The organism is Prevotella veroralis DSM 19559 = JCM 6290 (genome assembly GCF_000377625.1).
GTDB classification, from domain to species: Bacteria; Bacteroidota; Bacteroidia; order Bacteroidales; family Bacteroidaceae; genus Prevotella; species Prevotella veroralis.
The window spans coordinates 1-230,686 of record NZ_KB898327.1; the positions used below are offsets into that span (position 1 = coordinate 1).

Annotated in this window: 182 protein-coding genes, 1 tRNA gene, 2 pseudogenes and 1 riboswitch; of the genes and pseudogenes, 101 read left to right on the forward strand and 84 right to left on the reverse strand. The window is 42.0% G+C overall.

The genetic code is table 11. The features are described from left to right. From D464_RS0103690 to D464_RS0103720, 7 genes are all read left to right on the forward strand, one after another. On the forward strand, nt 1-261 hold a 261-nt coding region (locus tag D464_RS0103690), incomplete at its 5' end, for a transposase (RefSeq protein ID WP_018909992.1). 177 nt (nt 262-438) lie between these two features. Next, entirely contained in the window at nt 439-1,362 is a 924-nt protein-coding gene (locus D464_RS0103695; RefSeq protein ID WP_018910195.1) for a DUF4468 domain-containing protein, read from the forward strand. 56 nt (nt 1,363-1,418) lie between these two features. Beyond that, entirely contained in the window at nt 1,419-1,649 is a 231-nt protein-coding gene (locus tag D464_RS0103700) for a hypothetical protein (protein ID WP_004384480.1), read from the forward strand. Continuing rightward, the gene (locus D464_RS0103705) at nt 1,649-4,045 is read left to right on the forward strand and encodes a putative porin (protein WP_018910196.1); all 2,397 of its coding nucleotides are present in this window, start codon (nt 1,649-1,651) and stop codon (nt 4,043-4,045) included. Before D464_RS0103700 ends, D464_RS0103705 begins: the two co-directional genes overlap by 1 nt. A gap of 36 nt (nt 4,046-4,081) precedes the next feature. Next, nucleotides 4,082-5,023 carry a 1,4-dihydroxy-2-naphthoate octaprenyltransferase gene (gene menA, locus D464_RS0103710; RefSeq protein ID WP_018910197.1) on the forward strand — a complete coding sequence of 314 codons (942 nt, stop codon included), beginning with the start codon at nt 4,082-4,084 and terminating at the stop codon, nt 5,021-5,023. Between the two features lie 75 nt (nt 5,024-5,098). Further along, nucleotides 5,099-5,734, forward strand: coding sequence for an HD domain-containing protein (locus D464_RS0103715; RefSeq protein ID WP_018910198.1), 636 nt, complete (start codon nt 5,099-5,101; stop codon nt 5,732-5,734). 23 nt (nt 5,735-5,757) lie between these two features. After that, complete coding sequence (locus tag D464_RS0103720) at nt 5,758-6,225, forward strand: nucleoside deaminase (RefSeq protein WP_004384476.1); 468 nt, start codon at nt 5,758-5,760, stop codon at nt 6,223-6,225. A gap of 664 nt (nt 6,226-6,889) precedes the next feature. Here the strand turns inward: D464_RS0103720 and udk are convergent. The 3 genes from udk to D464_RS0103735 all read right to left on the reverse strand — a co-directional run bounded on the left by udk (nt 6,890) and on the right by D464_RS0103735 (nt 9,261). After that, nucleotides 6,890-7,516, reverse strand: coding sequence for a uridine kinase (gene udk / locus D464_RS0103725; RefSeq protein WP_018910199.1), 627 nt, complete (start codon nt 7,514-7,516; stop codon nt 6,890-6,892). Nucleotides 7,517-7,553: 37 nt separating this feature from the next. Next, nucleotides 7,554-8,141: a uracil-DNA glycosylase family protein gene (locus tag D464_RS0103730; protein WP_018910200.1), complete on the reverse strand. Its 588-nt coding sequence runs from the start codon at nt 8,139-8,141 to the stop codon at nt 7,554-7,556. A 76-nt stretch (nt 8,142-8,217) separates the two neighbouring features. Beyond that, on the reverse strand, nt 8,218-9,261 hold the full coding sequence (locus D464_RS0103735; RefSeq protein WP_018910201.1) for an endonuclease/exonuclease/phosphatase family protein: 1,044 nt from the start codon (nt 9,259-9,261) through the stop codon (nt 8,218-8,220). 210 nt (nt 9,262-9,471) lie between these two features. On the opposite strand from D464_RS0103735, the gene D464_RS0103740 reads away from it, so the two are divergent. The 17 genes from D464_RS0103740 to D464_RS0103825 all read left to right on the forward strand — a co-directional run bounded on the left by D464_RS0103740 (nt 9,472) and on the right by D464_RS0103825 (nt 36,077). After that, nucleotides 9,472-12,051 (forward strand): TonB-dependent receptor, encoded by a 2,580-nt coding sequence (locus D464_RS0103740; protein WP_018910202.1) that lies wholly within the window; start codon nt 9,472-9,474, stop codon nt 12,049-12,051. Between the two features lie 21 nt (nt 12,052-12,072). Next, nucleotides 12,073-13,311 carry a DUF5689 domain-containing protein gene (locus D464_RS0103745; RefSeq protein WP_018910203.1) on the forward strand — a complete coding sequence of 413 codons (1,239 nt, stop codon included), beginning with the start codon at nt 12,073-12,075 and terminating at the stop codon, nt 13,309-13,311. A gap of 24 nt (nt 13,312-13,335) precedes the next feature. After that, complete coding sequence (locus D464_RS0103750) at nt 13,336-14,304, forward strand: choice-of-anchor J domain-containing protein (RefSeq protein ID WP_018910204.1); 969 nt, start codon at nt 13,336-13,338, stop codon at nt 14,302-14,304. 132 nt (nt 14,305-14,436) lie between these two features. Continuing rightward, nucleotides 14,437-14,688 (forward strand): type B 50S ribosomal protein L31, encoded by a 252-nt coding sequence (locus D464_RS0103755; RefSeq protein ID WP_004384468.1) that lies wholly within the window; start codon nt 14,437-14,439, stop codon nt 14,686-14,688. A gap of 129 nt (nt 14,689-14,817) precedes the next feature. Beyond that, nucleotides 14,818-15,747: a DNA/RNA non-specific endonuclease gene (locus tag D464_RS0103760; RefSeq protein ID WP_018910205.1), complete on the forward strand. Its 930-nt coding sequence runs from the start codon at nt 14,818-14,820 to the stop codon at nt 15,745-15,747. Nucleotides 15,748-16,346: 599 nt separating this feature from the next. Further along, complete coding sequence (gene hflX / locus D464_RS0103770; protein WP_018910207.1) at nt 16,347-17,597, forward strand: GTPase HflX; 1,251 nt, start codon at nt 16,347-16,349, stop codon at nt 17,595-17,597. A gap of 70 nt (nt 17,598-17,667) precedes the next feature. Then, complete coding sequence (locus D464_RS0103775) at nt 17,668-19,521, forward strand: DUF4954 family protein (protein ID WP_018910208.1); 1,854 nt, start codon at nt 17,668-17,670, stop codon at nt 19,519-19,521. A 37-nt stretch (nt 19,522-19,558) separates the two neighbouring features. Next, the gene (locus D464_RS0103780) at nt 19,559-22,489 is read left to right on the forward strand and encodes a M16 family metallopeptidase (protein ID WP_024985935.1); all 2,931 of its coding nucleotides are present in this window, start codon (nt 19,559-19,561) and stop codon (nt 22,487-22,489) included. A 109-nt stretch (nt 22,490-22,598) separates the two neighbouring features. Further along, nucleotides 22,599-24,245 carry a fumarate hydratase gene (locus D464_RS0103785; RefSeq protein ID WP_018910210.1) on the forward strand — a complete coding sequence of 549 codons (1,647 nt, stop codon included), beginning with the start codon at nt 22,599-22,601 and terminating at the stop codon, nt 24,243-24,245. Between the two features lie 481 nt (nt 24,246-24,726). After that, nucleotides 24,727-24,915: a hypothetical protein gene (locus D464_RS0103790; RefSeq protein WP_024985934.1), complete on the forward strand. Its 189-nt coding sequence runs from the start codon at nt 24,727-24,729 to the stop codon at nt 24,913-24,915. A 39-nt stretch (nt 24,916-24,954) separates the two neighbouring features. After that, on the forward strand, nt 24,955-26,631 hold the full coding sequence (locus D464_RS12500; protein ID WP_154649580.1) for a hypothetical protein: 1,677 nt from the start codon (nt 24,955-24,957) through the stop codon (nt 26,629-26,631). A gap of 169 nt (nt 26,632-26,800) precedes the next feature. Next, nucleotides 26,801-27,265 (forward strand): HU family DNA-binding protein, encoded by a 465-nt coding sequence (locus D464_RS0103800; RefSeq protein ID WP_018910213.1) that lies wholly within the window; start codon nt 26,801-26,803, stop codon nt 27,263-27,265. A 421-nt stretch (nt 27,266-27,686) separates the two neighbouring features. Beyond that, nucleotides 27,687-30,821: a SusC/RagA family TonB-linked outer membrane protein gene (locus D464_RS0103805; protein WP_018910214.1), complete on the forward strand. Its 3,135-nt coding sequence runs from the start codon at nt 27,687-27,689 to the stop codon at nt 30,819-30,821. A gap of 12 nt (nt 30,822-30,833) precedes the next feature. Continuing rightward, a complete protein-coding gene (locus D464_RS0103810; RefSeq protein ID WP_018910215.1) occupies nt 30,834-32,429 on the forward strand; it encodes a RagB/SusD family nutrient uptake outer membrane protein in 1,596 nt (531 codons plus the stop codon). A gap of 20 nt (nt 32,430-32,449) precedes the next feature. After that, complete coding sequence (locus tag D464_RS0103815; RefSeq protein WP_018910216.1) at nt 32,450-33,553, forward strand: glycoside hydrolase family 18; 1,104 nt, start codon at nt 32,450-32,452, stop codon at nt 33,551-33,553. A gap of 20 nt (nt 33,554-33,573) precedes the next feature. Continuing rightward, nucleotides 33,574-34,698: a DUF1735 and LamG domain-containing protein gene (locus D464_RS0103820; protein WP_018910217.1), complete on the forward strand. Its 1,125-nt coding sequence runs from the start codon at nt 33,574-33,576 to the stop codon at nt 34,696-34,698. 23 nt (nt 34,699-34,721) lie between these two features. After that, nucleotides 34,722-36,077 carry a discoidin domain-containing protein gene (locus D464_RS0103825; RefSeq protein WP_018910218.1) on the forward strand — a complete coding sequence of 452 codons (1,356 nt, stop codon included), beginning with the start codon at nt 34,722-34,724 and terminating at the stop codon, nt 36,075-36,077. Between the two features lie 467 nt (nt 36,078-36,544). On the opposite strand, the gene D464_RS0103830 is transcribed toward D464_RS0103825, so the two are convergent. After that, a complete protein-coding gene (locus D464_RS0103830) occupies nt 36,545-38,089 on the reverse strand; it encodes an alpha-L-fucosidase (RefSeq protein WP_018910219.1) in 1,545 nt (514 codons plus the stop codon). A gap of 248 nt (nt 38,090-38,337) precedes the next feature. On the opposite strand from D464_RS0103830, the gene D464_RS0103835 reads away from it, so the two are divergent. The 5 genes from D464_RS0103835 to D464_RS0103855 all read left to right on the forward strand — a co-directional run bounded on the left by D464_RS0103835 (nt 38,338) and on the right by D464_RS0103855 (nt 47,153). Further along, a complete protein-coding gene (locus tag D464_RS0103835; protein WP_018910220.1) occupies nt 38,338-39,657 on the forward strand; it encodes an MFS transporter in 1,320 nt (439 codons plus the stop codon). 55 nt (nt 39,658-39,712) lie between these two features. After that, on the forward strand, nt 39,713-40,501 hold the full coding sequence (gene nagB / locus D464_RS0103840) for a glucosamine-6-phosphate deaminase (protein WP_004384445.1): 789 nt from the start codon (nt 39,713-39,715) through the stop codon (nt 40,499-40,501). Next, nucleotides 40,501-42,489, forward strand: coding sequence for a glucosamine-6-phosphate deaminase (locus D464_RS0103845; protein WP_018910221.1), 1,989 nt, complete (start codon nt 40,501-40,503; stop codon nt 42,487-42,489). Before nagB ends, D464_RS0103845 begins: the two co-directional genes overlap by 1 nt. A 182-nt stretch (nt 42,490-42,671) precedes the next feature. Further along, on the forward strand, nt 42,672-44,051 hold the full coding sequence (locus tag D464_RS0103850) for a sialidase family protein (RefSeq protein WP_024985901.1): 1,380 nt from the start codon (nt 42,672-42,674) through the stop codon (nt 44,049-44,051). Between the two features lie 42 nt (nt 44,052-44,093). Beyond that, nucleotides 44,094-47,153, forward strand: a complete 3,060-nt coding sequence (locus D464_RS0103855) for a glycoside hydrolase family 2 TIM barrel-domain containing protein (protein WP_018910223.1) — start codon at nt 44,094-44,096, stop codon at nt 47,151-47,153. Nucleotides 47,154-47,922: 769 nt separating this feature from the next. On the opposite strand, the gene D464_RS0103865 is transcribed toward D464_RS0103855, so the two are convergent. Then, nucleotides 47,923-48,813 (reverse strand): RluA family pseudouridine synthase, encoded by an 891-nt coding sequence (locus D464_RS0103865; RefSeq protein ID WP_018910225.1) that lies wholly within the window; start codon nt 48,811-48,813, stop codon nt 47,923-47,925. A gap of 209 nt (nt 48,814-49,022) precedes the next feature. On the opposite strand from D464_RS0103865, the gene D464_RS0103870 reads away from it, so the two are divergent. The 10 genes from D464_RS0103870 (at nt 49,023) to D464_RS0103920 (ending at nt 61,469) form a co-directional block, all read left to right on the forward strand. Further along, entirely contained in the window at nt 49,023-50,639 is a 1,617-nt protein-coding gene (locus D464_RS0103870) for an ABC-F family ATP-binding cassette domain-containing protein (RefSeq protein WP_018910226.1), read from the forward strand. A 58-nt stretch (nt 50,640-50,697) separates the two neighbouring features. After that, on the forward strand, nt 50,698-51,288 hold the full coding sequence (locus tag D464_RS0103875; RefSeq protein WP_018910227.1) for a nucleotide exchange factor GrpE: 591 nt from the start codon (nt 50,698-50,700) through the stop codon (nt 51,286-51,288). A 5-nt stretch (nt 51,289-51,293) separates the two neighbouring features. Then, a complete protein-coding gene (gene dnaJ, locus D464_RS0103880; protein WP_018910228.1) occupies nt 51,294-52,457 on the forward strand; it encodes a molecular chaperone DnaJ in 1,164 nt (387 codons plus the stop codon). A gap of 139 nt (nt 52,458-52,596) precedes the next feature. Beyond that, nucleotides 52,597-53,880, forward strand: coding sequence for a bifunctional folylpolyglutamate synthase/dihydrofolate synthase (locus tag D464_RS0103885; protein ID WP_018910229.1), 1,284 nt, complete (start codon nt 52,597-52,599; stop codon nt 53,878-53,880). Nucleotides 53,881-54,290: 410 nt separating this feature from the next. Further along, nucleotides 54,291-55,382 carry an aldose epimerase family protein gene (locus tag D464_RS0103895; protein ID WP_018910230.1) on the forward strand — a complete coding sequence of 364 codons (1,092 nt, stop codon included), beginning with the start codon at nt 54,291-54,293 and terminating at the stop codon, nt 55,380-55,382. A 41-nt stretch (nt 55,383-55,423) separates the two neighbouring features. Then, a complete protein-coding gene (locus D464_RS0103900; protein WP_018910231.1) occupies nt 55,424-56,707 on the forward strand; it encodes an MFS transporter in 1,284 nt (427 codons plus the stop codon). A gap of 107 nt (nt 56,708-56,814) precedes the next feature. Then, complete coding sequence (gene galK / locus D464_RS0103905) at nt 56,815-57,975, forward strand: galactokinase (RefSeq protein WP_018910232.1); 1,161 nt, start codon at nt 56,815-56,817, stop codon at nt 57,973-57,975. A 149-nt stretch (nt 57,976-58,124) separates the two neighbouring features. After that, entirely contained in the window at nt 58,125-58,802 is a 678-nt protein-coding gene (locus D464_RS0103910; RefSeq protein WP_018910233.1) for an NUDIX hydrolase, read from the forward strand. A 145-nt stretch (nt 58,803-58,947) separates the two neighbouring features. Then, nucleotides 58,948-60,966 carry a transketolase family protein gene (locus D464_RS0103915; RefSeq protein WP_018910234.1) on the forward strand — a complete coding sequence of 673 codons (2,019 nt, stop codon included), beginning with the start codon at nt 58,948-58,950 and terminating at the stop codon, nt 60,964-60,966. Nucleotides 60,967-61,022: 56 nt separating this feature from the next. Next, nucleotides 61,023-61,469, forward strand: coding sequence for an RpiB/LacA/LacB family sugar-phosphate isomerase (locus tag D464_RS0103920; protein ID WP_004384390.1), 447 nt, complete (start codon nt 61,023-61,025; stop codon nt 61,467-61,469). A 190-nt stretch (nt 61,470-61,659) separates the two neighbouring features. Here D464_RS0103920 and pyk read toward each other — a convergent pair whose 3' ends face one another. From pyk to dinB, 4 genes are all read right to left on the reverse strand, one after another. Further along, on the reverse strand, nt 61,660-63,126 hold the full coding sequence (pyk, locus tag D464_RS0103925; protein ID WP_018910235.1) for a pyruvate kinase: 1,467 nt from the start codon (nt 63,124-63,126) through the stop codon (nt 61,660-61,662). Nucleotides 63,127-63,143: 17 nt separating this feature from the next. Further along, on the reverse strand, nt 63,144-63,488 hold the full coding sequence (locus tag D464_RS0103930) for a large-conductance mechanosensitive channel (RefSeq protein WP_036925121.1): 345 nt from the start codon (nt 63,486-63,488) through the stop codon (nt 63,144-63,146). Nucleotides 63,489-63,514: 26 nt separating this feature from the next. Beyond that, nucleotides 63,515-64,252, reverse strand: a complete 738-nt coding sequence (locus tag D464_RS0103935) for an FmdB family zinc ribbon protein (protein ID WP_018910237.1) — start codon at nt 64,250-64,252, stop codon at nt 63,515-63,517. A gap of 492 nt (nt 64,253-64,744) precedes the next feature. Then, nucleotides 64,745-65,830 (reverse strand): DNA polymerase IV, encoded by a 1,086-nt coding sequence (gene dinB / locus D464_RS0103940; RefSeq protein ID WP_018910238.1) that lies wholly within the window; start codon nt 65,828-65,830, stop codon nt 64,745-64,747. Nucleotides 65,831-66,000: 170 nt separating this feature from the next. Between dinB and D464_RS0103945 the strand changes: the two genes are divergently transcribed. The 9 genes from D464_RS0103945 (at nt 66,001) to D464_RS0103985 (ending at nt 78,021) form a co-directional block, all read left to right on the forward strand. Beyond that, a complete protein-coding gene (locus D464_RS0103945) occupies nt 66,001-66,621 on the forward strand; it encodes a sugar transferase (RefSeq protein WP_018910239.1) in 621 nt (206 codons plus the stop codon). 8 nt (nt 66,622-66,629) lie between these two features. After that, nucleotides 66,630-69,251, forward strand: coding sequence for an SLBB domain-containing protein (locus tag D464_RS0103950; protein WP_018910240.1), 2,622 nt, complete (start codon nt 66,630-66,632; stop codon nt 69,249-69,251). Between the two features lie 62 nt (nt 69,252-69,313). Next, the gene (locus tag D464_RS0103955) at nt 69,314-70,357 is read left to right on the forward strand and encodes a chain-length determining protein (protein ID WP_024985899.1); all 1,044 of its coding nucleotides are present in this window, start codon (nt 69,314-69,316) and stop codon (nt 70,355-70,357) included. Beyond that, entirely contained in the window at nt 70,357-71,919 is a 1,563-nt protein-coding gene (locus D464_RS0103960) for a lipopolysaccharide biosynthesis protein (protein WP_018910242.1), read from the forward strand. Before D464_RS0103955 ends, D464_RS0103960 begins: the two co-directional genes overlap by 1 nt. Then, the gene (locus D464_RS0103965; protein ID WP_018910243.1) at nt 71,910-72,965 is read left to right on the forward strand and encodes an EpsG family protein; all 1,056 of its coding nucleotides are present in this window, start codon (nt 71,910-71,912) and stop codon (nt 72,963-72,965) included. Before D464_RS0103960 ends, D464_RS0103965 begins: the two co-directional genes overlap by 10 nt. Before the next feature lie 415 nt (nt 72,966-73,380). After that, the gene (locus D464_RS0103970) at nt 73,381-74,526 is read left to right on the forward strand and encodes a glycosyltransferase WbsX family protein (protein WP_018910244.1); all 1,146 of its coding nucleotides are present in this window, start codon (nt 73,381-73,383) and stop codon (nt 74,524-74,526) included. Between the two features lie 19 nt (nt 74,527-74,545). Beyond that, nucleotides 74,546-75,472, forward strand: coding sequence for a hypothetical protein (locus tag D464_RS0103975; protein WP_018910245.1), 927 nt, complete (start codon nt 74,546-74,548; stop codon nt 75,470-75,472). A gap of 23 nt (nt 75,473-75,495) precedes the next feature. Continuing rightward, nucleotides 75,496-76,197, forward strand: coding sequence for a LicD family protein (locus D464_RS0103980; protein ID WP_024985896.1), 702 nt, complete (start codon nt 75,496-75,498; stop codon nt 76,195-76,197). A 12-nt stretch (nt 76,198-76,209) separates the two neighbouring features. Continuing rightward, nucleotides 76,210-78,021, forward strand: coding sequence for an aminotransferase class I/II-fold pyridoxal phosphate-dependent enzyme (locus tag D464_RS0103985; protein ID WP_018910247.1), 1,812 nt, complete (start codon nt 76,210-76,212; stop codon nt 78,019-78,021). Nucleotides 78,022-78,663: 642 nt separating this feature from the next. On the opposite strand, the gene D464_RS0103995 is transcribed toward D464_RS0103985, so the two are convergent. Next, nucleotides 78,664-79,422 carry a glycosyltransferase family 2 protein gene (locus tag D464_RS0103995; protein ID WP_018910249.1) on the reverse strand — a complete coding sequence of 253 codons (759 nt, stop codon included), beginning with the start codon at nt 79,420-79,422 and terminating at the stop codon, nt 78,664-78,666. A 243-nt stretch (nt 79,423-79,665) separates the two neighbouring features. Here D464_RS0103995 and D464_RS0104000 point away from each other — a divergent pair, with 243 nt between their 5' ends. Then, nucleotides 79,666-80,775, forward strand: coding sequence for an MraY family glycosyltransferase (locus D464_RS0104000; protein WP_026284631.1), 1,110 nt, complete (start codon nt 79,666-79,668; stop codon nt 80,773-80,775). A 3-nt stretch (nt 80,776-80,778) separates the two neighbouring features. Here the strand turns inward: D464_RS0104000 and D464_RS0104005 are convergent, their stop codons facing one another. Then, nucleotides 80,779-81,228: a lipocalin-like domain-containing protein gene (locus D464_RS0104005; RefSeq protein WP_024985894.1), complete on the reverse strand. Its 450-nt coding sequence runs from the start codon at nt 81,226-81,228 to the stop codon at nt 80,779-80,781. A 38-nt stretch (nt 81,229-81,266) separates the two neighbouring features. Then, nucleotides 81,267-82,859: a capsule assembly Wzi family protein gene (locus D464_RS0104010; RefSeq protein ID WP_018910252.1), complete on the reverse strand. Its 1,593-nt coding sequence runs from the start codon at nt 82,857-82,859 to the stop codon at nt 81,267-81,269. Nucleotides 82,860-83,200: 341 nt separating this feature from the next. On the opposite strand from D464_RS0104010, the gene D464_RS0104015 reads away from it, so the two are divergent. Then, the gene (locus D464_RS0104015) at nt 83,201-84,112 is read left to right on the forward strand and encodes a hypothetical protein (protein WP_018910253.1); all 912 of its coding nucleotides are present in this window, start codon (nt 83,201-83,203) and stop codon (nt 84,110-84,112) included. Nucleotides 84,113-84,732: 620 nt separating this feature from the next. Here the strand turns inward: D464_RS0104015 and D464_RS0104020 are convergent. Continuing rightward, complete coding sequence (locus D464_RS0104020; protein WP_018910254.1) at nt 84,733-85,251, reverse strand: histidine phosphatase family protein; 519 nt, start codon at nt 85,249-85,251, stop codon at nt 84,733-84,735. An 83-nt stretch (nt 85,252-85,334) separates the two neighbouring features. Between D464_RS0104020 and D464_RS0104025 the strand changes: the two genes are divergently transcribed. Continuing rightward, on the forward strand, nt 85,335-86,000 hold the full coding sequence (locus D464_RS0104025; RefSeq protein ID WP_018910255.1) for a DUF308 domain-containing protein: 666 nt from the start codon (nt 85,335-85,337) through the stop codon (nt 85,998-86,000). A gap of 99 nt (nt 86,001-86,099) precedes the next feature. On the opposite strand, the gene D464_RS0104030 is transcribed toward D464_RS0104025, so the two are convergent. The 6 genes from D464_RS0104030 to D464_RS0104055 all read right to left on the reverse strand — a co-directional run bounded on the left by D464_RS0104030 (nt 86,100) and on the right by D464_RS0104055 (nt 96,314). Beyond that, on the reverse strand, nt 86,100-86,753 hold the full coding sequence (locus tag D464_RS0104030) for a carbohydrate-binding family 9-like protein (protein WP_018910256.1): 654 nt from the start codon (nt 86,751-86,753) through the stop codon (nt 86,100-86,102). After that, nucleotides 86,750-87,841 carry a phosphotransferase enzyme family protein gene (locus D464_RS0104035; protein ID WP_018910257.1) on the reverse strand — a complete coding sequence of 364 codons (1,092 nt, stop codon included), beginning with the start codon at nt 87,839-87,841 and terminating at the stop codon, nt 86,750-86,752. Before D464_RS0104035 ends, D464_RS0104030 begins: the two co-directional genes overlap by 4 nt. A 106-nt stretch (nt 87,842-87,947) precedes the next feature. Continuing rightward, nucleotides 87,948-90,098 (reverse strand): GH92 family glycosyl hydrolase, encoded by a 2,151-nt coding sequence (locus D464_RS0104040; protein ID WP_018910258.1) that lies wholly within the window; start codon nt 90,096-90,098, stop codon nt 87,948-87,950. A 677-nt stretch (nt 90,099-90,775) separates the two neighbouring features. Next, a complete protein-coding gene (locus tag D464_RS0104045; protein ID WP_018910259.1) occupies nt 90,776-92,872 on the reverse strand; it encodes a glycoside hydrolase family 20 protein in 2,097 nt (698 codons plus the stop codon). Between the two features lie 57 nt (nt 92,873-92,929). Next, a complete protein-coding gene (locus D464_RS0104050; RefSeq protein ID WP_026284632.1) occupies nt 92,930-95,188 on the reverse strand; it encodes a GH92 family glycosyl hydrolase in 2,259 nt (752 codons plus the stop codon). A 151-nt stretch (nt 95,189-95,339) separates the two neighbouring features. Further along, nucleotides 95,340-96,314 carry a glycoside hydrolase family 130 protein gene (locus D464_RS0104055; protein WP_018910261.1) on the reverse strand — a complete coding sequence of 325 codons (975 nt, stop codon included), beginning with the start codon at nt 96,312-96,314 and terminating at the stop codon, nt 95,340-95,342. Between the two features lie 608 nt (nt 96,315-96,922). Between D464_RS0104055 and D464_RS0104065 the strand changes: the two genes are divergently transcribed. From D464_RS0104065 to D464_RS0104080, 4 genes are all read left to right on the forward strand, one after another. After that, entirely contained in the window at nt 96,923-97,537 is a 615-nt protein-coding gene (locus D464_RS0104065; RefSeq protein ID WP_018910263.1) for an HU family DNA-binding protein, read from the forward strand. 82 nt (nt 97,538-97,619) lie between these two features. Then, nucleotides 97,620-97,718, forward strand: a riboswitch (TPP riboswitch). A gap of 23 nt (nt 97,719-97,741) precedes the next feature. Then, a complete protein-coding gene (locus D464_RS0104070; protein WP_018910264.1) occupies nt 97,742-100,126 on the forward strand; it encodes a TonB-dependent receptor in 2,385 nt (794 codons plus the stop codon). A 179-nt stretch (nt 100,127-100,305) separates the two neighbouring features. Next, entirely contained in the window at nt 100,306-100,917 is a 612-nt protein-coding gene (gene pnuC / locus D464_RS0104075; RefSeq protein WP_024985786.1) for a nicotinamide riboside transporter PnuC, read from the forward strand. A gap of 39 nt (nt 100,918-100,956) precedes the next feature. Next, nucleotides 100,957-101,745, forward strand: a complete 789-nt coding sequence (locus D464_RS0104080) for a thiamine diphosphokinase (RefSeq protein ID WP_018910266.1) — start codon at nt 100,957-100,959, stop codon at nt 101,743-101,745. 303 nt (nt 101,746-102,048) lie between these two features. Here D464_RS0104080 and dnaA read toward each other — a convergent pair whose 3' ends face one another. The 5 genes from dnaA to D464_RS0104105 form a co-directional block, all read right to left on the reverse strand. Then, entirely contained in the window at nt 102,049-103,455 is a 1,407-nt protein-coding gene (gene dnaA, locus D464_RS0104085; RefSeq protein WP_018910267.1) for a chromosomal replication initiator protein DnaA, read from the reverse strand. A 372-nt stretch (nt 103,456-103,827) separates the two neighbouring features. Further along, a complete protein-coding gene (locus tag D464_RS0104090) occupies nt 103,828-104,808 on the reverse strand; it encodes an MlaD family protein (RefSeq protein ID WP_018910269.1) in 981 nt (326 codons plus the stop codon). 9 nt (nt 104,809-104,817) lie between these two features. Continuing rightward, nucleotides 104,818-106,098: an N-acetylmuramoyl-L-alanine amidase family protein gene (locus tag D464_RS0104095; RefSeq protein ID WP_018910270.1), complete on the reverse strand. Its 1,281-nt coding sequence runs from the start codon at nt 106,096-106,098 to the stop codon at nt 104,818-104,820. 52 nt (nt 106,099-106,150) lie between these two features. Beyond that, entirely contained in the window at nt 106,151-106,534 is a 384-nt protein-coding gene (gene folB, locus D464_RS0104100) for a dihydroneopterin aldolase (RefSeq protein ID WP_018910271.1), read from the reverse strand. A 75-nt stretch (nt 106,535-106,609) separates the two neighbouring features. Continuing rightward, complete coding sequence (locus D464_RS0104105) at nt 106,610-109,210, reverse strand: adenosylcobalamin-dependent ribonucleoside-diphosphate reductase (protein ID WP_018910272.1); 2,601 nt, start codon at nt 109,208-109,210, stop codon at nt 106,610-106,612. A gap of 94 nt (nt 109,211-109,304) precedes the next feature. Between D464_RS0104105 and D464_RS0104110 the strand changes: the two genes are divergently transcribed. After that, a complete protein-coding gene (locus tag D464_RS0104110; protein WP_018910273.1) occupies nt 109,305-110,045 on the forward strand; it encodes a nitroreductase family protein in 741 nt (246 codons plus the stop codon). 107 nt (nt 110,046-110,152) lie between these two features. Here D464_RS0104110 and D464_RS0104115 read toward each other — a convergent pair whose 3' ends face one another. Together D464_RS0104115 and D464_RS0104120 are read right to left on the reverse strand one after the other, a co-directional pair. Continuing rightward, nucleotides 110,153-112,414 (reverse strand): hypothetical protein, encoded by a 2,262-nt coding sequence (locus tag D464_RS0104115; RefSeq protein WP_024985784.1) that lies wholly within the window; start codon nt 112,412-112,414, stop codon nt 110,153-110,155. A gap of 20 nt (nt 112,415-112,434) precedes the next feature. Further along, nucleotides 112,435-112,626 carry a hypothetical protein gene (locus tag D464_RS0104120; protein ID WP_238309075.1) on the reverse strand — a complete coding sequence of 64 codons (192 nt, stop codon included), beginning with the start codon at nt 112,624-112,626 and terminating at the stop codon, nt 112,435-112,437. Nucleotides 112,627-113,082: 456 nt separating this feature from the next. Here D464_RS0104120 and D464_RS0104125 point away from each other — a divergent pair, with 456 nt between their 5' ends. From D464_RS0104125 to rmuC, 4 genes are all read left to right on the forward strand, one after another. Further along, entirely contained in the window at nt 113,083-113,913 is an 831-nt protein-coding gene (locus D464_RS0104125) for a GSCFA domain-containing protein (RefSeq protein ID WP_024985783.1), read from the forward strand. A gap of 1 nt (nt 113,914) precedes the next feature. Next, nucleotides 113,915-114,334: a Fur family transcriptional regulator gene (locus D464_RS0104130; protein ID WP_018910277.1), complete on the forward strand. Its 420-nt coding sequence runs from the start codon at nt 113,915-113,917 to the stop codon at nt 114,332-114,334. 96 nt (nt 114,335-114,430) lie between these two features. Continuing rightward, complete coding sequence (locus D464_RS0104135) at nt 114,431-116,911, forward strand: bifunctional UDP-N-acetylmuramoyl-tripeptide:D-alanyl-D-alanine ligase/alanine racemase (protein ID WP_018910278.1); 2,481 nt, start codon at nt 114,431-114,433, stop codon at nt 116,909-116,911. 179 nt (nt 116,912-117,090) lie between these two features. After that, a complete protein-coding gene (gene rmuC, locus D464_RS0104140) occupies nt 117,091-118,488 on the forward strand; it encodes a DNA recombination protein RmuC (RefSeq protein WP_018910279.1) in 1,398 nt (465 codons plus the stop codon). A 96-nt stretch (nt 118,489-118,584) separates the two neighbouring features. Here the strand turns inward: rmuC and D464_RS0104145 are convergent, their stop codons facing one another. Continuing rightward, on the reverse strand, nt 118,585-118,953 hold the full coding sequence (locus D464_RS0104145; protein WP_018910280.1) for a winged helix-turn-helix transcriptional regulator: 369 nt from the start codon (nt 118,951-118,953) through the stop codon (nt 118,585-118,587). Between the two features lie 235 nt (nt 118,954-119,188). Between D464_RS0104145 and D464_RS0104150 the strand changes: the two genes are divergently transcribed. The 3 genes from D464_RS0104150 to ettA all read left to right on the forward strand — a co-directional run bounded on the left by D464_RS0104150 (nt 119,189) and on the right by ettA (nt 121,887). Beyond that, on the forward strand, nt 119,189-119,641 hold the full coding sequence (locus D464_RS0104150; protein ID WP_018910281.1) for a cupin domain-containing protein: 453 nt from the start codon (nt 119,189-119,191) through the stop codon (nt 119,639-119,641). Beyond that, nucleotides 119,635-119,925, forward strand: coding sequence for a winged helix-turn-helix transcriptional regulator (locus D464_RS0104155; RefSeq protein WP_018910282.1), 291 nt, complete (start codon nt 119,635-119,637; stop codon nt 119,923-119,925). Before D464_RS0104150 ends, D464_RS0104155 begins: the two co-directional genes overlap by 7 nt. 264 nt (nt 119,926-120,189) lie before the next feature. Then, nucleotides 120,190-121,887: an energy-dependent translational throttle protein EttA gene (gene ettA / locus D464_RS0104160; protein ID WP_004383854.1), complete on the forward strand. Its 1,698-nt coding sequence runs from the start codon at nt 120,190-120,192 to the stop codon at nt 121,885-121,887. Nucleotides 121,888-122,431: 544 nt separating this feature from the next. Here the strand turns inward: ettA and D464_RS0104165 are convergent. Beyond that, on the reverse strand, nt 122,432-124,939 hold the full coding sequence (locus D464_RS0104165) for a YfhO family protein (protein ID WP_018910283.1): 2,508 nt from the start codon (nt 124,937-124,939) through the stop codon (nt 122,432-122,434). A gap of 107 nt (nt 124,940-125,046) precedes the next feature. Between D464_RS0104165 and D464_RS0104170 the strand changes: the two genes are divergently transcribed. From D464_RS0104170 to D464_RS0104180, 3 genes are all read left to right on the forward strand, one after another. After that, complete coding sequence (locus D464_RS0104170) at nt 125,047-125,745, forward strand: 5'-methylthioadenosine/adenosylhomocysteine nucleosidase (protein WP_018910284.1); 699 nt, start codon at nt 125,047-125,049, stop codon at nt 125,743-125,745. Nucleotides 125,746-125,796: 51 nt separating this feature from the next. Further along, entirely contained in the window at nt 125,797-126,282 is a 486-nt protein-coding gene (locus D464_RS0104175; protein WP_018910285.1) for an S-ribosylhomocysteine lyase, read from the forward strand. Between the two features lie 120 nt (nt 126,283-126,402). Next, complete coding sequence (locus D464_RS0104180; protein WP_018910286.1) at nt 126,403-127,755, forward strand: MATE family efflux transporter; 1,353 nt, start codon at nt 126,403-126,405, stop codon at nt 127,753-127,755. Nucleotides 127,756-128,004: 249 nt separating this feature from the next. Here D464_RS0104180 and D464_RS0104185 read toward each other — a convergent pair whose 3' ends face one another. The 3 genes from D464_RS0104185 to typA form a co-directional block, all read right to left on the reverse strand. Further along, nucleotides 128,005-128,688: a porin family protein gene (locus tag D464_RS0104185; RefSeq protein WP_018910287.1), complete on the reverse strand. Its 684-nt coding sequence runs from the start codon at nt 128,686-128,688 to the stop codon at nt 128,005-128,007. Nucleotides 128,689-128,793: 105 nt separating this feature from the next. Beyond that, a complete protein-coding gene (locus D464_RS0104190) occupies nt 128,794-130,008 on the reverse strand; it encodes a DUF1810 family protein (protein WP_018910288.1) in 1,215 nt (404 codons plus the stop codon). A 346-nt stretch (nt 130,009-130,354) separates the two neighbouring features. Continuing rightward, nucleotides 130,355-132,157 carry a translational GTPase TypA gene (typA, locus tag D464_RS0104195; RefSeq protein WP_004383846.1) on the reverse strand — a complete coding sequence of 601 codons (1,803 nt, stop codon included), beginning with the start codon at nt 132,155-132,157 and terminating at the stop codon, nt 130,355-130,357. A gap of 203 nt (nt 132,158-132,360) precedes the next feature. On the opposite strand from typA, the gene rpsO reads away from it, so the two are divergent. Further along, entirely contained in the window at nt 132,361-132,636 is a 276-nt protein-coding gene (gene rpsO / locus D464_RS0104200) for a 30S ribosomal protein S15 (protein ID WP_004383844.1), read from the forward strand. A gap of 75 nt (nt 132,637-132,711) precedes the next feature. On the opposite strand, the gene D464_RS0104205 is transcribed toward rpsO, so the two are convergent. The 7 genes from D464_RS0104205 to D464_RS0104235 all read right to left on the reverse strand — a co-directional run bounded on the left by D464_RS0104205 (nt 132,712) and on the right by D464_RS0104235 (nt 139,621). Beyond that, a complete protein-coding gene (locus tag D464_RS0104205) occupies nt 132,712-135,147 on the reverse strand; it encodes a C10 family peptidase (protein WP_018910289.1) in 2,436 nt (811 codons plus the stop codon). A gap of 113 nt (nt 135,148-135,260) precedes the next feature. Continuing rightward, nucleotides 135,261-135,671, reverse strand: a complete 411-nt coding sequence (gene folK / locus D464_RS0104210) for a 2-amino-4-hydroxy-6-hydroxymethyldihydropteridine diphosphokinase (RefSeq protein WP_018910291.1) — start codon at nt 135,669-135,671, stop codon at nt 135,261-135,263. Between the two features lies 1 nt (nt 135,672). Further along, nucleotides 135,673-136,857, reverse strand: a complete 1,185-nt coding sequence (locus D464_RS0104215) for an S-adenosylmethionine:tRNA ribosyltransferase-isomerase (RefSeq protein ID WP_009434313.1) — start codon at nt 136,855-136,857, stop codon at nt 135,673-135,675. Nucleotides 136,858-136,877: 20 nt separating this feature from the next. Further along, nucleotides 136,878-137,576 carry a tRNA pseudouridine(55) synthase TruB gene (gene truB / locus D464_RS0104220; protein WP_018910292.1) on the reverse strand — a complete coding sequence of 233 codons (699 nt, stop codon included), beginning with the start codon at nt 137,574-137,576 and terminating at the stop codon, nt 136,878-136,880. Between the two features lie 26 nt (nt 137,577-137,602). Continuing rightward, on the reverse strand, nt 137,603-138,463 hold the full coding sequence (locus D464_RS0104225) for an undecaprenyl-diphosphate phosphatase (protein ID WP_009434307.1): 861 nt from the start codon (nt 138,461-138,463) through the stop codon (nt 137,603-137,605). After that, entirely contained in the window at nt 138,463-138,705 is a 243-nt protein-coding gene (locus D464_RS0104230) for a DUF3098 domain-containing protein (RefSeq protein WP_018910293.1), read from the reverse strand. Before D464_RS0104230 ends, D464_RS0104225 begins: the two co-directional genes overlap by 1 nt. A gap of 37 nt (nt 138,706-138,742) precedes the next feature. After that, nucleotides 138,743-139,621: a cell division protein FtsX gene (locus tag D464_RS0104235; protein ID WP_018910294.1), complete on the reverse strand. Its 879-nt coding sequence runs from the start codon at nt 139,619-139,621 to the stop codon at nt 138,743-138,745. A gap of 184 nt (nt 139,622-139,805) precedes the next feature. Between D464_RS0104235 and D464_RS0104240 the strand changes: the two genes are divergently transcribed. Then, a complete protein-coding gene (locus D464_RS0104240) occupies nt 139,806-140,588 on the forward strand; it encodes a radical SAM protein (protein ID WP_018910295.1) in 783 nt (260 codons plus the stop codon). A gap of 160 nt (nt 140,589-140,748) precedes the next feature. Here the strand turns inward: D464_RS0104240 and lpxA are convergent, their stop codons facing one another. The 5 genes from lpxA to D464_RS0104265 form a co-directional block, all read right to left on the reverse strand. After that, a complete protein-coding gene (gene lpxA, locus D464_RS0104245; RefSeq protein WP_018910296.1) occupies nt 140,749-141,531 on the reverse strand; it encodes an acyl-ACP--UDP-N-acetylglucosamine O-acyltransferase in 783 nt (260 codons plus the stop codon). 31 nt (nt 141,532-141,562) lie between these two features. After that, the gene (locus tag D464_RS0104250; RefSeq protein ID WP_018910297.1) at nt 141,563-142,942 is read right to left on the reverse strand and encodes an efflux transporter outer membrane subunit; all 1,380 of its coding nucleotides are present in this window, start codon (nt 142,940-142,942) and stop codon (nt 141,563-141,565) included. Between the two features lie 21 nt (nt 142,943-142,963). Then, complete coding sequence (locus D464_RS0104255; protein WP_018910298.1) at nt 142,964-146,227, reverse strand: efflux RND transporter permease subunit; 3,264 nt, start codon at nt 146,225-146,227, stop codon at nt 142,964-142,966. A 115-nt stretch (nt 146,228-146,342) separates the two neighbouring features. Continuing rightward, a complete protein-coding gene (locus tag D464_RS0104260; protein WP_018910299.1) occupies nt 146,343-147,674 on the reverse strand; it encodes an efflux RND transporter periplasmic adaptor subunit in 1,332 nt (443 codons plus the stop codon). A 280-nt stretch (nt 147,675-147,954) separates the two neighbouring features. After that, on the reverse strand, nt 147,955-149,379 hold the full coding sequence (locus D464_RS0104265) for a CCA tRNA nucleotidyltransferase (protein ID WP_018910300.1): 1,425 nt from the start codon (nt 149,377-149,379) through the stop codon (nt 147,955-147,957). 591 nt (nt 149,380-149,970) lie between these two features. Between D464_RS0104265 and D464_RS0104270 the strand changes: the two genes are divergently transcribed. From D464_RS0104270 to D464_RS0104310, 9 genes are all read left to right on the forward strand, one after another. After that, the gene (locus D464_RS0104270) at nt 149,971-150,519 is read left to right on the forward strand and encodes a DUF1599 domain-containing protein (RefSeq protein WP_004383827.1); all 549 of its coding nucleotides are present in this window, start codon (nt 149,971-149,973) and stop codon (nt 150,517-150,519) included. Continuing rightward, entirely contained in the window at nt 150,512-152,632 is a 2,121-nt protein-coding gene (locus D464_RS12510; protein ID WP_018910301.1) for a BT_3928 family protein, read from the forward strand. Before D464_RS0104270 ends, D464_RS12510 begins: the two co-directional genes overlap by 8 nt. Nucleotides 152,633-152,705: 73 nt before the next feature. Next, nucleotides 152,706-153,395 (forward strand): SPOR domain-containing protein, encoded by a 690-nt coding sequence (locus tag D464_RS0104280; protein WP_018910302.1) that lies wholly within the window; start codon nt 152,706-152,708, stop codon nt 153,393-153,395. A gap of 149 nt (nt 153,396-153,544) precedes the next feature. Further along, a complete protein-coding gene (gene folE / locus D464_RS0104285) occupies nt 153,545-154,138 on the forward strand; it encodes a GTP cyclohydrolase I FolE (RefSeq protein ID WP_018910303.1) in 594 nt (197 codons plus the stop codon). A gap of 30 nt (nt 154,139-154,168) precedes the next feature. After that, nucleotides 154,169-154,771, forward strand: coding sequence for a DUF4840 domain-containing protein (locus tag D464_RS0104290; protein ID WP_004383823.1), 603 nt, complete (start codon nt 154,169-154,171; stop codon nt 154,769-154,771). 32 nt (nt 154,772-154,803) lie between these two features. Continuing rightward, nucleotides 154,804-155,553, forward strand: a complete 750-nt coding sequence (locus D464_RS0104295; RefSeq protein WP_018910304.1) for an exodeoxyribonuclease III — start codon at nt 154,804-154,806, stop codon at nt 155,551-155,553. A gap of 10 nt (nt 155,554-155,563) precedes the next feature. After that, nucleotides 155,564-156,316, forward strand: a complete 753-nt coding sequence (locus D464_RS0104300; protein WP_018910305.1) for an SGNH/GDSL hydrolase family protein — start codon at nt 155,564-155,566, stop codon at nt 156,314-156,316. Between the two features lie 36 nt (nt 156,317-156,352). Beyond that, nucleotides 156,353-157,834 (forward strand): MBOAT family O-acyltransferase, encoded by a 1,482-nt coding sequence (locus tag D464_RS0104305; RefSeq protein WP_018910306.1) that lies wholly within the window; start codon nt 156,353-156,355, stop codon nt 157,832-157,834. 1 nt (nt 157,835) lies between these two features. Continuing rightward, complete coding sequence (locus D464_RS0104310; protein ID WP_018910307.1) at nt 157,836-158,306, forward strand: hypothetical protein; 471 nt, start codon at nt 157,836-157,838, stop codon at nt 158,304-158,306. 248 nt (nt 158,307-158,554) lie between these two features. On the opposite strand, the gene D464_RS0104315 is transcribed toward D464_RS0104310, so the two are convergent. The 5 genes from D464_RS0104315 to xpt all read right to left on the reverse strand — a co-directional run bounded on the left by D464_RS0104315 (nt 158,555) and on the right by xpt (nt 162,720). Next, entirely contained in the window at nt 158,555-159,064 is a 510-nt protein-coding gene (locus tag D464_RS0104315) for a toxin-antitoxin system YwqK family antitoxin (protein ID WP_018910308.1), read from the reverse strand. Between the two features lie 417 nt (nt 159,065-159,481). After that, nucleotides 159,482-160,045: a DUF4251 domain-containing protein gene (locus D464_RS0104320; RefSeq protein ID WP_018910309.1), complete on the reverse strand. Its 564-nt coding sequence runs from the start codon at nt 160,043-160,045 to the stop codon at nt 159,482-159,484. 42 nt (nt 160,046-160,087) lie between these two features. Continuing rightward, a complete protein-coding gene (locus tag D464_RS0104325; protein ID WP_018910310.1) occupies nt 160,088-160,546 on the reverse strand; it encodes a hypothetical protein in 459 nt (152 codons plus the stop codon). Between the two features lie 130 nt (nt 160,547-160,676). Beyond that, entirely contained in the window at nt 160,677-162,020 is a 1,344-nt protein-coding gene (locus D464_RS0104330; protein WP_018910311.1) for a nucleobase:cation symporter-2 family protein, read from the reverse strand. 127 nt (nt 162,021-162,147) lie between these two features. Then, nucleotides 162,148-162,720: a xanthine phosphoribosyltransferase gene (xpt, locus tag D464_RS0104335; protein WP_018910312.1), complete on the reverse strand. Its 573-nt coding sequence runs from the start codon at nt 162,718-162,720 to the stop codon at nt 162,148-162,150. A gap of 221 nt (nt 162,721-162,941) precedes the next feature. Here xpt and D464_RS0104340 point away from each other — a divergent pair, with 221 nt between their 5' ends. Next, nucleotides 162,942-165,014: a TonB-dependent receptor gene (locus D464_RS0104340; RefSeq protein ID WP_018910313.1), complete on the forward strand. Its 2,073-nt coding sequence runs from the start codon at nt 162,942-162,944 to the stop codon at nt 165,012-165,014. Between the two features lie 140 nt (nt 165,015-165,154). Here the strand turns inward: D464_RS0104340 and D464_RS0104345 are convergent, their stop codons facing one another. Further along, on the reverse strand, nt 165,155-167,383 hold the full coding sequence (locus tag D464_RS0104345) for a family 20 glycosylhydrolase (protein ID WP_018910314.1): 2,229 nt from the start codon (nt 167,381-167,383) through the stop codon (nt 165,155-165,157). A gap of 341 nt (nt 167,384-167,724) precedes the next feature. Next, nucleotides 167,725-167,799: transfer RNA gene (locus D464_RS0104350), tRNA-Pro, on the reverse strand. A gap of 124 nt (nt 167,800-167,923) precedes the next feature. On the opposite strand from D464_RS0104350, the gene D464_RS0104355 reads away from it, so the two are divergent. Genes D464_RS0104355 through tsaE form a run of 5 tightly spaced genes read left to right on the forward strand, consistent with a single transcriptional unit; the run spans nt 167,924 to nt 175,089 of the window. Continuing rightward, complete coding sequence (locus D464_RS0104355) at nt 167,924-169,177, forward strand: 3-phosphoshikimate 1-carboxyvinyltransferase (RefSeq protein ID WP_018910315.1); 1,254 nt, start codon at nt 167,924-167,926, stop codon at nt 169,175-169,177. A gap of 45 nt (nt 169,178-169,222) precedes the next feature. After that, complete coding sequence (locus tag D464_RS0104360; protein ID WP_004383806.1) at nt 169,223-169,621, forward strand: FeoB-associated Cys-rich membrane protein; 399 nt, start codon at nt 169,223-169,225, stop codon at nt 169,619-169,621. A gap of 52 nt (nt 169,622-169,673) precedes the next feature. After that, on the forward strand, nt 169,674-173,012 hold the full coding sequence (porW, locus tag D464_RS0104365; RefSeq protein WP_238309076.1) for a type IX secretion system periplasmic lipoprotein PorW/SprE: 3,339 nt from the start codon (nt 169,674-169,676) through the stop codon (nt 173,010-173,012). 18 nt (nt 173,013-173,030) lie between these two features. Then, a complete protein-coding gene (gene porX, locus D464_RS0104370) occupies nt 173,031-174,656 on the forward strand; it encodes a T9SS response regulator signal transducer PorX (protein ID WP_018910317.1) in 1,626 nt (541 codons plus the stop codon). 22 nt (nt 174,657-174,678) lie between these two features. Next, the gene (gene tsaE / locus D464_RS0104375; RefSeq protein ID WP_004383803.1) at nt 174,679-175,089 is read left to right on the forward strand and encodes a tRNA (adenosine(37)-N6)-threonylcarbamoyltransferase complex ATPase subunit type 1 TsaE; all 411 of its coding nucleotides are present in this window, start codon (nt 174,679-174,681) and stop codon (nt 175,087-175,089) included. 711 nt (nt 175,090-175,800) lie between these two features. Here the strand turns inward: tsaE and trxA are convergent. Continuing rightward, nucleotides 175,801-176,115, reverse strand: a complete 315-nt coding sequence (gene trxA, locus D464_RS0104380) for a thioredoxin (protein WP_004383800.1) — start codon at nt 176,113-176,115, stop codon at nt 175,801-175,803. A gap of 90 nt (nt 176,116-176,205) precedes the next feature. Further along, a complete protein-coding gene (gene dnaE, locus D464_RS0104385; RefSeq protein ID WP_018910318.1) occupies nt 176,206-179,925 on the reverse strand; it encodes a DNA polymerase III subunit alpha in 3,720 nt (1,239 codons plus the stop codon). Between the two features lie 131 nt (nt 179,926-180,056). Here dnaE and D464_RS0104390 point away from each other — a divergent pair, with 131 nt between their 5' ends. Genes D464_RS0104390 through D464_RS0104400 form a run of 3 tightly spaced genes read left to right on the forward strand, consistent with a single transcriptional unit; the run spans nt 180,057 to nt 181,751 of the window. Continuing rightward, nucleotides 180,057-180,758 (forward strand): phosphatidylserine decarboxylase family protein, encoded by a 702-nt coding sequence (locus tag D464_RS0104390; protein WP_018910319.1) that lies wholly within the window; start codon nt 180,057-180,059, stop codon nt 180,756-180,758. A gap of 10 nt (nt 180,759-180,768) precedes the next feature. Continuing rightward, on the forward strand, nt 180,769-181,470 hold the full coding sequence (locus D464_RS0104395; protein ID WP_018910320.1) for a CDP-alcohol phosphatidyltransferase family protein: 702 nt from the start codon (nt 180,769-180,771) through the stop codon (nt 181,468-181,470). A 17-nt stretch (nt 181,471-181,487) separates the two neighbouring features. Continuing rightward, entirely contained in the window at nt 181,488-181,751 is a 264-nt protein-coding gene (locus D464_RS0104400) for a hypothetical protein (protein WP_018910321.1), read from the forward strand. Nucleotides 181,752-182,008: 257 nt separating this feature from the next. Here D464_RS0104400 and D464_RS0104410 read toward each other — a convergent pair whose 3' ends face one another. From D464_RS0104410 to D464_RS0104425, 4 genes are all read right to left on the reverse strand, one after another. Further along, nucleotides 182,009-184,105, reverse strand: a complete 2,097-nt coding sequence (locus D464_RS0104410; protein ID WP_018910322.1) for a protein-disulfide reductase DsbD family protein — start codon at nt 184,103-184,105, stop codon at nt 182,009-182,011. A 190-nt stretch (nt 184,106-184,295) separates the two neighbouring features. Continuing rightward, the gene (pyrH, locus tag D464_RS0104415; protein ID WP_004383793.1) at nt 184,296-185,006 is read right to left on the reverse strand and encodes a UMP kinase; all 711 of its coding nucleotides are present in this window, start codon (nt 185,004-185,006) and stop codon (nt 184,296-184,298) included. A 12-nt stretch (nt 185,007-185,018) separates the two neighbouring features. Continuing rightward, nucleotides 185,019-185,810 carry a biotin--[acetyl-CoA-carboxylase] ligase gene (locus D464_RS0104420; RefSeq protein ID WP_018910323.1) on the reverse strand — a complete coding sequence of 264 codons (792 nt, stop codon included), beginning with the start codon at nt 185,808-185,810 and terminating at the stop codon, nt 185,019-185,021. A gap of 16 nt (nt 185,811-185,826) precedes the next feature. Further along, nucleotides 185,827-186,192: a YraN family protein gene (locus D464_RS0104425; RefSeq protein WP_018910324.1), complete on the reverse strand. Its 366-nt coding sequence runs from the start codon at nt 186,190-186,192 to the stop codon at nt 185,827-185,829. A gap of 82 nt (nt 186,193-186,274) precedes the next feature. Here D464_RS0104425 and D464_RS0104430 point away from each other — a divergent pair, with 82 nt between their 5' ends. The 4 genes from D464_RS0104430 (at nt 186,275) to D464_RS0104445 (ending at nt 188,168) form a co-directional block, all read left to right on the forward strand. Beyond that, nucleotides 186,275-186,727: a nucleoside deaminase gene (locus D464_RS0104430; RefSeq protein WP_018910325.1), complete on the forward strand. Its 453-nt coding sequence runs from the start codon at nt 186,275-186,277 to the stop codon at nt 186,725-186,727. A gap of 117 nt (nt 186,728-186,844) precedes the next feature. Then, nucleotides 186,845-187,294, forward strand: coding sequence for a hypothetical protein (locus tag D464_RS0104435; protein ID WP_004383789.1), 450 nt, complete (start codon nt 186,845-186,847; stop codon nt 187,292-187,294). A gap of 6 nt (nt 187,295-187,300) precedes the next feature. Further along, a complete protein-coding gene (locus D464_RS0104440; RefSeq protein WP_018910326.1) occupies nt 187,301-187,792 on the forward strand; it encodes an RNA polymerase sigma factor in 492 nt (163 codons plus the stop codon). Continuing rightward, on the forward strand, nt 187,779-188,168 hold the full coding sequence (locus tag D464_RS0104445; protein WP_018910327.1) for a hypothetical protein: 390 nt from the start codon (nt 187,779-187,781) through the stop codon (nt 188,166-188,168). Before D464_RS0104440 ends, D464_RS0104445 begins: the two co-directional genes overlap by 14 nt. A 303-nt stretch (nt 188,169-188,471) precedes the next feature. Here D464_RS0104445 and D464_RS0104450 read toward each other — a convergent pair whose 3' ends face one another. From D464_RS0104450 to rsmI, 4 genes are all read right to left on the reverse strand, one after another. Continuing rightward, nucleotides 188,472-188,678 (reverse strand): hypothetical protein, encoded by a 207-nt coding sequence (locus tag D464_RS0104450; RefSeq protein WP_018910328.1) that lies wholly within the window; start codon nt 188,676-188,678, stop codon nt 188,472-188,474. Then, nucleotides 188,675-192,109 carry a leucine-rich repeat domain-containing protein gene (locus D464_RS0104455; RefSeq protein ID WP_036908571.1) on the reverse strand — a complete coding sequence of 1,145 codons (3,435 nt, stop codon included), beginning with the start codon at nt 192,107-192,109 and terminating at the stop codon, nt 188,675-188,677. The genes D464_RS0104450 and D464_RS0104455 overlap by 4 nt, the downstream gene beginning before the upstream one ends. Before the next feature lie 793 nt (nt 192,110-192,902). After that, complete coding sequence (locus tag D464_RS0104460; RefSeq protein ID WP_018910331.1) at nt 192,903-193,817, reverse strand: Cbp1 family collagen-binding glycoprotein adhesin; 915 nt, start codon at nt 193,815-193,817, stop codon at nt 192,903-192,905. A 4-nt stretch (nt 193,818-193,821) separates the two neighbouring features. Continuing rightward, nucleotides 193,822-194,538 carry a 16S rRNA (cytidine(1402)-2'-O)-methyltransferase gene (rsmI, locus tag D464_RS0104465; RefSeq protein WP_024985780.1) on the reverse strand — a complete coding sequence of 239 codons (717 nt, stop codon included), beginning with the start codon at nt 194,536-194,538 and terminating at the stop codon, nt 193,822-193,824. A 132-nt stretch (nt 194,539-194,670) separates the two neighbouring features. On the opposite strand from rsmI, the gene D464_RS0104470 reads away from it, so the two are divergent. Both D464_RS0104470 and D464_RS0104475 read left to right on the forward strand, forming a co-directional pair. Beyond that, nucleotides 194,671-195,273 carry a thymidine kinase gene (locus tag D464_RS0104470; protein ID WP_004383784.1) on the forward strand — a complete coding sequence of 201 codons (603 nt, stop codon included), beginning with the start codon at nt 194,671-194,673 and terminating at the stop codon, nt 195,271-195,273. Nucleotides 195,274-195,275: 2 nt separating this feature from the next. Beyond that, nucleotides 195,276-196,400, forward strand: a complete 1,125-nt coding sequence (locus D464_RS0104475; protein WP_018910332.1) for an AI-2E family transporter — start codon at nt 195,276-195,278, stop codon at nt 196,398-196,400. 1,250 nt (nt 196,401-197,650) lie between these two features. On the opposite strand, the gene D464_RS0104480 is transcribed toward D464_RS0104475, so the two are convergent. From D464_RS0104480 to D464_RS0104490, 3 genes are all read right to left on the reverse strand, one after another. Beyond that, nucleotides 197,651-198,535, reverse strand: a complete 885-nt coding sequence (locus D464_RS0104480; protein WP_238309073.1) for a hypothetical protein — start codon at nt 198,533-198,535, stop codon at nt 197,651-197,653. Nucleotides 198,536-198,732: 197 nt separating this feature from the next. Next, nucleotides 198,733-199,695, reverse strand: a complete 963-nt coding sequence (locus D464_RS0104485; RefSeq protein ID WP_018910334.1) for a type I phosphomannose isomerase catalytic subunit — start codon at nt 199,693-199,695, stop codon at nt 198,733-198,735. 207 nt (nt 199,696-199,902) lie between these two features. Next, nucleotides 199,903-201,180: a glycoside hydrolase 5 family protein gene (locus tag D464_RS0104490; RefSeq protein ID WP_026284635.1), complete on the reverse strand. Its 1,278-nt coding sequence runs from the start codon at nt 201,178-201,180 to the stop codon at nt 199,903-199,905. 220 nt (nt 201,181-201,400) lie between these two features. On the opposite strand from D464_RS0104490, the pseudogene D464_RS13910 reads away from it, so the two are divergent. From D464_RS13910 to D464_RS14075, 5 genes and pseudogenes are all read left to right on the forward strand, one after another. Next, nucleotides 201,401-201,511: pseudogene (locus tag D464_RS13910) on the forward strand (methylenetetrahydrofolate reductase [NAD(P)H]); the annotation flags it as partial. A 70-nt stretch (nt 201,512-201,581) separates the two neighbouring features. Then, the gene (locus tag D464_RS0104500; RefSeq protein ID WP_026284636.1) at nt 201,582-202,721 is read left to right on the forward strand and encodes a DNA polymerase III subunit; all 1,140 of its coding nucleotides are present in this window, start codon (nt 201,582-201,584) and stop codon (nt 202,719-202,721) included. 80 nt (nt 202,722-202,801) lie between these two features. Further along, nucleotides 202,802-204,136: a PSP1 domain-containing protein gene (ricT, locus tag D464_RS0104505; RefSeq protein WP_018910338.1), complete on the forward strand. Its 1,335-nt coding sequence runs from the start codon at nt 202,802-202,804 to the stop codon at nt 204,134-204,136. Then, nucleotides 204,133-204,627, forward strand: coding sequence for a gliding motility lipoprotein GldH (locus D464_RS0104510; protein WP_018910339.1), 495 nt, complete (start codon nt 204,133-204,135; stop codon nt 204,625-204,627). Before ricT ends, D464_RS0104510 begins: the two co-directional genes overlap by 4 nt. 175 nt (nt 204,628-204,802) lie before the next feature. Next, complete coding sequence (locus tag D464_RS14075) at nt 204,803-204,925, forward strand: hypothetical protein (protein WP_018910340.1); 123 nt, start codon at nt 204,803-204,805, stop codon at nt 204,923-204,925. A 178-nt stretch (nt 204,926-205,103) separates the two neighbouring features. On the opposite strand, the gene rodA is transcribed toward D464_RS14075, so the two are convergent. From rodA to D464_RS0104550, 7 genes are all read right to left on the reverse strand, one after another. Continuing rightward, nucleotides 205,104-206,579 carry a rod shape-determining protein RodA gene (gene rodA, locus D464_RS0104520; protein WP_018910341.1) on the reverse strand — a complete coding sequence of 492 codons (1,476 nt, stop codon included), beginning with the start codon at nt 206,577-206,579 and terminating at the stop codon, nt 205,104-205,106. After that, entirely contained in the window at nt 206,569-208,866 is a 2,298-nt protein-coding gene (gene mrdA / locus D464_RS0104525; protein ID WP_018910342.1) for a penicillin-binding protein 2, read from the reverse strand. The genes rodA and mrdA overlap by 11 nt, the downstream gene beginning before the upstream one ends. A 4-nt stretch (nt 208,867-208,870) precedes the next feature. Then, a complete protein-coding gene (mreD, locus tag D464_RS0104530; protein ID WP_018910343.1) occupies nt 208,871-209,371 on the reverse strand; it encodes a rod shape-determining protein MreD in 501 nt (166 codons plus the stop codon). A gap of 95 nt (nt 209,372-209,466) precedes the next feature. Next, a complete protein-coding gene (gene mreC / locus D464_RS0104535) occupies nt 209,467-210,348 on the reverse strand; it encodes a rod shape-determining protein MreC (protein ID WP_004383763.1) in 882 nt (293 codons plus the stop codon). Nucleotides 210,349-210,359: 11 nt separating this feature from the next. Further along, nucleotides 210,360-211,382, reverse strand: coding sequence for a rod shape-determining protein (locus D464_RS0104540; RefSeq protein WP_004360435.1), 1,023 nt, complete (start codon nt 211,380-211,382; stop codon nt 210,360-210,362). 87 nt (nt 211,383-211,469) lie between these two features. Continuing rightward, nucleotides 211,470-212,066, reverse strand: a complete 597-nt coding sequence (locus D464_RS0104545; RefSeq protein WP_018910344.1) for a bifunctional phosphoribosylaminoimidazolecarboxamide formyltransferase/IMP cyclohydrolase PurH — start codon at nt 212,064-212,066, stop codon at nt 211,470-211,472. A gap of 141 nt (nt 212,067-212,207) precedes the next feature. Next, nucleotides 212,208-212,573, reverse strand: a complete 366-nt coding sequence (locus tag D464_RS0104550) for a hypothetical protein (protein WP_004383761.1) — start codon at nt 212,571-212,573, stop codon at nt 212,208-212,210. A gap of 121 nt (nt 212,574-212,694) precedes the next feature. Here D464_RS0104550 and mutY point away from each other — a divergent pair, with 121 nt between their 5' ends. Together mutY and D464_RS0104560 are read left to right on the forward strand one after the other, a co-directional pair. Continuing rightward, a complete protein-coding gene (gene mutY / locus D464_RS0104555; protein WP_018910346.1) occupies nt 212,695-213,711 on the forward strand; it encodes an A/G-specific adenine glycosylase in 1,017 nt (338 codons plus the stop codon). Nucleotides 213,712-214,449: 738 nt separating this feature from the next. Continuing rightward, complete coding sequence (locus D464_RS0104560) at nt 214,450-214,782, forward strand: helix-turn-helix domain-containing protein (protein ID WP_004383757.1); 333 nt, start codon at nt 214,450-214,452, stop codon at nt 214,780-214,782. Between the two features lie 14 nt (nt 214,783-214,796). On the opposite strand, the gene D464_RS0104565 is transcribed toward D464_RS0104560, so the two are convergent. The 10 genes from D464_RS0104565 to D464_RS0104610 form a co-directional block, all read right to left on the reverse strand. Further along, nucleotides 214,797-216,068: an MFS transporter gene (locus tag D464_RS0104565; protein ID WP_018910347.1), complete on the reverse strand. Its 1,272-nt coding sequence runs from the start codon at nt 216,066-216,068 to the stop codon at nt 214,797-214,799. Nucleotides 216,069-216,770: 702 nt separating this feature from the next. Continuing rightward, a complete protein-coding gene (locus D464_RS0104570) occupies nt 216,771-218,186 on the reverse strand; it encodes a tetratricopeptide repeat protein (RefSeq protein WP_018910348.1) in 1,416 nt (471 codons plus the stop codon). Between the two features lie 219 nt (nt 218,187-218,405). After that, a complete protein-coding gene (locus tag D464_RS0104575; protein WP_024985779.1) occupies nt 218,406-219,371 on the reverse strand; it encodes a PstS family phosphate ABC transporter substrate-binding protein in 966 nt (321 codons plus the stop codon). Nucleotides 219,372-219,383: 12 nt separating this feature from the next. Continuing rightward, complete coding sequence (locus D464_RS0104580; RefSeq protein ID WP_018910350.1) at nt 219,384-220,268, reverse strand: energy transducer TonB; 885 nt, start codon at nt 220,266-220,268, stop codon at nt 219,384-219,386. A 34-nt stretch (nt 220,269-220,302) separates the two neighbouring features. After that, nucleotides 220,303-220,992, reverse strand: coding sequence for an ExbD/TolR family protein (locus D464_RS0104585; protein WP_018910351.1), 690 nt, complete (start codon nt 220,990-220,992; stop codon nt 220,303-220,305). Nucleotides 220,993-221,006: 14 nt separating this feature from the next. Beyond that, on the reverse strand, nt 221,007-221,657 hold the full coding sequence (locus tag D464_RS0104590) for an ExbD/TolR family protein (RefSeq protein WP_004383749.1): 651 nt from the start codon (nt 221,655-221,657) through the stop codon (nt 221,007-221,009). Between the two features lie 30 nt (nt 221,658-221,687). After that, entirely contained in the window at nt 221,688-222,527 is an 840-nt protein-coding gene (locus tag D464_RS0104595; protein WP_004383748.1) for a MotA/TolQ/ExbB proton channel family protein, read from the reverse strand. Between the two features lie 222 nt (nt 222,528-222,749). Beyond that, nucleotides 222,750-223,943 (reverse strand): pyridoxal phosphate-dependent aminotransferase, encoded by a 1,194-nt coding sequence (locus D464_RS0104600; protein WP_018910352.1) that lies wholly within the window; start codon nt 223,941-223,943, stop codon nt 222,750-222,752. A 119-nt stretch (nt 223,944-224,062) separates the two neighbouring features. Further along, a complete protein-coding gene (locus D464_RS0104605; RefSeq protein WP_004383746.1) occupies nt 224,063-224,248 on the reverse strand; it encodes a hypothetical protein in 186 nt (61 codons plus the stop codon). Between the two features lie 11 nt (nt 224,249-224,259). Continuing rightward, nucleotides 224,260-225,489 (reverse strand): phosphoribosylaminoimidazolecarboxamide formyltransferase, encoded by a 1,230-nt coding sequence (locus tag D464_RS0104610; RefSeq protein ID WP_081618083.1) that lies wholly within the window; start codon nt 225,487-225,489, stop codon nt 224,260-224,262. 185 nt (nt 225,490-225,674) lie between these two features. On the opposite strand from D464_RS0104610, the gene D464_RS0104615 reads away from it, so the two are divergent. Continuing rightward, nucleotides 225,675-226,049, forward strand: a complete 375-nt coding sequence (locus D464_RS0104615) for a RidA family protein (protein ID WP_024985778.1) — start codon at nt 225,675-225,677, stop codon at nt 226,047-226,049. Nucleotides 226,050-226,448: 399 nt separating this feature from the next. Here D464_RS0104615 and D464_RS0104625 read toward each other — a convergent pair whose 3' ends face one another. After that, nucleotides 226,449-226,685, reverse strand: a complete 237-nt coding sequence (locus tag D464_RS0104625) for a DUF6722 family protein (RefSeq protein ID WP_322786079.1) — start codon at nt 226,683-226,685, stop codon at nt 226,449-226,451. A gap of 133 nt (nt 226,686-226,818) precedes the next feature. Here D464_RS0104625 and D464_RS0104630 point away from each other — a divergent pair, with 133 nt between their 5' ends. After that, a complete protein-coding gene (locus D464_RS0104630) occupies nt 226,819-227,103 on the forward strand; it encodes a hypothetical protein (protein WP_004383742.1) in 285 nt (94 codons plus the stop codon). Nucleotides 227,104-227,158: 55 nt separating this feature from the next. On the opposite strand, the gene rplS is transcribed toward D464_RS0104630, so the two are convergent. The 3 genes and pseudogenes from rplS to D464_RS0104645 all read right to left on the reverse strand — a co-directional run bounded on the left by rplS (nt 227,159) and on the right by D464_RS0104645 (nt 230,386). Then, entirely contained in the window at nt 227,159-227,527 is a 369-nt protein-coding gene (gene rplS, locus D464_RS0104635; RefSeq protein WP_004383741.1) for a 50S ribosomal protein L19, read from the reverse strand. Nucleotides 227,528-227,689: 162 nt separating this feature from the next. Then, nucleotides 227,690-227,824 (reverse strand): annotated as a pseudogene (locus D464_RS0104640) (acid phosphatase); the annotation flags it as partial. A 426-nt stretch (nt 227,825-228,250) separates the two neighbouring features. After that, entirely contained in the window at nt 228,251-230,386 is a 2,136-nt protein-coding gene (locus D464_RS0104645; RefSeq protein WP_018910357.1) for a TonB-dependent receptor, read from the reverse strand. Between the last annotated feature and the right edge of the window lie 300 nt (nt 230,387-230,686).

A 230,686-nucleotide genomic window follows, 5' to 3' on the forward strand; every position in this document is an offset into this window, starting at 1 on the left:
CTTATAACCAAATTGAAAAGTAACATGAAAGGATGTTTAATGAGTGTTTCAGACAGACTTTTACTCAGAAAAAGAGCCATTATAGAAACGGTGAATGATGAACTTAAGAACATTGCACAAGTAGAGCACTCCAGACATAGATGCTTTGACAATTTCATCGTCAACTTATTAGGAGCCATTGCCGCCTATTGTCTGTTTCCAAAGAAGCCTTGTATTAATAATGTACAAAGGACTATGGACACACAGCTTGCATTGTTCTGAATTCGTCGAACTCACGTTATGTTATATAGGAAAGGTAATTGTAATATCGGGAACTTACATGAAAGAAAGATTATAGCATGAGGAAAGAAAACGTTAAAAGTATTTATAAACATCCCTTATATAAGTATAATTCCTTATCTTTGCTTATCATTTTGACACTTGATAAAGTTTAGAAATATGAAGAAGACTCTAATATTCTTATTCATGTGCCTTCCTTTGATGGCTATGGCACAAACAACTCTTACGCCAGAGCAGCAATTGGAACAGGCACAACGCCAATTAGAAGAAGCGAAAGCAGCTTTAGAAAAGGCGAAACAAAATGCGGCTAAAGCAAAGTCTGAAGCAGCTGAGAAGGCAAAAAAAGACGCTGAAGCCATACAACGAAAGATTGCTGAGACAAAAGCAGAAACCGAACGAGTAGCACGTGAGGCTGCGAAGATAAGAGAAGAAGCGAATAAGGACAGTAATAAGAAAGAGGGCACAACCACTGATCCAACAACAAAGAAAGAGGATAATTCTAATGCTTGGGTTGTACCTACTACTCCTGATAAAGCAGCAGTAAAGGCAAATAATAAAGTCGCAGACAGTAAGAACACAAATGATATTTATCTTCAACCAGGCATTGTTCCTGAAGTAAATGGACAAGTTATATGGACAGAAGATGTTAATGTTCCTGGTGCAACAGCAACTGAATTATATGATAAGGCATACGCTTACCTAACCAAACTCACAGAAGGAAGCAACCAATTAGAAGGTAGTAAGGTAGCATTGGTGAATAAGAATGAGCACAGTATCATCGCCACAATACGAGAGAAACTCATCTTTTCTTCTACATTTCTATCCCTCGACTATACACAATGTAACTATGTGCTACAAACAACATGTAAGGATGGATTAGCGACATTGAGTATGAGTAGAATCACATATAGTTATGATGTTCAGGGAAATGTAACCAATTATACAGCGGAGAAGTGGATTACTGACCACTATTCAATGAATAAGAAACAGACGCGTCTCCTTCCTGTATCTGGTAAGTTCCGCAAAGCTACTATCAACCGTAAAGATGGTATTTTCCAAGGATTCCGTGAAGCCCTACAATAAAAGGCTAACAGCACGGCTATTCCTCTTTTAATTAATAACAAGCAAATAACCAACAAATGGAAATACAAAATAGTACAGCACGAAGACCCGACCATCGCTTACACAGACAAGAACCCAAAGACCGCTTCTTACCGATTCGCCAGAAACTAAACATTATCTTTATGCTTGGTGCAATCGTGGGTGTAGCAGTTTACTTTTTAAGCGAATCAACCACAACAGGTATTATCATTATCCTTGCTGCGATGGTCTTTAAGATTATCGAATGCATACTTCGTTTTATCCGTTAATGAGAAGATACATATTATTAATTGTTCTTTCCATTGCTTCAACAATCGTTGCAATGGCACAGAACAATGACTACCGCCCCATAGACGATGGCACATTTGCTGCAGATGGATACCGAAAAGACCGCAATTTGGGTCGTTCCGATTCTATCCAAAGCCAGCATAAGGAGATTCCACGTGGCATGAAGGTATGGACAATAGATGAACGTTTCGGTGATCGCAAACCTGCTATCCCTGATACCTTATCTTATATGTTCATGAACAGAGGACTAAGCACAGGACTTCGAGGCGAATACAATACACTAGGGAACCTCGGTTCTCCACGGCAAAACAGAATCTTTATTGATAGAAAACTGCCTTCGGAATTCTTCTTCGTAGATCCGTATGATATGTTCATCGTGCAACCAGGGGACTTTCAATTTACCTCTACCCTCTCCCCGATTACTATTCTATCCTATAATACCGCTGGTAATAGAACCAACGGAGAAGATCGTTTTAAGGCACTCTTTGCTGTTAATGCTGGCAAAGAATGGGGTTTCGGATTCAAGTTTGATTACATCTATGGTCGTGGATATTATAGCAATCAAAGTACTTCCCACTTCAATTATTCGATGTGGGGAAGCTATTTAGGCGAACGTTATCAAGCTCATCTACTCCTTTCTCTCAATCATCAGAAGGTAACTGAGAATGGTGGTATCACAAACGATGCCTATATCACTCATCCAGAGTCTTTCAATGATTCATACAATGAGGATGAAATCCCTACAGTCCTAAAACAAAACTGGAATAGAAATGATAACCAGCATATCTTCTTCAACCATCGCTATAGTCTGGGATTCTTCCGCAAGATACCAATGACTGAGGAAGAGATTAAGGCAAAGAAGTTTGCCCTCAAATCACAACAAGCTCAAGCAGAGGCAAAAGCGAAGGAAAAGGCGCGCCGAATAGCAAAAGCAAATGGTGATACCTTTGATGAGGAAGCATACGACAAGGAACAACGTTCCTCTGGACGCCCTGATAATGCTGTCATTGCAGGCGATGTTGCACAGGTTAATCATAAAGCTGATAGTCTTAAAATGGGAAATCGTGAGGTGGTAAACCTAGAAGATTCCGCCCAGATGGCAAGATTAGATAAGGCCGATAAGGCAGTAAAAGACTCTACTTCTCAATGGATGAAGGAAGAATATGTCCCTGTGACGAGTTTTATTCATACAGCTAGATTCGATAATTATCGACGCATCTATCAGGCTTATGATACTCCAACAGATTACTATGCACAGAATTACTTTAGCTATGGAACAACTGCAAATGATTCTATTTACGACCGAACAAAGCATTGGTCCTTTAAGAATACATTTGCAGTAGCATTGCTTGAAGGATTCAATAAATGGGCAAAGGCAGGATTGAAAGCTTTTGTATCTTATGAGTTAAGACATTATGAATTACCTGCAATAACAGCAGCTACTCCGCCTGCCACGGCTTTCATCAATGGCTCACAGAAATGGAATCAACATGACATTTCTGTAGGAGGACAACTCCTCAAGGCGCAAGGAAAGACACTCCATTACGACATCAGTGCGGAGGCATGGCTGGTAGGAACTCGTGCCGGACAATTCCATCTTGACGGTCACGCAGACGTTGGATTCCCCTTATTCGGCGATACGATACAATTAGCGGCTACGGCTTTCTTGCATCGTTCGGCTCCTTCTTTCTATATGGAGCAGTTCTATGGCAAGCATTATTGGTGGAATAACAACCTTGATCAACAGATTCATTCACACATATTAGGCGAATTGTCACTACAACGTACACGCACAAAGGTACGTGTTGGCTATGATGTTTTAAAGAACTACACCTACTTCGGACTTCAGAATGATCGTGTTAGAAGTGGGGACAACTATCTCGTACAACACAACAATGTGAATGTTAGACAAGCAAGTAGTCCTATTAGTTTGCTTACCTTACAACTGCAACAGGACTTTCAACTAGGCATACTCAACTGGCAGAATGTACTGACATTGCAAAAGTCAAGCAAGGAAGACATTTTTCCAGTACCAACTTTCAATGCTTATAGTAATCTGTTCATCCGATTCAAGATTGCACGTGTGCTAAAATGTGACTTAGGTGTTGATATGCGCTACTTCACAAGCTATTATGCTCCAGAATATATTCCAGGAATGGGAACGTTCGGAATACAGGAAACGGCTGCAAGTAAGACTAAGATTGGTAATTATCCACTCTTAGATGCTTATGCTAACTTCCAATTACAACACACACGTTTCTACATAATGTTCACGCATCTCAATGAGGGAAATGGTGGAAATTATCTTTTCACACCGCATTATCCATTGAATCCACGTATTCTAAAATTCGGTATTAGTTGGAACTTCTTTAACTAAACAAACCTCATCGGGACTTTACCATCATTATAATAAATGATTTCAGAACGTGACAATATAAAAACTAATAGTCTATCTGCATGGATTCTAGCAGCTCGTCCAAAGACTTTGACGGGTGCTATTGTCCCTGTAATGATAGGAACAGCATGGGCTTGGAAGATTGGTGGAGCTGAAAACTTCCGTTTCCTCCCCGCCCTACTCTGTTTCCTTTTTGCCTTTTTAATGCAGATTGACTCTAATTTCATCAATGATTATTTCGATTGCGTAAAGGGAAGTGATGAAAAAGAGACGCGTCTTGGTCCTAAACGTGCCTGTACGGAAGGATGGATCACATTGCCAGCTATGCGCAAAGGATTGGTCGTTACCTCTCTACTCGCTAGTCTCGTTGGGCTTCCTCTCGTATTTTATGGCGGATGGCAAATGGTACTTGTTGGTGCAGCCTGCGTACTTTTCGCCTTCTTATACACCACCTTTTTTTCCTATCTAGGCTTGGGTGATGTACTTGTATTGGTATTTTTCGGTATCATTCCTGTCACCTTTACCACTTACGTTATCCTTCCATCCACGTTACAAGGCGTTTATCCTGAGGTAATTATGACAAGCATTGCTTGCGGATTGGTTATTGATACGCTCCTAATCGTCAATAACTATCGGGATAGAGATAACGACAAGAAGAGCGGAAAGATGACTCTAATTGTGAGAATCGGAGCAAAGAAAGCGGAAAAACTCTATAACTTTTTAGGTTTACTCGCTATCATTTTCACAATACAAGGACGCTTCAGCTCCGACAACAATGGGTGGAAAGCCTATGTAATTCCACTGATTATCTATATTCCTTATATCCTCTTGCACACCAAAACACAGCGGTATATGGTGCAAATCAAGCAAGGGCGGGAACTAAATAAGGTGCTGGCTCTCACGGCTCGGAATATCCTAATCTATGGAATACTAACCACAATCGTGGTGCTTATTTCATAATATTGCATCAGCCCCATAGCCATTCCCCCTCAATCTCACCCCATTTCTTCATTTTTTTAAATACAAACAATTCCCATGCAACAGCCCAATCTCGAAATAATGACATTTGTAGAACAGCAGATTCTACCCCGTTATAATGCGTTTGGAAGGAGTCATGGACTCGGACATGTGCAGCGAGTTATCAAAAACTCATTAGCATTAGCCGCCGCAACAGGCGCCGATGTCAACATGGTGTATGTCATTGCTGCCTATCACGACCTAGGAATGGAGGGACCTCGTGCTATCCATCACATCACAAGCGGCAAGATTCTTATGGCAGATGGAAGGCTCAAAAAGTGGTTTTCACCCGAGCAATTAAAGATAATGAAAGAGGCGGTTGAGGATCATCGTGCCAGTTGTTCACGCACGCCGAGGAGCATTTACGGGAAAATTGTGGCTGAAGCCGACCGTGATCTTGAGCCAGAAATCGTATTTTCACGTGCCATTCTCTACGGAATTGAGAATTATCCTGAGAAGAATGAGGAACAAATGTGGGAACGATTCCGCAATCACATGAAGGAGAAGTATAGTCGGACGGGCTATCTCAAACTATGGATTCCTGTATCACCGAATGCCAAAAATCTGGAAATAATACGTAAGACGATTGAAAACGAAACCATGTTACGCGATGTTTTCAATCGACTTTATCCACGAATATTAGCAAAAGATTAAATAACAATAAGCTAAATCAAACAATGACGAAAGAAGAATTAATGCGGAAGGCTATAGAGCTTTCCATCGAAAGTGTGCGCAATGGCGGTGGTCCCTTCGGTGCTATCATCGCACGTAAAGGTGAGATTATTGCAGAAGGAAGCAACGGTGTCACGATTTATAATGATCCAACGGCACATGCTGAAGTAACGGCTATCAGAAAAGCATGCGAGAAATTGGGCACTTTCGACCTCACAGGGTGCGAGATTTACACCTCCTGCGAACCATGTCCTATGTGCCTCGGCGCAATTTATTGGGCACATTTGGATAAGATCTACTATGCAAATGACCGAAAAGATGCTGCAGATATAGGTTTTGATGACGATTTTATCTATCAAGAGATAGAAGTAAAACCACAATATCGCAAGAAGCCTTCAGAGATTTTGATGCGTGAGGAAGGGCTCGAGGCATTCCGAATTTGGAATAAAAAGACGGATAAAATTGAATATTAAAATACTATTCCGAAGATTTCGATAGGTCTATCTCATCAGAAAGAGATAGGCAAAAAGATAGAAAAGGAGGTTATGACAGACTGTTCATAACCTCCATTTTATTGGAATATACTTTACAAACGAAATTTTCAATCTAGCATTTTAAATCGAAGAAATATCCCTTAAAATAGAAACGTATATACGTTTTTGGTAAAACGTACCTCCGTTTTTGGTGAAATGTACCTCCGTTTTTGGTAAAACGTACCTTCGTTTTTGGTAAAACGTACCTCCGTTTTTAGTGAAATGTACCTCCGTTTTTGGTAAAATGTACCTCCGTTTTTATGAAAATGTAGGTACATTTTGCTAAAAAAGTATAATACTTATGAGTAAATAGTAGGCTTGATTTCTATAAAACATTGATTCTCAACACCTTACATAAACATACAAAAAAGTTCTCATAATTCGCATATTTGAGTACAACTCTTATACTCGTCGAAAATAACGCAATTACAAGCTCGGAATTAGCAATATTCTATTACAAATTAAAGAAGCTAACAATCCTCCTTAATGTAGGGACAGACGCCCTCGTCTGTCCGCACAAATAAAACTCTCTACACCTCTTTAATTCATCTGCTAAGGCTACAAAAATAAAAAGATGTGCCTTCCGAAGCACATCTTTATCAATTTATTTCTTTGGCATCAACCCTTCAATATACCTGCAAAGGATGTTGATTCCCTTCACATTCTCACCACCTTGCGGAATAATCAGATTAGCATAACGCTTTGTTGGCTCGATAAACTGCTCGTGCATAGGCTTCAAAACCTCCAAATAACGCTCAACAACCATGGAAACAGTACGCCCACGATCGATTGTATCACGCTGAATATTACGGATAAGACGCTCATCAGAATCACAATCTACAAATATCTTTAGATCCATCATATCCCTCAATCGCTTATTGCTCAATGCCATAATCCCCTCAACAATAATGACAGGTTTCGGCTCTACGTGGATAGTTTCGGGTAAACGATTGCTGAGAATGTAGCTATAGGTAGGCTGCTCAATGGCTTTTCCTTCACGCAAATCGTTCACTTGCTTTATCAGTAACTTCCAATCGAAGGCATCAGGATGGTCAAAATTGATAGCTTTTCGCTCCTCATCGGTAAGTCCCGTCGTATCATTATAATAGGAATCCAATGGAACAACTGCCACGTAATGAGGAGGAAGACTCTCAACAATTTTCTTCACTACGGTGGTTTTTCCAGAACCTGTACCACCAGCAATGCCAATGATTGTAATCTTATCTTTCATCTTTTTTGATTTTATTTCCTTTTTTATTATCGGACAATCATTCATTGAATAATCCTATGTCCTTCAACATCTGTACATAATATTCAGATTTCTTCTCGACCTTCATCGGATAGGCGCGACTACTACTGGGTTCGCGATAGAGTTTGAGGGTTCGCCCTTCGAATGAAAACTCCTTATAGTCGCCCATCTTCATCTTACGAGCATCTATTTGATAATGATCTGTAAATACCTTTGTTGCTAATTGTCCTGCTGCCAATACAGCTTTACACTCTGGAAGGACTCGAAGCATATTATCAAGGTCGGCTGGTTCTACGATCTCCAAGTCCTTATCAGCCGCAGTTCCAGTCGTTCTTCGGATGCGTAATGCGGTATCGAAGATAGCAATTCCTTTCTCTTTCAGAAAGGCTTTCAGTAGTTCTAACTTATAAGTTTTGTTTTCCTCATCTACAAAATACTGCTTATCACCAAAGAATATATAACCAAATATGCGCCACATATCATTTGTGTAATTAGGATAATACCATTCCATACACCACCGCTTTGGGGCTGGTGGGAAAGTTCCTAACAATAATAACTTCGCATTACTCGGTAACCATGGCTCAAAAGGATGAGTTTCTATTTCCATTGTCTTATTATTATCAAATTAGACTAATTTGCCTTATTAGCCCTATTAGCCTTATTAGCCTAATAACCCTCTACAACTACTGCTGCTTAACAAAATAAGTCACCACTGGCAAGTGATCAGAATAACCATCCAACCAAACGCCACCAGCCGTAGTACGCTTTGTATTTCCCTTATATTTACCAGTTTCCTGGAAGAGATAATCCCGACGGAAGATCTGATTCTTCCAGAATTTCAACTGAGAGAAATCCTTTTTACCATCCTTATTTAATAGATTAGGCGTCATAATAATCTGATCAAAGAGATTCCATTTACCTTGATATTGCAACGTTCCTGTTCCCTCCTTTACTAAGAGATTGTACCATGGATTATACATATCATCAGCACCTACCTCATTAATTTCAGCTTTCGCAGATAGACACTCATGGATACTCTTATTCGTTGGATCATCATTCATATCACCCATTACCAATACTTTTACCTGTGGATCATCAAGAAGTAATGAATCTTTCAAAGCTTTCACCTGCTTCGCACCTAATTCTCGATAATAAGAAGCAGCCCCACGACTAGGAAGGTGACAAACGACAACCGTCAAATGTTCACCAGCTAAGGTTCCACTAACAGTAAGGAATCCACGAGTTGCACGTGTACTGTCCTGCGGAAGATCATAAACGTATGGAACTAACTTTGTGTTGCGAATAGTAAAAAGATTAGGGTTGTAGATTAAAGCGCAATCAATGCCACGATGATCAGGACCTTCTATATGCACAAACTTATAACCACGAGCAGCCAAAGCAGGCTGGGCTACTAGATCACGCATGACATGATTATTCTCAACCTCAGCTAAACCAACCACCGCACAGCCAACATTCGGTAGAACATCCGTTCCCATCTCTGCCAATACTGTTGACATGTTATGCAACTTATGGCTATATTTCATCTCATTCCAATGATAACTACCATTCGGAGTGAAATCATAATCGTTCTTTCCCTCATCATGGGTGCAATCAAACAGATTCTCTTGATTATAAAAACCAACGGCATAAACAGAAAACTTCTTCTGAGCAGAAGCTGATGTACCAACCAAAAGGGTACAAATAAGAGCGAATAGTAACTTTCTCATTCTCATTAAATGTTGTTGTTTATTATCAGTAGTGCATAATCCCATCTATGAACCAACTAATGGATGATGGAGTATTTACTTTTGCAAATGTCGCTAAATAATCCGACATTTAGGCATAATTGCCGAAAAATCAATCAAAAAACCTTTTCTTTTTAAAATTTATTTCGTTACTTTGCACTCAAAGTATAACATATATTAATGTAATCAACTATGCAGAAAAAGCTGACAATAGCTGTTTTAGCCCTTTGTAGTTCTTCTATTATGGTGGCACAAAACACTAAAACGGAAACGAACCAACAGGAACAAACAGCCAACGCTATGGACGAATCGGCGTTTACATTCACCGAAGCACAACTTGGTGAAGACAATGACATGAATGACAATGTCACGATTCTTAACTCAAATAGTAATGTTTATGCTTCTCAAGTAGGCTTTCTTTACTCTCCAATGCGCTTTCGTTATCGTGCATTGAACCAGAAGTACAACGACATCTACATCAATGGAGCACCGATGAATGACATGGAAAGTGGGCAGTTCCGCTATTCTATGGTTGGCGGTATCAACCAACAAACACGCAACGTTGACTTCGCTCTACCTTTTGAGAATAATAATTTCTCAATGACAGGATTAGCAGGAAGCAACAATTATGACTTCCGTGCAGGTTCTATGGCTGCTGGTCATCGTATCACTCTTTCTGGTGCTAACCGCAATTACACCCTCCGTGGTATGTACAACTATGCTTCTGGATTCAATGCCAAAGGCTGGGCTATCGCAGCAAGTATTGCTTATCGTTGGGCAAATCGTGGTTATGTTGAAGGCACATTCTATAACTCATTATCTTATTTCTTCGGCGTTCAGAAGAAATGGAACAATGGTCATTCATTAGCATTATCTACATGGGGTAATCCAACCGAGCGTGCTTCTCAAGGCGCAAGTACTGATGAGGCATATTGGCTTGCTAATGATTATCAGTATAATCCTTATTGGGGTTATCAAGAAGGGCGCAAGCGTAACAGCCGTGTTGTAAACGATTTCGCACCTTCTGCAATCCTTACTTGGGATTGGGATATCAATAAGAAGATGAAACTCACAACAAGTCTCTTCGCTAAGTACTCAATGTATAAGAGTACAAAGTTGAATTACAACAATAGTGATAATCCACAGCCAGATTATTGGAAGAACCTTCCAAGTAGTTACTTTGACGTATGGAATGAGAGCGATGTACGCTATCGTACATCACAGGCATACGCTGATTGGAAGACTGCTGTTGCATGGTGGGGCAACAAGGAGAATCGCCAGATTCAATGGGATCGTCTTTACTATGCTAATAGGCAAGCCGCTGCTAATGGACAAGATGCGCTCTATTATCTACAAGCAAAGCACATTGACAACCTAACAACAACACTCTCTTCAACTCTTACCAACCATATTGGTAAGAATAAGGTTCTTAATGTTGGCTTCGCACTTGGTCAGAACTTCGCGCGTCATTATCAGACAATGGAAGATTTATTAGGTGCTAAAAGCTTCCATAACGTAAATACTTACGCTATCGGAACATACGCTGCTAATGATCCGCGCATACAATATGACCTCAACACAATGGGTACAAGAGGCTTGGGAAATCTTGTTTATGAAGGTGATAAGTTCGGTTATGACTATAACATCAACGTACGTCGTGGTCAACTATGGGCTAGTTACAACGAAACCATTGGGAAGTTAAATTACATGGTAGCTGGTAGATTAGGCTATGATAACATGTATCGTAATGGTCACATGCGCAATGGTATGTTTGCAGATAACTCATACGGTAAGAGCAAGCATGCAGACTTCGTTTATGGTGGTTTGAAGACAAGTGCTACTCTTACCCTCGGTGGTGGTAATGCTCTTTCTTTAGGCTTAGGTTACGAACACCGCGCACCTAGTGCAAGCAGTGCTTTTGCATCACCAGAGATGAACAACGACTTCATTCTCAACCTTCACAACGAGCGGATCTTCTCCAGCGAATTGAGTTATCAGTACTCTGGCAGTTGGTTACATGCTAACCTTAGCGGTTATTACAACCACATGACACACGTAACTGAATGGCAGAACTTCTACTTCGATGATGCTAACTCATTTACTTATGTTAGCATGACAAACATGAAGAAAAACTATTATGGTATTGAGTTAGGACTCGATTTCAAACTTACTAGCTTCCTAAACTTCAAGGCTCTTGGTACATGGAGTGAGGGTAAGAACATCAACAACGCTGATGTTATCTACATGAACTCAACCAAGAGTACATATAATAAGGATGTTGTTTACAACAAGGGGATGCATGAGGCAAACACTCCTCTGAGTATTTATAGCGGAATCCTTAGCTTCCACAAAGCAGGTTGGTTCATCGACTTAAGTGGCAACTACTACGATCGCATCTATCTCTCATACGCTCCAAGTTTGCGTTATGGTAATACTCTACGCACAATGGGTACCGCACTCGGTGGTATGGATGCCGACGGAAACTATACACCATACGCACAAAGTGAGGGCAAAGGGGGATTCATGTTGGATGCTTCCATTGGAAAGAGTCTCTATTTGCCACATGGAAGTTTGTCTATCAACTTGATGATTACGAACCTCCTCAACAATCAGAAGATTGTTAGTGGTGGCTATGAGCAGAGCCGCAGTAACTATACTATCAATAGAGCAACTGGTGCTGCAACAACACGTGCTTACGACTTCTATCGCAACCCAAAGAAATATTATGTAAATGGTATCAATGGTATGCTGAACGTCGCATATAAATTCTAAAACTAAAGGACAGAAACGATTATGGTAAGATTTAAGTATTTAATGATGGCAGCTGTATGCGCTCTCTTCGCATCTTGCATGAACGATGGATATACTGACCCAGACGAGAATGCACCAGCTCCTTATGGTAATAACGAACTGACAGAGACGAATGTCATTACTATTGCACAGCTGAAGAATAACTTTGCAACTTACATTGCTACCGACTATCGTGATGGTCGCAGCTTTGCAAAAGTTGATAATGATGTAAAGATTAAGGCGATTGTTACTAGCTCTGATGTACAAGGCAATATCTATCAAGAACTAGCCTTGCAAGATGCAACAGGTGCTATCATTGTTGGTGTAGCACAGGGTGGACTCTATGGTTCACTACCTGTTGGTACAGAGATATTGGTTAGCTTGAAGGATCTTTATGTCGGTAACTATGGTAAACAGGCTCAAATCGGTGTACCATCGAAGAATGCAACAGGTGCAGATGTCATTGGACGAATTAGTCGTGCCGCTTGGGATCAACACTACAAGATTCTTTCAACAGGACATAAAGTTGAGCCTACCCTCTTTGCAACAGGTTCAACACCTACAACATGGAACCTTGATACAGACGGAGGTAAGCTCGGTGTAATCCGTAACGTTAGCTTCAAGAGTAGCAACAACGCAAAGGTAAAAGACACCTTCGCTGATGCAAATGGTGGTGCGGGTAGCGTAAGCTGGACATTGAATGAGCAGGACGGAAAAAAGGTAATTGTATATAATAGTAACTTTGCCGACTTTGCAAACGCTAAAGTTCCAACAGGTAAGGTGGATATCACAGGTATCATCAAGCGTTTCAACAACCAGTGGGAAATTATCATTCGCTCTTTGGATGATATTAAACCAGCAGAAAGAGTTGATCCATTTGCAGGACTTCCTGGTACTGGTGATGGCACTCTTGCTAATCCTATTGATGTAACCCGTGCCTTAGCTTACATTGCTTCTGGTCATGCCGATGCAACAGAGTACTATATAAAAGGTAAGATATCTTTAGTCAACAGTGTTGATACAGGCACTTATGGTAATGCCGAATATTACATATCAAATGACGGCACAACCAGCAATCACCTTATGGTATTCCGTGGCTATTGGTTGAATGGTGCTAAATTCACCACAGCAACAGCCTCACAGCTTACTGTTGGTAAGACTGTTGTTATCCTCGGTAAGTTGAAAGACTATAATGGTACACCTGAGGTTGACCAACGTAGTAAGATTATCTCAATTAATTAACAAGCAAAAGTAACAATACACAAGATGAAAAAGATTATTTATTCAATGATGGCATTAGCTATCTCTGCCACAGTTTTCACCAGTTGCGAGGATGTACCTTCGCCATATAACATGACGTTCGATAATGATAATGTTACACCTACCCCACAACCGAAGACCGACCTCAACACAGAGGCTACCGCCTGGACGGTTGCAGAAGCTGTGCAAAAGATACAGGCAGGACAAACCTCTAATGGTGAGGCCTACGTAAAGGGTATCATCTCTGCCATAACTTACTATGATCAGAACCATAAGAGCCTTACTTATTATATCTCTGATAATGGTACAGACAAGACGCTTCAGATTTTCTCTGGTAAAGGTGTAAATGGTGCAGACTTTGCAGCTAAGACTGACTTACAAGTTGGTCAGACTGTAGTTGTTAAGGGTAATCTCAAAGAATACACCAATAAACAAGGACAAAAAGTTATGGAGATGGAAAAGGGTAGTAGGATTATCACCATCGGTAGTTCTACTACTCCACAACCATCAACAGCAGTCCTTACTGCAAAATTTGCAACAGGTGAAGACAATTTCACAATCAATAATATCAACCTGCCTTCAGACCTCACTTTCGTTTGGATGTACGATGCTACAAACAAATACATGAAGGCTTCTGCATTTAAGAGTTCACACAACTACGCTGCTCAAAGCCGTCTTGTTTCTCCTAAATTCAGTCTTGCAGGTAAGACAACTGCTACACTTTCATTCAAGCATGCAGCTCGTTTCTTTGCCAACGCAGCCAATGAGTTCAAGGTACAAGTCTCTACTGATGGTACAACATGGCATGATCTATCCGTTTCAGCTTATCCAACAGGAGCTGACTGGAAGTTTATCGATGCTACATGTGATCTCACAGCTTATACTGGTCAATCAACCGTTTACATCGGATTCCTCTACACCAGCACAGCAACAAAGGCTGGTTCATGGGAGATCAAGGACGTAGAGGTGAAGTAAAAAACAATATGAAATATTTGGCAGGGTGCAGAATTATTCGTAATTTTGCACCCTGTTGAGTATTGACTCCCAGAGCTTATTTAGGAGGAAGACAAAGACAAGACACATTATTAACAATTAGATAATAACAAAATGAAACAAGGTATTCATCCAGAAAACTATCGCCCCGTCGTATTCAAAGATATGTCCAACGGCGATATGTTCCTTTCAAGATCTACATGCAAGACTACAGATACAGTAGAGTTTGAAGGCGAAACTTACCCAGTGGTAAAAGTCGAAATCTCAAGTACCTCTCACCCATTCTATACTGGTAAGAGCAAACTTGTCGATACAGCAGGTCGCGTAGACCGCTTCATGAGCCGTTACGGTAAGTTGAAGAAGTAATCGATAAATATCTTTCGATTTAAAGACATATAAAGTGCGAACAAACGTAGTTGCATATACGTTTGCTCGCACTTTTGCATTTGAGACAATCATCTTTTCTAACTTATTTTACCCTCCTAACACAAGATAATGAACAGGATATTATTAAGCACAAGTACATTCTTTCTCTCATTGCTGGCTCTATCTACTTTCTCTTCATGCAGCAAGGACGATAGCAACTCCAATGGTACTGGCAAAGCAAAAGCTGTCGTTAATAACGCAAACTCAAACTTAAAGGATATTCGACCAGCAACACATCGCCTTGAATTTCCAAGGCTAAAGGGCGGAAGCAGCACTATTCTCACACATAAACTTAACACTGGAGAGATAAACTATAGCGTGGAATGGGACATTATAAAGAAGTCGAACAGATGGACCTGTTATGAGATTTATGCGAGAAACGTTGAGAAGAACGTACCCAGGAAGCCATACACCGATCCGAATCAGTATCCCTTTGACCCACTCTTCCCTGCTAATGCCTTCTTTACTTACGATCCTTATCGCGGTTCAGGCTACGATCATGGACATCTATGCCCCTCGGAAGATAGGAGATACTCAAGGGAATCGAACGACCAGACATTCTATCTTAGCAACATGCAACCTCAAGTTCATGGCTTCAATGCTGGCGTTTGGGAGACGATGGAAAGCAAGATGAGAACATATATCACTGCTGCCAAAATCTCAAAAGATACACTCTTCATCTGTCGTGGTGGTACGATTGATAAGGCAGGACAATTCATGACGATTAGAAGTAATTTCATCGTCCCTAAATACTTCTTCTCAGCTGCCCTGATGAAGTATAAGGTGTACGGACAAGATAAGTGGGAATACAAGGCTATCGGCTTCTGGTTTGAGCACAAAAGTAATTCTGACAGGTCGCTTAAACCTTATGTTGTCAATATCAATGAGCTTGAGCAACTCACCGGTATAGACTTCTTCTGCAATCTACCAGACGACATTGAGCGAAAGGTAGAAAGCCTATCAAAGGCGCAAATCATAAACCTCTGGAACATACGATAGGTACTTCCTGCTCAAGAGAACGGACTTTACAGACCTGTTTAATAACAGGTCTGCCCAAACATTCTCACCCGTTTGCGAATTCGTTTACCACCTGTTCCAGCATTATTTATCACCCGTTCCCCATTTCTTTCTGACGTGTTGCGCATCATTTACACACGCAGATAAAGTTAGTTTCATCGTGATGAGACACAAATTTCATCGTGAAGAGACACTCGTTTCATCATGATGAGACACTGGTTTCATCACGATGAAACTAATAAAAGATGCGCATAAAAAAGATGCAAGACGCATGGAAAAGGAACAGAAGGCAAGGGAGAAAGAATGCGGAAACCTATTAGACAAAGAGCGCGAACAGGGTTCAAGATGTTATTATGTTAGGTATAAATGATGCGGAGACAGTATGATGTTTTTACGAAGCAATATCCCTTAAGATCAGAAACATTATTATCTTGATTCTTAAAGGACATAAAAACGGAGGCTATGATTAGTATTTTTCAGAATTTATAAGTACCTTTGCCATGTAGCAAGAGGTGTAAGAGAAAGCTAGCCAAAGCTATGCTATTACGCACACTACCAATATTATAAGAGAAGAATACTGAATGAAAGAATTTATCATATCTGAAGTAAAAACAGAGACTGCTATATTAGTGGGACTCATCACAAAGGAGCAAGACGAAACCAAGACGAAGGAGTATCTTGACGAGCTAGAGTTCCTTGCTGATACCGCAGGCGCTGTTACCGTTAAACGATTCACACAGAGAGTGAATGGTCCGAGTGCTGTTACTTACGTTGGTAAGGGTAAGCTCGAAGAAATCAAAGAATATATCAAGCAGAAAGAGGACGATGAAGAGCCAATTGGTATGGTTATCTTTGACGACGAGCTATCAGCCAAGCAAATGCGCAATATAGAGCAGGAACTCGGCGTAAAGATTCTAGACCGCACCTCACTTATTCTCGATATCTTCGCTATGCGTGCGCAAACTGCTAATGCGAAGACACAGGTTGAATTGGCACAATATCGTTATATGTTACCTCGCCTACAACGTCTATGGACACACTTGGAGCGTCAGGGTGGCGGCTCTGGCTCTGGCGGTGGTAAGGGATCAGTAGGTTTGCGTGGTCCTGGTGAGACTCAGTTGGAGATGGACCGCCGTATCATCCTTCAGCGAATGTCTCTCTTAAAGCAGCGACTAGTCGAAATAGATAAACAGAAGACAACCCAACGTAAGAACCGCGGGCGTCTGATTCGTGTAGCACTAGTCGGTTATACGAATGTGGGCAAGTCAACCACTATGAATCTGCTCGCCAAGAGTGAGGTGTTTGCCGAGAATAAGCTCTTTGCTACCTTAGACACAACCGTGCGTAAAGTGGTTGTAGAGAATCTTCCCTTCTTGCTTGCTGATACCGTTGGATTCATCCGCAAACTCCCCACAGACTTGGTTGATTCGTTTAAATCGACGCTTGACGAGGTGAGAGAGGCTGACTTACTTTTACATGTTGTGGATATTTCTCACCCTGATTTCGAAGAGCAGATACAGGTTGTAAATCAAACGCTCACCGAACTAGGATGTGCTGATAAGCCCTCTATGATTATCTTCAATAAGATTGATAACTATCACTGGATAGAAAAGGAAGAGGACGATCTCACGCCGGCAACTAAGGAGAACATTACCTTAGATGAGCTTAAGAAGACATGGATGGCTAAGGAGCATGATCAGTGTTTATTCATTTCTGCAAAGAAGAAGGAGAACATTGATGAGTTCAAGGAAGTGCTTTACAAAAAAGTGCGTGAGTTGCATGTGCAGAAGTATCCCTACAATGACTTCCTTTATAACATCGAAGAAGAATAAATATTATTGGGCTAATAAGGCTAATTGGGCTAATAAGGCAGGCTAACAACAACAACTAAAAGAAAAAGATATGCAATATCGTTCCCTAACACCTGAAGAGATAGACATACTAGAGAAGAATAGCTGCTGGGCAGAGGATTGGACTCGTGTGAAGGTCGCAGAGGAAGACTTTCAAGCAAAGTTCTTCCATCGTGTAATGTTCTATGGTAATATCCGTTTAGGCAAATGCCAAAAGGATATTGAAATAGCAAAGAACTTCGTTAAGCACTCGGGTATCAACGATGCCACCTTACGTAATGTCACCGTTGGCGACAACTGTCTGATTGAGAAGATCGGGAACTATATTAACAATTACACCATAGGTGATGGCTGCCTTATCTCCAATGTTTCAGTTATGGAGACCACGGAGGGGGCAACCTACGGAGAGGGTAATCTAATTGCTGTGCTCAATGAGGTTGGTGATGGAAACGTGATACTATTCCATGACTTGAACAGTCAGTTTGCGGCATTCATGGTCAAGCATTTCAATGATAAAGATCTCAAGAATGCAATACGCAGGCTTGTCTCTGAAGAGATAGCACGCACCAACCCTGACCGCGGTACCATCGGTAATAACGTGAAGATCATCAATACACGTGAGATAACAAACACGGTTATCCAAGATGATTGCGAGATATCAGGTGCTAGCCGATTGAGTGATTGCACAATACTTAGTTCAGAGAATGCTAGTGTATTCATTGGTACTGGTGTCATCTGTGAGAACTCGATTATATCAGATGGATCAAGTATTGTGAATAGCGTAAAGATGCAAGATTGTTTCGTTGGTGAGGCTTGCCAGATAACTAATGGTTTCACCGCCTCACAAAGTGTGTTCTTTGCTAATTCATTCATGGCAAACGGCGAGGCTTGTGCTGCCTTCTGCGGTCCTTTCTGCGCATCGCATCACAAGAGCTCACTACTCATCGGTGGTATGTTCTCCTTCTATAATGCAGGTTCAGGAACCAACTTCTCTAACCATGCGTATAAGATGGGACCAATGCACTGGGGAATATTGGAACGTGGTACGAAGAATGCCAGTGGTAGCTACCTGTTAATGCCAGCTACGATAGGAACATTCTCTGTATGCTTTGGTAAATTAATGCACCACCCTAACACAACAGCTCTTCCCTTCTCTTATCTTATTGCAGAGGCCGACAAGATGTTCCTTGTGCCTGGTCGTAACATAACAACAGTAGGACTTTATCGTGACATACGCAAGTGGCCTAAACGTGATATGCGTCCGCAACAGTCACAGAAGAGTATTGTCAACTTCGATTGGCTGTCACCTTTCTCTGTTGGTGAGATATTAAGAGGAAAGAAGATATTGGAAAGTCTGCGTCAAGCGAGTGGTGATAACGTATCAGCATACAACTATCACGAATACACCATCAATGCTTCCAGCCTGCGTAAGGGTATCAAATACTACGATATAGCCTTGCGCATCTACATGGGTGCAGTGCTCAAGCGTGCACATAAGTGGGGCTTCTTTGGTAAACCAGAGACTGGAGTCGGTACAGGTAAATGGAATGACTTATCAGGCTTATTACTTCCTGAATCAGAAGAGATGCGCCTTATCAGTGATATTAAGGATGGTACGCTTGAAACCATACAAGATGTTATTGAACGCTTTACGGAAATCAACGAGAACTATCGAGTATATCAATGGGCATGGACTTATCGCATGATTCTTGAATATTATGGAATCAAGGAGATTACTGCAGAAGACGATGAACGTATCAAGAAGGATTACGTGGAAGCACGTCGTGCATGGATTGCCGAAATTAGGAAAGATGCTCAAAAGGAGTTTGATATGGGCGATGTGGAGCCAGAAGTATTTGAGTCTTTCGTCAATAGCCTTGATCATGAGATTGACTTTGAGAATTGATAACCAACCTTATATTCAACAACTAAACTATTATGGTATGAGAAAGTATTTCCTTAATCAAATCTACATGAAGGGGATTTGTGTGGGAGCAATGCTTCTACTAACAACCCTTGTGGGACATGCACAACGTTACAACTACGAGAGTGTGCCAAATGACCCCATGCAAACGCGTATCTATACGCTGAAAAACGGACTGAAGATTTACTTATCAGTAAACAAGGAGAAGCCACGTGTGCAAACTTACATTGCCGTTCGAACGGGGTCACGTAATGACCCAAAGGAGACAACTGGTTTGGCTCACTACCTGGAACACCTTATGTTCAAAGGTACTACCCACTTCGGCACATCCAACGCCGAAGCAGAACGTCCTTATCTAGATTCTATTGAAGCACGATTCGAACAATATCGTCACATCACTGACCCAGTAGCACGCAAGAAGTGGTATCATCAGATTGATTCCATCTCTCAACTAGCTGCTCGTTATAATATTCCTAACGAGTACGATAAGATGATGACTGCTATTGGAAGTTCTGGGACAAATGCCTACACATCGAACGATGTCACTTGTTATGTTGAGAATATCCCTTCAAATGAGATTGACACATGGGCAAAGATAGAAGGTGACAGATTCCAGAACATGGTAATTCGTGGTTTCCACACAGAGCTTGAAGCTGTGTACGAGGAGTATAACATTGGACTGGCAAGTGACTGGCGCAAGATGTATGCAGCTTTGTTTGCAAAGTTGTTCCCTACACATCCTTATGGAACACAAACAACGATTGGACTTGGAGAGCACTTAAAGAACCCTTCAATTGTCAATATTAAGAATTACTTCCACAAGTATTATGTTCCTAACAATATTGCTATCTGTTTATCTGGCGACTTGAATCCAGACGAGACAGTGGCAACTATTGATAAGTATTTCGGTAATTGGAAGCCAAGTGCACATATAGATGTACCACAATATGCTGCTCAACATGCAATCACAGCGCCTATCGACACAACTGTTATAGGTAAGGAAGCTCCTATGTTCTTCATGGGTTGGCGTGCTGACGCTAGTAACTCTCAACAGATTGATACCCTAGAAGTAATTGGAGAGTTACTATCGAATGGCAAAGCAGGTTTATTCGACTTAGACCTCAATCAAAAGATGAAGGTACAAGAGGTCGGTGCTGGTGTTGCTGATATGAACGATTACTCTGTATTCTATCTCTATGGTCAATCTAAGAAAGGACAAACATTACCAGAAGTTCGTAGTTTGGCATTAGATGAGATTGAGAAGTTAAAGAAAGGACAATTCTCTGACGATTTACTTCCTTCGATCATCAATAACTATAAAAGACATTATTACACACAGCTCGATAACAATCAGTTCCGAGCAAAGCAGTTTGTTGATGCATTCATCAACCACAAGAACTGGAAACAGGAAGTAGAAAAGATTAGTCGTATATCTAAACTAACAAAGACTGACATCGTTAGGTTTGCTAACCGCTTCTTTGGTAATGACTTTGCGTGTGTTTACAAAGAGCAAGGCAATGACACTACTATTAAAAAGGTGGAAAAACCAGCCATCACTCCTATCCCTACTAACAACGATAAGCATAGTGCGTTCTTGGAAGAGATTGTAAACACAAAGGCAACTCCTATTCAACCTCAGTTCGTTGATTATAAGCGTGACCTGACAAAGGCGACAACAAAGAAGGGCTTGCCTATCCTTTATAAGCAGGACACATCTAACGATCTCTTCACGCTGTGCTTTGTTCTTCCTTTCGGTGACGAACACGATCCAAAGCTCGCTTATGCAGCTGAATATCTTGAGTATCTTGGAACTAATAAGCTCACAAACGAGCAGATAAAGCAACAGTTCTATAAGCTAGCATGCGACTATAGGATCTCTGAAAGGAATGACCGTACATATATCACACTCAATGGTCTGAACTCAAATATGCCACAAGCTCTTGCATTATTAAACGATTTACTTAATAATGCAAAGGTGGATAGGCAGGCTTATAACCTCTATGTTGAACAGGTTTTGAAATCACGCAGTGATAATAAAGCTAATCAGCAACAGAACTTTGCTGCTCTGAGAAACTATGCAACGTATGGAGAATACAACCCAACCCGTAATGTTCTTAGTGAACAAGCTCTTAGAGCAATGAATCCACAAGAACTACTAAATATGTTGAAAGGGTTGAAGAACTATAAGCAGACAGTTCTCTACTATGGACCATCAAGTCTAAAGGCTATTGATGAACTTGTTAGTAAAACCATTCAATCACCTAAGAAGTTTGCAGAAGTTCCTGCTGCTAAACGTTACGTAGAACAGACAACACCAAAGAATGAGGTGATTATTGCTCCGTATGAGGCAAAGAATATCTATATGGTACAGCTTCATAACGAGAATCAAGATTGGACACCTGAACGTGCCCCAATCATTGCTCTCTTCAACGAATACTTCGGTGGTAGCATGAATGCTATCGTCTTCCAAGAGTTGCGCGAAGCACGTGGACTTGCTTACTCTGCCTATGCACAATATGATACACCTTATCGTTTAGGTGATAAGGAGAGTTTCTACACCTATATTATTACACAGAACGATAAGATGATGGATTGTGTACACGAGTTTAACAAGCTCCTTGATGAGATGCCAGTGCGTCAAGCAGGTTTCGATCTAGCAAAACAAAGTTTGATGAAGAGCTTGGCGTCTGCACGTACCACAAAGTACTCTATCCTCACCTCTTACCTTGCTGCACAACGATTAGGACTTGATACCTCGTTAGGCGAAGTTATTTACAAAGCTCTTCCAGCACTACAACTGAAAGATGTAATCGACTTTGAGAAGAAGTATGTAGCTAATAAACCGTTTAAGTACATCATTCTTGGTGATGAGAAAGAGCTTGATATGAAGGGGCTTGAGAAGATTGCACCTATCAAGAAGGTTACTACAGAAGAAATCTTCGGATATTAGAACAAGGTAAAAGCGAATAAACAAGAAACATACAAAAACATAATAACAAACAAATAGAAAACGCCGCTGTGCCTTATACAACACAGGCACAGCGGGAAAACAAAACATTATGGCAGAATTCAAATATGCACCAATGTTTCAATTGGGCAAGGATGACACCGAGTACAGACTAATCTCTAAAGAGGGAATTAGTGTAGGTGAGTTTGAAGGTAAAGAGATCCTTAAAGTAAGTAAAGAAGCGTTGACGCTCCTAGCACAAGAAGCTTTCCACGATTGTGAGTTTACGCTCCGTCGTGCGCACAATGAGCAAGTTGCGAAGATTCTAACTGACCCAGAGGCTTCAGAGAACGATAAGTATGTTGCTCTCCAATTCCTCCGCAATGCTGAGACGGCAGTTAAGGGTGTATTACCTTTCTGTCAGGATACGGGTACGGCTATCATTCATGGTGAAAAGGGACAGCAAGTTTGGACTGGTTTCGAGGATGAGGAAGCGCTCTCACGTGGTGTATTCAATACTTTCACAGAGGAGAACCTTCGTTACTCACAGAACGCTCCTCTTAACATGTATGATGAAGTAAACACAAAGTGTAACCTCCCTGCACAAATTGATATCGAGGCTGTTGAAGGTGCAGAATATCGATTTGTAATGGTTGCCAAAGGTGGTGGTTCTGCTAATAAGACCTACTTCTACCCAATGACAAAGGCTACCATCCAAAACGAGGGAACGTTGATTCCATTCCTCGTAGAGAAGATGAAGAGCCTAGGTACTGCTGCTTGTCCTCCTTACCACATCTGCTTTGTTATTGGTGGAACATCTGCTGAGAAGAATCTACTGACAGTTAAACTCGGTAGTATTAAGTACTATGATAATCTACCAACTACAGGTGATGAGACAGGTCGTGCTTTCCGTGACATCGACCTAGAAGCTAAACTCCTAGACGAGGCACACAAGATCGGGCTTGGTGCGCAGTTCGGTGGTAAGTACCTAGCACATGATGTCCGTGTCATCCGCTTGCCACGCCATGGTGCAAGTTGCCCCATAGGTATGGGCGTAAGCTGTTCTGCTGACCGCAACATCAAGGCTAAGATTAACAAAGATGGTATCTGGTTAGAGAAGATGGATACTAATCCAAGTGAGTTAATACCAGAGGAGTATCGCAAGCCAGGAGAGGGCGCAAAGGGCATTGAGATTGATCTTGATAAGGGTATCGATGCTGTACGTGCGGAATTAACAAAGTATCCTGTATCTACACGCGTCAATCTAAAGGGAACTATCATCGTAGCACGCGACATAGCACATGCTAAGTTGAAGGCTCGTTTAGATACAGGTGAAGACTTACCTCAGTACTTCAAGGATCACCCAATCTTCTATGCTGGTCCTGCTAAGACACCTGCAGGTTATCCTTGTGGTTCAATGGGACCAACAACAGCTAACCGAATGGATCCATACGTAGATGAGTTCCAGAGTCATGGTGGCTCACTCGTTATGTTGGCGAAAGGTAATCGTACGCAAGTTGTTACCGATGCATGTAAGAAGCATGGTGGATTCTATCTCGGTACGATTGGTGGTGTAGCAGCTGTCCTTTCTCAAAGTAGCATTAAGAGCATTGAGTGCGTAGAATATCCAGAGCTTGGTATGGAAGCTATCTGGAAGATTACAGTTGAAGACTTCCCTGCTTTCATCCTTGTCGACGATAAGGGACATGATTTCTTTAAGGAATTAAAGCCATGGACTGGTTGCAGTTGCAATAAATAAAGAATAAGAGTACATAAAACTAAAACTCTTTATCACACAATTACCGTCTCTATCCCCAGCAAACAGTACTTTCTACTCCCCTCTCCGTTCGGAGAGGGGGCGGGGGTGAGGCTTTTTCTTTTGTTTTTATTTGGCTAGTTAATTTATTCTTCTTACCTTTGCCGCCGTGAAAGAATTAGCAATGACATATCAAGGCAATGACGTACTGCAAAGAATTATTCGATTCTTTGCATCTTTTTGCACTTTATCTTTGGTCAATCCAAATAATTTGCTAACACACACACACACACACACACTATATATGCGCACCTAGCGTACAATAACACATTTTTTCTTCTCGCATACGCGCGCGCGAAGCGTGCCGTAACCCCTGTAAACAAAGGACTTTTAGTAGTTTCCTTTGTTCGCTTTTTTATGTCCTTTTTCCAGCTGAAAAAAGGGCTGATTTATGGCATTTTTAATTCAACAAACAATTATAAAAATGAAGAAAGAACTATTAAGAAAACAACATTATGCCTCTCCTTGGTGCAAGGTTATCGAGATGGAGACGGCAAACTTGATCTGTGCCAGTCCTAAGATCAAAGCAACGCCCAGCGGTCCTGGATTTACAGAAGAAGATTGGGACAATGAGCAGACCATAGACGACGGAGATGAGAACGAGTTTGAATAGGTTTATTCCTAGAACAGTAAAAATTAATTAACAACAACAATGAAAAAGATTTCTATTTTATCATCAATAGCCTGTGCAATGCTTGTGATGCTGACAACGGCTTGCAGCAATGAGGATAGCACAAATGGTAAAGGAGAGTATGTACAGGCTGCACAGTTCCGCATAGTAGAAGAGGATTTCGGAGCTGACAACCAGACAACACGTGCCGTTTCCGCTAAGGAGACGCCAACCATAGCAGAGCTCAATGACTGCGAGGCAGAGACCAGCATAGAGAACGATCCAACAGCGAGTATCGCCGCCCGCACACGTAGCGTGACAACTCCTGCGCATTATACCATCCGTGCTTATGATGGAGGCGCATTGCGAGGCGAACTGAAAGGAACTTTCAGCGGCTCAACATTTACCCCTGATGCCAGTACGCCTGATCATATAGAGCTAAGTTATAACCGCACCTATACTTTTGTCTGCTTCAATGACAAGGTAACCCCAAACGGCAATCAGCTTGAAGTAGCTTTGGCAGATGCTGGCACAGCACGCATTGGACGGGTACAAGTAGCTATTGGTACGACAGATAAAACCATTACGATTGCATCCAAACATGCTGGTATACGCGTTCGCACGCAGATGGTGGCAAAGAAGGATATTCCTGCTATTTCAGCCGCACTACAATCTACTGCCAATATTCCGCAGACCGTATCATACGATCCTGCTACAGGAAGCTATACAGCAACGAACTCGGCACCAATGACAGCCGAAGCCAATAACTTTGCTGCCAGCACTGAAACCAAATATTCGGCTTCAGCCTATGGCAAGAATTATGCTTATACCTCTACAGCTGATTACCATTACATTCTGCCAGGGACAGACCTTGCAGCATTGAAGCTGAACTTCACAGGCGGTGTTTTGTTCAACGAAGCCCTTAATGGCACTGTTCAGCCTGCTAAGACAAGTAAGACAGTCGTTTCTAATGAAACCTATATGGTCAAGGTAAAGATGATGCCTTCTTTCCTGTACCTGATGAGTGACGGAACTGTTGGTAAATTCAAGGAAACAACCTTTGGTGGTGGAACGAAGACACCTATAGCAGTAGTCATAGATAAAAACAAGCACATGGCTGTGGCATTGAAAAATGCTGGTGCAAGATGCGCATGGGAACTTAATCTTCTTGGATATTTGGATGTGAATACCCACAGTGTAGATATGAATCACCCAGAGACTTCGCTTACGACTGACGCAACCAGCGGTAAAGATGAGACATGGGATGCAAGCTACAGCACAAGCCTTGTCAATGGTGACAAGGTGAAAGGAAAGAACCCAGACTACCCTCCCTTTAAAGCAAGTGCAGACTACGGCAACAGCATTACCTATACTGGTTCGCCTGCACTGACATGGTATCTGCCGTCTAACAGTGACTTCCGCATATTATATAATAACCTTGGATTTGGCGACAGAAGTACCGTCATAACAGATATACAACCACATTACCAAACTGCTACTACATACGGATGGTATGGTGAATTGATGAATGATGCTTTCACAAGCGTTGGAGGCACAGCTATGAGCGGACGATACTGGTCAAGTACACTGTTCTATCAATCTGGAGCCAGTAATTATGCCTGTGGAGGATGGATGATGGTGGAAACTCCATCCCTGCGCTGGACATATTTCCCAGACCATAATATGGTAGGTTCCGCACGTCCTTTTGTTGAATATTAAATACCTTATATCTCTGCAAAGTATATCCCAATAGGAAGGCAATCGTATTCCCAATAGGAAGACGAGTGTGTTCCCAATAGGAAGACGGAGACATTCCCAGTAGGAAGACAAGAGCTTTCCTATTGGGAATATAAAACACTTAACATTATTCATTTAATACGTTAAAAACATGATTAGTTTTAAAGTTGTCGAGCGCGTGCTTGGCGTAGGTCCTAGAAAAGGACAGAAAGCTTATGGCGCAGAGCCAAAGTCTATTAACAAGTTCTCACAGGCATGGCTTGTTGAGCGTATCGTGCGTGAAACCTCATTGAGTGAGGGCGATGTACGCAATGTGCTCATCACGCTGCGAAACATTGTCAAGGAAGTTGTCACCTTAGGTGGTTCACTCGATTTAGGCGATATCTTCTCTATCCGCACCGCAATCCCATCGAAGATGGAGAAAGAGGCAAAGGATGTGTCTGCTGCTTCATTGAAGCGTCCCCGCATCATCGTCCGCTGGAAGTCGGCTGTTGCAGATGCACTGAAGAAGATTGAAGTGGAGGTGGATAACCCTGCAAGAAAGAAAGGTCTCACCCCCAACCCCTCTCCAAAAGGCGAGGGAAGTGAAGAGAACCCTGGACCACAGGTAGGGTAAAAGCCATCCCAAGCCCAGACCTCATCCCACCCCTCTCCAAATGGAGAGGGGAAATTGAAAGTACTGGTTGATAGAGAGTTACAGCAATAGGAGGAGGAAAGAAGCTACTCTATCTTAAAATTTCATTCCTGTACCTGAGAAATATATCTTAATACCATTCTTCCATTCAAATAACTTTGCTGAATTAGACCATTTTATACCTAAAAGGAAGCATAATATGGCTATTTCGTTCATATAGTGTTTATATTTGTTAAAAGATATGTGTGAGCTACACAATATTACAACAGGATACATTATATTTGCATCTGCAAAACCTACAAGGTAAAAAAATAACGACCTTGTGTTAGATAACCAAGTCCTAAATACAACACCCCAAGGACACCTAAGTCAGATAATTTATTAACAAACTCAACTATAATCAATGAGAAAAGGAAAGATTCTACCAGTAAGTGTTTTCCTATCTTGCTGCTGTCTTAACGCGTTTGCCAGTGGTCATGTCAGTTCATCTGACAATCTCGGCAAAAACATGGTTACAGCAATTACCAAGGCAATAGGCACAGGTATCTTAGGAACACAACAATCGAATGGTGATGTAAAAGTTAACGGTACTGTCGTTGACAACGCCGGTGAGCCAATTATTGGTGCAACGGTAAGAGTAAAGAACTCTCAAAGTGGTACAGCAACTGACCTTGACGGTAAATTTGAGTTAAACGTCCCTAAGGGTTCAACGCTTATCATCAGTTACGTCGGAATGCTTACGCAAGAAGTTCAAGTAACAGGTTCTTCTGACCTAAAGATTACCCTGAAAGACGAAGCCCACAAGATAGACGAAGTTGTTGTAACCGCCTTAGGTATCAAACGCTCAGAGAAGGCTTTGAGTTATAACGTACAGAAGATTGGTGGCGAACAACTTAGTGCTGTTAAGAATGTAAACTTTGTAAACAGTCTGAATGGTGCTGTCGCCGGTGTGAACATCAATGCTTCAACGTCAGGTGTTGGTGGTGCTACTCGTGTTGTCATGCGCGGTACAAAATCTATCACTGGTGGTAACAACGTTCTTTATGTAATCGATGGTGTGCCAATGCTCAATAAGAGTGGTGGTGATGTTGGTGGTGGTCGTTATTCAAGCCAACCAAGTGGTGAAGGTATTGCTGATATTAACCCAGACGATATTGAGAGCATCAACGTTCTTACAGGTCCTTCTTCTGCTGCCCTCTATGGTTCAGCTGCCGCTAACGGTGTTATCATGATTAATACGAAACGTGGTACAGAAGGAAAGGTAAGGGTAGCTGTTTCAAGTAGTATGGAGTTCTCTAATCCTTTTGTTATGCCAGAGTTCCAAAATACTTATGGCAACAAAGCAGGTTCTTTTGAGAGCTGGGGTGATCGTTTAGCAACACCGTCTTCTTACAATCCTAAGAACTTCTTTAACACTGGCCATAGTTACATCAACTCTGTAACATTGACAACAGGTACAAAGACAAATAAGACGTATATCTCAGTTGCAACAACCAATGCAACTGGTATATTACCTAACAACAAATACAATCGTTACAACTTTACAGCTCGTAATACAAGCGACTTCCTCAATGACAAGTTACACCTTGACGTGAGTGCTAGTTACATCATCCAGAACACACAGAATATGTATCGTCCTGGTGAGTACTATAACCCATTGACAGCTGTTTACCTTTTCCCACGTGGAGAGGATTGGTCAGCAGTACAGTTGTACAAGCGTTACGACGCATCACGCAAGTTTGCTACACAATATTGGCCATACGGTGATCAGGGTATGCAGTTGCAGAACCCTTACTTTATTGTTAACGACATGATGACTCCTACAGAGCGTAAGCGTTACATGTTCATGAGTAGCTTGAAGTATGACATTCTTCCTTGGTTAAATGTTACTGGTCGTGTACGTGTTGATAACACTAACACTGAATCAGAGAGTCGTTTCCACGCAAGTGGTCAGGGCATCTTGTATGCAGGTACATACGGTAATGGTATCTACAACCACTCTCAGAGCATCGATCAGCAGACATACTTGGATATGATGTTCAATCTTGATAAGAGTTTCGGTACTGATTATCGCTTAACAGCTAACCTTGGTGCCAGCCTCGAAGACTATCGCTCAAGTGGAGTTGGTTTTGGTGGTCCTATCCTCAAGGTTCCAAACTTGTTCTCTTCTGCAGCACTTGACCCAGTAAACGCGATACCTAATGACTCCGAGTTCCGTAAGCGCAACACAGCTGTCTTTGCTAGTGCTGAACTCTCTTGGAAGGATATGTTGTTCCTCTCAATGACAGGACGTAACGACTGGAGTTCACTCTTGGTAAATGCAAAGGAACCTTCTTTCTTTTATCCTTCTGTAGGTTTATCAGCCATTATAACTAAGATGGCTAAACTTCCAGAGTTCATTTCATTCATGAAGGTGAGAGGTTCATATACAGAAGTAGGTTCTCCTATCCCTGATCGCTATCGTGGCGTTACACGCGGAACAGTGACCTACCCTATCTCTAATGGTATTCCTTCTACTCGTACCATCATGCCTTTCTATGACTTCAAGGCAGAAAGAACGAGATCATACGAGTTAGGTTTAGACCTACGCATGTTCAACAACAAATTGAACCTCGACCTTACTTGGTATCACTCTAACACCTACAACCAGACCTTCTTAGCAGAGCTCTCTGCCACATCTCCTTATTCTGGTTTGTATATTCAGGCTGGTGACATTGCCAACACTGGTGTAGAAATGTCTTTAGCATATAACGACCATGTTGGTGCTGTAGACTTTGAGTCACGTCTTGTATATAGCCGCAACGTCAATAAGGTAAAGAAGTTGGTTCGTGATTATCACACAGGTATTGACAATCAGGTAATCAACTTCACAGAGACATCTGCTGGTGGTGGCTTCATCCGCGAGGGTGACAGCATGGGTGATGTATATATCACAAAGGTGTTGAAACGTGATGCATCAGGTAAGATTGCTGTTGGTGCAGATGGTAGTCTGTCTTCTATGGACTTACCAAACGGTCAACGTCTAAAAATTGGAAACACTAACCCAGACTTTACTTTAGGTTGGAGAAACAATATCTCATGGAAAGGTCTTAACCTTTCATTCCTAATCAATGCACGTGTTGGTGGTATCGTAACTTCTGCAACACAGGCTGTTCTTGATCAATTCGGTGTATCTAAAGCCACAGCAGATGCACGTGATCGTGGTTATGTAGAGGTTGCAGGTGGACAGAGAGTTGACCCACAGAAATACTATGAGGTCGTTGCTAACCAGCAGTTAATGGGTTACTACTACTATAGTGCAACTAACGTTCGTCTACAGAACATAAGTCTAAGCTACACATTGCCTAAGACTCTATTAGGACAAGGCTGGCCTGGCGTTACTGTTGGACTCATCGCTAATAACTTATGGATGATTTACAACAAGGCTCCATTCGATCCTGAAGTTGCTGCTTCTACTGGTACCTATGGTCAAGGTAGTGACTATTTCAGTGCTCCTAGCCTAAGAAACATTGGATTTAGCTTGAAACTTAACTTCTAAAATAAACTTCTTATGAAAAGAAATATTAATTCTATTATATGTGTTTCGGCTCTTGCCGCATCACTATTAGCATCTTGTCAAGCTGACTTTGAGGATATAAACCGTGATCATCGTCAGCCTACAGAAGAACAATTAGAGCAAGATAACCTCAATGTCGGTGGTTTTGTTACTTCTTTCGAAGAGAGTATCTTCCCTGTAGGATCTTCTGGTACAGGTTATGTTAACGATTATCAGATTCCTTACACACTAGCAGGTGCATGCTGGATTGGCTATATGGCACCAGCTCAAAATAAGTGGGTTGGACGTGGTTTCCCTAGTTATGCTCTGAAGCCATGGAGCCAGTATACCTACAATGTAATGGCTGGTAATGCCTTCCGTAACTTCCTTGACGTTAAGAAGCGCACAGCTAATGATCCGGAAGGATTAGCAATAGCACAGATTATTAAGGTCGCAGCCGTCCACAAAGCTGCAGATACCTTTGGTCCTATTCCTTATACTAAGGCTGGTATCGCTGGTGCTACAACAGCTGAATACGACTCACAAGAAGATGTTTATAAGGCTATGCTAAAAGATTTGGACGACGCTGTTCAGGCTCTTAGCAATGGTGGACATGATGTGTTCCCTAAGTATGATATCATTTACGAAGGAAATTACACTAAGTGGTGTAAGTTTGCTAACTCTTTAATGCTTCGCTTGGCTATGCGCATTGTTTACGCTAATCCAACGCTTGCACAGCAATATGCAGAGAAAGCAATCAATAATCCTTATGGTGTAATTGAGTCTGCTAAAGACGCTGCACAGCTATCTAAGGGTGCAGGTGTTTCTCTACGAAATCCATTAGTAATTATCAATGGTAGCTACAATGACGTTCGTATGGGTGCAGAGATTGAATCATACCTCAAGGGTTATGATGATCCACGTATTGCCTCTTACTTTGTAAAGTCAAAGAACAATGGTATCGAAGGTTACTATGGCGTTCGTTCAAGTATTCCAAATACAACAGACTACTTGGATAAGACAAAGTCATCTTCTCTCAATGTGCAAGATGCAACACCTATTTACATCATGAAGGCTTCTGAGGTTTATTTCCTACGTGCTGAAGGTGCACTTCGTGGCTGGAACATGGGTGGTGGCTCTGCACAGTCATACTATGATAAGGGTATTGCTACTTCATTTGAAGAGAATGGTTTAAGTTCGGCACAAGCAACTGCTTATGCCGCAAATAGTACAGCAAAACCAGCTAACTTTATTGATGCACAACACTCTGAATATAATGCAACTGCAGCCTCTACGATCACTATCAAATGGGAAAGCAGCGATACCTTTGAAAAGAACTTAGAGCGTATCATCACACAGAAGTACCTTGCTATCTATCCTGATGGACAGGAGGCTTGGTCAGAGTTCCGCCGCACAGGATACCCTCGCATATTCCCTTCTGTTCTCAACGCAACAGATTGTGATGTTGATGGTGACCTCCGTCCTACACGTATTCCATACTCAAATGATGAATACACCAAGAACCTTGTAAACATTCAGAAAGCTGTTCTATTATTGAATGGGCCAGACAATGGTGCAACACGTGTATGGTGGGATAAGAAGATTAAATAACCCTTATAAAGATTATTCAAATGAAGAAATATTATATTTTCGGTCTCTTAGCATTGCTCTTCGCTACTGTTAGTTGTAGCGATTGGACAGAGCCTGCAACAAAGAATATCGACGGACTCTTAGCTGATGCTGATGCTGCACAGGCAAAAGCACATGAAGCCTATCTTGCTAACCTCCGTGCGTACAAACAAACAGATCACCAAGTCACCTTCGGGTGGTTTGGTGGCTGGACGGGAGAGAACCCAGCTTCACGCTGCCTTTATAATCTCCCTGATAGTACAGACTTCGTTTCTCTTTGGGATGGTTTCTCTAATCTAACAAAGGCACAACAGACTGACTTGAAGCGTGCTCAAGAAGAGAAAGGTATCCGTGCATTGGCATGTGCTCTTCTTTTCGACATTGGTAAAGGTGTAACTCCTGCACAGCCTAAAGCATCAAAGGACAAAGGTGAGACTTGGGAACAATACAACCACAACTACTGGGGTTGGGTAGATGGTGATGAGGATAAGATCAATGCTGCGATTGTAAAGTATGCTAATGCGATCTGTGACACTATCTATAAGTACAATCTTGATGGTTTCGATCTCGATGCAGAACCTTATATCCCACAGCCATTCCACACCAATAAAGAGATGTGGCAAGGTGATCGTATGAACCTCTTCATCCGCACTATGGGCAAGCGCATCGGTCCAAAGGCAGAGACAGAAGAAGGAAGAAAGAAGCTGTTAGTCGTAGACGGTGAGCCTTACTGGTTCTCTGCAGATATGGCTCTCTACTTCAACTACTACATCCTTCAGGCTTACAACTGCTATTCTTACACTGATCTTGACACACGCTTCCAGCAGGTTGCTAATAAATTTGCGTCAAAGCAATCAGCCGAAGAGGTAGCTCGCAAGCTCATCGTAACAGAGAACTTCGAGGCATACTCTGCTAAGGGTGGTGTAAACTTCACGACTCGTGATGGAAAGACTGTCACATCTTACCTTGGTATGGCTCAATGGCAACCACTAAAGGGACGCAAGGGCGGTATCGGTAGTTATCACATGGAGAAAGATTATGCAGCTAATCCTTCTTACAAATACCTACGTCAAGGCATCCAGATCATGAACCCTGCTGTAAAATAACTAAAACATAAATAGACAAGATGAAACATATATTTCAATTCTTAGGTATCGCTTCTATAGCATGTCTCACATGGTCATGTGCAAATGTAGACTATGATGAGGTGGGCAATGAAGACAAGTTACCCAACGCAATATATATAGATGGTGCAGATGTTGCGCCGATCTCTAAGCTCACAGTAGACGCAGCTGGTGGTAAGGCTAGCTTTACAGCTCGCGCAGCAAATAGACTATCATCCAATGCTAATCTAAAGTTTGCCATTGATGAGGAAGCACTGACTAAGTACAATGAGGCAAATGGCACACACTATAAGCTATTGCCTGCAAAGTATTACAGCTTATCAACAGAGAATCTCACCATTGATAAGGCAAACATCTCTAATGGTACAATTGATGTAAACGTTAAGCCTCTTGGTACCGATCTAGATGCTTCAACAAAGTATGCTATACCTGTGAAGATCGCTTCAGCTGATGGCGCAAAGCTCCTCGGTTCAAGCTCAGTAAAGATCTTCGCTATCGACCGCGTACTTTACACAACCGCTCTACGTCAGAAAGACTTCTACTTGAAGACCATCTTCCCAACACCTTACACCGGCTTACAGGAGTGGACAATGTCTTACGCTATCAAGCTTGATCGCAACAAAGACAACCAAGCAGTTCTCTCTCCAGACTTCTATTCTCGTGTCACTGCTGATGGTGCCTTGCAGATGAAGGTAGGTGAGACTGACGACCCTAAGGCATTTGCTAAGACAAAGCTACAGCCAGGTAAGTGGTATTACATCGCTTGGGTTTATAAGAACCAGCATGTAAGATGCTACATCAATGGCGTACTTGATAACGAGTTCGACGTACCAAAGGTTGAGACTTTCACTAAGTTGAACATGAGTTGGGGCGCATTCGAGGGCTATGTTCGTGAGATTCGTCTCTATAACAAGGCACTCACAGCATTCCAGGTAGCTGATAACTTGTACATTGAAACACCTGACAATCCAGACTTACTCTTCTATGCTCCATTAGACAAGAAGACTGGTATTAAGGATGTATCAAAGAAGCAGAATACGATCAAGGTTTATGCTGCTGGCTCAAACGATGCTACAGAATATAACCAAAGCCTTCTTACATGGTCGAATGAGAAGTTCCCAGAATAACATTCAATAAGTAACTAAGCAATATGAAAAAGAACATATATATTATAGCAGTTGCACTCGCAGCTACAACCTTTACGGGTTGTAGCCACGATTACAACTATGATGGCGAGTACGACATCCCAGGTTATTTCCATGGTTCTGACCCACGAAACAACTTGGTTTACTTCCCAACTAATGTTCAGGAATATACCAACGACTTTGTTGGAGACATTCCATTGGGTGAGAATAGTCACACATTTAACTTCACTGCAAACATTAGTCGTAATCTTACTAACGCTACTAAGGTTCAGGTGGCATTAGCAGCTGACGCTCCATTGTTGGCTACTACCTACAAAGATTATCAGGTCGCTACTGCTGACCAGATATCTCTTCCTAACAACGGAGTATTTGACTTTGCAACTGGCACAACCCAAGTAAACATACCCGTCACTGTAAATAATCTCCAGAAGATTACCAAACCAACAGTCGTACCAGTACGTATTACGCCTTCAAGTGCAGACTTGAAGAATCCATCAACAACCAAGCAGGACTATGCTTACATCGTTATTCAACCTAAGGATGTATGGACAGCTAAGCTTGTTGGTGAAGGTGGAATAGCAAAGATTGGTGCTTCTACTACGACATATACAAGTGGAACAACATTGAATATTCGCTTTGCTACAACCAAGCAGATTACTGAAGACTGCAAGGTAGGACTAGAGCGTGACAACTCTCTCTTCAAGAGTGAGGGTAACAAGAAACTTGCACCAGAAGGTATCTCTGTCGCTTCACAGGTAAATGCAAAGAACTTATCAGAAGTGCAAACTACCGTAACATTGCAACATCCAGAGAAGTTCACAGCAGAGGGCTTATACATCCTTCCAATGCGTGCAGTATATTATGACAAGGCAGGTAACAAGCATTACATCCAAGGCGGTGAGGTGCTCATCCCTATTAATGTTGCTGATATCCACTTCGAGGCATCATCCTCTGCTCCATCAGGTAGTAAAATCTCTAGTTCAGATTACACCATCACTACTTCTAATCCATTCTCTTATGGTTCAATAGAAGATTTGTTTGATGAAGATACTGAGCAGTTCACTTATCTTCCACAAGGTACAACAGACATTACTATCGATTTGAAGCACACAACGAGCGTGAAGGGAATGAGCTTAGGAATATATATCAATAGTGATTATGCTTACTATCCAGACTACGTAAAGGTTTATGGTAGTACCGATGGTTCTAACTGGCAACTCATGTCTGACAAGATTACTATGAACCAAACAACTTGGAATGACATCGTTGCTACGAAGACTACAAATGTGCGCTACATAAAGATTGAGTACCACACACCAGAGGCTTTTGGTTCATTGTCAGAGATCGAAATCTTTAAGTAATACCGATAATAAGTAAACTTCCTCGTGGGTGTTTACAACAAGCAAATATAAGAGGCTGTATCGCTTCTCTTGCCACTACAATAGGTGGATAATGAGATGAGGTACAGCCTCTTTTTGTGTCATATATAGACAGCAGATATGTGTTACCACCGTTACACGTATGTGCTATTACTTGTTACACATAGGTGATATAGAAGTATCATCAGCATGATACTGGAGTATCATCAGGATGATACTGGAGTATCATTAGGGTGATACTGGAATATCATTAGGGTGATACTGGAATATCATTAGGGTGATACTGGAGTATCATCAGCATGATACAACAAGGAGAAGACGTCAAACGAATCAGATGGAGGATAGGTTCTCCTACAAACAAAGTAACGCCCTTCTTGACTTGAGATAAGCGTTATCTCGCATCAAGAAGGGCGTTTGCTATATTTAAGACAAGTGTGTCTGCCGCTCTCCTACTCTACCAAACGATAGAGACCAACCTCACTAATGGATGGAATGTCACGTACTTGATGAATAACCAAACGTACTTCTTTCGCTGTTTGAGGAACGAATTTCAACAGGCGCTTATGTCCTATCGTTGTACCCTCCGTCACCTTCTTCCATTGTCCTTTGGCATCTTTTATCTCCAATGAGAACTGCTCTACTCGCTGTCCCTTTCGGATATCTTCTTGCACAGAAAGCACATTGAATGTCGCTGGTTGCTTGAGTTTAAACAGGAAAACAGCCGTACCCTTTTTCATATTCGGACGGACGGATGTATCGTAATTATCATCTATCAAATTCTGCCCTTTACCCTCTCGCAACTGACAAGTAACTTTCGCATTCGCTAAAAGGTTATGCTTAAAGGTAGTATCATATAACTGACGGAAACCACGAAGGCTCTTCACATCTGCCTCCGCGAGCTGTCCTTCCTTATTCGGAGGGAGATTCAAGAGTAAAACTCCATTCATTCCAACTGATGAGAAGTAGATATTCATCAACTCTTTGGGTGTCTTTACCTTATTGTCCTGATCCTTATGATAGAACCAACCTGGGCGTATGGAAACGTCAATCTCTGCAGGATACCATACGAGAGACTTTGCTTTCTCAATTACTTTCCTGCTTCCTAAATCCTCTCCACGCATATCGCCAACAGGCTGAGTCAGCATTTCCTGTTGAGAGTTCTTAGCTATGGCATCCTGGTTGAGATTATCCTTTGGAACAACGCTCCACTCCATTTCACGCCCTTTGCCCGTCTCTGTTCCAACCCATCGAACGTCTGGTCCCATAACTGCTATCACTGCATCGGGTTGTAATTTGCGGATGACTTCATACCAACGCACAAAGTCATAGTGCTGCTTCTTACCGTTAGGTCCTTCACCGCATGCACCATCAAACCATACTTCACTAACCTTTCCATATTGCGTGAGTAACTCTGTCAGTTGCTTAACAAAGTAATCGTTATATTCTTCTGTACCATAGAGCTTAGAGTTACGATCCCATGGCGAGAGGTAAACACCAAATGACATACCATACTTATGACAGGCATCACTAACCTCACGAACCACATCGCCCATTCCGTTCTTCCATGGCGATTGCTTCACACTATGGTCAGTATAAGCTGAAGGCCATAAACAGAAACCATCATGATGCTTACATGTAAGGATGGCACACTTGAATCCCGCCTCCTTTAACTCACGTATCCATTGGTCGGCATCGAGGTTAGTTGGATTGAAGATCGCAGGAGATTCCGTTCCATCGCCCCACTCCCTGCCTGTATAAGTATTCACACCATAATGTAAGAAAGCTGTCAACTCCTGTCGTTGCCAGTTGAACTGACGAGCAGAAGGAACAACATTTGCAGCTTTCTTAATAATGTCTGCGGGCGAATCAGATGGATTGATAACAACAAAATTATGCTCCTGAGCATGCGCTACAGGGAGCAATGCAGGCATACAAAGCAAGCAAGAACTTGCTATCGTAGCCCTCAGAATTTTCGAGTAGGCTTTATTCTGCATACGAATAGGTAATTGATTGTAAATTAATTTATGTATTACTTCTCCGCAAAAGTACGACTTTCTCTTTAGATAATCAAACTCTGCTATCACAAAAAGGATATAAAGACTCCTAAAAGCAGAACAAACGACTGTAAACGACAAATAGCCCAGAAATAACACTTTAATTGGTAAATTATAGTTAAATGTTTCGATAAGTATAAGTAAATTCGTAACTTTGAATCCGCTTTACAAGACAACCCAATAAACAAATGAATCTAAAAACTAAGAACCGAGTGACGGTAAACGAAAGCCAGAACAAGCAGCATAGTCCAGCAACGTGGGTACCAACACTTTACTTCGCAATGGGTATGCCCTTCGTCGTTCTCAACATGGTTTGCACGTTAATGTATAAAGGTATGGGAGTTTCTGATGCTCAAATTACCTTTTGGACATCGCTCATCATGCTTCCGTGGACATTCAAACCGTTATGGAGTCCATTCCTTGAAATATACAAAACAAAGAAGTTCTTTGTTGTTCTCACACAAATCCTTACAGGATTGTTGTTCGCATTAGTAGCCTTTGCACTGCACCTTCCTTCGTTCTTCGCAATCACCATCGCCATACTAGCAGTAATTGCGATGAGTGGTGCAACACATGATATTGCAGCTGACGGAACCTATATGTCAGTACTTTCTAATGAGGAACAAGCCCGTTGGATAGGCTGGCAAGGTGCATTCTATAACATTGCAAAGATTGCAGCAACTGGCGGATTGGTATATCTTGCAGGTACGTTTATTAACATCTTCGGCGTTACCAAGGCATGGACAATTATCATGCTCATTATCGCAATCATAATGGTTGCTATTGGTATCTACCATTATTTCATCCTTCCTAATCCAAAGAAAGAAGCACAAGAAACACCTCAATCACTTAGTGATTCATTAAATGAATTACTCAAAGTATTTATTGATTTCTTCAAAAAGCCACATATTCTATACTATATCTTCTTCATCATTCTGTATCGATTTGCGGAAGGTTTCGTGATGAAGATTGTCCCTCTCTTCCTTAAAGCACCCCGTGCTGAACAAGGATTAGGGCTTACCGAACAAGAGATTGGGCTTTGCTATGGCACGTTCGGGGCTGCAGCTTTCGTCATCGGATCTATCCTTGCAGGTTATTATATTGCTCATAGAGGATTGCAGAAGAGCTTATTTTCACTTGCGTTAGTATTTAACATTCCCTTTATCGCTTACACACTCTTGGCTATTTATCAACCAGAAAGCTTGGTATGGATTGGTGGCGGTATCGTAATGGAGTACTTCGGGTATGGCTTCGGCTTTGTGGGTCTGTCACTATTTATGATGCAACAGGTTGCTCCAGGTAAACATCAAATGGCACACTATGCCTTTGCCAGTGGTATTATGAACCTCGGAGTAATGTTGCCGGGTATGCTAAGTGGTTTCTTTAGTGACCTCCTCGGCTATCGTTTGTTCTTCATCTTTGTATTGGTATGTACCATCCCAGCATTACTAATTACATGGTTCGTACCATTCACTTACCCAGACACAACTAAGAAAGAAAAGGCTTAATAAGCACCTAAATAACAAGTATAACATTCAAACAATATAATTAAAACCAAAACTTATGAGATTAATCATAGAACCCGATTACAATCAGTTATCTAAATGGGCAGCTAACTATGTTATCGAACGTATCAATGCTGCAAAGAATCAAACAAAACCTTTTGTTCTCGGTTTGCCTACAGGTTCGTCACCAGAGGGTATGTATGCAGAACTCGTTAAGGCTTACAAGGAAGGTAGAGTGAGTTTTAAGAATGTGGTTACATTCAATATGGATGAGTATGTGGGACTACCTGAAAGTCACCCACAAAGCTATCATTCATTCATGGCGGAGCATCTCTTCAATCATATTGATTGTCCAAAAGAGAACATCCATATACTTAATGGTAATGCAGAGGATCTACAAGCTGAATGTCAACACTATGAGGACATGATCCGTGAAGCAGGTGGTATCGATCTCTTCCTCGGAGGTATTGGTCCTGACGGACACATCGCCTTCAATGAGCCAGGTTCATCACTTCGCTCACGTACACGCATCAAGACATTGACATCTGACACTCGTATCGCAAACTCGCGATTCTTCGATAATGACCCAGAGAAGGTTCCGGCACATGCTTTAACAGTAGGTGTTGGTACCGTGATGGACGCTAAGGAAGTCCTTATCCTTGTAAATGGTCATAACAAAGCAGAGGCTCTTCACGCTGCTGTTGAGGGTGGCATTACCCAGAAATGGACAATCAGTGCCCTTCAAATGCACGAACATGGAACCATCGTTTGTGATGAATCTGCAACCGACAAGTTGACTGTTGAAACATATAAATACTTTAAAGATATAGAAAAGGAGAACCTATAATGAAACTAAATCTAAGTTCGCAAATCGTACTCAACCAAGTTTCTAAGGAGTTTTATCACCCATCATCTGCTATCGAGAGATCAGAGATTACACGCTTTGAAAAGGTGCCTACTGATATCTTCCCAACCATCGAAGAGGGTGCCGCTGACATAGCGAATCAACTTGAGATTGATATTAAGAAGAGGGAGCAGGAAGGTCGACTATTTATCATGGGTATCGGTTCCGGCTCATCTCTCACACCAATATTTGAAGAACTTATCAAGCGTCATAAAGCTGGCAAATTGAGCTTCAAGAACGTTGTTATGTTTAATGCTTACGAGTACTTCCCACTGAATGCTGAGAATGTAAATCGCAGTATCAATCAATTGAAACAACGCTTCCTTAATCATATAGATATCGAAGAGAAGAACATCTATACGTTGGATGGAACGATTGCTCAAGACAAGGTACAAGAACATTGCCATGCCTATGAACAGTGTATTAAAGAGCTTGGTGGACTTGATGTTATCCTATTGGGGATTGGTCGTATGGGTAATATTGCAACCAACGAACCAGGTTCTAGTCTCACCTCTGCATCACGCCTTATCCTCATTGATGAGACTGCACGCGAGGAGATGAAGATGAGTTTTGGCTCACAAGAGACCGTTCCTCCATGCTCTATCACTATGGGTATTAGCACTATACTTGCCGCTCGCAAGATTTTCTTAACAGCATGGGGCGAGGAGAAGGCAGATATCATCAAGAAGACTGTTGAGGGTAAGATTAGTGAAACTGTACCAGCATCTTACTTACAAACACATAATGATGCTCATGTAGTAATCGATCTCTCTGCTGCCGCAAAACTTACTCGCATCCAGCATCCTTGGCTTGTTGCTTCATGCAAGTGGACCGATAAGCTGGTACGCTCAGCATTGGTGTGGTTGTGCCAAATCACAGGTAAACCAATCCTCAAGCTAACGAATAAAGACTACAATGAAAATGGTCTTAGTGAGTTATTAGCACTCTATGGTTCAGCTTACAATGCTAATATTAAGATCTTTAATGACCTTCAGCATACTATCACTGGATGGCCAGGTGGTAAGCCAGATGCCGACGACACCTATCGCCCTGAGCGTGCTAAACCATTCCCCAAAAGAGTGATTGTATTCTCTCCACACCCTGATGATGATGTTATCTCAATGGGAGGAACACTCCGTCGACTAGTACAACAAGGTCATGATGTACATGTGGCTTATGAAACATCAGGCAACATTGCCGTTGGAGATGAGGAAGTTGTACGCTTCATGCACTTCATCAATGGCTTTAACCAAATATTCGGCAACGAGCAAGATGAAGTTATCAAGTCTAAATACAAAGAGATTAAGAACTTCTTGAAAGGCAAGAAAGAAGGTGACATTGATACACAAGATGTACGCACTATCAAGGGACTTATCCGTCGTGGAGAGGCTCGCACAGCTTGTACATTCAATCAGATCCCACTCGACCACGTACACTTCTTGGATCTTCCTTTCTATGAGTCTGGTAAGATTGAGAAGCTCCCAATGAGTGAGGCTGATGTAAACATTGTTAGAGACCTCATCACTAAGGTGAAACCACATCAGATTTATGTTGCTGGTGACTTGGCAGACCCTCATGGTACACACCGTAAGTGTACTGATGCTGTACTTGCTGCTTTAGACCTTGAGAAAGAAGCTAAAGCAGAGTGGCTAAAGGATTGTCGCGTATGGATGTATCGTGGTGCATGGGCAGAATGGGAAATTGAGAATATCGAAATGTGCGTTCCTATCAGTCCTGAAGAGCTACGTGCTAAACGCAACTCTATTCTCAAACACCAGAGTCAAATGGAGAGTGCTCCATTCCTCGGAAACGATGAGCGACTCTTCTGGCAGCGTTCGGAAGACCGCAATCGCGGGACAGCTAAACTATACGATGACCTCGGCTTAGCTTGTTATGAGGCTATGGAAGCATTCGTTGAATACAAGTTCTAGTATCTAAAGGGGCTGTAATAGAAAGAGTATCTTTAGATTACAACCTTTGAAAGAAATAACCCTGTACCTACCTTCCAAGGGTAGGTACAGTTTATACAAACCCCAATATAATCATGTTCTCATCGATTAGAACAGTGATTATTACTAAACAAAACAATCAAAAACTTCCCCATTTAACAAAAATGAGAAAGCAAATTATCTTTTCACTTATTCTCTCTTTGTCATGTTTGACAGGGTATGCAAAGACTATCCAAACACCTAAAGATGATGGTGAATTTAGAACCATTGTCTTTGACGGAACACATAGCACCGTCCCTTACCGCATCCCTGCAATCACAGAAACACGCAAAGGAATATTGCTCGCAGTATGCGACTATCGCTTAAACCACAGTGATATAGGATGGAACAATCGCAATGGTTTATGGCAGATTAACGTTGTTATGAAGACAAGCCAAGACTTTGGTCGAACTTGGTCAGACTCTGTTTGCGTTGCACGTGGTAATGAGCATGCAACTAACCCTGTACGTGCTGCCTTCGGTGACCCAAGTATTGTAGCAGATAGAACATCTGACAATGTCCTCCTACATTGCGTTGCGGGAAAGTCAGGATACCAGACAGCAACCCGGCAGAATCCACAACATGCAGTATTCTTCCATAGTAAGGATGGTGGTAAGACATGGGACAATGGTATTGAGCTAACCGAGATGATACATGGTCTTTATGATGGAACACTACCCAACGGAGGCAAACCTGATGGTATATTCCTTACATCAGGTAAGATCATGCAAAGCCGCTATATACGTAAAGGTAAGTTCTATCGCCTTTATATAGCACACCCAATTAGGCAAAAAGGCGTGGATATCTGCGGTACATTTGTTATCTACTCTGATGACTTCGGATATACTTGGCATACCCTTGGTAACCCTTCAGTCGCTCCTTCAATAGCACAAGATGAATCAAAGCTAGAGGAGTTACCTGATGGTAGTGTATTACTTAGTTGCAGGAATGTATATGGTGGAAGACGATTCAATGTGTTCACATATACCAATGCAAAAGAGGCTACTGGGGCATGGGGCAAAGAGGTAATGCCTGAGAATATGACCGCTAAGGAAGTAAATGCATGTAATGGTGGTATCCTCATCGTACCAGCTAAGAGGAATATTGATGGGAAACAACTCTTCGTCGCCCTACAATCTGTTCCTCTCAGTGCAAAGCGTGATAGCGTTGGTTTCTATTATAAGGAAATAGCTCGTTATGCTGATTACTCAACAGCAGCGGCACTTGGAAAGAACTGGAAGAAAGGACTACGTGTAACTGACGAATCTTCTTGTTACTCCACAATGGTTAATATGTCTAATCATCGCATAGGCTTCCTTTACGAAGTTCGCGGGCAAAATGATGGCTATGACATAGAGTTTGTTAGTCTCTCATTGAATGACATCACGAAAGGAGAATACACGATTCTTCCACATGTTGACCGCACGCAATTCCTCAAAGATGCAGCTCTTGCAAAGAAAGGAAAGACTCAACCAACTTACAAAAGCAATATAAGAAAGAAATAAGAACAGACTTTTATACGATCAATTTATTATCAAGATATTGACATGAGAAAAATATTCAGCATTCTTTGTGGCATATTACTTCCTCTATCCTCATTGGCTCAGACTACCGCTCCTGAGTGGCAAAGTCAATACAGCACAGGACTGAACAAGTTAGAACCACACGCTTATGTGATACCTTACTCATCTGTTGCAGCATTGCAGCAACCTGGTGGTTACGAACATTCCACCTACTATATGTCGCTCAACGGAAAGTGGAAGTTCCATTGGAATAGAAACCCCGAGCTACGCCCAAAGAACTTTTATCAACCTGACTTTGCCGTACAGGGTTGGAATGACATCAATGTTCCAGGCAACTGGGAACGCCAAGGTTACGGATTACCAATATATGTCAATGAGACATACGAATTTGATGATAAGCTCTTCAACTTTAAGAAGAACCCTCCTTATGTACCATCTGCAGAGAATGAAGTAGGCGATTATCGTCGTACATTCACTATACCAGCAGCATGGAAGGGACGCCGTGTCGTTCTATGTTGCGAAGGCGTTAAATCATTCTTCTACCTATGGATCAATGGACAATATGTTGGTTACAACATGGGTGCGAAGATGCCTTCAGAATGGGATATAACCAAGTACCTTAATGACAAGGGAGATAATGTAATTGCGATGGAGGTTTATCGTTGGAGCTCTGGTTCCTACCTTGAATGCCAAGACTATTGGCGTATGAGTGGTATTGAACAGGATGTATATCTCTACTCCACACCCACGCAATACATTGCAGACTACAACACAACTGCTTCTGTTGACAAACAGACGGATGGTAGCTACAATGGTACTTTCAGTCTAACGACCAATATTAAAGGAACAGGAGCTGCTTCTGTCAATTACACCTTAACGGATGATAAAGGCAACAAAGTGCTCTCCGAAGATAAGACTGTAAACCCGAAAGATGCCGATGCCATCGTTACCTTCACCACAAAGAATGTACAGAATGTAGCTGCATGGAGTGCTGAGCACCCTAATCTCTACACGTTACTTATCACCTTAAAGGATAAAGATGGTAATGTAACAGAGCAAACTGGTAGCAAGATAGGATTTAGGACTATCGAGATAAAAAACAAGCAACTCTGCGTCAACGGCACACCTATTCTCGTCAAGGGAGTCAATCGTCACGAACATTCAGAACGTGGTCGCACCGTCAGCAAGGAGCTTATGGAGCAGGATATCCGTATGATGAAACAGAACAACATCAACTTTACTCGTTGCTCTCATTACGTCAACGACCCTTATTGGTATCAGCTTTGTGACAAATACGGATTGTACGTTATCGATGAAGCAAACATCGAGTCACATGGTATGGGATATGGCAAAGAGTCATTAGCAAAGGATAGTACATGGCTCAAGGCACACATGGATAGAACCCGCCGGATGTATGAGCGTTCTAAAAACCACCCAAGTATCATCATCTGGTCATTAGGTAATGAGGCTGGTAATGGCACTAACTTCGAGCACACATATCGCTGGCTTAAGAATGCAGATAAGACTCGCTTGATACAATACGAGCGTGCGGAAGAAAACTTCAACACGGACATCTATTGCCCAATGTATCGTTCACTCGATCACATGAAGGCATACGCAAAGCGCACTGACACAACTCGCCCTTACATCATGTGCGAGTATCTTCACGCTATGGGTAATAGTTGTGGTGGCATGAAGGACTACTGGGACTTGATTGAGAAAGAACCTATCTTGCAAGGTGGAAACATCTGGGACTGGGTTGATCAGTCGTTCCGTGAGATAGATAAGAATGGTAACTGGTATTGGAGCTATGGTGGTGATTATGGACCAAAGGATGTTCCTAGCTTCGGAAACTTCTGTACGAATGGTTTGATAGCTGCCGATCGCACGCCTCACCCACATCTTGCAGAGGTGAAGAAGATTTACCAGAACATTAAATCAGAGCTTGTATCAAACGATAAAGAAATAACGATTAAGGTAAAGAACTGGTTTGACTTCACCAATCTCAATGCTTACCAGCTTAACTGGCAGATTGTTGATGAGAACGGAAAGGTGCTCTCTAAGGGAACAAAGAACGTGGATTGCGCTCCTCATGAAACAACAACTATCACCTTCCCTGCTGCTAACTTGAAGGCAACAACTGAAGCCTTCCTTGATCTCGCATGGCAACCTGTCAATGACGGATTGGTTATCACCAAGAATGATGTTGTTGCTTACGATCAGTTCACACTGAAACAAGCAGCGAACTGCACCACCTATCTCCCTCGTGAGAAGCAACGCACAAGTTATAAGGTGGATGAGAAAACAGGCGAGTTAACCTCTTTGAAGAATGGTAACAAGGAATATCTTGCTACCCCACTCTGCCTTAGTCTTTATCGTCCGGCAACCGATAACGATGGACGTGACCAATTCGGACTTAGACTCTGGCGTGAGGCTGGACTTGATTCTATCACGCAGAAGGTAACGAAGATTACGCATAAAAAGGACGTAACGAGTGCAGAGACCGAGATTATCGGTAAGAAGGGTAACGTCATTGGAACAGCTCTCTTCACTTATCAACCACAAAAGAATGGTGCATTGGCAGTATCAGTAACCTTCAACCCAGACACTGCAATCATCAAATCGCTTGCTCGCATTGGACTTACCTTCCGCATGAATGACGACTTTGGAAAGGTTGAATACGTTGGTCGTGGTGATGTTGAGACTTACAGCGACCGCAAACAAACAGGATTGATTGGGCATTATAACACCACAGCAGAGGCTATGTTCCATTATTATGTGAAACCACAAGCAACGGGCAATCGCACTGATGTACGATGGGTGAAGTTCTCTGACACAAAGAACCAACTGATGGTTGCAGCGCAGCAACCCTTCCAGTTCTCTGTAATACCATTCTCTGATAGTGTTGTCGATCGTGCTACTCACATCAACCAACTCTATCGCGATGGTAAGGTAACAGTACACTTAGATGCACTGCAAAGCGGTGTTGGTACTGCAACTTGTGGTCCTGGTGTTGCCGAGCAATATCGTGTTCCAGTTAAGCGAACAACCTTCAGCTTCGTTCTCTATCCTTTCGCCAAATAGTGTAGACGATTAGAACGACATTAACAATCGCCCTATTCCTTTCCTCTTGCCGTGATTCGGAGGAAAAGAATAGGGCTTTTCAGTCCCCTAACATTCCTTACGAACGACTTTACTAAGCCCTCTTTTAAAAAGAGAGAATATACCGGAATGGATTACTAAGATACGTAAGGACAGACGAACAATAGTATCTATTCGCTCTCTCTTATTAGTCTCCTATCGGACTAATAATACTCTGATGACTGTTTGTATATAAGACCTATTGAATTGGACTAACCTGTCCAACAAATTGGACAAACGTGTCCAGCGAATTGGACTAACGTGTCCAACATTGTTATGAAAGGATAACTAAAGTCCTACCCAGCCTATCGAATGATAAGGATGCCTAAAGGAAGTCAGGTAGGATATAACAATTCGACCTCTATGATAGAACCTTTTGTAAAGGAGCAGGTGCATTACTCCATTTGAGGAGGGCGTTTCCTTGATATGAAAAGAGCCTCTCCTTGATGTGAGGAAAGGCTCTCTTATATACGGCTTTATAACCATCTGAAACACAGACAACCAACAGGTCGTTAGCTTCCGATAGTAAGCTCAATTAAAAACGTTCGTGTAATTCAATAGGAACCAAGCCACGATTCCTAATAAAACAAGGGTTATTGTTAATCGGAAAAGACAACTTGTTATCTTCTTAATCAATATTACACCAACGACTAAAGCCAATAACAAGCCTAAAAACTGTTCGAATTGTTCCATCTTACAACATCATAGATTCCTACTTAAACAAATGCCTGAAATTCATCGGGATAGGTGTCTCAAACTCCATGCGCTGATGTGTCATAGGATGGTAGAAACAAAGAACATAAGCATGCAAACATAGTCGGTGCAAAGGATCATCACCATTGCCATACTTGACATCGCCGCAGACTGGATGCCCCATATCGGCTGAATGCACACGTATCTGGTTCTTCCTTCCTGTTTCCAAACGATATTCAACAAGACTATGACGCACTGTTCTATCTAACACATGAAAGTGAGTAACGGCATACTTACCGCCATTATCCACTGGAGAACTATAGGTAACATAAGCCTTATTATCCTTCAACCAGTTGGCAATCGTCCCCTCATCGTTCTCCATCTCACCACTGACAACAGCCACATAGCGGCGGTCATAGACAATATTATGCCAATCTCTCTCCAAGAGCTGTTCGGTCTGCATATCCTTAGCATATATCATTAAGCCCGATGTGTCACGGTCTAAACGATGCACAACATGTGCTGCGCACTTCTGTCGAGACTTGTGGAAATAATCGTCCAACACGGCTTTCACATTTAGAGCAGAGTGACCAGCAGCCATTGAGAGGATACCTATGTTCTTCTCAATCACAACTAAGAAGCGATCCTCATAGACTATCTTCACGTAACGACTACGGAACAGATCGTTCTTCTTACTCGTACTTACTGAAACCTTGTCACCAGCTCTTAGCGGATAATCAAACTGCGTTACGCACTTGCTGTTAACCTTTATACCTCGGTTCTGCAACGTTGCTTTCACCTTACTCTTACTCTCGCTGAGATTAGCTAACAGCCATTCCAGCAATGGAGCATTATCTCTTACCTTATAATGCTTATACTTCTCTTGTGTATATGGGTTCTTTCTTATCATCAGGGTGCAAATGTACGAAGAATAAGTGATACATCTATTAAATCAGTAGAAGAAATTAGCTTCCATGCGAGATACAGTTATATCTGGTCTTATACCATATTCCCAATGCTTCTTCCAACACCTTAGAAGAAAGCAAGAGATTTGGGGAAATGGAATAAAAGTAGTACCTTTGCAGCCAAATTATCATACAATTAAGGTATTAGAAAAAGATGATTACACTTTCAAACCTTGCTATCCAATTCGGCAAGAGAGTTCTCTACAAAGACGTTAATCTAAAGTTTACACCAGGTAATATATATGGAGTTATCGGTGCTAATGGCGCAGGTAAGTCTACATTACTTCGTGCGATATCAGGCGATTTAGAGCCTAACAAGGGAACTATCGAGCTTGGTCCAGGCGAGAGATTGTCGGTATTGGAGCAGGATCACTTTAAATATGACGAGTACAAAGTGATGGATACTGTCCTCATGGGACACGATAGTCTTTGGCAGAATATGAAGGAGCGTGAGGCGCTATATGCCAAGCCTGAGATGACAGAAGAGGATGGTAACCGCGCTGCCGACCTAGAGTTAAAGTTCGCAGAGATGAATGGCTGGGAGGCAGAAAGCAATGCCGCACAACTTCTTCAGAACCTCGGTATTAAAGAGGATCTACATGAGAAGCAGATGTCGGAGCTATCAAATACAGAGAAGGTGCGCGTTATGTTGGCGAAAGCATTGTTTGGTAAGCCAGAGAACTTACTACTTGATGAGCCTACTAATGACCTTGACCTTGATACCGTGGAATGGCTTGAGGACTATCTAAGTGAGATTGACGAGCATCAGACAGTGTTAGTTGTTTCACACGACCGTCACTTCTTGGATACCGTTAGTACACAAACGATTGATATCGACTTCGGCAAAGTTACAGTCTTTGCTGGTAACTATTCGTTCTGGTATGAAAGCTCACAACTTGCGTTGAGACAAGCTCAGAACCAGAAAATGAAGGCTGAAGAGAAGAAGAAACAACTTGAGGAATTTATCCGCCGGTTCTCTGCTAACGTTGCAAAGAGTAAGCAAACTACATCTCGAAAGAAGATGTTGGAACGTCTAAACGTTGAAGAGATCCGCCCTTCAAGTCGTAAGTATCCAGGCATTATATTCAGTATGGAACGTGAACCGGGTAACCAGATTCTAGAGGTACAAGACCTTAAAGCAGTTGATCCAGATGGCACTGTATTGTTCGATCACGTAAACTTCAACATAGAAAAGGGGCAGAAGGTCGTATTCTTGTCACGCAATCCAAAAGCAATGACAGCCCTCTTTGAGATTATTAATGGTAATCGAAAAGCAGACGAAGGAACGTACAACTGGGGTGTTACTATTACAACAGCTTATCTCCCACTAGACAATACTGAGTTCTTCAATTGTGACCTAAATCTGGTCGACTGGCTATCTCAGTACGGTCCAGGTAATGAAGTCGCTATGAAGGGATTCTTAGGTAGAATGTTGTTCAAACAAGAAGAGGTTGAGAAGAAGGTAAACGTCCTCTCGGGTGGAGAAAAGATGCGTTGTATGATTGCCCGTATGCAATTACAGAATGCAAACTGCCTCATCCTTGATACGCCAACGAACCACCTTGACCTCGAAAGTATCCAAGCATTCAACAATAACTTGGTTAGTTTCAAGGGTAATATTTTGTTTAGTTCACATGACCACGAGTTCATCAACACTGTTGCTGATCGTATCATCGAGTTGACACCAAGTGGTACTATCGATAAGTTAACCACTTACGACGACTATATCCATGATGAGCAAATCAAGGAACAGAGGGCTGGTATGTACTAAAGGTATCCAACATGGCATACAATTTGTAGGTGTCTACCACGATTAATAGTACTTTAATATGAGCAAGAAAGAAAAGAAAATAAACATAGAAGGCGAAGAGTTGGAAAAGAACTATGATGAGTCTACTATGAACGAAGAGAATACACAAACTGAAGATAACAATGAAACGGAATCTTCAGAGGAATCTTCTTCAGAAGAAAAGACTGATCCTATAGCAGCTGCACAGAGTGAGGCTGAAGCATGGAAGGACAAGTATATTCGTTTAGTAGCCGAGTTTGACAACTATAAGAAGCGTACCTTAAAAGAGAAGTCAGAGCTAATCTTAAATGGAAGTGAGAAGACTATCTCCTCTATCCTACCTATTTTAGACGACTTTGAACGTGCTCTTTCTGACAAGACAGAAGACCCAGTAGCCATCAAAGAGGGCTTTGAACTCATCTTCAAAAAGTTCCTCAAGACACTGGAGACACTGGGAGTAAAGAAGATTGAAACGAACGATACGGACTTTGATGTTGATTACCACGAAGCTATTGCCATGGTTCCTGGTATGGGAGATGCCATGAAAGGAAAGGTAATAGACTGCGTTCAAACAGGATATACATTGAACGATAAGGTTATCCGACACGCTAAGGTTGCAGTAGGACAATAAACAAGATGGCTAAAAGAGATTACTATGAAGTACTCGAAGTAAGCAGGAGTGCTTCTGTAGATGAGATTAAGAAGGCTTACAGGAAACTAGCTATTAAGTATCACCCTGACCGCAATCCAGGTGATGCCGAGGCGGAAGCCAAGTTCAAAGAGGCTGCGGAAGCATACGATGTATTGCATGATCCGCAGAAACGCCAGCAGTATGATCAATTCGGATTTGATGCTCCAGGCGGTGGATTCGGTGGTGGCAACCCATTCGGTGGAGCGGGTGGATTCTCTATGGATGATATCTTCTCCATGTTTGGAGATGTATTCGGTGGTCACGGCGGAGGCTTTGGCGGATTTGGTGGCGGTGGTCAACAGGCACCTAAATATCGTGGTTCTGACCTCCGACTGAAAGTTCGCTTATCCTTACAAGAGGTCGCTACAGGTGTTACCAAGAAGTTTAAAGTGCGCAAAGATGTCACCTGTGAGCATTGTCATGGTACAGGTGCAGAAGGTGGAAGTGGCACAGAGACTTGTCCAAACTGTCATGGTTCTGGTGTAGAAATACGTACTCAACAAAGTATGTTTGGTATGATTCAGACTCAAACAGCCTGTCACGTATGTGGTGGAGAGGGTACGATCATCAAGAACAAGTGTACTCATTGTCAAGGTGAAGGTGTCGTTAAAGGTGAAGAAGTTGTCGAAATCAATATCCCAGCAGGTGTTGCTGAAGGTATGGTGGTCAACGTTCCTGGCAAAGGAAATGCTGGGAAGCACAACGGAGTGACGGGTAATATACAAGTGTATATCGAAGAGGAACCTAACGATACATTCGTTCGTGACGGACAAAATGTTATCTATAACCTCCTACTCGACTTCCCAACGGCTGTCCTCGGAGGTCAAGTTGAGATTCCAACTATCGATGGAAGCAACGTAAAGATTAAGATTGAACCAGGCACACAACCGGGTAAGACACTTCGACTAAGGGGCAAGGGACTACCTGCCGTACAGGGTTATGGCACTGGAATTGGCGATCTTGTCGTACATATCAGTATCTATGTTCCAAAGGAGCTAACGAAGTCTGAGAAGAAAGCCATCGAGGAATTGCGTGACAGCGAGAACTTCCGTGGTGATAAGAATACGAAGCGTTCTATCTTTGAAAACTTCAAGAAATTGTTTAATTAACGCCTTAGATTCATTCTACAAGTCGACTAGCTGATTGTAAGATGAATGGTATTAGTCCCATTAGACTGTAACGGCTAATGGGACTAAATGTTATTATATCCATTGTCAAACACCCAAGATTACAAACATAACACACTACATGACTTACCAAGAAACAGTAGAATATCTATTCAATAGCACCCCTGTTTTTGAGCATATTGGTGCTTCCGCATACAAAGAGGGATTAGAAACGACACGCACTCTAGACGAGCACTTTGGTCATCCACACACCCACTTTCTCACCATTCACATCGCTGGAACGAATGGTAAGGGTTCGTGTTCTCACACCTTAGCAGCCATCTTACAGGCTGAAGGATATAAGGTTGGACTTTACACAAGTCCGCATCTTATTGACTTCCGGGAGCGTATCAAAGTAAATGGAAAGATGATTTCTGAACAAGAGGTAATCGATTTTGTTGAGCAAGAACGCAGTTTCTTTGAACCATTACATCCCTCTTTCTTCGAACTAACAACTGCTATGGCCTTCAAACACTTTGCTGACCAAAAGGTCGATATAGCAATTATTGAAGTGGGATTAGGTGGCAGGTTGGATTGCACGAACATTATAACTCCTATCCTTTCTATCATTACGAACATATCTCTTGACCATACTCAATTCCTCGGAAATACCCTTGGTGAGATTGCAGCAGAGAAGGCGGGGATCATAAAACAAGGTGTACCAGTAATCATCGGAGAGGCTGTGCCCGAGACGCAAAAGGTCTTTCTGGCTAAGGCACAGACGATGGATTCATTGATTGTATTCGCTGAAGACATCCCAGCAGTACTCTCTTCGCAGGCTTTACCAAGTGGGGGACGTGCATACGAAACCCGTTTCTTCGGTCATATTGAGGGTGAATTAGGAGGAAACTATCAAGAGAAGAATGCCAATACTGTACTTACTGCAGCCATGCACCTATATAATAAAGGTGTGATAAAGAATACTGAAAGTATAGAAAAAGGCTTTGCGAACGTTTGTGAGAAGACTGGGTTCATGGGTAGATGGCAGACAATTCAAAAACAACCATTAGTGATTTGTGACACAGGACACAATGCTGGCGGATGGAAATATCTGTCTCAACAAATCAAGCATACGCCTTGCAAACAAAGAAGAATCGTCTTTGGTATGGTGGATGATAAGGACTTACACTCTGTTATGGGTATGTTACCCGATGATGCCGTGTACTACTGGACACAACCAAGTACGCATCGTGCCTTCCCTGTACATAAGGTTTCCGAAACAGCTGATGCTTACAACTTACAAGGAAAACAATATCCAACAGTAATGGAAGCCTATCGCGCAGCTCTTGCTGATGCCGACAAAGATGACTTCATATTTGTTGGTGGGTCTAGTTATGTGGTTGCTGATCTGCTATCAGGAACCTAATTTAAAATTAGAAGTTTATAACTCAAAATTATGATAAGTTCTCTGTCATCATTCAACAGTCATCATTCAAAATTAAGGGAGTGCCTTTCTTGATACAAAGAGGGGCTTTCCTTGCTGTGAAGAAACGCCCTTCTTGAATGGAGAAGGGCGTTTCTTCATTTTGACCTATTTGTCTATTCTATAAGAACGAACTCTTCCTTGATTAGAAAAGACACCTATTCATTAAAAGAAAAACGTACTATAGTTATGCAAATTAAGCTACAACAGCAGAACAAGTAATGATTCGGAAGATGTGTGATTAATTGTTTTTAACACAATCGTAATTGTCTTTTCTTTAGGTTAAGTTTGTGACTTTCGTTTATTTTTATTTACTTTGCAACTCATTGAATTAGTAACTAAAAACAAACGTCATGGTAAATACCGCAGAGACACAATATGTGTGTGGACTGAAAAAAGAGGACTTCCAGACCACTATTGATGGAAAGAAAACAGACCTCTATATCCTTAAGAATGCAAAAGGAAACGAAGTGGCAATCACAAACTATGGTGGTGCTATTGTTGCAATAATGGTTCCCGACAGAAATGGAAACCTATCCAATGTCATTCAAGGGCATGATAACATTCAAGACGTTATCAATTCTCCCGAACCTTATCTATCAACTCTTATTGGACGATATGGCAATCGCATTGCAAAAGGAAGATTCCAACTCAATGGCAAGGAATATAAACTTGCCATTAACAATGGTCCTAACTCTCTGCATGGAGGCAAACAAGGATTCAATGCCAAAGTGTGGGATGCAACACAGGTAAACGAACACGCTGTTGTGTTAAAATACACATCCTCTTATGGAGAAGAGGGTTACACAGGTGAGGTTGAAGTGTGGGTTGCCTATTCATTTACAAACGATAACGAGCTAGTTATCAAATACCTCGCTAAGTCAAATAAGAAGACTATCATTAACCTTACTAGTCATGGATTCTTCTCTCTGGCTGGTATTGCTAACCCAACACCCACTATCAATGACCTAGAATGTCAAATTAATGCTGATTTCTACTTGCCTATTGACGAGACTTCTATACCAACAGGTGAGATAAGAAAGGTAGCAGATACGCCTTTTGACTTCCGTCAGATGAAACCCGTTGGACGAGATATTGATACTGACAACGAGCAGATTAAGAATGGAGCAGGTTATGATCATTGCTTCGTTCTGAATAAGAGGGAAGAGGGAGAACTATCGTTTGCTGCACGAATCAAAGAGCCTCATAGCGGTAGGACAATGGAGGTTTATACAACAGAACCAGGCGTTCAGGTGTACACAGATAACTGGGCAGATGGATACAAAGGACAACATGGAGCAACTTTCCCACGCCGTAGCGCTATCTGTTTCGAGGCTCAACACTTCCCAGATAGCCCTAACCATCCTTACTTTCCATCGGTCATCTTGGAGCCATGTAAGGATTACACGCAGAAGACAATCTATAAGTTTGGAGTGGAGGAATAACTATCTTATGAACTAATAAACAAAGAAATAAACTAGAAACAATGGAAAATCAAACAAAGAAGAAAGGAACTCTAGTGGCAATCATCACTATGATGTTCCTGTTCGCAATGATCTCTTTCGTCACCAACATGGCGGCACCTTTTGGCACAATCTGGAAACAACACTATGATTGGGCAGGTATGATGGGCAACATGATGAACTTTGCTGCATACCTATTCATGGGCATCCCTGCTGGTATGATGATTACTAAATATGGATACAAGAAGACAGCTCTTGTTGCCTTAGCATTGGGCTTTGTAGGTATTGGGGTACAATACGTTTCAAGTACAATGGATGGTAATGCTATCAGCACATACGTCGTTTACTTACTTGGAGCATTCATTTGCGGATTCTGTGTATGTATTCTTAATACTGTTGTCAATCCAATGCTTAACCTGCTCGGAGGCGGTGGTAACCGTGGTAACCAGCTCATTCAAACCGGTGGATCATTGAACTCTCTCGCAGCAACATTAACTCCTATGCTTGCAGGTTCAATGATTGGTGAGATCACGAAAGACACTTCTTTGAAAGCTGTAACACCATTGCTACTCATTGCATTGGTTATCTTTGCAGCTTCGTTTGTTATCGTTTGGTTCACCCAACTGACTGAACCTGAGACAGAGAAGTCGGACGTCATCGGTGGAGTCAAAGGTGCTTTAGCTTATCGCCAGCTTGTTTTAGGTATCATTGCCATCTTCTTCTATGTTGGTGTAGAGGTGGGTATCCCTGGACAACTCTTATTCTATCTGAGTGAGCCAGTATCTGAAGGTGGTGTACTCGGTAGTGCAGCTATTGCTGGACTAATCGCTGGTATCTACTGGTTATTGATGCTTGTTGGTCGCTTTGTAAGTGCTTTCATCAGCGGTAAAGTTTCTTCTCGCACACAGTTAACAGTAACATCAGTAGTGGCAATTGCCCTCCTTTTAATTGCAATCTTCACACCAGAAGCTAGCAAGATGAACCTTACAGTACCTAACCTTGCCGAGAGCACATTGATACATGCAGAAGTTCCAACAAAGGTATTGTTCATCATCTTATGTGGTATTTGTACATCTGTTATGTGGGGCGTAATATTCAACCTCGCAACAGAGGGACTTGGGAAATACACTGCCACAGCCTCTGGTTTATTCATGACCATGGTTGTCGGTGGTGGTGTTATGCCATTAATTCAGAATCTCATGGCAACTAAGATTGGTGATATTCAGAGCTATTGGCTAATCGTTGCAATGTTAGCTTATATCCTCTTCTTCGCTTTGATTGGCTCACGCCCAGCAAAGAAAGCATGACAAGAAAGCTCTTTTTAATAGCAGATAATTTCTTTTGAATTGTCTGCTATTAGAACATAAATGTAAGATAAAAACCCTAACAATCATTTTAAAATATACTAACTAACATGGACATAGAATTTGTAAGAAGCCGTTTCATTAAACATTTTGACGGCAAGACTGGTAATATTTATTTCTCACCAGGACGTATTAATCTCATTGGTGAACATACAGATTATAATGGAGGTTTCGTATTCCCTGGTGCCGTAGATAAGGGTATCATGGCAGAAGTGAGACCTAACGGAACAGATACTGTAATGTGTTACTCTATCGACTTGAAAGACCGAGTTGAATTTAAGGTAGGCGATCCAGCAGGTCCACGCGCTACATGGGCACGATTCATCTATGGTATGGTTCAGGAGTTTAAAGCACTTGGTGTTGATGTAAAAGGATTTAATATTGCCTTTGCTGGTGATGTTCCTCTCGGTGCTGGTATGAGTTCTTCTGCTGCTATGGAAAGTTGTTTTGGCTGTGCCCTGAATGATTTATTTGCAGACAACAAGGTTTCTAAATGGGATATTGCATTGGCAGGTCAGGCTACAGAACATAAATATATCGGTGTTAATTGTGGTATTATGGATCAATTTGCAAGCGTCTTTGGCAAAGAAGGAAAGCTCATGCGCCTAGATTGTAGGAGTCGTGAATTTGAGTACTTCCCATTTGATCCACAAGGTTACAAGTTGGTTCTTGTAAACTCAAAGGTTAAACATGAGTTGGCAGGAAGCCCTTACAACGACCGTCGTAAGAGTTGTGAGAATGTTGTCGCAGCACTTGGTAAGCACTTCCCTGATAAGAAGTTCGAGACATTGCGAGATGCTAATTGGGAAGAACTAGAGGCTGTAAAAGCAGAAGTTAGTGCTGAGGATTATCAGCGCGCACATTTCGTACTGGGCGAGAAAGATCGTGTACTTGCTGTTTGCGATGCTCTTGTTGCTGGTGACTATGAGACAGTTGGACAGAAGATGTACGAGACGCACTATGGTCTAAGCAAGGAGTATGAGGTTAGCTGTGAGGAACTTGATTATCTCAATGATGTTGCTAAAGAGAATGGTGTTACTGGTTCTCGTATTATGGGAGGCGGTTTCGGTGGTTGTACTATTAACCTCGTAAAAGACGACTTGTACGAGGCATTCATTGAGAATGTAACCGAGAAGTTCAATGCTAAATATGGACACAAACCAGAGATCTACCCTGTAATCATCAGTGAAGGCTCTCATAAGGTTTGTTAAGTCTGATAGTTATAATTGAAAAAGTATAAGCCATAAGCTCATAAAGACTTATGGCTTTTTCCTTTGCGAAAGTCAAAATAAACGGATAAAAACGTGATTATAATAATAAAAAATAGTAATTTTACATCTCTATTATAAATGTCTACAACATGAACGAATATTACCAAGGAGAACCAAAACTATTAGTCTCGGTGGATTGTATCGTCCTGGGATTTGAGAACAAGAAGCTGAGACTACTTGTCGGTAAGCGCAAAGTGGAACCAGAAAGTGGCAGATTATCTCTGTATGGAGGCTTTGTAAGAGAAGACGAGAGTTTGAAAGAAGCTGCTAATCGTGTATTATTTCAATGCACAGGTATTAAGAATCCCTACATGAGACAAGTAGGTGCTTTTGGTGAAATAGACCGTGATCCAGGTGATCGAGTTATCTCCATCGCTTATTGTGCATTAATCAATGCACCAGATTATGACCATCAAGCCATGGAGAAAAATGACCTGCAATGGCTTGAATTAGACCATCTAGAAGATCTATATGGCGATCACCAAAAGATGGTGCAACTAGCTTTGGAACAGTTACGGAAACTCCTCAATAATACTCCTATCAGCTTTTCTCTATTGCCCAAATTATTTACCTTGACGCAATTACAGAATGTCCATGAAGCCATTTTAGGGGCAGAGATTGATAAACGAAACTTTCGGAAACGTATTAAACAAGTTGACTTTATAGAACAAACAAACCTTATTGACAAGATTACAAGTAAAAGAGGAGCTATCTTGTACCGCTTTAACAAGCAAGCATATAAGGATTGTTCTGTCTATAAGTTATAAGATTGTGATGCAGCCAAAGGCTTTTTAGGATCATAAAAGACCTTTGGCTGCATCTGAAAACATTTTTATAAAAATGTAAGTTTAATATTTTGAGGTCTCCACATTTATCTCTATATTTGCATTATCAAATTTAAATCCAATCTATATGAATGACAAGGAACTGATGAACCGCGCAGCGGACAACATTAGAATTCTAGCAGTGTCAATGGTAGAGAAAGCCAAGTCTGGGCATCCAGGAGGTGCTATGGGCGGTGCCGACTTTATCAACGTTCTTTTCTCCGAGTTTCTCGTTTATGACCCAGATCAGCCAGAATGGACTGGACGCGATCGCTTTTACCTCGATCCTGGTCACATGTCTCCTATGCTCTATGCAGCGCTAACACTTCAAAGGAAGTTCACAATTGATGACATCAAACAATTCCGTCAATGGGGATCTATCACCCCAGGACACCCTGAGCGTGACTTAGCACACGGCATAGAGAACTCTTCTGGTCCATTAGGACAAGGACATGCCTATGCTGCAGGTGCTGCTATAGCAGAGAAGTTCCTTGAGGCTCGACTTGGTCACACTATGATGCAACACAAAATATATGCTTACATCTCTGATGGCGGAGTACAAGAAGGCATCAGTAGTGAAGTCGGAAGATTGGCAGGAACCCTAGGTCTTAATAACCTCATCATGTTTTATGACGCTAATGACATCCAGCTTTCAACTGAGTGCGGAGCAGTTATGTGTGAAGATACAGCTATGAGGTATCAGGCATGGGGATGGAACGTCTTAAAGATTGATGGTAATGATCCTGATGCTATCCGTGCGGCTCTTAATGCCGCAAATAAGGAAGAGCAACGCCCTACCCTCATTATTGGTAAAACTGTAATGGGTAAAGGTGCTTTGCAAGCTGACGGCAGTAGCTACGAGCATAACATAAAGACTCATGGTGCCCCACTCGGTGGCGAGGCTTATACTAACACGATAAAGAACCTTGGTGGAGACCTCAATGATCCATTCAAGATATTCCCAGAAGTACAGAAGCTATACGATGATCGCAATGCTGAACTAAGACAGATTGTTGCTGAGCGACATGCTACAGAGGATGCGTGGAAGAAGCAGAATCCATCAAAGGCAGAGCAGATGCAACAATGGTTCTCAGGTAAGGCTCCTAAAATAGATTGGAGTGGTTTAGTTCAAAAACGTGATATTCCAACACGTAATGGTTCAGCAGCTTGTCTCGGTGTACTTGCAGAACAAGTGCCTAATATGATTGTATCATCAGCCGACCTCAGTAATTCTGATAAGACCGATGGTTTCCTCAAAAAGACACATTCATTTACTCGTGGCGATTTCAGTGGTGCTTTCTTCCAAGCTGGCGTTAGTGAGCTAGCAATGGCATGTATGTGTATCGGTATGATGCTACATGGCGGTGTTATCACTGCAATGGGTACATTCTTTGTATTCTCAGACTACATGAAGCCTGCTATTCGTATGGCGGCACTTATGCAAGTACCAGTAAAATTCGTATGGAGTCACGATGCTTTCCGCGTTGGTGAAGATGGTCCTACGCATGAGCCAGTAGAGCAGGAGGCACAGATCAGATTAATGGAAAAGCTACAAAACCATGCTGGTCAAGACTCTGTACGCGTACTTCGTCCAGCAGATAGCAATGCAGCAACCATTTGTTGGCAGATGGCAATGGAGAATATGGATACCCCTACAGCACTTATCTTCTCACGTCAGAACGTGAAGAGCTTACCAGAAGGAACTAATTATGAGGGAACTCGTAAGGGTGCATACATAGTCAAAGGATCGGACGAAGACTACGATGTTATCCTCGCAGCAAGTGGTTCGGAAGTATCTACCTGTGTTGATGGAGCAGAATTACTACGCAAAGATGGCATAAAAGTTCGTGTGGTCAGTGCTCCTTCAGAAGGACTTTTCCGCCGTCAAAGCAAAGAGTATCAAGAAGAAATTTTACCAAAAAATGCTAAGATATTCGGTCTCACAGCAGGTTTACCTGTCACCCTTGAAGGACTCGTTGGAACGAATGGTAAGGTCTTCGGACTCAATAGCTTTGGATTCTCAGCACCCTATAAAGTACTTGATGAGAAACTCGGTTTCACACCAGAGAATCTATACAAACAAGTCAAAGAATATCTAGCACAATAGTTTAACTTGAACCACCTGCCCCCAAGACAGGCTGGTTCGCAAAACCTAAACAGCTTATGGAAATAAAGACAGTAGGAGTAGCTTGCGATCACGCAGGTTTTCCATTGAAGCAATTTGTTATCCAGTATCTGGAACAACACAAGTATGCATATAAGGACTTTGGTTGTAATAGCGATTTAAGCTGTGATTATCCAGACTATGCTCATCCATTAGCAGAAGCTATAGAAAGTGGTGAGGTCTATCCTGGTATTGCCATCTGCGGTAGTGGTGAAGGCATGGCAATGACGCTAAACAAGCATCAAGGTGTACGTGCAGGATTAGTTTGGAATAAAGATGTGGCAGAATTAACTCGCCAACATAACGACGCAAATGCGATTGTTCTCCCTGGTCGTTTCATTGATAACAAGACGGCAGAGAAGATCCTTGATGAGTTCTTCAAGGCTAGCTTTGAAGGTGGTAGACATGAACGCCGTGTGAAGAAGATTCCTGTTCAAGAAGGTTAAAAAGAACAGAAACATATCTTTAAAATTTCAAGAGGAATATATAATTATAATAGTAATAAGCCCTTCTTGTTAAAGTAGACTAGTAGCAAATTAAAGAAAGAAATACTAGTCTTTTAAAAAAGAAAAGATATAATAGGCTATAAAAAGGTGTTCAAAACAATTTTGAACACCTTTTCCATATATCAAATAATTACTTCTCGTCTTTTTCAACAGGGAGTGTTTCTTCTTCTGGTAAGTGGAAACGATAACTGCGATTAAACACTTCTCCCACCTTATTAATCTCTAAGAAGGTTGTTCCGCTACCTCCGAAAGAGCCTGAAAGATAAGCAATATTATCTTCCAAATCGATGTAACCCTTTTGACGTAACATTCTCAAAGCAGCTGTAAACATCTCTTGGCTAGACTTGTGTTGCTGTTGGTAGATGGCAATAACACCATAGCTAAGGTTCAACCAACGCTGTACCTTCTCCTTATAACAGATAGCCAATACAGGGTTAGGACCACGGAAAGCAGCAAGATTACGAGCTGTTAAACCGGTCTCACTATCGGTTACGATACCTTTCACGCCCAACTGTTCCGTTGCCTCAATAGCACTTCTTGACAAGAACTCACGCTGGTCATTAAGGTTTGTCATCGGTACGTTGATATGCCCACGCTTGTGTGCATCAACCTCCGCAGCCTCTGCTATACGTGCCATTGTCTGTACCGCCTCAACAGGATATTTACCGCTTGCTGTCTCACCACTCAACATCAAAGCATCTGTGTGACTATAGATTGCATTCGCAATATCTGTTACCTCGGCACGAGTAGGACGAGGGTTATTAATCATGGTGTGAAGCATCTGAGTAGCCACTATCACAGGCTTCTTCTTCAAGATACACTTGTTGATGATACTACGCTGAATGCCTGGAATCAACTCAATAGGCACCTCAATCCCCAAGTCACCACGCGCAATCATGATACCATAAGAGGCATCAATGATTTCATCTATATTATCAACGCCCTCTTGATTCTCTATCTTTGAGATGATTTTAATATCCGAGTTATGCTCATCAAGTATCTTTTGAACCTCCAAGACATCAGCTGCAGAGCGAACAAAAGAGTGTGCAATAAAGTCGATATCTTCATCTATTGCTAACAGGATATTACGCTTATCTTTCTCTGTCAAAGCTGGTAGTTCGATATGCTCTCCAGGTACATTTACACTCTTATGTGAGCCTAAATCGCCTTCATTCTGAACCTGTGCAACTAACATTGGGCCAGCACTCTCAACAATCAGCATATCCAATGCTCCATCGTCAAAAAGCACATGATCGCCCACCTTTACGTCGCGAGCAAAGTCTGGATAAGATACGTTTATAATATCTTTTGTTGTATCAATATCTGGGCGACCAAAGATCTTTACCATATCCCCCGCCTTATAATGAATAGGATTATCTGTGCCCGTTGTTCTTACTTCTGGACCTTTTGTATCTATCAACAGAGCAAGGTGTGGAGACACAGCACGCGTATTGCGGATAATCTCACGAATACCATCAGGAGTGGCATGAGCCGTATTCATACGTACAACATTCATACCCGCAAAGAAAAGCTTCCTAAGGAAATCGACATCACAACGTCGGTCGCTAATTGAACATACTATCTTTGTTTGTTTCATAACTTGAGTATTATTATTTAATTCGACATCGCTGAAAATATAATATATAAGAGTGAAGATAAGGCAAGAATAGCAACAAACACAATCGTAAACACGATGATTGTCATCTTCCCCACTCCACTTATAAACTTGCCGTGTTTCGTTTGAGTAGTTGCCTTGTTATAGCCATTACCCATAGTAATAGGTGGCTGCTTGTCTACAACTTGTTCTCTGGATATATTTTGAGAAGACTGCTCTTCGCTTGGAGTAGCAACCATCATGCTTTCACCGCAATAAGGACAATTACATCGCAAAGTCTTTCCTCCCTCCGATGTTATCACAAAAGAACGATGACAATGCTTACAAACAATTTGAAACTGCATTCTTTGAGAACCTCCTTTCTTTCGTTTTATCTGATGTCATCAATAAGTACATGTCCATCTGATACTTTAACTTTTATCTTCCTGAATACCGTTACACCATGTTCTGATAGGCGTACTTTATACCAATTATCATCCAATGGTGTAACCTGTAAATTGCGCCTCATCTCATCAAAGTCGTCCCCACTACTAGGATCCCCAAAAGCTGCCCACCATTCATTCCAGACATCTTCATCCTCACCAAAAGGATCTACGCCGAATATCATTTGCCGACAATATGGGGTCAGGTAACGTACATAATAGCTTGGATCACCTGATGTAAAGACCGCCTTCCGATAGAATGAATCCAAAAAGCGGCACACCGACTTTTGTTCATTCGTCTTGCGCTGTGCTGCTGCTTCCTGCATCTGCAGTTTAGCGCGAACTTGCAAAACAGAGTCTGCATGAGCTTTACGTTGTGCTGCCAAAAGCTCTCTTTCACTCTCTTGATGCTGTTGCCATTGAATAAAAACAAATACGGACAAACCACCAAGAAGTAGAACAATGAGAATGCTCAATAGTATTTTCGTTGAGGCACTAGCTCCTTCGTTCTTTTGCACATCATAGAGAGTTGGCTGTACAGAGGGGGTAACGGGTTGAGCAACAGTGGGCAAATTAACAAGTAACGACTGCCCACAATAAGGACAAGTACAATGTATTCTATCACTTCCTTCACTGTTAATAGTGAATGGACGATGGCACTTATTACAAGTTACTTGATACTGCATCAGCTCATTTTTCTGCAAAATTAAATATTTTATTCCGTACTTGGAAATGTTTTAACCAATAATATAGCCAACAGATATGGGAGATAAACGAAGATTATATCCGATTAGCTTAACAGGTTTGCCCAGTTTTCTCACCTGTTTGCGAATCGTTTTCCACCTGTTCCAACATTATTTATCACCTGCTCTCCATTTCTTTCTAACGTGTTGCGCATCATTTACACACGCACATAAAGTTAGTTTCATCGTGATGAGACACAAGTTTCATCGTGAAGATACACTGGTTTCATCATGATGAGACACTAGTTTCATCACGATGAGACAAGTAAAAGGTACGGATGAGAAAGACGCAAGAAGCGTGAGAAAGGAATGGGGAACGGGTGATAAAGAATGCGGAAACCTATTGGACAAAGAGTGCGAACAGGGTTAATTTAAATTGTAATAGGTGGAATTATATTAGGTATAAATACTTAAGGCACTTCAAAAAGATAAGAATTATTTTTCAAAAGGTAAGAAACCTTCTACCCATATTGGGAGTTTCTCCTCAACAATTTCATCATTCGTTGGGGAAGAAACAGATAGACCCATTAAACGAATGGGGCGAGTTTCATATTCCGTTTCTCTGAGTAATTGTTTTGCAAGTGGGAGTATATCTTCTTTTGTTCGTAATATTTTCTCTTGTGTCAAGCTACGTGTTATCTGAGTCGTTGCATCCCACTTTAACTTCAAAGTGAGCGTTCGACCCTCAAACTTACTCCTGCTCAATCGCTCAACTAGTTCTATTGTAATATGGTAAAGTTCGATGACAATTTTCGATTTAACATGTAAGTCCTCTAGAAATGTGCGTTCGCAACCGACTGATTTACGTTCCCGGCTAATGACTACAGGGCGTTCGTCGATTCCACGAGAGAAATCGTAATAAACTTTCCCCATCTTTCCAAAGACCTGAACAAGGTGGTTATAAGAGATTTTACGTAATTGTTCGCCCGTAAAGACTCCCATTTCGTGCATCTTAATAGCTGTTTTCGGACCTATACCCCACAACTTCTCGATAGGGAGACGAGCAATAAAGTTCATTGCTCGTTCGGGATGAACAATATAAATACCATTGGGTTTGCGCATGTCAGAAGCTATCTTTGCCAATAACTTGTTATAGCTAACTCCAGCAGAAGCCGTTAATGAAGTACGTTCAAATATTTTCTGCTTTATATCTTTTGCAATGTCTACAGCGAGTGCTATTCCTTTCTTATTCTCCGTCACGTCAAGAAAGGCTTCATCCAAAGAGATGGGTTCCACGAGATCGGTGTATTCATGGAAGACTTCATGGATTTGCCTCGAAACCTCCTTATATCTTTCAAAATGACATGGGACAATGATTAAATCAGGACAGCGACGCTTAGCTTGTGCGATGGACATAGCCGAATGAACGCCATAGGGACGAGCCTCATAACTAGCAGTAGAGACTACTCCACGTGGTCCATCATAACCAACAGCTATGGGCTTACCACGCAATTCGGGATTGTCTCTTTGTTCAACTGAAGCAAAGAAAGCATCCATGTCTATATGAATAATTTTACGCATTATTAACCCTGATTCATGCGCAAAGATACTGCTAAGTGTAGAAAGATGCACATTTCTAACCTATAAATAAATAAAAAAAGCTACCTTTGCAACGAAATAACAAAGACAACACTATAATAAATAAACCAAAGTTGAGTTATACTATACAAACGAGCCTAACACGAGACGAAATGGACATGTCAACTAATATTGATGCCATGGGGAAGCTACAACGCAGCCTCAAACGAGCATTTGATATTATATCATCGCTCATTGGTTTCATAATTTGTTCTCCATTATTCATTGTTGTTATTCTCTTACTAACATATCAAAACAATGGTTCGGTATTCTTTCGACAAGTCAGAATAGGATACAAAGGGCAACCTTTCATTATCTATAAGTTCCGCACAATGAGTAGTGTTGTGGAAGAAGAAGGACCTCAACTTATTGCAAACAGTGATGGTGCAAATTCTACACGACTAGAGTTGTTCCTCCGAAATCATCACTTGGATGAGTTGCCACAACTATGGAATGTTCTTCGTGGAGACATGTCTTTCGTTGGTCCGAGACCGGAACGTCAGTTCTTTATCAATAAGATACAGGAACATACAGACCGCTATAACCTGATTTATCAGATGAAACCGGGATTGACATCAGAGGCTACACTTTATAATGGATATACTGACACAATGGAGAAAATGCTACGACGTATGGAGATGGATATCCATTATTTGGAACATCGGTCATTGTGGTTAGACTTTATCATTGTTATTAAAACTATTCTTAATATTATCACTGGCAAGAAATTCTAACAAAAGAAATGAAGAAATATATTCTATTCGTATTACTCTCAATATGCTCGCTAAGCGGCTTTGCGCAGTCGTCTATGACGGACACACAGGTTCTGGAGTTTGTTCAGAAGGAGCATAAGCGTGGAACATCACAGGCACAGATTGTAACCAAACTGATGCAGAGCGGTGTTGATATATCACAGATTAGACGTGTGAGAGCCACATACGAAAAGATGCAAAAGGGCAATGCTGCTTTCGGAGCTGCGCCAGAAAGCAATACTGGCGATCGTAGTCGTAGTAATAACGGACAGAAGCGTCCGGGGCAGAACAAACGTCAGATTGCAGAGAACACACTCGAAGATTATAATGATAACGAGCAAAAGATGAGCCAGTACTCTGATGGTCGAATATCAAACAATCAGACGTGGCAACATACGTATGATGAGAATGATGGTGACTATTTGAAGATGCAATCGGAAATGAATGATTGGATGCCTCAAGACACAGCAATGATGTATGAGAATCTTTTGAAGCAATTAAGTCGTAATCGAAAGAAGGTTTGGGGGCGCGATATCTTTAATAATAAGAGTCTATCATTCGAACCGAATATGAACATGGCATTACCTCGTAACTATCGAATTGGACCTGGCGATGCTGTATTCATTGATGTTTATGGAGCCTCTCAGAAGTCGTATCAAACAACAGTAGCCCCTGATGGTATCATCACGTTAGATGGTTTTGGGCCTATTCAAGTAAGCGGACTGACTGTTGCACAGGCTAATAATCGTATTAAGCAGAAACTCGGGAAGAGATATAGTAGTTCTAGTATCCGTCTCTCTGTCGGTCAGACACATACCATAATGGTAAACGTTGTTGGAGAAGTAAAGACCCCAGGAACTTATACACTCTCTGCCTTTGCCACCGTATTCAACGCTTTGTATATGGCTGGTGGTATTGGTGAACTCGGTACATTACGTAATATTAAGGTATATCGAAATGGGACACTCATCAGTACTGTGGATGTTTATGACTTCTTGCGTCGTGGTCATTTAAGTGGAAATGTACGTTTAGCTGATAACGATGTGATTGTTGTTGGTCCTTACGAAATGCTTGCTCAGGTTAGTGGAAAGGTGAAACGTCCAATGTTCTATGAAATGAAACGTGGCGAGAGCCTCGGAACTTTGATTAGTTATGCTGGTGGTTTCGCTGGCGATGCTTATACTCGTTCGGTTAGAGTACGCCGTAAAACAGGTCGGCAATATTCTATCTTTAACGTTAACGAGTTTGACATGCGTAGTTTCCGAGTGGCTGATGAAGACTCTGTCAGCGTTGATTCGGTTATACCTCGTTATGAGAATATGGTTGAGGTAAAGGGAGCTGTGTTCCGTCCAGGCATGTATGAAGTGGGAGGACGTATCAATAGTATTCGAGAACTGGTTGAAGCTGCCGATGGACTAACCGAAGTTGCTTTCGCTCCTCATGCCGTATTACACAGGAAGAAAGCAGATCGCACCTTAGAGGTAATATCAGTTGATATTGATGGAATCCTTACTGGACGTGTTGCCGACATTCCTCTTCAAAATGAGGATGTGCTCTTTATTCCTACAAAAACAGAAGCACAAGAGCAGCGTACAATTACCATTCATGGCGAAGTACTCTATCCTGGCGTGTATACATACGCTGATAACGAATCGTTAGAAGACTTTATCTTGCAAGCTGGAGGACTGAAACAAACAGCTTCAACAGTAAGGGTGGATGTATCGCGACGCATTAATAATCCACAAGCACTTGCACCAGATTCTATTATTGCACGCACTTATTCCTTTGCTCTCCGTGATGGTTTTGTTATAGATGGTGCTCCAGGATTCGTATTAGAGCCTTTTGACGAGGTCTATGTTCGTAAGAGTCCAGGAACCACAACACAACAGAATGTTTCTGTTGAAGGGGAAGTTGTCTTTGCAGGAAAGTACACCCTCACCTCACGTAAGATGCGTTTAAGTGATGTCTTTAAAGCTGCTGGTGGTGGAACAGACCTTGCATATATCAAGGGGGCACGTCTAGAACGACGTCCGACACCTAGCGAACGAAGCAGAATGGAGGCTGCTTATAAGACTCAAATGGATCAACAAAGTAAAAACATGATGCAATTAGCTATAAGGACAAAGGACGCTTCCGTGTTGAAAGCGGCGCAAGAAAATACCAAGCAAGTTGAGGTTAAATTCCAAGTACCTGACACGTATCCTGTCGGAATAGAGCTTGATAAAGCTATTGCACACCCAGGTAGTGATGCAGACATTGTGCTAAGAGAAGGTGACAGACTTATCGTTCCCCAATACAATGGTACTGTTAAGATTAATGGTGCAGTTATGTATCCAAACTCTGTCGGTTATGTTGAAGGTAAGAGTGTCGCATATTATATTGATCAAGCAGGTGGCTTTGCCAGTGATGCCAAGAGGAATCAGACATACATTCTCTATATGAATGGCACCTTAGCAAAGGTTGGACACAACGCCAAAGTACGTCCTGGTTGCGAGATTATAGTCCCTACAAAGGTTCAAAGCAAAATGAGTTTGGCAGAGACTCTTAGTGTAGGTTCCAGTGCTGCTAGTATTGCAGCCGTTATCGCTACGATTGCGAATTTGGTGAAATAAAAATTAGAATCCTATTGAGCACCTCCATAAATATTAAGTATATATAGGTATAGCGTAAGGTTATGGAATACGAAGATACAGCCAAACAAATAGATTTACGATTGGTATTTAAAAAGATTAAAGAACATAAGAAACTATATCTTATAACTTTACCAATAGTAATCGTATTGTCATCATATATCATTCTCTGTGTACCAAGAACGTACACAAGTGAAACTGCGATGGCTCCAGAAGCAAGTGCAGGTCTGGATGCAGATGCCCTTGGGGATATTGCGTCTTCATTTGGATTTGATCTACCAACGGGGAAAAATACTGATGCTATCTCTCCGTTGTTATACCCAGACCTCATGAAAGATAATGGCTTTGCAACAGCACTTTTCAAAGTGGACGTAACAACCATTGATAAAAAAGTCCATACAGATTATTATAATTATCTTAAATATAACACAAAAACAACATGGTGGGAGAAACTTCAAGTATGGATAACAAAAAAGATATCACATAAGGACTCTATAAACCTAGTTCCAGGAAAGTTTAATCCATACCAACTCTCAAAAGAAGACAATTCCATAGTAGAAGGTATGAGAAGTAATATAAAAATAAATACAGATAAAAGAACTGGAATCATAAGTATCTCTACCATTGCTCAAGATCCAATGGTTGCAAAAATGCTCGCTGATGCAACCAGAACTCAACTACAAAAATATATTATTGAATATAGAACAAAGAAGCTAAGAAATGATGTAGAACATTATCAGAGTCTCGTTAACCAGGCAAAACATGACTATGAGAAAGTACGTAAAGAATATGGTAAGATTAGTGATGCTGATATGGATGTTGTACTGGAAAGCGTCAAGTTAAAACAGAATGACTTAGAGAATGATATGCAGCTTAAATATAATGCATATACAACTCTTGTAGCACAACTTAAGGCTGCCGATGCAAAGCTACAAGAGCATACGCCAGTCTTCACAACCATTCAGGGAGCAGAAGTTCCCGTCAAGCCTTCAGGACCTAAGAGAATGCTGTTCGTTTTTGGCTCACTCTTCATTGGATTCCTTGCTATTTCAATATACGCAATACGTGACATAATATTAGCTGAATAATGCTTCCCACCCTAAAAGATAAAAAATATATAGGAAAAAAAGGAAATGGAATAAAAACCATTGCATCAAACACATTTGTATTATTTATACGAATGTTGTTTATGACATTAGTAAACCTTTATACTGTACGCTGTGTATTGGAGGGTTTAGGGCTTATTGATTATGGCATATTAAACGCAGTCGCAGGTATTGTAACAGCAAGTACATGTCTTAGTGGCGTATTAGCTCTTTCTACTCAGCGTTTCTATTCTTATGCAATGGGGAAAGAAAAAAATGAACGCTTAAAAGAGATCTTTTCGGCAAGCCTCAACTTAGTCATTATATTATCTATTTTACTTTTCATCATATGCATCACTTTAGGCTCATGGTTTGTTAACACGCAATTAAATATACCATTAATTAGGCAGTCTGCTGCACAATGGCTGTTAATTCTATCTCTTATATCATTTATCTTTAGTATCTTACAGATTCCATATATGGGAGCTGTCTTTGCTCACGAAGATATGAAAATTTACACTATTATATCAATTTTAGACTGCTTATTTAAACTAATAGTAGCAATTAATATCAAAAACACACAAATAGATAGTCTTATTTTCTATGGATTAGGCTTTACCATCATAGCTTTGTTTGATTTACTGGCATATATCATTGTCGCCAAAAGTAAATACAGAGAATGCCGTTATACAAGAATAAAATCAAAGAAAATGATGAAAGAGTTAATATCATTTTCCGGTTGGACCTTTTATGGTTCACTTGCAGGAGTGGGCATGACACAAGGTAGCACCATTCTACTTAATATCTTCTTTGGTCCAATTGTAAATGCAGCGTTCAATATTGGAAACCAAGTATATAATGCCTTGAATTCACTTAGTAATAGCATGGTATTTGCATTTCGTCCTGCAATGATAAAAGCTTACTCTGGAGGACAACATAACTATTTGGACACACTTTTTTCTATTAATAACAGAATCTTAGTAAACCTGCTTATAAGTATTGCAATTCCACTGCTTTTAGAAACGAAGACTATTCTCACTTTATGGTTAGGAGATATAACAGATAATATGGTCACTTTCACACAATTGTATATCATTTTTGAGATTATATTAACAATGCATAACCCTATTACCATTATTGTTCAGGCTACAGGGAGGATAAAACTATATTCAATGATTGTAGAATCTATGACTATTTTATGTCTCCCTATCTCATGGATGTTATTTAAAATGGGATTCTCAGCATCATATTTGTTCTATACAATGATTGTAATATGTTTCATAGCCCATATAGCTCGTTTGATAATTTTGAAAAAAATATATCAGGAATTTGATTTATCTAATTATCTTATAAAAATCATTCTTCCAGCTATCGTAACATTCTCTATTACTTATAGCTTTATTTTACATTTTCATCAACAAATCCACAATGTAATACTCAAGCTACTTGTTGTCTGTATTTCTTCATTTATATTAACAGTACTCATTGCATTCTTCATCAACACTTCACATGAAGAGCGAAAGATTATAAAACAATATATTATCAAAAAAAGAAAATGGGATTAATTCTTGCTGTAATATTCATTTCCACTCTTTTGGTATCTTTCATAGAGAAATATATGAAGCATGCACAACTCCCTTTTTTCATTCTTATGGGATTTGTACTGATTTTTGTTGCAGGTTTCCGTGAAATCGGCATAGATCCAGACTCTCCAAATTATGCGACTTTATACCAACATCCAGACAGTCCAAGTCTTATAAGCCATATGGAATATTCTTTTATCTTGATTGCCATATTACTGAATAAAATATCAGACTCACCACATGCCATTTTTTTTGTATATGCCATTATGGGAGTAACGCTGAAAATGCTGGCTTTTAAAAAATATTCTGACCAATATATCCTATCACTTGCTATCTATTTATGCTATTTTTATGAACTTCATGAACTAACTCAGATTAGAGCTGGAGTTGCTTCAGGTTTTTTTCTTATCTCTATCCTTTACACTGCAGAAAAGAAAAGAAAAAAAGCCGCACTCTTCATCTTTTTAGCTATTCTATTCCATGTATCAGCAATAGCTCTTCTCCCAACACTCTTCTTGGGGAACAAACCTTTGAACAAAAAGGAACTGCTAATCTTATATGTGGCAATCCCCTTGGGTTATATCATTTATTTTACAGGAACTTCTATACTATTCAATACAAACATCCCACTTATTGGAGACAAATTATCATTCTATCAAAAAACAACAGAAAAGGGTATTGGTATTGTTGAAATGGAATTACTTAACCCAGTATATCTTTTGAATATCCTCATATTTTACTTTCTCCTAATATTCCAGAATACAATTTCAGAAAAAAATAAGTATGCACCCTTATTACTCAAAGTTTACGCAATAGGATTATTCCTTTACACATCATTGGGTTTTTTACCAGTTTTGTCTTTGCGTCTTAGTGAACTTTACTACATAGTACATATTTATATGATAGGTTCTCTTTATTACACTATTAAGCCACGATGGGCAAGCTTGCTATTCATAGCTATAATTTGTATAATGCTATACGCCTTTGGCCTACCTCACATGGGATTATCAGAATTAGTAAAAATATAAAACATTAGATATAAAATGAAGCAAATTATTATTAATATCATCAAGTGTCTAGGTACATTATGTTCCTATATTCATCCTGAAGAGATAAACAAATGTATTCATACTCTTAAAAATAATCCTTATACAGGTTATGTGCAAAATAAATTTGCATACTTGGGAAAATATATCATAATGTGGAGCCCATATGCTCTGTTAGGTACACAAGACATACATATCAGTAATAACGTTGTTATAGAAAGCGGTGTACAGCTTGCTACCCATTGTGCCAGCAATTATATAAACCAGAAATTCGTATCGGAAATAATACACTTATTAGGCATAACACACATATGCTGTTGTTACGACTATTCCTCCATATCCAATAGCAGTAGAAAATCCCACTAAAATAATCAAAATCTTTCTAATCAGAATTAAAATGAAAGCAAGAGTTATAGCATATTATTTACCACAATTCCATCCTATTCCTGAAAATGATAAGGCATGGGGAAAAGGTTTTACTGAATGGACGAATGTCGCAAGTGCTAAACCTCAGTTCAAGGGTCATTACCAACCAAGAATACCTGCTGATTTGGGATTTTACGATTTGCGCCTCTCTGAAGTAAGAGAACAGCAGGCACGAATGGCGAAAGAAGCTGGGATAGAGGGATTTTGCTATTGGCATTACTGGTTTGGAAATAATAAGAGACTATTGGAGCGACCTTTCCAGGAAGTTTTAAACTCTGGCAAACCAGACTTTCCTTTCTGCTTAGCATGGGCAAACCATGACTGGACGACAAAGACATGGAAAAATAATGGTAAACCTGCAATGATAGCAAAACAACTATATCCAGGTGAAGAAGATTATAGACAACACTTCTACACTGTATTGCCTGCTTTTAAAGACCATCGATACATCACAGTTGATGCAAAACCTTTATTCGCAATATTCGACCCTTATTCATTTAAAGATATAAGAAACTTTATTGAAGTGTGGAGAAACTTAGCAAAAGAAAATGGGTTAAAAGGAATTCATTTTATAGCTATATGCAACAACACCTCAACAATAAAAAGGATTGCAGATGGAAGTATAAAAAGGGTTCTGCCAAATACTAAAAGCAGTGTTGAAGTGTATAAAGAAATGCTTTCATTAGGTTTTGATGGATTAAATTCTTTTGGGAAATCACGAGGTGAGATGCTTGCCTTAGGTAGAATTAGACGAACAGTACGATTCCTTTTACAAAAAAATATATCTTGGTTTCCCTCACTTAAGTATGATTATGCAAAAGTAACAAAACATTTCTTCTCTCCCGAAGACAGATGGGATAACATATACCCCACTATTATGCCACAATGGGACAGAACTCCGAGAGCAGGAAAGCATGAAGGAATCTACATCAATTCAACCCCTGAAAACTTTAAGAAGCATATAGAAGAGGCATTAGAAGTAATAAAAGAAAAACCAAAAGAACATAAGATACTATTTCTCCGTTCATGGAACGAATGGGGAGAAGGCAATTATGTGGAGCCTGATCTAAAATATGGTCACAAGTTCCTCGAGGCAATCAAGGCATCTGTATTTTAATAAATAATCGAAACAACACATGTATAATATTCCTATTCTATTCATAATATTTCGACGCAAAGACACTGCGCTAAAAAGTTTTGAGCGAATAAAACAAGTAAAGCCAGCAAAACTATACATTGCTTGCGATGGTGCGCGTGAAAATATAAAAGGCGAAGCTGAATTGGTAAAAGAAACTCAAGAATCTATTCTTCAACAAATAGATTGGGAATGCGAAGTAAAAACACTATTTAGAACAAAGAATCTAGGTTGCTGCATGGGTGTATATACAGCTATCAATTGGTTATTTGAAAACGAAGAGAAAGGGATTATAATAGAAGATGACTGTGTCCTCCAACAATCTTTTTTCCCTTTTGCAGAAGAACTATTAGATAGATATGAAAAAGATGAACGTGTTGCGATGATTGATGCTGCAAATTATATTAAAAATGTTATTATCCCCGACTCGTATGGCTTTAGCAGATTCAAATCAACGAATGGCTGGGCAACCTGGAAACGTGCGTGGAAAAATATGGATTTAAACATGAATTGGAAAAATACTCCTTATTTTAAATCCATCATTAAAAATAACGGATATGATGGGAAAGATATACACTACTGGAAATATCGTATAAAAGCTATTGAGCATAACTATGTCAGCGCATGGGATTGGCAGTGGTATTTTACGATGGCAGCCCATAATCAATTAGGAATATATCCAAAAACAAGTCTTATTAGTAATATTGGATTTGGAGAAGATGCCACCCACACTACAGGATCTACAATTCCAAGCCGATACAAAGCAAATGAAGAAATAGTATTTCCCCTACAACACCCTAAATATGTTGTACCTTACGAAGACTTTGAACAAGGCTTTTACAAGAGCAACAATACGTTTAGGAACACTATACTACAACTCATTCCATTCAGTCTAAAAACAATACTAAAGAAATGGATCAGAGGATAAAATACTAATAACAGAAATTAAATATGAAATTAAATATTCCTACATCAAAAGGTAATTATTCTTTTCGCTTTGTGCCCATCTATCCAGGCATAAAGCCTATTAACAAAGAAAGGGCGAAAGAAAATCTTTCTTTGTTAAAACACATATGCAATACGCACAACTTAGAATTTATTCTTTTCTTTGGTACACTCTTAGGAGCAGTGAGAGAACATGATTTTATTTCTCATGATGAAGATATTGATATCGTACTTCCAATTACAGACTTAGAACGTTTTAAAGACATACTTTTCATATTGAGAGAAAATGGTTTTGAAGTCGTGCGTTTTGAGAGGAGAGGATTTATGTCAATAATGCGTAAAGGAGAATATATTGATATCTATTTTTTTACGCCCTATGCAAAAGACAGAAGATTAGCTACTTGTATATGTGAACTTTGCGAAGTAAAATATATAAACAATACGACTCAAATAGAATTCCAAGGAGAATCTTATACTGTACCGAAAGAAAGTGAGGCTTTATTAAACTTCCTTTATGGAAAGGATTGGCGCACCCCTATCCCCATGTTTAATTTTAAAATGAGCAAGACAGAAAGAACAAAAGCCTTTCTTATACAATATATCAAGGTATTACTGCCACATACGATGACAGAATTCATTCAAGACATTAAAAGTAGAAAAAGAATAAATTTCTTTAAACAAAAAGCATACACTATACTAAACAAATAATCATATTGAAATATGCAAGCAATCATATTAGCTGCTGGAATGGGTAGGCGACTTGGAGAATACACAAAGGACAATACGAAATGTATGCTGTCCGTCAATGGTGTCAAACTGATTGACAGAACTTTAACAATGCTCTCCCATCTGGAGATTAAACGTGTTATCATTGTAGTCGGCTACCAAGGGCAGAATCTTATTGCCCACATAGGACAGCGCTATAATGACAAATTAAAAATAGAATTCATCGACAATCCAGTCTACGAAAAGACGAACAATATTTATTCTCTTGCACTTACTCAAGACAGAATATCAGAAGATGATACAATTCTATTGGAATCAGACCTCATCTACGAGGAAAGTTTATTGCAAATGATCATAGATAATCCTTTCCCTAATCTTGCCCTTGTCGCAAAATGGGAATCTTGGATGGATGGAACTGTCGTCCGCATAGATGACGAAAACAATATTATAAACTTTATTCCCCAAAAAGCCTTCAACTACAAGGAGGCAGACCAGTATTACAAAACTGTAAACATTTATAAGTTCAGCAAAGATTTTTCCAAACATAGGTTTCTTCCTTTCCTCAAAGCCTACTGCGAAGCTATAGGAAACAATGAATACTATGAACAAGTACTACGTATCATCACTTTCCTTGACGGTTCAGACTTCAAGGCATTACCAATCGGAGACAGAAAGTGGTATGAAATCGATGACATACAGGATCTTGATATTGCAGAAACAATCTTTGCCCCAAAAGAAAAAAGCCTATCCCGATATGAGATGCGTTACGGAGGTTATTGGAGATTCCCTAAATTATTAGATTTCTGCTATTTAGTTAATCCTTTCTTCCCTCCACAACGAATGAAGGACGAGTTACGTGCCAATTTTGACACTCTACTGACAGAGTATCCATCGGGAATGTATGTTAACTCTCTGTTGGCAGGTAAATATTTGGGAATTCGTCAGAGTTATATAGTTGTAGGGAATGGTGCAGCAGAATTAATCAAAAGTTTGATGGGGATGATAAATGGGAAAATTGGAGTTGTCTACCCGACTTTCATGGAATACCCTAATAGGAAAAATAAAGATGATATAATTGCATATCTTCCTCAGAACATGGACATGTCATACAATATAAATGACTTGATGGCTTTCTTTGCCCATAAGGAAATAAGCAGTCTACTTATAATCAACCCAGATAATCCTTCTGGCAACTTTATACCAATCAGCGATATAATCAATCTTATTCAATGGGGAAAAGAAAAAGGCATACGGATTATAATAGATGAATCTTTCGTAGATTTTACTGATGATTATTCTCATAACAGCCTTTGCCATGATGATATATTAAAATCTAACCCTAACCTTATAGTCATAAAGAGCATTTCAAAGAGTTATGGCGTACCTGGACTACGTCTTGGAATCATGGCCTCTTCAGATTCCGACCTAATAGATGCTGTCAAAAAAGATGTGGCAATATGGAATATTAATTCTTTTGCAGAATTTTACATGCAAATCTTTGGTAAATATACCAAAGATTACCAACATGCTTGTGAGAAGTTCATCATAGAGCGTCGACGTTTTAAAAGATTATTGGATCAGATACCTTTCATACATGTTATCCCATCACAGGCCAATTATTTCTTAACTGAAATTACAAGTCGGTTCACATCAAAGCAGCTAACCCAGAAACTACTTAATGAGTATAATATTCTCATTAAAGACTGTGACAACAAAGATGGATTAAAAGGGAAAAACTATATACGCATTGCCATCCGAACTAAAGAGGATAATGACAGGTTAGTTGCCGCACTCAAAAGTATTTAGGCATTCTGTTATAAATTCGACCTACAAAATAATATACTAAGGTTTTCTCATAAAAAACCTTTATCAGAGAGGATTCAAGTTGCTATCACTTTTAACATTTCACATAATATCCTTATTATAAGAAGTTTACAAAGTATATTTATGTGACAGGAGTGACAGCAACTTTGAAAACTGAAGTGAATTAATCACGCATACAGAAAAATGTATAGATGGAGGTGGACTTCATCTTCGTCCCTTCCCTGTCAACTCCACTCAAGATGCGCTCTGCACTAAAAACACTTATCTGGGACTGTCTGGCTTCTCCCCGGAACACAGGTAAAGGGATTCTCTCTACAGGAACACTATCCAGAAAAAGGAAGTCGAATGGGATATGTACGCTTTTAGCAAAGTCCTCAAACTGCTTAATCGTAAGTGCTTTCGTGCCACCCAGCATGCCAAAGCAACTCTGGGATGGCTATCCATATAGCCATTTACTGTAAGACCCGCACGTTGAATAGCCCAATCATAACGATCCGGAGACAGATTGATTCTGTTAGCAGTTGCCATTTCCTATGTATATATCACTGCAAATGTACAATATTTTCTGAACGATCCCAAATTTCACAAGAACTTATCTAAAAAGACAAAATATCCATCTAAAAATCAGAACCTAAACTCGAAGAGTTTGTAGAGATACTTGAGCGAGATTAAGAGCTGATTACTATATATTCCGTTCTCTCGGCAAGCACGAGTATCTTCCTGCAAAAGTAATCGGTGGCTACGAATACCATTCGTGCTCGCTCCGCCATTACGCATCGTAACAAAGTCAAGATTAAGATATTTCGACTTTATCTTATGGACACAAAACATGCGAACAACCATCTCAAAATCGGCACCAATCTTATAATCGAGCTTGTAAAAACCTATCTTTTGATAAACTTCCCGGCGTACATACAATGAGGGATGGGCTGGCATAAAGCCGAAACGAACCCAAAAAGGGGAGAAGATTTTAGATGAGTAATAACGCGTAATCTTATCTGGTTCGCCGTCATGAATGAAGTGTATGTCGCCATACACAGCCTCTAAAGTATCATCTTCGAATGGTTTCGCCAACTTAGAGACTATATCGTTTGATGTAAAATAATCATCCGAATTAAGGATTCCAATAACGTCTCCCGTCGCCATTGCTATCCCTTTGTTCATTGCATCATATATACCACGGTCTTTTTCTGATACCCATTTCACGGAATAAGAAGTTGTTTTAGAGGCGTATGCACGAATCATATCTACCGTTGCGTCCGTAGATTCACCATCTACTATAATGTGTTCAATATCGCGATAATCCTGTCGCAAGACAGAATCTAAGGTATCTTGCAATGTTTTTTCACTATTAAAAGTTGCTGTGATAATAGATACTTTCATTAAAACAAAGATTAGACTTATTTACAAATCACATCACTAAAAACTCTTCACTCAATAGGTTTATTGTGAATAAGAGGAAATCCTCGTGCTTGCAAAAGTACAAAAAGAAAATGAGACAAGAGATAATTCCAAAACATAAAAGCGTGAACAGGCAATGAAACTCTGCTTAAAATATTCCAATACACAAATATAATATTATTACAAAGAACGAGTTTATAGAATAAGAGAATACTTCAAAAAAATATGTCTATTTACATTCTGATAAGTTTATTCGCCTTTACCATGAGTGCTGTCTGTGGATTCTTTATGATTCCGCAAATACTATCTTTTTGCAAGAAAAGGCATTTGTACGATGCGCCCAACGCCCGTAAGGTACACAAGAATGCTATCCCGCGCTTAGGTGGAGTATCGTTTCTACCTAGCATGCTTATCGCTTCCATTGTTGCCTTACTCGTATGGTCTTATACTAGCAAAGGCAGTAAGATTGCCGTAAGCCCATGGAGTATCTTCTTTGGCGTAGGGATTACTATTATTTATCTAACGGGGCTTATCGATGATATCTTTGGCATTCGTGCAAGGATGAAACTACTTATGCAGGTGATTGCTGCCAGTCTATTGCCCATCTCTTACCTCTATATTAATAACCTCTACGGCTTCTTGAACATTGAAGAACTGCCTATGGTAGTTGGCATGTTACTGACAGTTGGCATCCTCGTATTCGTTATGAACGCCATAAACCTTATAGATGGTATTGACGGACTATCGGCTAGTTTGGTTCTTATTGCACTCTGCGGACTCTTCTTTCTCTTCCTCCGTGAGCGTATTGGAATCTATTGTATCTTGATTGCGGGACTGATGGGTGTACTTGTTCCGTTCCTTTATCACAACCTTTTCGGTAGTGCAGAAGACGGGCAAAAGATATTCATGGGCGACTCTGGTAGTCTAACACTTGGATATATACTCGGCGTTTTGATGGTTAAATTCTGTATGTATAATCCACATGTTATGCCTTATCAAAAGGATTCCATTCTCTTGTCAGTAACCTTGCTACTCGTACCTGTCTTTGATGTTTTCAGGGTTATTATCGTACGATTAATACACCGCGAACCACTCTTCCGACCCGATAAGAACCATATACACCATAAACTCATGCGTGCCGGACTGACGCAACGTCAAACGTTAATCAGCATCCTCTTGCTTGCAATGACATTCATCCTTATCAACACATTATTATTCAATCATCTCCTTGTAACATGGATTATTGCGATAGACATCATCGGTTATATCGCATTCAATTACATATTGGATATTAGAATAAAACGCAATGGTTTGTCTCCTTTCCAAGCTGAATAAGACTTAAAACTTATCGAAATAGAGCTTCACACTGCCATCACTTAATATCAACTGACCTTTCTTCTTACTTTCAATCTGTAGTGTTGGTGTTATAGTTTTAATGCCATATAAAGCTAAAGAAGTATCATAGGTCGTAAGCGGATGATCGCCATTTTCACGATCAAAGAGGTAAGGTGAGGACAGAGCCAACTGATTGTTGTTAATATTAAAACGATAGAGATAACTGCTGTGCGCGCCTGTCTTATCTTCTAATTGCAGTAGTTTCGCCTGAAACGACCAGAAGATTAGTTTATTACTCACATCTGTGTTTGTACTTGTCGCAGGTTCTTCTATCTTAACCAAATGCCACATTCCCTCTAAATCTCCTGCGTCGTTATCTGTTTCCAAGCTACATGAAGTGAAGAGGTAAGCCAATACTGGCAATAAAAATACTAATATCTTTGATTTAAACATATCTTTTTCTACATTATTATTATTCAACCATTACGATTTTACTTACCGAATAATCCACGCTTACAGAGCGTTAGCTGTAAGCCATAATTAGGTCCTTCAAGAATACCACCGAAGTCGGCTCCAATGCCCAACTTTACTTCCGTACCCTGCAACCACTTAGATTTTATATCACTACGAAGCCTATATACAGCCTCACCTAACAAACTCACATTATGCTTCTTATGCGTATAAGGCTTCTCATAAGTGCCCAATCCCTCTTGCCAAGTTGCCAAGAAACGCCACTTCAAACAATCAGAAGGATGACCACCCAAGCCTAAGTGGAATGCTACAAAGCGGTTGTCCTTGAAGAATATAGTACCATCTTCATTATAAATAGGCGACCGATAGAGTGGATTACCCATTCCCTGCCCCCAATGTTGATAGCCCGGGAAGATATAGTGATTATAGAAGTTGTCCCTTCCTCCTATATGATCAGGCACCGTGATAGTGTGGTCATGATAGATAGGACCACTCTGATACTTACTATAAAGGTATTCAACTACGACGTTATTCAGCCAGTTGTCAGGCTTATACTCATATTCAAAGCCTAACATCCAGTCCTTAAAATCATACAACAAATAGCGTCGTTTCTTCTTTTCTTGCCATTCCGTCCCCTCGCCATAACCATCATAATCAAGCTGGAACATGGACGAATGATCTTCAAAGAACTTATCCGCATAGAAGGAGAAACGACTCCAATCACCCTCATAATTCAATCGCATCACCCAACTACCCAGCTGATCGCCCTCCACGTTTTGGTAAGTTGTCTCTCCATTATCGGCTCCTCCAGGTAGAAAAGCATTCCAGAAATCACGCACTCCAGTTCCTCCTTTAGATGGAACAAGGTTACCATGCCCATCAGGAAGATAGGATGTACCACCAAAAAGGGACACCATCTCTAACCCCATCTCTAATGACCACGGACAGAACACGTCCTCATTTCCAATCTTTAAGTAGCCAGCTTTAGAATGATAAAGCACCTTATCAGAATACTTCGACTGCATGTGTGTGAAGTCATGTTGCCAATTCTGATCGGTCATCCTACCGTATGCTATATGTCCTTTCAGGTGCAACCAACCATTAGCGAAAGGCAATGTCCAATAGTCACCAAGTGCTAACCGCACTTGAGGAACAGGTCGAGCATTGATGCCCAAGGTCTGTGATCCAGTACTAAAATCGGCATTCTTCAGCTCCATCGGTTGTTCTTTTGCACCAATAGTTAGTGTTCCATGCCACCAACGACCTTCTATATAGGCTTGCTGAATGACTGCCTTACTGGTGTAATTAACGGGTGCGACGACATCTACACCATAGCCAATACCAAACTTATTACCAGCATCCACGCTCAAAGGACGTTCCACTGCTCCTCGCACATAACCATTTGTTGCCTCCAAAGAACTTAGTCCGTACTTATTGGCATTCAGCCACAACGGAGTCTTCCCTTTCGATAAGCTCCCTTGTAATTCCACCTTATATTCTAAGCCTTTAAGCAACTGCACACGAGCAGTATCTCTATTGTTTACCTCCCAAGACTGCGCTTTCAATGCACTTGCCAATAGAAAGACAACCAAGGATAAAAGTAGTTTTTTCATATAAAAAAGCTGATTATCAAAATAGACATAGGCTGTGCAAAGAGAAGAAAAACAACACTTCTGCCATCTACACACGCATTATCTCATGCAAAGTTAATAAAAAAAAGAGAACTAACAAACAAATGACTTACCAACTACCAAAGCCTTACACCTTATTATATAAGGGGCACATCAATCCTTACCAACACTCAATACACCTTTAGGGAAAATCCCCCTCAGTGTAGGGGAAATCCTTTTAGTATGCTGAATATTATTCGTTCCTTTGCATCACGAGGACAGGGAAAGGAGTTCTAAACGCTTCCAAACATCCCTAATAATCATCAACAAAGATCGAAGAAAGTATGAAGAAGCTTATATTAACACTCATTGCGACACTCGTTCTCAGTGCTTCTGCAAATGCTATGAGTTACGAGCAAGCTCGCATACAAGCCCTCTTTCTAACAGACAAGATGGCTTATGAACTGAATTTGACCGAAGAACAATACGAAGCAGCATACGAGATTAATCTCGATTATCTGATGAGTGTCAACTCAATGGTTGATCTTTACGGAGCTAACTGGACACATCGTAATATGGACTTCAACTATATCCTCTGTGACTGGCAATACAGAGCTTACATGGAAGCAAACTACTTTTATCGTCCATTAAGATGGGATGCAGGCTACTGGCACTTCAGTGTTTACGCAAGATATCCATGCCGCGATTACTATTACTTCGGTCGTCCTAGCTTCTATTCAGCCTATCGTGGTGCTCACAGCTGGCGCATGAATGGTGACAGGAGTTGGTATTATGGCAGAGACCTCTTCTATGGAAGGAACAATAGTAACTACTATGGTATGCGTGACAGCTTCAACCGTGGCTACTATGATAGGGGTTACAACGGTTACAGCTCATACGACAATAGCTTCCAACAAAACGGTCGTCCACGCAGCTTCGGGAACCAACAACGCAGCACATTCGATGGTCCGCAGGGTATGACTCGTACTTATGAGCCACGTGAGAGTTCGACTCGTACAACCGTAACACGCCCTAACAACAACAGTGGATTTGGTGCTAATCATAGCTTCGGAAACGCTACTAGGGGTAATGAACCAACTCGTTCTTTCGATAGCCCGAGATCAACTTTTAGCAATCCAAGCCCTTCATTCAGTACACCGCAAGGCAGTTTCGGGAATGGTTCATCTTTCGGAGGAAGCCGATCAACGGGTGGAAGTACCTCAAACAGCGGTTCTGTCTTCGGAGGACACAGATAGATAAGGTAACAAAAGAGAGTTATAAATACAAGACAATGACTAAAGCGGCCACTAAAAAACTTACTTTAGAGAGTTACAACACATAGCAAGAGAACTACCAACGAACAGTTCTCAAGAAGGTTTAAATACTAAACACTAAACGCTAGAGAGTAATTAGTTCATCTTAAAAGGTATAAGTTTGTGAAAGAGGTTCTCGCAAGAAAGAGAAGAGAACACTAAGGATTAATAGAGATGTAACAATCAGAGAGTTATTTAAATGAAGGAAAGAGGAGCCTCACGGGATGTGACGCTCCTCTTTAATTATGTTCCTTCCTCCTGCTCTTAACCATCAATTCATCTGCTACTAACCTACTTCTATGACATTAAACATGCTTATCAAATTGGCTTGCGACACTTATCTATACTGGAGGAAACGTACTCATGAATATAAAAATAATCTATTTTTATGGATTATATAATATAACCGTCAGATAAAAATAAACTATTATTTCCTGTCTGGAAGGCTCTTCTCAAGAATAAAAGACGGTTCACTACCTTTTAACTAAGGTCTAACAGCATTAAAGAAAGAGCCTTGTAACAGGAGAAAGAGAGGCTTCATGTGGCTTGACTTAGCATTATATCTATAGTTCAAGCATACGAATTTCAGCATTGCTCATCGGTAAAATCTCATTCATCGGCTTATCATAATAGACACTTTGGATAGCCTTATTGATGATACCATGCCCAACGGCAAGTACCTTTTGATTAGGATATTCCGTGCGTAACCACGCTATAAACTCTGCTGCCCTAGCCTTTATTGCATCAATACTCTCAATATCCTTTGGCCATAAAGCAGGATTCTTCAGATTGGATAAGTCGGGAATGTACTTGCCAGTAAAGGCTCCCCAATCACGCTCACGCAACAGGGGTGTAATGCGAACAGGCTGATGATGCGGTGCAGCAATAATCTCACAAGTATGAATACTGCGCCTTAAATCACTTGCAATGAAAGCATTTATTGGTTCAGCCTTGAGTTTCTCTGCCACTTCCTCAGCCTGTTTTATGCCGTTATCATTCAATTTCCCTTGTGTTTGTCCTTGCATGATACGATGCACGTTATCGATTGTTTCACCATGCCGAACTAAGTATAACAATGTCATCTATTACGTCTTTTTCGTGCAAAAGTAACAAATAGTTTACGAGTAAAGCCTTGGAATAGAGATTATTTTGTATTTTTGTAGCCATGAAAGTACTACAAATATCAGCTATAAGAGCAATCCTTATGGCAGTGACGGGCTTCCTTTTGGTGAAATACAACCAAGGAGCAATGACATGGTTAACCATTACTATTGGTTTACTCTTCTTCCTTTCGGGAGCCGTCTCATGCATTATCTACTATGTAGAGAAGGAACGTATTGAGAAAAAGAAAGCAAAAGCAGAGAAGGAGGAGACAGATGCTTTGAAGTCGCCTTCATTCCCTCTTGCAGGTGTTGGAAGCGTTGTCTTGGGTATCATCTTGGCTTTTATGCCTGACACCTTCGTTATTGGTATGGTCTATATCCTTGCTGCTTTGCTCATTCTCGGTGCTATTAACTTGTTCATAATACTTGCCCGTTCAAAGCAGTATGCGCATGTCCCTGTCTATCTCTGGCTTCTCCCTACCCTCATCTTGATTGTCGCTATCTTCTCAATACACAAACCAATAGAGGCAGCGGCACTACCATTAAAAGTGATAGGATGGGCTTTCATGTGTTATGGAGTTATCGAATTGCTCTTCTCTATACGTAATTATTATATTCGAAAAGCGTTTGAGAAAGTAGAAGAAAGTAAGATTGTTGAAGGCTTCAAACTCGCTAATGAGGATATTGAAGACGCTGAAATCATAGAAGAAGAGAAGCCTACAACATAACAAACAAACAGCAGCTAACCCGGAAACACAGGTTAGCTGCTTACTGATTATTAACTTTTATCAGTGATTATGAGCACTGATACTCAAGTGAAGAACACTCTATAAGAATCTAATCTCACCAAAGAAGTCGGGGCGATGGAAGTCGGGTGCTGGCAAGTCTATCGGATTCCACGATAGGAAATGAGGCTTTGTTGTCTTGTCACCGCACTTATAGAAATTAGCACGCATTGTCTTCCCGGAGAGGTTCTTTAGGTTATGACGGAAGAAAGAAGCGACTGGGACAACCAAAGCAAGTTCCCATTTCTGCTTGTTCTCTTTCATTTCAAAGGGTTCACGACCCAGTGATGACCAACGCTCAATAGCCCTCAAAACATCAAATGGAGCCTTTGCTCGGTTCTCACGACCTTGTCCATTGCAAAGCAAAACAGTTCCTATACAATTGGTTTCAAGGTTATAATAGCCTCCTTCTACATCTGGACTGACAAAGAACTCACAGCAGGAGTCTTCCCAAACAGGACCTAAGTCGATTCCAGAGACGGCTCTCACACAATCTTCTTCCACCCGATAATGGAGCAAGATAGCGTCATTCTTATGCGCAATCGCAAATTCTACTTGTGGGCAATAAGGGTAATCAGCAGCCCAATTAACTGTATCTATTTTCTGATAAGTAACCTTTTCAGCTCTAAAAAGAGCTGGGATATCAGCAGCATTAACCTGCTGATCGTCTATTCTTCGTACTTCTAATTGTTTCATTGTTTTAATGTTTTCTGAACAAAGTCAGCCATCATCTGGTCATGCCGACGCACATCACGATAGAGCAAGAGCTGGTTGCTTGAGCGAACAAGGTTGTGTTCAGCGTACTTAGTCTTAAAGTAAACATCCCCATTAAGGTAGTCGGCAAGGAAACGAACGCACTGCATAAAGGGGAAAAGGGCTACTGCATAAGGTAAATGACTGGTTTCAACTTCCGTTAAAAAGCTCCCCGCACTACTAAGATACCCCTCTGTGAAGGATTTAAAAATGTCTTCCTTGAGTCCAACTGCTTGATAATTGTCACTGTCTTCAGCAACATGATTAGCTCCAGTACGCAAGAAGTCACCATAATCAGAGAATATAAAGCTAGGCATAACAGTGTCCAGATCTATCACGCAAAGCACCTTTCCAGATGTATCAAAGAGCATGTTATTAACCTTTGTATCGCAGTGACAAGTGCGCTTAGGCAATACTCCCTTACGATAAAGGCGTTCGGCAAGGCACATCTCATCCGCATTACGATACAATTCATCGATGATATCCTGCACACTGGACACTCTCCCTTTAACATCAGCACTAACTGCTTCCTGCAACTGACGTATGCGCAACTCCATGTTATGGAAGTCCGGTATAATCTCACCAAGCGGTTCTTTCAAGTCGACTAACATCTTCTCGAAATTGCCAAAGGTCTCTCCACAACAGAAAGCACTATCTGGATTCACCTCTTCCTTAGTAACAGAATCAGGGATAAAGACGCTCATTCGCCAGTAACGACCATACACATCTTGATAATAAGTGCGCCCATCTGTGGTCTTAATAAACTGTAAGCACTTGCGATCAACATCCTGTTCTCCCTGTTGAATCAGCTTCTGGCGAATATGAGAAGTAACAAGTTCAATGTTGTGTTGTAGGAGTTCTACATCGGTAAAGACGGCATCATTAATGCGTTGCAGTATATAATCAGGAGTAGATTTTCCTATTGTTGACACTCGCAGCGTCTCATTAATTAGCCCGTTACCAATAGGACTCACACTTTCTACAATGCCGTTTATACGGAACTGAGAAACCACGTTATTAAAATCAGTCATAGCTTGATTAAGTAATTAAAGGTCGATACCCATGACTCGCCAAAGGCTTTCAATGACATAGAGTCATGAGTATCGGATAGGTTATTTAACTAGCGTTTGATATTGCCTAAGGGCGATCAGAAGGCTTAACACCGAATTGCGAAGGCTTATTACCCATAACAAATTCGAGTGTTCCACCACGTACTATATCCTTGAAGTCAATGTAAGAACGAGTATAAGGCTTGCCATTCAGCTTCGCACTTTGTATATACTTATTCTCGGAACTATTGTTATGCGCAACTACACGGAAAGTCTTTCCATTACCAACATTCAATGTTGCTTCATCGAAGAGTGGCGATCCAAAGACATAACGACCACCAGCTGGATCAACCTGATAGAAGCCTACCGAAGACAGGATATACCATGCTGACATCTGTCCAACATCCTCATTTCCACTCAAACCATCAAAGTCATCATGATACAAGTTAGCCAAGACATAACGTATCTTGTCAGCCCCTTTCCAAGGTTGCCCAACATAGTTATACATATAGAGGATGTGGTGACTTGGCTCGTTACCATGCGCATATTGACCAATTAAACCAGTAATGTCTGGTGAGGCATCAGCACCCATATCACCATTGACAATGAATAGTGAATCGAGCTTAGAGACGAATGGTTTCTCCCCACCAAAGGCTGAAACAAGCCCGTGAACATCATGTGGAACTAACCAAACATACTGCCAAGCATTACCCTCAGTATAGTCATCCTGACGATGAACCGTGCTGAATGGATCGAATGGCTCACGGAACTTATGGTCGGAAGTAACGCCTCTCATGAACTTTGTTTGCTTATCGAAATAGAAGTCACGATAGGACTGGCTACGCTTGTAGAAGTACTTATAATCCTCTGTCTTACCCAACTGCTTAGCAAGTTTGGCTATACAAGCATCGGCGAGCGCATACTCTAATCCCTTAGCAACCGTCTCCTTCTCTGGGTCGAGATCACAAGGAATATAACCGTATTTCTTCAATAGTCCCATACCTCGTTCATCTCTCATTGCAGAGGCTTTAACAGCTTCAAAGACAGCCTTCTTATCCACATTAAATCCTTTCAAAGCAATATCTACAAGTACAGGAATGCCAGGATTACCCACCATACAGTCTGTTTCATTACCCATCAAGTGCCAAACAGGGAGCTTACCTTGCTGCTTGAAGATATGTAGCATTGTCTCCGCAAGATCACGTTGCATCTCTGGTTGAATAAGCGTCATCAAGGGGAAGGCTGCACGATAAGTGTCCCAGAGAGAGAAGGTGGTGTAATCAGTGAAGTCACCCTTATGCGTCTTACCATCTGCCCCACGATACTCTCCATTCACATCACTAAACACTGAAGGGGCTATCATCGTATGATAAAGTGCTGTATAGAATATACGTTTCGCACGCTCGTCCTGTGTCTTAATTGCAATCTTACTTAGCTCACGATTCCAATCGGCATTCGCTTTAGACACAACACTTGCAAAGTTCCATCCAGGAAGCTCCTGTTGCAGATTCTCTCGAGCATTCTCTACGCTAACAGCAGATATACCAACCTTCACTAAAAGAGGCTGACTGGTTGATGCAACCGAGAATATTCCTATTGTATCACGCTCATTCTCTTCAAGTTTAACAGGCTCTGAAAACTCCGCAACAAAGTAAACTCGCTGGTCTTTAGCCCATCCTTCAGACAAGCGGAATCCTGTGATGGTCTTATCTGACTCCTGCTTGAACTTGCAAGAAGTCATCTTATCCCATCCAATCCCTTGTGCGAGATTCAAAGCTATATAGCCCTTTGTAGCATCGGCTGGGAATGAGTAACGATGAAAGGCTACACGTTGGGTTGCGGTCAACTCTACCCTAATTCCTGAAGCTAACATCACCGAATAATAACCGGGACGGACATACTCTGCTCTATGCGAGAACTTCACTTCACGCTGTGAAGGGTTGGTCATAGGTAATAGAGAGACATCACCCAAGTCGCCAATACCCGTACCACTAAGGTGCATCTGCCCGAAGCCAATCACCGTAGAATCGCTATAATGATAGCCTGAACACCAATCCCAACCTTGTTTCTTTTGCGTTGGACCTGCTTGAATGTTACCAAATGGAACATTAGCACCTAGGAAGACATGACCATGACCACCTGTACCAATGAAAGGATTCACATACTGCGCGTAGTCTTGTGCACTAACAGAGAAGATTGTTGCTAGCGCTACAGCAGCAGTCAAAAAGATTTTCTTCATAAAGTTATAAATACTATTTATGATGACAGAATGACTCTACTCCGCATCGGGAGTTCTACTGTCTATGATTGAAAAGAATATTCACTTACTGAACGGGTACATAGAGAGAGCCATAACGGAATATCCTTTACGAATAAAAGAGAGGGTAATATTTCTGCTCACTAACTTACTGATAAAGTTTAAGTTATAATCCCGTTGGACTAATTAGGCTGGCTAGTACCACTGTTTTAAGTTATATTGATGAGACAAATTTAGCAACTATTAATGACATATCAAAACATTTCAATAACAAATGTCATTGCATAGTATAAAAATGAGAGAGTAAACGATACGAAAGGGAGAAACCATAGAGGGGATATCTCTCCGCCGACTTTATCGTATCATGGAGTATCATCAGGGTGATACTGGAGTATCATCAGGGTGATACTGGAATATCATCAGGGTGATACTGGAGTATCATTAGGGTGATACTGGAATATCATTAGGATGATACTGGAATATCATTAGGATGATACTGGAATATCATTAGGATGATACAGAAGTAACACGTATGTATAAAGTTTGCATATCATGCGATTGCGAAAGGCTTATAACGCATGAAGGCTTGGCACTCTTCATGCCAAGCCCTCATTTCCTTTAGATAGGATCGTCGATTTAATAGTAATGAAATACGACCTTTACTTCTTATTAATGATGATTTCGTCTGTGAAGATCCACGCATCTGGCTCACGCGAGGTGGCTTTCAAACGCACATAACGCGCCTGTACCGAACCCTTCCAGCGATAGGGGTAAACAAGGTAATCGCTGCTTGTCTTGATACCAGGGAGCGTCTCATCTATTGTGGTAAACTTCTTTCCATCCTTTGAGACAAGTAGGGTTATGGTGTTAGGAACATAGATGACAGCCTCCAACTGGTGCATGAAGTTGGCTTCCACATCCTTAATATCAGTTACCTTCCCCATGTCTACAATCACGTCAACGCCGGTGCTATCTATAAAGCCCTGCCATCTTCCCTCAAGGTAGCCCCAGTCTCCACACAGTCCATTGGTCAGCGTACTATCGCCTTCTGCACGATATTTCTCAGCGTATCGACCGAGATAGGTCACGGGTTTACCCAAACCTTCATGCTGCACGATGGAACGGCTTTCAGGGCGTGCGCCTTTCTCTTTTCGAATGTCGAAAGCATTATAGCCAGCACGTTTGAGTGCATCAGTTGTTGTAATTACTCGTTGACGGAAGTCGGCATAGCCTGTACGTTGCTTCGTCCATCCCGTCTCGGCTAATGCAAGCAATCGGGGGTATATCATATACTCTAGATGGTCAGGCTTCTCTATAAATTCCGTCCATACACAACCCTGTACACCATCGATATATTTCTCCAAAGACGTACCCTTATAAGCCGCTGGGATAGGGTCATAGTTGTAAGTCTTCTCCAATCTCGTATATCCTCCTTGCGCCTTTGGTTCCGTCATTGGGTCATCCTGATACATATTCAAATAGCAGAACTCTTGCGGTGCCATGACCACGTGGTGCCCACTCTTAGCGGCAGTCAATCCTGCTTCAGTGCCACGCCATGACATGACAGCGGCATTGGGAGCTAAAGTGCCTTCCATGATTTCATCCCATCCGAGGAGCTTTCTACCATTATCGTTAAGGAAGCGTTCTATGCGGTGAGTGAAATGACTCTGTAACTCGGCTACGTCCTTTAGATGATAGTCCTTCATTACACGCTGACAGTCGGGGCACGTCTTCCATGTGCGGCGTTCCGCCTCATCGCCTCCTATGTGAATGTACTTTGAAGGGAAGAGTTGCATTACCTCTTTCAATACATTCTCCATGAAAGTATAGGTCTGTTCTTTCCCTACGCATAAATCTGACTGAGTATAGGGCTTACCCGTACATGACAACTCAGGGTAAGCATAGACAACCTCATCACTGTGCCCAGGCATTTCAATCTCTGGTATGATGGTGATATGGCGTGCAGCGGCATAATCGACAATCTCTTTAATGTCGTCCTGCGTGTAATAGCCACCATGTATATTCATTCCCTTCCAACATACAAGGCGGCTAGGATTAGGCGAATACTGGCGGTTCTTTCCGTTCCACCACTTCGTCCAGTCAGATTCTGTTCTATAGGCAGTCTCCTCTGTTAGGCGTGGATATTGCTTCACTTCCATGCGCCATCCGCCGCCGTCAGTGAGGTGCCAGTGGAATCTGTCGAGCTTGAAATACGCCATAGCGTCCAATTGCTTCTTGATTTCATCACTCGACCAGAAGTGTCTTGAGCAGTCTATCATCAGACCACGATAAGCGAAACGGGGTGTATCTGTTATCTTTACACAAGGAATCTGGCGATCCTTCTCCAGCTGTCGTAGTGTTTGCAAACCATAGAAAAGTCCCATAGGAGTTCTCGCCTGTATGGTCACGGCTGTTGGGGTAACATTTAACTCATACTCTTGTAGGCTTACGCTATCTGCCGCCATCGCCGCCTCCTGTTCCGTACCAGTACAGATGAGGCGCAAGGGTGCATCAGCAGAGGGATTCTTTACGGATGAGAACGGAATATTCATTACATCTGAGGTGTACTGATTCAGTATCTTGAAGTCCTTTCCTTTAAGATTGGTCACGCCTTGTAGCCCCTTAGCCAATGTGAAAGTGCCTTGCTGACGAGTGATATTCTCGGGTTGAGGGATAATGCTCTGCGCACTGACAGGTTGTGTGATTGACGCTGATAACAGCAAGAATGCTGCGCCTATAAATACTTTTTTAATCATGAATATAGTGTCGTTGTGGTGGGATATACGATAGGAATTAGCCTCGAATGACCCACCTTATTTCTTTAAATAAAACTTTAATACTCCGCCCTTCAAGAGCTCTTCATTACTGATGCGATATTGGTTCCACGCCTTACCACCTAATTCCATCTTACTGATGATAACGTCATCGGGATTAGGGTGCACAGCCTCAATAACGAGCTTGTCCCTACCCCACTGCGCCTTATCCAGACGGATGGTTACCTTGTCAAAGACGGGGGATGTGAGGGTGTAATAGGGGTCGCCAGGGCAATCGGGATAGAATCCTATCATATTGAAGACTGCCCAAGCTGACATGGTTCCCGTATCGTCATTACCAGGAATGCCTTCTGGCGCATTCTTGAAATATTCCTTCAAGAGTCTGCGTGTCTGTACCTGTGTACGCCACTCGTCACCCTTGAAATATGAGAAGAGGTAAGGATAAGCAATATCGGGTTCATTGGCAGGGTCGTAATATCCCTTATCAAAGACGCTCTGTAACTTATCGACGAATGACTTCTGACCTCCCATCAGCTTTGCTAAGCCTTTCACATCATGTGGCACATAGAACGAATAGTTCCAAGAATTGCCCTCGTGGAAGCCAGGTGACGGCTCGAAGTTCTCTCCCTGCTTAGGGTCAAAGGGCTTATAGAAGCTACCATCGGGCATGATGGGGCGGAATACGCCATACTCCTTGCTGTAATAATGGCGATAACCTAACGAGCGATCATAGAAGAGTTTGGCGTCAGCTTTCTTGCCTAAGGCAGCTGCTAAACGTGATAGCGCATTATCTGCAATGTAATATTCCAGTGCGTGAGAGACCGAGTTATCATATTGTTCGTGCAGAGCAACATAGCCTTTCTGCATATACTCATCATTATCTGGGCGCAACGGATTATCGCTACCTTTCGTTAGCGCAGACTTACGGAAAGCCTCGTATGCCTTATTGATGTCGTAACCACGCAAGCCCTTGAGCCACGAATCGGTGATGACGGGAATCGCTGGGTCGCCTTCCATGGTGTAAGTCTCGCGACCAAAGAGTTCCCACTTCGGCATCCATCCATGTTCGTCATACATATCAATCATTGTACGAATCATATCACGCTGACGTTCTGGATAGACTAAGGTAAGCAACTGATGCACGTTGCGGTAAGTGTCCCAAAGCGAGAAGACGGTATAGCGGTTGCCCTCTTTTATGGTGCGAATATCGTTGCTCTCCATTGCTGGATATTGCCCATTGACGTCCTGTAGGATGTTAGGATGGATGAGGGTATGGTACAAGGCGGTATAGAAGATGGTGCGTTCCGTCTTCGTGCCTCCTTCAACGAGGATACGAGAAAGGTCATCATTCCACTGCTTGCGAGCGGCATTGTAGATGGCGTCAAAGTTCTTTCCATGCTGTTCGGCATTGAGATTCTCTCGTGCATTTGCAATACTGACAAATGATACGCCCATCTGTACTTCTACTTGCTCGTTAGCATCTGTATCGAAGTTCATCCATACTCCTATATCATCGCCCGATAACTCTTTCTGATACTTCTTATAGAGCTTATACTTGCCATTGTCTGCATCCCATTCTGCCTCAACGCCTGTCATAGCACGTTGTTTCTTCCAATAGCCCGACTCTAAAGGCTTTTTGCTTATGCGCATAACGAAGTAGATAGGGAACACTGCCTGTGGGTTATAACAGAAGGTTCCTTGTAACTTCATGCCCTCAAACTCGGTATTGCTTACCTTCCGCACCATGGCTCCCGTCTCATTCGTGAGCCCCTCGCCTAAGTTCAACAAAACGTGGCTCTCGCCTTTGGGGAACGTAAAGCGAGCTACTGAGGTGCGCGGTGTTGCGGTTACTTCGGTCTTGATGTCGTATTTGGTAAGATGGTTCGAGTAATAACCGGGATGGGCTACTTCCTTATCGTAAGTGCTACCATAGTTCTTATAGTCTACATCTAACTTCCCCGTCGTTGGCATAAGCAATAACGAGCCCACTTCTGGGCAACCTACGCCACTAAGGTTCACATGAGAGAAGCCTGTGAAATAGACATTATGATATTCATAAGGTGTTGACCACCATCTTGCATCCTTATCATACTTATTCAAGTCGGAACCCATCACATTAAAGGGAACGACTGACATCAAACCATTCGGGCACACAGCACCAGGGTTGGTTGTTCCGAAGTTGGATGTTCCAATGAAAGGATTAACAAGATCAACGGGTTCCTCGCCTGTCTTATCTGCAGCTCTCAAGGATAGAAAAGATAAGGAAATAAGGATTCCCAATAGGAGTTTAGGTCTCATAAAAAACATGCAGTTAATAGTTATTGCTGCCATGGCACATGAATGAAAAGGACTATGGCGAGCCTATAAGAAAATGACTACGCACATCTCTGACATTATATGATAATACACCGAAGATGTGCGTAGCTCCGTCTTACAAGTAGGTTGAAACTTATAAGATGCTATTGTTCTTTGTAAATTCAACAATCTCTTTGATATAGCCGAACGTCATACCAACGACGGTATCAGCTGCACCATAATATACAGCAACACGCTCGCCATCTTGCAAAGCAGCACATGGGAAGACTACATTTGGCACGTCTCCTTGCAATTCATACGTAGCTGCTGGAGCCAATAGGTAAGGACGAGTACGATAGAGCACCTTCTCTGGGTTGTCCTTATCAAGGATAGCTGCACCCATTGAATAACGGAAACCATTACAAGTGTTGATTACGCCGTGATAGAACAAAAGCCAGCCCTCATCGGTCAAGAAAGGAACTGAACCAGCACCAATCTTTGTGCATTGCCATGCGCTCTCTGGGAAAGGAGTCACCTTCATCACGCAACGATGTTCGCCCCAATACTTCATGTCAGGGCTGAAGCTGATATAGATATCCCCGAAAGGAGTATGACCATTATCGCTTGGACGGCTCAACATGGCATACTTCCCGTTAATCTTCTCTGGGAAGAGCACGCCATTTCGGTTGAATGGCAAGAAAGCATTCTCACACTGATAGAACTTCTTAAAGTCGAAGGTGTAAGCAATTCCGATCGTTGGTCCGTGATAACCGTTGCACCAAGTAATCCAATAACGATCCTCAATCCATGTAACACGTGGGTCATACTTGTACTCTGACTCAATCATTTCAGTGTTACCAGCCTCAAACGTAATAGGCTCGTGATTAATTTCCCAGTTGATACCGTCCTTACTGAAACCTGCGAAGATGTTCATCTGCACCGCCTTGTTATCGCAACGGAACACCCCAGCGAAGCCATCCTCAAATGGTACGACAGCACTGTTGAAGATACTGTTTGATGTTGGAATATGATAGCGGTCAATGATTGGATTCTTTGAATAACGCCACATCACATCCTTGCATCCAACAGGACGCTCCTCCCAAGGTAATATATCCTTAATACTTTTCATTATAAATAGTTTTATGTTTTTAGCTTGTGAATACCACTCAATTTTCGCAAACAAAGTTAACTTTTTACTTCTACATAGAATAAGAATTTATTATTCCTTAATTAGGAAAAACACTTATTAACGGGATATAAAGACTGATCCGACCGCTTTAAAAACAAGTGTATACGGGAGAAAGAGGAAAGCAATACGGATAGAGAAGACGGGCAATACGGGCAGAAAAGAAAGGGAATACGGCAAGCATAATAATTTTATCCGTATATTTTCTTGCTTTTATACGTATTTTGTTATACTTTTGTACGCATATAATTTCATTTTCAGCATAGTGAAAAAACAATTTCAGCGTAGTGAAAGTATATTTTCAGCGTAGTGAAAATGTTTCATCAGCGTTGAGAAAATATAATTTGATACGCATTAAATTATGATAGAATACAAGAATAACTATAACGGAATACGGGAATAATTATGACGGAATACGCTTCCGACTGCGAAAATATACGAATCAAACAGCCAAAGAATATGCTTACAAATGGAAAAGAAAGCGTATCTGACGGCGAAAACGTACATAAGAAAAAGAAGAGTAAACGAACAAAACAAAATTATAAAAGGTTATGAGCATCAAATACAGACTACAAAAGAATTACGGAAAGCTGAAAGAGAAGGCAGAATTCCGTACAATCATCATGGAGCGACAGACCATCGGATTGGAACGCATTGGGCGCGACATACAAGGTGCAACGGCTCTTACGCGAGCGGATGTTTTCGCAACGGTTATGGCTCTGGGAGATGAAATAGCCAATCAACTATTGGACGGTAACGCTGTCCATCTGCCGGGTATCGGTTATTTCTCACTGGCTGTGAAAGGTGAGGTGTACGAGGATCCGCGCACACACAATCATCGATTGCGTAACCCGAAAGTGCGAACGATAAAGTTCCGCCCCGATCGTGAAATGGCGCATAAGCTCCTTTCTGCCAAATTCGAGAACGAAACTCATCATTACGGCAATGCCTCCATTCCTACAGCCGAAGACATCGACCAAGCTCTCGAGGAACTTTTCGCCACAAAGTCTGTCATTACCATTGCCGACTTCCGCCGGTATCTCAATCTTTCCGCTTCTACTGCTTATCGCATTGCTGAACGATTGGAGGCGGCAGGCAGAATCCATAATATTGGGACACGCCGACTAAAGTTGTTTGAGTTGAGGAGTGGACAAGTAAACGAGTAGACAAGTTAACGAGTTAATAGCATTTACAGCCTTTTCTTTGGTTGTTTGATAAGAATGTATTACTTTTGCACCGACTTCCAAAGCGGAAGTTAGGGGGTGCTTGCCTGTTTGGGCTTGCTGAGAATATACCCATTGACCTGATACGGGTAATGCCGTCGTAGGGAAAATTCCCCTTATTTGTATTTTAATATCATTACTAAGGATATGAAAAGAATTATCCTATTCACTGCTGCATTAACATGTGTAGCAACGACAAAGGCACAGGAAGTAACTGACACGCTCAAACAACAGCACTTGGAAGAAGTAATCGTAGCTGGCGTTCGAGTACAAAAGAATGCTCCTTATGCAGTGGCTAACATCAAGAAATCAGAACTTGAGGCTTTCTCTAAAACGGGACGTGAATTACCTTTCTTATTAGCTCAAACGCCGGGCGTATTGGCTTGGGGCGAGAACGGATTAGGAACGGGTACCGCCGCTATGCGCATACGAGGCGCAGCAGGAAGTCGCATTAACATCACCTTAGACGGTGTGGCTTTAAACTCGCCAGAAGATCAGTCTGTGTTTTGGGCGAACATGAATTCGTATGCTTCGCTTATGGGAAGTGTTCAGATACAACGCGGTATCGGAACATCTACAAACGGCGACGGTGCTTTCGGCGGTTCGGTTTCTTTGGCGACAAGTTCACCCATGCGGACGCCGAGCGCAGAAGTCAGTGCATCATACGGTTCGTATAACACTTACAACGCAGGAATGAAGTTCTCAACGGGTTTGCTCTTCAATCATCTTATCTTTGATGGGGCATATCACGAGACAGCGACTGATGGTTATGTCCACGGCACAAGCGGGCGGTCGGGTTCTTACTATGGCGGTTTGACTTGGTTAGGAGATAACTTCCGTATTAGCTACAAGAACATCGGAAACTTTGAGAAGACGGGGCAGGCTTGGAATGGAGTTGTCGCTGGTAGCGATAATCTTAGTTTGATGGATGGCACTTTCGGAGTACATACGGGTATTAAAACTTACAAGGATCTTTACGATAGAGGATTAGGCAAATTCAATTCCCTATACGAGTATTTGCAAACAGACAATAATGGTGCTTTCGTCAAAGATGCTGCTGGGAATTATCAAACGGAACGATTTAAGATGCGCGATGGTTCGTTTTGGAAGAAGACTACCGATAACTTCTATCAGAATCACAACATCCTTTCTTTCCTCATTCATCCTGCACAGCATTGGAGCCATAACATAACCATACATTATACTTATGGTTATGGTTATTACAGCGAGTTCAAACGGAAAACAAAGCTGGCTAAGTTTGGTTTGCAATTCACCGACAATACTGGCACGCAGATAGCAAAGACTGACCTCGTGCGTCGTAAGGGTTTGTCACAACACACCTACGGCGTTATCTATAATCTCAACTATAAAGATGAAAGCTGGGATGTGATGGGTGGCTTGAACCTTCAACAGTTCCGTGGTGATCACTTCGGATATCTTACTTATATCAAAGACCAACAGGTTGACAACAAGTTCCGACTTAACGGCAAGGATTATAAGTATTATTCTTCTGACGCTCGTAAGTTCGATTACAGTGGTTTCTTCAAAGCTAATTACCACTTTAACAACTACTGGAATACGTTTATTGATCTTCAGTATCGCCGCGTGGAATATAGAACCAATGGCAAAAATGATAGATTCCGTAAGGGTGCTAACGGATACCATAATCAACTATTGAATATCAATAAGCATTATGACTTTATCAATCCTAAAGCGGGCGTAAGTTACTATCGCGATGGGCACAAGGCTTACGCTTCTATCGCCTATGCTAACCGTGAACCTGAACGCAATAACTTTACCAACAATGGTAGTTACCCTGCACCTTCGCCAGAACGATTGATGGATATAGAGCTTGGCTATCAGTACACAGGTAATAACTGGCATGCTGGCGTAAACCTTTATTATATGGACTATACGAATCAGTTTGTGCAGACTGGCGAGAAGAGTGACATCGGCGAGAATCTTACCACAAACATCAAGAACAGCTATCGTATGGGTGCCGAGTTGGAAGCTGGCTGGAGTCCGTTGTCATGGTTGACAGTCGAAGGAAACGCTGCGTTAAGTCGCAATGTTATTAAGGACTTCGACGAGATGGCAAGTGTCAACTTTGATGATTCTTTCCGCAAGATACATTATAATCACTCTACTTTGGCGTTCTCTCCATCAGCTATCCTCAATGGTTTCCTCGATTTACATTACAAAGGCATTAAGGCTGTATGGCATACAAACTTCGTCAGTCGTCAGTATCTCGATAACACCGAGAACATAACCCGTTCATTACCTTGCTTTTCGCAGACGAATGTCAACATCAGCTACTCTCTCCGTCCTGCAAAGCGTCTTATCGGTTTGAAAGAAGTTATCTTCGGTGTGAATCTTAACAACATCTTCAATCGTCATTATGCTGCCAGCGGATGGGTATATAGCTCTATCCTCGACAATGACGGTCACCCTAACGAGAACCGTTACACGCAGATTGGTTTTATCCCAATGGCAGGCTTTAATGTCATGGGGAATGTTGCGTTGAAGTTCTAGCCTCACCCCCGCCCCCTCTCCTATTGGAGAGGGGAGTAGATACCGAGACTTCCCTAAATGATAAACCATATATATGAGAAGATTACTATTCGAGTTTAACTATTACATTATAAACTTAGCAAACGCCACATTCCACTCCCCTCTCCAATCGGAGAGGGGCTGGGGGTGAGGCCATCATTATGACACTAGACATGCTGGGCTGCATCGTCGGCCTCATTTACATCTATCAAGAATACAAAGCGAGTATATGGCTTTGGCTGACGGGTATTATTATGCCTGCCATCTATATGGTTGTCTATTACGAGGCGGGGCTATATGCCGACTTCGGAATGCAGATATATTATACATTAGCAGCCATTTATGGCTTCTTGTATTGGAAGTTCGGACGGAAGAAAGGGGCGGAGGAGCTTCCTATCACACACTATCCTCGTCGGTTGATACTCCCTTCACTGCTTGTCTTCCTCGTCCTATGGGGCGCACTCTACCTCATCCTCATCAAGTTCACGAACTCTACCGTACCAGTATTAGACAGCTTCGGTAATGCACTCAGCTTCATCGGACTGTGGGCATTAGCAAAGAAATACATCGAACAGTGGTGGATATGGATTGTCGTCGACATCGAACTGGCAGGACTCTACCTTTATAAAGGAATTCCTTTCACCGCAGGACTCTATGCTCTCTATTCCATTATCGCCGTGGCAGGGTACTTTAAGTGGAGGGGAAACCTCCCCAAGCCGAAAGGAATAGGTAAGGAGCCTCCCCAAGCCCCTCCGAAGGAGGGGATGTGCTAATAGGCAAAGTCACAACAACATATAAAAGCAACACAACAAATGATTATCAATAACAAAGAGAATAACAAGGACAAACGACATTCTCGCATCCCCAACGAACACCCCGTTAGGCACTCCCTTCTTTCAGAGGCATTAGGGGAAGTGTCTTCCGCTAGGCACATCCCCTCCTTCGGAGGGGCTTGGGGAGGCTTTAACTCCGTCATCCTTGCAGCTGGCGACTTCCCCACCCACGTCCTACCCCTTCGCATCCTACGCACTGCGAATAATCTCATAGTATGTGATGGCGCACTAAAGAATCTACTTGAATATGAGATAGAGCCAACGGCAGTAGTGGGCGACGGCGACTCTCTCCCTGAAGAGCTGAAACAACGCTATGCACACATCTATCATCATATATCGGAACAGGAGTTTAACGACCTCACCAAGGCTACTCTCTTTGCTCGTTCACATCTGAAGATGGACGCATCTACGCATACCCGTCCCCGTTTCTGCTACCTCGGGGCGACTGGCAAACGGGAGGATCACACACTAGGGAATATCTCTTTAATGCTTTATTACTATCGTCAACTAAGCATAGCCCCCCTCATGTTGACCGATTACGGATGGTTTGTACCTGCATCAGGTACAAACACCTTCTCTTCATTTGCAGGTCAACAAGTAAGCATTTTCAATGCTTCTTGCAAGGAACTAAGTAGCGAAGGGCTCAAATGGGACATATACCCCTTCGCAGAAATATGGCAGGGAACACTGAACGAAGCCCTTTCCACATCCTTTACTATCCATGCCGATGGAGACTATTTAATCTATCGGACACATAGAAACATTTAATAATTATTGCGTAAAGGCTGCTCATTACCAATGATTAAAAGTCTTTCTTTACTTTCAGAAAGTCCTTATATAGAACAGAGAAAGTATCAAGACAGCTTGAAGAAGGATGTCTCTTATACGAAAAATAGTCTATTTTCCAAAGGGATTAAGTATATTTTACAGAGAAAATTAAACTATTTTTCCTAATTCACAAAGCCCATTTAGAAAATAAGAAGAAGTTAGGTCTACTTTAAGTCACATCTATCTACTAATAATAAGTTACAATAATTATACGCTTCATTGTAACCCTCATTGACAAAAAACTTATGCTTTCAACTTAAAGGAATTCTCTATACTTGCCAATTCTGCATAGAACCCTTTGTCAACCTTAAGCCTGTCTTCTACTTTAGAACAGCTGTGAATAACTGTACTATGATCCCTGTTTCCCACCAACTTACCGATTCGACTAGCAGGCATCTTCGTATATTTCTGTGCCATATACATGCTTACCTGACGCGCCATTACAATGTCCTTCTTGCGTGAACGAGAGTTGACAGCAGAGGTGGTAACGCTGAAGTGTGTACAAACCTTATCCAAGATATCATCAATGGTTAGTGGTTCATCATCGATCTTTACAGCACGCTTTATTACACGTTCAGCCAGTCGCATATCGACGTTACTGTTATAAACAACGCTATAAGCCAAGAGAGAGTTGATAACACCTTGCAAGTCTCGCACACTACCATTAGCCGTTTCTGCGATAAACTTAATCACGTCCTCTGGGATACTAAGCCCATCACGCTTAATCTTATTGTGCAAGATGTCCACACAAAGTTGTACATTTGGCTTCTCCAATTCTGCAATAAGACCACAAGAGAAACGTGTCAACAAACGATCATTCATCCCTTTAAGATCTACAGGGGGGCGGTCACTGGCTAAGATAATACGCTTCCCGTTGCGGAAAAGGTGATTGAAGATATGGAAGAAAGTGTCTTGTGTCTTGGTAGCAGTGATCCACTCTTGTATATCATCCACTATTAAGACATCAATCGTTTGGTAGAAATTAATGAAATCATTGGTGGTGTTCTGTCTAACAGAATCTGTGTACTGCACTTGGAAAAGGCGTGCAGAAACATATAACACACGCTTTTCGGGATAAAGCTGTTTGACTTTCAACCCAATGGCATTGACTAGATGTGTCTTACCACAGCCAGAAGGTCCATAAATAAACATGGGATTGAACTGCGTTGTACTAGGATGTTCTGCAATAGAAAGTCCTATCGAACGAGGCAACTTATTGCTATCTCCTTCTATATAGTTGGTGAATGACTTATGAGGATCAAGTTGCGAATCAAGGTCTTGAGGCACTGCATCCAAAATCGTAGGACTTTGGTTGCCACGAGCAGTAGGTCTCTGTGAGGAGATTTCTTCGACTGTGTCTGGTTGTAAGTCTTGTGATAAGTGATGCTCCTGATCGACCATCACACGATAACTCAATTGAACCCCTTGACCAAAGACACGTATGAGAGTCTTACGCAACAAAGGGACGTAATGCTCTTCCAAATATTCATATACGAACTGACTTGGCACCTGAACCAACAATGTCTTACTGGCCGGCTGATAGGATTGAAGTACTATCGGACGGAACCAAGTATCGTATTGCTGCTCGGTAACATTCTCCTTTATAAGCTGGAGACACTGATCCCAAAGTTGTTTAGGATTGACGTTCATATTGATATCTACGTTTCTTATGTCTTTCTACAAATGGTGTGTTGATAAACCATTCCTAGTTCTTACACACCTGCAAAGGTAATAATTAAATAATAAACAACCTATTTCCTCCGATTTACTCTACACCTATCTAAATCGCATAAATAGCTATCTTATCGTACTTTGCAGCTGTTTAAGCATCTATATATATAATGTGTCGTTTGCCCAATTATAATATCTTGATTGTCAAAAGGTTTCGATATGAAAAGAGAGAAAACGTGTCTAAAGAGTGGAACAGAAGCAAGAGACAAGTAAAGGAACTGATTTACACGTATCTTTTAACTCATCTCTTGCATGTGAAACACCTATCTTTTAATTTAGACGATATTTAAATTACTTATCCTTTCTACCGAACAGTGAGAAGTGAACATAGCGTTTCGGATGAGCCTTGAGATTGACAAGTAAGCTATCAGCACTACGCATCGTACTGTTCAAGTTATTGTAAAGAGAGGCATCATTCATCAACAGTCCGAGGCTTCCCTCATTACTATTTAGCTTTGCAGTGAGTGAGTTCATGTGATCAAGGGTGGTATTTACCTTTGCCATCGTACCCTCTACGTCGATTCCACTCACCTTATTATTTAATGTAGAGATCATGCCATTAGCACCACGAATAGCACCACGTGCTTCTGTTATACCGCCATTTGCATTTGCCATTAAGCCGTTAACTCCATCCATCACTCTACCTGCTTTCGTGGTTAAAGCTGGCAATGAATGATTCATCTGAGCGAGTAACTGGTTTACTTCACGCGTCGAAGTCGTAAGGTTTGCAGTAACTTGATCGACATTATGGATGGAACTTCTCACCGCAGGATCAGCCAAGAGTGAGTTGATACTAACAAGTATGCTATCCAATTTGGGTAGCATCTTTTGAATGGAGGGAACCATATCTTTCATTCGTCCCAAAGCTCCGTCATTAATACGACCATCAATAATTCCATTCGAGGCTAGCGTCTTGCTACTCGTTCCAAGCACTAAGTCAACTTTCACATTACCCATAACATCACTGATAATATCAGCCTTTGTTCCCTCTGGAATGTTCATGCTTTTATCGATATCTACGCCGACGATGATTGGTTCTCCAGGCTTAGCATAATCGTATTCTATGCTCTTTACGGTACCAACCTTAAAACCATTTGCATACACAGGAGTGGACGTTGAGAGTCCACTTACATTACTGAATCGCATCTGATAGTGCGTGTCTGTCGAGAAAATAGAGAGTCCCTTCAGGAACTGCATACCGAAGAACAACACTACAACACCCAATATAGCGACGAGTGCAATCTTAACTTGTGGCGTGAAAAACTTACTCATATTACTTCCTTACTTATTCCTTTTATTCTTTAAAAACTCGTTGATAGCATCGTTCGTGTCCATGCGATTGCCTGCTTTATAAGCTATAACAAATGCTTGAGGAAAGTCCTTTTTCAACTTCTCACGTAGGCGTGCTATCTCATTATAGTTAGTACTGTTACCTATTGTATATTTGTACCAAGATCCTTCTTGAATACATTCTATATCCTTATGACCTTTAAACTGTTCACAACCAGGGCGTAGTTGACGACTTGAAGCAATCACTTGAACCTTGAAAATAGGAGCATTAATGGGTGCACTTACCTTATTATCTTTCTTCGCATCAGTCTTTGTTTTGTTAGAAGAAGATACTGGAGTTTCTTTCTTCGGAGTCTCTTTTATCGTCTTCTTAGTAGGAACCTTTTTTGTAGATTGCGCCCTAGTGTTAGATGACACGAGGTTCGGTTGCCCCGAAGGAGGCACTGGCACCACCCTTGTAACACTAATCTTCCTATTGTCAGCAGCCTTATATGGTACGACAATATGCGTGTCGTACATGTTCTTGTACTTAACGAAAGCATTGTAAATACCCTTTGCCATGGCATCAATACCATCTGGACTATTTAAGAACTCCTCCTCATCTGCTGCAGTAATAAAGCCTAACTCTATCAGACAACTAGGCATATAGCTCTCACGTAACACCAAGAAACCAGCTTGGTGCACACCTTTATCAATGCGATTGGCACTAGAACACACCGAACGTTGTATCAATCTCGCCAGCTCAACACTCTTTTCCATGTTTGCATTCTGCATGAACTCAAACATAATATAGCTCTCGGACGACTTCGGATCGAAGCCTTGATAAGTCTGTTGGTAGCCTTTCTCCATCGAAATAACCGAGTTCTCGCGCATCGCAACATCAAGGTTATCCTTCGCACGGTGCATACCTAAGGTATAAACTTGGAATCCCTTAGCATAATGACCGGGTACAACAGAGTTGGTGTGAACCGATATAAAGAGGTCAGCCTTAGCCTTATTCGCTATATCCGCACGCTGATGTAGAGGAATAAAGACATCCGTCTTGCGTGTATAAATCACTTGCACGTCCGGTAAGTTTTGCTCCACATAACGTCCAAAAGCTAATGCTACGTTCAAATTGATGTCCTTCTCCTTTGATATAGCACCTAAAGCACCAGCGTCATGACCTCCATGACCAGCATCAATAACAAGTGTGAAGCGTCCGTTCGTAGCCCATGAAGTGCCCACGAACAATACAAAGAAAACAATGAAAAGCGTTATTTTCTTAAACATACTTAATTATTTAGAGAGCAAAGGTACGGTTTTTCATTTGGAAACCATGGTTCTAATCCTTGGTTTTATCATTTATTAAGTGTAATTCAACGCCTGTGCTATCACAATCCGCGCCCATCGGTGGATTCTTTTTCACCAACTTTAAGTCTATACTCTCCAGCCGCTTGTATCGGGCACACAACTCTTTTACAATCTTTCCAGCTGCTGCTTCCAACAGTTTCGAAGGTTGCTTCATCACTTCTGAAACGACATTGAACACATCAGCATAGTTCAATGTATCATCAACAGCATCGCTCTCCATGGCTGCAGCAAAGGGATAACCCAATCTGAGATCAAGCACATAATCATTCCCAACAACCTGCTCTTGTTCTCCAACTCCTATAAAGGCATGATATTGAAGACCCTGTAAAAGAATATAAGTAGACGTTAATTCCATCATTAAACATTAGTTTTAAAGATAAAAAGAAGGTGCATTAAATGCCTTATAAGCACTTAATACACCCCCATAAGATTATCCACAACGAGAAGCACCACAATTGGTACAAATCAAGCAACCCTCCTGATAAACAAGAGTCTCCTGTCCGCAAACAGGGCAACGGAGCCCTGAAGCCTTCGTGCCATCGGTTACGTACTTCTTCAAAGCACGCTCCACACCATTCTTCCAAGTGTTAATACTCTCGTTCTTAAGCTGCAATGAGCCTACAAGCTTTATGACATGGTCTATCGGCATACGGTAACGAAGCACACCAGAGATGAGCTTTGCATAGTTCCAATACTCTGGATTGAACTTCTCCGACAGCCCTTCAACAGTCGTCTTATAGCCTCGCTTATTCTCAAACTGGAAGTCATAACGATGGCTACCATCCTCTGCTGTCTGCTTGATGATCTTTCCCTTGGTAACACTCTTTGGTAAGGCGATACCTTCCTCATCGTCTTGAAGACCCGTAAAGATCTCGTATGGATAACCATCCAACAGCCCAACAAAAGCCACCCACTTCTCCTTGTTATTCTGAAAACGTACCACATCGCACTCAAGTTCCTTAGGTCGAACCTCCACTACTTGCGGTCGGTTGCATACATGCTCATGGTGTTCTTCTGCTGAAGTAAGGTCTTTCACCTTCTCCTCCTCGGCTGTATTAGTCTCCTTCTTCTTATCTTTCTTCGATACAGATATCATCACTCCGGACCTGCTACCATCACGATATATGGTGCAGCCTTTGCATCCGCTGCGCCAAGCCTCAACGTATAACTTGTTGACAAGAGCCTCATCAACGTTGTTAGGGAGGTTCACTGTAACCGAAATGGAGTGGTCAACCCACTTCTGAATAGCACCTTGCATGCGTACTTTCATCAGCCAGTCAACATCGTTGGCAGTAGCTTTATAATAAGGTGAACGCTTTACCAACGCATCAATCTCCTCTTGGCTGTACTTCTTTCGGGTATCAATTCCATTCACTTCCATCCATGTTAGGAACTTACGATGGTACACGATGTACTCTTCGAAGGAATCTCCAACCTCATCAACAAAGTCTACATGCACATCAGCATCATTTGGATTCACCTTTCGGCGACGCTTATAAACAGGCATAAAGACGGGTTCTATGCCCGAAGTAGTTTGTGTCATTAAGGACGTAGTACCGGTTGGAGCAATCGTTAAACAGGCTATATTGCGACGCCCGTAACGTATCATCTCCTCATAAAGTTGTGCATCAGCTTCCTTCAAGCGGAGTATGAAGGGGTTATGCTCCTCACGCTTTGCATCATAGATAGCAAAGGCTCCGCGCTCCTCTGCCATTCGAACGGAAGAACGATAAGCATTCAATGCCAACGCACGATGAACACTAACAGAGAAGTCGGTAGCCTCTTGTGTTCCATAACGCAGACCCATTGCTGCTATCATGTCACCTTCGGCAGTTATGCCCACTCCCGTTCGACGACCTTTACCGCTCTTATCCTTTATCTTCTCCCAAAGATGGTACTCGGCTTCCTTCACTTCATCAACTTGTGGGTCGCTCTTAACCTTTTCCATGATAAGATCAATCTTCTCCATCTCGAGGTCAACGATATCATCCATGATACGTTGCGCTAGCTGTGCATGCTTGCTAAAGAGGTCGAAGTCGAAGCGAGCATGGTCTGTGAACGGGTCTACAACATAGGAGTATAGATTCAACGAGAGCAATCGACAGCTATCATAAGGGCACAAAGGAATCTCACCGCAAGGGTTAGTAGAGACTGTGCGGAAGCCTAAGTCGGCATAACAATCAGGTATGCTCTCACGGATAATTGTATCCCAAAAGAGCACACCAGGCTCTGCGCTCTTCCAAGCATTATGCACAATCTTCTCCCAAAGAGCCTTTGCTGAAACCTTCTTAGTGCACTTTGGCTCCATAGAATCTATTGGGAACTGCTGCTCATAAGGCTTATCATCAATGGCAGCACGCATGAACTCATCCGTAATCTTTACTGACACGTTAGCCCCAGTGACCTTTCCTTCCTCCATCTTAGCGTCTATGAACGCCTCAGAGTCTGGGTGTTTAATACTCACAGAGAGCATCAATGCACCACGACGACCATCCTGTGCAACCTCCCTTGTACTATTGGAGTAGCGTTCCATGAAAGGGACAAGTCCAGTAGAGGTAAGGGCAGAGTTATGGACTGGTGAGCCCTTTGGACGAATGTGACTTAGGTCATGACCAACGCCTCCACGGCGTTTCATCAGTTGAACCTGCTCTTCGTCTATACGCATGATAGCCCCATAAGAATCGGCATCACCATCTAATCCAATCACAAAACAGTTGGATAACGATGCTATCTGATGGTCATTACCGATTCCAGTCATCGGACTTCCAGCTGGAATAATGTACCGGAAATGATCCAAAAGATTGAATATCTCTTCCTCTGTTAAGGGGTTCTTATACTTGTGTTCGATACGAGCTATCTCCTTGGCAATACGTCTGTGCATCTGCTCTGGAGACTTCTCATAAATGTTACCAAGGCTATCCTTCATGGCATACTTGTTCACCCATACACGAGCGGCAAGCTCATCTCCATTGAAGTAAGCTAATGAAGTCTGATAGACCTCATCGAATGAGTAAGTTTGATTAGTTACCATTGTCCTTTTTAGAAAATTAACGACTGCGAAGTTACGAATTGTTTTCTTAATTCTAAAACATTTGCTTAACTTTGTCGAAACAAAGTTATTAGCAATGGAAACTATCAATTCAAGAAGAACTATAAGACGATATTCTCAAGAGGATGTATCGGATGACTTGTTAAGAGAACTCCTATCGGTTGCAGAGAGAACACCAACTATGGGCAACCTGCAACTCTATTCGGTCGTTATCACCCGAAGCCCAGAAATGAAGAAGAAGATCGCTCCGGCACACTTCAATCAACCTATGGTTACGGAAGCTCCAGCCGTTCTAACCTTCTGTGCAGACTATCGCCGAACAACCTTATGGGCGACACAAAGGAAAGGAACACCCGGTTATGACAACTTCTTATCATTCCTAAATGCGGCGACAGATGCCCTTCTTTATTGCCAAACTTTCTGTAATCTCGCTGAAGAAAGGGGCTTGGGAACCTGCTTTCTGGGCACTACGCTCTATAGTCCAAAAGCGTTAATTGAAGCACTCGAATTGCCTCGTTTGGTCATGCCGGTTGCTACTATCACCTTGGGATGGGCTGCTGAAACACCCGAGCAGACCGATCGTTTGCCATTGAAGAGTATTATTCACAATGAGACTTACAACGATTATACGCCCGAGAGAATAGACGAGTTTTACACGCAAAAGGAGAACTTGAAAGAGAATAAAGACTTCGTTGAGCTGAACAAGAAAGAAACACTTGCACAGGTATATACCGATATTCGTTATACAAAGAAGGACAATGAGGCTATGTCTGTGGGCTTGCTTGAAGCACTAAGACAGCAGGGGTTCCTCCCGTGACATATGTCATTTTCCACTGACTATAAAAAAAACCACAGTTTTAGCACAAGAAATGCGAAACTGTGGTTTTTTCGTTTATTATAGCCCAATCAAAAGCGCACTATTTCTTATCTTACAACATATTTCTTATGATTTACGATATAGATACCCTTTGGTAATCCCTTCAAAGAGATTGCTTCTGTACGGATAATCTGTCCATCAAGACTATAAACCGTACCTCGTACCTCGTCATTACTTTCATCATTAACAGTAACACCGTCAATAGCTGTGACAGTGTCCTCCTCTACACCATCAATGAAGAATCGTATAGTCTTTGCATACGTCTCAGAACCTGTTGCAATCCAGCAACGGAAACCCATTATAGAAAGAGGATGCTGTGTAAAGTGCCACTTACCATCTTTTGAACCTAAAGCATAAGAGTTTGCAGGAACAATGCTATTAGTCTGCTTGATAAGTGAACCACAGAACTGCAACGTCTCATCTTTCGTTGTTGAAGAAGTAGCTTCATCCTTAATAACTCCACCGTAGTAATTAGATAGTTCTGAAGGTTTTTGCGTCAAAGACACATTATTTATAACATAGTAAGGAGCAGGAACCTCTATCCAAGAATTGTCTTTCAACTGCTTCCTATATGGGTCTTCACGCTCAATACCAGTCGGCTCCTTATCTGATTTGATAAGATAGAGTTCATTTGCCTTTATTGCCAAAGCATCGTCATTACTTAGATTTACACTCTCGAATTTGATACGGCTCTTTACCGTGTTGTGCTGTTTGGGATGCCAAGAGAGCTTGACATTCTCACCGAAAGCAGTCTTCACCTGACCTACTGTAAGATTGACAGGAAGCATAAGAGAACACCAAATGCCTGGCTTCATCGTACGCTTCAGAATAAGTGTACCAGCATTAATAGGATCTACCTGAAGATCTATATAATTGTCACTTGTCTGATTTTCATCCAATACAATATCATTATTGCCACAATACTGTAACTGTACATTATCCCAACAGGTCCAATCACGCTCATCTGTAGACCCCTGTATCTCTATACCAATATTTAGAATATCACCGTCATGCGGCACTTTCACTAATATTGTATTGTTGTATTTACCTTTATCAAATTCCTTTCCAGCCTTGACATAAGGACTCTCTACCGTAACATTACCGACATTCTTTCCACCCTTATCTATTGCCAAGTCATCATCATTATAGACACGAAGTAAATCTTGTTTTGTATAAGTAAATTCCTGTCCAAATTCATTCAAACGAGCACTTACATTTGATATCGTAGCGTTTGATCCATTTACCTTTGCAAACAGCTTTGACACCATATGACTTCCATTCCCTCTATTGTAGAAGCCATTACAGGAAACCTTATACCAGCCTTTCTTTATTGTTTTGACAGACTGTGTAATTTTTCCATTAGCCTTATCATTATTACCTACATTACGGACATTAGCTGTTGTATAGCCTGCAAATTGTGCCATATAATAGTTACTTGATATAGCACCATTTCCTACATAGTAAGTATAATCCTTCGAATCTGGCTTAAAAATATAAGGTATTTCTTTCCCTTTACTATTTTTTGCATATGACCATGTGAGACCATCACTTGCTTTCCAATGATCTACATAGACATTACCACGTTCAAAATTTTGGTCATAAATGAGGAATGTTGCATCTGATGGAGCTTCATTTGAAGCATATGTATCCTTAAAAGCATCTTTCAAGTCTTGCTTCGTAACAAACTTCCATTTACTGTATTTATTGTTAGGAGTATGGGGATATTCAATATCATAAGTTTTCCCATTACTTGCAGATGCCATTGTAAGATAAATATCACCATTCATACCAGCACGTTCCTCATCATTATTACAATAGATGTAATAGGTATTGTTACCATCACTTGTTTTCTCAATCTTCCACTCTAGAATACCATTCTTATGTTTAGTATGAGTAAAATCATCCGTCCAATCTACTCCTCTGTCAACATATACCCGATTATAATTGATTGGATTCTTTGGCCCTGGAGTGTCCATCTGACGTCCGAAAGCAATATACTTTCCCTCCGTCGTAACCAATGGACCTGTCATTGTGTAAGTATTTGGTATCGTCGAACGTTGTACATAGGTTGTCATTCCCACATTAAAACCTATCACAACTGTTCCCCAATAGCTACCCGTATTGAGAAATTTACCAGTACCAACATTATAGAGATATACTGTCCCCATATCATCTGTCTTATCAACTATATTTTCAAGTGGATTACCTTTCCATAAATGATGTTCATCTTGTCCTTGTGCTTTTACACTAACATGAACCAACAAACCTACTACGACTAGAATAGTCGTTAATGTAAAACGTCTTACCATTTTCCTTTTCTGTTTAATAATTAGTTCCCCCAAACATCTAGATCTGCATTGTCCCATGGTGTATTTGGTTTCGCGCCGATACCACCATCAGGATCTCCTGGGATAATACGCTCACTACCATTACCATGCTGTTCCGGGATGCCATCCCCATCATTGTCAATCTGCGAAGCACCAGGTAAGCATTGCATCACATCATCAAAATTAAAAGCCATAACTTCTACATATGGCCTCAGATAATTTTTCTTCATCATTACTTATTAATTTTTTAGTACTATATTCTATATAAACTCACGAGGAAAACTCACAAAAACTTAAATAAAATATTAGTCCATATAATGCCTTTAAGAACCCACTTTGTAGGACTGTATACTATACGGTACCCATCAAATCCTTTCAAAATTTAATAATATTAGTGCAAAGATAATAAAATTTATCTTCTTCCTCCATTAATTAAACCTATTTAATAAAAAAGATGTTGCATAAATAGCATTAAAAAGAAATCCTGATAAACACCACTTACTTGCAACGACAACATTCAAAAGAGTTATAGCATTTAAACATCTGCAATTCTTTCAGATTTAGTAAAATCTATACTGCCATTTAAACAAATGATACATTACTGTGGTAGGAAATTGCGTATATTCATTATTTTCCCTAACTTTGCCAATATGAAATTTAGAACCATTGCCAATATTGCCAATCCAGTATTCAAATTAAGACCCTGCGAAAGAGTCCTCTTTGTGGGTTCTTGCTTTGCAGATAACATCGGGAAGCGATTCAAAGAGGAGAAGTTTCGCACGAAAGTCAACCCTTTTGGGGTGATGTATAACCCTGTTTCCATCCTTCACACAGTACGGAAACTATCCAATCAGGCGTTTGATATAGTGGTATTCACGCTTGGGACGAACCATGTCTACATAGAGAAAGCTACGGGAGAGATCGTGGATAATTGTCAAAAACGCCCTCAAAACCTTTTCAACGAACAGGAATTAACGATTGACGAATCGGCTAATGCCCTGCGTGAAGCCATCCATTTATTAAGGAAACAAAACCCAAATGTGAAGGTGATAGTGACTGTTAGTCCGATAAGATATGCAAAATATGGCTTTCACGGGAGCCAGTTGTCAAAGGCTACATTGCTTTTGGCTGCAGACAAACTAGTACGAGAAGAAGGAGAGGCGGTCTATTATTTCCCTGCTTACGAGATAGTGAATGATGAGCTGAGAGACTATCGCTTCTATAAAGCGGATATGTTACATCCTAACGAACAAGCCGTTGAATACATCTGGGAACGGCTCGTTGAGACTTGCTTCTCATCGGAAGCTAAGAAGTTTCTGGAGGCTTGGCGTCCTATTAAGGAGGCGTTAGGACATCGCCCATTCAATCCCGATTCGGAGACTTATCGGCTCTTTCTAAAGAAGACCAAAGAGAAAGCTCGACGCTTAAAACAGCTATATCCTGACCTAGAAATAGACGAAGAACAACTGAAACAATGCTGATATGAACGATCAACAGATAGAACGCTTACTGGAGCAACACGGTATTAAGCTAACAGCCAATCGAATACTAATAGCCAAAATCATGTCTTCCTTGGATTATCCAGTATCAATGAGAGAATTGGAAACAATGCTCCTCACGATGGATAAGTCGAGTATCTTCCGCACGTTATCACACTTCAAAAGCCATCATTTAGTGCATCAGTTGGAAGATGGGAACGACATTGTGCGTTACGAACTATGCCATAGTCTGAACAAAGAAACCGATGAAGACATACATGTACACTTCTATTGTGAACACTGCCATCGCACCTTCTGCCTCAATGAAATACCCGTTCCGCAAGTCAATTTACCTACTGGTTATAGGCAGACAGCCGTTAACTACATGATTAAAGGAATCTGCCCAGATTGCTCCCATCGGTAGATTCTTTATCAATAAGTAATAAAAAACGGTCAAGATAAGATGTTGTATTAATAGTTTTGATTATCTTTGCAAGAGATTAAAACAATTAGAATAGTAATGAATTATACTATTGAGAAGGTAACGACACTAATTGGTGCACGCCGATATGGTACTAAAGAGGCTAATATAAGCTTCGTTCTCACCGACAGTCGATCACTCTGCTTCCCTGAAGAAACATTGTTCTTTGCACTCAAAACGGAGCGTAATGATGGTCATAACTATATACCGGAACTATATGCAAGGGGCGTTAGGAACTTCGTAGTAGAGGTAGTTCCAGATAACTGGGAAACGCTCTACTCGGGTTCAAACTTCCTAAAGGTTGTGGGCAGCCTAGAGGCTTTGCAACGTTTAGCAGAGCGTCATCGCGATGAGTTCCTCATACCGATTGTGGGCATAACAGGCTCTAATGGCAAGACAATGGTTAAGGAGTGGCTTTATCAACTACTATCTCCTCAAATGGTGGTAACGCGTTCTCCAAGAAGTTATAACTCTCAGATCGGTGTCCCACTATCGGTTTGGTTGCTCAATGAAAACACCCAAGTAGGGGTGTTCGAAGCGGGCATCAGTAAGCCAGGAGAGATGATGGCGTTGCGTGATATCATACAACCTACCATCGGAGTGTTCACTAGTTTGGGTACAGCTCACCAAGAGAACTTCCCTTCCATAGAGGCTAAATGTAAGGAGAAGTTATGTCTTTTCCATGACACGCAAGCGATTGTCTATTCTATGGATGACGATGTTCTGACACATTGCTTGGCTCAATATAACTACCAAGGAGAGCAACTTAGTTGGTCAACAAAGCATACGGACGCAACGTTCTATATAAAGTCTATTGAGAAGAAGGACATTGAGACTACAGTTACTTACACATGGAAAGGTGGGAAAGAAGCCCAGTATAAGCTCCCATTTATCGATGATGCAAGTGTGGAGAACTCTATCACTTGTGCTGTTGTTGCACTACATTTAGGTGTAACGCAGTCTGCTCTTGCAGAGCGAATGGCGCAATTGGAACCTGTTGCTATGCGATTGGAAGTGAAAGAGGGACAGCATGGTTGCACGCTTATCAACGATTCTTACAACTCTGATTATAACTCACTTGACATTGCACTCGACTTCATGAATCGTCGTCCAGACCATAAGGGACGCAAGAGAACATTGATATTGAGTGATATACTTCAGAGTGGCGAGGATGACAAGGAACTATATAATAAGGTGGCATTCCTATGTGAGAAGCGTGGAGTTGATAAGTTCATCGGCATTGGCGAAGGGCTTTTAGCAGAGCGCAATGCCTTTAAGCATTTAGGAGAAAAGCATTTCTTTGCTACTATCAATGCCTTCATTCATAGCGAGGTATTTGCTAACTTGCACGATGAAGTGATCCTTTTAAAGGGTGCAAGACAGTTTGGTTTTGACCATCTCACCGAACTATTGGTAAAGAAAGTACATGAGACTGTATTGGAGGTAAACCTCAATGCGGTGGTAGATAACCTCAACTGGTACCGTTCCTTTATGAAGCCTGAGACCAAGCTAGTGTGCATGATCAAGGCTGATGCTTATGGAGCTGGAGCCGTAGAGATTGCTAAGACGTTGCAAGATCATCGTGTCGATTACCTTGCTGTGGCTGTGGCAGATGAGGGGGTAACGCTCCGCAAGAATGGTATTACAAGTAACATCATGATCATGAACCCAGAGATGTCATCCTTCAAGACGCTCTTCGATTATGATCTTGAGCCTGAGGTTTACAGTTTCCGACTCCTTGATGCACTCGTCAAAGCCGCTCAAAAGGAGGGCATAACAGGCTTCCCTGTTCATATCAAACTCGATACTGGTATGCACAGACTGGGCTTTGATCCACAGAAAGACATGGATGAATTGATTGATAGACTTAAACATCAGAATGCTATCATACCGCGTTCTGTCTTCTCTCACTTCGTTGGCTCTGATGCAGATAGCTTCGATGAGTTCTCTGCCAAGCAGTTTGCTTTATTCGATGAGGGTAGTAAGAAGCTGCAAGCAGCATTCAAACACAAGATCATCCGACACATAGATAACTCATCAGGAATCGAACACTTCCCAGCGCGTCAACTAGATATGTGTAGGCTAGGATTGGGTCTTTATGGTATCAATCCACGCACAAATAAGATTATCAACAATGTTTCTACACTCAAAACTACCATCCTTCAGCTTCGCCATGTGCCTGCTGGCGACACGGTAGGATACTCTCGTAAGGGTACAATAGACCATGATAGTGTTATCGCCGCAATACCTATTGGCTATGCAGATGGGCTCAATCGCCACCTTGGGAATCGGCATTGTTATTGCTTGGTAAACGGTCAGAAGGCTGAGTATGTAGGCAATATTTGTATGGATGTAGCCATGATTGACGTTACAGGTATCGATTGTAAGGAGGGCGATAGCGTTGAGATTTTCGGCGACCACCTATCTGTCACAGTCCTTAGTGATGTATTAGACACGATTCCTTACGAGGTTCTCACCACCATTAGTAACCGTGTGAAGAGGGTTTACTTCCAAGACTAACGAGTGCTATTCATCCCCTCTTCTTCTCTTGAAGAGGGGATATAATCTATCAAACTCATCCCTATTTGCTCATTTTCAACACTGAATACACAGATAAAAGGACGACTCCATGACTTCCTTTCATCCGTGTATTCTGTGTTTAAGATGAACTTAGTAACAAATAAACAACTATAAGATTTATGGAGATAATATACTTAATTCTGGGACTTATCATCGGTTTCGTCATCTCATTCTTGTGGCTAAAAGGCAAGATGACACAGGATGTGAGCAAAGCAAATGAGCAACTGGCAGCACTCCGCAGTCAGCTGGAAGCGGAGCAGAAGAGCGTTGAAGATCGTCTTGCTGTCGCTAAAGAGAATGCGACTCAACAGGTGACTGCAACGAAAGAAGCGGCTGACCGACAATTAGAAGAGGTCAAGAACAGCTACACCCAACGCCTGGAAGCAGAGCGCAAACATAACGAGGAATTACGTAGCGAACTACAGAAACAGGCGGAGGCAAAGAATAAGTTGCTGCAAGAGGAGGTGCGTAACATGGCGGCGCAGATGCTTTCAGAGAGTCGTGAGAAGATGAATACGGCTGATAAAGAGCGTCTCGAGGCTTTACTCACACCTTTGAAGGACCGCTTGGAGGCTTTCAATCAGACGGTGACAAACAATAGTAAGGAGACAGCAGCTAACAAAACAGAGATCAAAACGACCTTTGAAGAGGCGATGAAGAGACTTCATGCCGAGCAAGAAATGACCATTAAGGCGATGCGTGAAGACCAAGAACGAACGGTGAAGGAGCTTCGCGAACAGACAGAACGCATTGGAAATGATGCCGCCTCACTAACGAAAGCACTCAAGGGGGACTCGAAGATGCAAGGTGACTGGGGTGAGATGATTCTCGAAAAGACCTTAGAAGACTGCGGGCTTATTAAGGATCAGCAGTTCTTCCTACAAGAGAATTACAAGGACGAGGAGGGTAATAACTTCCGACCAGATGCTGTTATCGAGTTGCCGAATAAGGAGAGAGCAGTCGTTGACTCGAAGGTTTCGCTCACAGCTTACCAATCGGCAATAAAGGAAACAGACCCTAATGAGCAGGAGCGATTGCTGAAAGAGCATGTAAACTCCATGCGGAAACACATTGACGAGCTATCGGCTAAGGGCTACGAGAAGATTGTCCCTGGTTGTATCGGCTATGTCTTGATGTTCATCCCCTACGAGAGTGGCTATTCCGCAGCCCTCAAGACCGACCCTTCTATCCTACAATACGCCTACAGAAAGCATATCATCGTACTCAGTCCGAGCAATCTCCTCATGGCATTGCAACTGACCCGCACGATGTGGCAGAACTATCGATTGAATAAGAATGTAGATGAGATTCTCCGCCAGTCGAACGATCTATACGATAAGTTCGTGACCTTCGGTGAAACCTTCGTAAAGATTGGGACAAGCATTGAGAAGCTCCAATCAGACTTCAACAAGGCTAAGGGACAACTCAACGAAGGCAAAGGTAATATCATTAGACGCCTCGAAGGGATGAAGACGCTGGGGATTACTCCGAAGAAGCAGATACCTGATAACCTATAAGGCACACATCACAAAAGACCCCACTCATGGTCGGATAAGTACCGCACCATGGGTGGAGTCTTTTCGTTTATACACCTTTATATAATAGTGGAAAACTTATTTCAACAAGAACTTCCGCCTCGACTCAATGATATCCTCCATATTCTCACTTGCCCACGAGAGTAGATTATCAATCAGAGGCAACAGACTCTTACCCTTCTTCGTAAGCGAATACTCCACACGAGGTGGTACCTCTGGAAAGACTTCACGATGAATGAGTCCATCAGCCTCAAGCATCTTTAGCGTTGCTGTCAACATCTTTTGAGAGATGTCTGGGATATTCCTTTGCAACTCTTTAAAGCGTTGGTTATCGTTCGACTCAAGGGTGAAGAGCACCAGCATTGACCACTTATCTCCTACTCTAGAGAGTACATTTCGGATAGGACAATTAGGGTAAAGAGCATCTCTAATATCACTTCTGTTCATTTCTAATAACGTCTATGTGTCTTATTACTATACAAAAGTAACCATTAAAGTCAACGTTCCCTTTTACTTTATAGTTAAACTATGTAAAACTAAGAAACGGCAATCTCTTTACTTACCGCATTACTTACTTCGAGGTAACTGGCTGACCTTTGCGTGCCTACTTGTGCGATTCTATGAAAGAATATACCTTTGCATCGTCAAAACAAAATAATAACAATTAAACAAATAAAGCATTATGAAGACGATTGAAACAATTAAGAATGGTAAGAACTACACAGCAGTAACAGTTGGAAAGCTCAACGAGATCAAAGATTATGTGCTCCCTATGGGCGAGATTGAGATACCTGGTAAGGTGTTCGCAGGGCAGGCTTTGCACGCAACAGGTAGTGAGCTATCATTCCAAACACTCGTTCCAGGACAAGACAGTGGCTTCTTGCACACACATAAAACGCACGAGGAACTTTACTTCATACTAAAAGGTGAGGGCGAATATCAGGTAGATGGCGATATATTCCCAGTCTCTGAAGGTAGTATCATACGTGTTGCTCCAGAAGGCAAACGCGCATTGAAGAATACAGGTAAGGGCGAGTTGCTCATGCTTTGCATACAATATAAGGCAAACAGCTTCGTTGAGAGCGATTCTCCCGTTAGTGATGGCAATATCTTAAATGAGCCACTTAAATGGTAACCGACCCCTTATTTCCAACGTGCCCGATACGTAATGTCCTTGCAAGGATATGCCGACCGGACACGCTGTGGATTATCCAGTTACTCGGTGCAAGTGGTTCGAAAGGATACAACACACTACTAAAGGATCTTCCTGAGAGCGAACTCGCCAATTCTTTGCAGGTATTAATACAGGACGAGATTATCACTGAGAAGGCTGGTAAATACGCACTCTCTACAACAGGTAAAGAGTTGTTCCCATTAGTAACATCGCTCATAACCTGGTGTAATGAGCACCTTGACTAAATATTCTTCTTACCATTTTCACGGTCATAAACGCCTTACACACAGCAGAAAAGAATACCCTTATATACAAAGCATACACAAACTAGCATTCAATAGAGCGTTCCCTCCATTTCAAGAGAGCCTCTCTTCCACCCGAAGAGAGGCTCTTCTCGCATAAAGGAAAGGCTCTCTTCATTTCGAGCAGACGCCCTTCTGCAATGCTATTGATTTGTCAATACGGATTATTTTAGCTATCTTTGTCCACCAAACAAAACAGTACATTCAATGGCAACAGTTGACGACAAGAAGATTATCTTCTCAATGGTGGGCGTGTCAAAGATCATCCCACAGAACCAAAAACAAATCCTGAAGAACATTTATCTATCGTTCTTCTACGGCGCAAAGATAGGTATCATAGGTCTTAATGGTGCGGGTAAGTCCACCTTAATGAAGATTATTGCAGGGCTCGTAGAGCCTACGCAGGGCGAAGTTGTGTGGAGCCCGGGTTATTCGGTGGGCTATCTACCACAGGATCCACCGCTCGATGAGAGTAAAACAGTCAAAGAGAACGTCATGGAGGGAGTGCAACAAATCTATGACGCACTCAAAGAGTATGACGATATCAATGTGAAGTTCGGCTTGGAGGAGTATTACTCTGATGCCGACAAGATGGATAAACTCATGCAGAGACAGGCTGAACTTCAAGACATCATCGACGCTACTGACGCATGGAACATCGACTCCCGACTGGAACGGGCGATGGATGCCTTACGCTGTCCTAAGGGCGATTTGCCTGTGACGAATCTGTCTGGTGGTGAGCGCAGACGCGTTGCCTTGTGCCGATTACTCCTACAGAAGCCCGACGTTCTACTGCTTGATGAGCCTACCAACCACCTCGATGCAGAGAGTATCGACTGGTTGGAACAGCACTTACAGCAGTATGAAGGCACCGTTATTGCCGTCACTCACGACCGTTACTTCCTAGATGATGTGAGCGAATGGATACTCGAACTCGACCGCGGGGAAGGGATTCCTTGGAAGGGAAACTACTCTTCGTGGCTCGATCAAAAGACCAAACGCATGGAACAGGAAGAGAAGTCTGCATCGAAGAGACGTAAGACTCTCGAGCGAGAGCTGGAGTGGGTTCGCATGGCACCAAAGGCTCGACAGGCAAAAGGTAAGGCTCGTTTGAACTCATACGAACAAATGCTCAACGAGGAACAGAAGCAGCGTGAAGAGAAGTTAGAGATATTTATCCCGAACGGTCCACGCCTCGGTAATAAGGTGATTGAGGCGCAGCACGTGAAGAAGGCGTTTGGCGATAAGGTGCTATTCAACGACCTCAACTTCATGTTGCCACCTAATGGTATCGTTGGTGTCATCGGTCCTAATGGTGCAGGAAAGACCACTCTCTTCCGCCTCATCATGGGACTTGAGCAGGTAGATGGCGGTACGTTTGAGGTGGGTGAGACCGTTAAGTTGGCTTATGTAGACCAGCAACACAAGGACATCGACCCTAACAAGACCGTTTATGACGTAGTGGCACAGGGCAACGAAACCATCCGCATGGGTGGGCGTGACATCAATTCGCGTGCTTATCTGTCACGTTTCAACTTCTCAGGAACCGACCAGAGCAAACTCTGTTCAGTGCTATCTGGTGGTGAGCGCAACCGCTTGCAACTGGCATTAGCACTCAAGCAGGAAGGCAATGTGTTACTCCTCGATGAGCCAACGAACGACATCGACGTGAATACGCTACGTGCGCTTGAGGAAGGTTTAGAGGCTTTCGCAGGTTGTGCAGTAGTCATCAGCCACGACAGATGGTTCCTCGATCGTATTTGTACGCACATCCTTGCTTTCGAAGGCAATGGCGAGGTCGTATTCTTCGAAGGCGGTTTCTCCGATTACGAGATTAACAAAGCGCGCCGTCTAGGTAATGAAGAAATCAAGAAAGGCAGGTATCGCAAACTAATGGAAGAGTAAAACTTCACTCAAGGGGATGTATCACAAGCGTTGTTAACGACTGATACATCCCCTTTTTCTTATGTATATCTTATTCGTTCAATAAGGTCTTATCACCCGCAAAACCATTATTCTACACAGTTATACAAGCCTGTATAATGAATTGTAACAAGTGATTACAATCAGTTGTCACGTATTGTTACAATCAGTTGTCACGCACTATACAATGAATTGTCACGTACCATACAATGAATTATAACGCGCTGTATAATCGAGTATCACACGTATGATACTCAAGTATCATAAGGATGATACTGAGTGATAAAAGCCCATATAGGGTATTCAATCATATAAGTGAGCGTTCCTATTAGCGTCCGTCTTTGCTCTTCGCCCTATCACCTACGAACAAAAGGAAGTGCTTTGTGGGAGAGTAAACACGTTTACGAGTAAACCTGTAGACAAGTTGTTACCTCGTTACCCACCGTCCCTAATCACTCCCCTCTCCATTCGGAGAGGGGTTGGGGGTGAGGCTGTAGAGGGGCTGTGTAGGGCTGTTATTGGGAGATTAGGCTTCTTTTCTATTCTTAAACCTCATATATCCCGCTCCAACAATAGCCAAGAGCAAGATGACGATAGCGATGTAAGCGATTGTCTCAGTCGTGGATATACTCGTTGGATGGAAGTCGAGTACAACCGTGTGCTTGCCTGCCTTTACATTCAAAGCACGTAGGATGTAGTTCACCCTACCGAGTTCTGCAGGCTGACCATCAATCGTTGCTGTCCATCCAGGATAATAGATTTCAGCGAAGACAACCACTCCACCCTTCTTAGATTCTATAGTGTATTGCAGGTTGTTAGGCTCATACTTGACGAGTTTCACTATAGCCGTTGAGTCGTTACTCTGTGCTTGTCCGAGGACAGACTCAAACTTCTTATCTGCAACGGCTTCGTGTCTTACATCAATCTTACCTACTCCGGCATACTCTGCGTTGGCGTCAGCTACATAGTTAATCTTATCTACGAACCATCCATTCCCTTGTGCATAAATATTCTGCAAAGGCATCGTTGCACCTCCTTGCAATGGTAGGATGAAGTACTTCGTGTTAAGCATATTCAATACAGGGAACTCTTTCGCGCCATCCACCTCCTGCATATTTCCATTCTTAGCAGCGATTGCCTGCATAGCAGCTTGCATCTCGGGTGCAATGTAAGCATCAATCATCTCTTGATAACGACGCAACTTCGCTGGGTGATAACCACCGATACTCTTATGGAAGTAAGAAGTTTCGTTCTCATTAAAGGTGTTCGAAGCGAGGTTCAACACACGGTAGTCAAGGCTCTTATCCTTCATAATGGCAAGGTCAGTGGAAGTGGCTTGATGAGGCATATCACGCTCACTCTTGGGTACAAACATCTCATCATTTAGGTATCGTTTGTCCACTTGCCACATATCAACAAGACAAAGTACTGCCATGCAGATAACCATATAATTGGCACGTAACTTCTTCATCTTGTAGAGGAACAAGAGGGCGAAACCTATCAAGATCACTATGACCGAACGCCATGCATCAGCACTCACCATTGCCTCACGCATCGCTGCGATGTTGGCTAGAATCATGTTAGCAGTATTGCCATCCATGCCTTGGATACTGGTAATCATCTGACGCTCTTGGTCGCTGACAAAGGGTTCCATCATACCTGGGAACAGGGCAATCAATAGCGCAACACCTGCTGTAAGGGCTAAACTGATATAAACGAACTTCATCTGTTTGGTAAGTACTTCAGGCTCATCAACTATCTTCTTCAGCGCAAGCGCAGCCAAAAGAGGTATCGTAAACTCGGCTATTACGAGGATACTAGCCACAGTTCGGAACTTAGCATACATCGGTATATAATCGAGGAAGAAGTTCGTAAAGCCCATGAAGTTATGTCCCCATGCGAGAAGAACCGACAGAACAGTAGCCGCCAGTAGTGCCCATTTCATAGAGCCACGCACAATGAACAATCCTAAGATGAAGAGGAACAACACGAAGGCACCCACATAAACAGGTCCGCTAGTGCCTGGCTGCGTACCAAAGTATTGCGGTATTGCATCATAGAGTTGCGGTATCATCGATTGTATCTGTGGGTCGGCTTTTGCCATAGCAGTGGCGTTCTTGCTCAATGGGACAGTAGCCCCACCCTTCGCATCAGGCACTAAGAGCGTTAGAGTCTCATCAATGCCATAACTCCATTGTGTTATGTAGTCACGGTCTAAACCAGAGCTTGTTTGATTGGCGGCATCCTTCTTTACCAACTCACTCTTGCCTCGCATGCTCTCCTTCTGATACTGCCATGTGTGATAGAGGCTCGATAGATTGATTGCAATACCAATCACTGCGGCAGCTGCCACGACGCCTGTCGACTTCATAAAGCCTGTCAGTTGCTTCTCACGCACAGCCTTTACAAGGTAAGCTATCACCATGAAGAGGATGATAAACAGGTAGTAATACGTCATCTGCACGTGGTTCGCCTTTATCTCAAATGCCGTGAAGAGTGCTGTAACAATGAATCCCGACAGGTATCGACCACGATAGGCTAAGACGATACCAGCAATCATTGGCGGTAGATAGGCTAATGCCATTACCTTCCACAAGTGGCCTGCTGCGATGATAATTAGGAAGTAGGACGAGAACGCCCACATGATACTTCCGAGTGCAGCTAACGTCTGTCTGAAGTCGAAGGCACGCAACAGAATATAGAAACCTAACAGGTAGGCGAAGAGGAACCATACGTTATCTGGCAACCAGAGATGGTATGCGTTCATCACTTGTGACAGTCCATCAGTCGACTGATAAGATGGAGACATCTGATAAGTAGGCATACCTCCGAAGATAGAATTAGTCCATCTTGTTGTCTCACCCGTACGATTCTGATACTCTGTAAACTCCTGTGCCGAGCCAACACCAGCCGAGGCATCGTGCTGAAAGAGTATCTTTCCCTGTGTAACAGGCACAAGGAAGTAAGCGAAAGAGATAATCGCAAACACCAAGATAACCACTACATCAGGTAGAAATTTCTTATAAGTTCTCATTTTAATAGCCTTTTGTTCTTTCTAAAGTATGCGTATTATGCGTGCAAAGTTACAAAAAACAAAGTACTTACAACATCCAACTTCTAACTTTTTCGTACCTTTGCAGTATGAAAATAGGAATCATTGTTGCAATGGACAAGGAGTTCACGCAACTCAAGTCAATTCTCTCAGACACGCAAACAGAGCGTTATCATCATAAAGACTTCGTAACAGGAACGCTAGAGGATAAGGAGATTATCCTGCAACAATGTGGTATTGGTAAGGTTAACTCGGCTATTGGAGCTGTGGAGATGATTAATCATTACAACCCCGACTTAGTTATATCAAGCGGTTGTGCAGGCGGTGCCGACACCTCTTTGGAGGTAACTGATGTTGTGGTAGCAAGCGAGTGTACTTACCATGACGCATATTGTGGTGACGAGGTGCAGTTCGGTCAGATCATAGGGATGCCAGCCCGTTTTAAGGCACCAACAGAGCTCATTGAGAAGGCTCTCTCACTAAGTACACAACCCGATTGCAGGGATATTAACATCAAAGCAGGGCTCACTGTCAGTGGCGAATGGTTTGTTAATACAAGAGAGAAGATGCAACAGATCCTTGATAAGTTCCCATCGGCAACGGCTGTTGACATGGAGAGTTGCTCCATTGCACAGGTCTGCCACATCTACAAGAAACCCTTTATATCCTTCCGTGTCATCAGTGATATTCCATTGAAGGATAACAAGGCTAGCCAGTACTTCGACTTCTGGAATAGAATAGCTAACGGTAGCTTCGAGGTGACGAAGCACTTTATTAGTATCATATAAAAGGAGTGAGTGCCTCGTTACACAGCAATATAACAACAAAAGAAAGCAACTATGAACAAGATTCCATCATTCACTATTGACCACGAGCGATTGCTACGTGGCATCTACGTAAGCCGTAAGGACGAGGTTGGCAACGAGGTTGTTACCACCTTCGACATACGTATGAAGGAGCCAAACCGTGAGCCTGTGCTGCACGTGGGAGCGATCCATACGATTGAGCATTTGGCTGCTACCTATCTTCGCAACGACCCGGAATGGAAAGACCGAGTTGTGTATTGGGGACCAATGGGCTGCCTGACGGGTAATTACCTTATCCTTCAAGGCGACTTGGAGTCGAAGGATATTGTAGAACTCATGCGCCGCACCTTCCAATTCGTCGCTGATTACGAGGGCGAGATACCTGGTGCTGCACCATGCGACTGCGGTAACTATCTACTACATGACCTCCCCATGGCTAAGTGGGAATCACGTAAATTCCTCACAGAGGTGCTGGATAACATCACAGAAGCTAATCTTCTGTATCCGGAGAAAGAGTAGACAAGTGGACGAGTAGACGGGTTGACAAGTTGACAAGTTGCTTGTAATGATAGCGACACGACCTATTAACTCGTCAACTCGTCTATCCGTTAACTCGTCAACCACTAACATAACCACACCATGCCACAATCAATTCATACAGAAAGTATGACCCAAGGCGCACCATCTCGCGCCATCATCAAGTTTGCCATACCCCTTATTCTCGGCTACCTATTGCAGCAGATGTATCTAATCATCGATGCCGCAATCGTCGGGCGATGGATAGGAGTGAACGCATTAGCGGCTGTTGGAGCCTCAAGCAGCATTATGTTTCTTATCATGGGGTTCTGTAACGGTTCGTGCGCAGGCTTTGCCATCCCTATAGCACAGGCTTTCGGAGCAGGCGATTATCACAAGATGCGATGCTACGTAAGCAATTCCATCCGTATTGCCGTTGTATTGGCAATTGTCATCACATTGCTTTCTTGCGTTTTTTGTGGTAAGATTCTTCACCTCGTCAACACGCCAGAGGATGTGTTCCATGACGCTTACGTCTTCCTCTTCCTACAGTTCTGTACGATTCCATTTACCATTGCTTACAACTTACTATCAGGTCAGATACGTGCACTGGGGAACTCGAAGCAACCTTTCTACTTCCTAATTGCATCGTCATTCCTCAATATCTTGCTTGATATCGTGCTTATTCTCTTATTGAGAATGGGCGTAGAAGGAGCAGGTCTCGCCACTTTCTTGAGTCAAGCTGTTGCTTCCGTTCTGTGTTGGTGGTATATTAAAAAGAAGCTAACGATCCTTGTTCCCAAGGGCGAGGAACGCTCTTTTGATAACAAGAAGATTAGTATTCTACTAAACAATGGCATACCAATGGGATTGCAATTCTCCATCACTTCCATTGGTATCATCATGCTTCAAAGTGCAAACAACGCTCTGGGAACAATCTACGTAGCGTCGTTTACGGCGGCAATACGCATTAAATATCTCTTCACCTGTGTACTGGAAAATATCGGCGTAGCCATGGCAACCTATTGTGGACAGAACATTGGAGCTAAGAGAATAGACCGAGTAAAGACGGGAGTACGCGATTCTATGTGGATTATGATGGCTTACTTCGTATTGACAGTGGCGATTATCTATCCTTTTGCAGACGAGATGATGATGCTCTTTGTCAATAGTGGTGAGCGAGAGGTCATCGCTAATGCAGCTCAACTCATGCGTATAGCCAACTGGTTCTATCCGTCATTAGGTGTGCTGGTCATCCTCCGTTATAGTATTCAGGGGCTCGGATATAGCAATTTGAGTATGATGAGTGGTGTCATGGAGATGATTGCCCGTTGTGGTGTTAGCCTTTGGTTAGTACCAACCTTCGCATGGTTAGGCGTCTGTTATGCCGACCCTGTCGCATGGATAATGGCTGATTTATTCCTCATCCCTGCTTACTTCTGGCTTCTACGTAGACTGAAACAACGAGGGAAGTAAGCTATCTTTGAACCCATTTCCAACATCCTCAAAGGGAGGATGAACGAACGGGAGCAAATAAAGAGAGCCTCTTCTCCATTTAAGGAAGGCGTTTCTTTGACATGAAGAAACGCCTTCTTCGCATTGAAGAGGGCGTTCCTTCAAAACAAGCCAGACTTCCCCAGCAAACTTCCATTAGGCAACATTCCCTCCTTCAGAGGGGCTTGAGGAGACTTTCCGTTAGACTGGGAGAAGGTAATAGGGCTGTTCTTACAAATCAAACTTATACCCTACAGATACCTCAAAGACCTTATTGCGGGCGGTTAGTCCATATTTATAAGCATTGAGTACACCCACATTATAACGAGCATCTAACACCACATTCTCATACTCATAACTGATACCAACGGGGATTGAAAGGGTGAACTTGCGTAGTCCTTTCTTAGTATCTATGTCCATCACACCCTCTTGCACATTCGTTCTATGCCCATCTGCATCAAGGTCATAACTAAGCATTCCAGCATGATACTTACCATAGATTAAGAAAGAAGGAGCGACGCCTACGTTGATTGAAAGCCCTGGCGCAATGTAAGAATGACCCACAAGAGGAACCGAGATATAGTCCGTTCGAGCGTAATGATCGTGCCATATCACACCATTATCATCAACGTCCTTGTACTTACAACCAGCTTGGACGTAACTTAGACCGATAGATAATCCAACAATATCAGACGCCTGATACAGTACGTCGACACCGCCTGTAAAACCTGGGCGAGCCTGTGGCTTCACCTCTTGAGATTGATTACCACCAATCACTGTGCCGCCTGATTGATGAGTTAGAGAGGCTATCGACACACCAACATGAGGTATCACAGACCATGTTCCAACCTTACTCTGTGCAAAAGAAGCCAACGAGATGACACTCAAGAAAGCTAATGTAATTATCCGTTTCATTGGGTTTTGAATTTTATTAAGTTAAAGATTACATCATAGAAAACGATATTATTCGCTATTTATTATACTCTCCCTGCTTGCTCATCAGACTTAAATCCTCTTATCCTATAAACCTATTTTATTCAAGGTTAGGCTATCTCGCTCCCCACCATAGAACGTTTTCAGTACTTCTTCAAAGATATCATTAGGACAAACTACGTCAAATAGCGTCATAGAAGATTTGAGTTTGACGGCATCAATGCTACTACCCATTACCCTTTTCACATCCATATTGCCATGCAACAAGACTGCCTTAGTGATTGTGCGCAAGCGTTCGTTCAATAATGGATGAGCCAGATAAGTGCGTGCCTCATCGGTATCAGCTAATCCATAATACTGTGAATACGCACTGTGACCGAAGCCTTTTAGCTGTGGGAAGATAAACCATATCCAATGCGTCTGCTTGTATCCTTGCTGCATTTCTTCCAATGCTTGGCGATAAGTATTACTCGTATTCTGTGCCTCTATGAAACGTTCAATGTTAAAAGGATCAGCCTCTCGACAGCCCAACAAGTCTTCAAAATCATTAAGAACGCCACGCAACTCGGGAGTTAGAAGGGCATAGCAATAACTTGAAAGCTTCTTCGGAATCACATAAAAGGCTTGGGCTATACCACCAGCCATTGCTGCTATCGTATCAGAATCGCCTCCTGTAGATACCGCTAAACGTATCACATCTTCAAAGTTGGCACCCTCAAGGAATGCTAAAAGAGCCTGTGGGACAGAATTCTGACAAGACATATCATAGGAATAAGTAGGTCGGATATCATCCAATTGCTGACTTAAATCATAATGAAATTGCTCCTCTGCATAGCTCTTAATCTCCCTCTTCGTTGCTCCATGACGTGCAAGATAAATGGAGGAAGCAATTGCTTGTGCTCCTTTTATACCTTCAGGATGATTGTGTGTCACCTCTGCTGATATCTTCGCAAGACCTAATGCTTCCTGTAAACTATGCGCATAGAACGCAACGGGGCTTACCCTCATAGCAGAGCCATTCCCATAACTATTATAAGGTTGAGGCTCTGGATTATACAACCAACGCATAAAACTACCGCCATAACCAGCCGTTGGATAACGCCTGCCAAGCTCTTGCATGTGTCGAACCAGTGTTTCTTTGCGATGTTCCTTATCGCCACACAACCATCGAGCCACAGCCAACGTCATCACCGTATCATCTGTGAATTTACTCCTCGGAGTAAACAAATGGAACTCTTTCCGCTTCGTATTATTAAACTCATAGGCTGACCCTATGATGTCTCCAACTATTGCTCCTAACATAAACTACGACTTTACATATCTGTTAATCAATAATATCTTACCTTTGATATAACAAACGGGAGTTATACAAAAGGCTACAAACCCGAATACAAAAATAGCTATAATCCATTAATGAAACAAATGAAAATAGAGGAAAACTAACGGAAGGGACAAAATAAGAAGATGGTTATTTTTAAAGTTGCTGTCACTCCTGTCATAATACCGACGTTATAATCTACTAACTACAAGACTGTTACGAGAAGTGTTAAAAGTGACAGTAACTACAATAAACAAAAAATTAGTAATAAAGAAAGGGGCGGCTATCCCCATCGGATAGTCGCCCCTCGTCTTATGATTGAAATAAGATTTAATCCTTGTTCTCGCGTTTACGCTCCAAATGATCAAGCGTTATCTTACGCATACGAATATTCTTTGGTGTTACCTCAACATACTCGTTAGCCTTGATATACTCAAGACATTCCTCAAGACTCATTTCTGTCTTAGGAATAACACGAGCCTTCTCATCAGAACCAGAAGCACGGACATTGGTCAACTGCTTTGCCTTTGTAACGTTGATAACGAGGTCGTTATCATGAACGTGCTCGCCTACAACCTGTCCACCATATACTTCTTCACCTGCATCAATGAAGAACTTACCACGATCCTGGAGCTTATCAATAGCGTAAGCGTAGGCAGTTCCGGTCTCAAGGGCAATCATTGAGCCATTGGTACGGCGTACTATCTCACCCTTGAAAGGCTGATAGTTCTTGAAACGATGCGCCATAATAGCCTCACCCTGACTAGCAGTAAGGACGTTAGTACGCAAACCGATGATTCCACGTGATGGTATTTCGAAGGTAATGTTAACACGATCTCCCTCTGCATCCATACCTAACAAGTCACCTTTACGACGTGTTACCATATCAATCATCTTACTTGAGAAGTCTGTTGGTACGTTGATTGTCAATTCCTCAATAGGCTCACATTTCTGACCATCAATCTCCTTGTAGATAACTTGTGGCTGTCCGACCTGAAGCTCGTAGCCCTCACGACGCATTGTCTCAACGAGGACAGAGAGATGAAGCACACCACGACCACTGACAATCCACTTATCCATTGAACCTTCTACCGGGCGAACACGCAATGCAAGGTTCTTCTCCAACTCTTTGTTCAAACGGTCACTAATGTGGCGAGAAGTACAGAACTTACCTTCTTTACCAAAGAAAGGAGAATCATTAATGGTGAAGAGCATACTCATAGTAGGCTCATCTACCGCAATAGGTGGTAATGGCTCAGGATTCTCAAAATCGGCAATCGTATCACCAATCTCGAACTTCTCCAAACCAATTACAGCACAAATATCACCAGAATCGACATGATCTGTCTTCTTATGCCCCATACCTTCGAAAGTATGAAGCTCCTTAATCTTCGTGCGTTCTTGTGTTCCATCACGATGGCAGATCGTTATGTTCTGACCATCCTTCAATGTACCACGATGTACACGACCCACTGCAATACGACCAGTATAGCTTGAGTAATCCAAAGATGTAATCAACATCTGTGGTGTACCCTCGAGCTGCTTAGGTGCAGGAATTGCTTCGAGAATAAGATCTAGCAAATATTCAATATTATCAGTAGGCTTCTTCCAGTCTTCACTCATCCAACCATTCTTAGCAGAACCATAGACAACTGGGAAGTTTAACTGCTCCTCAGTTGCATTCAAGTCACACATAAGATCGAACACCATCTCATATACTTCCTCTGGACGACAGTTAGGTTTGTCTACCTTATTGATAACAACAACAGGCTTCAAACCTAATTGCAAAGCCTTTTGCAACACAAAGCGAGTTTGTGGCATAGGACCTTCAAAAGCATCTACGAGCAATAGGCAACCATCTGCCATGTTCAATACACGCTCTACCTCACCACCAAAATCAGAGTGACCAGGGGTATCGAGGATATTAATCTTTACACCTTTCCAATTGATACTTACATTCTTACTTAAAATCGTTATCCCTCGTTCGCGCTCCAAGTCATTAGAGTCGAGAACTTCTCCACTGTTGTCTTGTCCATCACGGAAAAGCTTACCAGCGAGCATCATCTTGTCAACCAAGGTCGTTTTACCATGGTCAACGTGCGCAATAACTGCGATGTTACGAATATCTTGCATGTATTTACCTTAAAAACTTACGCTGAATTACGGTGCAAAAGTACTAATAAAAAATGGAAAACGCTTGTCGTTCAAAGAAAAAGTTGTATCTTTGCACCGCGTTTTCGGAGATTCCGATGCATTTGATGTTGTGGTCTGTTGTGATTAAGGCAGACTGGCAATAGAAGAATGTAATTGCACAAATAATTAATCAAAACAAAGTTATGTATTTAGAAAAAACAAAGAAAGAAGAGATCTTCGCACAGTTCGGTAAGGCACAGAAAGCAACAGACACAGGTTCGGCAGAGAGCCAGATTGCTTTGTTCTCTTATCGTATCAAGCACTTGACAGAGCATGTTAAAAAGAATCGTAAAGATTATGTTACTACTCGTTCATTGACACAGCTCGTAGGTAAGCGTCGTGCTTTACTCAAGTACCTTTACGATCGTGACATTGAGCGTTATCGTGCTATCGTTAAGGCTTTAGGTCTCCGCAAGTAAGATTTACTGCTAAGTAAAATATAAAAGGTAAGAAAGTTAAAGCTATTTAAGCTTTTCTTTCTTACCTTTTTTCTGTTATCTTGTCTTTATCACCTTCTTACCATCTATAACATAGATGCCTACAGGGAGTTCTTCCCAAGTCTTTGATAAGCGGACACCTTGCAGAGTAAATATATTCTTTACTGCTTTTTTGTCTTCCTTAAGCAAGTCAATGCCAGTAGGTTTCAACTCATCTACCGTATTAAATACGTTGCGTAACGCATTTGGAGTCCAAATGTCTTCTCGTTTCCCATCCCTTTCAACCTCAATGTGTATCTCGTATGAATGATTAGGTTCTAATTGAGAAGCTGCAAAGGTGATACGTGTCTGTGCTGCATTATTGTCTGCATCACAAGGGAGGTAAACATTATTAACGGTGCCCAAGTCAACCCACTTGTCGCTTGTCAAGTCGAGTAAGCGATAGTGAATTGGACCACGATAGCCATTCTTAATCTGATAACCAGATACTTTAGAATGTACTTGTAGACTTATTTCTTTAATTTTATTCAGCTGGAAAGTACTGTAATTAGCGTATTCACCATCAACATAGTAGTCAACAAAAGTAAACTGAATATTTCCATTGTCCGGCTTAGGTAATACTTCAATCTTGAAAGGTTCTTTCATCTTAATAGGCACGTTGACGTCCGTTCCGTTTCTATTAACCTTTATCGATAGCGTTACGTCATATTTACCTTTAGGCAATTTTCCTACCTTACCTGAGCTATAATAAAGCGTCAGCATTTTGATGATAAAGGTTGAATAGCCAAGTCGTTGTGCAACAACGTTAGGCGTAAGTAGATAGCCATTAAAGACCTCTTTAGTCTCTTGATTAGTGAGTGTCATCACCAAGTCACCACGTACTTCCTCTCTTCCAGGATTGTACATTGTAAAACTAAAGGCAGCATTTCCAGCATCTTCATAGAAAGGGGAGAGTACACTTGGGCTTTTCTCAATCACAACAACATCCTTAGGGTTATTTGTATTGATGTGAACAGCATCTACAGTGAGTCTTACTTCCATTTCATTGGCGTGATTGATAGGCTTCCAGTCACCGTGTTTCTTCGTCTTGGTATCGAGCATCTCAGAGAATACTGGAACCAAACGGTAGTTTCCGTCAGCAATATCCTTAAAGTTAATATCAGCAATATCAAAGGACATGGAAGTAAAGATGGATGCCCATGTTTGGTCGCCAGCAGTTGAGTTAAAGATTTTTACTCGTTCGTTCTTCTCATTATAGAGGGCAAGTGCTACCTTTCCGGTGAATACACCAAGTTCACCTTTCACCGAACTATACGAGCCTAACTTCTCAATCTTTGCACTGAAACTTTCAGAACGGTTTGCATCTGTCTTGTCAATAGTGAGCGATGTGGTGGTTCTTGCATCTAATCCACGCTCAATATCCTTAAAAGGTATAGCCCTGCCGTCGTTAGGATGGGCAAAGACAACAGAGATGTCGTCCCAGAATGTTCCACTATTGAGGGCAAAGCCTGAAACATTAAGGGTAACTATGTTGATGTCAAAGTATCCGTCATTTTCACCTCCCCAGCCCCAGTTGGTGTGAATGAGCCCCTGCTCATCATAGCCATCATAAACAAAGGCATGAGGGCCACCTACTACTAAGACAGGATATCCATCTGAGATTTCTTGTATCACCTCGTTGAGGAAGTTATTGGCAGGAAGGACGTTTTTATCAAGATAACGCACAGTATAATCGAACTTGTCGCGAAGGGCATTGCAGGCACGCTGTAAATTTGAGTCACTTCCTTTAATGTAGTATCTCATATTGACAGCCTTACCAATGTCATACATCAACACGCCAACGGCTTGTCGAGATTGTTCTGCTCTCATCTCATTAGTCGTGTTCTTCATTTCATCCCACCAATAAGTAGCGCTTTTCTTAGCATCATCACCTGTTGAAGCTATATAATCTTGTGGTCGATTCTTAGGCCATTTGTTGTAGAACATCACCTGTGCTGTGGCTGTTGCAACACAACCTGTAGGTGTATGCTGTCCATTACTTAGTGGGGTGTACTTATTGAAAGGGTCATACTGGCTCCACTTACAAGTAAGCAAGGGTTCTACCTTCCGTTTGATAGGACGCTGTGGAGTAGTAACAGCAGCATTAGAACGCACTTCTTTTACAACACGTTCATATTCCTTTAAGAACAGTTTGAAGTATGGAGGTTGATCGTTGGGGTTTTCTGTCATCTTATCTCCATAACCTACAAGTTCGTTCAACTTACTTTCACCGGAAATGATAACAAATTTCTTGCTATTAGGGTTTGTGAAGATGTAATAAGCTGGTTGCTCATTTGTTTGTGACGAGCGAGTCTTAGGAGAATTACCAGAGAGTATTGGTTTATTAATATATTTTGAGGCAATACTCAAAGCCTGTGCTTTGGTGATAGGGTCTGCGTTAGCTAATAAAATATTTGCAAACACAGTTAACATCAGTAAGATTGTTCTTTTCATTTGTTTATATTATTAGTCAAGTATATTGGTTTGTTATATTTTATATCAAGATTATTGTGTTTGAGAGCTCTCAAAACAAATAGATTTAGTTTATATTGTTGCATGTAGACAATTCAGTCGTCCCATATTTCCTTTAAAGGTAACATCACAAAATCGCGTTCTTCCATCAAAGGATGAGGGATAACAAGGTTTGGTTCGTTGATATTTAGGTTGTCATAAAGCAGAATATCAATATCTATGATGCGGTCTGTATATTGTGCATTGATAGACTTCTTTACTCGTCCCATCTCTATTTCTATGGCTTGAGTAGTTTCTAATAACTGTCGAGGAGCAAGTGATGTGGAGACACATACACAGGCATTGAGGAAGAGATTAGGACTCTCAAATCCCCAAGGCTCCGTTTCATGAAAAGAAGATTGGCGCAAAACTGTGCCAATCTTTTTTTCTATCAATGCTATCGCCTCGTGCATAATAGCCTTTCTATTGCCAAGATTTGTGCCGAGGGATAAATAAACTATGTGCATATTAATCGTTGAGAATCAACAATGAGTCACCGAAGCAACCAAACATATAACCATTCTTCACAGCTTTGTCATAAGCTTCCATTATAAGGTCATAACCTCCAAAAGCTGCTGTTTCCATCAATAGAGTTGAATAAGGTTGATAGAAGTTAACCAACATAGAATCTGCGAAGCCAAAGTTGTAAGGCGGGAAGATGAACTCATTAGTCCAACCATCATATTCCTTCAACATACCATCAGTACCAACAGCTGTCTCTGTCGCCTTTACAACGCTCGCACCAACAGCACAGAGATGATGTCCTGCTTTCTTTGCATTGTTAGCAATCTCACAAGCCTCAGCATTGATATGCATCTCTTCAGAATCCATCTTATGTTTAGTCAAATCCTCCACCTCTATATCATGGAAGTTACCCAAACCACAATGCAAAGTGATAAACGATTTCTTTATTCCACGAATCTCCATCATCTTCATCATGTGTTCAGAGAAGTGAATATTAGTACCTGGCGCAGATACTGCTCCCTCATTCTTTGCAAAGACAGACTGGAAGTTCTCCATATCTTCTTTCGTTGCATGAGCGAATTCTTCTCCTTCTTCCTTTGGACGATTATCAATGATGTAACGTGGTAATGGCGCTTCACCTAAAGCAAATAACTCTCGTTTAAACTCCTCGTGAGGACAATCATATAGGAAACGAAGTGTACGACCACGTGAGGTAGTATTATCAATTACCTCTGCAACCATTGTTCCTGATTCATCAAAGAAGAGTTTATTACCAATACGAATCTTACGGGCAGGCTCAACCAATACATCCCATAGACGCATCTCTTGATTAAGTTCTCTAAGCAAGAACACCTCTATCTTTGCATCTGTCTTCTCCTTAGTACCATACAAGCGAGCAGGGAACACCTTTGTATCATTGAATATAAAGGCATCACCCTCTTCAAAGTAATCGAAGACATCTTTGAAGCGGATATAATCATCCTCAGTAGGATCTCCATTCACTTCACCCTTGAACATATCAATCTTACCAGACTTTCGATGTACAACCATTAACCGGCTTTCATCTCGGCGAGTGATTGTGAAAGTCTGCGTACTACCATCAGAACGTGTCAATACACGTTTAGAAGAATGAGGATATAGGGCAACCTGCTCTTTAGGTAAATTGAATTTGAATTGTGAAAGCTTCATATTAATATTTTGGGAGAGTTTTATTTATCTATTATTTGTTGTTGGAGCCATGTCTCAAACTGATCATAATTAACACAATCTTCGACTTTTACGTCACCAACTCTTGTACGTCGCAATGCAGTGAGATAGGCTCCGCTATCCATTGCTCGTCCTAGATCGCGTGCCAACGCACGAATGTAAGTACCCTTACCACATCCAACCCGAATCGTCAATTGCATCTTTTCAGAATCAAAGTTCAAGACTTCAATCTCATCTATATGGATATTTTTAGCCTTCAATACAACCTCTTTTCCACTACGACGATAGTCAAAAGCACGTTTTCCATCCACCTTCACAGCACTATAGGTTGGAGGGATCTGTTCTATATCACCCACGAATTGTGGCAAAGTCTTATCTATCAACTCACGTGTGATATGCTCTACAGGGAAATTCTCGTTCACCTCATGTTCCATATCATAACTAGGAGTTGTAGCGCCCAATTGTAATGTAGCAACATACTCCTTCGTGTGCGCCTGCAATGTTTCTATTTGCTTTGTCATCTTTCCCGTAGCGAGAATCAGTACACCCGTTGCCAAGGGATCTAACGTTCCCGCATGACCAATCTTTACTTTTCCATCATTAGCCTGTGTACAGAGATAACGAACATGAGCCAACGCTTTGAAACTTGTTATGCCATAGGGTTTATCAACCGGGATGATTACTCCTTCTTTGAAGTTCATAAAGATTGCTATATAATAAAGGTGGATTAATCAACCATATTCAATGATATGCCAGAGAGCAACATCACAATAATGATAATACCAATAATGATTCGATACCAGCCAAAGACTTTAAAGCCATACTTAGTAAGGAAGCTGACAAACCACTTCATGGCTAACAATGCGACTACAAAGGATACAACACAGCCAACAGCGAGCATTAGCAAATCATGAGTATTCACCCATGTGGCATCTTCTTTCAGTATATCTAGAAGATCTAGCAGTGTAGCACCAGCCATTGTTGGTACTGCCAAGAAGAAAGAGTATTCTGCTGCACGCTTACGTGTGAGTCCGTTCGCCATACCTCCAACAATCGTTGCCATAGAACGGCTCGTTCCAGGAATCACGGATAAACACTGCCACAAACCAATATTGAAGGCACGTTTTTCGTTTACCTTATTTTCTTCTCTACCTTTATTGAATACCTTGTCGCAGAAAAGCATAAAGATTCCACCAACAACCAACATAATTGCTACCGCCCAAATAGAATCAAGCAACCAGTCGAGTAAACCACTCTTCTTTGCAGCTAAACCTATCACTACAGCTGGCAAAACTCCAACAAAGAGCAACCAGTAGAATCTTAATGGATGAATAAAACGCAAAAACGGATTCTCTACATCAGCTGGAACAGGTGTACGGTCAATGTGGAAGAAGCGTTTCCAATACAGACATACAACAGAAAGGATTGCGCCAAACTGGATAATGAATGTGAAGGCATGTACAAAGGGACTACCTTGTGAAACTCCCAAGAGATGTTGGGTGATTATCATGTGACCTGTAGAAGAAACAGGAAGGAACTCTGTTAATCCTTCCACAATGGAGATAATGATAGTTTGTATAAGTGTCATTATACCTCCTTATCATTTGTATCTTTCGGCTTATAGATAATTGCGCCGATGATAGAAATAAATCCGATGAAGGTCACTACTGGTGCCACCTTGATGTGACGTGCACTGAAAATACTTGGATCAAATGTAGTTTCTGTTGAACTGCCACCACTCAAAAGAATGAATCCAATGATAACAATAGCAAGTCCAATTGCCAACATGATAAAGTTGACCTTACCAAAGGCTAAATTTCTTTTATCCATATTTATTTGAGGAATTATGAGGAGTGAAAGGAGGTGATTATATCTTGTACAAGTCACCAGCCTTCATTCGTAGGAACTTATTTACCGACAACCATGAGCAGAATGTGGCAATTAACACGCCAAAAACCACCATCACAACAGCTGTAATGAGTAAGGCTTCTAACGATAAAACCTTTGTAATATCAGGTTCATAATCATATAAGAAGCACATCCCAATACCCAAAGCAACAATTGCCATTAATGCTGAAACCAATCCTTCCAGCACCGCTCTACGAAGGAAGGGAGCACGAATAAAGCCCCAAGAAGCACCAACCAGTTTCATTGTATGAATGGAGAAACGACGTGCGTAAATACTCAATCTGATTGTATTATTAATCAAGGAGAACGAAACAATCGTCAACAGAACTGCAATAACCAACAATACAAGACTAATCTTAGCCAAAGTGTTGTTCACACTCTCTACCAGGTTTTGAGGATAAGTAATATCGCTCACACCCCGATAAGTGCGTAATTCCTGTGCTATCGTCTTAATAGAATCATTGTTCGCATAGTTCGCTTTCAATTGCAACTCTATCTCACCCGTAAATGGATTCTCACCAGCAAACTCCGCAGGATTAGCCCCCAATTCACGAGTTCCCTCTTTCAAGGCTTCTTCCTTACTGACAAAATTCAAACTATTGATATAATGTAACGAGCGCACACGCTGACAAAGGGCGGCACTCTCTTCCGTACTCATATCAGGTTGAAGAATCATCGTAATGGTCAGATTCTCCTTTACGTATGAACTAAGGTTACGACTGGTGAAGCCTGTCAGTACAACCATACCGATGAGCATCAGCACCATCGCCGTGCTAATACATAGCGTAATAACCTGCAAACTATGACGGTTGCGGGCTTTATTTCTTTTTTTTGCCATTTCTGAAAAGGGTATAATTCACCGAAATTGCTGCAAAGATACAGCAAAATAAAAGAACAGCAAAAGAAATTATAGTTTATTTAGACTTCTCTTTTTATTTATCTTTATGCCTCTTAACGATACCATTTATTTATCTTATCTTTGCATTCGCACCTCCTTTTCAAACATTAAAACAAAAAGTATAATGAGTACGATTATTTATCCTTCACCTATCTTTGGACCTGTACATAGCCGTCGTTTGGGCGTTTCTCTTGGTATTAACCTTATGCCAGCCGATGGTAAAATATGCACCTTCGATTGCATTTATTGCGAATGTGGATTTAACAAGGATCATCGAACGAAGACTCCCCACCCTGCCCGCGAACTTGTTGCTACGGCATTGGAGAACAAACTCAAAGAGATGATTAAGGACAACATCCATCCTGACGTACTAACTTTCGCTGGTAACGGAGAACCTACTTCGCATCCTCATTTTGCTGAGATTATTGATGACACCATCCGTCTACGTGATAAGTATTGCCCCAAAGCAAAGATTTCTGTCCTCAGTAATTCTACATTCATCCATCGCCCAAAGATTCATGAAGCATTATCAAAGGTGGACAACAACATTTTGAAGCTAGACACTATTGACATGGAATATATAAACAAGGTGGATCGGCCGACGCAACCATCCTACGATGTGAATCGTATCATTGCTAACATCAAGGCTTTTAACGGACAGGCTATCATTCAAACAATGTTTCTAAAAGGAACAACTGACGAAGGGTTGGATGTTGACAACACTTCTGATTCTTTCGTTACTCCATGGCTCAAGGTTGTGAAAGAGATTGCTCCACGTGAGGTGATGATTTACACCATTGATCGTGAAACCCCTGACCAGCATCTTCTCAAGGCTTCTCCCGAAGAACTAAATACCATTCGTGACCAAGTAATTGCCATGGGAATTCCTTGCACTGCATCCTACTAGATATTTTATAAAACAATCCATATCCATAGATTATATATGTAAGCCCTTATTTCCAAAAAGCTCTTAAGCTTTTAGAAATAGACATAAGAAAGAATATAAAACAGAAAGACTAACCTCACGGCCAGTCTTCCCTCTCATCAAAAAACTATTGAAAATAAAATTAGATTTTACTAATGATTCCTTCTTCCGTAGTTCGCACGAAGTCGATGATATTGCGAATCTCGTGCGAAGCAGGCACTTGTTGTTCTATCTGAATACAAGCATCAAAAACTGATGTCTGACCATGGAACAACAGACGATAAGCATTGGCGATGTGCTTGAGAATCTTCTCATCAACACCGGCTCGCTTACCAATAGTTGTATTTACACCATGGTATTCAATCGGTGCACCACCAGCGATAATATAAGGAGGAACGTCCTTGGAGAAGGTAGTACCAGCTTGTACCATGGCATATTCACCTACTCGCGTGTTCGCTTTCTCCACAACATTTGAAGAGATAATCGCTCCCGTTCCAATCTTACAATCGCCTGCAATCTTCGCACCATAGCCAAAGACACACTTGTCACCCACAATGGTATCGTGGCTAATATGTGCACCTTCCATGAGGAAGTTATTCGATCCTATGATGGTTTTGCAGCCACGGTGTGTGGCACGATTGAGCACCACATTCTCTCGAACAATGTTGTTATCACCCATCACCAGTTCGCTCTTTTCACCCACGAAATTGAAATCCTGTGGTAAAGCGGCAAGCACAGAACCTTGGTGAATCTTGTTTCCACTTCCCATTCGAGTACCATTCAAGATGCTAACAAAGGGGAAAATAACGCAGTTATCACCAATGACGACATCGTCTTCTATATACACAAATGGGAATATCTTACAGCCGTCTCCAATCTTTGCTTTCGGAGAGACTTCGGCTTTTGGACTAATTACGCTACTCATACTCTTGAATACTAAGAATTAAACAAACGATTTACTTAGAACCACCACCAAGTGCATTATACAGATTGACGATAGATTGTAGCTTCGTAAACTGCTCCTTCACTTGTGATATTTCTGCATTAAGTAAGCTCTGCTGAGCGGTGATAACTTCAAGATAGGTGCTTGAGCTTTGTGCATAGAGCATCTGTGTGTGTTCTACATTCTGCTTCAGAACATCTATTTGTTGTTGCTGTAACTTCTCTTTCTCATCAGCTGAATTATAAGCAACAAGGGCGTTGCTCACTTCTGAACCAGCCTTGAGAATACTATTCTGCCATGTGTTATATGCTTGCTTATACTTGTCTTCAGCAACACGCAAACCTGCTTTCAATTGTCCGCGCATGAAGATGGGCTGTGTCAAACTACCGACTACACTCAAGAGCAACTTACCAGGGTTAACCATGCCATTGCTATTGGTCCACGCACCAGTAGGTGATATATTCAATGCTGGATAGAAACGACTGCGTGCCTGCTGAATATTATAGAAGCATTGAGCTAACGCCATTTCATTTGCATGTACATCAGCACGATTGCTTAGAAGTTGTACACCGATACCACCTGCGAAGTTCGCCGGTAAGCTCTGATTGGCTAGACTACCACGTGTAATACCTTGCGCTGGTTCACCAAGAAGAAGACTAAGAGCGTTCTCGGTCTCACGTATCTGACGACGGATGTCTGCGCCCTGTGTCTGTACACTATAGTAAGCAGCTTCTGCACTCTGGACACTCGTTGAACGAGCACGACCATACTCCATTTGGAGTTTCATCATGTCCCAGGTGTTCTTTGTCAGCCCTGACATATCATCTACTATCTGCTTCTGACGATCGAGCATCAGTAATGTATAATAGAGATTGGCAACGTTGCAGATAAGATTTGTCTGCACAGCTACCCTGTAATCCTTCGACTGAAGGAGCATCATCTGGGCTGCTTTCTTCTGGGAACGCAGCTTTCCAAAGAGATCAACATCCCAACTTGCAGAGACAGGGAGTGTGTAAGACTGGGTGGAAGGCGTGTGCGAACCAAAGTGAGAGATCGTACCCGTCGGTGCGAAGACCACAGATGGTAAGAACGCCAACTTTGATGTCCTCACCTGCTGTTCGGCAATATCTATGTTCAATGCAGCATTAAGCAGGTCGGGATTATTATTAAGAGCTTTCTCAATAAGTGCCTGTAATTGGGAATCGGTAAAGACACTGCGCCATGGGAGGTTACCAAAGTCATTGGCTCCCTCAAGCGTTCCTTTGTCATCAACAGGGTCTCTCACAATCCCACTCGTCTTCACATCGGGACGCTCGTAATTGCCGTAGAGACTCTTACAGCCTGTCAATGACAGGGCTGCAAGGGCTATGATGATTATATTTTTATTCTTCATTATTGTTCTTTTAATATAGTACTACTCTTCTACCTTATAATCATGTACAGGACCTTTCGCGTATTTCTCGAGTTCCTTAATGACGTCGCGACTAGCCTCATCTTCAAACTCGATAGGCTTAATACGCTCTTGTAAGTACTGGAAGCCAGCGAACAGAGCTGGTACAACAAACACCTGACAGAGTGTACCAATCAACATACCTCCGACGGCAGCAGCACCCAATGTCTGGTTACCATTATGACCTACACCGCTTGCAAACATCAATGGCAATAATCCAATGATCATCGCTAAAGACGTCATCAAGATAGGACGAAGACGTGCGCCAGCACCTAAGATGGCTGCATACTTGATTGCCATACCTGTTCGACGACGCTCAAGAGCAAACTCAACGATAAGGATGGCGTTCTTGGCCAATAATCCAATCAACATAATCAAGGATATTTGCATGTAGATATCGTTGCTATGCCCGAAGATCATCGTGAATATGAACGCTCCTGCAAGACCGAATGGTATTGACAAGATAACGGCTAATGGGAGAATATAACTCTCATATTGTGCACTAAGAATCAAGTAAACAAATACGATACAAAGGACGAAGATCATCGCTGTTGAGTTTGATGACTCTTGCTCTGAACGTGTCAAGCCAGAGAACTCATAGCCATATCCCTGTGGTAACACTTGTTTTGCCACTTCCTCTGCTGCCTTAATAGCCTCTCCAGAAGAGACCCCGTTTGCTGGTGTCGCATTAACAGCAATAGAGGTAAAGAGGTTGAAACGAGTGATATTTGACGGTCCATAAACACGCTTCAACGTGCAGAACTCACTTACTGGAGCCATACCTGCTGCTGTTCGAACATAGATGTTATTCATGCTCGACTCGTCCATGCGGCTCTCTGCTGTTCCTTGTATCATCACACGGAAGAGCTTACCGTATGCATTGAAGTTGGATGCATACATACCACCATAGTATCCCTGCAATACAGAAAGAATAGCTGCCGGTGATGTTCCTGCCTGCTTTGCTTTCGCAACATCTACATCCACCATGTATTGAGGATAGTTCGGGTTGTAAGTGGTAAGTGCTCGGCTAAACTCCGGACGCTTGTTCAAAGCAGCGAGGTAATCCTGTGCTACCTTAAAGAATTTATTCAAATCGCCACCTGTCTTATCTTGTAAAGAGAAAGAAAGACCATTCGCCATACCATAACCAGGAATCATTGGCGGTGCAAAGGCTAGTACCTGCGCACCCTTAATACTGGCTGTTTGCTTGTAAATCATGCCCAAAATCATATTAGAAGAAGTTGGGTCAATGAATAATCCAGCAATACCAGCACCCGTGAATACCGACTTAATACGGTCGAACATGCCATATTCACGCTCGGCAAAAGGCTTCAACTTAACAATGAAAGTTGCCTGATTAGACCCCTGACCAGCCAAGAAGTTGTAACCAACGATCTGTTCACGACGCTCGATATAAGGGTTACTTGCCAACATTTTATCTACTTGATCAACTACCTTTTGAGTCTCTTCTTGTGATGTCCCTGGAGGCATACTGACCATAGCGAACAATGTTCCTGTATCCTCATCAGGTACAAGACCTGTCTTTGTGAAGGTCATTGTAAGCACAAGAGCAACGATACCTACGACTACAGCTGTACCTGAAATCCACCGATGGTTGATAATCTTCTCTACTTTCTTCTGATACTTCGCATTAATCTTATCATACTGTGTATTGAATGCCATGTGGAATCTGTCAATGCGTGACAGCTTCTTGTGTTCCTCGTCATCGCTGTGTGGCTTCAAGAAAATAGCACATAGTGCGGGAGACAATGTCAAAGCATTCAGAGCAGAGATAACGATTGATACCGCCATAGTTACACCGAACTCACGATAGAAAGTACCTGATGTTCCACCAATAAATGATACTGGCACGAACACTGCTGACATCACCAAAGTAATAGAGATGATAGCTCCTGAAATCTCATTCATTGCATCAATGGCAGCCGTCATAGCACTCTTATAACCTAAATCGAGTTTTGCATGAACAGCCTCAACCACCACAATGGCATCATCCACCACGATGGCAATCGCTAATAACAATGCTGACAAGGTCAAAAGGTTGATGGAGAAGCCAAAGACCCAAAGGAAGAAGAACGTACCAATCAAGGCTACTGGTACAGCAATCATAGGGATGAGTGTAGAGCGGAAGTCCTGTAGGAAGACATACACAACAAAGAACACTAAGACCAAAGTAATTACCAGTGTGCGTACTACCTCTTCGATAGAAGCAAAAAGGAATTCGGTTACATCTTGCTCAATCGTGACCTTCATCCCTGGAGGCATCTGTTTCTGTGCATCAGCCAAGGCTGCTTTTACATCATCGGCAATCTGTGTAGCATTTGAACCAGCCACCTGGTTAACCATACCTAATACAGCAGGTTGCCCATTGTTACGCATGGCAACGGAATATTGCAAACCGCCTAACTCCACCTTTGCCACATCACGCAAGTGAAGTGTCTGACCATTTGTATTGCTAGAGATGATGATATTACCATACTCTTCTGGCGTCTTCAAACGTCCTTTATAGCGCATGGTGTACTCAAACTTGAGCTTACTTTGCTCACCAAAAGAACCTGGTGCCGCCTCAATGTTCTGTTCTGCAAGAGCACCAGAGATATCAGAAGGGACAAGACCATACTGCTTCATCTTATCTGGCTGGAGCCATATACGCATTGAGTAAGTCTTCATACCAGGTGTCTGGACGTCACCTACACCATTAATACGCTTCAACATTGGAACGATGTTGATGTTGTTATAGTTCGTCAAGAACTCATCGTCATATCGACCATCATCTGTTGTCAATGAATACATGACGACGTTTGAACTCTGACGCTTTGATACCGTCACACCCACACGGGTAACTTCAGCAGGTAACAAAGCCTGTGCTTGCGAAACACGGTTCTGCACGTTGACCGCAGCCATATTGGGATCAGCACCTTGCTTGAAGTAGACCGTAATCATCGCCATACCCGCATTTGTCGCAGTTGACTGGATATAAGTCATATTCTCCACACCATTGATACTTTCTTCCAATGGTGTAATAACTGAGTTCAATACGGTCTGCGCATCTGCACCTTGATAAGATGTTGATATCGAAATCGTAGGTGGTGCGATATCTGGATACTGCTCGATAGGCAGTGACATCAAACCGATTATACCCAAAAGTACAAAGAAGATGGATATAACCGTTGATAGAACCGGTCGTTTAATGAAATTAGTAAATGTCATAAATATTGTTCTTTTGAATTATGGAGATGGATAAAAACTTAGCTTAACGAAGCCTGCCTCGTTCAAAGGTCAACCTTCAAATCCTCATTCAAAACTCCAAATTCCTAACTTCTAATTACTTACTATCTCCTTTCATTGTCTTCAAGAAACCTGCAGCAGAGCTCTGATTCTCACCCAATTTCTCGGCTTTCTTGATGGCTTCTTCATACTCTGCTGGAGTCAATGCCTTTATTTTTGCACCATCTTCCAAACTTGAGATTCCCTTGCTAACAATGCGGTCGCCCATCTTTAATCCACTAGTAACGATGTAATTGATACCATCGTTCTGTGGATTAATGGTTATCTCGCTGTAATGTACTTTATTATTAGCATCCACCTTATAAACAAATATCTTATCCTGCACCTGAGTGGTTGCTTCTTGTGGAATCAACAATGCGTGATTATTGTTCTTAGCGATAACAATTTGTCCACTACCACCACTCTTCAACAAATGTTCGGGATTAGGAAAACGTGCAATAACGCTTATTGTTCCTGTTGCAGGGTCTATACTACCGCTTGTCTTTACGATAGATCCTTCGTGATTGTAGGTTGTTCCGTCGACAAGCAACAAACTTACGCTTGGGAACTTCTTAATGGCATTGCTCAAGCCATCGTCTGTACGACTTAGTTTCAGCACATCTGCCTCGGTCATAGAGAAGTAAACTTCTATTGTAGAAGTGTTGCTCACGGTTGTAACTGGCTGTGCAGAAGAAGCACTTACCAATGCTCCCTCTTTGAAAGGAAGACTACCGATGTAACCTGAAGCAGGACTCTTTACATAACAGAAACCAAGGTTATCCTTAGCAGTTGATAGCATTGCTTGTGCCTGGCGAACACCTGCTTGCGCCTGGCGAACAGCAGCTTGCGCAGATGCGACACCACTTTGTGCTTGGCGAACTGCAGCTTGTGATGTTTCAAAACTATTCTTCGCTGACTGCAACTCATAGTCGCCTATCACCTTATTATTATATAGGTTCTTACTGTTTGAGTAAGTTAAACGAGCGGTGGCAGCCTGGGCATTAGCCGAATTAAGACTTGCGTTAGCCTGAACAACACCAGCTTCAGCCTGTGCCACAGCACTCTGAGCGGAGTTAACCTGTGCCTCTGCCTGACGAACAGCAGCCTGATAAGTGGAGTTATCCACAACGAAGAGCACCTGACCAGCATGCACATACTCACCCTCATGCACGTATAGTTTCGTGATAAAGCCGCTTACCTTTGGGCGAACCTCTACATCCTGAACGCCCTTCAGCGTAGCTGGATAAGTTGTCTTTAGCTGTGCATTAGATGCACCAATCGTAATCACAGGATACTCATCACTTGTAGGAAGACCCTGCTGACCGCCTCCGCAACTGGTTAGAAATGCTACCGTTGCAGCTACGAACAATAAGATTTTATTCTTTTTCATACCTAATTAATATATTATATTCATTCTTTTCTAATCTTTCTTCCCCCTCTTTCGCACAAGAGAGATGTTCTCAGATAGTATCAAGTTTACCTTTTAAATAAAGTAAAGCACATTGGAAACCGATGCGTAAAGCATAAGTTTTTCAATGTGCAAAACTACTCATTAATCACTAAAGATACTTATTTTGCAAACAGCATTTAACAATTATTACCTATAAACACACCATTTACGGTTCTTATCTATAACCTCCCTTACCAATAGATGTCATCTTCCGTCATGCTTAAATCAGTCCCAATTCTCTTGCCTTACTGCGCAGAAGTTCCATTAAAGGCTCTCGTTCGTTTGCCACTTTATTATCAAGCACGGCATCTTTCAGCGTCTGCTTCAATATGCCCACCTCTCTACTAGGTTTGAGATGAAACATCTCCATGATCTCATTACCATCTATGCAGGGTTGTAGAAGGCGTTTGTAATCGCGTTCCTTCAGGTCTTTTAGTTTCTCACGAACGATTCGGAAGTTATCAAGAAAACGTTGTTTGCGGGCAACATTCTTACTCGTTATATCCGCCTCACACAGAGTCATCAAGTCATCAATGTCTTCGCCAGCATCATTCATCAGTCGTCTCACAGCCGAGTCGGTCACTTCTTCATCAGCAATAACAATTGGACGCATGTGTAAGTCTACTTGCTTTTGCACATACTTCATCTTACTATCCATCGGCAACTTCAACCTTCGGAAGATTTCAGGTACCATCTTCGCACCAACATAGTTGTGGTTATGGAAGGTCCATCCCGCTACAGCATCCCACCGTTTACACTTTGCTTTACCCACATCATGCAATAATGCTGCCCAACGTAACCATAAGTTATCCGTATGCTTGCAGATATTATCCAACACTTCTAAGGTATGATAAAAATTATTCTTATGTGCTCGTCCGTTCCTAGTCTCCACGACATCCAAAGCAACTAGCTCTGGCAAGATGATTTGCAAAAGCCCACAACGATACAAATCGATAAATCCCTTGCTCGGTGTTGGCGTCATCATAATTTTGTTCAACTCCTCTTCTATGCGTTCCCCACTAATAATCTTTATTCTTTCGGCATTGCGTTCCAACGCCTCGAAGGTCTCATCTTCAATAAAGAAATTTAATTGTGTAGCAAAACGAACGCATCGCATCATACGCAATGGATCATCAGAGAAGGTTACATCAGGGTCTAAAGGAGTGCGAATAATACCATCCCATAGATCGTCAACCCCACCGAATGGATCAACTAACTCACCAAAGCGAGCCTTATTCAAGCACACTGCTAGGGCATTAATCGTAAAGTCCCTACGATTCTGATCATCCTCAAGTGTACCATCTTCTACCACTGGTTTCCTACTATCATGGCTGTAACTCTCTCGTCGAGCACCTACAAATTCAACCTCTGTGTGCTTATATTTCACTTGAGCAGTACCAAAGTTGCGGAACACCGAGAGGTGAGCTTTCTTGCCAAGAACGGCTTTCAATTCGCTTGCTACCTGTATACCACTCCCCACCACAACAACATCAATATCATTGGAAGGGCGTTCTAAAAACAAATCACGCACATAGCCGCCCACTACGTAACACTCCAGCCCGAGTTTATCGGCGGCATTGGAAATATGATGAAATATATCTTTATCTAATAATTGTGCCAATTCGGCATCTGAAAGATCTCGCATAATTAAATGTTATCTTTGTATGAATAGCAATGCAAAGATACGTAAATTAGTTAAGTCACACAAATTAAGTTATTATTTCATACATGTAACAACCTAATTCTGCACTAAAGATCTACCACATTTATACCCAACGAATAAGAGCTTTCATACCCATAGTTGGGTACAAAACAAGGAACTAATCAATAATAAGAGATACTCTAAAATCTTCACAAACAATTTTCGATTTGTTCGCAAACAATTTCTTGCTTGTATTAATAGCCCTTATTCTATGCTCATCACGGAAGTAGGACTCGTAAGGCACGGGAGTACATCTTGTGGGGCACGAAATGTACTTTCGTGCCCCACAAAAGTACATTTCGTCGATGTTAACAGTTACGCCCCTCGCCTTAACTATTGTTTACATATAGGATTGCATAAAATACCTAACGTGCATCTCCATCAACTGCCAATAGGTTAGAAATTCAGCACAGATAGGTTACAATGCTCTTCCATGAATCCCCGCCAACCAGCGAAACGGATGGTATTAGTTGTTAATTCATTCGTTTATTACAATGAAATTAAGTATTTTTGCAGGCAAATCGATTCATAACAATGGCAAGTCAATTGACAAAGACACAGCAAGAGTTTAAAGACATACTGGCTGAATGTAGAGAGCTCTTTGGTAAGAAGCTCCATGATTATGGTGCCTCATGGCGCATTTTACGCCCCTCTTCCCTCACAGATCAGCTTTTTATTAAAGCCAAACGCATACGCTCGTTAGAGATTACAGGTGAGAATCTCGTTGGAGAAGGAGTACGCCCCGAATTCATCGCATTGATTAATTATAGTATTGTTGGACTGATCCAACTATCCAAGGGCTTTGTTGATAGTGTTGACATCACGCCCGACGAGGCACTCTGTCTCTATGACACCTATGCCAACGAAGCCTACGAACTAATGGTAAAGAAGAACCATGACTATGGAGAGGCATGGCGAGATATGCGTGTGAGTAGTTACACAGACCTTATTCTCACTAAGATTGAACGAATCAAGGAAATCGAAGATCTTAATGGAGAAACACTCGTCAGTGAGGGCATAGATGCCAATTATATGGATATAATGAATTACGCCGTTTTCGGTGCTATCAAGCTACATGAATAAATTAAAGACGCTATTAGTAAACCTCAGTCGTGCGCTGTTAGCCTTGACGTTTATCTTTTCTGGATTTGTTAAGGCTATTGACCCACTAGGTTCGCAATATAAGATTGCGGAATACCTAGAGGCAGTGCAATTATCGGCTTATGTACCCGATTGGGCACAGCTAATGGTGTCGATAGCCCTTTCTGCCATAGAATTTACACTGGGTGTAATGCTCCTCTTGGCTATCCGCCGTCGATTAGCCAGCAAGATATCCTTGCTTTTCATGGCTGTGATGACAGCCGTAACATTGTGGTTGACTGTAAGTAATCCGATACAAGATTGTGGTTGTTTCGGAGATGCCATACACCTAACCAACACGCAGACATTTATCAAGAACATTGTTTTGCTTGTTGCAGCAATCATTCTTACACGCTGGCCTTTACATCAGATGCGCTTCGTTTCAAAGACGAATCAGTGGATAGCCTTCTATTTTACTATCGCCTTTATCTGTATAGCGTCACTATTGAGTCTTTATCATCTGCCCATCTTTGACTTCCGTCCTTATTATATCGGACAGAACATCAAAAAGGGTATGGAGATTCCAAAGGGGGCTAAACAAACAACCTATAAGACAACCTTTATCTGTGAAAAGAATGGTGTAACAAAGGAATTCAATGAGAATAATTACCCTTATAATGACTCTACGTGGGTATTTAAAGATACACATCAAGAGATACTTGAGCAGGGGTATGAACCACCCATACACGATTTCTCTATCACGAACGAACAGACAGGGAACGATATTACGGATAGTATCTTGACCCATAAAGGATATACCTTCTTACTCATAGCTCCTGTATTGGAAATGGCTGACGATAGTAACTTTGGTGATATTGATGCTATCTACGAATATGCAAAGGAGAATGGATATGGATTCTACGGCTTGACTGCTAGTACAGATAAAGCTGTACAGCATTGGAGGGACATCACAGGTGCGGAATATCCGTTCTATACGACTGACGGCACAACACTAAAAACCATCATTCGTAGTAATCCGGGCTTGGTACTGCTCTACAAAGGTACTATCATCAATAAATGGAGTCATAACGATTTGCCCAAACAAGCCGAACTTAATGCCCCACTCTCCCTCATTGAAATAGGGCGCGAACCGGCTAATAACACATGGACAAAGATTATGCTCATCATCGTGTGCTACATCTTCCCCTTGTCATTCCTTATTGCCGCCGACCGCATTTGGTCGTGGACAAGATGGGTAAGGAAACGTGAAGAGTGGCTCAAACAAAAGGAAGATTGGGTGAAGCAAAAGGAACAATCAAATAAATTATATCAACTTTTAAAACGTAAAAGACAAATGAGAAAGAAAATCGTAGCAGGTAACTGGAAGATGAACGAGACCTTGCAGGAAGGTATCGAGCTAGCAAAAGAGATTAACGAGTCACTCAAGGCAGAGAAACCTAATTGTGATGTTGTTATCTGTACCCCATTCATTCACCTCGCAAGTGTTGCTCAGGTGTTAGATTCAAGCGTTGTTGGACTTGGTGCAGAGAACTGTGCAGACAAGGAGAAGGGTGCTTACACAGGTGAAGTATCAGCCGCAATGGTAAAGAGCACAGGTGCACAATATGTTATCCTCGGTCACTCTGAACGTCGTCAATACTATGGAGAAACAGCAGAGATCCTCAAAGAGAAGGTTCAATTAGCACTCGCTAATGGTTTGAAGGTAATCTTCTGCTGTGGTGAGACACTCGAAGAGCGTGAGGCAGAGAAGCAAAACGAGGTAGTAAAGGCAGAGTTGGAAGGTTCAGTATTCAACCTCTCTGCAGAGGAATGGAAGAGCATTATCTTGGCTTACGAACCAATCTGGGCTATCGGTACAGGTAAGACTGCTACTTCTGATCAGGCTCAGGAGATGTTGGCTTACATCCGTTCTATCGTTGCAGAGAAGTATGGTAAGGAAGTAGCAGAGGACACTTCTATCCTCTATGGTGGTAGCTGTAAGGCTAGCAACGCACCAGAGTTGTTTGCTAAACCTGACATTGATGGTGGCTTGATTGGTGGCGCTTCATTGAAGGCAGCTGACTTCAAGGGTATCATTGATGCTTGGAAAAAGTAATCCATACATATATTAATGATGAGAGGGTATCACGTTCTGTGATCCTCTCATCACTTCCAATTATATAAAAGACATGAAAAGACTCCTTACAATCATAGTTCTCATACTGACAACCATTACATCAGCGCATGCTCAAAGTACGGTAACTGTAACGCAGAGTACCGATATTGACGCATTAGTCAATGGTAAGAAAACAGCGAAGAAAGCTAATAAAGAAAGCAAGAAAGTAGAGAGTCAGCGTGAGCAATCACGCCAGTCTACAGGCTCAAAGATTAAGACTCTAGACAGTAGACAACTGTCTGTTCCTAAGCTAAACGACCATAAACCAGAGATTGCAAGACCTGACAATAACACCTTACAGCCCGTTAGGCAAGTTGGAACCAAGCTAGTGAAACGTTTAGTCAGAAGGCCTCATGACCCCACATTCGATGATATAGACGATGGCAAACAGATAGTGACCAAACGTGTAAAGAAGGGCATTAAAAAGGTTAGGGGATTCCGTGTTCAAGTCTATAGTGGCGGTAATACGCGTATAGCTCACCAACAGGCAGACAAAGCGGGACAAACCGCTAAGCAGTTATTCCCCGATCAGCCCATCTATGTTCACTTCTACGCGCCACGTTGGATGTGCCTTATTGGTAACTTCACAAACTATAACACTGCTAAAAAAGTAATGCGGAAGATGCGCAAAGAAGGCTATCCTCAAGCAAACGTGATACGTATGATGGTTAGCATAAGGACGTCAACTGTCATTGACAACTAAATATATTCACACCTTATATATTATATATAACCCCCAAACAACACCCTTACTGGGGTAACAGGTAACACCCTTATAAGGGTCTTAGGCAATACCCTTACTATGGTAATAAAGCCCACCTCATAAACAGAAATAATCAGAAACAATATAATATGACCCCAGAAACACAATTTCGTGATGGTTTAGACGAACTTGCAACACACTATAAAGAGATATTAAAGTTGCTCGGTGAGAATCCAGAAAGGGAAGGATTAGAGAAGACTCCCATGCGAGTTGCAAAGGCAATGCAGGTTCTTACACGTGGATATACACAAGATCCTCATAAGGTATTAACGGACGCGCTCTTTGAAGAGAAGTACAATCAGATGGTGATAGTCAAGGATATTGACTTCTTCTCGATGTGTGAGCACCATATACTTCCATTCTATGGCAAGGCGCATGTGGCGTATATTCCAAACGGAAAGATCACTGGTTTGAGTAAGATCGCGCGTGTTGTCGATATCTACTCTCACCGACTTCAAGTGCAGGAACGCCTCACCGAACAGGTAATGCAATGTATCAACGACACGTTGAGACCACAAGGTGTAATGGTAGTCATCGAAGCGAAACACATGTGTATGCAGATGCGTGGTGTGGAGAAACAAAACTCTATCACCACAACAAGTGCTTACAGTGGTGTGTTCGAATCAAGTAAAACCCGCAACGAGTTTATGAACTTACTGCGTGGAGAGACCAAACGGATATAATAACGATTAATATTTAAAAGGAGAAAAGTTATGAATAAGGTTTTAAAAGTGGCCACACTAGCATTCGTGGCAATCGTTACAATCAACTTCTTTACGGCATGTTCTAAGGAAAAAGATACGCCAAGTATTAATGTTGAACAGCTTTACCAAAACATCAATGGCAATTACGTTGGTACTGCAAAGATGCGTAACAGCAATGGTGACTTGGGTTCAAAAAATGCAACATGGACAGCTAAGAAGGAGGTAATCAGCGTTAAGAACATCAATGGTGACGAACTCGCAGCTGGCGTAAAGAACCAATCTTCAAAGTTATATCAAGCTCTTTTGAATGCTACGAATGGTAAGTTAGAAGTCATTATGACGAGTTTTAAACCACAGGAACAAATGATTTTCTTCAATGCTTCAGCTAAACTCACCTTCACCATCAATCTTGATGGACAACAGGTAGAAGTGGTTGGTACAGGAGGCTCATTGCCTTTCTCTTGTTTCTATGCAATGCCTACACAAAAGATGCACTTTAATTTCACCATTAGAGACTTGAAGAAGAACAATGGAAGAGGCGGTTTCACTCCCCTATCCACCGATTACAACTTGCCTATAACATTTGAGTTTGAATCACAACAAAAGATTTAATAACACATTAAGGACGAGAGAAAGGAAGAGAGATGAAACTTATTTCATGGAATGTAAACGGTCTTCGCGCTTGCGTGGGCAAAGACTTTGAGCAGCAATTCAAGGACTTTAACGCTGATTTCTTTTGTTTGCAAGAGACGAAGATGCAAGCTGGTCAGCTTGATTTAAGCTTTCCTGGATACGAGTCATACTGGAATTACGCTGATAAAAAGGGTTATTCAGGTACTGCGATATTCACGAAACATAAGCCATTGAGCGTTACTTACGGCATTGATATCGATGAGCACGACCATGAGGGACGTGTCATTACATTAGAGATGGACGATTTCTACCTCGTAACTGTCTATACACCGAACTCGCAAGATGAGCTTCGTCGATTGGAATATCGCATGAAGTGGGAGGATGACTTCCAATCCTACCTACACAAACTGGATGAGATTAAGCCTGTCATAGTATGCGGTGACATGAATGTTGCGCACCAGGAGATCGACTTAAAGAACCCCAAAACAAACCGCCGAAACGCTGGCTTCACCGATGAAGAGCGTCAGAAGATGACCCAACTATTGAGTAATGGATTCATAGATACCTTCCGCACGCTTTATCCAGAGCAAGTAACCTACTCTTGGTGGTCGTATCGTTTCCGTGCAAGGGAGAAGAATACGGGTTGGCGTATCGATTACTTCCTTATCTCCGAACGCTTGAGAGACCGATTGGTAGACGCTAAGATTCATACAGAGATAATGGGTAGCGACCATTGTCCCATAGAGATTGACTTAAAGTAAAGCCTCTCTTATGTATGCCCAGATCAAATCATTGCTATTGATGGCTGTAGTTCTTGCAGCCATCATAGCCTATGCTTTCTCTCCAAAAGAGCTTACTTTGGGCAGCTACACAATAAGGAAGATAACACTTACAAGTATCTTCCTTCCTCCTAAAGAACCACAGAAAAAACACAAGAAGAAGCCTAAGACCATTCATCGCAACCAAACTATTCTCTTCATCGGAGACTCTATGGTGGAGGGACTGTCACGTCGCTTGGGTGATTACGCAGGTGAGAATGGGCATAAACTATACACCGTTATATGGTATAGCTCATCCACTGAACGATGGGGAACGACGCATACTCTGGAGCATTACATCGCTAAATACAAGCCAACTTACATTCTTATCTGTCTTGGAAGTAATGAGTTATTCATCAATGACCTCGCTAACAGGGCTCAATATGTCAGTGAGATGGTTAAGAAGATAGGCGATATTCCTTTCGTGTGGATTAGTCCTTCGGATTGGAATGGAGATACTGGTATCAATGACATCATCAAAGAAAGAGTTGGTGCAGGGCATTTCTTCGATAGTAGACACTTAAAACTAAAGCGAGGAAGTGACCATTATCACCCTACATGGGAGGCTGCTGCTTACTGGATGGATACGGCTGCAAAGTTTATTGCCAGTAATAAGTGTGACAATCCATTGCAGCTCAACTCCCCTAAAGCACATCACAAGGCAACAAACACAAGTTTGTTACAACCAGCATTTGAGGGCTTTTAATACATAAAAGGAAAGTAAGCTAAAGAATATAGAAGCATGACAGAACTATCGCAGCTAACATCCACGTTCCTTGATTTCTTATCCTCACAAGATAAGAACTGGTCGTTGTGTACGCTGTCATTCATGGCTTGTTTCCTCGTTTTCTTTGCTCTTTACATTCCTCTTAGACACTATCGTCAACAGTGGACAAAGGTTTATGTCATTTGTTTTAGCCTCTTCTTCGCTTTCAAAGCGAATGGTGCTTTGATGTGGCTATTGCCTTTCACCACCTTTGTATCATGGTATCTAACGCGTTCTATGATGCGTTTAAAACATGGAAAGTTGCGTAAGACGGGCTTAGCCATCACCATTTTCACAGAGTTGATACCCCTACTCTACTATAAATACACGAACTTCACCCTTGAAATATTCCATGAGCTCCTCCGCAGTAACTTCTCTCCTATGAAGTTACTCTTGCCTGTTGGTATCTCTTTCTTTACTTTCCAAGCCATCAGCTACACGGTGGATGTTTATAGAGGGCAGTATCCCAAAACAGCAAAACTACTTGATTATACATTCTATCTGACGTTCTTTCCCCTCCTCATTGCTGGTCCTATCACCCGCGCCGAAGTATTGTTACCACAGATTCAAACCCCTAAAAGGAACATCAAGAATGCCCTTGTCTATAAAGGACTGTGGTTGATTGTCTGCGGATTGATAAAGAAGACGCTCATAGCAGACTATCTTGCGCAATATAACAACATAGTGTTTGATGCGCCAGCAGTGCAGAATGGCTTTGGAGATCTTATGGGTGTGCTGGGCTTCTCGGCACAGATTTACTGCGACTTCTCGGGTTACAGCGACCTAGCTATTGGTGTTGCAGCCCTGATGGGATATGAGTTAAAGGACAATTTCAACTTCCCTTACCAAAGTCTTAACCTCACGGAGTTCTGGCATAGATGGCATATTGCACTTTCAACATGGGTTCGCGATTACCTATATATCCCTCTTGGAGGTAACAGAAAGGGTACTGTTCGCACTTACCTCAATAGCTTCTCTGTCATGATTATTGCTGGTTTATGGCATGGGGCATCGTGGATGTTCATTGTATGGGGCGTTATGCACGGTATAGGACTTGTCGTTCACAAGTTTTGCAACAACAATGGTCTGAAGCAGATACCCAATTCCAAGCCTATAAAAGTTGCTTGTTGGCTCATCACCTTTGGCTATATTTCACTCGCATGGATATTCTTCCGTGCCCCTAATATGGACTCTGCTCTGACATTAATAACGAATATCATTCAAACAACTAGGCTGAGTGATGCTTACGCATTCCTATTAGAATACCCGCTCTGGACGGCAGTTGTACTCATTAGTTTGGAACTTCACAGCATTAAAGAGGCTGATTATGAATGGTTACAAACGAAGTTTATCCGCTCACCATGGCTGGTGAAGCTCGCTATCTTCGCCTTTGTTCTGCAATTAGTCATCAACTTTAGCCAGCATAGTATACAACCTTTCATTTACACGCAGTTCTGATATGATTATCAAATACAAGTATAGTCCATTGCTATTCATCGATACGTTGCTTGCACCCATCCCTGTTTTGTTTTTTATATGGTTCTTCTTCGGACACAAAGGAGCAGATGCATCTCATCCTCTAATGCTTATTCTTGCATTGTGGATGACTGGTTTTGCTATCTCATATTGGCTTTTCAAGCTCTTTATTACATGTCAGAAATTATGGAAGAAAGACTATCTTTCCATCAAAGGAGACCACATCTGTTTTTATGATTGCCTCCGTTGTAAGTACATCGAAGTAACAGCTGATGAGATAGAAGGCGTCAACGATTATAATTACCACTTCGTTCCGTTCATCGTTCAGATAATTTATACAACGAAAGGAAGGCTCTTCACTCTTCCTGATCTTACACATGAAGGCAAGGAAAGAGTGACTGAAATAATTTATGACTTTATGTATAAGACAGAGAAAGAAACCACGTCTCGTTAATAACAAACAAGGGGCTATGCAGAAAGATAAAAGATACTCCATTTGAAGAGGGCGTTCCTTCATATCGAAGAGACGCCCTTTTGCAGTTGAAAAGAGGCTCTCTTTACATCAAAGAGAGCCTCTTGTTAAATCTAATTATAATTCGCTACTCATTCTTTTCGTACCTCCATTACATCTTAGTAACCCACATCCTCTCCTTTGGAGAGGCTTGGGGAGGTCTTAAGTAGCTACACCTTCACTGATAACTCTTACTGGATAAGACTTGAATAGTGCTTCAATCCAACCTTTTCCATTCGACCATCAGGGTGCGTAATCGTCATGTAGTCGAAACGACTCTTACCTTCTCTATAAGCCACAACACCAATACTTCCATCGCGCAAGTGCAGCGTTAGATAGCCTTCACGCTTACCATCTTTGTAATTGCAATGCCACTTCTCCATGCCATTGGGGTAATAGGCGGTCACATGACCATCAAGTACTGTGTTGGCATCATTGCCTAAGTCGAGGAAAGAATAGCCACCCTCTAAACGCTTCTGACCATCTGGATAGAAGTCCTGGAAGATGTCTCGCTCTACACCCTTATAGCTTTCTTTTGCAAGAAGACGATAGTAAGCAACGTTCTCAGAGCTTTTCACTGATCGTAACGCTTGATTGTAGAAGATTGTATCACGTGATACTACTGTTGTTGTCACACCTTCGCGAGCGAAAGATGATGCTGAAATCAGGCAGACAAGAGCTGTCAAAAGTAACTTTTTCATTGTCGATAGGTCTTTAATTATACGTTTTCTATAGGCAAATTTAATAGTAAACTATGATACAACCAAATATTCTGAAGGGTATTTTTAAGTAATTTTTCGTGCCTTTTCAGTTGTAATTAAAGAGTAAAAAGAATAACAAAAAGAGAAGAAATAAGCGTTAAATAGCTTTGAAAAGAAAGCGAACTATACTATTATTAAGGGTTTCATGCACAACAATTAGCATTATGTCATATAATTGACATACATCAATTCAAGGTGAATAGTTATCTTTCAAGCCTTTTACACTTTGATAGGCTCAACTGTTAAAACTGTGTCTCTCTACTAAAAAAGCGACTTTCTTAAAATGAAAAATCCTGTCATCTGCACCTCACCAATTAGTAAATGAGCAGAGACAGGATGAATGTTTTTATCCTAATCTTATAGCCTCATAAACGACACTTGCCGTTTCTTCACGGGCTTACCACCCTTAACTGTAAAACTGTCATTGAGTTCCATCACACCGGTAAAGCGTATCGCATCCTTTTCACTGGGGTTGACAAGTAAGGAGGCTGTCGCATTGTCGAACACTTCCAAGACTATCTGGTAACTCTCATAATCGTTGCGAGTGGTCATAAAAATGCGTCTGCCACCTTTCATGGGCTCTTCCTTATAACTCAAAAGAGGGGAAACAAGGGACAAGCCACCGCCCCGACCGTATGGAATCTGGTACACCCTACCCACATAAGGGAGGAATAAACCAACAGAATCACCGCTTACTTCAATGCCCCAATCATCTTGTAAATAGATCGAAGGACCCCTCATTGGCTCCATTCTATCCATGAAGATGCGGTAACGATGTTCGCCTAAATGAGCCTTGACAGCGGCAGCTTTCAGTTGAGCCATCGTCTCCTTTGATATTGGCTTACCGTCCGAATCATAGTAAGTCGTTGCACATCCCACCATTAGGAGTGCTGTAAATAAACATAAAAATAATCGTTTCATAATAGTACCTCACTTTCTCTCTGATGAAAACAAGCCTTTGCTTTAGTCTATGCGTTCGATCTTTGGTGCGTTCATCTTCTCTATCGTAGGTGCAGAAGACTTACTGGAAGGTTCTGGATCTGGCGTTGTTGGGGCAGGAGAAGCTGGTGCAGCCATTGGTGCCTCATTGCTTTCTTGATGGGATGTGCTTTCCTTTGACTTAGCTTTATCAGCCTTGTCCGTCTTGTCCTTAGCCTCATCTGCATCCTTGTCCTTGTCGTCCTTGGCTGTTAAATCATCCTTTGAAGACTTCGCATGAGGCCACAGATAATCGCCGACAATGTCTATCGTGTCCTTATCGGCAGTGCGTTGCTGTTCCTCCTCTTGCTCTTCTTCGCTTAAAGGACTATCTTTGTCATCGACTATCAGATTATATCCTATCCCTAAAAGAACGATAACTACCAGTCCACATAGCACCTTAAACGTGAGTGACTTAGTAAATTTACGCTTCTTATTCTGCATTGGCTTAGCTTTAATATATTATTTTCTTTATGAAAGAGAACGCTATCGCTGCGTTCTCCTACACTCTATCTGCAAAGATAAACATTTATAAGGAAAACGCACCGAAACGATGATAAAAAATAATAAATGCCTATTCTTTAATACGAATAAACGCATTGGCGAGGATGGCTGTGAGCCCTCCTGTGGTGATACCACTCGCGAAGATACTCTTAATGAGGTCTGGCATCTTATCAAGAATACCGGGCACTAACTCTACACTCAAGCCCATTGCGAAGCTGATTGCCATAACCAATACTGCCTTACGAGTTATCTTCGTTGAAGCGATGATACGGATTCCTGCTGCTGCGACAGTACCGAACATGAGGAGAGTGGCACCTCCTAAGACGGCATCAGGGATAAGGGAAAAGAGCTGACCAACCACTGGGAAAAGTCCTAATAACACCAAGGCAGCTGCAATGAAATACCCAACATAACGACTGGCAACGCCTGTTAATTGTATCATACCATTGTTTTGAGCAAAGATGGAGTTAGGGAAACTATTGAAGATAGCGGCTAAGAAAGAATTAAAACCATCTGCTAAGATTCCACCCTGCGCCCTTTTCAAGAAGACCGAACCCTCAACTGGCTCGCCAGAGATCAACGAGTTGGCTGTAATATCGCCGAATGCTTCAACTGCAGTAACCAAGTAGATGAGCCCAAGACCGATGATTGAGCCTATATCAAAGCGCAGTCCATACTTGAAGGGGGTTGGTATATTCAGCGTTCCGGCACCACTTATGCGTGAAAAGTCAATCATGTTAAGGGCGTAGGCAGCAATACTTCCTATCAACAAACCCAACACGATGGATGCCATTCGTAGGAATCTGTTGCTCGAACGATTAAAGAATATAATGCTGACAAGTACTAAGAAAGCTAAACCAAGATTCTGCATGGATCCGAAAGTACCTGCATCTATAGCCGACTGACCACCTCCGCACGAATTGATACCTGCCTTAATGAGGCACATACCAATGAGAGAAACAACAATACCGGACACTAATGGCGTGATAATCTTACGTGTGTAAGGGAGTAAACGACTCACAATCATCTCTACAAAAGCCGCTACAAGGCATGCTCCGAAGATGTAACTTAAACCCATTTCTACGTTCATCTTTCCGCCAACCATACCTAACATTCCTGCACCAATTATCGGACTGATGAAAGAGAAGGATGTTCCTTGAATACAGAGAAGCCCTGCCCCTAATGGTCCCAAACGTTTACACTGAATAAAGGTAGCTAATCCTGATACAAAAAGAGACATAGATACAAGGAAGCCAGTGGTCTCTAAGTCAAATTTCAACGCCGAACTGATAATGAGTGGAGGCGTGATAATAGCTACAAAGATGGCTAATAAATGCTGTAAAGCCGCAAACAACGTTTCACGAAGGGGTGGTCTGTCATTCAAACCATAGATAAGTTCCTTTGATACTTCCATTCTTTTACTTTTAAAACTACTATATAATAAGGTGAAGTTATATATCTTTAAAACACGTTTCAATGACTATCAGTAAACGAGCAATAGTCTATAAACAAACAAGGTGGACGTATGCAGTCCACCTTGTTTAATCTTCTTTCAGTTTAATCTCACAATTCTCAAGCGATTCAATGATAGCTAAACTCTCACAGCGAACGCCCGCTTGCTCTATTGCATCACGTCCATGCTGGAACGCCTTCTCGATGATAAAGCCCATACCAACTAGTTCCGCGCCCGCTTGTTTACATAAGTCTATGATACCTTTAGCCGCATTTCCGTAGGCAAGGAAGTCATCAACGAACAACACCTTATCGCCTTCTCTAAGGTATTCTTTGGATATTACGACATGATACTCACGTTGCTTCGTGAAAGAAAACACTGTCGTCGACAGCATGTCAGCCATGGTTGAAGGCTTCTTCTTCTTTGCGAAGACAACAGGAAGGTCTAATAAGAACCCCATCATGATAGCTGGTGCAATGCCACTAGCCTCTATTGTGATGATTTTATTAATCTCCGTTGAGGCGTATCTACGTATGAATTCCACACAAATACGCTTCATCAAATTAGGATCCATTTGATGATTAATAAACTTGTCTACCTTTAGGATGCCTCCAGGATAACACTTGCCATCCTTTAAAATACGGTCACGTAATGCTTTCATTGTGCAATTAATAGTTTGTCGATGCCGAGAATTAATTGCCAACAAAAGTACTAAAAAGATGGAATATAAGCACTATAACAACCTTACTTTTATCTCTCTTTATTGCAGAAAAGTACATTCACATCGATTAAACATTGTTGTTACAAAAAGATTTAGTACTTTTGCACCCGTTTGCCAGTCTGTTAACAAACTTACAACTGGCGTTTTTTATTAATTATATTATGTACAAACCAACTTTTGAAAAGCGCAGTGTCCTGAAGTTTAAGCACTTCTCTAATCACGGCTACTCGCTCTTTGCTGTTCTTGGCAAGGAGGTTTTGATTGGTGTACTGAGTGTTGCTACCTTACAGCATGCTACTGCCAAAGGTATTAGTGTTAATGCTGAAAAGGCAGAAATGGACTCAGTTGTAACCAACCGAGGCGTGATGATGGATGAAGTAAGCGTCACGGGAACACGCGCACCACTGACTGTTAGTCAGCAAGCGAGAATGGTAACTGTACTAAGTCGTGAGGATATCCAAGCGGCGCCAGTACAGAGTGTGAATGACTTATTGAAGTATGCCGTCGGTGTCGATGTACGACAAAAGGGTCCTCTAGGGGCTTTGACAGACGTAAGCATACGTGGGGGAAACTCCGAACAAGTCACAATTCTTCTCAATGGCATCAATATCTGTGATGCACAAACAGGTCATAACGCTTTCGATTTCCCAGTTGATATTAGTGAAATCGAGCGCATCGAAATTCTTGAAGGACCTGCTGCACGAGTTTATGGTACGTCTTCTTTATTAGGTGCTATAAACATTGTAACCCAAACTCCACCACAATCAAGTCTCTCCGCACACGTAGAAGGCGGCTCATACGGCTATCTTAGTGCCGGTATGCGAGCGAACTTATCAAAGGGAAAATGGAACAATCAGCTATCTGGTTCATATACCCGCAGTGATGGTTATCTTCGTAACAAAGCAGGCAAACTGAATGCTGATTATCGCACAGGTAAGGCTTTCTATCAAGGCAATTACACGAATAACGACGTTAGAGTTCAGTGGCACGCAGGTATGAGTATAAAGGACTTTGGTTCTAACACATTCTACTCTTCAAAGTTTGATGACCAGTTTGAACACACGTTAAAAACCTTCACTGCCATTCAAGCAGAGAACCTTCAAGGGCGTTTCCACATCCGTCCTGCCATCTATTGGAACCATAGCATGGATCGCTTCGAACTGTTCCGAAACGCTGCAAACAAGTATCCTTTCAATTATCACCGCACGGATGTCTATGGTGTAAACCTCAATACTTACTTTGATTGGAAACTAGGACGAACAGCCGTAGGAGCCGAGATTCGCAATGAAGATCTCATCAGTGGTAACCTTGGCGAACCACTTGCTAAGCCTAAGCATATCCATGGTACGGACAGAAACTACACCGTTGGTCTAAACAGGACGAATATCCAGTTCGTCTTTGAACACAATCTCATCCTTGACCGATTCACGTTATCTGCGGGTTTAATAGCCGTTAAGAACACACAAGCTGATATGCACATGCGTGTTTACCCAGGCGTTGACGCAAGTTATCGTATTGGACAAGCATGGAAGTTATATGCCTCTTACAACACATCTCTTCGTATGCCTTCTGTAACGGAATTATTCTATTCTGTAGGTGGACATAAGGCTGATAAGCACCTCAAACCAGAGGAACTTTCAGCATTAGAAACAGGCGTTAAATATGAAACCAAGGGTGTTACTGCCAAGGCGAGTCTATATTGGAATCATCATAAGAACCTCATCGACTGGATCAATGATGGAACTTTAGATGCCAGCGGAGCACCGCTTTGGAAGAGTGTTAACTTTGGAACTATCAACGACTTCGGGGCAGAGATGGCACTTGACTTTAATCTTCTGCAGCTCATCCCATCGCAACGTTTCTTTAAGAAGTTCGGTGTTGCTTATAGTTACATCAACCAGGATAAGACTGAGCAAGCAGGTGTCGTGAGCAAATATGCCCTCGAATACTTAAAGAATAAGGTGGTAAGTAACCTCCAAATGAACCTTTGGCGCAATCTTGACCTCGGTCTTAGCTATCGCTTCCAACACCGTATGGGCAGCTATTTGGACGTAAATAATCAACGTCACAAATACAGAAGTTACGGCGTAATGGACGCTAGATTAAGTTGGAATGATAAGAGTTGGACAGCCTATCTGGAGGCTAACAACCTCTTCGGAACGCATTATCTTGATTATGGAAACGTCCCTCAACCCGGCACATGGGTTATCGGTGGCATCCGTATCAACCTATAAGTTCTATCTAACTTATAACTATTTATCAATTTGAAAAAGCATTGATAATATCAATAAAAAGGGAGATTTCCAAAGATGGAGTATCTCCCTTTCTTCATACTTCATACTACTGGAAAGACTTTAAGAGCGCACTTAACAGATTAATTCACATTCACAGCGATACCACGACGCAACATATCGTTCATCAAAGGGCGCACACGAAGGAGGTAATCAGTATAACTGCGCCGTTCAGGGATGGTCCAACCTGCTTCAGACAAAGCAGCAGCACGAGGGAAAGCCTGATAATAAAGTCGTTCCGAGGAATTGATACATTCGCTCCAAAGTGTACCGCTCACGCCTAAGAGATTACGCTGTACAAAGGTACTATCCATCCCCCATGCCGGATCAAGACGATAAGTTTGTTCATGCGAAGTAACGGGCATTCCCCAATTAACCTCTGGCATATCGCCTCGCCCTTGTGGGTAGTCAAGATAGCAATGCTCGCCTGGACACATCATAATCTTTGCTTTGTTACGCACGGCTGCATCTATCGCCACCTGCGTTAACCCATTCCGCCAAGCATAAACAACGCACCCCGGCTGAATCGTCTTAAACTCCTTCTCATACCAATACATCGGCGTCTTCCCCAACTGATGAAGCTGTTTTATAACTCGATCAAAGAGGTATTGCTGTAATTGCCAGTTCTCTGTAAACCCTTCCTTCCGCTTTAGTTCCTTACAAGCAGGGCAGTTTGTCCATGCGCCTAATGGTGGTTGACCTGCCTCATCACCGCCCAGATGAACGTATGGAGCAGGGAATACCTCGGCTAACTCCTTTAGAACGTTATCAAGAAACTCGTAAACAAAGGGTTCGGCAGGGCAGAGTAAGTCATTACTAACGCCACAGGTCAAACGGATGGGAACTTCTTTTTTAGCACAAGAGAGTTGTGGGAAACAATGAATAGCAGCCACTTCATGCCCAGGAAGTTCTATCTCTGGAATCACCATAACATGATATTGAGCTGCAAAACGTACCAACTCACGCATCTGCTCTTGCGTATAAAAGCCGCTAATACGCTCTGGCATATCATCCATTCCTACTCTGTCGGAGGCTTTCTCAGTAAGTTCTGGATATTTCTTAATCTCTATTCTCCATGCTTGATCATCAACTAAATGGAGGTGAAGGGCATTGAATTTGAAGCGAGCCATCTCTACAATGAAGTGCTTTAAATCGTTGAATGGGATGAAATGACGCACTGGATCAAGCATTAACTCACGCACTTCCGTTCGCGGCTGATCTACTATATAAAGAGGAGGAATCGTTGTTGAGGGGGCAGCAACACCATTTCCTATACATAATTGTTCGAGTGTCATCAGTCCATAAAACACTCCCGCTGCTGTCTTTCCCTTTATCTCTACGCCTTTATTTGATATGTCTAACGTATAAGCCTCAGCATTGTTTAGGGTTGAATCAAGGGATAAACGCACCATTACTCCCCTACTCTTACCACCTTTTATATTATTAGCTTGCAGACGGAGTACAGTCGTTGTACGTTCACGAAGTATGCGTTCAGCTTGTTTCTTTTCATTATCTAAACCGTTCGAAGCCTCAATGCCGATAACATCCGACCAATTCAACGCCTTTTTATAAACGCCTTTCGGATTTGTTTTAGAGAACACTTCCATGCGAAGAGGACGTGGAACGAGTAACTCTTCAGGCTCACAAACATTCTTCTCTTCGGTCTTCGAGAAGAAAGAACGCCAACCCACAGCGTTCCGATAAACCGCTTTTGCCTTTGAAGGAACAATGAGTTTGACTTTCTTAAAATCAATTCCTACAAAGGTATTAGCTGCACAAACTGGTGGAACAAGTGCTGAAAGACGTATCACACGCAAGCCTTTACAATTAGCAAAAGCAAAAGACTCCAAACGAGGAGAACCTTCAAACACGAGTTCATCCAAACCACTACAACCATTGAAAGCCGATGCTTCTATCACACGAGTTGATGATGGGATGAGTAATTGCCCCTTTAAACCATCACAAGCAAAGAACGCCTGACTACCAATAGAGTCCAAAGTCGCAGGGAGAATAAGCTTTTGTAATCTATGCCGAGAGTGCATTGCATTACGTGGAATCACTTTGCAGGCAGTTTGAGAAAGGTCGAGTACAGTTTCATTCACCTTTACATCGCGCAGAGTTCGAAAGTTTTGAGCCTTCATTGGCAATGCAGCTAGTAGTATAAACATGCTTATCAGTATCTTATTAATAGCATGTTTCGCATACACCTGACAAGAGGAAGCAGATGTTCCAGCCCTAGGTTGCACACGGACACAGGTGAGTTTGCTCCCAAAGATTCCCCCAATTATCGTCTTTCTCATGTTCATCTTCATTTATAGAAATTAATAGACTTTGGTTTTCACTATGGGTAACAAAGATACAAATAAGAATTGGAAAAGCTATTACTAACCGTACCTTTTTATGCACAAAGCGTACTTTGATAATAGAAAATGTAATTAACTCCTATCAAAAAAACATAACACTCGGTAGCACTTAATATCCTCCAGAACTATTACAAGGCTTCTGTAATACCTCTCCAAGGCTTCTGTAATACTTCTCCAAGCCTTTTGTAACATTACAGAAAAGCTTTAAGTCGACTCGAAGAAAAAGTTTTTAACGGCTTAAAAAACAAAAAGAAAGAAACCAAAAGATGATTTCTTTCTCTTCAATTAAGTCGGGATGACCAGACTCGAACTGGCGACCACTGGTCCCCCAGACCAGCATTCTAAACCTACTGAACTACATCCCGTTCCTTTAAAAGCCCTGCAAAATTACGTACTTTCCATGATATTAGCAAACTTTTGAGGTTCTTTTTCTCACATCCCAAGTTTATTTTGTAATTTTGTGATGTAATAATTATGCACCGAAAAAGCATGCAATACATCATAACTCCACCCCAACATATTGATACTCGCATCACACTTCCAGCCTCAAAAAGCGTTAGTAATCGTGCACTCATCGTACAGGCACTTACAAAAAAGGGGATTCTACCAGAGAACTTATCGGATTGTGATGACACAAAAGTTATTTTGCAGGCTTTCTCCCAACCATCAGCTGTGATTGACATAAAGGCGTCTGGCACTGCAATGCGCTTTCTAACAGCGTATTTATGCCTATCACAAGGAGAGCATATTATCACGGGAACAGAGCGAATGAAGCATAGACCGATAAAGATACTCGTTGATGCTTTGCGTTACTTAGGTGCTGATATTGATTATATTGGTAATGAGGGCTATCCTCCCCTGCGCATTCGTGGACGTGAATTAGAGGGTGGACAACTGGTAATACCTGGCAATGTGAGTTCGCAATACGTTTCGGCTTTACTCATGATTGCGCCCATTTTGACCAAAGGATTGGACTTGAAGCTCACGGGAGAGATTGTGTCTAGACCTTACATCGACCTCACTTTGCATATTATGCATGAGTTTGGAGTTGCCGCCGAATGGACTAACTTCGACACAATTAGCGTCAAACCACAGCAATACACACGCCGAACTTACACAATAGAGAATGACTGGACGGCAGCAAGCTATTGGTATGAAGTCCTCACTCTACAAGAAGATCTAGATGCAGAGGTGGTTCTCTCGGGGCTAAAAGATGGTTCGCGACAAGGAGATGCAGCTGTTCGATACATCTTCTCACTGCTGGGTATAAAGACAAACTTCGCTCGCAAGGATGCAGAAGGGCTGACTGACGCAACGTTAACACGCCATACTCGTATGCTGAATAGGATGGATTACGACTTTATTAACCATCCAGACTTGGCACAAACACTGATAGCAGCATGTCCAGTGTTGGGTATTCTCTTCCATTTCACGGGCTTGAACAGTCTAAGAATCAAAGAGACAGACCGCATAGAAGCAATGAAAACAGAGATGGCAAAGCTGGGCTACGTCTTTCAAAGCCGTAACGATGGAGAGTTGTCATGGGAGGGTGAACGTTGCGAACCTGTTTCTCTTCCTGTCATCAACACATACGAAGACCATAGAATGGCAATGTCTTTCGCTCCATTAGCTATCAAACTGGGGGAAATACGCATAGATCATCCAGAAGTTGTAACGAAGTCTTACCCTCATTTCTGGGCTGACTTACGTTCTGCGGGCTTTCATATTACGGAGGTAGAATAGCCTATCTGTCCTACTTCTCATGTTTCCAAAAGAAGAAAAGAACAAATGAGTATATTTTATATTGGCATTGGTGCACTTATAGTACTGGCTCTTTTTGCCGCCATAACAACCTTATTCACCAAGAAGAAAGAGGGTGAACCCGATGTTGTTATGCCTACTTCTGGTGATTGCTCATCGTGTGATGGCACAGATGATAAGTGCGAGCAAGTGTGCATGATGGAGGCAGCAACAAGGGAAATAGAGTACTATGATGACGAAGAACTCGACCGTTTCCGTGGGCGACAGTCGAATCAATACACCGATGAAGAAGCCGAGGAGTTTGCCAATATACTCTATACCATGCAACCACAAGAGGCAAAAGGCTGGAATAGAAGCCTCATCCTCCGTGAGATAAATGTCCCTAATCAGATTAAGGATGAACTGATAACAATGATAGAAGGCTAACGTGAAGAAAGCAAACAGACATATAACCTTCTCTTTATTAGCAATCATTACAATGGTGATTGTGGGTTGCTCTACGAAGAATAACACCGCCCAATCTCGCTGGTGGCAGGCTTTTAATACCCGATATAACGTATATTTTAATGGAGCACAGGCTTATATCGATGGTTCTCTAGAGAAAGAAAAGGGGAACAAGGATAACTTTACCGAACTTATTCCACTATATACTGTTGGCAATAAGAATAGTCGGGACTTAGGGAAAAGTAACTTTAATCGTGCCATAGAAAAGGCAGAGAAGGCAATAGCTAAGCATAGTATCAAGAAGAGACCAGAGTGGACTAAGAACAGAAGAAAGACTGATAAGGACATAGAGTGGCTCTCAAGACGTGAATATAACCCTTTCTTGTGGAAGGCATGGATGTTAATGGGACGCTCACAGTTCCATCAAGGAGCCTTTGAAGAGGCTGCTGCAACCTTCGCCTACATGAGTCGTATGTACAAGGGACAGCCTGCCATTTATGGAAAAGCACGTGCTTGGTTGGCTAAATGTTACATAGAACAGGGCTGGCTATACGATGCGGAGGATGTTATTCGCAATATACAACGTGACTCAATGGACTGGCGTGCGGTGAAGGAGTGGGATTATACTTACGCAGACTACTATCTTCATACGGGAGAACTGGCTAAGGCTGTGCCTTACTTACAAAAGGTTGTCAAGCACGAGATGCGTCAGAAGCAGAAAGCACGTGAACTTTATCTACTTGGACAAGTGTATGCAGCATTGGGAAAGAGGCAAGATGCCTATGAAGCCTTCCAACGCGTCATTCGTACCAATCCCCCTTATGAACTGGAGTTCAACGCTCGCATTGCCCAAACAGAGGTCATGGCAGAAGGACAAAGCAAGCAGATGATAAGCAAACTAAGGCACATGGCGGCTTCAGATAACAATAAGGAGTATCTGGATCAGGTCTATTACGCAATGGGAAACATACATCTTGCGAACAAAGATACGCTTGCTGCTATCAATGCCTACGAACTGGGACGTAAGAAGGCGACGCGTAGTGGAATTGAGAAAGGCGTTTTGTTATTACATCTTGGCGATTTGTATTGGGCTAAAGAGCGTTTCGGCAATGCTAAGAAATGCTATGATGAAGCCTTGGGATTACTCGACAGAGATCGTAAAGACTATGAACAATTGTCTGATCGTTCGAAGATATTAGACGAATTAGCACCTTATACGGATGCTGTTCAGCTACAGGACTCTCTCCAACAACTTGCTAAATGCTCTGAGAAGGAGCGTAATGCCGCAATAGATAGGGTCATCACAGCATTGAAGAAGAAGGAGAAAGAGGAGCAAAATGCACTGGGCTTGCAAAATAACAACGCCCATCAGCAAGGTATGGATGGTAATTTCGGACGTAACAACACATCGAATAATATTCAAAGAGTTAACCCCAATCATCAACAAGGGAGTACTTGGTATTTCTATAACCCAACGGCTGTACAACAAGGAAAGGTTACTTTCCAACAACTATGGGGCAAGAGAGAGAATATCGACAACTGGCAACGCATGAATCAAACGGTTGTTAGGAATATTGGAAACACTAACAACCCTTATGAAATGACGGATGCTCAACGCGACTCCATATATAAAGCCGAAGCAAAGAGGGATTCGCTCGAACAAACAAGAGACTCTTTAAAGAACGACCCACATAAGCGGGAGTATTATCTAGCACAAATCCCATTCACTGCGGAACAGCTTGCTGCAAGTAACAAGATACTTGAGGATGGTCTACATCATTCAGGAGTAATATTCAAGGATAGGCTTAACAATCTTCGTCTAGCAGAGCGGGCACTACGCAGAGTGAGCGATAATTATCCTGACTATGAGGCTATGGACGATGTTTATTACCATCTCTACTTGCTTTATATGCGTAAGAACGAACCCGAGATAGCCGAGACTTACCTTACAAAGTTAAGTCGGCAATACCCCAAGAGTAAGTGGACTACCCTCTTAACTGACCCTTATTACAAACAAAACTTACGTTTCGGCGTGCAGATAGAAGACTCTCTATATGCCTCAACTTACGATGCTTTCAAGCAAGGACACTATAATGAGGTTGCTAGTAACGCTCAAATCTCCGAGAAACGATTCCCAATGGGAGCCAACAGAGATAAGTTCTTGTTCATTGGAGGATTGAGTAAGCTAAACACGGGAGACGCTAATGGGTGCTTAACTGACATGAAGGAGGTTGTAAAGAAGTACCCCAACAGTCGTATCAGTGAGATGGCTGGAATGATAGTGAATGGTGTTCAGGCAGGAAAGAAGCTCCGCAGCGGTAAGTTCGACCTAAATGCTGTATGGTCATATCGCACTTCCATCCTTAGTGATAGCGACAGTATCCGACAAGCGAAGCTCTCTCCTGAACGCAACATAGACTTTAAGTTCTTGCTAATATACAACCCCGACTCATTGAAGGAGAACAAGTTACTATTCGAGTTAGCGCGTTTCAACTTCACAAACTTCCTCGTTCGCAACTTTGAAATACAAATAGAAGACCTCAGCGGATTGCATCAAATGAAGGTATCGGGCTTCCGCAGTTATGATGAAGCGTATCAATATGCCCGTCAACTATTTGATGCTAAGGACGTGGTGACGCAGATGAGCAAGACTACTAAGGCTGTCATTATCAGTGAAAAGAACCTGAAACTGATTGGAACGACCTATAGTTATAAGGATTATGAGGCTTTCTATAAAAAGAACTTCTCACCACTTGAAGTGACCAAACGCTATCTCTTGAGTGAACCAGCCGAAGTGGCGACACCGCGCGAGCCTGACCTTCTACAGAAGATAGAGGAGAAGCACGCCAATAACAAGGATCTCTTCCCTGACGATATGGATGTTCCTGCAAACAACACGATGGATATTCCGTTGGACACACCAGCATCAAAGAAGGTAGAGCCAACAACATCTCCAAAGAATGAAAACACTTTCGAGATTCCTACGGAGGTGAAGAAACCAACGTTAGAGGACACTAACACGTTCGTTATTCCTGATGAGAAGCCTGCCGAAAAGCCTACTCCAACTCTCCAGAAAACTCCTGCCAACACAGGAAAAGAGACGAAGAAGGCTGAAACAAAGCCTACTCCAACACAGCAAAAGACAGAACCAAAAGTGCAGAAGACACCATCTACTGCACCGCAGAAAGCACCCGTTAAGCAGCCTCAACAGGCACCAGCAAAGAAGCCAAAGACGGTAGATGATGGTCCGATCATTTACTTCGGAGATGACGAACCAACATCTGGCAAGAAGAATAACAACAAGACTAACAAGAAGAACCAACCCATTCAAAACAACATCGAAGATGAGTATTATGACTTGGAGGGGTTCTAACTAGAAGCAAGAAGATATATGAACAACGGATTGTTACTATGGGTAGATGATGAGATCGAGCTGTTGAAAGCGCACATCCTATTCCTTGAGAACAAAGGATATAAGGTTGTCATGGCTAGCAACGGGGCTGATGCTATTGAGCAATGTAGCATGCAGACCTTCGATCTCGTGCTACTTGATGAGCAGATGCCAGGGCTTTCTGGGCTCGAGACCTTACAACGGATCAAGGAGATTCAACCTGCTACACCTATTGTCATGGTGACGAAGAGTGAGGAAGAAGACATCATGAATCAAGCGATTGGAGCAAAGATTGCAGACTATCTCATCAAGCCCGTCAACCCGAATCAGATACTTCTTTCACTGAAAAAGAATATCCATCAGAAGGAAATTGTCACTGAAGTAACGCAAAGCGGATACCAACAAAGCTACCAACAGATTGCTATGGAGATTGCCGACAGTCATTCGTTCGATGATTGGAAAGAGGTTTATCGTAAGTTAGTACACTGGGAGTTAGAGCTAAGCAGCACTGACAGCAACATGGTGGAAATGCTGAAAATGCAGAAAGAAGAGGCTAATAATGGCTTTGCTAAGTATATTTCAAAGCATTATCTCAACTGGGTAGCACCGCAGGAAACAAAGACAAACAGTAGTTTCGCACGTTTGGCAGGACGCAATAAGAAGTCTGATACCAACAACGAAACCAACGATAAGCCCTTACTAAGCCCAGAGATCTTCAAGAAGAAGGTGTTCCCACTCATTGACAAAGGCGAGAAAGTATTCCTCATCGTCATCGATAACTTCCGACTTGACCAATGGCGCATCCTGTCGAAAGAGATTGGTGACATGTTCGAGATCGAAGAGGACCTTTACATGAGCATACTTCCAACAGCGACACAATACGCTCGCAATGCTATATTCAGTGGTCTTATGCCTCAACAGATAGCAAAGATGTACCCCGAATTGTGGGTCGATGAGGACGAAGAAGAGGGCAAGAACCTCAACGAAGAGCCGCTTATTCGGACGCAGATAGAGCGTTATCGCCGTCATGACAGGTTCTCTTATCATAAGATTAACGACTCAACGGGTGCTGAGAAGTTCATGCAACAATACAAGAACTTAGCTCAAAACGATCTTAATGTACTTGTCGTTAACTTCATCGACATGCTTTCTCATGCTCGAACAGAGATGAAGATGATACGTGAACTAGCCAGTGACGAGAGTGCCTATCGCTCCATTACACTTAGCTGGTTCCAACACAGCGTCCTTACAGACGTCTTCAAGGAGTTGGCACAATCGAACTATAAGGTGATCATCACAACCGATCACGGATCCATTCGGACGACTAATCCAGTGAAGATTATCGGTGATCGCAATACGAATACGAACCTCCGTTATAAGCTAGGAAAGAGCCTTAACTATGATGCTAAGGAGGTTTTCACCATCAAGAATCCGCACCAAGCACAGCTGCCAGCCCCTAACCTCAGTACAAGTTACGTATTCGCTACAGGCGATTCGTTCTTTGCTTACCCCAATAACTACAACTATTACGTGTCTTACTATAAGGATACTTTCCAACACGGAGGCATCTCTTTGGAAGAAATGATAGTCCCTTTGGTCACGCTCACACCACGTAAACGATCATAAAGAACAGATAAATAAAAGCAATATGGAAATCAGAATCAATAGTCTCGATACCATTCACGAGGCTGCAAAGGACTTTATTAAGGGAATGGGAGACGGTAAGGTGTTTGCTTTCTATGGTAAGATGGGAGCTGGAAAGACCACCTTTATCAAAGCACTTTGCGAAGTTCTCGGAGTGAAGGATGTGATTACTTCCCCTACATTCGCCATCATCAACGAGTATACAGACGGCAACGACAACCCAATCTATCACTTCGATTTCTATCGAATAAAGAAGTTGGAGGAGGTTTACGACATGGGTTATGAGGATTACTTCTATAGTGGTAACCTCTGTCTACTCGAATGGCCGGAGCTCGTTGAGGATGTTCTTCCAGAGAACGTCATCAAAGTTACGATCGAAGAACAGCCTGATGGCAGCCGCCTCTTGACGTATTAAGGTAACGAAACAACGCCCTTCTGAAATTGAATCTAACGGCAGGAAACCTCCCCAAGCCCGTTAAAAGGAGAGGGTGTAACCTACGAGACTATTTAAAGAAAGGCTTTCTTCAATGCGAAGAGAGTGCTTCTTCGCATCAAAGAGAGCCTCTTCTCATATCAAGGAGAGGCTCTCTTTAGTTTTACCTACAATCTACATCTATGAAAAGCAATGACACAGAGTAGGGGCAGACGCCCTCGTCTGTCCGTCCAAAACACAAGCAATAAGAGCTTCCCCAAACCCCTCAAAGGAGGGGATGTCGCCTAACGGGATGTCATGAAAGGATAAATGGGCGGACAGACGAGGGCGTCTGTCCCTACTTCTGACAATTATTTCGATTCGAAGAGCTAACAAGTAAACATGCAAATCCGCTGTTTGTTCTGTAGTAAACGGCACTATCTACTCCCCACTCCATGTGAGAGAAGGAGAGAGGAAACTTACATTTCCCCTTGAGGAAAACTGGAAGAGGTTCCTATATGCAGTCATTCCAGACCTCTCCAAATGCTTTGGAAAACTATTACAAAGCACTTGGAGAACTATTACAAAAGACTTGTAATCTTCTGGAATACCTTTCGAACGTCCTCAAAATCCCACTAAAAAAGCCATATTAAACAGTCTTTTAACGACTGCCTAATATGGCTTTCAACCATTATTAATCTATCAACTGACTGCTTAGAGCAGTGCTTTGAACTTCTCATCAAGCACTGCTTTTGATGCAGCACCAACGAACTTATCTACTAATTCACCGTTCTTGAAGAATAGAATCGTTGGTATGTTGCGTACTCCGAAATCGATTGCAACATCATCATTCTCTTCAACATCACACTTGCCAACAACGATCTTTCCATCATATTCCTCTGCTAGTTCAGAGATGATTGGACCGACCATCTTGCAAGGTCCACACCATGTTGCCCATAGGTCAACTACCAATGGTAAGTCACCATTCTTATAAGTCTCTAAGTTCTCACTAGTGATTTTTACTTCCATGTCTTTACTTTTTTATAATTATACTGATTGTTATTAAATTAATATCTCACACTTATGTTATATCAAAGTGTATGCCACCTTTATGTATAACTAATTGATGTGGAACTCCATCTTGTCACTGGCAGTGATAAAGTCTATCAACTTTCGGTCTACATTGACTGTCTTATTACGACTTTGAAGAGTAACAATAGTGTTCTCTAAGGTGCGTAACTGAACAAACAGCTGTGTGTTGCCTTTATGCTCATCTATCACCGTTGACAACTCTGAAACGAGTTCGTCATCTAAAGATGAGGCTTCCATTGAGATGGTAAACCGCTGTAACTTATGCTCTTTAACATCATAGAGTTGCTCCACATTCTGCACTTTCAGCTCCAGTAATGACGGGTTATTGCGATAACGGGGTTGGCACTTAGCTGTTATATATATGGTGTAATTCACCTTTAGAAGATTGTTCCAGCGTGCCCAATCATCACCGAAGAGTGCCAACTCACCCGTTCCCTCGAAGTCTTCTATTGTAACGAAACCAAAGGGCTTGCCCGTCTTCTGTGAGAAACGCTCATTCACTGACGTGACGATACCACCGAATGTTACCTCATCAGTTTGGGATAGTTTCGTCATATCGGCATTGCGTCCTATCATCGAACAATGCGTGTTACACATGTTGTTCAGTACGACGCTATACTCATCCAATGGGTGGGCTGACAAATAGACACCCACTAACTCGCGTTCTTTGTTAAGCTTTTCTATCGTCGGCCACTTCTCTGTTTTCGGTGCAACGGGGTGCATAACTGCAACAGCATCCATACCTCCAAAGAGAGAGTTCTGTTGCTCTGCTTTCTCCGTCTGGAATAACTGTCCGTAACGAACGATAGTATCAAGAAAGACGCTATCTCTGCCTGATACACCGAAGAACTGCTCTCTCTGTAAGCCGAAACTATCAAAGCCACCACTATAAGCGAGGCTTTCGAATGCCTTACGATTCACATTGCTAAGGTCGACACGTTCGGCAAAGTCGTATATATCTTTATATGGTCCATTCTTCTCCCGTTCGCTTACAATACTCTCAGCAGCACTTGTTCCCATACCCTTGATAGCAGCTAGACCGAATCGAATCTCACCTTTCTTATTTACACCAAAGCCTATCTGGCTCTCGTTGATATCAGGTCCGAGCGTTGCTATCTTCAATGCTTTACACTCTTCCATGAGCTTGGTTATCTCGGTAATCTGGCTGAAACGACGGGTCATTAAGGCTGCCATATATTCGGCGGGATAGTGTGCCTTGAGGTAAGCCGTTTGATAAGCTACCCACGAATAGCACGTGGCATGCGACTTATTAAAGGCGTAACTAGCAAACTTCTCCCAGTCACTCCATATCTTCTCCAGTATCTGCGGATCGTGCCCATTAGCCTGTCCTTGCTTGATGAACTTCGGTTTCATCTGGTCAACGATAGCCTTCTTTTTCTTACCCATTGCCTTTCGTAAGGCATCACTCTCACCTCGGGTGAAGCTCGCCAACTGGCGACTTAGGAGCATCACTTGCTCTTGATAGACTGTAATCCCGTATGTATCTTTGAGGTACTTCTCCATACATGGGATGTCATACTTTACTAGCGACGGATCATTCTTACGCTTAATAAAATCGGGAATGTAGTCCATTGGACCTGGACGATACAGTGCATTCATGGCGATCAAGTCCTCAAAGACTGTTGGATGAAGCTCTCGAAGGTACTTCTGCATACCAGCTGACTCGAACTGAAAAGTACCTATCGTTTGCCCCTTCTGATATAACTGGTAGGTCAGTTCATCATCTATCGGAATGTTGTCAAGATCGATGATGTCACCCGTTGTCTGTCGAATAACTTTACATGCTTCCTTTAACTCTGACAAGGTCTTCAGACCGAGGAAGTCCATCTTGATTAAGCCTGTTGACTCAATGACATGACCGTCATACTGCGTTACAGGAACTTTCTTCTCGGGGAAGTCCGGATCGGTCGCTGTGGATACAGGAACCCAATCATCAATAGGGTTACGACAGATGATGAAGCCACAAGCATGTATCCCCGTATTACGCACAGTACCCTCAAGCATCCTCGCATACTTTATAGTGTTTCGCTCTCGGATATCCTCACTTACCTCTGCATCTTGCAGTTGCGGGGTACACTTGATGGCGTTCGCTAGATTCATCTTCATGCCATCTGGCAAACGATCCGGTATCGCTTTACACAGCTCATTAGCGATTGCAATAGGTAATTTCTCTACACGGGCAACATCCTTAATAGAGTTCTTTGTTGCCATTGTACCATAGGTGATGATGTGCGCGCAATTCTCATGTCCATACTTATCCATGACCCATTGCAACACACGACCACGACCGTCATCATCGAAGTCGGTATCAATATCAGGAAGATTCACACGATCCGGATTAAGGAAGCGTTCGAACAGTAAGTCGTACTTAAGCGGGTCTATCTTCGTAATTCCGAGGCAATAAGCCACGACAGAACCTGCTGCTGAACCACGACCAGGCCCCACCATGACCCCTAACTCTTGGCGAGCTGCATTGATAAAGTCCTGTACTATAAGGAAGTAACCAGGGAAACCCATGGTCTTCATGACGTGTAACTCGAACCTTATATGGCTCTTCACCTCATCTGAAAGAGGGTCACCATATAGCTCCTTAGCACCATCGTAGGCTAGTTTAGCTAAATAGTCGGCTTCGAACTTGATACGATATATCTTCTCATAACCACCTAATCGCTCTATAACCTTTTGTCCTTCCTCGGGTGAGAGAGGGTTCTCACCATTCTCATCTGTGGTGAACTCCTTGTATAAGTCTTCCTCCGTGAACTTCTTCTCCCACTCTTCTTCTGTTCCAAAAGACTCTGGGATGGGGAAGAAAGGCATGATAGGACCATGGTCAATACTATAGATCTCAACCTTATCAAGCACCTCCAGTGTATTAGTCAATGCTTCTGGAATATCCGAAAAGACATCGTTCATCTCCTGACGAGACTTGAACCATTCTTGCTTGGAATAGCGCATGCGCTTCGGATCGTCCAAGTCTTCATTCGTTGCAAGGCATAGTAAGTGATCGTGTGCCTCGGCTGTCTCCTTATCTTCAAAGTGACAGTCGTTCGTACAAACCACCTTAATTCCATATTCCTTAGCGAACTGCAACAATACTTTATTAGCCTTTTGCTGCAAGGGGAAAGCCTCTCGATTGGCAAGGATAGTAGGGTCTTTCACCTCATGACGTTGCAACTCTAGATAGAAGTCATCGCCGAATACACGATGATACCACTCACAGGCTTCACGCGCACCATCAATATCTCCATGTATAATCTTACTTGGTATCTCACCAGCAATACATGCCGAACATACGATTAAGTCCTCATGATACTTCTCCAACTCGGCTCGATCCGTTCGAGGACGATAGTAGTAGCCATCCACCCAAGCGTGAGAAACGAGCTTAATAAGGTTCTTGTAGCCGTTATAGTTCTTTGCTAAGACGATAAGATGGTATCCAGAGTTATCGTGCATGGACTTATCTTTATCGTACATAGTGCGTCGGGCAACATACATCTCACATCCGAAGATAGGTTTGAAAGGCTCTTCACCATTCTTCTTACGCTCCTTATTGACCTTAGCGCAGTAGTCCGAAAACTCTTTGATACCGAACATCACGCCATGATCAGTTATCGCCATACCCTTCATTCCATCAGCGATTGCCTTATCAACAAGCCTTGTTACCTTTGATTGACCATCTAGAATGGAGTAATTAGTATGCACATGTAAATGTATGTAATCTTCCATTAAGCTACGAATTTTGAGCTGTAAAGTTACGACGAAAAGCCCATATAGCCAAAAGAATGATAATGAAAATTTGTAGAAACGACCAAAAAGAAGTACCTTTGCAAGCGTTACAAAACGTCGATTTAACGACCATGGGGAAAATTAAAAAGAAGCTAAAGAAGATAAGAATACATCGCGAAGGTACAGACACGCTGCTCTATAGCGGTATATGTTTAGCCCTTATTGCGTTAATTCTATGGTTTGCAATTCCGTCAAAGATACCCTTTTGGATCTTTGCAGTAGTCTTCGGTACAGTCTACGGAATTGTTTTAAACTTCTACAGATGCCCTATCCGCTATTTTGGCAGCGAGGAGACCGAAGGCATAGTAGTTGCTCCTGCGGATGGACACATCGTAGTTATAGAAGAAGTAGACGAAAACACCTACTTCCATGAACGCCGTTTAATGATCTCAATATTCATGAGTTTATGGAATGTACACGCCAACTGGTTCCCTGTAGATGGCGTAATTAAATCAGTACAACACTTTGATGGCAACTTTCACAAGGCTTGGCTTCCTAAGGCAAGTGAAGAGAATGAGCATGCCGATACCATTATCACCACTCCTGATGGCACTGATGTGTTATGCAGGCAGATTGCTGGTGCTATGGCACGACGCATTGTGACTTATGCTAAGGAGGGTGAGGAATGTTATATTGATGAGCACCTTGGCTTCATCAAGTTGGGTAGTCGTGTTGATATCTTCCTCCCTGTAGGCTCTGAAGTATGCGTTAAAATGGGACAGGCAACAACTGGCGACCAAACAGTTATCGCTAAGTTGAAGCCTAAGAAATAAACGGGTAATAATGAAGAAACATATTCCTAACAGCATAACATGCTGTAACTTGATTTCAGGTTGCATCGCAACGGCATTTGCTGTCACTGATGAAGCGAAGATTGCGTTGCTTTGGATTATTATTGGAGCAGTCTTCGACTTCTTCGATGGCATGACTGCTCGCCTCTTACATGTCAGTTCTCCAATTGGTAAAGAACTTGATTCTCTTGCGGATGACATCACCTTTGGCGTAGCTCCCTCTACTATTATCTTTACTCAACTACAGCTGATGAGCTATCCAGAGTTCCTCGAGCCTCTACGTCCCTACCTCCCTTTCGTGGCTTACATCATGGCTGCTTTCTCCGCATTGCGCCTTGCTAAGTTCAATCTCGATGAGCGTCAAGCACTCGGATTCATAGGTTTGCCAACTCCTGCCAACGCCCTCTTCTGGGGATCATTATTGGTTGGTATCGGAGAACAGATGTATTATCGCCCTTGGACACTATACCTAATTCTGATTGGAATATTGGTTAGTTCGTGGCTACTTGTATCTGAGATACCAATGTTCGCACTAAAGTTTAAGCATTGGGGATGGAAAGGTAACGAGGTAAAATACATCTTCTTACTCACCTGTATTCCTCTTTTAGTAATCTTCGGCATTACCGCCTTTGCCATCATCGTTGCTTGGTACGTTGTGTTATCAGCGATAGTTAAGCAACAGGCAAGTAAGTAATAACACAAAGGAACACTATGATAGAAGATTTACTGAAGTTTGCTTTCTTCATATTTGTATTCTTCCTCATCATGATAGGATGGGTTGCTTATGCTTTCTATAAGCAACTGACACGTGCTCGGAAGCAGTTTAATCCATACAGACAACAGCAGGGAACACAATCGAACGAGCCTACGATTACAGATAACAGACCCTTAGAGGAACGCAATAAACAGGTTATCCCTGATAGTGAAGGCGAATATGTAGACTTCACGGAAGTAGAGGATGACCAGCAAGAATGAACCCATAGTATTAAAGTTGATAAATATGTTTGAGAGTATATCAAGGTTCCCACGAACCAACGATATACTCTCTTTATTTGCATAAAGGTGTCATCACTCTTTGAAGCGACTTCCTGTTCCATTTAAAGAAAGGCTTCCTTTGCTATAAAGAAAGCCTCTCTTCGTATCAAGGAAACGCCTTTCTTCCACAAAGAAGAGCGTCTCTTGAAATCCACCCAACCTCTCCCAAGGAGAAAAGTGTTGTCTTATACCATTGATTACTTACCTACTTTGTAATTCTCAAGCCCCTTATCAAGGAAGTCAAGATAGGCTTTCACGTCCTCTTTGAAGCTGAAGCTACCATTGAGCGGCTTACCAGCATTATCCAAAGGAACATAGAAAGGCTGTGCGAGATAACCGAACTTCGTCTCCTCAAGATAGCTCCACTTGTCGCCCACAGTGCGCAGAGTGCGAGTAGAACCATCAGGACGTTTCACCTCTACAGGCTGTTTCAACGGAGTCTTATCATCTACATAAAGCGAGATAAGAACATAGTCTTTCATGAGCTTATCAGCTACACGAGAGTCGGTCCATACCGATGCTTCCATCTTACGACAGTTAACACATCCGAAGCCCGTAAAGTCTATTAAGACTGGTTTCCCAGCCGCTGCGGCTGCACGCATGCCCTCTTCATAATCGGTATATTGGGCATGTACGGTTTGAGGAGCTAAATTGAAATCCTGCGTATTGATAGGTGGTGCGAAGGCACTAACCGCCTTACAAGGTGCACCCCAAAGCCCCGGAACCATATAAATGGAGAATGCCAATGAGCAAAGACCTAGCATAATGGCTGGTACAGGCATTGCCTTCTGCTCCGAATCATCGTGCGGGAACTTAAGTTTTCCTATGAGATAGAGACCGAGCAAACCAAAGAGTGCAATCCAAATAGATAGGAATGTCTCACGATCTAGGATGTGCCATCCGTATGCGAGATCGGCTACTGATAGGAACTTCAGCGAGAATGCCAATTCAATGAAGCCTAACACAACCTTAATCATATTCATCCATGAACCTGACTTAGGTGCTTGCTTCAACCAAGATGGGAAGAGGGCGAAGAGTGTGAAAGGCAGGGCTAACGCCAAAGCGAAACCAAACATTCCCACTGCTGGAGCTACCCAGTCACCACTTGTGGCTGCCTGAACTAGCAAAAGTCCCACAACAGGTGCTGTACAAGAAAAACTTACCAGTGACAAGGTGAACGCCATAAGGAAGATTGAAAGCAATCCCGTGGTTGCTGCCGCTTTGTTATCTACGGCATTGCCCCACGATGATGGCAATCGGAGTTCGAACCAACCAAAGAAACTAAAAGCGAATACTAACAGCAGAAGGAAGAAGAAGATATTGAACGGGGCATTGGTTGCTAGCTCATTCAACTTCTGTGGTCCGAATGCAGCTGTTACGATTGACGCTAAGCCGAGATAGATTACTATGATTGAAATACCGTATGTTATGGCATCACGAATACCCTTCTTGCGGTCGTCCTTCGCACGCTTTAGGAAGAAACTAACGGTCATTGGTATGATTGGCCACACGCAGGGGGTGAGCAGAGCAACGAGTCCTCCTATAATACCCATGAAGAAGATGTACCAAAGAGAGTTGCTCTTGTTATTTTGCGCATTGTTGAATACCGCCAACTCCTTTACTACAGGCGTCCACAGATCAGCGTTTGGCGTACTCTGAACAGCCGTTTGAGCCGTTGCAGTAGTTGAGTCTGTCTTAGCCGTGGTAGCCTCTTTTGCCGTGTCAGCGGTCATTGCAGCCAGTGCAGATAAACCATCAGCTGCTACCGGAGTAGCAGCTGACGCAGTATTATCGGTGGTAGTTGATGCGCTTGCTGGCGTCGCAGCGGGAGCTTCAGCAGGGCCGTTCCCCTTAAAGTTGAACTCCACTTGCATTGGAGGCATACACATCTCATCGTTACAAGTACCATACTCTAAGTAACCTTTGATCGCGTATGTCTTTGCTGTGATCTTATAACGTTGAACAAAGCTAACACTATTCTCGAAATAGCGGAGCTTCATCTCGAATGCTTTATCAAAGACATTCAATTCCTTTCCACGTGCTGTTAGTTTACCAACAGGCGTTACGCCCTCTGCTTTCTCTACATGCAAAGTGGTAGAAGTAGGTCCATCTGCAGGTAAGTTAGTCGAATAGACGTGCCATCCCTGATCGATCTTAGCAGAGAAGATAAGGTCTACCTCTGTTGGAGACACTTGTTTCTGTTGCACAGTAAAGTGTGCTGGCTTCTGTTGTGCGAAAGCTGTTAAGCTAACGAACAACATGAAGATAAATAGTAATGTATTTCTCTTGTTCATTGATTTGTACGATTAAAAAAACGCTTGCAAAGGTAAATAAATAATTCTATATATCGTTGAATTGATTACAGATTATAGGTATATAACATCAAAAATATCAACCAGTAAGAGTGTCAAAAGTAACTTACAGAAACTTTAGACACTCTTATCTTTATCAAAATCATCACATTATCATAATATTAGGTATGGGTTAATTGTGAACCAATGTACCTATATCTTCGCCGTCCATCACCTTCTTGAGGTTTCCAACAACATCCATATTGAAGACGTAAATAGGTAGGTCATTCTCCTTACACATCGTTGTTGCTGTAAGATCCATAACCTTCAAGCCCTTGTTGTAAATCTCATCATAGGTGATTTCAGAGTACTTCTGCGCTGTTGGGTCTTTCTCCGGATCAGCAGTGTAAACGCCATCTACGCGTGTACCCTTTAGCATTACGTCGGCTTCTATCTCGATACCACGGAGGCTAGAACCCGTATCAGTTGTGAAGTAAGGGCAGCCTGTTCCGGCAGAGAAAATACATACATAGCCAGCTTCCATAGCCTCAATAGCCTTCCACTTACTATAGAACTCACCTATTGGCTCCATACGAATTGCGGTCAAGACTTTGGCTTTTGCGCCGATTGCCTCAAGTGCTGAAGAGAGCGCGAGAGAGTTAATTACAGTGGCACACATACCCATCTGGTCTCCTTTCACACGATCGAAACCTTTCTGGCTACCGCTTAATCCACGGAAGATGTTACCTCCACCAATGACGATACCTATCTGCACGCCCATGTCGTGCACCTCTTTTATCTGCTTCGCATAGTCACTTAAACGTTCAGGATCTATGCCAAAGCCTTGCTTACCCATAAGACTCTCACCCGAGAGCTTCAATAGTATACGTTTGAATCTTGCCATTCTTTATCTTAATTAAACAATAAATTCTACTTCTTTAAACTGGTATTCACGAATCATTCCACTACGGTCTCTTAGGATGAGATGCCCATTGTCTTCTACCTCAACGATAGCTCCTTCAAACTCGCCTTCTGTGTCGCGGTATCGATGAAAGCCTCCCTTACGGTACAGAGCTTCGTGATACATTGCACTAATATCATTGTATCCGCCTAGTTCTAACAGGTGGTAACACTCTTGAAACTTAGCGATTATCTGTTTGAGGAGTTCTCCCTTATCTACTTCATGCCCTAAGATCTGGTAGAGAGAGACGGGGTTAGGAGCATCACTAACGAATGTGGATTGGTTAACATTGAGCCCTACACCAAAGATGCAATCCTTTATATGTCCGCCACCAAGTTTGGTCTCAATCAGAGTTCCACTAAGTTTCTTATCCTTCCAATAGATGTCATTCGGCCACTTGAGGCATATATCATCCGCAACATAGCTTGATAAGGCTTCCTTCAAAGCTAAGGCTCCAGCCTCAGAAAGCAAGAATTGACTGCGAACTGGCAGCATTGTAGGATGCACAAGGATGGAGAATAGTAGGTTCTTACCACTTTCGCTCTCCCAAGTATTAGCCCCTTGTCCACGCCCGGAGGTCTGATGTTCAGCTACCACAACAGTTATTAGCTCGTCTTCCGCAGGTGTATAGTTACGTAAGAAATTGTTTGTACTATCCACTTCTGGTAATCGAATGACCTTTACTTCTTGCTTCTTTTCTACGACTGAAGGCTTGAAAAGACCTAATACTGCATCTATAATTTTCATGAATGATAGCTGTCTATTATATAAAAGGTAGAAAGGCATCCTTCACATGGCGTACTTCGTGCTTATCATCAGGGCATCCAACGATGGTGATAATATCGAATCGTATCTCCAAACTTATATTATACCTCTTGACGTAAGCATTAGCTGCAAGAGACAAGGAGCGTACCTTCTGTGGTGTTACAGCTACATCGGCATTGGCAAAGCGTTCGTCCTTTCGTGTCTTCACTTCCACTATCACCAACGTTCCAGCGTCCATTGCAACAATATCCAAGTCACGGTGTTGATACATCCAATTGCGATGTAAGATGGTATAACCTTGCTGTTGAAGATAGTTAGCAGCAACTTCTTCGCCCCATTTACCTAGATCATTATGGTATGCCATGCGCCTTTCTCACATTATTATTCGCACCACAAAGATAGGACAAAGTTTTGTATAATCAAAATAAAACACGTATTTTTGTGGCATGAGTACCGATGAGCAAATAAAGAAAGACATGTATTTTATGCAGCGCGCAATCGATGAGGCAAAGGCTGCATACCGTGAAGGTGAGATTCCAATAGGTGCTGTCGTAGTATGTCGAGACCGTATCATAGCTCGTGCCCACAATCTCACTGAAACCTTGAACGACGTTACTGCCCATGCAGAAATGCAAGCCATCACGATTGCGGAGAGCGAGTTAGGGGGCAAGTACTTACAAGATTGTACGCTATATGTTACTGTTGAACCTTGTATCATGTGTGCCGGAGCAATCGGATGGGCGCAACTTCACCGCATTGTATATGGATGCCCTGACATAAAGCGAGGCTATCATGAATATGCGCCCAAAGCTTTCCACCCTAAAGCAAACGTAACCTCTGGCATCCTAGAGGAGGAGTGTAAGGCTCTTATGCAACGTTTCTTCCAAGAGAGAAGATAGCTTTTCATGATAAAAAACTTAATAATCAATGTCACCTTTTACATCTAACTCTCGTTATACATACGAATCGGTTCAATATTCACAACCAATGTATAACAAATTAAAAAGTATAAAGTTATGAATCCAGTAACACTTGGCACACTCACAGCAATTATCGTTCCTTTAGGAATAGTAGTAGTACTTCCTATTGCAATTGCCTACATTGCCTATAAAAAGAAGCAGCATGAAACAAACAAAAGAAGTGAGATTGTCATGGCTGCAATAGAGAAGAACAGCGATATTGACGTACAAGAGTTCCTAAGCAAACTTAATCCTCCACAGAAGACATACAAAGAGAGGATGCTTGATAGGCTACATCAAGAAATCTTATGGGGTACCATTTGTTCAATCGGAGGGGCTGTCTGTATTATAGCAACAGTCACAACGAGCTTCATCAACGGGTATGAAGGAATGGATATCGGTTTCCTTGCGATCTTTGGAATAGTTCCTTTAGCAACTGGAATTGGTCTGTTAGTAGCTTACAAAAGCGGTAAGAAGTCACTTAATCAGGTTTCGGTGAGCGAATAAGAGCGTATGACCAGGAATCAATTCGTCAATCAAGTCAATCAGGAACAGGCTCATCTACGTCGGTTCCTGATGGCTTTGTGCTACGGAGACAGCACTGAAGCTGACGATATTGCACAAGAGACTCTTATCAAGGCTTACCTCCGCTGTGAGCAATATGATGAACGCGGACAGTTCTCGGCATGGTTATTAAAGATTGCATATCATATCTTTATTGATGCTAAACGTAAACAGAAAGAGCAAAGTAAACTATCTTTAGAGAAAGTGTTTACGCTTCAAGGAACAGCAAACGCAGATGATTGCTTCCGTTATCAAGCCCTTCATGCGGCATTAGCCACGCTCTCTGAAACGATAAGAACCAGTATTCTCCTTTATTATATGCAAGGATATCAAATCAAAGAGATTGCTGAAATAACCGATAACAGTGAGGATGCGATCAAGAAACAACTATCCCGAGGACGGGAACAACTAAAACACTTATTGAAAGATGGACGAAGATAAATACTTAAAAAACCTGCTGACTGATTATCAGCCAAAGCTCACCGACGATGCAGCCTTCATGCAAAGACTACACCGCCAGATGGCTCTTATTGATGAGGTAAAGGCTTATCAACGTGCGGAGAAACGTAGGAATAAACTAACGTCGCTTAAACTGCTTGCCGTTGGTATTGTTTTGGGCTGTATTGTTACGCTTGCAAGTTTCACACTGCCAACCATCTTTGACCGATATATCAACGGAACGCAATCAGAATTCATCCTTACTTTGCTTCACAACGTCCAGTATATTGGATTGGCAATAGGTGCAGCCTTCGTCACACTCAGCTTACTGTTTAGCACAAAATTTGCAGACCTAAAAGACAAAGTAACCCATTCATGAGGATTTCATAAGATATTGTAAAGGATGAGAGGAGTCATATTATATAGCTACATCTTTCTCTTACAATCAATTACATAGCTTTCTTAAGAAGAAAGAAAACTATACCTGGCTAAAAGTAGAAAATCCTACAATAGTAAATTTTAGTCCATTAGAATTTTGTGTTGTCTTACCATACAAGTACACAAAGCAGGTTCTTAATTCCTTATAAAGGAGTATTAATCAAAACAAACGAAACTATTTTTTAGAATCTACCTAAAAAATGCTCCACCTTCAACAAGGTGGAGCATGATATTATAATAGATATCAATCTTCCCAAATACTGGAACCTGGGTGCAACCAATTCTCATCTTCATCCTCAGATGGAAAAATATTTGGTTTAGAATCCGCCTCTCCTCCAGTTTCATCATCTCCAGCCTGTGGAATGGAAGTTTCATACATCACAGGTGAAATATTCGCAGAAATTATCTCCGTTACAGGAGACTCGTAGATTTCCTTACTTATCTTTTTCATCTTACTATTACTTTTTTACCATTGTGAATATATACACCCTTAACAGGTCTCTCCACTTTCTGACCATTGAGATTGTAGTAGGCATCATCATTGGTTGTTGTCTTATCTTCCAAATCGCTGACACTTTCAATTCCATTGGTTTCATTGTCACCAAACACGAGTGATAGTTTAGCTCCAGCAGGCACATTGATATTGATATATGCCTTGTGTACACCAATAGTGAGCTTATTATTAGTCTTGAATTGACCTGCTTTAGCAACGCGGAAAGCTTTACCTCCTGATATATAGAAATTGGTGTTGCCATCTTCCGTTTCCACAATATCCTTGGAATCAACTGTTACAGGCTTTAGAATGTTGCTTCCGCTGTAAGTCCACTTATCATCCTCACCAATGCGATAATAGAAATTATTTGGCAGAGAGCCATCAATAGCCTTGAGTACTACACCCGTGTTAGCTGGGACATACAGACCATCCTTAGATTTATCTTCACCGAGATTAATACTCCTCATACGAATAATACTTTCTCCAATTTTCTCACCAGATGTGAAAGCTATCACCTTTGGACAATTCTTGGTAGCATCCCAGAAAAGACGATTATTGCTATCATCAACATCACCAAAGTCTACATCAAACTCACGAGAGAAAGTTGAATAAAGCTTATTGGTCAGTGCAGGTGTACCCTTGATTTTATAATCTATTTGCTTATAGAACTGATAGTCATCAGGGCTATCCTTCATATTACCCGTTGCAGTCTCCCACATCTGCTTCTTCCACTTGGTCTTGTATTGCTCTAATACTGACTTCTTCACATAGATATGGGTGGTACTTGCAAACTCTTTGTAATTAGTTCCAGTCTCATCAAGTTCAAAACGTGTGGTGCTGAGCATTCTCTTGTTCGGCTGGTTGCTGATGAAGAACACATTTTCAATAGTACTACTCTTGTTAGTGGTATTGGTTATAAATGCTTGTGCACCAATATATTCAACATGCTTCTTCACAACAACTTCTTTAATTTTGTTGCTTGCCCCCTGGAAGGCATAATCGCCAATGAGCGCAACATCAAGTCCTGATACTGTTTTCTCTGGAACAACAAACGTATGGTGTTCGCTCTTGACAGAAAGCAAATCAGCAACGTTTCCTGCTACCTGAAGATACTCATTACCATCCTCCTCGAAAGAAGAATTAATGCTCTTGAAATTATTCTTGTAGAAAGGAATGGCATCATATTGTGCCTTAAGATCCTTGCGCACGTAGATATTGATATTCGCTGGCATATTAGTAGTACCTGATTCTCCGTCATCAAAGCTCTTATGATTACTACGCTGGTCAATATTAGAAGGATTGATAGGTTGTTCGCACAGGAAAGCCATATCTTTCAGATTCGTACAGAGACTGAAAGCACGATCACCGATAGATGTCACCTTATTAGGGATCATTACGCTTGTCAGTTTTTTACACTCATAGAAAGCATAGTCACCAATCTTGGTGATAGATGGAGGAAGAAGCGTAAACTTCTCATGCGCCTTTCCGTGTGGGAAGAGTACTAAAGTTGTCTTATCCTTCGTAAGTAAGTAGCCATCAACGCTGGAATATGCGGTATTCTTCTTGCTCACATTGATATTCTCAAGATTCTCACAATACTTGAAAGCCTGAGAACTGATATCAGTCAAGTTTTCTGATACATTTACTTCAGTCAGCGCAGAACATCTTCTAAAAGCCTCGCTTTCAAGTTTGGTAACGCTCTTTGGAATGTCTATAGATGTAAGACCGCAGTCAGCAAACGCACCTGCACCGATAGTTGTAATCACAGCATTGTCATCAAATTTTGCCGTCTTCATTGCCTGGCATCCATTGAAGGCATTATTCTCAATCGTTGATACTCCTTTAGGGAACTTGAACTCCTGCAACTGTGCAAGACCTTGGAAAGCTCCAGTCTTGATCGTTGTCAAATCACAGCTACCAAGGAATTTAAAGTTTTTGAGCTTGGTGTTACTCTGAAGAGCATTAGCATTGATACTTGTTAGCTTAGAATCGGCAGGCACGTTAATGGTTTCCAAGTTCTCAGATAGGGAGAAAATCTGATTCAGTTCTGTCAAGGATTTAGGCAATGTAACCTCTTTCAATTTAGGACACTGACCAAAAGCACCCTTCTCGATCATCTGCACCTTAGAAGGCTCCGAAAAGATAACTTTCTCCAGCACTGCCATATTGTTGAATGCATTCTCATTGATAGTCCCGACATTGGTTGGGACTGTCACTTCCTTAATGGTTTTGGAGCCCAAAAAGGCATTCTTATCAACCGTTTTAACCCAACTTTCGATCGTATACTTCCCGTCTGTAACGGCTTTGGCTGGAGGGAAGAAGTAAAGAGTAGACTTGTCACCTTTAGAATAGATAACGCCATCAACTGCCTCAAAGTTATCACAGCCACCTGCAGGAGTCTTATACTCTGCAATGCTGTAGCAGTTCGCAATAGCTCCAGAAACACCAGTCAATTCAAGTTTTTTAGGCAAAGTGACTGTCTTCAGTTGATGATTGGTATACAGGGCATTGGTCGAGAGTTTGGTCACATTGTTCAAATCAATTTCCTTCATGTAACGACTGCCTTCAATACCACGTTCTGCAATGCTCGTAATACCATCAGGTACAGTGTACTTCTCCGTCTGTTTAGCAGGTGGATAGTTGGTAAGCATTTTATCCTTAAACAACACACCATCAATAACTTTAAACGGACAGGAAGCACTTGGAGTAAGTTCGAATGCCTCAAGTTCTGAAGAGTTAGCAATAATTGAAGGGAAGCCTGTTTCTACTTCCTGAAGATTCGGAGGAAGCACGATCTTCTTCACTCCCTTAGCATTGGTAAAGGCACCTTTGATAATCTTCTTGACACTATTATCTACAATGTATTTTCCGTTAACAGTAGCAACACCCGTAGGAACAGCATAGAGAATATCCTTATTCTTGGAATAAAGACACCCATTAGCGTCTGCAGAAAAGCTTGTACTGGTAGAAGGCACACTGAATTTTGGAAGTTCCTTAACTCTGTAAAAAGCAGTGCTACTAATTGTTGTTACTGTGGATGGAATACTTACTTCTGTAAGTGAAGCATTACCAAAACTGCCATAAGCAATCTCTGTAACACCCTCAGGAAGAGAAATCTTAGTAACGTTGGTGCAATTGTAATTCTCATTTCCACCTACTTTGGTTACTTTAAAAGTCGTTCCTGCTTCAGGGTTGACAGTTGCTGGCACACTAATTGCACCATACACTGAATTTTCTACACCTACGAAGGAAAGCTCATACTTAGTCATGTCTATCACTTGATAGATGTAACCATCTTTCCTAACAATTTCACCTTCCACATAGGCTCGCATCGTAGCAGGAATTGCCATGAGCAATAGCAACAGAAATAAAAGTTTTGTCTGTTTCATCTTTACTATGATTAAAAATTAAATTACGTTATTATAACTTTCTTATTTGTTTTCTTGAAAACACTCTCGTAATGTCATCTTGCCACTTCAAACCGCCATCTTACCAACGGACACACCAAAACGAGCAACGGAATTACTTATGATTCCTTTGCCTACAATTCTTGCTCAACTCTCCATGAAATATGTGGGTGTTTGCTTAGTGGTAGTTTGTTTGTATATAGTGGTTTGCTTACATATAAGTGGGGAATATAAGCGATATATATTTATTAAATATCTGTTAGTTAGTAAAATATCTGAATTTGCCAAATACAAAAAGTTAAAATATGCCAAGAAATTCATATTTCTTCGCATCACATCCTCATTCAACTTAAGAGAATGAATTATGAACATATTATTTAACTTTTTACTACACACGTCGCTAAGATACAAGTCCGCTGCAAAGATAATTAAACTATTTTAAATGGCAAAGAAAATCTATAAAAAATTCTCAATCGTGTGCAATCATATATTGTTTTAGCCTTCAATGAAGTCTTAATCAGAGGTTTTTCAAGAATTAAAGCAATACAATTAAACAACAGAAAATCTTTATATTTAATTCTTTTCTATTCTTACAAAATATTCTCTTCCATCTTGCCAATAGGATTTTACAGCACTCGGAAGAAGTAAGATTCTACAATGTTCTATTGCCAGACTCATTCATTTAACAATTCAGGTAAACCTACTAAGAAAAAGGCATCCTCACTATGAGTGAGAATGCCTTTTTCTTATTTCTTAATCTTACGACTATCCGAGATTATCTAACCTGGATAACCAAGTATTTGCTTGTACTCCAGAAAGTTTGTGGGTCAGTAATACGAAGTACATACTGACCATTTGTGTCAGCTGATAAGCTGTAGCTACTGCTTGGGTGCGCTGTTAACAGTCGTGCGCTCTTACTATAAAGTTTGATTTCCTTGGTAATGCGGATATCTATCTTCGTGAAGTAACTCTTGTTGAAAGCACCCTGCAATACCCTGTCTCCATCAAGAATACGCTGTCCCTTTAATTCGCTCTTAGTACCGAATACATACCAACCAGTGTTCAACTGCTTATCTTGCGTATTGATCGTTTCAGTCTTCTGATTGCTTTCGTTCTGCAGATTCTCTTTCTCCGTCGTTAGGTTCTCCTTCTCTGTTGTAAGGTTCTCCTTGTCTGTCTTGAGGTTTTCTACATCTGTATTCAGACCCGTAATCGTCTCATCAAGCTCCTTAATATGGATATTCTTTGACTCTAACTCACTGCGCAAGCGTTTCAATTCTCCCTCTTTACGAACCAACTGATTGGTTAGCTGCGTAAGAGTCTTCTTCATTGCATCACCCTTGAACCCCGTCTCGCGCAACTGTTGTTGCAGTTTCTTTATAAGCTCGCGATTCTCTTTCATACGTTGAGCAATGAACTGTACGTTCTCTTTCACCTGCTCGTTTTTATCCTTACTCTCGCTATCCTTGGCAATAGTCACACGATTCTCTGCCTCATTGATATCAGCAAATCCCTGTTGAATATCATTGAGTGTCCCCATCATGTCATTAATCTCGTTATCACGAGCATCAATAATTGCACGTAAGGAATCGTTCTGTATCTGTGCTGGATTAAACGCTGTTTTCTTGTCTTGATTGCAGGATGCCAGTGCAAGAACTCCACATACTGCCACTACTAAAAGTTTCTTCATAACATTACTCTTTAATATTATTTCGCGCCTTCTTAGTCGAAGACTTAACCTTCTCTTTACCGGCAACCACTATCACAAACTCGCCTCTTGGCTCTGTTTCCTCGAAGTGGTTGATGACCTCGGCAAGCGTTCCTCGAACACTCTCCTCATGTACTTTCGATATCTCACGACAACAACTTACTTGTCGATCAGCACCGAACACCTCCGCAAACTGGCTCAATGTCTTCACAACCCTATAAGGTGATTCATAGAAAATCATTGTTCGCGTCTCATCAGCTAAGCTCTCCAAATGTGTTTTACGACCCTTCTTTTGTGGTAAGAAGCCTTCGAAACAGAATCGATCACAGGGCAGTCCGCTAGAGACGAGAGCTGGAACAAAAGCTGTTGCACCCGGTAAGGTCTGTACCGTAATACCATTTGCTGCAGCCTCACGAGCTAAGTAGAAGCCGGGATCACTTATACCGGGAGTGCCTGCATCAGATATGAGTGCGATGGTTTCACCAGCCTTCAATCGATTGACGATACCTGCTGATGTACTGTGTTCATTAAACTTATGATGTGATAGAAGACGGTTCTTTATATCGAAATGCTTTAATAAGATGCCCGAAGTTCGGGTATCTTCACATAAGACTAAGTCGGCTTCCTTCAGTATTCGGATCGCACGGAGCGTCATATCCTCCATGTTTCCAACCGGTGTAGGTACGAGGTATAATATTCCCATTTGTTGCTTGCAAATGTAAAGCAAAAGCACTGAAGGGCAAAATAAATTAGCTTTTTTTACATAACGAATAGAGGAGTTAAGGCTAAGAAAGTATTCTTTAACTCCAAGAAAATACTTATCTTTGCAGCAATTATGGTAACGATTAATAATCTTAATGGTGAAAGGTGTCGTAAAGGACGCATAGAAGTAATATGCGGAAGTATGTTCTCTGGTAAGACAGAAGAGCTTATCCGCCGTATGAGACGTGCTCAGTTCGCTAAGCAGAGGGTAGAGATTTTCAAGCCATCGATAGATACTCGCTACTCTGAAGAGGATGTTGTCAGCCACGACCAGAACTCTATTCACTCCACAGCCATCGACTCCTCGGGTAACATCTTATTATTAGCTTCAGATATAGATGTCGTGGGAATTGATGAAGCGCAGTTCTTAGATGAAGGGCTCGTTGACGTTTGCAACCAACTTGCTAATAATGGAGTTCGAGTCATCATAGCCGGTCTTGACATGGATTATAAAGGTGTTCCTTTCGGTCCAATGCCCGCTCTTTGTGCCATAGCTGATGATGTAACAAAGGTACACGCCATCTGTGTTAAGTGTGGAGCTTTGGCTTATGTCAGTCACCGACTGATAGCTGATGACCGCCGGGTAATGCTTGGTGAACAACAAGAATACGAACCCTTGTGCCGCGATTGTTACCAAAAGAGCCTTAAAAACGAATGTTCATCAAAAGATAAATAGATATGGATAAGACTATTACATTTGATAAATTCATACGCTGGTCACTAACTGCTCTGGCAGTTGTTGCCGTTTTCTTAGTGATAAAAGGGCTTTCGAGCGTTCTCTTACCATTCTTTATTGCATGGTTCTTAGCCTATCTCCTCTACCCGATCGTGAAGTTCGTTCAATACAAGTTGCACGTTCCCAGCCGAGCACTAAGCATTATCGTTACAATGATCTTTGTTATTGCCATCATCGCAGGAGTGCTCTACTTCATCGTCCCACCGATGATTGGTCAGATAGACAGACTTATGACTATCGCCAATAGATACTTACATGAGACGGCTCATACTAACAATATCTCGGCTATGATCCAACAGTGGGTCTCGGAGAATCAATACCAAATAGAACGATTCTTAAAGAGCCCCGACTTCACCGATGCCATTAAATCGGTTATGCCCAAACTGTTCTCTGTTATAGGTCAAACAGCAAGTATCGTGCTATCCATCATAGCGTCTTTCATCACCTTACTCTATATGTTCTTTATCTTGCTGGATTACGAGTTCCTCACCTCCAATTGGATAAGGATCTTCCCTAAAAAAGCACGTCCTTTCTGGCGAGAACTAGAGCAGGATGTGGAACGAGAACTCAATAACTACGTGCGCGGGCAGGGGCTTGTATCGCTCTGCATGGGCGTTCTCTTCTGCATAGGATTCACCATCATCGACTTCCCAATGGCTATTGGTCTGGGCATACTGATAGGAGTTCTCAACCTTATTCCGTATCTCCACACTTTCGCCCTCATCCCAACTGCATTCTTAGCATTGCTTAAAGCGGCTGATACGGGGCAGAATTTCTGGATTATCTTTGGCTCGGCTTTGGCTGTATTCGCCATCGTTCAAGCACTTATGGATATGGTGATTACACCGAAGATAATGGGTAAAGCCATGGGACTTAACCCTGCCATCCTCCTCCTCTCACTCTCTGTTTGGGGTGCATTGTTAGGCTTTATCGGTCTTATTATCGCTCTTCCGCTTACGACACTCATCATTGCTTATTGGCAAAGATACGTCACGAAGGAGCATGAAGATGAGGAGTTGAAGGAAGTGATGAACGTTATTGAGAAGGGAGATAAGCCCAAAGAATAATATGATATAGGTTTCCCTACATCCCACCTCGCCTCCACAAAGGGAAGAAGTGGGCAACAGAAGTCAATTAGCATACAACCTACTGATTTAAACAAGACGCCCTCTTTCACTCGAAGAGGGCGTCTCTTCGATGTGAAGAAACGCCTCCTTTGTATTAAGAATGCCTTTTCCTAACCGGCTCCCGTTAGGCACTCCTCCCCTTCGGGGAGGCTGGGTGGGGTTATTCCGTTCTGAGAGGAGCTGGAAGGTGAGGCTATAAAGTAGGGACAGACGCCCTCGTCTGTCCGCTCTTTTACCTTTACATGGCATCCCGTTAGGCGACATCCCCTCCTTTAGAGGGGCTTGGGGTAGGTCTTATCTGGCTGTGCTATAGCGGACAGACGAGGGCGTCTATCCCTACAGGTTGGCATGTTCTTTAAATAAAGGAACGCTTTCTTCAATATGAAGAGGGCGTTTCCTTGCAATGAAAAGGGCGTCTCTTCGATGTGAAGAAACGCCTCCTTTGTATTAAGAATGCCTTTTCCAAACCGGCTCCCGTTAGGCACTCCTCCCCTTCGGGGAGGCTGGGTGGGGTTATTCCATTCGGAGAGGAGCTGGAAGGTGAGGCTATAAAGTAGGGACAGACGCCCTCGTCTGTCCGCTCTTTTATCCTAACATGGCATCCCGTTAGGCTACATCCCCTCCTTTAGAGGGGCTTGGGGTAGGTCTTATCTGGCTGTGCTATAGCGGACAGACGAGAGCGTCTGTCCCTACAGGTTGGCATGTTCTTTAAATAAAGGAACGCTTTCTTCAATATGAAGAGGGCGTTTCCTTGCAATGAAAAGGGCGTCTCTTCGCATTAAAGAAAGCCTCTCTTCATTGGCAAGAGAGGCTTTCCTTGTTTCCACCTAATGGATAGCTCTTCAAGAGGAACATAACAACTAAATTCATCAAAACCTTATCAAACAATGCTATACAGCATGGTATAGTCTGTTATACAGTACGGTATAATTCATTATACAGCAAAGGTATAATCCGTTATATAGTATGGTATAATTCATTATACACCGCTGTATAATCTGTTATACACCGCTGTATAAAAAGCTCGCGCAGGCATTTTGAGAGGAACAAGCTACCTAACTATGTTTTATATAAGCATTGTGTACAGGCTGACAAGAGTATTTGTTCCTATGATGTAACGCTCTTGTCTATTATAGACTGTTGTAAGTTAAACTCTTAATCGGCTGTTTGGCTATTCGTGCCATAGCCTCCTACCATGCTTGGATGAAGCCTTCCCATCCCTTAGATCTATACTTTGGGTTAACAATAAACTCACACGAACCAATGTCCAAATCGCCACTGTTAGGGATACGACACTGTCCCCAGCAACACGGCTTCACCTTATTTGTCTTATAACTCTGCCATGTTCCAGCATATTGACAGTTACTATAAGCATCCGAATCAATATCTATATTGTCATAGACAATGTGCCGGTGATTGTTTTCATACCAATAGAACAACAGGTAACCAGCGAATACTCCACTGCCAAAATGCTTCGGGTCTTCTCTAAGGGAATACTTAGCTATACAACAACCGCGCCTTCTTACCTTTCCTTCCATATAATCATCTACACCATAACTACCATAGGTTTTCTCTCTAATACTAATGATTTCGATATCTCCCTCAAACTTACAAGTATTGTTTCTAACGCGTGATTCACCTGTTACATAGTATTGTTTTCCACCCGTTCTGCGCGCAGAGTTGATGTCTATAAACAGCCTTTGATAGTCATTGCCGATATACCCGAGATAGTCATATACACTATTTGCTAATACCTTAGAGAAGTCTCCGTTGACTTCAACCACTCTATCATAACCATCCAAAATCATCCAAGGTTGAATACCATCTTGCCTACTTTTACGATTCTTACCATCACCTTGTGAACCTTTGTCAATCTCTCCGTTACACTCATCCACACGGTTAGTATTCTTTAAATTAACGGCAGATTCTAATGTTCTACCATTATCGGCTTTTGCATTAACTACCTCTATTTCCCCTGACATAGACTGGTTAGAAACTTTCTTTGCAGAGCCATTACAGCTTAGTGACAGCATGCTTATAGTTAAGCAACTCAACACATTTAAATACTTCCTCATACTTCCTTGGGTTATTAGTTATCGTGCTTTCCAATTATAAACTTATGTATGTACTTCCTCTATCATCATCGAAATAGGCTTTAAAGAAGAATATCCTACAAATAAGAAAACGCCTAATATCGCTCATGCCCATCATCAGCACAAGTGATATTAGGCGTTGTGACTATTGTAAAACAAGTTCTATTGGAGCGCAAAAGTTACACGTAAGACTCCAAGAACTTGATGATTCCAGACACTTTAACAGTAGTTGCTGTTGCAGGAATAAGCACACTCTCACCTGCACGGAACGGTAGACTATTGCCGTCCGCATCGGTAATCTCGCCTTCACCCTTCAGTCCCACGAAGATAACGAAAGAATCCAAATCGCTGTAATCGAGTGTCATAGGCTCTGTTAGATCATATACCGAGGTGGTGAAATAAGGACAACTAACGAGTTCAACTGGCTCATTCTGTCGTGGTTCGTATTGTGTCTTATAGTCGGGATAGACTGTATAATCAATACACTCAGCAGCCTCCTTGGTATGTAACTGACGATAATTGCCGTTCTTGTCTTGGCGTTTAAAGTCGTAAATGCGGTAAGTTACATCGCTCGTCTCCTGTATCTCTGCCAAGAAACAGCCTGTTCCGATAGAGTGGATACGCCCTGCAGGGAGGAAGAATACGTCGCCCTCTTTCACTGGATATTCTGCCAAAGCATCGGTAATGGTGTCATCTTCCACCATTGCTTTATACTCCTCTGGTGTTATCTGTTGCTTTAATCCACTGCGTAAAGAGGCATTCTCATCACTTTCCATTACGTACCACATCTCCGTCTTACCACGACCTAAACCCTTAGCCTGCGCTTGTTCGTCAGTAGGATGAACCTGAATGGAGAGTTGCGCACGTGCATCAATAAACTTCACAAGCAATGGGAACTCATTACCGAAACGTGCATAATTATCTTTACCAACGAGCTCCTCTTTCAGAGCATCAACCAAGTCGTTTAACTTCCAACCCTTGTATTTACCATTAGAGACGATACTCTCGTTGTCTTTCACGCCTGATACTTCCCAGCTCTCACCTACTTGTTGCTCATCAGAAGACAGGTGCTTGAAAGGGATAATCTTCTCTCCTCCCCAGATGGTAGACTTTAGGAGGGGATTAAACTTAAACATTTCCATACGTTATTGTTGCTTATTTTAGTTGTTTTGTTATACGCTTATGAGGCAAAGTCATGTATTTACTTATGCCTGCAAAGGTACACTTTATTCTCTACATGACCAAAGAATCAAAGTGAAGAGACGGGTGCTTTCGTTGTGAATGTTCCCTCTTGTCGCAGTTTGATATTGGTATTCTCTATCAGAATATGCCCATGAGAGAATAGGAAACTACTTAACTGTTGCCATCCGCTTAGACTGTTGTTGAATGATTTTCTGCGTTGACTTGTCCGAAGCAAACACACTATAAAAGCCTTGCGGTTCGTGTGCTGGGTCACAGGTGAAGTCGTCTCCAGCCTGCCAACGCTCATGCTTAGGTTGTGCAAAGCCTCCCCACCCCCAGAAGTTACAACCTTGAAGAACACTGCCTTGCGCTGCATAGTCGACTATTAGGCTCATCACATACTTGTAATAAGCATCACGTGCCTTCGTAGAACTATTTAATGAGAATGAAAAGCCATCCCTTGGGTAACCAAACTCCTCTAAGACTAAAGGCTTATTAAGTCGCTTTGCTATTGCTAAATGCCGTTTGATGTAATCTAAAGTCTTGTCACAAGCAGTCTTCAAGTCAGCCTTTAGATAGTCTTTTCGTGCCCATTGCCAGTTGTAAGGCCATATATGAATGTTGCAATAATCAATGTTCTTATCGGCACAAATGCGTTCGTAAGAGCCATAATCAAGCTCACAACCATAGGAGCCTTCACTTCCTAAGCTGATAAGATGGTTCGAATCAAGACTGCGGATGAGTGCACTTGCCTCTGACAACCACTTTTCAAACTCTGGTAAAGCTTCCTTTGAAAAGGCACGTGGCTCGTTACATAGCTGCCACGACATGATGGTTGGGTCGTCAACATAGCGCACACCAGTGTAGCGGTTAGTCCTACTAAGGATGTAACGGATGTGCTCATATAACATAAGGTGTGCCCGTTGGTTGGAAGCGAATTGGCTTGCAAACTTGGTGTATGCACCATATCCATCTCGTCGAGGTATAACAACAGGTCCCTTACCAGCCCAATCCAAGTAAGCACCATAGCCTCCACTCCATTCCCAAGAGTTAGTGAGATAAAGCACAGCAACCATCTTTCGCTTGCTCATCTCTGATAGTAAGTAATCCAAACCAGCAAGAATACTATCGTTATAAACGCCGGGGTTGGTTTGTAAGACTGGTGCTATCTTATCCTCCACACCCGTATCTCCATCTGCTCCAACGAGTATTCGGAGGTTATCAAGCCCCAGCTGGTGCATTGCATCAAGCTCTTTACAGAGCCGTTGGCGGTTTCCCTCCTTCCCTTCCATGCCCAACAAAGAACCATACCAGAAGTTTGTTCCCACATAACAATAAGGCTTCCCGTCTCGAACAAAGCGTCCGTTAACCACTTTCACAAAGTTACTTGCCATTGTACTTACCATCATTGATAAACCAATTAACGTCATAAAAACTCTTTTCATACTATCAGTAGCTATTAAAAATTATATCTATTATACTGCACAAGATGATGATTTAGGTTTGAAGGATGTCTACTTACAATCCCTTTTCACTGCCTTTTCTATGTCATCTGCATTATGACTAATTACATAACCAACATGAACATGTACTCTTAATAACGCACTTTTCTCACTTTTATTTGCTAACTTTGTAGCCAAATGCACAATCAATTCATAGATATAGAAGAAGTTCTTTGATTTCGTAGAGCGCGCTAAAAGCATTGGTATTACCATCCCCATTGTACTTGGCATTAAGCCTTTCACAAAGCTATCACAGCTTACAATGGTACCAAAGTGGTCAACCAGCTCTTGAAATAAAGCTTATCTCAATAACAGAACATCAAGCAACTAAAGATAAAGAGAGGATGAACTTTTCTGATGTAATAGGTCAGGAGGCTACGAAACAACGCCTCCTACAGATGATAAAAGAGGATCGTGTGCCCCATGCAATGCTCTTCTGTGGTCCAGAGGGAGTAGGGAAAATGGCACTCGCAATGGCTTTTGCCAACTATCTCCTTACTGGAGACGAGGTCGACAACACTGACTCTCCACTCATCTCAAACGCTATTGCCATGCTTCGGAAGTGGGAACATCCTGACTTACACTTCTCTTTTCCAACCATAAAGTTGCCCAGTATGAGTGGAGACCACCAACCCGTAAGCTCTGACTTCGCAAAGGAATGGCACGAACTCATCATGTGTGGCGCCTATTTCACTATGAATCAATGGATGAAACAGATGGGTGCTACAACGCAGCAGGCGATTATTACAGGTGCAGAGAGCGATGAGTTATCACGTGTTCTATCCTTAAAATCAAGTCAAGGAGGCTATAAGGTGTCTATCATCTGGCGTCCGGAACGCATGAATCTCACATCTGCCAACAAACTACTAAAGCTCTTGGAGGAGCCACCGCAGGGCACTATCTTCCTCATGGTATGCGAGGAACCAGAGAAGCTACTCGAAACGATCATCAGTAGAACACAGCGAATTGATGTGAAGCGAATTGATGATAATGCTATAGAACAGGCTCTTATCCATCAAAGGGGGATAGAACCTGATGCCGCAAAACGCATTGCACATATTGCACATGGCAGTTGGCTCAAAGCCTTAGAAACCCTTGATACGAGCAACGAGAACCGTGAGTTCCTCAATATGTTCCAAATGCTTATGCGCTTATGTTACCTCCGTAACGTCAAAGACCTCAAGCGCTGGAGTGAAGTTGTTGCTGGTTATGGTCGTGAGAAGGAGCGTCGTATGCTCGTTTACTTCCAACAGCAAGTGCGAGAAAACTTCATCTTCAACTTCAGGAACGCTGAACTTAACTATATGACACTCGAAGAGGAGAACTTCGCCAAGAACTTTGCTCGTTTCATTAATGAAGCAAATGTGATTGAAATTAACGAACTCTTCGAACGTGCCAATCGTGATATTGGACAGAACGCAAACGCTAAGGTGGTCTTTTATGATGTAGCTCTAAAGCTCATTGTATTGCTGCTCAAGAAGTGAAACAGCCCATCAAAACAAGAAAGATAATCAACATATATATAGGCAGAAATGCCACACAGCAAACAAAAAGATAGATTCCAATGGATTATAAAGATATGAAATTCAAGGTCTGGCACGGCTGCGATCGAGGCTTATGTCATAAAGGTTGCGGCAGACAGGATCGTCAACTCAACACATACGATTGGTTAGCTGATGTTCCAGGGAACAACCAGACAACCGATCTTGTTGAGGTTCAATTCAAGAACACACGCAAGGGTTACTATCATAATGTCAACAACTTAGACCTAAAAAAGGGTGACATCGTAGCTGTCGAAGCAAATCCCGGACACGACATAGGGATCGTTACACTGACAGGTAGGCTCGTTAAGCTACAGATAAAGAAGTCGACAGCAGTCAAGTCACCCGATGATATCAAGCGAGTATATCGTTTGGCTAAAGAAGTCGACATGCAGAAGTATCATGAAGCAAAAGCCCGTGAGCACCGAACAATGATAGAGAGTAGGCAGATAGCTAAGGGCTTGGGGCTGAAGATGAAGATTGGTGATGTGGAGTACCAAGGCGATGGCAACAAGGCAATCTTCTATTACATTGCAGACGAACGAGTTGACTTTAGACAGCTCATAAAGGATCTTGCAGCTGCTTTCCACGTCCGCATTGAGATGAAACAGATTGGTGCTCGACAGGAAGCAGGGCGCATTGGTGGTACAGGACCATGTGGAAGAGAGCTTTGCTGTGCTACTTGGATGAAGAACTTCTCGAGTGTCTCCACCACAGCAGCACGTATTCAAGACATCTCCCCGAACCCAACTAAGCTCGCCGGAATGTGTGCTAAGCTCAAGTGCTGCCTCAACTACGAGGTTGACCAGTATATGGAAGCTAGCAGAAAGCTCCCAAGTAAGGAGGTATTGTTGGAGACTATGGATGGTGAATACCATCTCTTCAAGACGGATATACTAAGTGGTCAATGCACATACTCGACCGATAAGAACTTAGGAGCAAACCTCGAGATAATCAGTGCGGCTCGTGCTAAGGAGATCATAGAGATGAATAAGCGTGGAGAGAAGCCTCTCTCGCTACTTGAGGATGGTAAGGCTAAGCCTGCAAAGAAGTCTGCTGACTTGCTTGCAGGAGCCGATCTCAGTCGTTTCGATAAGGCTAAGAAGCGCAAAAAAGGGAATCAGCAGCGCAATAACAACAATTCACAAGGGGGACACCAGCAACGTGATAACAATCGTAACCAGCGTGCCGCACAGGACAGCCAACGCCCGAATAACGATAACAACCGCTATCAACAGAATGGTAATCGCAGGCAGAATAACGTGCGAAAACAGCCCCAAAGGCAGGAAGAAGGCGCAGCACAAAACAAGAAACAAGAGGACAAGAAGCCTCAACAAACACAAAGAATACAGGAATGAGAACGAAGGTTTTCACCTTTATATATATGGTGGTACTCTTGCTATGGGGCATGAGTACCACTTCATGTAACGATCCACGCACCTATGACCACTATGAAAGTGTATCGGTAAAGGGCTGGGAACGTAATGATACTCTTACCTTCAACTTACCAAGGCAGTGGGAAGGTAGTTATGAACTAAGCCTTGGGCTTCGTGCTTCGCAGACTTTTCCTTATCGCAGTGTGAGCCTAATTGTGGAGTCAGCTATCATCAATTACAAGCATAAGAAGAAGCTGGAAAGGATGAGGCGAGACACAATTCATTGCGAAATCATCACGGATAAGGGTATGTTAGCAGGTCAAGATGGCATCAGTAATACGGAGATTCGCCAGCACGTAGCGTCTTTCCAACTAAATAGGAACGACTCTCTGCACATTACCATACACCATGTTATGAGTCGAAATAGTATTCCCGGCATCAGTGACATAGGTCTAAGATTGCAGAAGAGATAGCCTCTACAATCCCTCCAAAAGCCTCACCCCCGCCCTTTCTAAAGCCTCACCCCCGCTCCCTCTCCGAATGGAGAGGGGAGTAGATAGTACCATTTCCCACAGAACAAACAACTCGTTTACTTGTCTACCAGTCAACTCATCAACTCAAAATAATCATAATTTTGAATTATGAATTATGAATTTTGAATTACACGAGGGCGTTTCTTTGATGCAAGGAAAGCCTCTCTTCAATACGAAGGAACGCCCTTCTCGATTGGAGAAGGGCGTTCCTTTAATCAATGACATTGCCACAAGGTAGGGACAGACGCCCTCGTCTGTCCGCATAGGAAGATGTATTTCACAAAGAAGTAAGGAGGTTAGACCGGACAGACGAGGGCGTCTATCCCTACTTTGTGATACTGTCTTCGTATGCAAATAATGCTATCTACTCCCCTCTCCATTCGGAGAGGGGGCGGGGGTGAGGCTTCTCCTCCCACTTACTGACGTATCAAGTTACGTCCAGCATCTATACGAAGGAAGATGAAAAGAAGTAATGTGAAGCCCCATAGTGACGAACCGCCATAACTGAAGAAAGGCAGAGGAATACCGATAACGGGCGTTAATCCGAGTACCATTCCTATGTTAATGAACAAGTGGAAGAGGAAGATTCCCGCGACACAATAGCCATATACACGTCCAAACTTAAATGGTTGGCGATCCGCTAAGTACATTAGTCGAAGGATAAGGCATAGGAATAACACCAGAACAGATGCTGAACCGAGGAACCCCTCCTCCTCTCCTACGGTGCAGAAGATGAAGTCTGTGTCTTGTTCCGGTACGAACTTCAACTTCGTTTGAGTACCATTTAGGAAGCCTTTACCCTGTAGTCCACCTGAACCAATGGCTATCTCACTTTGATGCACATTGTATCCAGCACCCGCCAAGTCCTCATCTAAACCCAAAAGAACGTTGATACGCACACGTTGGTGGGGTTGCATCACATCGTTCAGCACGTAATCAGCTGAATAGAAAAAGGCGATTGAGCCCAGAGCAAACAAGGCTATATAGAAGTAATGGGCAAAGCGTGTGTTCATTCCGTTATATATCAGATAACCTATCACGCATGCCGACAGAATTAATTGTACCCAAACAATATCGAAAGGAATAACAAACTCGGAGAAAAGGAGAGCCAGTCCCGTTACTCCAAAGACGTAAGTGAGTAACAAGCGAGTCTTCCGCTTGTCATTAACATACACCCATACCATCATCGAAGAGAATATTTGAACCAGCAACAATACGACAAACTTACCTACGGACGTTGGTGTATCCCATAAGAAAACCTCCTCATATTTAATACCAACGACGAAGTATATCACCATTGCCAAGCCCATGAAGAGAAACGAGCCAGGCATTCCTTCACGATACAACATGAGGAAGAAGGACAGATAAACAAGTGCGGAACCTGTCTCACGTTGCCCTACAATGCACAACATGGGCAAAAAGATAATGCCACAAGCACCTGCAAAGTGTTTCCAGTTATGGATAGTAAAGCCGTAAGCGGACATGAACTTGGCTATTGCTAAGGCTGTGGCAAACTTCGCGAACTCGGCCGGTTGCAGTCGCAAAGGTCCCATGACAATCCATGACCGCGATCCCTTAATGGAGTGCGGATTGAAGATTGTGGCAAAGAGTAGCAGTACCAATAGTCCGTAGATGACGTAGGCAAAGGTATCATAGAAGCGGTCATCCAGCATTAGGAGTACGAAACCCAAACAGATGGAAGTACCTATCCATACGATCTGCATACCTGACCGACTGGCAAGAGAGAATATCTCGGTGTCACCATAAGTATAACTAGCACCACAAACACTCACCCATCCGAAGCTAAGCAATGCGATATAGATAGCGATTGTCCACCAGTCCAGTGAACGAAGAACGCCCGGTTGCCTATCTGTTGAATAATTACTTACCACGATTTACATTCTCCTTGCTTTTCGACTTAGCCTTGGGTTGCTCCTTCGACTTGTCCTTTGGCTTGTCTTTCGCCTTATTGTCTTTACTCTTCTGTTGCTTGTCTTTATGATTATCTTTACTCTCTTTGCGCACTTCCTTGGGCTTTTTGGACTTGTCGCGTTCCTTTTCTCGAGGTCTCTCCTTGTCCTTTTCGGGCTTATCCTTATCCTTGTCTTTACCCTTCTCCTCGGTCTTTACCAACTCTTCAGGCTCCACCTTGATAGCTGGATCATTCTGTGATTGCTTCTTTCTCTCCTTTTCTTCTGCCTCTTTCTGCTGTTGGGCTTCCTTGAGTTTAGCTGCTTCTGCCGCCTCCTGCTTCTGGTTTACCATCTTTAAAGAGTCCTTTATCTGATTGACGCGTTTGATAGAATCGAGGCGAAGAGAGTCCGCATGCGTCAATGGACGCTTGAAGGGGTAAGAAATGTGACGCTTCTGAAGGACATCAGCTCTAGCTGCATCACCCGGAGTTAACTTACCATTAATATATTGCTCTATCATTAATGAACCGATAGGAACACCATAGTCGGCACCAAAACCACCATTCTCTACATAGACAGCAATGGCAATCTTTGGCGTATCAACAGGTGCAAAACCCATAAAGACAGAGTGGTCTCGACCGCGATTCTGCGCCGTACCCGTCTTACCAGCTAATGAGTAGCCGGGGTGAACGGCATGCGCACAGGTACCACCACGTACTGATGACATCATACCAGCTATGACTTCTTGATAAGATCTGACGCTTCCCTTCGTGCGATGGTGCTCCAAATACTTCTTATCAAGTTTCTTTCCTTCGATATGACGAACGATGTGTGGCGTGATATAATAGCCTCGATTGGCTATCGTTGCACCGAGGTTTGCTATCTGTAATGGCGTCAGATTGACCTCGCCCTGACCGATAGAGATGGATATAACAGATAGTGGATTCCATGTCTTGAAGGCGTGATCATAGAACTGCGCATTCGGTATCATACCACGCTTCTCACCGGGTAGATCAATGCCTAACTTATACCCGAAGCCCATGGAAACCATATAGTTTCGCCATACCGTCATCGCCTCATCAAGTGTTTTATACTTCTTTCTATTGGACAGCATGTGGTAAAGTCCCCAACAGAAGTAGCCATTGCAGGATGTACTAATAGCAGGGACGAGAGCTAAAGGAGACGCATGTGAGTGACAGCCTACATGTAAGCCCTTGAAATTGAAACCATGGTTGCAAACGTAACGGGTCGAGTCGTTGATGATTCCCTCTGTGTAGTAAGTAACCGCCTGACTAGTCTTGAAGGTAGAACCCGGTGGGTATTGACCCATGATAGCACGGTTAAGTAAAGGCTTAGCGGGGTCTAATGTCAAATCACGCTGATACTTACCACGCAACTTACCAATCATCATGCGAGGATCAAAGGTTGGTGAAGAGACCATTGCGAGCACCTGACCTGTCTTAGGTTCTATCGCTACGATAGCACCGAGTTTACCCTCCATCAAGCGTTCACCTAAGGCTTGTAAGTCGGCATCAAGACCTAATTGAAGGTCGCGACCGGGTTGTGGTCTCTGGTCGTATTCACCATTCTTGTAGCGTCCTTGTATTCGTCCATGAGCATCGCGCAAGAGTATCTGTACGCCTTTACGACCACGTAGATCCTGCTCGTACTCACGCTCAACCCCCATCTTACCTATATAATCGCCGGGCTGGTAATAATCGTCATCCTCGATGTCACTCTGACTAACTTCAGCAACGTCACCAAGCACATGTGCAGCTATTGGTCGTTGGTATTGTCGAACGCTGCGCTTCTGTATGTAGAAGCCAGGGAAGCGATAGAGCTTCTCTTGGAAAGCGCTAAATTCCTTATCACTCAGCTGACTCATGAAGAGTTGTTGGGTGAATCTGGAATAGCCGGGGTTCTTGTTTCTATCCTTAATATCGTGTAGGCGCTTTAGGAAGTCAGCTTTCGTTATACCTAAAGTATTACAGAAGTCGAGTGTATCAAGATGACCTGCCATCTCGTTAGTAACCACCATGATGTCATAAGCCGGCTGGTTATACACCAACAGCTTACCATTCCTATCGGTGATAGTACCACGTGATGGGAACTCAATCTTCTTTAGGAAAGCATTTGAGTCAGCACTCTTTCTATAGTCATCACTCGCTATCTGAAGAGCAAAAAGTCGGAGAATATAAATAACAACAATGCCTATTGCAACTGCACTAAGCACTAATCGACGCTTCTCAAGATCATAATTCTTCATCCTTCTAACGCCTCCTTACATTCTCAATAACAAGGATCAGAATCAATGTAAGCAATGAACTGCCACCAATACACTCGAGCCACTCTAACACATTAAAGAAGCTGAACATCTCTAAAGAGAAGAATACTACATTATAGATAAGCGTCAGAATAACTGCATACCACGTGTATTGTGGTACTCCTAAGGTATCCATTCCTGGCTGGAAGTCGTCACTGCTGTCCCGAGGAATGAATGGTTGAAGGATAAAGGGTTGTAAAGCTGCAATGAAAGTAAGGGATCCCGAGGCTACACCGGGCGTATTAGAGAAGGTGTCAATGATAAGTCCCATCAAGAAACCCCACAACAATATAGCCCATTGGGGATAGTTACGTGGGAACAAGAGAATGAAGTAAACATACAATAAAGGCGTAGCAACAGCAAACAGATGGATGTGATTAAGGACAAACACCTGTGCCAATATCAGGACTACAAACCATAATAAACGTTTTAGGAAATCTACATTCATTCTCTCTTACCTTATTATATAAAAGAACTGCCAGATTGGTTCTTGCCCACAAGGAAGCTCTGATTTACACCAAATAAAAAACTCGTCTCTATTCCTTACTCGCCTTGGTTCGCATTCTGCTGCTCTATCGGCTTGATAGAATCTTGCGCTGCCTTGATCACCTGACGTTGCTCTCTAATAGAGGCATCATCAATGACACAGACATCACGAAGGTTGCCGAAGTCGGTCGATAGTTCAATGGCTAGACGATAAGAAAGTCCATCCTCGGAATTATAGACATGCTTTATCTTACCCACTAACACGCCTGCGGGGAACACAGAAGAGTATCCACTTGTGACTATACGATCGCCTAACTTAAACTTAGCATGGCGTGGGACATCATCAAGATAAGCCATATCTGTTGCGCCACCATTCCAATGAAGATAACCAAAGTAGTCTCTTCCTTGAATAGAACAACTGATATTCGACTTTGAGTTAAGCACTGGAATTACCACAGCATAGTGAATACCAGCCATATAGACAATACCCACAACGCCATTGCCACAGGCTACACCCATATCCTTTCTAACGCCATCCCATGTTCCTTTATTAATCGTTATAAAGTTATCTGGTCTATCCAGACTATTGGAAACAACCTTTGCCTGTATCAGACGGAACTTCGAAAGAAAGCGATACTGACCACGTAAGAAGGTTGAATCTTTCGTCTTATCATATAGTTGAGAGGATAGTTCGCGTACTTGATGTTCTAACTCTAAGTTGCGTTTAGTTAGTTTCTCATTCACCTCCCCCATAGTAAGATAGGACGTAACTTTCGAACTCGCCTCATACGCCAAACCAGCGACATAGTTAGCAGATGTGAACCACACACTGCCCTGATAGTCATTGAATCGGAACAAAAGAACCATACTCAAGACTTCCAGGGCAACAAACAAGAACCAATGCTTGTACCTAGCAAGGAACTCTGTCAGATTGTGCATGAACCTATTTGTTATCTCATTAAGAACGAGAAACGGTCTACGTTCTTCAATGCAATGCCTGCTCCCTTAGCAACACTGTGCAATGGGTCTTCAGCAATATGGAATGGAATGTTAATCTTATCAGTAAGTCGCTTATCGATACCACGTAGTAATGCACCACCACCACTGAGGTAGATACCATTCTTAACAATGTCTGCGTAAAGCTCTGGTGGTGTATTCTCTAATGCAGAAAGAACAGCATTCTCTATCTTAGCAACAGTCTTATCAAGACAATGTGCAATCTCTTGATAGCATACAGGAACCTCCATCGGGAGAGCTGTAATACGGTTAGGACCATGAACAATATAGTCCTCTGGAGCCTCATCTCCTAAATCTGTAAGGGCTGAACCAACATGAAGTTTGATACGTTCTGCCATACGTTCACTGACCTTCACATTATGTTGACGACTCATATATTCCTGTATATCAGCAGTGAGGTCATCGCCAGCAACGCGGATAGAGTTATTACAAACAATACCACCTAATGATATAACGGCAATCTCTGTACTACCACCACCAATATCAACAATCATGTTTCCCTCTGGAGCTTCTACATCTAATCCCATACCAAGAGCGGCAGCCATTGGTTCAAAGATTAGATATACATCACGTCCATCTGCATGTTCTGCAGAGTCACGAACAGCGCGCAACTCAACTTCTGTGGACCCAGATGGAACGCCAATTACCATCCTTAATGATGGAGAGAAGAATCGGTTACCACTATGAACCATCTTTATCAAGCCACGCATCATTTGCTCACAAGCAGTAAAATCAGCGATAACTCCATCACGTAGAGGTCGAATAGTACGGATGTTAGGGTGCTCTTTCTCGTACATCATCTTTGCGTCTCCACCAACCGCAATCATCTTATCTGTACGACGATCCAAAGCTACGACTGAAGGCTCATCTACCACAATCTTGTCATCACTGATAATGATTGTGTTTGCCGTTCCCAGGTCCATAGCAATCTCCTGGATAAATGAAAATAATCCCATTAATGTATGTTTTGTAAGTGTATATTTCTATTTAGAGAGTTACTCCTTGTCAATAAGTTCTTCCTTTAAGAGGCAAGTTTTATATGTTTACTCGGCTACAAACCAAGAGTGAATAGCCGTATCGTAATGGCTACTAACACCAAAGGCACGCTCCGCAAACATCTTCCTGTCTTCAACATCTGTTTGTGCACCTTTTGTATTGAGTATCTGTAACAACACAGGGTATTCAGCCTTACTTGGAATGATGACTACATCTTTGAAGTTCTTTGCACCAGCACGAATCAAAGAGATGCCACCGATGTCTATCTTCTCAATAATATCCTCCGAGCTAGCCCCACTAGCGACTGTTTGCTCAAAAGGATACAAGTCTACAATAACTAAGTCGATTGCTGGAATATCATATTCAGCCATCTGATTCTGGTCACTCTCATTATCACGACGTGCCAAGATACCGCCGAAGATCTTCGGATGTAACGTCTTTACTCGACCTCCAAGTATGGATGGGTAAGAGGTTACATCCTCTACCTTCTGACAGTCATAACCTAATGACTCTATAAATTCTTGCGTACCTCCAGTGCTTAAAAACTTAACCCCTTCGGCATGTAACTTCTTGAGTAAATCATCAAGCCCATCCTTATGAAAGACTGAGATAAGCGCAGTCTTTATTTGTTTTGTACCAGCCATTGTAAAACATTTTATGGATTTGAATTGCAAAGTTACTAAGTTATAAGCGACTAAGCAACATTTTATCTCAAAAAAAACTAAAACCTATCAACTAATTGTGTAATATCAAATTAGCTGCTAATCTGTCGCTTTTATCTGCCTCTAACGTTTGATTCCTATGGCATCCAAAATACCTTGAATCTCACTACCAATCCCTAATATCTGATCCAAAACGCCGTCTTTTGCACCTTTCGCCATATAACGAGCACAATCCCCTTCGAGCTTCCCAATGCGCTGGCGTTCAGCTACCGTATAGTCATGACGAGCTATCCTGCGACGAATCTTACCGAACTTGTTAACAGCTTTCTTCCATTTCTTTACCGTATAGTATTGGCTGTTATCGCGCAATTCATACGAGAAGTTCTGTAAGTCGTTGATAGCCGACTCACGTGTAGAACATGAGCTAACGGACAGGGTCGTGGCTATAAGTGCAACGCCCATAAGCATGTTTTTAATATTACGTTTCATCTTTATAACTCCTAATTTGTCATTACTTGATTGGGACAAAAGTAGAAAATAATAATGAAGATAACAACAAATGACACGGATAGTTTTCATTCTTTTTCTACTTTTTAACTACCTTTGTTCCATGAATTTTGCATCAACACTACTTCTTTGGTACGATAATAACGAGCGTCCACTGCCTTGGCGTGAGACGAAAGATGCCTATGCGATATGGCTTAGTGAGGTTATTCTACAACAGACACGAATAGTTCAAGGCATGTCTTATTGGCAACATTTCATGCAGCAATGGCCTACAATCTACGACTTAGCTAATGCGTCGGAAGATGAAGTATTGAAGGCTTGGCAGGGACTAGGTTACTATTCTCGGGCAAGGAATCTACACAAGGCAGCACAGCAGGTAGTGGAACTGAAAGGCTTTCCCCACACAGCAAAGGAATTGAAGAAACTGAAAGGTGTTGGTGAATATACCGCTGCTGCCATTGCTTCCTTTGCCTTTGATGAGAAGATAGCAGTCGTTGACGGTAATGTCTATCGGGTGCTTTCTCGCTATAAAGGTATCGATACACCAATAGACACGACATCGGGTAAGAAGGAGTTTCAAAGTCTAGCACAAACACTCTTGCCAACGCATGATTCAGCGCGATATAACCAAGCGATCATGGACTTCGGAGCAATTCAATGTACTCCAACTTCCCCTCATTGCGACATTTGTCCCTTATGTGAGTCCTGCGTTGCCTTTCGTGAGCAGCGTATTAATCAACTACCCGTTAAAAGTAAGAAGATTCATCAGCAGGAGCGTCACTTGACGTATATTTACATTCAATATAACAATGAAATAGTCTTACACCAGCGTGGTGCAGGGGATATATGGCAAGGTCTTTGGGAGTTACCACAGCTTGAGCATCTATCAAAAGAGGATGGGGAGGAATGGAAAAAGGAGACAATAGAAGTTTGTAAAGACGTGAAGCATGTTCTTACACACCAACTTCTTTTCGCCAATCTCTACTATTGGGCACCACAGCAACGCCCTATCCTATCTGCTGACTTTATATGGATTCCTACAGAAAAGATTGCTGATTACGCACTTCCAAGACTGATGGAGATTCTGTTGGATAGGTTAAGAAAGAGCAACTTAATGTGAGGCTCCACTCTTTAACATCGATTCGTACCATTCGAAATGAAACATAAAGTAGGGACAGAACCCCTCGTCTGGTAATTTAGAATTCATAATTCAAGATTCAAAATTGTGATTACTTCTGTCTAAAATAGTGCCAAAAGTAGGGACAGAACCCATCGTCTGGTAATTTAGAATTCATAATTCAAGATTCAAAATTGTGATTACTTCTGTCTAAAATAGTGCCAAAAGTAGGGACAGACGCCCTCGTCTGTCCGCCAAAAGGGAATCAAACACTATATAGCCGAAACACGAAAAGCACCTAAGGAGGCATGAAAGAAAAAGGAAGAAGGTCTGTGTGAGAGTGTAACAAGGAATTGCCTCGTTAGCAACAGACAAAGAGACGAAAAAGAGGAGAGGCTTTCCTCAATTTGAAAAGGGCGTTTCTTTGAAGTGAGAAGAGGCTTTCTTCATAGCAAGAAGAGCGTCTGCTTGTTTTGTTGGAATATATAAACTCAAATACAAAAGAGAAATTATACCAAGGATATTGATGGTAGACGTCTTATTTAGAGAATATTAGTTGCATATTTAAATATCATTTGATTCTTATACTACCTACGTCCTATTAGAAGAGAGCATATCTGATCCCACTTATCGAAAGAATTGTATGCAATATGTTTCTTTATTAGGAAATGGCACAGAAGAAAGGGATTTCAAAGGCAGAAATAATTAAACAAGAGGATTTCAAACAAAAGGAAAGATAATATGGAAAAGATGCATTTAACACCACTATCAACTATTGTGGACGAGGTGTGGGGAGAGAAAGGTACAACCAAACGTGACGTTATGGAGAAACAAATAAATGACGAAGTTAATTCATACTACATCGGTGAGGCTATTCGCAAAGCACGCCTATCTCAAAACCTCACACAGGATGAATTAGGTAAGAAGATAGGCGTTCAACGGGCACAGATCTGTAGATTGGAAAGTGGTAGAAGTGTGATTACACTCCCTATTATGAGCCGAGTTTTTCAGGCATTAGGCATTGGCACAGCAACACTGGACTTAGGTATTGCTGGAAAGATAGCCTTATGGTAACATCCGATTATCCCCTACTCTTTCTTTCCAAAGTTCCCTTCGATGCGCAGCTGATGGGCAACAAGGAAAGGAAATACGCATACTATCATCACTATAACAAAGAACCAACGATAGCCAACAGCCTCTGCTAAGGCTCCTGCAAACAGTCCTGGTATCATCATGGAAAGTGCCATGAAGCCAGTACACAAAGCGTAATGGCTGGTCTTGTGTTCGCCTTGACTGAAATAAATCATAAACAGCATGTAGGTACTAAAGCCGAAGCCGTAACCGAAGTTCTCAATAAATACGGCAATACTAATGGCTATCACATTATCGGGAAGCATATAGGCAAGATAGACATAAGCAATGTTGGGCAAGGTGATAGCTGCCGTCATTGGCCATAGCCAGCGTTTCAAGCCATCACGACTAATCATCATTCCACCGATAATGCCACCTAAGAGAAGTCCTAAAACGCCCACGACACCATTAACGGTACCATATTCTATCTCGGAAAGAGCCAATCCCCCTTTTGCTATAGGTGCTTGCAGGAAGAGCTGAGAGACTGGAGTTATCAGTGCTTCGGGCAGTCGGAAAAGGAGTAGGAAAGCTATTGTTATTAACGATTGATCCTTTTTTAAGAAGGAGACAAAGGTTTGGCAGAAATCTAATAGGAGTTGAGATTTAGAAACACTGACCTTATCCGTATCTTCTGAAGGCCTCGGTAAAATGAAACGATGGTACAAAGAAAGACCGATGAACAATGCCATCAGACCATAAAAGACCAATGCCCATGAAAGTTGGATGCCCACTATCTTATGTAAAAGACCTGCCAAGGCAATCAATCCGCCCTTACCAACAACCATCGAAATGCGATAGAACGTTGAACGAATACCCACAAAGAAGGCCTGATCATGCTGATTAAGTCCCATCATATAGAACCCATCGGCCGCAACATCATGTGTAGCACTACTGAAAGAAAGTAGCCAAAAGAAACAGATAGAGCCTTGTAGCCAAAAAGAAGTGTTCACCGTGAAGGCAACACCCGCAAAGGCAGCACCGAGGAATAGCTGCATAACGACAATCCACCAGCGTTTCGTCTTAACCAAATCGAGGAAAGGACTCCACAAAGGTTTGATTACCCAAGGAAGATATAACCATGAAGTATAAAACGTTACTTCGGCATCTGACAAGCCTAACTGCATATAGACTTGAATGGATAAAACGGTTACGGCTATATAAGGAAGCCCTTCCGCAAAATAGAGCGAAGGGATCCATGCCCATGGGCTTATCTTTCTTTCAGCTTTCAATGTGCGTATTATCTTTTATGTGTAATTATCTGCTAACGAGCACAAAGATACACAAAATTAATGAGAATACACTATGATACTCTTTTGTAAATATGTTGTGAATATTGTTGCAAACGCTCATTTTGAAATATATCTCGCTCTATATTTTCGTTATATAAAGGTTGTCTCTCACGAGGTAAGACTCCTGTATAATATCGAGGAATATCAAATTTTGCACTAAGTAACTTCAAATTCTCTTATAAGACAATTCTTTATCAAACTTAAGCAATGATAATCAGTAAGCTAAAAAGAGCCTTTTTATTACGAACAAAAGGTAAAAATAATAGGCATATCATAGGTAATCAGAAATGGAATTAATGATAGGAAAGACAATAGGAACAGCATACAACTACATGAGACAAAGTCAGGCTAATAAAGAGCAAAAATGTTTTTGCTGTCATTTCTATCATCCTTTTTTACCCTTAATCCTCTGATAAAGAACGTATTAGTATAAATGTTAAAAATGACAGCAACTATAATTAAAACTAAATTAGGGGTTTTGTGTTACATAAATAAGCTCAAGGAATCAAAGAAGCTGTGATGCAATAACTTTACATATAGGCTATTTACGGCTACATGGAACAACTCATTGCAAAAGAAAGAAGTAAAAAAGGCGACAGTCTTAACGACTATCGCCCTCGCAGATATTGATTGTTTCAGATATTACATACCTAAAGCTTTCTTTGCATTCTCATTGTTTGGATTAACCTTAAGCACCTTCTGGAAGTACTCTTCAGCTACAGCCTTGTTACCTTTCTTTGAGTTGTAGAAACCTAAACCATAGTAAGCTCCTTCCAAATAACTCTTGCTATCCTCATCAAGATTAGGCTTTGCTTCCTCGAAAGCTGCTACTTTCTGATAGATTTCAGCAACCTTGTCAGGGTCGTTCATAAGCTGAGCTACATTGGCTTGATTCAACCATACCCAGTCAGAAATTGATGGGAACTTTGTGACCATCTGCTCATATACATCAAAGGCTTTAGCAAGTACGGCATTCTTCGCAGCACGATCTGTAATGCCTTCTGCCTTTGTTACGTATGTATTTGCAAGTGTTGCCCAATCGTTATTGGTTGCTTTCTTACTCTTTGAGAGATAATCCTGCTGTACTTCAAGAGCCTTATCTTCATTGCCCTGTGCAACATAGATTGCAGCAAGAGTCTTCATTGGCTCGAGGTTATTGGCATCAAGCTCAAGGGCTTTGTTGACTGCGGTAATTGCTTCATCATACTGTTTGTTACCGCAGAGAGCCTTTGCATACATATCATAGTCGTTTGACACCTTCTTACCCTTACCTGCAAACACTACATTTGCGAAGTTAACTGCCTGTGGATAATCCTTTAACTCAACAGCTGCCATCATAGCGATACGGCTGAGATACTCACTACCAGGGAACTTCTCAAGACCTTGCTTTGCTACATTCAAAGCCTTGTTATAATCCTTTGTGATGTAAGCAGCAAAGCCGTAGTTATAGAAGTTGTCCTCTGACATATTAGCAGGATTGCCCTTATCATACCACTTCAAAGCTTCGGAATACTTACCATCGCGCAGCATGATCTCTGCAGCAGTAGCCTCTACTGGATAGTCTGGCTTAACTTTACGAAGTTCCTCTAACTTAGCAACTGCAACCTTTGAATTTACATGACGATATACCTTAGCATAACGCTCATAGGCTGTTACATTCTGTGGATCAAGGCTGATTGCAGTCTGATACTGCGTTGCGGCAGCACCTGCATTACCAATAGAATCTTGGATTGCAGCGATGTCGCCAAGAAGTACATAAGCTAAACTACCATTGAACTTCTTATTGTTTATAACACTCTGCGCAATTGCATCTGCCTGTGTGTAATTATGCTGTAATAGGTAAACATTACCCAAAGCAACCAAAGCTTCCTCATTCTTCTTGAAATTCTTCTGATACTCCTTGATGAGTTCCTTTGCTGCCTTTGGATCGTTTGGAGCTGCTTCAATAGCCGCAACTATAGGCTTCAAAGCCTCTGCATAATTAACCTCCTGTGCCATTGCTGGAGTTGACATTGCCAACATCAAAGCTCCAGCTACTAAATATTTCTTTGTTTTCATAATTCTCTTCTTTTAATGTTTAATACCAGTGAAAACTATCATTAAGATGTTTGTTAAACGCTATGGTTTAAGAGAAATTGCTTCGTTGTCGACAATTATAAACATTTATAAGAGATTATAACACTCAAATAAATAATAAAATCGAATCAACTAAACAATTATAACCTATCATTAACCACTATTTAAACTATCACCCGTTAACTATATAAGTTATACTCCTTATTCTGTCTTAACTTCTACTTCGCGAATGTTAATCTGACCTCGATAAGGAAGTAAACCTGCTTTGAAGATTATCTTCTGACCAATAGGATTGGTTACGAAGTTTGCAAATGCCCAAGGTAAAGCCTTATGAGGATCGGCAACAATAGCATAAATTGTTCTAACAAACGGATATCTACCATCTAAAAGATAGGCTTGATAAGGTTGCCAACTATTACCTGGTTGCGCAATGGTAGCCTTTGAAAGAGCAACCACTGTAATATCTTTTTTGAATGTGGTGTTCGTTGAGTCACGATGATCATTCAACCAATTGGAACCAATAACACCTATAGCGTTGGGAGTCTTGTGAACATAGTCAACAACTGATTTACTATTGTTAGCAGCAACAATGTTCGTACTCTTGATGTTCTTTCCACCTAAAATGGAGTCGACTACATAATGTAATGTGGCTGAAGCCTTATTATCAAAAACAACTTCAATGTTGCCTTGATTATTCTTAGGATTCAACTGCTTCCAATTTGCAATCTGTCCACTAAGAATCTTCTTCACATCATTAACCGTCATACAAGAATCGTTGTTCGCACGATTAACAATGAAAGCAATTCCATCATAGCCTATTGGGAATACTTCTGGAATAGGACCTTTTCCTCTTAAGATGGCATCTTCTCCTTTCGTCAAAGCATGTGAAGTGAAGAAGAGATTAACCTTCTGATTGAGGATTAACTTCATACCCGTGTTATCGTCAGTATAGATTGGCAATAAGTGGGTTTGTGGGTAACGGAACTGGTAAGTTTGTAACAGTTCCTCAATAATAGGACTAAAACTTTCGTCAGAGGCGAACTTAATCGTCCCTGACGTCGGTGTATCTGTTCTGCCGTCCTTAGCTTTCTTCTGACCACAAGAGATCAAAAGAGAACTAAGGCTAAGCATCAATCCTACCATAACGTAGAATCTGGATCTTTTCATATAAATTTGCTTTTACTGCAATTTGAAGGTAATAGGTAGAGTGAACCAAACATTTGCTGCTTGACCATTGTTCATACCTGGATTCCACTTCGGCATGCTGTTTACAACACGAAGAGCCTCACGATCAAGTGATGGGTCTACACCGCGAACAACTTGAGCTTGGCTTACGCTACCGTCACGTCCTACAACGAACTTAACGATGACACGACCTTGGATACCATTCTCAGCTGCAACTGCTGGGTACTGAAGGTGTGAGCTCAACCATGTGTTGACATTACCCTTGAATGAAGGCATCTGCTCTGCCACAGTAAAGATCTTATTCTCAACCTCTTCTTTTGGCTCTGGTTTTGGAGCTTCAACAACAGGTTTCTCAATCTTTGGTACAATCTGCTCAGGAGTTGCAACTGTAGTACGAGCGGCAGTTTCAGCACGGTTATCCGTACCTTCCTTATTCTCAACACCGACAGCTTTGGTCTCCTTATTCATCTTGACCATAGGTGGCATCTCTTCCTTTACATCCTTATCATCCTTGATAACAGGGGCTGTAAACTTAACAGTAGCACGAGTCTCTGGAACGACCTTTTCAGGTTCAATCTTCTTAGGCTCTGGCTGTTTCTGCTGCTTCTTACGTTCAGCTTGCTCTTTCTTTGCCGCTTCAAGAGCTGCCAACTCCATCTTAGCTGCGTATGCTTGTTGAGCAGCTAATTCATCATTGTGCTTCTTGATCTGGTATGCTAAGTAACCACCACCGAGGAATGCAGCAACAAGCAGAATAGCTAATGCTTTGATATTACGCTGAGATACGGACTTACGAAGCCTATACGCACCATACTCCTTATTTTTACCAGCGAACACCATGTCGACCCATTTAGGATCGTATAGATCTATTTTTGCCATTGTTTTCTTTCTTTAATTGTTTACGAATCAATGATTAAGCCTTAATCCCTTTCTTAGCCAATAGTGACTTGTCTTGGTCTGTCAGCTTGTCAATGACGTAAGTTCCAATGTATGAAATCTGCATTTCATCGAGGATATCTACCAAATGACGATAAGAAGCATGATCCGTTGGTTTAATAATGACAGTCATTGTAGACACCTTCTTGCCATTAATCATACCACTCTTAATCGCAGCAATCTCCGACTGATAAACACTGTCTGGATAAGCAGCTGGGTTCGCAGCCTTCTTACGGTTCAACTCTTTTACCGCAATACTCATATCTTCGTATGGCAGTGTAATAGCTTCACCTGTTGAAGGATCACCAACTTGCTTATGCTGAAGAACATATCGGATGCCCTTAGGAGTATTGCTCCAATCAGCAGCATGTAGCCAATTAGCGTTATCATACTCTGGTTTACCATTACCATAGAAGAGTTTGTCTCCATCGGCAATGTAAATCGTAATAGAGTGTGACTCTTTGGCCTCATTCTTCATAGACTCGTTTGGTGTCTTATCATTACTTGGCATAGTCAACTCCATAGTTGAAGGCTTGCTAAGTGAGGTACAAAGCATGAAGAAAGTGATCAGCAACATAAGCATATCTACCATAGGCGTAAAGTCTACGCGTACAGTCATCTTCTTCTGCTTACCGCCTCCTTTTTTTCCTTTTTCCATCATATCCATGTCTTTGACCTCCTTTACTTACTAGCTGCCTGAGCAGCCTTTTTAGCGTCCAACTGTGTGATCATGTAGTAATGGCTCTCATCCATATCCTGAAGTTCGCTCATTACTTTCTTAACAGTTCCATAAGGAGAATCACCATCAGACTTGATTGCAAGTCTAACCTTTGGATTTACTTGGCGGGCTGCGTTAACCCACTGCTGAAACTCTGTCATCTCCTGTCCTTGGATACTATCGAGAGGGATTCCCATCTTTGGGAGTTCTTTGCTACGCTCAGCTGCAGGCTTAGAAAGATATGCAGCCAACTTGTCGAGAGGTGTACCAAATGTAGACTCTGCCATGAAGGTTTTCTTCAGCTTTGGAGTTAAATCTGGTGCCATCTGATCAAGAATCTGACCAAGCTCGTTTGTATTATCGTAGCTCATAAATACCTGACCTTCGCCAGTTGGTGTACCATTAGGTCCTTTTTGAGGACTAACGAGGATTGTAAGGACGCCGTTCTCTGGCACCTTCATCTCAGACACAGAACCCGGAGTATTTACCTTCACTGGCTCATTCTTTACGAATGTAGAAGTCAGCATAAAGAAGGTAAGCAACAGGGTCATAACGTCTGACATAGGCGTCATGTCGATCCAAACGTCACTCTTCTTAATTTTTACTTTACCCATAGCGATAAATTTTTAAAGGGTTAGCAAAAATTAAGCCTCTTCTGTATGGTTTGCTTCGTATGTCTGAGCGATAGAATAACCAACCTCGTCGAGAGCGTAAGTCAACTTATCAACCTTATTAGAGAAGAAGTTGTAAGAAACTACAGCACACCATGATGTGGCAATACCGAATGCTGTGTTGATCAACGCCTCAGAAATACCAGCAGAAAGTGCAGCAGAGTCAGCGCCACCACCTGCAGACAAAGCAGAGAAAGACTTGATCATACCCGTTACAGTACCGAGAAGACCAGTAAGAGTACCAAGTGTAACCATTGTTGCAAGGATTGGGAGGTTCATTGTAAGAACTGGCATTTCAAGCTGAGTTGCCTCCTCATGAGCCTGCTGAATCTTAGCAACCTTCTGTGCCTTCTTTAGATTAGCATTAGCACCTGTCTCCATGTCTTTATAAGCATTCAAAGAAGCCTTAACAACATTAGCTACAGAACCTTTTTGCTGATCGCAAAGCTGATTAGCCTTAGCAAGATCATTTGCATTAAGAGCAGCCTTAATGTTTGCTACAAACTTTGGAAGAGAACCCTTACCGAAAGCGGTCTTCAAAGCCATCCAACGCTCAATAGACATTGCAAGTACTGAGAGCAAGAGAGTGTGGATTACAGGAACGACGACACCACCCTTAAAGATAGTACCCCAAACATCTGCAGGGTTCTCACGTGTACCTGGATCCTGGAAGTGCATATCATTACCGAACCATGTAAAGAACAGTGTGAATGCAACGATAGCGCAAACGACGATAACCCAGAATGCACCTCTAACTCCTGTGAAGCCCTCTGATTTCTTCTTTGGGGCTGCTTTTTGTTGTGTAGTTGCCATAATTTGATGAAATTTTAATTTTTAGTTATTAATGAATTAAACTGTTAATATCTTTCTGATTTTTAATTGTTTGTATGAGACAATGCCATTAGATACGTGTCACAGCATCATCTTATTTCCGCAAAGATAGCAATTAATGAGGAACTAAAACTACGATTAATAACATTTAACAATTATAGTTATATAGTTTCTAACCATGCTTTCTTACGATTTAATCAATTACTATTTTAGTTTCGACAAGACATCTTTAATACGTGAAAGAGCTTCAATGATATTGTCGTCACTTGTCGCATAACTCATGCGGAAATAATCGGGCGAACCAAATGCATCACCAGCCACTGTTGCCACATGACCTTCTTCGAGAAGATACAAAGCAAAGTCCGTTGAATTATTAATTACATGCTTTCCATTAGTTTTACCAAAGAAACTTGAGCACTTAGGGAATAAATAGAAAGCTCCTTCTGGAACGTTTACCTCCAGTCCTGGAACCTCCTTCGCCAGAGAAACTATTAAATCACGACGACGCTGAAAAGCCTCGCGGAAATCTTCTACACACCTCTGATCACCTTCATAAGCTGCTAGAGCTGCCATCTGGCTAACGCTACTTGTACCAGAAGTATACTGCCCCTGCAATTTATTCAAGCCTTTGATTATCCACTCAGGAGCAGCTACCCATCCTAGTCTCCAGCCCGTCATGGCGTACGCTTTACTAACACCATTGCAAATAATGGTGCGTTCCTTCATTTCTTCACAAGCAGCAATACTAGCATGACAACCTATATAATTAATGTGTTCATATATCTCATCCGAGAGAACAAAGAGGTTATTATGTTCCAAAACAACCTTTGCCAATGCCTCCAACTCTTCCTTTGTATAAACACTACCAGTAGGGTTACTTGGGGAACAGAGAATAATTAGTTTTGTTTTCGATGTAATAGCAGCCTTCAACTTATCGGCTGTTATCTTGAAATCTTGCTCTATCCCTGCAGGAACAATGACAGGTACTCCACCCGCCAACTTTACCATCTGTGGATAGCTTACCCAATAAGGAGCAGGAATAATAACCTCATCACCAGGATTAACAAGAGCTAAAATTGTATTACAAACGCCCTGTTTTCCACCCGTACCAACGATTACCTCCGATGCAGAATAGTTGAGGTTATTTTCACATTTGAGCTTATTTGCTATTGCCTTACGCAAAGAGAGATAACCAGGAACAGGTGAATACTTCGAAAAATTATCATCTATAGCTTTCTTACCAGCCTTCTTCACATGATCTGGCGTCATAAAGTCAGGTTCACCAACGCTCATATTAATAACGTCAATACCCTGCGCTTTCATCTCATTACTACGTTGTGACATAGCCAACGTTGCTGATGGTGCGAGTCGATTCAGACGATCTGATAGTTGTGCCATTTATATAATCTTGCCTTATGAATATTGAATACAAAATTACGTATTATTGTTCTGATAACGTAATTTTTCCATCTTTATTTCATATAATTATCATTTTCACTATTTCACTATCATTGGTATTACTTGTGACGATTGGCTCTTTGCTGGCGGTACTTAGCCTTTTGCTTAGCACTGCCAGAGCCGTGTGCGCCTGTAATATACTTCTTCTTCTTGGCTTTAGTCTTTACTTTCCCATCATCATTCTTAGGCTTTGATGCACCTCGAAAGACCATTCCTCCTTCTATAATATCATCTATTTCGCTCATACAAAATCGGTTTAATGATGGAATAAACGTACTCCAGTGAATGCCATTGCGATACCATATTTATCGCAAGTATCGATGACATGGTCGTCACGAATGCTGCCACCAGCCTGCGCAATATACTCCACTCCACTCTTGTGGGCACGTTCGATGTTGTCACCGAAGGGGAAGAAGGCATCCGAACCGAGTGCTACTCCTGTGTTCTTAGCAATCCATTCCTTGCGTTCCTCACGTGTGAGAGGCTCTGGGCGAGTGGTAAAGAACTGTTGCCAAACCCCTTCTTGCAATACGTCCTCATACTCATCTGAGATGTAAACATTGATGGTGTTATCACGATCGGCACGACGAATACCCTCCTTGAAAGGTAGGTTCATCACCTTTGGACATTGACGCAACCACCACTCATCAGCCTTATTACCAGCCAAACGAGTGCAGTGAATACGACTTTGCTGACCGGCTCCGATACCGATAGCCTGCCCATCCTTCACATAGCAAACAGAGTTACTTTGTGTGTACTTCAGTGTGATGAGCGAGATAATAAGGTCACGTTTTGCCTCTTCGGTGAACGTTTTATTCTTTGTAGGGATATTCTCGAAGAGCGCAGGATCATCTAGTTTCACCTCGTTTCTGCCCTGTTCAAAGGTAATGCCAAAGACTTGCTTGTGCTCGATAGAGGCTGGAGTGTAATTCGGATCAATCTTTATAACGTTGTAGCCACCCTTGCGTTTCGCCTTGAGAATGTCTAATGCTTCAGGTGTAAAGTCAGGTGCGATCACACCATCACTCACCTCACGTTTGATGAGCAAAGCCGTTTCCTTGTCACAAGTATCACTAAGTGCACAGAAGTCGCCATACGAACACATACGGTCGGCGCCACGTGCTCTTGCGTATGCACTAGCCAATGGTGTCAACTCGAAGTCGACGTCATCAACGAAGTAAATCTTCTTTAGTGTGTCAGTAAGAGGCAGTCCTACGGCAGCACCAGCAGGGCTAACATGTTTGAACGAAGCTGCTGCGGGCAGTCCAGTAGCAGCCTTTAATTCCTTAACGAGTTGCCAACTATTGAGCGCATCGAGGAAGTTGATGTATCCTGGACGCCCACTAAGAACAGTGATAGGGAGTTCGCCTTCCTCCATATAAATACGTGATGGCGTTTGGTTCGGATTGCATCCGTACTTAAGAGCTAATTCTTTCATATAACTTATGTGGTATATGTGATTGGTGCTACAAAGGTAGCGAAAAATAATTGAAAAGCCCTTTCTCCTTAGTTGTTATTCGATAAAAATCACAGCTATGCTTTGTTCCTTTTATAGAAAAATAGTAATTTTACAGCCGTAAATAATAGTATTAACAGATGGAGAATAGGGATGTTAGCATTGCTTCTGATGACTTCTTTAACGTTTCTAACTCCTTTTTAAATCTTAAAGACATGCACGCATTACACACAGACAAGGCTCCTGCAGCCGTTGGACCTTACAGTCAGGCAATCGAAGCCAATGGTTTCATCTTTGCATCTGGTCAACTTCCTATCGACCCAGCTACCAACGCTTTCGCTGAAGGAGGTGTGAAGGAACAGACTCGCCAATCAATTACTAATGCACAGAATGTACTTGCGTCAGCTGGTGTTGACCTATCTCATGTCGTGAAGACAACCGTTTTCCTTTCTGATATGGATAACTTTGCAGCGATGAACGAAGTATATGCCGAGTTCTTCAAAGAGCCTTATCCAGCACGTTCGGCAGTAGCTGTTAAAACCTTGCCAAAGGGTGCCTTGGTGGAAGTTGAGTGCATTGCTGTAAAGTAATTGAGACATTCTCTCCATTTAGGAAGAGCATTTCTTCTGTACATAAGATTCAAAGATTGTAGGGACAGACGCCTCCGTCTGTCCGTCTCAAAATCCCTTTTCATGCAACAGAAAACTATACTTTTCGGACAGACGAGGGCGTCTGTCCCTACTTTTATGCTATGTTTGTGAAATGAAAGGAACGCCCTTCTTGTAATAAGGAGACGCCCTTTTCACATCAAGAAGAGCCTCTCTTCAATTGCAAGAAAGGCTCTCTTGTTTATCTGTTATCAGTTTCTATATATGTTTTATAGCGTTTCTTGTTTATTTCCTGTAGGCTTATGGTCTTGAATATAGAAGTATATTCCACCAATCCATGCTATAGCTGAAACGAATATTGATACTATAATTGCTCCCATCTTATTTCCTTTTCTTTTTGTATCTATCCTTGTTTTTATTCTCTTTGTGGTCTCTTACGAGATATAATCCCCACCCTAATGTTGTGGCAGAGGCTATGATAACACTGAAAAATACAGTTTTCTTACTAATATCACCAAATACTGATGATAGCAGAAGAGCCGTCACCATGTACTTTGCAATATCCATAAGCCATTTACCGAATTCTTTCTTTATGGTGCAAATATAATCTTTTTTTATTTAGCATACAAATCTCTAAGGTCAAATATAGGCTATTATTCACTATTAGCAATATAAAAAACTCATTGAACCTTACGTATTTACCTAATCTTTTATTACTTTTGCAGCACGTTAGTAATGCTTTCAATGAGAGATGAAAAAGAAGTTTAGAGCCATTATTGAGGATCTAGGGCATAAGACTCAAGTGCGTAAAGAGCTAGTGGCAGATGTAGAGAAGTTATCAAGCAGGCTGGCGGTCTACCATATCAATTTGGAGACTACATCACTGAAAAGGCTGATTGGTTATTTTAAAGGTAAAGAGAAACCATCACAAAAAACGTTAGATAGGTTGGCTCTCTTCGCCGGGTTCCAGAACTGGAAAGACCTAAGTAAGGCTTTGCATGGCGACAATGATGCTAAGTTGAACTATGAAGATTAAAAAAGTCCGATACCTTCTTGGTATCGGACTTTTATTTTCTTGGATTTCCAAGGGCTTACTTCTCAGTAGAAGCAACAACTGTTCTCTTCTCCTTGATACGTGCAGCCTTACCTGTAAGATTACGTAGGTAATAGAGTTTCGCACGGCGAACTTTACCACGCTTGTTCACCTCGATAGAATCGATATTTGGTGACTCAATAGGGAAAATACGCTCAACACCAACGGTGCCTGACATCTTACGAACAGTGAAACGCTTCTTCTCTCCGTGGCCAGAAACCTTGATTACTACACCACGATAGAGCTGAATACGCTGCTTGTTACCCTCGACAATTTTGTAAGCGACGGTTACTGTGTCACCAGCCTTGAACTCTGGGAACTGCTTGCCGGTTGCAAATGCTTCTTCAGCAACTTTAATTAAATCCATTTCTTATTGTTAATTAAATATTGTTTGTCGCTCCAATGTAACGTAGTTAATGACTCTTCCACAACCAGCGGTTACACCGAAAAGCGTTGCAAAGTTACTGCTTTTCGTCGAAACAACAAAGTATTTGTTTGCTTTTAATGCTTATTAGGGCAAGAATCAAGCTTATTTTGTAGCAAGAATCTTGGCTATTTCTTTCTTAGCCTTAGCCATTTGTTTCTGGAAGGCTTCGGATGAATGAATGGCAGCATAGCCTACACTCGCGCAAAGACGACCTGTGTCAACATCGCTCTGATAGTGATTCTGTCTTCTTTCTATGCGCTTCGCGTATTGTTTCGATACGTATTGCATATTATTTCGATACGTATTGCGTATTCATGCAATGCGTATGTTTTTGTATTATCTAAGTCTGATAATTAATTATCAGACTTAGATAAAGTATTATCACGCTTAGATAATTAATTATCACGCTTAGATAATATAATTTGATGCGCATTCCTGTAATGCGAAATACGCTGAAAAACAAAAGAAAAGCAGGTAAGAAGAAATGCAAGATAAGCTATATTCTGTCTTTCCTGCTTATAGTTTACGATGTGCGATAGGCTGTTGTGCCTTTTTGTGAGGCGCGTTGTGCATAAGAAAGGGGCAGATGCTGAACATCTACCCCTGCTTTTTTACCTAGGAATCTCCCACCATTGTGGAGCTCACCTGTCGTCTTTTAGTGGCTTAATACTTAAACACTGCGGTGAGAATTAACCTGCGTCCATCGGCGTGGGCATACTCTGCATTGCGTGCCATCATCATGGATGCTGGTGTGTAATAAGTGTAGTTTAGGAGGTTGGTTACCGACAAACTCAAGTCGCAAACCTTCAAGTTAACACCTGCAGTGAGGTTTAGTAAGTTGATACGACTTACCTTTCCTTCTCCTTCGTTATATACACCTGAGGCGTTAGGAGCGAATCGGTCGCGCTTACCTGTGTGTATGTATTGCAGTTGGAGATAGGTGTTCTTGACTGGAGCATAGTTGACATACATTGCCAACTTAGCGGCTGGAATGGAGATATTCGACATGTATGTGTCCCACTTACCAGTAGCTGATTTGAGCTTACCTTCGAACCATGAGAGGTTAGCACCTGCTTTTAAGTTGTTGAGGATTTGCGCATCTGCACTCAACTCAACGCCATATACCTTCTGTGGAGTACGGTTGACTACCCAGAAGCCGTGGTCTATCTTGAGGTCACTTCCTAGCTTAGAATAGGTGTAGAAGAACGAGCCATTGAGTTGCAACCAATGGTTAATATCAGAGTAAGCACCAATCTCGTAGTTGTTAGTCTTTACTGGTTCTGTGGAGATCTTAGATAGTACATCTGCCTTAGCAGCACGTAGTGTACGACCTAAGTCGAAGATAGAAAAGCCTTGAGAGTAGGCTACGAAGGGTTGAAAAGCAGGATATTTGTTATAAGAAACACCCACGTTAAAGGATAAGTTATTATACTTTAGCGTGCCACCCTTTACGTGCACCTGTGGGTCGGAGAGCTTATTACGCAGTACATCGTAGTCTGGTACCTTCACACTAATATGGTCGTAACGTCCGCCGAGTTTGATGTTAAGGTGTTGCCAGAGCGTTGTCTTGATCTGAAGGAAGGGTGCATGGTTGTTACTGGTGAGCCATGGCATCCAATACCTGCCGTCTACTAAGGGTTGAGAAGTCTTATTGTAGAGGTAGTCGTAACCGTATGCTAGATGTGCAAAGGCATTGTCAGAGAAGATAAGACGGCTGTTGAACTGGGCACGAACACCGAACTTACGATCCTTAACAGCCGACTGCCCGCTTGTTCCCTCCCATCTTGGTTGTGCTGGATTAGCCTTTCGGAAGTCGAAGATGGTGTATAAACTCGAGCCATAAACGGATGCTTCTAAGTCGGTATGTTTGAATATGTCCTTTGAAGTAAACTTGAGATACGCATTGTGGTTGTACCTTGTTCCCTCGTCAACTGCCTGCGGGTCCTTGTTACCAATTACACCTATTGAAGGGCTTTGGAGGTACTTTCCACCGAAAGGAATCAATTTCGTATCTTGCAAACTACGATAGTAATTATACATCAATTCGATTCTATTCTTTGGAGATAGGCTGTAACCGAGATTGACGAGTGCGTTCGTTGTGTAAGTATCACCGAGTCCGTAACGTGGAGAAATGAACTTCCCGTCACCATCAACGGCACTACCTGTACGCCCGAATGCGCCATTTACGAGGTAATCGAAGTTTCCCAAACGACCATAGAGTTGCTGGTTGATGCGATAACCTTGCCCTTTGCTCTGGCGGAAAAAGTTGTAGGTTGAGCCCGAGAGAGTCGTTGCACCGGCAATAGCTCTATTAGTTGTATTCTTCTTCGTGATGATGTTTATCAATCCACCAATAGCCCCGTTACCATAGAGGGCAGTAGATCCTTTCACCACTTCTATATGGTCGATAGCAGCGATGTCAATGGTTCTTATGTCACGATCGGTTGAACGTAAAGGAGTTGATTGAGGGATTCCATCAATCAAGATGAGGGCACTTCGTCCGCGAAGTGATTGTGAGCGTGAGCTTGTGGTATTGCTTGATAGTGCCATACCAGGTGTGAGTAAGCCCAAAAGATGGGTGATGTCAGGTGCCGCCTTACTCATTTCTGCTATTTGCTTCTGGTCTATGATGGTAACAGTAGCAGCCGCATTCTGCTTTACTTCAGGCATACGTGTCGTACTAATCGTTACCTCTTTGAGTTGTAATGTTGAGTCTTCCATCTCTTGTGCATGCGCATTATAAGGCGTTGTAGCCATTGCGAGCATAGCAAGAGATAGGTAAATTGCTTCTTTCTTCATATAAATACAATCCTATAAACGTTAATGTTTTGGTGCAAAAGTATAAATTATCTTTCAAGCACGCAATACCTAAAACAGGGTATAAAAGTGGGGACAACGGCTGTCATCGTGCGTCGCTTCGTGTGGTAGAGGTCTATCTTTCATCATCCTACAAGCAGTGTATTCGATTTTTTTTCTTACTTTTGCATTATCTTTTTAGATGTTATCAGCATGCCATGTTACCTATATATATAAGGTAGGAAACATTGTTATCCAATCAAAGAGAGGGTACTCTCTGGGCTGAGGAATGTTTATGAGATT

Excerpts from the sequence above, each read along its gene's own strand:
- D464_RS0103695 (WP_018910195.1), top strand. The coding sequence starts at position 439 with ATGAAGAAGACTCTAATATTCTTATTCATGTGCCTTCCTTTGATGGCT.
- D464_RS0103700 (WP_004384480.1), top strand. The coding sequence starts at position 1,419 with ATGGAAATACAAAATAGTACAGCACGAAGACCCGACCATCGCTTACAC.
- D464_RS0103705 (WP_018910196.1), top strand. The coding sequence starts at position 1,649 with ATGAGAAGATACATATTATTAATTGTTCTTTCCATTGCTTCAACAATC.
- menA (WP_018910197.1), top strand. The coding sequence starts at position 4,082 with ATGATTTCAGAACGTGACAATATAAAAACTAATAGTCTATCTGCATGG.
- D464_RS0103715 (WP_018910198.1), top strand. The coding sequence starts at position 5,099 with ATGCAACAGCCCAATCTCGAAATAATGACATTTGTAGAACAGCAGATT.
- D464_RS0103720 (WP_004384476.1), top strand. The coding sequence starts at position 5,758 with ATGACGAAAGAAGAATTAATGCGGAAGGCTATAGAGCTTTCCATCGAA.
- udk (WP_018910199.1), bottom strand. The coding sequence starts at position 7,516 with ATGAAAGATAAGATTACAATCATTGGCATTGCTGGTGGTACAGGTTCT.
- D464_RS0103730 (WP_018910200.1), bottom strand. The coding sequence starts at position 8,141 with ATGGAAATAGAAACTCATCCTTTTGAGCCATGGTTACCGAGTAATGCG.
- D464_RS0103735 (WP_018910201.1), bottom strand. The coding sequence starts at position 9,261 with ATGAGAAAGTTACTATTCGCTCTTATTTGTACCCTTTTGGTTGGTACA.
- D464_RS0103740 (WP_018910202.1), top strand. The coding sequence starts at position 9,472 with ATGCAGAAAAAGCTGACAATAGCTGTTTTAGCCCTTTGTAGTTCTTCT.
- D464_RS0103745 (WP_018910203.1), top strand. The coding sequence starts at position 12,073 with ATGGTAAGATTTAAGTATTTAATGATGGCAGCTGTATGCGCTCTCTTC.
- D464_RS0103750 (WP_018910204.1), top strand. The coding sequence starts at position 13,336 with ATGAAAAAGATTATTTATTCAATGATGGCATTAGCTATCTCTGCCACA.
- D464_RS0103755 (WP_004384468.1), top strand. The coding sequence starts at position 14,437 with ATGAAACAAGGTATTCATCCAGAAAACTATCGCCCCGTCGTATTCAAA.
- D464_RS0103760 (WP_018910205.1), top strand. The coding sequence starts at position 14,818 with ATGAACAGGATATTATTAAGCACAAGTACATTCTTTCTCTCATTGCTG.
- hflX (WP_018910207.1), top strand. The coding sequence starts at position 16,347 with ATGAAAGAATTTATCATATCTGAAGTAAAAACAGAGACTGCTATATTA.
- D464_RS0103775 (WP_018910208.1), top strand. The coding sequence starts at position 17,668 with ATGCAATATCGTTCCCTAACACCTGAAGAGATAGACATACTAGAGAAG.
- D464_RS0103780 (WP_024985935.1), top strand. The coding sequence starts at position 19,559 with ATGAGAAAGTATTTCCTTAATCAAATCTACATGAAGGGGATTTGTGTG.
- D464_RS0103785 (WP_018910210.1), top strand. The coding sequence starts at position 22,599 with ATGGCAGAATTCAAATATGCACCAATGTTTCAATTGGGCAAGGATGAC.
- D464_RS0103790 (WP_024985934.1), top strand. The coding sequence starts at position 24,727 with ATGAAGAAAGAACTATTAAGAAAACAACATTATGCCTCTCCTTGGTGC.
- D464_RS12500 (WP_154649580.1), top strand. The coding sequence starts at position 24,955 with ATGAAAAAGATTTCTATTTTATCATCAATAGCCTGTGCAATGCTTGTG.
- D464_RS0103800 (WP_018910213.1), top strand. The coding sequence starts at position 26,801 with ATGATTAGTTTTAAAGTTGTCGAGCGCGTGCTTGGCGTAGGTCCTAGA.
- D464_RS0103805 (WP_018910214.1), top strand. The coding sequence starts at position 27,687 with ATGAGAAAAGGAAAGATTCTACCAGTAAGTGTTTTCCTATCTTGCTGC.
- D464_RS0103810 (WP_018910215.1), top strand. The coding sequence starts at position 30,834 with ATGAAAAGAAATATTAATTCTATTATATGTGTTTCGGCTCTTGCCGCA.
- D464_RS0103815 (WP_018910216.1), top strand. The coding sequence starts at position 32,450 with ATGAAGAAATATTATATTTTCGGTCTCTTAGCATTGCTCTTCGCTACT.
- D464_RS0103820 (WP_018910217.1), top strand. The coding sequence starts at position 33,574 with ATGAAACATATATTTCAATTCTTAGGTATCGCTTCTATAGCATGTCTC.
- D464_RS0103825 (WP_018910218.1), top strand. The coding sequence starts at position 34,722 with ATGAAAAAGAACATATATATTATAGCAGTTGCACTCGCAGCTACAACC.
- D464_RS0103830 (WP_018910219.1), bottom strand. The coding sequence starts at position 38,089 with ATGCAGAATAAAGCCTACTCGAAAATTCTGAGGGCTACGATAGCAAGT.
- D464_RS0103835 (WP_018910220.1), top strand. The coding sequence starts at position 38,338 with ATGAATCTAAAAACTAAGAACCGAGTGACGGTAAACGAAAGCCAGAAC.
- nagB (WP_004384445.1), top strand. The coding sequence starts at position 39,713 with ATGAGATTAATCATAGAACCCGATTACAATCAGTTATCTAAATGGGCA.
- D464_RS0103845 (WP_018910221.1), top strand. The coding sequence starts at position 40,501 with ATGAAACTAAATCTAAGTTCGCAAATCGTACTCAACCAAGTTTCTAAG.
- D464_RS0103850 (WP_024985901.1), top strand. The coding sequence starts at position 42,672 with ATGAGAAAGCAAATTATCTTTTCACTTATTCTCTCTTTGTCATGTTTG.
- D464_RS0103855 (WP_018910223.1), top strand. The coding sequence starts at position 44,094 with ATGAGAAAAATATTCAGCATTCTTTGTGGCATATTACTTCCTCTATCC.
- D464_RS0103865 (WP_018910225.1), bottom strand. The coding sequence starts at position 48,813 with ATGATAAGAAAGAACCCATATACACAAGAGAAGTATAAGCATTATAAG.
- D464_RS0103870 (WP_018910226.1), top strand. The coding sequence starts at position 49,023 with ATGATTACACTTTCAAACCTTGCTATCCAATTCGGCAAGAGAGTTCTC.
- D464_RS0103875 (WP_018910227.1), top strand. The coding sequence starts at position 50,698 with ATGAGCAAGAAAGAAAAGAAAATAAACATAGAAGGCGAAGAGTTGGAA.
- dnaJ (WP_018910228.1), top strand. The coding sequence starts at position 51,294 with ATGGCTAAAAGAGATTACTATGAAGTACTCGAAGTAAGCAGGAGTGCT.
- D464_RS0103885 (WP_018910229.1), top strand. The coding sequence starts at position 52,597 with ATGACTTACCAAGAAACAGTAGAATATCTATTCAATAGCACCCCTGTT.
- D464_RS0103895 (WP_018910230.1), top strand. The coding sequence starts at position 54,291 with ATGGTAAATACCGCAGAGACACAATATGTGTGTGGACTGAAAAAAGAG.
- D464_RS0103900 (WP_018910231.1), top strand. The coding sequence starts at position 55,424 with ATGGAAAATCAAACAAAGAAGAAAGGAACTCTAGTGGCAATCATCACT.
- galK (WP_018910232.1), top strand. The coding sequence starts at position 56,815 with ATGGACATAGAATTTGTAAGAAGCCGTTTCATTAAACATTTTGACGGC.
- D464_RS0103910 (WP_018910233.1), top strand. The coding sequence starts at position 58,125 with ATGAACGAATATTACCAAGGAGAACCAAAACTATTAGTCTCGGTGGAT.
- D464_RS0103915 (WP_018910234.1), top strand. The coding sequence starts at position 58,948 with ATGAATGACAAGGAACTGATGAACCGCGCAGCGGACAACATTAGAATT.
- D464_RS0103920 (WP_004384390.1), top strand. The coding sequence starts at position 61,023 with ATGGAAATAAAGACAGTAGGAGTAGCTTGCGATCACGCAGGTTTTCCA.
- pyk (WP_018910235.1), bottom strand. The coding sequence starts at position 63,126 with ATGAAACAAACAAAGATAGTATGTTCAATTAGCGACCGACGTTGTGAT.
- D464_RS0103930 (WP_036925121.1), bottom strand. The coding sequence starts at position 63,488 with ATGCAGTTTCAAATTGTTTGTAAGCATTGTCATCGTTCTTTTGTGATA.
- D464_RS0103935 (WP_018910237.1), bottom strand. The coding sequence starts at position 64,252 with ATGCAGTATCAAGTAACTTGTAATAAGTGCCATCGTCCATTCACTATT.
- dinB (WP_018910238.1), bottom strand. The coding sequence starts at position 65,830 with ATGCGTAAAATTATTCATATAGACATGGATGCTTTCTTTGCTTCAGTT.
- D464_RS0103945 (WP_018910239.1), top strand. The coding sequence starts at position 66,001 with ATGGACATGTCAACTAATATTGATGCCATGGGGAAGCTACAACGCAGC.
- D464_RS0103950 (WP_018910240.1), top strand. The coding sequence starts at position 66,630 with ATGAAGAAATATATTCTATTCGTATTACTCTCAATATGCTCGCTAAGC.
- D464_RS0103955 (WP_024985899.1), top strand. The coding sequence starts at position 69,314 with ATGGAATACGAAGATACAGCCAAACAAATAGATTTACGATTGGTATTT.
- D464_RS0103960 (WP_018910242.1), top strand. The coding sequence starts at position 70,357 with ATGCTTCCCACCCTAAAAGATAAAAAATATATAGGAAAAAAAGGAAAT.
- D464_RS0103965 (WP_018910243.1), top strand. The coding sequence starts at position 71,910 with ATGGGATTAATTCTTGCTGTAATATTCATTTCCACTCTTTTGGTATCT.
- D464_RS0103970 (WP_018910244.1), top strand. The coding sequence starts at position 73,381 with ATGAAAGCAAGAGTTATAGCATATTATTTACCACAATTCCATCCTATT.
- D464_RS0103975 (WP_018910245.1), top strand. The coding sequence starts at position 74,546 with ATGTATAATATTCCTATTCTATTCATAATATTTCGACGCAAAGACACT.
- D464_RS0103980 (WP_024985896.1), top strand. The coding sequence starts at position 75,496 with ATGAAATTAAATATTCCTACATCAAAAGGTAATTATTCTTTTCGCTTT.
- D464_RS0103985 (WP_018910247.1), top strand. The coding sequence starts at position 76,210 with ATGCAAGCAATCATATTAGCTGCTGGAATGGGTAGGCGACTTGGAGAA.
- D464_RS0103995 (WP_018910249.1), bottom strand. The coding sequence starts at position 79,422 with ATGAAAGTATCTATTATCACAGCAACTTTTAATAGTGAAAAAACATTG.
- D464_RS0104000 (WP_026284631.1), top strand. The coding sequence starts at position 79,666 with ATGTCTATTTACATTCTGATAAGTTTATTCGCCTTTACCATGAGTGCT.
- D464_RS0104005 (WP_024985894.1), bottom strand. The coding sequence starts at position 81,228 with ATGTTTAAATCAAAGATATTAGTATTTTTATTGCCAGTATTGGCTTAC.
- D464_RS0104010 (WP_018910252.1), bottom strand. The coding sequence starts at position 82,859 with ATGAAAAAACTACTTTTATCCTTGGTTGTCTTTCTATTGGCAAGTGCA.
- D464_RS0104015 (WP_018910253.1), top strand. The coding sequence starts at position 83,201 with ATGAAGAAGCTTATATTAACACTCATTGCGACACTCGTTCTCAGTGCT.
- D464_RS0104020 (WP_018910254.1), bottom strand. The coding sequence starts at position 85,251 with ATGACATTGTTATACTTAGTTCGGCATGGTGAAACAATCGATAACGTG.
- D464_RS0104025 (WP_018910255.1), top strand. The coding sequence starts at position 85,335 with ATGAAAGTACTACAAATATCAGCTATAAGAGCAATCCTTATGGCAGTG.
- D464_RS0104030 (WP_018910256.1), bottom strand. The coding sequence starts at position 86,753 with ATGAAACAATTAGAAGTACGAAGAATAGACGATCAGCAGGTTAATGCT.
- D464_RS0104035 (WP_018910257.1), bottom strand. The coding sequence starts at position 87,841 with ATGACTGATTTTAATAACGTGGTTTCTCAGTTCCGTATAAACGGCATT.
- D464_RS0104040 (WP_018910258.1), bottom strand. The coding sequence starts at position 90,098 with ATGAAGAAAATCTTTTTGACTGCTGCTGTAGCGCTAGCAACAATCTTC.
- D464_RS0104045 (WP_018910259.1), bottom strand. The coding sequence starts at position 92,872 with ATGATTAAAAAAGTATTTATAGGCGCAGCATTCTTGCTGTTATCAGCG.
- D464_RS0104050 (WP_026284632.1), bottom strand. The coding sequence starts at position 95,188 with ATGAGACCTAAACTCCTATTGGGAATCCTTATTTCCTTATCTTTTCTA.
- D464_RS0104055 (WP_018910261.1), bottom strand. The coding sequence starts at position 96,314 with ATGAAAAGTATTAAGGATATATTACCTTGGGAGGAGCGTCCTGTTGGA.
- D464_RS0104065 (WP_018910263.1), top strand. The coding sequence starts at position 96,923 with ATGAGCATCAAATACAGACTACAAAAGAATTACGGAAAGCTGAAAGAG.
- D464_RS0104070 (WP_018910264.1), top strand. The coding sequence starts at position 97,742 with ATGAAAAGAATTATCCTATTCACTGCTGCATTAACATGTGTAGCAACG.
- pnuC (WP_024985786.1), top strand. The coding sequence starts at position 100,306 with ATGACACTAGACATGCTGGGCTGCATCGTCGGCCTCATTTACATCTAT.
- D464_RS0104080 (WP_018910266.1), top strand. The coding sequence starts at position 100,957 with ATGATTATCAATAACAAAGAGAATAACAAGGACAAACGACATTCTCGC.
- dnaA (WP_018910267.1), bottom strand. The coding sequence starts at position 103,455 with ATGAACGTCAATCCTAAACAACTTTGGGATCAGTGTCTCCAGCTTATA.
- D464_RS0104090 (WP_018910269.1), bottom strand. The coding sequence starts at position 104,808 with ATGAGTAAGTTTTTCACGCCACAAGTTAAGATTGCACTCGTCGCTATA.
- D464_RS0104095 (WP_018910270.1), bottom strand. The coding sequence starts at position 106,098 with ATGTTTAAGAAAATAACGCTTTTCATTGTTTTCTTTGTATTGTTCGTG.
- folB (WP_018910271.1), bottom strand. The coding sequence starts at position 106,534 with ATGGAATTAACGTCTACTTATATTCTTTTACAGGGTCTTCAATATCAT.
- D464_RS0104105 (WP_018910272.1), bottom strand. The coding sequence starts at position 109,210 with ATGGTAACTAATCAAACTTACTCATTCGATGAGGTCTATCAGACTTCA.
- D464_RS0104110 (WP_018910273.1), top strand. The coding sequence starts at position 109,305 with ATGGAAACTATCAATTCAAGAAGAACTATAAGACGATATTCTCAAGAG.
- D464_RS0104115 (WP_024985784.1), bottom strand. The coding sequence starts at position 112,414 with ATGGTAAGACGTTTTACATTAACGACTATTCTAGTCGTAGTAGGTTTG.
- D464_RS0104120 (WP_238309075.1), bottom strand. The coding sequence starts at position 112,626 with ATGGCTTTTAATTTTGATGATGTGATGCAATGCTTACCTGGTGCTTCG.
- D464_RS0104125 (WP_024985783.1), top strand. The coding sequence starts at position 113,083 with ATGAAATTTAGAACCATTGCCAATATTGCCAATCCAGTATTCAAATTA.
- D464_RS0104130 (WP_018910277.1), top strand. The coding sequence starts at position 113,915 with ATGAACGATCAACAGATAGAACGCTTACTGGAGCAACACGGTATTAAG.
- D464_RS0104135 (WP_018910278.1), top strand. The coding sequence starts at position 114,431 with ATGAATTATACTATTGAGAAGGTAACGACACTAATTGGTGCACGCCGA.
- rmuC (WP_018910279.1), top strand. The coding sequence starts at position 117,091 with ATGGAGATAATATACTTAATTCTGGGACTTATCATCGGTTTCGTCATC.
- D464_RS0104145 (WP_018910280.1), bottom strand. The coding sequence starts at position 118,953 with ATGAACAGAAGTGATATTAGAGATGCTCTTTACCCTAATTGTCCTATC.
- D464_RS0104150 (WP_018910281.1), top strand. The coding sequence starts at position 119,189 with ATGAAGACGATTGAAACAATTAAGAATGGTAAGAACTACACAGCAGTA.
- D464_RS0104155 (WP_018910282.1), top strand. The coding sequence starts at position 119,635 with ATGGTAACCGACCCCTTATTTCCAACGTGCCCGATACGTAATGTCCTT.
- ettA (WP_004383854.1), top strand. The coding sequence starts at position 120,190 with ATGGCAACAGTTGACGACAAGAAGATTATCTTCTCAATGGTGGGCGTG.
- D464_RS0104165 (WP_018910283.1), bottom strand. The coding sequence starts at position 124,939 with ATGAGAACTTATAAGAAATTTCTACCTGATGTAGTGGTTATCTTGGTG.
- D464_RS0104170 (WP_018910284.1), top strand. The coding sequence starts at position 125,047 with ATGAAAATAGGAATCATTGTTGCAATGGACAAGGAGTTCACGCAACTC.
- D464_RS0104175 (WP_018910285.1), top strand. The coding sequence starts at position 125,797 with ATGAACAAGATTCCATCATTCACTATTGACCACGAGCGATTGCTACGT.
- D464_RS0104180 (WP_018910286.1), top strand. The coding sequence starts at position 126,403 with ATGCCACAATCAATTCATACAGAAAGTATGACCCAAGGCGCACCATCT.
- D464_RS0104185 (WP_018910287.1), bottom strand. The coding sequence starts at position 128,688 with ATGAAACGGATAATTACATTAGCTTTCTTGAGTGTCATCTCGTTGGCT.
- D464_RS0104190 (WP_018910288.1), bottom strand. The coding sequence starts at position 130,008 with ATGTTAGGAGCAATAGTTGGAGACATCATAGGGTCAGCCTATGAGTTT.
- typA (WP_004383846.1), bottom strand. The coding sequence starts at position 132,157 with ATGCAAGATATTCGTAACATCGCAGTTATTGCGCACGTTGACCATGGT.
- rpsO (WP_004383844.1), top strand. The coding sequence starts at position 132,361 with ATGTATTTAGAAAAAACAAAGAAAGAAGAGATCTTCGCACAGTTCGGT.
- D464_RS0104205 (WP_018910289.1), bottom strand. The coding sequence starts at position 135,147 with ATGAAAAGAACAATCTTACTGATGTTAACTGTGTTTGCAAATATTTTA.
- folK (WP_018910291.1), bottom strand. The coding sequence starts at position 135,671 with ATGCACATAGTTTATTTATCCCTCGGCACAAATCTTGGCAATAGAAAG.
- D464_RS0104215 (WP_009434313.1), bottom strand. The coding sequence starts at position 136,857 with ATGAAGCTTTCACAATTCAAATTCAATTTACCTAAAGAGCAGGTTGCC.
- truB (WP_018910292.1), bottom strand. The coding sequence starts at position 137,576 with ATGAACTTCAAAGAAGGAGTAATCATCCCGGTTGATAAACCCTATGGC.
- D464_RS0104225 (WP_009434307.1), bottom strand. The coding sequence starts at position 138,463 with ATGACACTTATACAAACTATCATTATCTCCATTGTGGAAGGATTAACA.
- D464_RS0104230 (WP_018910293.1), bottom strand. The coding sequence starts at position 138,705 with ATGGATAAAAGAAATTTAGCCTTTGGTAAGGTCAACTTTATCATGTTG.
- D464_RS0104235 (WP_018910294.1), bottom strand. The coding sequence starts at position 139,621 with ATGGCAAAAAAAAGAAATAAAGCCCGCAACCGTCATAGTTTGCAGGTT.
- D464_RS0104240 (WP_018910295.1), top strand. The coding sequence starts at position 139,806 with ATGAGTACGATTATTTATCCTTCACCTATCTTTGGACCTGTACATAGC.
- lpxA (WP_018910296.1), bottom strand. The coding sequence starts at position 141,531 with ATGAGTAGCGTAATTAGTCCAAAAGCCGAAGTCTCTCCGAAAGCAAAG.
- D464_RS0104250 (WP_018910297.1), bottom strand. The coding sequence starts at position 142,942 with ATGAAGAATAAAAATATAATCATCATAGCCCTTGCAGCCCTGTCATTG.
- D464_RS0104255 (WP_018910298.1), bottom strand. The coding sequence starts at position 146,227 with ATGACATTTACTAATTTCATTAAACGACCGGTTCTATCAACGGTTATA.
- D464_RS0104260 (WP_018910299.1), bottom strand. The coding sequence starts at position 147,674 with ATGAAAAAGAATAAAATCTTATTGTTCGTAGCTGCAACGGTAGCATTT.
- D464_RS0104265 (WP_018910300.1), bottom strand. The coding sequence starts at position 149,379 with ATGCGAGATCTTTCAGATGCCGAATTGGCACAATTATTAGATAAAGAT.
- D464_RS0104270 (WP_004383827.1), top strand. The coding sequence starts at position 149,971 with ATGGCAAGTCAATTGACAAAGACACAGCAAGAGTTTAAAGACATACTG.
- D464_RS12510 (WP_018910301.1), top strand. The coding sequence starts at position 150,512 with ATGAATAAATTAAAGACGCTATTAGTAAACCTCAGTCGTGCGCTGTTA.
- D464_RS0104280 (WP_018910302.1), top strand. The coding sequence starts at position 152,706 with ATGAAAAGACTCCTTACAATCATAGTTCTCATACTGACAACCATTACA.
- folE (WP_018910303.1), top strand. The coding sequence starts at position 153,545 with ATGACCCCAGAAACACAATTTCGTGATGGTTTAGACGAACTTGCAACA.
- D464_RS0104290 (WP_004383823.1), top strand. The coding sequence starts at position 154,169 with ATGAATAAGGTTTTAAAAGTGGCCACACTAGCATTCGTGGCAATCGTT.
- D464_RS0104295 (WP_018910304.1), top strand. The coding sequence starts at position 154,804 with ATGAAACTTATTTCATGGAATGTAAACGGTCTTCGCGCTTGCGTGGGC.
- D464_RS0104300 (WP_018910305.1), top strand. The coding sequence starts at position 155,564 with ATGTATGCCCAGATCAAATCATTGCTATTGATGGCTGTAGTTCTTGCA.
- D464_RS0104305 (WP_018910306.1), top strand. The coding sequence starts at position 156,353 with ATGACAGAACTATCGCAGCTAACATCCACGTTCCTTGATTTCTTATCC.
- D464_RS0104310 (WP_018910307.1), top strand. The coding sequence starts at position 157,836 with ATGATTATCAAATACAAGTATAGTCCATTGCTATTCATCGATACGTTG.
- D464_RS0104315 (WP_018910308.1), bottom strand. The coding sequence starts at position 159,064 with ATGAAAAAGTTACTTTTGACAGCTCTTGTCTGCCTGATTTCAGCATCA.
- D464_RS0104320 (WP_018910309.1), bottom strand. The coding sequence starts at position 160,045 with ATGAAACGATTATTTTTATGTTTATTTACAGCACTCCTAATGGTGGGA.
- D464_RS0104325 (WP_018910310.1), bottom strand. The coding sequence starts at position 160,546 with ATGCAGAATAAGAAGCGTAAATTTACTAAGTCACTCACGTTTAAGGTG.
- D464_RS0104330 (WP_018910311.1), bottom strand. The coding sequence starts at position 162,020 with ATGGAAGTATCAAAGGAACTTATCTATGGTTTGAATGACAGACCACCC.
- xpt (WP_018910312.1), bottom strand. The coding sequence starts at position 162,720 with ATGAAAGCATTACGTGACCGTATTTTAAAGGATGGCAAGTGTTATCCT.
- D464_RS0104340 (WP_018910313.1), top strand. The coding sequence starts at position 162,942 with ATGTACAAACCAACTTTTGAAAAGCGCAGTGTCCTGAAGTTTAAGCAC.
- D464_RS0104345 (WP_018910314.1), bottom strand. The coding sequence starts at position 167,383 with ATGAAGATGAACATGAGAAAGACGATAATTGGGGGAATCTTTGGGAGC.
- D464_RS0104355 (WP_018910315.1), top strand. The coding sequence starts at position 167,924 with ATGCAATACATCATAACTCCACCCCAACATATTGATACTCGCATCACA.
- D464_RS0104360 (WP_004383806.1), top strand. The coding sequence starts at position 169,223 with ATGAGTATATTTTATATTGGCATTGGTGCACTTATAGTACTGGCTCTT.
- porW (WP_238309076.1), top strand. The coding sequence starts at position 169,674 with ATGGTGATTGTGGGTTGCTCTACGAAGAATAACACCGCCCAATCTCGC.
- porX (WP_018910317.1), top strand. The coding sequence starts at position 173,031 with ATGAACAACGGATTGTTACTATGGGTAGATGATGAGATCGAGCTGTTG.
- tsaE (WP_004383803.1), top strand. The coding sequence starts at position 174,679 with ATGGAAATCAGAATCAATAGTCTCGATACCATTCACGAGGCTGCAAAG.
- trxA (WP_004383800.1), bottom strand. The coding sequence starts at position 176,115 with ATGGAAGTAAAAATCACTAGTGAGAACTTAGAGACTTATAAGAATGGT.
- dnaE (WP_018910318.1), bottom strand. The coding sequence starts at position 179,925 with ATGGAAGATTACATACATTTACATGTGCATACTAATTACTCCATTCTA.
- D464_RS0104390 (WP_018910319.1), top strand. The coding sequence starts at position 180,057 with ATGGGGAAAATTAAAAAGAAGCTAAAGAAGATAAGAATACATCGCGAA.
- D464_RS0104395 (WP_018910320.1), top strand. The coding sequence starts at position 180,769 with ATGAAGAAACATATTCCTAACAGCATAACATGCTGTAACTTGATTTCA.
- D464_RS0104400 (WP_018910321.1), top strand. The coding sequence starts at position 181,488 with ATGATAGAAGATTTACTGAAGTTTGCTTTCTTCATATTTGTATTCTTC.
- D464_RS0104410 (WP_018910322.1), bottom strand. The coding sequence starts at position 184,105 with ATGAACAAGAGAAATACATTACTATTTATCTTCATGTTGTTCGTTAGC.
- pyrH (WP_004383793.1), bottom strand. The coding sequence starts at position 185,006 with ATGGCAAGATTCAAACGTATACTATTGAAGCTCTCGGGTGAGAGTCTT.
- D464_RS0104420 (WP_018910323.1), bottom strand. The coding sequence starts at position 185,810 with ATGAAAATTATAGATGCAGTATTAGGTCTTTTCAAGCCTTCAGTCGTA.
- D464_RS0104425 (WP_018910324.1), bottom strand. The coding sequence starts at position 186,192 with ATGGCATACCATAATGATCTAGGTAAATGGGGCGAAGAAGTTGCTGCT.
- D464_RS0104430 (WP_018910325.1), top strand. The coding sequence starts at position 186,275 with ATGAGTACCGATGAGCAAATAAAGAAAGACATGTATTTTATGCAGCGC.
- D464_RS0104435 (WP_004383789.1), top strand. The coding sequence starts at position 186,845 with ATGAATCCAGTAACACTTGGCACACTCACAGCAATTATCGTTCCTTTA.
- D464_RS0104440 (WP_018910326.1), top strand. The coding sequence starts at position 187,301 with ATGACCAGGAATCAATTCGTCAATCAAGTCAATCAGGAACAGGCTCAT.
- D464_RS0104445 (WP_018910327.1), top strand. The coding sequence starts at position 187,779 with ATGGACGAAGATAAATACTTAAAAAACCTGCTGACTGATTATCAGCCA.
- D464_RS0104450 (WP_018910328.1), bottom strand. The coding sequence starts at position 188,678 with ATGAAAAAGATAAGTAAGGAAATCTACGAGTCTCCTGTAACGGAGATA.
- D464_RS0104455 (WP_036908571.1), bottom strand. The coding sequence starts at position 192,109 with ATGAAACAGACAAAACTTTTATTTCTGTTGCTATTGCTCATGGCAATT.
- D464_RS0104460 (WP_018910331.1), bottom strand. The coding sequence starts at position 193,817 with ATGAAGAAACTTTTAGTAGTGGCAGTATGTGGAGTTCTTGCACTGGCA.
- rsmI (WP_024985780.1), bottom strand. The coding sequence starts at position 194,538 with ATGGGAATATTATACCTCGTACCTACACCGGTTGGAAACATGGAGGAT.
- D464_RS0104470 (WP_004383784.1), top strand. The coding sequence starts at position 194,671 with ATGGTAACGATTAATAATCTTAATGGTGAAAGGTGTCGTAAAGGACGC.
- D464_RS0104475 (WP_018910332.1), top strand. The coding sequence starts at position 195,276 with ATGGATAAGACTATTACATTTGATAAATTCATACGCTGGTCACTAACT.
- D464_RS0104480 (WP_238309073.1), bottom strand. The coding sequence starts at position 198,535 with ATGAGGAAGTATTTAAATGTGTTGAGTTGCTTAACTATAAGCATGCTG.
- D464_RS0104485 (WP_018910334.1), bottom strand. The coding sequence starts at position 199,695 with ATGGAAATGTTTAAGTTTAATCCCCTCCTAAAGTCTACCATCTGGGGA.
- D464_RS0104490 (WP_026284635.1), bottom strand. The coding sequence starts at position 201,180 with ATGAAAAGAGTTTTTATGACGTTAATTGGTTTATCAATGATGGTAAGT.
- D464_RS0104500 (WP_026284636.1), top strand. The coding sequence starts at position 201,582 with ATGAACTTTTCTGATGTAATAGGTCAGGAGGCTACGAAACAACGCCTC.
- ricT (WP_018910338.1), top strand. The coding sequence starts at position 202,802 with ATGGATTATAAAGATATGAAATTCAAGGTCTGGCACGGCTGCGATCGA.
- D464_RS0104510 (WP_018910339.1), top strand. The coding sequence starts at position 204,133 with ATGAGAACGAAGGTTTTCACCTTTATATATATGGTGGTACTCTTGCTA.
- D464_RS14075 (WP_018910340.1), top strand. The coding sequence starts at position 204,803 with ATGAATTTTGAATTACACGAGGGCGTTTCTTTGATGCAAGGAAAGCCT.
- mrdA (WP_018910342.1), bottom strand. The coding sequence starts at position 208,866 with ATGAAGAATTATGATCTTGAGAAGCGTCGATTAGTGCTTAGTGCAGTT.
- mreD (WP_018910343.1), bottom strand. The coding sequence starts at position 209,371 with ATGAATGTAGATTTCCTAAAACGTTTATTATGGTTTGTAGTCCTGATA.
- mreC (WP_004383763.1), bottom strand. The coding sequence starts at position 210,348 with ATGCACAATCTGACAGAGTTCCTTGCTAGGTACAAGCATTGGTTCTTG.
- D464_RS0104540 (WP_004360435.1), bottom strand. The coding sequence starts at position 211,382 with ATGGGATTATTTTCATTTATCCAGGAGATTGCTATGGACCTGGGAACG.
- D464_RS0104545 (WP_018910344.1), bottom strand. The coding sequence starts at position 212,066 with ATGGCTGGTACAAAACAAATAAAGACTGCGCTTATCTCAGTCTTTCAT.
- D464_RS0104550 (WP_004383761.1), bottom strand. The coding sequence starts at position 212,573 with ATGAAACGTAATATTAAAAACATGCTTATGGGCGTTGCACTTATAGCC.
- mutY (WP_018910346.1), top strand. The coding sequence starts at position 212,695 with ATGAATTTTGCATCAACACTACTTCTTTGGTACGATAATAACGAGCGT.
- D464_RS0104560 (WP_004383757.1), top strand. The coding sequence starts at position 214,450 with ATGGAAAAGATGCATTTAACACCACTATCAACTATTGTGGACGAGGTG.
- D464_RS0104570 (WP_018910348.1), bottom strand. The coding sequence starts at position 218,186 with ATGAAAACAAAGAAATATTTAGTAGCTGGAGCTTTGATGTTGGCAATG.
- D464_RS0104575 (WP_024985779.1), bottom strand. The coding sequence starts at position 219,371 with ATGAAAAGATCCAGATTCTACGTTATGGTAGGATTGATGCTTAGCCTT.
- D464_RS0104580 (WP_018910350.1), bottom strand. The coding sequence starts at position 220,268 with ATGGCAAAAATAGATCTATACGATCCTAAATGGGTCGACATGGTGTTC.
- D464_RS0104585 (WP_018910351.1), bottom strand. The coding sequence starts at position 220,992 with ATGGATATGATGGAAAAAGGAAAAAAAGGAGGCGGTAAGCAGAAGAAG.
- D464_RS0104590 (WP_004383749.1), bottom strand. The coding sequence starts at position 221,657 with ATGGGTAAAGTAAAAATTAAGAAGAGTGACGTTTGGATCGACATGACG.
- D464_RS0104595 (WP_004383748.1), bottom strand. The coding sequence starts at position 222,527 with ATGGCAACTACACAACAAAAAGCAGCCCCAAAGAAGAAATCAGAGGGC.
- D464_RS0104600 (WP_018910352.1), bottom strand. The coding sequence starts at position 223,943 with ATGGCACAACTATCAGATCGTCTGAATCGACTCGCACCATCAGCAACG.
- D464_RS0104605 (WP_004383746.1), bottom strand. The coding sequence starts at position 224,248 with ATGAGCGAAATAGATGATATTATAGAAGGAGGAATGGTCTTTCGAGGT.
- D464_RS0104615 (WP_024985778.1), top strand. The coding sequence starts at position 225,675 with ATGCACGCATTACACACAGACAAGGCTCCTGCAGCCGTTGGACCTTAC.
- D464_RS0104630 (WP_004383742.1), top strand. The coding sequence starts at position 226,819 with ATGAAAAAGAAGTTTAGAGCCATTATTGAGGATCTAGGGCATAAGACT.
- rplS (WP_004383741.1), bottom strand. The coding sequence starts at position 227,527 with ATGGATTTAATTAAAGTTGCTGAAGAAGCATTTGCAACCGGCAAGCAG.
- D464_RS0104645 (WP_018910357.1), bottom strand. The coding sequence starts at position 230,386 with ATGAAGAAAGAAGCAATTTACCTATCTCTTGCTATGCTCGCAATGGCT.